Genomic DNA, 230686 nt, shown 5'->3' with positions numbered 1-230686 from the left:
AGAGTCACGCCGATCGCTGTTGGTATTGTTTTGCGCATAATATTCTTTCCAGTGTGAGGGTCCCTATTGAACCGCCAAACCAATCCGGTTGCGCCACTTTAACGCTTTCTGACGAACAGCGCGAAGCGTGGTTGCCCCGCGATCGTTCGGAGGCAGGAGCGGACGTCACTCGGCCGGGTAATGCCTGCCATCATGGTATTGAAGGGCTATGCGATGCCCATCTTCTGCTGAATCTTCTCCAATGAGATGCCCTTGGTTTCAGGCATGACGAGGATCACCCAGATGAGTTGACCCACGCAGCAGATGGCGTAAAAAGCAAAGGTGTGCCCGCCCGACTGAGCGGCGATTATCGGGAACGTCCACGAAATCAGCGCCGCCATGACCCAGTGCACAAAGCTGCCCAACGCCTGGCCCCGGGCGCGGACACGATTGGGGAAAACCTCGCCGATGAACACCCAGATCACAGCGCCCTGGCCGAACGCATGCGAGGCGATGAAGACAATCAAACTGATCAGCAGCAGCTTGGCGGCAGTCCCGGTGTAAAAGGAATAGGCCGCTGCGCTCAGGCTTACGATGTAACCGACCGAGCCGACCAGCATCAATTTCCTGCGCCCAAAGTGATCGATGACCGTCATCGCGGCGATTGTGAAGATCAGGTTGGTGAAGCCGATCACCACCGATTGCAGCAGAGCGTCCGTCTTGTCGTAGCCGGCCATCTTGAATATGTGGGACGTGTAGTAGATCAGGGCATTGATCCCGGAGAGCTGGTTGAATGCCGCGATAGCCACGGCCAGCATGATCGGCCTGAGATACTTCGCCTGGTAAAACGGTTCTGCCAGCGTGTAATGCTTCAGGTCGAGCGAGGCCTTGATGTCCTTGATCTCTTCTTCCACGTTGCCGGTGTCGGTGCCGCACTTCAACAGAACGGTCCGGGCCTCATCTTCCCGCCCCTTGGCCAGCAGCCAGCGGGGGCTCTGCGGCGTCCCGAAAAGCAGCAGGAAAAATGCCGCCGCCGGCACGGCCATCACGCCGAACATCCAGCGGCACTCGTTTGCGCCCAGATGCAGAGTGCCGATGACATAGTTGGACAGATAGGCCAGCAGGATGCCGAGCACGATGTTGAACTGAGTAATGGCCACCAGGCGCCCGCGGTATTGCGCAGGTGAAATTTCGGCGATGTAGAGCGGCGAGACCACCGAAGCGCCTCCCACGGCCAGACCGCCGATGAATCGGAAGGCCAGGAACATCCCCCAGCCCCACGCCATGCCGCATCCGAGAGCGGAAACGAAAAACAAAGAGGCCAGGATGAAAAGAACTTCACGTCGTCCGAAGGCGTCCGCCGGCTTGCCCACCGAGATCGAGCCGATGATCGTCCCGATCAACGCGCTGGCCACGGTGAAACCGAGCATGAAGTTGCTCAGGCCAAATACGGTTCTGAGCCAGTCGGTGGTGCCGGAGATGACGGCCGTGTCGAAGCCAAAAAGCAGGCCGCCCAGAGCGGCCACGATCGCGCTGCGTATCAAGGTCCCACTCAGTCTCATCGTTGCTGCCTTTCATTTGTCGTCGGCGGGGTTACCCTTTGGTGGCGTTCTTCCTAGTGCGCCTTGTGCTGAGGGATGGAGAATACCACCAATTTTAATGGGTTTTGCCGGAATTTTGGCGGCGAAAAAACGCAGGGAGAGAACCGCCGGGACACCAGGAAGCTGTGGAATAATTGCTCCCGGCAACAAGGAGTCAGAAGTCAGGAGAAAGGCGCGCATTCAACTGCCTCATGGAAATCCATGGTACCATCTCAGCATTTCCGGGCATATCCATCACGCAAGAGAGGAATGCGCATGGCCAAGAGGACGACGATGAAGCAGATGACGATCGGGATTGACGTCGGTGGCACCAAGATCGCGGGCGGCCTTGTGACCGCAACAGGGCGCCTGATCAGGTCTCTTGTGGTGCCGACACTGGCTGAAAAAGGTTTGAAGACCAGCCTGGGGCAGGTGTTCTGTTTGATTGATCTGCTGGTCAGGCAGGCAGGCGGAAAGCCTGGCCTCCGGGGGATCGGGATCTGCGCTCCCGGCCCGCTGAATCCCAAGACCGGAGTCGTGCTCACACCTCCCAATCTCCCGGGATGGCGCAAGGTTCCGCTGGCCCGGTTGGTGCAGGAACGGTTTGGCTTGCCGGTCGTGGTGGAGAATGACGCCAATGCTGCCGGTCTGGCCGAGGTGCTGATCGGGGCCGCCGTTGGTTGCCGGGATGTGTTCTATGTAACCGTCAGCACCGGCATCGGGACGGGTGTCATCATAGACAGGAAGATCTATCACGGCAAAAACGGCGTTGCCGGCGAAGGCGGGCACGTCCCGATTGACTACCGCAGCCCCTACCTCTGCGGCTGCGGCACACGCGGCTGCATTGAAGCGCTGGCTTCCGGTCCCGGGATGGCGCGCCGCGCCCGGGTCCTGCTCGAGCAGGAGCCGGGCACGCCGAGCCTGCTGCGCACTCTGACCAAAGGAGACCTGAGCAGGATCACTCCCGAAATGATTGCCGATGCCGCCCGGCGCAAGGATGGCATTGCCGGGTCGATCCTCGACGAGACGGGGTTTTTCCTGGGTGTCTGGTTGGGGGGGATGGTGTCACTGCTGGACCCCGAAGCAGTCGTGATCGGAGGCGGAGTTGCACAGATCGGGAAACCGTTGTTTGACAAGATTCGCGAGACGGTCCCGCACTACACCATCAATCGCAATTTTGTTCCCACGCTTCCGATCCTGCCCGCAAAACTGCGGAAGAACGTCGGCATATTCGGGGCCGCGAGCCTCTTCCTTCCTCTGGCGTGAAAATGGAGGGGACAGCCCACGCCTTCGACGGAACCAGTGAGCTGCCCCCTTTTCCAGCGTTGCCGGCGGGTACCGGGTCGTGCCGGCAGATTGCCTTCAGCCGAGGATCGCCCAAAACCCCATTTTCAGGAGGACCCAGATAAGCCAGAGGACCACGATGGGCGTCGCTGCCTTCCCCGGCGTGAGCTTCTTCTCCGACATGGCCGCAAATCCGATCGCCAAAAGAATGATCGTCCACAGGGAGAAAAGGTCGATCGAGGAAAACAGGCTGTTCATCGCCGGGTGTACATTAGCGTCCACGAGCATGCCGAGATTGCTCACCACGTTGTAAGCAGGGATGATCTCGAGATCGGCGGGATTTTTCACAAATATAAAAAGCACACTCAGCAACGTCACCACAATCGCGGGAGGGCCCATTCCCCAGATGGCCGCGGTGAACGCTTTCCGGAAAGTAATCCCCGCCCCCGTCATCAGGAAGACGAGCAGGAAAATCGCGGCCAGCACAAGATACGTGATATACATCGCCAGTGGAGTAGTTACGATTGGGGAATACTTCGCAAAGAAGGAACGCGGCTGCGACGCCTGCTTCACGGCCTGCTCCTCGAGCTGCGCCAATTGTTCCGGACCCATGAACTTCTTCATTATGGGCTTGCTCATCGCGAGGCTTTTGACCGCCATGTCGGCCGGGTCCATACGATACTGCAGCAAGTAAGTAACGCCGATCGTGACGATGCAGATCAAAAGGAACATGCCGAACCAGGATCGCTTCCGGCTGATGTCCGCGAACGTCTTGGTCGGTTCAAAAAAAATGCCCGTCAGCCTCTGAAAGAAATTCATCTGTGGAGCTTCTTCAACGGATCCCGCTGCGGTTTCTTCCATATGTCTTCTTCTCCTCATTTGGGGTTGATGAATATTCTTACGATGAAACCGGCCTCCAGGTATACAGGAATTTGAGGACGAGCTGCGAATTCCGCCGATTGCTCCCGCTAGGATCTCCGTTCCTATCGGCTCGGCGGGGAAGCCACCCTCGCCACCATCCATTGACTTGCAGCGGCAAAGCCGCAGCCGGCCACAGCCACGAAACACAAGGTGCGGAATGTGCGCAACCTAAAGCTTCAACGCAGAGGTCGCAGAGCCCGCAGAGGATTTTTGCTTCCGCATACCTTTTCTCCGCGACCTCTGCGGCCTCTGCGTTGATATCTTGCTTTTCTGGCCCAAATAGCAAGGATCTGCAGGTAAGTATTCCCGAGATGTTTCTGTGTGTTTCAGGGCCTGAAAATCCTGCCGGCTCAAGCGGGCCTGTGGCAGAATGGATGGGTGAGCGAAACCGTCCAAATCGAATTGATGCCGCAAGGCACGCGCGTCGAAGTGGCGCGCGGGTCCGCTATTGCGGACGTCCTGGCAGCCTATGGCGTCGAGTTTCCCTGCGGAGGCTCGGACCTGTGCGGTGGGTGCAGGGTGCGCGTCATCGCAGGCACGCTGCTGGCGCGGATCGAGGATAAGTGCGTCTTCAGCGAGCAGGAGCTGGCGCAGGGCTGGCGGCTGGCTTGTCGCGCCCATGCCGAAACGCCGCTGAAGCTCGAGGTCGGACAGTGGACCACCCCGGTTCTAGCCGACTCGACGCGGCTCGAGGGCGGCGGCCGCACCGGCCTCGGCATTGCGATTGACCTCGGCACGACCACGATCGTGGCGCAGATTCTTGACCTGGCCTCCGGCGAAGTGCTTGCGGTTGCCACCGGGCTGAATCCGCAGTGCGCCCACGGCGCCGATGTGATGAGCCGCGTGCTGTTCTCCCTGTCGGATCCGGGCCTGACGCCTCTGATCCGGCAAGCGATCGGCGGCATGGTAGCTGAGATTGTCCTGGATCGTGGTGCGGAGGTCAGGGAGGTCGTGCTGGTCGGAAACACGGTGATGCACCACCTGTTTGCCGGCATCGATGTCGAACCGCTCTCGCACGCGCCCTTTGTACCCAAGGATGCCGGCGAGCAGCACTTTGCGCCGGAACAACTCGGGTGGGCCCTGCCGCCCTCGTGCCGGGTCCGGTTCCTCCCGTGCCTGGGAGGATTCGTCGGTTCCGATATCCTGGCAGGAATCGTCGCGGTTGATTTGCCGGCCGGTGATCGCCTGCGCGTGCTCATCGATCTCGGCACCAACGGCGAGATCGTTCTGGGAAACCGCAGCCGGATGCTCTGCGCTTCGACCGCCGCCGGACCCGCATTCGAAGCCGGTTCGATCCGGATGGGAATGCGCGCCGCGAGCGGCGCCATCTCCCATGTGTTTGTCCGCGAGGACGCGCTCGAGTGCCACGTGATCGGCAATGCTCCGCCGCGCGGCGTCTGCGGCAGCGGACTCGTCGATGCGGTCGCGGCGGGGCTCGACCTGGGTGCGATCCTGCCCGGCGGGGGCCTTGCCAATGGGGCGCGCGAGTTTCCCGTCGCCGGACCGGTGGTGCTGGCCCAAACCGATATCCGCGAACTGCAGCTGGCGAAAGCTGCCCTCGCGTCGGGCCTGCGCCTGCTGCTCCGGCGCTGGGGAGCGACCCACGACGACATCGAAGTCGTTCACCTCGCCGGGGCCTTCGGCAACTATGTCCGCATCGAGAGCGCCGTCCGCATCGGACTGCTCGAGACCGCACCGTGCAGGATTAATGCCGCGGGCAATACCGCTCTGCGCGGCGCGAAAATGATGCTGCTTTCACCCACGCCGCGTCCCCCTGTTCATGTCGAGCACATCCCGCTCGCCTCCGAGCCGCGGTTCCAGGATGAATTCATCGCATGCCTCCAATTTCCCTCCGTCTAATGGTTCGGCGACAGGCCCCTGACCTGAATGATTCATGAAGCAGAAGCGCACGCCCGTGACAAGCAACAGAATTGGACGCGGATAAACGCGGGCAAGCAGGACCAGCGCGAAGCGCCGGCGCCTGCGGCGCGGCAAAAGCTCCTGCACGCCGACCAAGAGCGAACGGTCAGCGTCGGTCGGCGTTTTTCCGCGTCCAAAACTGCATTTTGGTCGCACATTCACGAATAATCCGGGTTTACGGAATTTCCTTGCCTCTGTATATCAAAAGGTATACAGTACCAAACATGACTGCCTTTCCGATGCCGGTGATCCTGGTGGATTGGGGTTCAGAAGAGCCGGTTTATGCCCAGATCGCGCGCCAGATCCGCGCGCGCATCGCTTCCGGTGAATTGCCGGCGGGCACCGTGCTCCCCTCGGTGCGCTCGATCGCATCCGATCTCGGGGTCAACCTCAACACGGTGGCGCGCGCGTATCGTATTCTCGAAGACGAGCGCTTCGTGGTGATTCGTGACCGCGCGGGCGCAAGGGTCGCGTCCCCCGCCCGGGATGCCGACGGGGCTGTCATCGAAGGATTGAACGAAGAGCTCGGCGTCGTGCTTGCGCGCATGCGACAGGCGGGGTTGAGCACTTCCGAGTTGCGCCGGCGCATCGAGCGTGAACTCTCTGATCTCGACGCGCGTGGAGGAAAGTAATCAGGGGGGTGAGCTTGGCTACGAGTGTATTCATCTTCATGCTTTTGGTGGAGACCGCGGTGATCGGCGGGCTGTTCCTCCTTTATCCGCGCATATCACGGCGTGGGCTGCTTTTCGGCGTCTACGTGGGCGAGGAGTGCTGGGACGGCACAGAGGCGAGGCGGATCATGAGAGGCTGGCAGATCGGCATCGCCCTCTGGTCCGTCGCGAGCCTCGGCATCGCGGTGGCCCTTTTCCTGCGATTTCATAAGCCGTTGGTGGCGTCCGTAGCGCCGTTGTTGCTCACCGGCGGTTACCTCCTGCTATTCCTGCGGACATATTTCCGTGCGCGCGCGCTGGCTGCACCGGGATCACCGCCGCCCGCGGTGGCGGTGTTGGATGTGCGGCAAGGGTCGTTATGGCCGGCGATCCTCGTTCTGGTGATCGGCATCATGGGCGGCATCGTCGCCATGAGCTATGCCGCGATGCACTACGCCGATCTGCCGGTGCGTATCCCGACGCACTTCGGGCCGAGCGGCGCACCCGACGCATGGCGGCCGAAAACACTCTGGACGGTGATGCTGCTACCGCTCTTGACTCTGGTTCTGGGGATCGGCATGGGCGGGATCGTAATTCTGACCGCCAGGGCCAAGCGCGCGGTCCGCTTTCCCCAGACACAGATCTCCATCGAAGCTCAAACCCGCTTCCGCCAGGCGATTACATGGTTTCTGGGCTGCATGTCTGTCGTCGTAACCGCTATGCTGACGCTGATGTCGGTCAGTTCAATTCGCGTCGGATTGGGCCTTGCTGCCAGGCTATCCCCCGTCGGGATGGCGCTTGCCATCGGCCTGGTGGCCTTCGCACTCGGCGGCACGCTTTATCTTGCCTTGCGCTATGGCCAGGGCGGAGCCCGTCTGGAGCGCGGCGCCGGCAACGCGCCGCTCACGGACGGGCTCGCGGACAACCGGCATTGGGTGCTCGGCTCGTTTTATGTCAACCGGAACGATCCCTCGATCTTTGTCGAGCGCCGTTTCGGCTTTGGCTACACGATCAATTTCGGCAACCCGAAGGCGGTGTTTCTTCTCCTGCTGTTCCTCGGCGCGCTGGTGGCGATCGCTGTGATGGCAAGGCTGAAAGGATAGGCACGATTCACGAACAGCAATTTCGCAATACTTACCTGCAAATCCCTGCCATTCAGGCAAGAAAAGCAAAAGATCCACGCAGAGGTCGCGGAGGTCGCGGAGAAAAATCAGGCAGAAGCGAAAGGCCTCTGCTCCCTCTGCGTTGAGGCTTTGGGTTGCGGATATTCCGCACCGGGCTTTTCGTGGCAGCTTTTGGCAGCGCCTACGCCGCGCTGCGATCATCTGCCGTTCCATCGGCAATCAGCAGTATTTTGAGAGAGCCCTTTGCGGCGGCGAGGGCGAACCCGCGCTGAGCTTCGGCCAGGGGGACCCGGGCGGAGATCATCTCGGACACACGGACTTTGCCATCACGCAGCAGACGCAGCGCCGGCTCGAACCGGCCGCAGCGCGAGCCGACCAGAGTGATCTCGTTCACGATCAGGCGGGCGGAGTCGATGGGCACAAGACCATGGACGGTCGACTTCATCACGACCGTGGCGCGGGGGCGGGCCAGCTGTATTGCCTGGTGCAGGCCCGCAGTGGAACCGGTGGCCTCGACCACCCAGTCGTAGATCGCGCGCGGCCGTTTTGGTGAATACCCCGTCCGGATGCTTGAGACGCCGGCGATGCGCAATCTCTCCCTGTGATGCCCGTACAAATGCACCTCGGCTCCATGCCGATGGAGTACCTGCGCCACCAGGAGCCCGAGCTTGCCGTCCCCGAGGACTGCTGTGGGAGCACCCTGCGGTATGCGCACCTGATCCAGAATCTCACAGGCGGCCGCCAGCGGTTCCGTGAAGACGGCGCGCTCCGCAGGCATCGATTGCGGCACAATATGGAGGTTGCACTCCGGCAGGACGAAGTACTCGGCGAACGCGCCGGGCTGCCGCACGATCCCAAGCACCCTGTGCCCGGGGCAATGCCGGCCGAGTCCGCGGAGGCACCACGCACATTTGCCGCAGGCGAGATTGATCTCTCCCACCACGCGCCGGCCCAGCAGGCGGGATTCATCGGCAGCGACAACCTCGCCGACAAATTCGTGACCGGGCGTGCCGCGGAAGCCGTAGTAGCCCCGCTGGAGTTCCAGATCGGTGTTGCAGATGCCGGCGCATACCAGACGGACCAATGCGAACCCGTCCGGCCGGTGCGGGCGCGGCCTGTGCCGGATGGATACCCGGCCATTTTCCAGGTGGACCGCGATCATACTTCCTTTTCAAGTGACGGATGATGGACGAAATACGCGTCACGCCTCATTGAGATCGTCCCCATCCCAACAGTAGCGCGCACAGCAGAGCCAGTGGGGCCATGGCAGCTGCGGTCGCGACCAGGCCGGCGATCGGGATCAGCAGGAGGCTGCCTGCCAGCGAGCCCAGGCAGCCGCCGATCAGGTCGGCCGCATAAATCGGTGCCACCACTGCTCTCTGGTCGCGGACGCCTTCCAGGCTTGCATAGGCAAAGGCGGCGGCAACCAAAAAACCTGTGATCAGCAGCAAACCGGTGATTTCTGCGAGACCGTCAATCAAGCCGAAGCGGATCCCAGCGCTCATTACCAGGCTGAACAAGGCGAATCCCCCAACCAGGAGGAAACCATACCAGAGCGGCGTCTTGCGGCTGCCGCTGAAGACCCGGTTGTTGGTCACGAACGCGCCCAGGGCGAGGCCGGCCATGAAACTCATGAGCAAGACGCCGATGTCCTGAAACAGGATACCGCTCTTGACCTGGTAATGCAGCACGAGCAGGGTTTCGAGAATCATCCCCACAAAAGCCGCAACACCAACGAGCAGCGTCCGGCGCAAGGAAGCGCGCCGGCGGCTGATGAGGAACAAAGCCGGTGCTGCCGCTGCCAGGACCCATACGACCGGTTGACGAAATAGGCTTGAGGACATGAGGGACGAAATATCCAAGGCGGCCAGGCCCGGGTAGAACTTGGACAGCCAGATCATGAGGGTGTACTGGTAGCAAATCGGACGCACATCGGTGTTGAGCGGGGCCACTTCCGTTTCGAGCGTGCGCGCGATCCGCGTGAACCTGTCGTTGGTGTAGACGTAGCGGATATAGGGCACGGAGACCAGTCTGGCGGATATGCCGCGTGCTTGCAGGCGCGCCGCGATGAGCGCAGGGTCGCTGGTAAGGGGTTGCCTCGAAGCTGCGAACACGTTGGTCCCACCCGGCAGAACCTGAACCCGGGGCAAAGCCGCCTTCAACGACCGATAGATGCTCACCGCCCGCCCGGTCTGTTGCGGCGTCCAGAGGTTTTCGGCCGATCTCAGCCGGAACGCGACGATCCCGTCCGGATTGAGGTGTGCGGCGCACTGGTTGAAAAACTCGAGTGTGTAAAACCGGTTCGACTGGCCGGACGCGGGCTCCGGCATGCCTATCAGGATGAGATCGTACCGGCCCGAATTCTCCAGGAACCGCCGCGCGTCGGCGACCGAGACATGGACCGGGGCTGCGTGCAATGCCTCCTGAAAATCCCTGGGCAGATTGGGCACCACCAGCGTCAGCAACATGGCATTCAACTCAACATAATCCACCTGCGCCGGCGCATGCTTGAGGATCTCCTTGACGTTGCCTTCGATGCCGCCGCCCAGGATCAGCACGCGCGCCGGGTGCGGATGAAGCAGCGCCGCCATGTGAACGAATTCTTCGGCATCGGTGCCTTCGGTTTCGAATGAAAGGGCGTCGTTCTCATAGACGGCGATCTGACCCCCCTGCCGGGTCACAGTAATGCGGCAGTAAGGGGTGTCCCGGCTGGCCAGCAGTTGCGGGTGGGCCCAGGATGTCGTCGCAAGATCGATCGGCCCGGCACGCCAGAGCAGCGCAAACAGCAGCACGGATGTGCACCCGGCAGCCCCGCGCAGCCACCAGTTCTTCCCGGCGCGGACGGCCAAAGCCCCGAACAGTGAGAAGAGTGAGCAGAGGATGGCGATGGTCAGGTTCTGCAGCCCGAACCTGAGGAACAGAGTTGCACACAGCCCGCCGGCCAATCCGCCTGTGCTTTCGACGGCGTAGGCCGCGGCAAGAGTGCGCACGCGGGCAATGTGCAATTTGGCTGCCCACTGAAAAATCAATCCCGAAAGGAACCCGATCGGCAGCAGCGCTGCCGACATCGCCAGAATCTGGTCGGTAAAGGACAGGTAGGCGCCGGGTACCCCGGAAAAAAGTGTCCTGATGGCGCGGATGAACACCACATCCGCGGGCAACAGGAGCGAGAACAAGAAGAAAAGACCGCGTACCCAGGCGCGCGACGGATTGAGGTTTCCCCTGCCGATCACCGCCCCAAGCGCGGTCCAGACGAGCCAGACGCCAAGCGCAAGGGCATAGATCAGATCGATGCCGTAAAAGGCGACATTCAGTTCCCGGAGCAGCACTGCCTGCCCGAGAATGGAGACAAGCCCGATGATGAAGAGATAGGTCATGAACTCAATAAAAGCCGGGCGAAGCTGATTTCACTTGAACTGGCTTTCGCTGAAGACGTCGGCCTGGAAGACCCTGAACTGCGCGCCGCTCTTCCAGCCGTCCCTGGGCAATCCTGCTTTGATGCAGAGATTGTCGAGCATCTCCGCCAGGCCCCAACCTTGTTCTGTCGCCACCTGAGGCAGGAAAACAGCGGAGCGGCCATCCTTCTGGATCACCACGCCATCCCGTCCCACTACGATGTCCGTGGGCTTTGCGACGGGCTTCATGGGCGTCATCACCGAGATCTCGATTTCAAGGCCGGCAAGCTCCTTGAGCGTGACAGGAGAAAAGCGGGTGTCATTCACGCCTGCCTCGACGGCCATGAAACCCGTAGTCAGGCCGAGAGGATAATCTCCGACGAGGTGCCCGATGCAGCCGCGCAGCTCGCCATGATCTTTGAGAGTGACGAAGACGCCTTGAGGAAACTGCAGCCTGGGCGCCAGTTTTCGGGACAGCGGGACGGTATCGGTGGCGAGATAACGCTGCAGGCTTTGGCGAGCGAATTTCAGCAGCGTTTTTTTGTCGGCGGCTTGCAGCGCGCCCGAGGGCGGGGACTCGGCGGGGCGGCTCAGGGCTTTGACGTCCGGAGCCCCGGCGCCAGTGGTGAAGACGACCGATCCATATCCCACCACGCGGGACCGGTCCTGGATCGTCGCATCGCTGCTGTTCGCATAGCTCACAACCACGCCGTGCGTAGCGCCCAGGGCTTTCGCAGCGGTCATGGCGGCAAGGATCGGAGCCTCGCCGCAGGCGCAGGTGTCCAGGCTGCGGATATTGCGCGCCATCAATGACTGCACTTTTGCGCTGAACTGCACGGGATCCATCTGGGCGATCGCTTCCAGCGTCTGCCGGTCCACGTTTGCCGCGTCCTCATATCCGGGAAAATGCGAAAGGTCGGAGCTGGCGACGATCAGGACGCGTTTGTCCTTGACCACCTTGGCCAGTGCCTTGCCGAATCGCGCACACATGGAGGGATCCGGCATGCCGATCATCACAGGCACGATTTTGGCCGAGGGAAACAGGGTCTGGACAAAAGGAACCTGAACCTCGATCGAGTGTTCCTTCGCCTGGGCTCCGATATTTGCCGAGCAATCGGTGTCCTCCGCCAGCAGCGCGTTTGCGATCGTCGTGTCGATCTGCGCATCTCCCAGCGGTGTCCGGTAGGCGCCGCTCGGGTACACGGAAATGCCGGTCAACTCGAGGCTCGCTTGATTGGCACCGTGGTTGGTGCCGAGAATCACCACCGTTTCATAGTTCTGTCCCTTCACCTGGCGATAACCATCGGCGATGATTTGACCCGCGAAGATGTACCCGGCATGCGGAACGACGAGGGCTACCGGCTTTTCGATTGTGGCAGGCAGAGCGTCCTCGAGAAATTGCTGCACGGCGAGCTTCAGATGGGCCGGATCGGAAGGGTAGAACTGGCCGGCCACGGCTGCGGGACGCACATTGGCCGCCGTCTGCTCTCCGACGCCCGTGGGAATGCAGCAGGCGAGCAGCAGAGGGAGCAGAAGAAATTGCATTTGGATGGATTTCATGGCTGTGGTCTTTCGTTAGACTGATGCGAACTGCAATTCAAACTATAACTCCTGTCGCCCGGTGCGGAGCGGCGCGCAGCAAGCTGCGGCTTTTCAAAGCATATCAGGACCAGACTCCGGCGATCGCATTGCCGCAGAATTTGCAGTGCCCATCCTTGAGATTCATCTCGAGAATAAAAAAGCCCGTCCTCTTGATCACGATCTTGCCGCAGGCAGGGCAGTAAGTGTGGTCGCCCGGATGGTCCGGAACGTTGCCGACGTAGGGATAGTGGATTCCTTTGCCGAGCGCGATCTCACGGGCGCGCTCCAGAGTCCTGATCGGGGTCGGGGGCAGGTTCAGAAGCTGGTAGTCGGGATGAAAAGCCGTGAAATGAACGGGGACATCCGGACCGAGCTCACCCACGACCCAGTCCACCAGTGCGCGCAGCATCTTGTCCGAATCATTCAAAGTAGGGACAACCAGGTTGACGATTTCGATATGAACGCGGCTCTTGGCGATCTGCTTGATACTGCGCAGCACAGGGCTCAATTCCGCACTGCAGACATTGCGATAAAACGACTCGTCGAAGCCTTTAAGGTCGATCTTGATCGCGTCGAGGACTTGGCACATCTCCACCAGGGGCTCGGGATTCATGAATCCGCAGCTGATCATGACGCAGCGCCGCTTCTGCTTCCGGGCCGCCTTCGCGATGTCCACCAGGTACTCCATAAACACCGTCGGCTCGTTGTAGGTGAAAGCGATGACCGGGATTCCGCGCGCAACCGTCGTATTCACGATGTCTGCCGCACCGATGATCGGTGTGGAGTAATCCTCGGGGCTCGCCTGCGAAAGCTGCCAATTCTGGCAGAACTTGCATCGCAGCGGGCATCCTGAGGTGGCCAGCGAGAACGCCTGTGATCCGGGCAGGAAATGGTAGAACGGCTTCTTCTCGATCGGGTCGACCTGTGTCGCCATGGGCCGGCCATAGACGAGGCTGCGCAACTCCCCCTTCACGTTCATCCGGGCACGGCACTTGCCTCTGCCGCCGGCGGGGATGGCACAGGTTTGCGCGCATAGGAGACATTTTACGGTGGGGTCTTTGTCCTTGGCATGATGCTGGCGGTCAGAGAGGTTGTCTTTGGGATTGTGGCACTTCAGGCAGTCGATGCCGGCGGTCGCGGCCGAGATCCAATAGCGCGCCTTGGGGGCGGTGCTCGCGAGATCCTCGCTGCGGCCAAGGGCAAAGTCCGGGCCGGCACCGAACACGAGCGATCGCCAGGAGCTGGCCGGCCATGCAAGGCCGGCACCTGCAAGCGGTCCCAATTTTGCAGCGGCAATCAACAACTGGCGACGGGAGATCATAGCGTCGTCCCCCGGCGACTAACATAGTCCGATTCCGTCGCGGATGTCAATTGCAGCAGTCTCCCGTGTGCCGGGACGCATCCGTGTGCCTGAAAATCACCTCGGCCGCAAAAGAAATGCTCAGCGTAGGGCAGCGATTAGGTTAAAGTAGATCGCTCACACTGGACCAGGAGGTTCGAAGCGCGCGTGAACTTATTGCAACGTCTAAGTCAGTATTTACTCCTGTGGGGAATTCCCGGCCTGTTCGGCATCGCCTTCTTCGATTCGGCTGCGGTGCCATTGGTGGGGGGGCCCGATGCGCTCGTGCTGCTGCTTGCCTGGCGGCGTCCCATGCAGATCCTGCCGATTATCCTGGCTGCAGCAATTGGCTCGACGCTCGGCTACCTGGTCCTCTACAGGGTTGCGCGCGCTGGTGGGGAAATGGCGCTGGCCCGCTTCAGCGCTGAACGAAGAGCGTGGGTGAAGCAGAAGCTTGATCAAAATGCCTTTGCGGCTGTAGCGGCGGGTGTTGCCGTGCCGCCTCCCTTCCCGACCAAACTCGTCATTCTGGCTGCGGGTGCCTTCCGAGTGAGCCCTACGAAATTCGCAAACGGGGTTCTCACGGGGCGATTGCTGCGTTACTCGGTGCTGGCATTTCTGGGTGCCCGTTTCGGGGACCAGGCCGCCGTGGTGTTAAGGGACCATTATCCCGTTTTTGCGCTGGCGCTGGCTGCCGCCCTGGTTCTGTATCTGCTCCTGCGTCGTTTTGGAAGCCAGGTAAAGGCAACTCCCGACAAGTAGACGGTGCGCCGGTTTCATCGCGGCGCGCGGAATCCTTCCAGGGTCCACTGATCCCGTGTCTCGTCATGGCGGAGGACGTAAAGGTTGCCGTCATCGGCGTGCACACGGAAATAGAGGGCGCCGGGGGAGTACCATTGATCTTCAATCTCCCGGACCTCGTAAGTCCGCGCGCCGAGCACGAATCTGACCGGGCGCTGATCGCCTCGGTACCCCGCGTAGCATTCCACTCGAATCGTGCCCATAGAGAGTCTCTCTGCAAGTGTCAAACCACGATCGCCTTCAGGATCGCGCCCGAATGGCGAGCGCTGCATGACGATCGGAGAACTCCTCACGCGCCTTTTCTTCAACGGCTGCGGCGGAGCCGGCGCGTCAATGCCAGCTTGAGCTGGGTGTAATTGACGGCGATGTACATGAGCAGGAGTCCTGCGATCAGCAAGCCGACCGGCCAGAGCGCATGGTTCTTGAACATGTCGTACTGCAGGCGCACGATGCCGATCGCCAGAAACAGCAGCCCCGTGGCGAAGAAGTTCTTCATCTGTTTGGGAATGCTGCCGAAGACAAAAAGCCCTGCAGCCAGCGGCAGCAGAACCTCGAAGAATCTCGCCTCCAGCCGCATACCGGGATCGCCGTCCTGCCAGACGCCATAGGCACTAAGCCCCAGGAACAGCAGCGACGTCAACACATGGCCCGGGATCACAAAACGGTATACCTTGGCCACCGACCGCAGTTGCGCCGAACCGAAGTGCTCGCTGAAGCTCTGGAGCGAAAGATAAATAAGGGCATTGCTAATGAACAGGTACTCGATCTGCCCTCGCGTTTTCGGCACAACTTTTCCCAACCAGTCGGTTAAATGAGTGTCCTGTGCGGCTTCGCCCGAGAGGGCCGCGAATGTGAAAAGAACTGCGATCGGATAAAAGTAACGGGAGTCGTCCGGGTGACTTCGTCGTTCGATGATGACCGCCAGGGTGAAGAACAGGAGAGCGACTGGGATCAGCCGCAGATAGAATTTGCTCGGATCGTCTCTGAACCAATCAAGCGCTCCCTGCCGCAGCAGTGTGATCAGCGGAAGCAGGGCTCCCATCACCGCAAAAACAAGTGAGAAGACGGATGCCCTGGTGAACCGGCGCAACCAAAGATAGGCGGGAAGTGAGAGACAGACGGCCCACCACAGTTGGGCGTTGGTCGGTCGCTGGGTCAAAGAAAACTGAGCGATGAGCTCCAGCGTTTTCTTGCCGTGCGAGAATCCTGTCCACAGATCCCACCTGTTCATCGCAATCAGCATGGTTACCGGCAAGAGAAAACAGAAGGCCAGCAAATAGGCGACGGCGACGCGGAACTGCCCTTGTTTCCAGCACCGAATCCCGATCCATGCGGTCGGGGCGGCAGCGGCTGCGGCGAGGAGCACGGCGGAAGTGTCCGACAGATGGTCGTAGCGAAACAGGACCACCAGCATCGCTCCTACAACCAGGATCCAGGCACCCAGGTAAAGCGTGACCTGGGAGAGGGAAAGGCGGCGCACCTCCAGAATCCAGGCGTCCTCGCGGTCGACCAGGCGGTCGTAGAGCTTGCGAAACGTGTCAAACTCGTAAAGCGAGAGGATGTGGTCCTGCTTCCAGCCTTCCAGGTCGCGCAGGTGCTGTTCGATCTTACCGGCCATGATCCGGGTGTACGAAGTGGGGCTGGCCAGGACCGGCTCGCGGGCGAGATAACGCGCCAGGTCGTCGGCCATCTCGCGCGCCGTCTGGTAACGGTCGCCCGGATTTTTCTCCATTGCTTTCAAGCACACGTTCTGGAGCTCGCCGGGGAGATTTGCGTTGATGCGCCGCGGCAGGACGGGGTCCTGCTCGCAGATCATACGCACCTGATCGGTCAGGCTTTGGGCTCGAAACGGCAGCATGCCTGTGAGCAGCTGATAGAGAATGATACCCAGCGAAAAGATGTCGCTGCGCGCATCGAGCGACTGGTTGGCGCATGCCTGTTCGGGCGAAAAGTAATCCGGTGTTCCCATGATCTCGCCTGCCAGAGTCAGCCTCCGGCTGTCATCCGACTGCTGGGCCAGGCCGAAATCGAGCACCTTGGGCTCGAGATCCGGGCCGACCAGAATGTTGCCCGGCTTCAAATCGCGGTGAACGACCTGGTGCTGATGCAGAAACTCGACGGCGGCCACGACCTTGTGCATCAGCTCGACTTTCTGTTCGAGGGTCAGGGCGCGTGCGGCTTCGGTGAGTGAGGCTCCCTCGACATATTCCATGACGAAATGCGGGATCTCATCCGGCTGTCCCAGGTTGTAGATGTGGACGATGTTGGGATGGCTCAGCCGGGCCATGGCCCTGGCCTCCTGCATGAAGCGCGTGCGCACGAGCGAGTTGTTCAGGTAGCGGGTATTGAGGACCTTGATTGCGACCGTCCGGCCCAGAGCCTCATCCTGGCCGAGCAGCACGCGCCCCATGCCGCCGGAGCCGATTTCACTCAGGATCTTGTGTCCCGACAGCTTCTCGGGCAATGCTGCGCCGTCCGCGCTCCCCGGTCTGGGCGCTTCCAGGAGCCCTTCCAGCCGGTCGAGAGTATCGATTTCATTGCGCAGTGCCGCGAGGTCGGGGTGGAGGCGGCAGTAGGAGTCGGCATCGATGGCCTCGCCACGCGCCCGACGATCGAGGAAATCCGCGACGGCATTGGCCAGCAACTGCTCCTGGTCCGGGTCAGAATGCGAGGCACCACCCCCGGAGCCGGGCGGAGGTCCGGATGGCGGGTCGGTCATGGCTCTTCCTGTAGCTGGTGAACCTGCCGGAAGCGCTTAAGGGCTCTATGCAACAACAAGGCAATGGCTTCCCGCGATTTTCCCATGCGCTCCGCCACTTCCCGGGTGGACATACCCTCGAGCCTGGTAAGCAGAATGACTTCGCGATAGTCATCCGGAAGTTCATCGAGTTCACGCAGCAGGGCGCGCAGGTTCTCGTCCTGGGCCAGGAGACGACTCGGGGTCTTGGAGTCGACGGGCTCCAGTCCTCCCGGAGCGCCTTCCGATCGCAGAGGGAGCATCTCGGCCGCATGCCGTTTCTGCCGGCCGTGGTAGCGGGCAGTGTCTGCGATCACGTGATCCATGATGCGCGACGTCCAGCGCAGGAAGCTGCCGGGGGCGCGATAGGTGAATTGGTCGAGCTGCACGTAGGCCTTGAGCAGCGTTTCCTGGAGGATGTCGTCGATTTCCACAAGCCCGCGCAATTGCGGGCCCAGGCGATAGTGGGCCAACACGGCAAGCCGTCGCCGATGCCGGTCAAACAACATTGAGAGTGCTTCCCGATCACCGTTTTTGATACGATCGATCAGGTTGAAGCTCGACGTCGGTTGATCCATACTCATGCCCGAGATCGATTCCAATACTCTGGAATCGAGCTTATCAGTCTTACTGGGCGGCAACAAGAGTTCTTTGGCTGCGGAAACATAAAATGCAATCTTGACGCTTGAAAAACGCTCTTACATAGTGCAACAAGGTCTAACCCGTTCAGAAGTTGCAGCTGTTTCCATGTATCGGTTTGAGGCGGAGTCGGGTTTTGAGATTGACGATTGAACGAAAGGGCTCGCCCGTGCTGGATTTCGGCATCGGTCTGCAACTCTCGTGGAAGGCTCGAAATCAATCACAGCAACGGGTCAGAAGGCGGGCACCGTCCGGCTGACAGCGTCAGTCGTCGTGTTGGCGGGCAACCGGAATTCTCTGGATGTATCCCGTGCCGGTCCCATGATATCCTGAAATCCGGGCGATCAGCAGGCTGCCAGCCAACACAGATTGAATGCGAGGATTGGATGCTATGGGGGGAAGGTTCAGGTGTTGTGTGGCGATTTATGGCGTCGGCATGCTGGCGATGACCCTCTCAGGCTGCTCCATCAAGAGGATTGCGATCAACACGCTGGGAAATGCTCTGTCGGAAGGCAGCTCCGCCTTTGGGAAAGACGACGACCCTGAACTTGTGCGCGATGCCGTTCCATTCGCGTTGAAGACCATCGAGAGCCTCATCGAGCAGGCGCCGAAGCATGAGGGGCTACTGACTGCCGCGAGCAGCGGATTCACAGAGTACGCCTATGCGTTCGTACAGCAGGAAGCCGATTATATCGAAGAGCAGGATTTCGAGCGCGCCAAGGAAATGCGTGCCCGGGCCAAGAAGCTGTATCTCCGCGCATTGGGCTATGGAATGCGCGGGCTCGAGGTTGAATGCCCCGGATTCCGTGATCTGCTGCGGAAAGATCCCGACATGGCTTTGGCCAAGATCACCAAAAAGCGCGTCCCGCTGCTCTACTGGACCGGCGCAGCGTGGGCGGCGGCCTTTGCCATCAACAAAGCAGACTCCGAGCTGTCGGCTGACCAGTCCCTGATGGAGAAGATCATGCAGCGTGCGCTCGCCCTGGATGAAGGGTGGGAAACGGGCTCGATTCACGACTTCTTCATCTCGTGGGAAGGCGGTCACGCGTCGGCTGGGGGCTCGTACGAGAAGGCACGCCGGCACTTTGAGCTGGCGGTGGCGCTGTCAAAGGGGCTTCGTGCAGGCTCCTATGTTTCTATGGCCGAAGTCGTCTCAGTCGGGACCCAGAACAAAAAGGAGTTCCAGACCATGCTGGACGCGGCCCTGAAGATCGATATCAATCAGGCCCCCAATCAGCGGCTCGCCAATGTCGTGTCGCAGCGGCGAGCGCGCTGGCTGCTCGCGCGCATTGACGAGTTGTTCACCGGTGAGCGGCAACGCCCCCGAACCTCGAGAGATTCGGGGCCTAAGAATGGGGATATGTCGCATGAAATCCTTACGGATATACACCAGTAGATGCACGCGCCTCCTGGGCATCGCGCTTACGGTCGGATGTGCCGGAGGGCTGGCGCTGCCGGTGGCCATTGCTCAGGTGACGGTGAAGGTCGGCTCCTTAGTGCCGGATCAGTCGTCCTGGCGTGATATTCTGCTGGAGGGCTTCATCAAGTGGAACAAGTTGTCCGGTGGGAAGGTGCGCGTCCCCCCACCGTACTGGGGCACACAGGGGGACGACCCCGACCTCGTGCGCAAGATGAACCTGCGCATCCTGGACGCGGCCGTGCTCACCTCCGTGGGGCTTGCCGAGATCGACAAGTCGATTTATGCGCTCAGCGTGCCGATGATGTACGAGGATTATGACGAGGTCTATGCGGTCCTCGAGAAGATGCGCCCCCGGCTCGAAAGCACCATGGAGGCCAAGGGCTTCGTTGTTCTGAACTGGATGGATGGGGGGTGGCTGCATTTTTTCTCCAAGAAGCCTGTCGCCACACCCGACGATCTGAAAAAGCTGGTGCTCTTCCAGTGGCAAGGCGACCCGAAGTCGATGGAGATCTGGAGGTCGGCCGGCTTCAACCCCCGCCCCGGCAGCACCTCGGATCTGGTGACCGGCCTCCAGACCGGGTCCTACGAGGCCTTCACAGCGTCGTCCCAGGTCGCCGTCATTATGCGTTACTTCGAGAACGCGAAGAACATGACCGACATCAACTGGGCACTGATCCTGGGGGCCACCGTGATCAGAAAAGATGTCTGGGACAAGATCCCCGCCGACATCAAGCCTGCGCTGATGCAGGTGGAGCGTGAGACCGGGCAGAAGCTCCAGGCAGCCGTCCGCCAGGGCGCGGGTACCGACGTCCAGAGCATGAAAGCGCGGGGCCTGAACGTCGTCCCGATCGATGCGAAGACGTACGAACAGTGGCGCGCTACTGTCGACAAAGCCAAGAGTAAAATTCGTGGTGACTTTGCGCCGGCAGACGCATACGACGAAGCACTGAGATATCGGGACGAGTACCGCAGCCAAAAGGCGACAAAAAAGTGAATGCTTTCACTCTTATATGCCGCCGCACGGAACAGGGGTTGTTGGTCGGCGCGCTAGCCTTGGCCATGCTGTTGCCGCTCATCGAGGTCGTAGGGCGGCCGCTCGGTGGACTCCACATTGCCGGCTCCGCCGACTACGTCAAGCACTTGACTCTCTGGCTCGCCTTCGTGGGCGGTCTGGCGGCCGCCAGTCAACTGAAACATCTGACGCTCTCGACCACGGAGTTTTTCGGCGTCGGTTTGTGGCGAACCCTCTCGCGGTTGCTATCCTACTCGGTATCGGCCGCGGTGCTGGCGGTGCTGGCGTACGCCAGCGCCCAGGTGGTAAGGGTCAACGCCATCGAACCGAAGATTCTCCCCATCGGGCTTCCGGAATGGCTCAGCGAGACCATCATGCCGATCGCGCTCGGCCTGATGGCGTTGGTGTTTGCGTGGAAGGCCTCGAACAGGTGGTGGGGCCGCGCGATTGCGCTGCTTGCGATCCCTGCGGCGTTCGCGCTGAACTGGCTGCCTCCGGAGCAGGCAACGAACGTATGGCCGCTCACGCTGGTGATCCTGGCTGCGGCGTTGCTTGGAGCCCCGGTGTTTGTCGCGATGGGCGGTATCGCCCTCGTGCTGTTCTTCCATGACGGCACGCCGGTAGCGGCGGTCTCCGCCGAGGTTTACCGGCTCGTGGCATCTCCAACGCTCCCCGCGATCCCGCTGCTTGCCGGGGCCGGCTATGTGTTGGCCGAAAGCAACGCCGCGGAGCGCCTGGTCCGGTTCTTCCGTGCCATCTTCGGCTGGCTGCCGGGCGGCATCGCTGTGATGGTGGCTGCGGTCTGCGCGCTTTTCACGACCTTTACGGGCGGATCCGGCGTGACCATCATTGCGCTCGGGGGGCTCGTCTATCCTATCCTTCGCAAGGATGGTTATTCCGAGGGATTTTCTCTGGGCCTCGTGACGGCGTCGGGAAGCCTCGGCCTGCTTTTCCCGCCCAGCCTTCCTGTTATTCTCTACAGCGTCGTTGCCAGCAACCGGAGCCAGAGTGTGCCGGCTGGGGATCTGTACCTCGCCGGACTGTTGCCCGGCCTGCTGCTCGTTGTGCTCACAGCAATCTATGGCATCCTGATCGGCCGCCGCGCCGAACGCGCGTACCTGAAGTTCTCGTGGCGCGAGGTGTTTGCCTCCGCCTGGTTGGCCAAATGGGAACTTCTGTTGCCCGTCTTTATCGTGGTCATCTTCGCGAGCGGGCTCACCACAATGCTTCAGACGGCGGCTGCGGCGTTGGCATACGTGGTGATCATCGAGTGCTTCGTCACCGGCGACATAAAGATCTTCTCGGAACTGCCGGGGATTCTCCTAAAGGCCTCGATCCTGATGGGAGCCGTGCTGACACTCCTGAGCGTGGCGATGGGATTGACCAATTACATGGTCGACATCCATCTCACCGACCAGCTGTTGGGGTGGGTTCAGACCCATATCCACTCTCAGATAGTGTTCCTGCTCGTGCTCAATGTCATCTTGCTCATCCTGGGCAGTGTCCTCGAGATCTATTCGGCGATCATCATCCTCGCGCCGGTAATTGCGCCGATCGGTGCAGCGTTCAACATTGACCCGATTCACCTCGGTGTGATCTTCCTGGCGAACCTGGAGATGGGTTTTCTGTTCCCGCCCGTCGGCTTAAACCTGTTCCTGTCCTCTTCCCGCTTCAATAAACCGCTGACGAGCCTGTACCGCCACATCCTTCCCTTTCTGGTCATAACGGGCATCGGTGTGCTCCTCATCACTTATACCGACTCGATGTCGTTGGGCATCCTGAGGCTGGTAGGCAAGCGTCCATAGCGATTGGGAAGCGGCAGAATAAAGCAATGAACAAGAGCCACGGATTTCAAGCCTAAGGCTGAAACGGCACAGGCTCTTGCCGCTTCGCAAAGAAACACCCTAGCGGGTCCGTTCGTGCTCGATGATTTTCTCGAGCATGGAATCCAGGTCATGGGTGTTGGTGTAGCCCACGGTCCTCTTGAGTTTGCTGACGTCGGGAACGCGGCGCTCCATGTCTTCGAACCCTTCCTGGTATGCCCGCTCGTAGGGTATATATTCGATAGGCGATGAGCTTCCAGTCAATTTCTTGACCCGATTGGCCAGGTCGTTGATGGAGATCTCCTCATCGCCTCCGACGTTGAAGATCTCACCCACCGCCCGGGGCTCATCGATCAAGGCCATCACCCCTTGGACCACATCCCCCACGTAGGTGAAGGTGCGGGTTTGCGCGCCGGTTCCGTAGATGGTCAACGGCTCGTTGCGCAGCGCCTGGCCCACGAATCGGGGAACCACCATGCCGTAGCGCCCGGTCTGGCGAGGGCCGACCGTGTTGAAGAAGCGCGCCACGATCACGGGAAGCTGTTTGGTCCGGTAATAGGCCAGCGCCAGGAATTCGTCCATGGCCTTGGTGGCGGCGTAGCTCCAGCGCGCGACCGCAGTCGAGCCGTAAGTGCGCTCGTCGTCTTCGCACAGCGGCACCTTCGAGTTCCGGCCGTAGATCTCGGAAGTTGAGGCCAGAAACGTCTTCTTGCGAAACTTGTTGGCCAGTTCCAGGACGATCTCGGTGCCGGCGATGTTGGTATGAATCGACTTGAGCGGCTCATCGATGATGAGCTTGACACCCACGGCCGCAGCCAGGTGAACGACGACGTCGCAGATGCCCGTCAATTCGAGCATCGCCTCACGGTTGAGGATGGTGTCGTTGAGGAAATGGAAGCTCGGGTTTTTCAGGAGGCCTTTTATGTTCTCCAGCCTGCCGGTGGAAAGGTCGTCGATGACATAGACTTCATGGCCGCGCTCGAGATACGCCTCCGAAAGATAGGAACCGATGAAGCCTGCGCCGCCGGTGATGAGTACTTTCACGGAATCTCCTCTGAATCAGGGAGCGAATCTAATATTTTCCGGGCCGAGCGTCAATGCCCATCTGAATGCGCAAGTTTAATGCAGAGGAGACATCGCAAAGGCGCGAACGCTCAAAGCCTCAAAAAAACCACTATCTCATGTTCTTGCAGTCTTCGCGTCTTTGCGGTTGGTAAAGTGTTGGCATATAATTACAGGCTTGGCCCGGGTATATCCTCATGAGCGACCCGTCGAGCACCAACCAGCCGGATAAGAACACCTCACGCACGCGCCGCTACGTTCTGGCTACGATCGCATTCCTGGTCCTGGCGCTGACGGCGACGCAATATTTCCTGCATCAGCCCTCGATCGGAAGCCCGAAGTTCCTGTCCCGCACCTATCAGCTGTGGGTGGCGACTGTGCTGGTCGTGCTTGCACTGCTGATCCTGGCCACCGTCCTGGGGCGCAACCTTATCAAGCTCTACTTCGAGCGCAAGAGCGGGCAGGTCGGGAGCCGCTTCAGAACCAAGATGGTCAGCATTTTCGTGGTTCTGTCGCTGCTGCCGGCTGTGCTGCTGTTCTCCCTGGCCTACTGGCTGGTGAAGGGACCCATCGAGCAGTGGTTAAGCACGCCGGCGACTCTGCTGCAGGATGACAGCCGGGCCATCGCCCAGCAGTATTACGAGGAGACCACCCAGAGGGCCCGGGAATTTGCAGTGAACGTTGCCGCCCGGGTCGGCATGAACGATAGCATGCAGCCGCCGCTCCCGGCTGAACTGGTGCAGGCGCTGTCGGAGCTGCGCAGGCTTTGCCGAATCGACAGCATTCGCATTTATGGCAAGGGCGGCGCGCTCGCGGGCGAATCGGGCGTGCGAGTTTCGCTCCGCGATCAGGAAACGGCGTTAGCCAGGCTGGTTTCAGGCGCTCTGCACGGCCAGTCCTCCTTCGAAGTGCAAGCCTCCCCGCCCAAGGACGCTCAGAAAGATATGATCTGGGCCACGGCCCCGATTCGCAACAGAGACGGGGAGATCATAGGCGCTGTAGTAACCGAAACGATGATTCCGGGCATCGCCCAAGTCAACGCCAAATCGGTGATGGAAGCCTACCAATCGGTGACGGACGCCTACGAAAAATACGGTCAGCTTCAGCGCGAGAAGGCGGCGGTGCAATTCACCACTCTGCTGATCTTCGCACTCTCCACGCTTCTGATCGTGTTTGCCTTCTCCTGGTTTGCCATGTACCTCGCCAAGCGCATCACGGTTCCCATCCAGGCGCTGGCCGAAGGAGCGGCCGCCGTAACGGCCGGGAATCTGGATTACCGGGTCCAATGCGCTGCCTTTGACGAGCTGGAAGACCTGGTAGCATCGTTCAACCGTATGACGGCTGAACTCCAGGAAAACAAGATAAACATCGAGGCAGCGCAGAACAGCCTGCGGGAAACCAACGTCAAGCTTGATGACCGCAGGCGTTTTATCGAAACGATCGTGCAGGCGATTCCCACGGGCGTTTTGGTCCTGAACAGCAGCCAGGGCATCCGCACGATGAACCGTGCCGCCGAGCAGATGCTCGAGGTGCAGGGGCAAAACGACGATCTTCGTCTGGAGGATGTGGTGAAGGGGCCGGCCCGTGACACGCTGCGCATGCTGTTGCGCAAGTCGAGCGTACTGGGGCCTGTAGTCCGGGATCTTGATCTCAATCTTGAAGGCAAGACCCTGCATCTGGCGGCGACGGTGACCCCGCTGGTGGACAGCTCGGAGCAGCGCACCGGGTGGGTGATAGTGCTGGATGACCTGACGGAGTTGCTGAGTGCGGAAAAAATGGCTGCGTGGCAGGAGGTCGCACGGCGCCTGGCGCACGAGATCAAAAATCCGCTGACACCGATTCAGCTTTCAGCCGAGCGCATGTTGCACCGCTTCCGCCAGATCCCGTTGCCCGGGAGGGCGGCACAGCGGGAGGTCTGGCGTGACCAGCTGGCGGCGTACGACAATCTGCTCGAGGAATGCGTGCAGACCATCATCAAGGAAGCCGACTCGCTCAAGACGCTCGTGGATGAATTCTCGGGTTTTGCCCGGCTCCCGGGGGTGCGCCTGGAAGAGACGGATCTGCACCGCATTCTCGAAAATGCATTGAGTCTTTACAATGGTCGAATTCAGGACGTTCAGATCGAGAGGATTTTTGATGCCGGTCTGCCCCTGGTCCGCCTGGACGCAGAACAGATGAAGCGTGTGTTCATCAACCTGTTCGACAACGCGCTTGAGGCGATGGCCGGCAACAATGCCCGCACCAAAATCCTCAGAATTCGCACCAGCCGCAACACCCAGCAGCATTCGGTCCGCATCGAGATCAGCGACACCGGGCGCGGTTTTCCAAAGGAATACCAGGACAGCCTTTTCCTCCCCTATTTCTCGACCCGAAGAGGCGGGACGGGATTGGGGCTCGCAATCGTCCGCCAGGTTGTCTCCGATCACCACGGCCAGGTGCGTGCCGAGCCGAACTCGCCCCTGGGAACCAAGATCGTGATCGATTTGCCCTTGGCGCCTTCCTGAAGAGAGAACAAAATAGGCAGCTATGACCAGAGCCGGAATCCTCATCGTCGACGATGAACAGGGTGTGCAGTCCTCGCTCCAGGGCATTCTGGAAGATGCGGGATTCGATGCCGAAGGGGTGTCGAGCGGCGAGGAGTGCCTTGCCTTCATGTCCAGGAAGGAATATGCCGTGGTGCTGCTCGACATCTGGCTTCCCGGCATGGACGGGCTTCAGGTGCTCGAGCAGGTGCGCAAGGCCGCTCCCGCCACCAGTGTCATCATGATCTCCGGGCACGCGTCGATCGAGGCTGCCGTCCGCGCCACGAAACTCGGCGCCTTCGACTTCGTCGAAAAGCCGCTGTCGCTCGAGAAGACTCTCCTGGTGGTCAAAAACGCGCTGCATCAGCGCAGCCTCGAGGAAGAGAATCGGCTGTTGCGGGAGCAGATCGAACAGAAGTACGTCATGATCGGCGAGTCGGTCCCCATGCAGGCTTTGCGCCAGCAGATTGCCTTCGCCGCTCCGACCAACGGGCGCGTGCTCATCTGCGGGGAAAATGGGACGGGCAAAGAGCTGGTGGCTCACCTGCTGCACCTGCACAGTCAGCGCCGGGATCAGCCCTTCATCGAAATGAACTGCGCTGCTATTCCCGAAGAACTCATCGAGAGCGAGCTGTTTGGCCATGTGAAAGGATCCTTCACGGGCGCCGGCGAAGACAAGGAAGGGAAATTCGCACAGGCGGACGGCGGCACGCTGTTCCTCGACGAAGTAGGCGACATGAGTTCCAAAACCCAGGCCAAAGTGCTGCGGGTGCTGGAAGAGCAGCGCTTTACGCCCGTGGGCGGCAATACCGCGTTGCGCGTAGACGTCCGCGTGATTGCTTCCACCAACAAGGATCTCGAGAAGGAGATCGAACTGGGCAACTTCCGTGAGGATTTGTATTATCGCCTCAACGTGATTCCGTTTCAGCTCCCTCCCCTGCGTGAGCGCAAGGAGGACATCCAGGCGCTCACCCGCTACTTTCTGGAGGATTTTGCCGAGAAATACGGGCGGAAACTCCCCACCTTCACACGAAAGGCGCTGGAGATTCTCGAGTGCTATCCCTGGCCGGGCAACGTCCGGGAACTGCGCAACATCATGGAGAGGTTCATCATCATGACGCCGCAGCAGCGTCTGGACGTTTACGACCTGCCGGAAGCCATACTTCAGCGCACGATCCTGGCTGTTCCCGCGCCCGATGGGGCCGCGTCGCTGCAGGACGCCCGCGAGAAGTTCGAGCGCTCGTTCATCCTGCGCAAGCTGGTGGAGCACAAAGGAAACGTGAGCCGCGCGGCTCAGGTGCTGCAGATCGAGCGCAGCAATCTCTATCGCAAGATGAGGCAACTGGGCATCCCCTATTCGGGACGTGAAAACGGGGATGCGGATTAAAGCCGCAGAGATATCGGGGCCCGAAACCGGGTTCCGACATCTGATCTGCGACCTCCGGCCTGGGGCTCCCGGGCGGTTGTCGGAGGTCTGAGGATTGCTTGACCCATGGCATTGCAGTAACTTGATTAAGTGGCACCGGAATCAAAAAGACTTGGGGGACACCATGGCCCATATCAAAAACCCATTGACCTGCAAACTGATGACCTGGGGCATGTGGGCGCTGCTTGCACTCCCGCTCTCTGCCCAGGACAAGGAAACCCCTCAGCTCCAGCCGCAGGGGAATCCGTTCACTCGCATCTTCAGCAGCAACTACGCGACTCCTGCTGTCCGCACCATCCAGGTGCGCGGGGAAAGCCTGCTCGATTCCATGATCAAGGATGGGAAGCTGGAGATCAGTGAACAGGACGCCGTCAACCTGGCCCTTGCGAACAATGTCGACATTAATGTCCTGCGCTATACCCCCTATTTTCAGTTGTGGGGCATCGAGAGTGGGAGGGCGGTGCTGAACCCGACGGTCTCGTTTGGTCCCAGCCTCAACCGCAGTGTGACCCCGGCGTCCAGCGCCCTGCAGGGAGGCGCGCCCGTGCTCAACCTCACGAGCCTCTACAGCCTGAACGTGCACAAGCCGTTTGAGCCCGGCCTGGACTTCGATTTCAACTTCAGCGCCACGCGGGGTCGGACCAACAGCCCTTTCTCAAGTCTGAACCCCTCGATCGCTTCGGTCTGGAGTATAGGTGCCACGCAGCACCTGCTGCAGGGCTTCGGCAACATCAGCCGTGCGCGCTTTCTGCGCGTCGCCCGAAATAATTACGACATCTCAGTCGAGAACTTTTCAGCCGGCGTGATCAACATCGTGAACAACGTGCTCAATACTTACTGGAACCTGGTGTTCAACGATGAAGATATCAAGGTCAAAGAGGCTTCCCTGAAGCTGGCGCAGCTGACACTCGAACAGACTCAAATTCAAGAGCAGGTAGGGACGATGGCACCGCTGGACGTCCTCCAGGCGCAGGCGCAGGCGGCGAGCGTCAACCAGCAATTGATAGTATCGCGTTACAATCGGCGGATCACGGAGGACCAGCTCAAGAAGCTGATTTCGTCCCGGTCGGCTGCCGCCCTGATTGCGGCCACAATTGTGCCGACCAGCAGGCCGTTGCCGCCTCCGGCCCCGGCGGGCAGCGTGACCGATGCCACTCAGCGCGCCCTGGAAATCCGGCCGGAAGTCAAATCCCAGCTGCTGAACCAGGCAAACAACAAGATCCAGGTCGACTACGCCAGGAACCAGATCCGGCCCGTGCTCGACCTCACTGTGAACTATTCGCAAAGCGGGCTCGGTGGGGACAATATTATTCGAGACTTCTCCCAGGGATTTCTCAATGCGCCGATCATCGCAATCACGCCCGGTGGGTTCGGAGATTCGCTCAGTTCTCTTTTCAGCGGCAGCTACCTGGGCTACGCCGTGGGATTCAACCTCAAGGTTCCGATCGGTAATGATCAGGCGCGCGCCAACAGCGCCCAGGCGCAAATTACCTACAACCAGGGAGAGGAAAGCCTGCGCTCCTTGCGGCAGCAGATAATCCTGCAGGTGCGCCAGGCCTACGACAGTGTCGCGTTGAACCAGGACAGCGTCGCAGCTGCCCAGGTCGCTGTTGACTATCAGGAGAAGCGCCTCCAGGGGGAGCAAGACAAGTACATGCTCGGGGCAAGCACGACTTTCCTCGTCGTCCAGGCGCAGCGGGATCTGCAGAATGCGCAGAGTGTGCTGCTGCAGGCGAAGATCGGCTGGATCCAGAGCCGCATTGCCCTCGACCAGGCCGTGGGTGACACCCTGTCGGTTCACAACATCGTGCTCGATGATGCCCTGAACCTGCCCAAAAAGTAGGCGGGCCGGGTTCAGACCGTAAAGACCTCAAAGACCGCTGAGAAGGCGTTTCATGTTCATTGCGGTCTTCGAGGTCATTGCGGTTTGCATCACGGGGGTATCTTTATAGCAGGAGTACCGGTGGAGGAGCATATGGCCGGAAAGATCACCAAGAGCGAGGCCGAATGGAAAAAGGAACTGACCCCGGAGCAATATGAGGTGACGCGACGGAAGCAGACCGAGAGACCGTTCACCGGCGCCTATTGGAACACCCGCGACAAAGGTGTCTACAAATGCGTTGCCTGCGGCGCCGACTTGTTCGACTCGGACACCAAGTTCGACGCCGGCTGCGGCTGGCCGAGCTTTTCGGCTCCGACGGATCCTGAAAACGTCGAGACCGCGCCCGACGACAGTCATTCCATGCACCGGGTGGAAGTGGTATGCAGCCGCTGCGAGAGCCACCTCGGCCATGTGTTCGAGGATGGGCCTGGGCCGACGGGCTTGCGCTATTGCATCAATTCCGCCGCGCTCAAATTCACCCCGGACAAAGCAAGTGACGAATGACGACTTGTGGATGAAAATAGAAGAACGATGAGACCGGATGTGACGATCATCGGCGGGGGGCTGGCGGGAGCAGAGGCCGCCTGGCAGGTCGCTCGCAGCGGGCTTCAGGCTTGTCTGCACGAGATGCGCCCCGCGGTCCTGACTCCGGCCCATAAGTCCGGAGAATTCGCGGAACTGGTCTGCAGCAACTCTTTGAAGTCGAATCTCCCCGGAACCGCGCCGTTCCTGCTGAAAGAAGAATTGCGGCGTCTTGGCAGCCTGCTCATGCGCGTTGCGGATGAGGTATGCGTTCCGGCCGGTCATGCGCTGGCGGTGGATCGTGAACTGTTCTCCCGCAGGGTTACCGAGGAGATCCTGAACTCGCCCCGCATCCAGATCACGCGCGCGGAGGTCACATCTCTCCCTGCTGAAGGAATCACTATTGTGGCCACGGGCCCTCTGACCTCCCCCTCGCTATTGCGGGCCATCGCCGGATTTGCCGGCACCGGCCACCTCTATTTCTATGACGCGATATCGCCGATCGTCGATGCGGCAACGGTCGATGAGACCAGGCTGTTTGCAGCCTCGCGCTATGGCAAGGGCGGTGAAGACTACCTTAATGCGGCTATGACCCAGATGGAGTACCGTCGCTTCTATGAAGCCCTGATCGCAGCCGAATCGGTCCCCGTGCGCGAGTTCGAAAGGGCTCTCTATTTCGAGGGTTGCCTGCCGATCGAGGAACTGGCCCGCCGAGGCATCGATACCCTGCGCTTCGGGCCCATGAAGCCGGTGGGGCTGACCGATCCGCGCACCAACCGCCGCCCCTATGCGGTCGTGCAGCTGCGCCAGGAAAACCTCATGGCAGACAGCTATAATCTGGTCGGGTTTCAAAACCACCTGCGATTTCCGGAACAGCAGCGGGTCTTCCGCCTCATTCCGGGGCTCGAGAATGCAGAGTTTCTCCGGTTCGGCCAGATTCACCGGAACACCTACCTGTCCGCCCCTGCACTGCTGAACGCGACGCTCCAGACGCGGAAGCGGCCCGACCTGTTCTTCGCGGGACAAATCTGCGGCGTGGAAGGCTATGTCGAATCGATAGCGACAGGCTTGCTTGCCGGGATCAACGCCACCCGCCTGGCACGCGCAAAGGAGGCCGTCGCGGCGCCGCGCTCGACCGCGTGCGGCAGTCTTCTGCACTACATCAGTCATGCGGCGCCCGATGGCTTTCAGCCGGCCAACATCAGCTTCGGGTTGCTGCCCGAACCTGTCGGAGAGATCAGAAAGGTACGCGACCGGAAGCAGCGCCACCAAATGCAGGTGGCGGGCGCACTCAAGACGATGGACCTATGGATCGAGTCCCTGGAATCGCAGGCTCCCGACCTCCGCCCTCTGCCCTCCGACCGGGAGCAGGGGGGCAGAAGCCCCGGGGATTTTGGATTTTAGATTTTGGATTTTTCCTGCATGATAATTGACTGGGCACTGGAGGTCTGTTCAATCCAAAATCCTATGCATTGCCTGTTTGTCCTTTGCGGCTGTCAACGCGGAAATTTGGGATAGCAATGAGTCTGACGCTGGCCTCCTGGATTGAGCAGTATCTGGCTCACCTTCGTTATGAGCGGGATGCTTCTCCGCATACTCTGCGCAACTATGCTTCCGACCTGTATCAGTTCCATCATTACCTGACGCACACGCCTGCCGGAGAGTCGCGGCCGGAACCTGAACTGGAGCAGATCGACAACCTGACGATCCGCGAATTCCTGGGAGTGCTTTATCAGCGGCAGAACCGGAAGTCGTCGGTCGCACGGAAGCTGGCCGCGCTCCGTTCCTTCATGAAGTATCTCGCGGGCCAGGGTGTCATCCCGACCAACCCCGGCAAGAATGTCGCCTCACCCAGGCAGGAGAAGCGCCTTCCCGAGTATCTGACGACCGATGCGGTTGCCGAACTCCTCGAGGCGCCCTGTGAGAGCACCAGGCTGGGTTTGCGCGACCAGGCGATTTTCGAACTCTTCTATGCGACCGGAATCCGCGTGAGCGAGCTGGTGGGCCTCGACAGGGAAGGCCTTGACCTCGATGGAGGGCTTATCCGCGTGCTTGGGAAGGGGCGCAAGGAACGCATCGTTCCTTTCGGCCGAAAGGCCGCCGAGGCGCTCCGGGCCTACATCGAAGTGCGCGGCGAGCTCTGCGCGAAGGAGAGGAAAACCGGTGCGGCACCGGCGGGCGATGCGGTTTTTCTCAACTTCCGCGGGGAGCGGCTGACGACCAGGGGAGTAGCCGGCATCGTCGATCGGCATGTGGTACGGCTGGCTCAGAGACTGCGCGTGCACCCGCACACCTTGCGCCACACCTTCGCCACCCACATGCTCAACGCCGGTGCGGATCTGCGTTCCATCCAGGAGCTTCTAGGCCACGAGAGCCTTTCTACAACGCAGAAGTACACCCATGTTTCGACCGAACAGTTGGTGCGTGTCTACCGGTCGTGCCATCCCCGCGCCAAAAAATCCTGAGTGCGTCAAAGCGTTTCGGCGCAGAGGTTTTTCAGCCGGGAGACGATTTCTGCGAGATCGATGAGTTCGGTTTTCCTGGTCGCCCGCGTGAACAGCTCCGCCTTGCCCTGTTTGAGTTTCTCCGGCCCGAGTACGACCCGGAACGGGATTCCGATCAGGTCGGCGTCTTTGAACTTCACGCCGGGGCGCTCGGCGCGGTCATCGAGCAGCACATCGATGCCGGCGGCGCGCAACTCACCATACAGCTTATCGGCTGCCGCCTGCATGTCGCCCTTGTAGTTGACCGGCGTGATGATTACGGTAAACGGCGCGATCGAGACGGGCCAGATGATGCCATCGGCATCGTGGAAGAGCTCGATGGCGGAGGTCATGATGCGTTCCACGCCGATGCCGTAGCTTCCCATGACAATCGGAGTCTGCTTCCCATCAGCCGTGAGAACCATGGCACCCATGCTTTGCGAGTACTTTGTGCCCAGCTTGAAAATGTGGCCCACTTCTGCTGCCCGGTACACGTCGAGCGGGCGGCCGCACTGGATGCAGCCCTCACCCTTTTCGACGGTCCTGAGGTCTGCCCAGACCGGCTGGAAATGAACACCGGGTGTGACGCCCTGAAGGTGATAGTCGTTTTTGTTGGCTCCGCAGGTGAGGTTCTGGCGACCCTGCAGCTCCAGGTCGGCATAGACCGGCATGTTGTTTACGCCTACGGGCCCAAGGCTGCCGGCATCGGCACCGAAGGCAGCTCGGATTTCTTCGGGATGGGCGGGGCGCGCCTGAAAAGTGCCCAGTGCAGCCATGACTTTGGATTCGTTCAGCTGATGATCGCCGCGGAGCAAAAACACGTAAGGGCGGTCATTGACCATATACACCAGCGACTTGATCTGGTGGGTGGGTGGAACCTTGAGGAAACCGGCTATCTCGGCAATCGTCTTCTGGCCCGGCGTATGGACCTCGTGCGGCACCCCGGCGGCGGGCGGGTCGGTGATCCTGGCAATCTTCGAGGAGGCGCGCTCGAGGTTGGCGGCGTAGCCGCACTCGCAGGTGGCGACAAAATCCTCCCCCGCCTCTGTCCGAACCATGAATTCCTGCGACTGGCTCCCCCCCATGGCGCCCGAACTGGCTTCGACGTCCACGAACTTCAGGCCGCAGCGTGTGAAGATGCGGCAGTACACGTCGTGATGCAGGCTGTAGCTCCGGTCCAGCCCCTCCTGGTCGACGTCGAAGGAATAGGAATCCTTCATGATGAACTGGCGCAGCCTCAGAAGGCCTGATTTGGGGCGGGCTTCATCGCGAAACTTCATCTGAATCTGATACCAGATCTGCGGCAGGTCCTTGTAGGATCGGATCTCCTTGCGGGCGATGTCCGTGAAAATCTCCTCGTGGGTCATGCCCAGGCAGAGATCACGATTGGCGCGATCCTTCAGGCGGAACATGTTTTCGCCCATGTCGCTCCAGCGCCCGGTTTCCTGCCAGAGGTCCGCCGGATGAAGCGCGGGCAGGAAGAACTCCTGCGCACCGGCGGCGTCCAACTCTGCGCGGATGATGTTTGCGATCCGGAGCATGGTGCGCTGCCCCAGCGGGAGGAAGGAGTAAATCCCCGCTGCAAGCTGACGGATGAAGCCGCCGCGAATCAGCAGTTGGTGGGAAGGGAACTCCGCGTCCGCAGGATTGTCCCGCAGAGTCGGGATGAAGATCTTTGACCAGCGCATATCATGCTCCTTGGCGAAGTATAGCGTTGCACAGACGGTTAATTCTAGGGGACCCACTTCAGCAGTCAAGCTCAATTCCGGAATTCAAGTGCTTCCAGCCGGGGGCGAGCTGAGGTAGACTGTTGCGTCCGATGGCCCGAAAACTCACAATGAAATAGGACAATCATGAAAACACTATCCGATGTGGATCCTGCAGTTGCTTCAGCAATCGCATCCGAGACACACAGGCAGAACCAGACGTTGGAGCTCATCGCCTCCGAGAATTTTGTCAGCGAAGCCATTCTTGAGGCGGCGGGCTCGGTCTTCACCAACAAGTACGCCGAAGGGTATCCGGGGAAACGCTACTACGGAGGCTGCGAATTTGCCGATCAGGTCGAAACCCTCGTGATAGAAAGGGCCAAGAAACTGTTTGGCGCGGAGCACGTCAACGCTCAACTTCATTCGGGGACCCAGGCCAACATTGCCGTCTTCATGGCAGCCTGTAAGCACGGCGACACCATCCTCGGCATGAGCCTTGCGCACGGCGGGCATCTGACCCACGGGCATCCCCTCAATTTTTCGGGCAAGATGTACCAAGTTACCTCCTACGGCGTGCGCAGCGACACCGAGCTTCTTGATTACGACGAAATCGCCCGCTTGGCCGAGGAGCATAAGCCTCGTATCATCGTGTGCGGCGCGAGCGCTTATCCCCGCATCTGGGACTACCGCCGCATTGCAGAAATCGCTCACTCGGTCGGCGCCCTTACGCTCGCCGACATCGCCCACGTCGCAGGGCCCGTGGCTGCGGGCCTGCATCCCAGTCCCTTTCCCCACGCGGACTTCGTGACCACATCCACACACAAGACGCTGCGCGGCCCGCGCGGCGGCCTCATCATGTGCCGGGAGCAGTTTGCCAAGGACCTTGATAGGGCTGTGTTTCCCGGCGTGCAGGGGGGACCGCTGGTTCACGTGATCGCCGCCAAGGCCGTTTGTCTTCAAGAGGCGTTGCAGCCTGCCTTCGTTCGATATCAACGCCAGGTTCTCGCCAATGCCAAAACGCTGGCTCAGACTCTTCTGGACGAAGGTTTCCGACTAGTGTCCGGCGGCACGGACAACCATTTGATGCTGGTGGAAGTCGTCAGCAAAGGCATTACCGGCAAGGAGGCCGAGCAGGCACTTGAGAGAGCGAACGTCACCGTCAACAAGAACGTCATCCCCTTCGATACCCGGCCCCTGACCGTGACGAGCGGCATTCGCGTCGGGACCCCTGCGGTTACGACCCGCGGGATGAAAGAGGAAGAGATGAGGGTGATCGGACGCCTGATCGGCCGCGTGCTGCGTGCGCCGGCCGATAGCAGCGTACTGAGCCGGGCCCGTGAGGAGGTCATCGCACTCACCAAGAAGTTCCCGCTTTACCAGGAGAGGCTGGCTGCACTCGAGAAAAGCTGAAATCTCAACGCAGGGCCCGCAGAGCAAAGGACTTTATTTTTGCCCGTATCGACCCGAAACCAGAGTGTTCCATGTTTTTCTCTTCAATCTCCGCGGCCTCTCATTGAGATTTTGAAGGTTTGTGGTCGTCGACATGATCTCACCTGATGAGCTGAGCGACATCCTGGGCCCGACGGGGCAGATCGCGCGCACGCACCCGAACTACGAATTCCGCCCCGGGCAGATCCGGATGGCGCAGGCGGTCGCTGAGGCCATCGATGCGCGCCGTCACCTCTGTGTGGAAGCCGGCACCGGGACTGGAAAGACGCTTGCCTACCTCCTGCCATGCATATTCAGCAGCAAGCGCGTCATTATTTCGACGGGAACGAAAAACCTGCAGGAACAGATCTTCTTCAAGGATCTTCCCTTCCTCGAAAAAGCACTGGGTCGAAAGCTCTCCGTCTGCTACCTCAAAGGGAGAAGCAACTACCTGTGCCTCAAGAAGCTCGCGGAAATCGACGAGGAGGGCTACCTGTTTTCCCGGCACGATCCGGAATACCTGGAAACGATCAGGGAATGGGCGCGGCTGACCGAAACCGGTGACCGGGCGGAGCTGAAAGAGCTGCCGGACGATTTTGTCCTCTGGCACCATCTGGATGCGCGCCGCGAGACCTGCACGGGCCAGAAATGCCCTGACTTCGATGCCTGCTTTGTCACCAGGGTGCGCCAGCGCGCGCTGGAATCGGATGTCGTGGTGGTGAACCACCACCTCTTTTTTGCCGATCTTGCGCTGCGCCAGGGGGATTTCGGATCCGTCCTCCCGGATTACTCCGTGGTAATTTTCGATGAAGCGCACGAACTCGAAGATATCGTCACACAATACTTTGGAATCACGGTCAGCAGCTACCGCCTTGACGAATTCGCGCGCGACACTGCGCGTACGCTGGCAGAAACGGGGTCCACCTCCACCTTTGTCCAGGACCAGGTTGCGAAGCTTTCGGTCTGCTCCGGCGAATTCTTCGGTGCTTTTCGCGGCAGGGAAGGTCGTTTTTCCCTGCGGGAGCTGGGTGGCGGGCTGGAAATACGCCGCGGGCCGCAGGGAGAGGATCCGCCGGGTGAGCCTTACCGCAGGCTGCTCTCCCAGCTGGCGCTGATCGAAAAGGGGCTGGCGGGCCTGCCTACGCAGAGTGATGCCGTCGATTCTCTGTGCCGGCGCTGCCAGGAACTGAATGATGAGCTGATTGCAATATTGGAATCTGATTCAACCGAACACGTCTACTGGTACGAAGTGCGCGGACGCGGTGTTTATTTGTGGGCTTCTCCGATCCGCGTCTCCTCCATACTGGCAGATCGCCTTTTCTCCCGGGTCGAGACTGCCGTCCTGACATCGGCGACCCTTTCGACCGGAGGCAACTTTCAATTCATCCGCTCCCGCCTCGGGCTGAGTGAATGCCAGGAGCTGATTCTGGAATCGCATTTTGATTTCTCGCGTCAAGCCATCCTCTATGTGCCACGCGAGATCCCGGAACCTCGCGAGGAGGGTTGGGCCGCCCGGGCATGTGTGGAGTTGGAACGGATTCTCGGGGCCAGCCGCGGCCGTGCCTTTGTGCTGTTCACCAGCCATGCTCAGATGGCCATGATCTATCGCTCTCTGCAGACGCGACTGCCCTACCCCATGCTGATTCAGGGAGAGAAGAGCAGGAGCGGCCTGCTCGAGGAGTTCCGGAAAACACCCAACGCGGTGTTGTTCGCCACCTCCAGTTTCTGGCAGGGGGTGGACGTTCAGGGCGAGCAGTTAAGCTGTGTAGTGATCGACAAGCTCCCGTTTTCCGTACCCAGTGATCCGGTTGTCGCAGCGCGTATCCGGCATTTGAATGAAACCGGAGGCAATGCCTTCTACGACTACCAGATCCCGGAAGCCATTATCCTCTTGAAGCAAGGGCTCGGGAGGCTGATTCGCAGCCGGTCTGATCGGGGGATTCTGGCCCTGCTGGACAAGAGGATCATGACCAGAAGCTATGGCCGCAACTTCTTGCGGAGCCTTCCGCCGGCCCCTCTGACACATGATTTCGCGGAGTTGCGCAACTTTCTGGGCCGTGAATGATCTTCTTAAATGAAAGCTCAGTGGACAGCGGCGAGAATGGATGACAGGCTCGAATGGTGCTTTGCTGATTCAGGCAATGTTCTGAAGCCGCCTCGAGACGCCCTTCACGGGGTGGCTTCAGCCCGTGGCCCCAGTGGGGCTGAGGGCAGGGCACTTTTGGCCGATCTTCCTGTCACGGACCTGTTTAGGGCCTTCGTCTGTTGACATGCGATCCGAGCAGGTCATACAATGCGTCACTGGCTATTGTAAACCTAAAGTTCTTATATCTAGGCTTCGCAAGGAGGTTATATGTGCAGCCCGTTTCGTAAGCTTGGCCTGCTTTTGTTTCTTTTACTCACTTTTGGTCTCCTATTAACCCCGGCAACTTTCGCACAGAATCGTGGGTTCGGCGGCAAGGTGACCAACGACAAGGGCGAGCCCGTCGTAAACGCCAAAATCATCATCTCTGGAGTCAGCAGCAAGAGGGTGTACGAAACTAAGACAGACAAGAAAGGGCAATGGGTGTGGATGAACCTCCAGCTCGGCTTATATTGGATCGTTGCCCGGGCGGATGGCTATGATCCGGGCGTAGTGCAAAAGGACGCGGCCATAGGTCTTACCAACGTTGATCTCAAGTTAACTCCCGGCAATCCCAATGTGAAGCTGCAGTTCGAGATGACTCCTGAAGAAATCGAGAAGGCCAAGCAGGAACGGGCCAAGTCCGATCAACAAGCCAAGATGATCGGCGAGATCAAGTCGTTTTTTGACGCAGGGCGGGCTGCAGCGGAGGGAGGCAATTATGCCGGGGCCATCGAGCAATTCAAAAAGGCTCTGGAAAAGGCCCCGGAGCAGCCCACCGTTCTGGCCAATCTTGCGGATGCATATTTCAAGAACAACCAGAACCAGGAATCGGTGGATGCATACCAGAAGGCCATCGCTGCCAATCCGACCGATGCTGCGCTGTTGACCAACCTGGGCGTGGTTCTCGGCAAGATGGGTAAAACCGCCGAGTCAAAGGATGCCTTTCAAAAGGCTGCTAACCTGGATCCTGCGAATGCGGCCCAGAACTTCTATAACCTGGGTGCCACGCTGGTAAACAGCGGGCAGCCCAAAGAGGCAGCGGAGGCATTCCGGCAGGCCATCAAAGCCGACCCTAACTACGGAGAGGCCTACTATCAGCTGGGCCTGTGCCTGTCAGGCGATGCGGCCACCATGTCGGAGGCGATCCAGATGTTGCAGCAGTACATCAAGATCGGGAAGGATGCGAATAATGTTGAGGTAGCCAAACAACTGATCCAGGCGTTGAAAAAGTGAGACCAAGCCAGCTGCAGGATCGGGCGAACCTGTTCGCAGCGCCCCCGTCCTTTGGCTAGAGATCAAGCCCGACGAAAAGGGGGCATTCCGCCTTTCCCTTTCTTGCCTTCCAATGGCAGGATCGGAAATGAAGGAGCGGAATGTCCCTTTTTCACGTTTGGAGAGCTGGCTCGCTTCTGTCTTGTCTTTCCTTTCTTGTTCGGCAGCCGTCCGCGAGATGTCGCAGTCCGGATCGGCGGAGAAACGACTGACGCGGAGCGGGATTCGGAGAGTTTGGGTATTTTATTTCGAGAAGAGTTTTTCAGCCCGCCGGCAACCGACGTCGGCGAGACTCTGCAGGGCGGCCACGGCAGACTCCGCGACCGCCGCGCGCTTATCCATCGTCAACTCATAGATGCGATTCAGAGTCGCCTCCTCGATTTCGTTCGGCCTGTGCCAGTAGGCGACAGCCAGCTCTGACAAAGCCTGGGCGCAAAGCTCCGGATTGCGGTGCTGCGTCAAGGCCAGCAAAGCCTGGAGCGATCGGACGCCCCCTTGCTGGGCAATCGCTCCGAGCGATTCGACGATCCACTTCAGCATCCGCAGCTGCGCTGTGGGATCGCTGCTGTCAAGGATCGGGAGGAAGAAATCCACAGCCGCATCATCGCCGAGCGCCCCGATAGCCTCGATGACGGCGATCAGGAAGTCATGGGCTCCAAAACCCTTCATCTTCTGGGCTTCCAGGAATGCCTGCTTCAGTGGATCGAGGAACTCGTGATTCCCCATGGCACCCATGGCATAGGCGGCAAATTCGCCGCGCTTGGTATCCTTCTGAGAAAGCATGCGGATGAGAGGTTCGTGAAATCGCAGATCGCGCAGCACGCCGATGCGCGGAATGATCTCGAACAGATCCTCGATGTCCCCTGACTCCATGATCAGGAGGCAATCCTGGATGAGTTCTTCAGAGTAGCGGCAGCCCTTTCTGGGAGGCGTCTTATCCAATTCTACAACTTCCAAAATGACGCAAAGGCCAAACTACAAAAGACCCGCAAGCCACACCATTATAGGTACGTCTGGGTTCATTTCAACAAAGAAAATTTGCGTCAGGTGCCGGGCCTTCAAGATCCAGGTGTTCGGGTGAGGCCAAATCTGAGCATGATGGCGGGACGAAATCGGATCTTAAGGACCCGGGGAGGGTTTGCTTACATAACGGCTGCGGCACTCCTCTGAGCAAAAGAAGAGGTCTCCTTCTCTGCGTTGCAGCCGGATGGCAAGTCTCGGATCCATGTACATGCCGCAGACCGGGTCCTTTACGGTATCTGTGGGTGCCGTCCCGTCCGAATTTGGTCTTGCCGGTCTCGCCGGCCTACCGGTAAGAATACCGAGGAACCACCGCACAAGCCAGAGAACCCCAAGAAAGGCGAGAACGCGCAAAAGGAACAACAAGAGGGCAGCTCCTAGAAGTGAAGTCTGAGATCCGAAAATCTAGCCAATTCCAAGAGATCCGGGTGTTCCAGAGGCTCTTCGTGCTCGAGGGTCCAGGTGTGCCTGTGTGGGATAAGTACGGCATGCATTCCTGCAGCAAGGGCTGGATTGATGTCCGAACGCGGGCTATTGCCGATCATCCACGAACAGGAGCGCTCCCACCCATGGCGGTCGAGAAGCCGGGAGTAGGTATGAGCGTTCTTCTCCGGCAGAATCTCCACACTTTGAAAGTAGTGCCGAAGGTTGGAATCCCGGATCTTTCGCGACTGCTCCTCCTGATCACCCTTGGTGACCAGGAAAAGCGAGTGGCGGCTCGAAAGATACACGAGCGTTTCGGGGACGCCTTCGATAATCTCCAGAGGGTGATCGAGAATCGCCAGTGATAGTTTCTGAACCCTGTCAGGCAACCCCGGGTCCGAATGGGGAGGCAGAAACCGCCGGAACGTCTCGATCAGCGAGTTGGTGAAGTTTTTCGTGCCGTAACCGTTCAGAGGTATGCGCCGGCGTTCGGTTTGATCGAGTTCGGACCTGAACACCCGGGAATCAACGCCGGCACGCTCCAGCAGTATGAGTACTTCGTGGATTACCCGCTCATAATATATGTTGTTTTCCCAGAGCGTGTCATCCGCATCGATGAGCAGAATTTGGGGGTTGACCATGCTCACAGTGCCTCTCCCGCAGAAGAATGGAGGTTACATGAAAGGATCGTGATTGACAACTGTGCGGAACTCTGCGCCTGACGGCGGATCTCCTATGGGCTATCGATGACGAGGGTCACGGGGCCTGAATTGACCAGCTCCACTGCCATGACTGCCTGAAATTGCCCGCTCTGCGCGTCGGGCACCAACTGCCGGACCATCTCGAAGAAGGTATCATAGAGAGCTTGCGCCTCTGCCGGCGTAGCCGCCTCTGAATAGGACGGCCGCCGCCCCTTGCGGCAATCGCCGTAAAGCGTGAACTGGGAAACCAGAAGAAGCTGCCCGTGGACGTCGAGAAGGCTGAGGTTCAATCTGCCGTCCGGGTCGTCAAAAATGCGCAGCTCCACGATTTTCCTGGCCATCCATTGCAGATCCTTCTGCGCATCGTCGCGCGCGATGGCGACAAGAGCCAGGATGCCCTTGCCTATGCGGGCAATTTCCGTGCCTGCGACCCGGACACTGGCCCTTTCGACTCTCTGAATGACTGCGCGCATGCCCGACTCTCCTGGTTTCGTATGCGTTGACAGCGAGGGGGCAGTTGGGTATATTACCATTCCCGTTCATGCTAAGCACAATGATCAAGGTCTCATCCGAACGAGTTTTCTGCGGCTGTCAGATGTGTCCTGAGTGCCGCCTTTCGGCGTGTTCCTCCGCGCGGGAGGATGCGGAGGGGGCTTGCAGGTGAATCCCGATCTCCGCAACTTGATTGCCCTGCAGGACATCGACCAGAAAATCGTCAGCCTAAAGAAACAGATCTCCGAAATCCCCGAAAGAGCCCAGGCTTACCGGGAAGAATTCCAGCAGTTGTCGCAGGCTCACCAGGGCCGGGCCGCGCTCAACCAGGAGCACGCCAAACAGCGCCGGGCGCGCGAGAGTGACGTCGAGGTGATGCGGACGAAGCTTTCGCGGCTGAAAGAGCAGCTCATGACGGTGAAGACCAATAAGGAGTACACCGCCATGCTCCACGAAATCCAGACGGCGGAAGAACAGATCCGTCTCGCCGAAGATGGAATCCTCGACATCATGGAGCGGATGGAATCCGTGGATGCCAAGCTGGCTCAGGAGGGGACGGAACTCAAGACCAAACAGGCCGAACTTGAGGCGCAACTCCGCCGGGCCGAAGAAGCTGTTCCCATGCTCGAAGGGGAGGTGGCGAAGCTTTACGGAGAAAAGTCCGCTTTGGAAAGCCAGATCGGAGCCGAACTGCTTGCACGCTATCGACGTATCGCCGATGCACGCAAGGGAATTGCGTTGGCGGAAGCCAAAGGGGAGCTTTGCTCAGCCTGCCATGTTCGCATTCGCCCTCAGGTTTTTGCTGACCTGCTCCGGACCGAAGAGATCCACGTGTGCGACAGTTGCTCCCGTATTTTATTCATTCGCGAAGCCTTTTAGCTCTCTCTCCCGTTCGCAGCGCCTGGATTTCCGTTTCACAGGTTGAGTGAAACTTCTCCGCTTGTCGTACCTCTAAGATATAGGTATCGCATAGCTAAGGGGGAAAAAATGATTTTCAGCGCCAGGCTTTTGATGACAGCAGTTTCGTTGGCACTGGTGATTCCGGCGCCGAAAATGCAACCGGCGCGCCAGGTCCCCCAGACTACGATCCGCACCGAAGTTGCACTGGTGAACGTGGTATTTTCGGCCACGGGCCGCGATGGCAAAGTGGTTTCCGGACTCAAAGCGGATGATTTTCTGGTCTTCGAAGACAAAAAGCCGCAGACGATCGATTATTTCAACGACTGGACCAAGGGATCGGACATCCCTCTTACGATCGCACTTCTCATCGATACCAGCGGAAGTGTGAAAACCAAACTGGACTTCGAAAAGGAGACCGCCGCGGAATTCTTCAGGCACGTATTGCGCAGGAACAAGGATCTAGCCCTCATCATCCAGTTTGACTCGGACGTGAATCTGGTCCAGGATTTCACGGAAGATCCCGATCGACTGACTGCCGCTCTGGACACACTCCGGGCAGGCAACAGCACGGCGCTCTACGATGCTGTTTTTCTGGCCGTTGACGAGAAGCTCAAGCAGGAAACCGGGCGCAGGGTGATCGTCGTCATTACCGACGGCACGGATACCTCCAGCAAGGTCAAGGAGAAGGAGGCTATCGAGGTCGCGCAGAGAAGCGACGTGCTCATCTATGGGATCGGCGTCCGCGGAGACGATCTGGTCAGCTTCGACGTGCTCAGGAAATTCGCCGAGGATACGGGCGGCAGGTTCTTCTCACCCGGCTACAGGCTGGCCGAAATCAGGGCAGCCTTCCAGGCGATCGGCGAGGATCTGCAGGGGCAGTACAGCCTGGCCTACAGATCGACAAACACAGTGCGGGACGGAGCTTTCCGTCGCATCGATCTGCGCTGCAAGGTGCCGGGCGTGAGCATCCGCGCGCGCAAAGGCTATTACGCTCCCAAAGCAAAATAAAGGCGCCATACGTTCTGGATTTCAGCGCGACAAAACCTTCTCCGGTTTATAGGGACGGTAATAGAAAAGGTTTGCATCGCGATCCCTCGAGATATGAAAAACCGCGTCGCGACAGATGTCGCAATGGTCCAGATGCTCCAGGACATCCAGTTTTTCATCTACGTCTAGCTGCTTATCGAGGTAAAGAACCAGTTTTTCAAAGTTGCAGGTTTTCATTGGTCCCCCCGCAGTCGTCTTACTAAACTCATCGGAGAGCCTTCGAGAATCCTGAGAAAACTTTTTCGAACCAAACTGCGTCTAAGAGAGTATTACAAGTTGGGTGGCATAGAGCAAGGAAATCGGGGGTCTTTATGGGAGCGGCTGGATTGAGATTGGAAACGTCACGAGATTTGTTGTCGCAGGCTATCGTGGAGTCCTTGAAATCCTGGCCCGAATTGCAGCGCCGGATTTTCATCGAGATGCATTATGGCGGGCGGTCCGTGGCAGACATCTCGCGCATCTTTGGCCTGAGCCAAAGCGAAGTGATCCAGATTCTCCAGCATTGCGAGCACAAACTCTATCAGGCGCTGAAAGTGTTCCGTGACGGGACATCCGAGGAGATGTCCGAGGAGCCTCCCCATCCACTGACCCATGCCGCCGCCTGTAGCTGCTGCTGACGTGATCTGCTGAGTCAACGCATCGAAATATGGTCACCAACCGCGAGATACCGGATGCCGCGGGAGCATTGGTTCATGGTCCTGGTGCATCTGGCAGTCTTGTTTTCCAACCGCGCTAAAAGATTCAGATTTTTGCCCTCCGGTCGATATGTAACTCTGGACCGCAATTTTCGCCAGTTTTTGACGACAACAGGATCGAGCCATGCAACAGGGTTCAAACCAGGGCGCGGCAGACATTCTCGTCCCTGTGCGCAACCACTACCCTGCCACCAGGGAGCTGCTGGAGGGCATCTACCGCTACACGGATTATCCTTTTCATCTCTACATCATCGACAACGCTTCGACCGATGAAACCGTGGATATTCACAAGATCTACACGCGCGACATCACGATTGTCCGGAATCGCCAGAGTCGCGGCTGGGGAGGGGCGATCAATCAGGGGATCCAGATGGGGTCCAACCCCTACCTGGTTTTTATGAATCATGGGATTGAGCTTGCACACGGCTGGCTGGGGAACATGATCTCATTTCTGAACACGCATCCCCGCATCGCCGCAGTCGGGCCGCTTGTTTCCGACAGGCATGACTGGCAGTGTGTGGACCGAGTGCGTGAAAAGATTGTTCCTCAAATTCCCCAGTTCTTCACCGAGGACATTCACGAGCGCAACCGGATTCTGCAGTTCCACTTCCAACGCACCGGCATTCTGGTGGATGGAGTGCTGGGCTTCTTCTGCGCCGCGCTTACGCGACGAGCCATCCTGGAGGTGGGACTTCTCGTGGACACCCATGACGGCGGCGGCGATGCGGATTACTGCCGCAGGCTGAGGAAGGCGGGATACGTGCTGGGCCTGTCCCTGGACACCTATGTGATTCGGCACCAGGCAGCAGGCAGCAGGGCATAGATTAAGGCCGATCTTGCCACCTCCTACTGCCCACTAGCTTTTCTGGTACATGTAGCCATGTCCGCGAATGCTTATGAAGTAACGCGGATGGTCCGGTTCGGGCTCGAAGTATTTTCGCAACCGCACGATGAAGTTGTCGACCGTCCTGGTCTCAATATCACAGTGATAGCCCCAGACTTTCTCCAGAAGCTCGGCGCGCGATAGCACGCGATTGGGCTGCATCGTGAGCACCTCGAGCAGGCGGGCCTCCAGGGCAGTCAACTGCAGCTTGCCCCGGGGTCCGGTGGCCGTCAGCTGATCAAAGTTGACCATGTAGCCTGCGACGCTGATCACCCGCTCGGGTTCTGCGGCTTCACCGTACCAGCAACTCCTCTGGAGCATGCGGCGGATGCGCAGCAGAAGCTCGCGCAGGTGGAACGGCTTGACCAGGTAATCGTCGGCGCCGACCTCCAGCCCGTGGATGCGGTCGACCTCCGCAGTGCGGGCGGTGAGCATCAATATCGGCAGCTTCTCATCCTGCTGGCGCACCCGTCGGGCGACCTCAAAGCCGTCCATCTCTTCAATCATGATGTCGAGTATGATCAGATCGAAGCGATCACTGCGAAGCCACTGCAGCGCCTCCCGGCCGCTGGGTGTGGCGCGCACTCGATAGCCCTCCTGCTCCAGGTTGAAATGGAGCGGCCGAGCGAGGTTGATTTCATCCTCGACAAGCAGGATCAGCGGGCGAACGCTCTCATTCTCAGCCATGGCCGGACCTCACGAATTACTATCCGCCTGGGCGCGCAGGTTTTTGCGGGCGGCGAAGCTCCAGTATCGTCGCACCCGCGGCAGGCTCAAGCTGAAGGTGGAGCCGCGCCCGGGTCCGGGACTGGAGGCCCAGACCTTGCCCTTGTGATCCCTCACGATGTGGCGGACGATGTACAGACCGAGCCCCGTGCCGGAGACCCGGCTCCCTTCGCCCCGCCAGAACATTTTGAAGATGTTCTTGAGTTCCTTCCGCGCGATCCCGACGCCGCTGTCAATGACGTCCAGGCGGCACCTGCGCAGATCGCGGTGCAGCCGGAGCCGGATGGTGGTTCCGCGAGGGGAGTAACGGGCGGCATTTTCGATCAGATTGGCCAAGACCATGTGCATGGCCACGCGGTCGATGGCGACCCGGGCATCACCCCCTTTTTCGAGCACGACCTGGTGGCCGTCCTTCTCAAACAGGTGGCGGTCTTCTTCCAGCACCTCCTCGACAAAATGGCGCATGCTGAGGGGCTTCAGACTGTAACTGCCGCGTTTTTTTTCGATGCGCGCGGCGCGCAGGATCCGGTCGATGAGAGTCGTGAGGCGCTCGGCGTCGTCGAGCATCATCGACAGGAACTCCTGCCTCTGCCCTGCTGAGAGCTCGCGCATGGCCATGGTCTCCAGGGCCAGCTGGATCGACGCAACGGGCGATTTCAGTTCATGGGTAACGTTCGACACGAACGTCCGCTGCATCTGATTCAAGCGGTGCTGCTTATTCCAGTATATGAAGATCAATGTGGCTCCGGCCAGGATCAGCGTCAGAAGGACAGCGCCCTGCAAGAGCGGGAGCCAGGGCAGCTCCCGTACCTCCGTGCCGGATGTGAGCTGCCCTGCCATCTGGCGCAGCTGGGCGTGATTCTCGATGTACCAGCGGATCCAGACCACCATGAGCAGGACCCATAGGACCTGCATCAACAGAAATATCGTGACCGGATGATAGAGCCAGCGAGCTTTGCTGCGCATGCGGCAATTCTACACCGAATGACGAATGACCTTAAATGACGAATGACGGACGGACAGGCTCGTCAGGGAGTGTGATGGAGGATCTCGAGAATTTCGTTGCCGAATTCCTGGACGCGCCAGCGGCGCATACCCGTAACCCCTTCCAACTCAGTCGGATTTGCGGGGGGAAAGGACGCCAGAATCTCGAGAAGGGTACCGGGAAAGATCACGCCGACGTGCAGCCTCAATGCTTCCGCTTTCGCCCGGCGCCAGCGCCGGAGTTCTTCCAGGCGGATTTTGGCTTCCCGGGACGGCGTCTTGCCCGCGCTGCGCGCCGGCAATGTGAGGGATGAAGGATCCTCGGCTCGTGCCCTCTCGATGGCGCGAAAAATCTCTCCTCCGAACCTGCGCGCCACGCGGAATGAGACGCCGGGCCGATTGAACATCTCGCGGGGAGAGCGCGGCGGACGGTGGGCAAGCTCCATCAGAACTGAGTTGTTCATGACCTTGAACGGCGGGACATCCAGCTCCCGTGCATAGCGGTCGCGCAGCAGATAGAGAGCCCGCAAAACCGCGAGCTGCTGCAATGGGAGTTCGCGACTTCCTTTGATCCGGCGAAATCCCTCCCGATCGAACTCCCTCTCCTGGGTCTCCATCTCAGCCAGATATTCGAACTCCTCCCGAGCCCACGACAGCCGCCCCTTGTCGCGCAACTGCTGCTCGAGCAGGTCGCGGAGCTGCAGCAGATGATGCGTATCCATGGCGGCGTACTCCAGTTGCTCGACAGCGAGCGGCCGGCGCGACCAGTCGTCCCGCTGGCGGCGTTTGGAGTGCGCGATGCCCGAGAGTCTCTCCAGAAGCGCATCCAGGCCCAGCTGCTCGTAGCCCAGGAGCTGCGCGGCAATGTGAGTGTCGAAAAGGTTCCTGAAGGAGAAGCTGTAATCCCGGCGCAGGCAGAAAAGGTCGTAGTTGGCCGCATGGAACACTTTCTCCACTGCTTGATCTGCCATGATCGGGCCGAGCGCTTTCAAGTCCCTGATCGCCAGGGGGTCCAGCACGAACGTCTCGCTGTCGGACGAGATCTGGATCAGGCACACCTTCTCGAAGTAGTGATAAAGGCTATCGGCCTCAATGTCGATGGCCACGCGGCGGGCGGGCACAAGAAGCCCGACCATGTGGAGGAACGCATCGGCGGTAGCCACCCAGGTGAATGGTGTCGGATGTGCAGCAGCAGTGCTTTCTGTCTCTCGAGGATCCATATTCAGCCAAGGGCTTCGCCATGGAGCAGAACGTGCGCAGCGGAGGCTGCCCTGGCGGCCCCCCACTCGTGCATTCCGCGTCAATATACCGTTCCCGGGGCCGCTCGGGCAACTATAGTTCGCAACAAGCTGAAATGCGGGTATACTGGCGGCGTGCATTCTATCCTCGGCGAGGCTCTAGATGGGGCGGCTCCCCCTCTCATGGTTTCCGTCCCTGCTTCGGATTTCATCAGTTTCGCTCTCTGCGGTCTCCAGAATCTCTGCGGTGATGTTTTTCGGCGAAGAGGAATCTTATGAAGATCGCCCTGATTCAGCAGCACGCCACGGAGGATCGCGAGGCGAACGTCAGACGAGGCGTGATGGCCCTGGAGGAAGCCGCGGCCCAGGGGGCACAGTTATGGGTCTTTCCCGAACTGGCGTTCCTTCGATTTTTCCCGCAGCGCTGGCGCAGAGAGCAGCCTCCTCCCTGGGCTGAGACTATTCCCGGCCCGACCACCCAGTTGTTTGCCGGCCTCGCGCGGAAACTCGGTGTCGTGGTTGTCCTCAACCTGTACGAACGCGACGGGGAGCGGGCCTTCGACTCATCGCCTGTGCTCGATGCCGACGGGAGGCTGGCCGGCGTGACGCGCATGGTGCACATCATCGATGGCCCCTGTTTCCGTGAGACGGATTTCTACCATCCGGGCGATCATGGGGCACGGGTCTTCCCGACCGCTGCGGGTCACCTGGGAGTCGCGATCTGCTATGACCGGCACTTTCCGGAGTATACGCGCGCCCTGGGTGTCAAGGGAGCCGAGATTGTAGTGGTGCCGCAAGCGGGCTCCGTCGGAGAGTGGCCGGCGGGCGTTTTTGAAGCAGAGCTTCAGGTGGCGAGCTTTCAGAACGGTTACTTCGCGGCCCTCGCGAACCGCGTCGGCCCGGAAGAGTGCCTCACGTTTGCGGGAGAATCTTTTGTCACTGATCCAATGGGCAGAGTCATTGCTCACGCGCCCGCGCAGCAGGACCATATCCTATATGCGGAACTGGATTTCTCGCTGCTCCGGGAGTGCGCGGCACACCTGCATTTCATGCGGGATCGCCGGCCCGACATCTATCCGCTCTAAGCGAGAGCGATGAGTGGTGAGTCATGAGTGACGAGCAAAGTGCCGTGTGAGGCGGAAGCCCACTGCCTGCTGCTCATCACTCATGACTCACCACTCGATTTTGCAGGCTCAATTCCGCGGCGCAGGTTTTGCAGGGATGGACGCGCTTCAAGTCGATCTCCTCGACGTAGGTCGAGGCCCGCATCACGCATTCGAACTGGCGGCAATGATATAGGCCGAAGGTGTGCCCGAGCTCGTGCACCAGCTCCTTTTCCAGCCGCTGCAGCATGAGCGCATCGTCCCGCTCCAGGCCGTAGAACTGGTTCGACAGCCGGTGGGTTGAGACAATGGCGGCGGGCCCCCCAAGCTGTGCCTCCCCAAAGACAAATGTGAGAATCGGGATGAAAAGATCGACGTCCACGATCCCGATGCGCTTTTTCCCCGGATTGTGGGCTCCGTCTAGGATCTGGGCGAGCAACAGCGTGGAGTTGGTTTGCCGCCGCGAAGTGTCGTAGGCTGTCCGGAGGTCCAGCGCCGCTCGCTCCGAGCTCACCGGGACCGCAAAAACCTCCTCCAGCCGACGCGAGATAGCAATCAAACCGCCGGGCTTCAGGGAGGAGCCGTTGAGGATGTGGATCTCGTGAGACACCTACGGTTTCCTCAAGCCGTACTTGTGAATCTTGTTGTATAGCGTCACCCGGTCGATTTCAAGGATTTCGGCCGACCGCGAGATATTCCAGTTGTTCTGTTCGAGCACGTGGGCGATGTGCGTTTTTTCGATCGCTGCGAGGGATCCGTTGTGCGGCATGTTGTTTTTATCAGACAGGCGGAAGGGCAGATCCTCGGGGAGAATCGCGGGCGGCTTCCCGACCACCATGGCTCGTTCGATCGCGTTTTCGAGCTCGCGCACGTTCCCCGGCCAGTTGTAACGCACCAGCACATCCATCGCTTCGGGAGAGACGGATGCAATCGGCTTGGCCATGGCGTGCGCATATTTCTGCGCAAAATAGTTCACAAGCAGGGGAATGTCCGATTTGCGCTCCCTCAGGGGGGGCACGAAGATGCTGAAGACATTCAAGCGGTAATAGAGGTCTTCCCGGAAGGTGTTCTCCTGGACTGCTTTCTCGAGATCCTTGTTGGTGGCGCAGATGATCCGGAAATCGACTTTGATGATTTCATTGCCGCCGACGCGCGCGAACTGTTTGGTCTCCAGCACTCTCAACAGATCCATCTGGGTTTTCATGCCCACGTTGCCGATCTCGTCGAGAAACAGGGTTCCCTGGTCGGCGAGCTCGATTTTGCCCTTGCGCCGGTATTGCGCGCCGGTGAAGGCTCCCCGCTCGTGACCGAAGAGTTCGCTTTCGAGCACCCCTTCTGGCATGGCGCCGCAATTGATGGTTACGATCGGAAAATAACGACGCTCGCCGTTGCTGTGAATGGCGCGTGCGATCAATTCCTTGCCGGTGCCGCTCTCACCCCGGATCATGACCGTTGTGTCCGTCTTGGCAACGGTCTCGATCATCTCGAACACCTGTTGCATCGCCGGCGATTCGCCGATGATCTCGTCGAGCTTGGGAAACTCCGCGATCTGCTCCTTGAGTTTGATGTTTTCCTGCACGAGCGCCCGCTGCTTGATCGCGTTGCGGATCAGGTGAGACAGATAATCGGGATCAACCGGCTTGGTCACGTAATCGAAGGCTCCGGCCTTGAGAGCCTGGACTGCGGTGTCGACCGAGGCATGTGCTGTGATGAAGATGATCGAGGCCAGCGGATCGATCTCTTTGATCCGCCCCTGGAGTTCCATGCCGTCCATGCCCGGCATCTTGATGTCGAGCAGGATGATGTCCCAGCGCTGGGCCTGCAGCTGGCGGATTGCCGCCGTAGCGTCTTCGGCGGCACCGACGGTGAACCCGTCCTCGAGAAACCACTTGGTGAGTGATTCCCGCACGATTTTTTCATCATCGACAATGAGTATGGATGTCCGATTGCTCATAAAACCCCTGCACCCGGCGATGAGTTAGGTGACTGCTCCTTTGGCCTCGACTCTGGGATGATGCTTCTCCGCTGGGGGAAACGTCAGCGTGAACGTCGTTCCCTTGCCCGGTTCGGACCGGACCGAGACCGTTCCGTCGTGGCGCTCAAGGATCCCGTAGACGACCGACAAGCCCAAGCCCACCCCTTTTCCTTCTTTCTTGGTGGTGAAGAATGGCTCAAACAGATGCGGCAGATCTTCGGCGGCGATGCCGGCCCCCGTGTCCGCAATGTCCATGCGGATGCCGCCCGAAGCATCCCGCATGGCCGTGAGCTTGAGATCGCCCCCTTGCGGCATGGCCTCCACTGCGTTGACGAAGAGTGCGATCAGAGCCTGCTGAATCTGGTTTTCGTCACACATCAGCGTCGCCTCAGGAGTGGCGATCTCGGCCTGAAAGTTTACATTGGAGATCTTGAAATGATGCTGCATCAGCCGCACCGCTTTGTCGACGAGATCCGCTACCGGAACCAGGCCGAACTCGCCGACCTGACGCTTGGAGAACAGAAGCAGATTTTTCACGATGTTCCCGCACCTCTGGACCTCGCTTGTGATCAGTTCCAGGTCCTCCAAGGTCGACTGCGTGGCCGGCGTCGACTCGATCTTCCTGAGCCTTTTCGAAATCAGCTTTGAATAATTCAGGATCCCCTCGAGCGGGTTGTTCAACTCGTGCGCCACCGTCGCCGACAGCTTCCCGAGCGAAGCCATTTTTTCGATCTGAAGGATCTGTTCGTGAATGTGTTTCAGTTCGGCGGTCTTTTCTTCGACGCGCTTCTCCAGGGTCTGCGACCAGAGCTTGTTCTCCTGCTCGGCTTTCTGCAGGCTTTGAGTCATCTCATTGAACGCCCGCGCCAGCTCACCGATTTCATCCCTCGAGGAGAGCGGAATCCGGAAGTCCAGATGGCCCGCGGAGATCTGATTTGTGCCTTCCCGCAGCCTGCGGACCGGCCGGTGCACGGTGACGGACAGAAAAATGCCCGAGCTGAGCATCACCACTACTGTGCCGGTGATGGCGTACAGGATCAGCTTTCGTCGCGCCTCCGCGATGTTGTCAGCGACCTTGTCGAGTGACAGGCGCACGTCAAGCACTCCCAGCACCGTCTGATCCGGGGTGTGGCACCCGTAGCAGGCCTGTTCGTTGCGGATGGGATTGATGAGGCCGACCAGGTGATTCCCTTTGGGCCCGATGTAAGGCCCCCGGAAGTTCAATCCCGCCGGGACCGATTGCAGGGGTTGGGCCAGGGGCTTGGTGCTGTCATGGCAGACATTGCACGCCTCGGCGCTTTGCTCCACATAGCTGCCTTCCAGGGCTCTGTCGGTCGAAACCATGATCTGGCCACGCTTGTTGTAAATCCGGATCTCAACCCCTTCGCGGCCGATGCTGTAAATGGTTTCCTTAACATCTTGGGGGCGGTCTTTCAGCATGCTGTAATGAGTGGCGTTCTTGATGATGTCGCTCAGGCTGTTGGCGTTGTCGCGTACCTGATCCATCATCTGCTGGTTATGGAAGCTCACGGCGAAGTTGGTATAGAGGCCAAAGAGAGCAATCAGCAAGAGGCAGGAACCGACCAACACGCGGAAGGTTAACGTATGAAAATATCGCATAGGTAAACGAATCCTATCACGAATGCATTTGGAATTTGAAGCACTGCGCGGAAAAAGTGCAGAAAAAAATATCAGAACAAGCAGTCGATAGTTGCAGAGAAAATCATCACTATTTTCCTGCGACCTTGCGCCCTCGGTAACATAAGCTGGGTGAGCAGGCTAGCGCCGAGACCAGCCGAAGGACTGGCGCACCAGGGCGAAGTAGCGGGTCGGGCCGAGCATGTCGGCAAAGCTCTGTAGTTTCTCGCCACCGTCGGCAAGCGTGAGGCCTACGGACGGGCGCTTGCCGCGCAGCGCACCCGCCAGCGAGGCCAGGAAACGGTTGTGATCGGCTGTGTATCTTGGCCGTGCTTCTTCGACGGTCATCAGGTCCACGGTCGCGGCCTCGGTATTGTCGGCCTCCAGCTCGCAGAGCCAGCCGTCCTCGAACGGTTGCAGGCAGAGCAGGTGGGGTTTTGCCGTCACCTCGTGATTCACCGCGCGGATGATGCCGTCCAGCGGAGCTTCGAGCGGAACTGTCCCCCCGTCCATGACCACCCAGACGCAGGTCTGTCCTTTACGCACGTGCTGTCCCAGCGACGGGAAAACGACCCCTTTGACTCCCAGGAGCGCCTGGGCGAGGCCCTCCTCGATGCCGAGGCGGACCAGGCGAGGACCGGTCTTGCGGGCCCACCAATGGTTACGGCTGTAATGAAATCCCTCCGGCGGGATTTCCTGTGAGCCCGCGGGAGCGGTTTGGCTGCTTTCTTCCGCACTGGCGGTGGTCGGCGCGTGGAATCGTCTGCGCATCGCCTGGTTCAGCGGGCAGTTATCGCAGTCGAACATCCGGTCACAGAGCTGATAGGAGACGACTCCAGCCGCCATCCAGAGGCAACGCTGCTCATCCGGAGGGATGAGGTGACACCTTTTAGAAGAGTTCATGAATCCACCTGTCTGGTAAATGGAACCTGTTCCAGTTCGCACTCCGCCGACGTGCAGGGCAGAGGGCGGGAACTGTCGACCCCTCAGGGCTTCTCAGATATGAGTGCAAGATCCTCAACCCAGGCTTCCGGCAATGACGCTGCCGCGGCATGTTCCTCCTGCTCATAGACCGGCAGATACTTCGCCGCCAAAGAGAAGGCCACGAAACCGAAAGTCACAATAGCAAGCGTGATGGAAGTTTCCATCCAGGACGGGAAATAGGACATGCCGGCCGATGCCTGCATGCCGGTAAGGGCGATATTCAGGCGGTCGGTGATGAATCCGATAATGATCATCACGGCGCACACAAACAATCCATTCTTGCTCTTCCTGATTCTAGCTTGCGACAGCAGGATGATGGGAGCGATCACGCCGACCAGCATCTCGAACCAGTAGAGATAGGTCTCCATTCTCGGCACAAAGAGGAGGGTGGAGATGTCGCGATAATAGCCGTCCATGACCCTCATGACGAGACAGACCCCAAGGAGGACGACCGCGATTCTACCGATCTCGTCCAGGATTTTCAGCTCGAGTCCTCGATGGAAGACGCGCGCGCTCAGGGTCGACTCGAAAATCACCATCGCACACCCGGCGGCCAGAGCCGAGACAAAGAAGAAAATCGGCAGGTACGGGGTGTACCAGAGTCCATACAGCTTGTCCGGCACGATCAGGAAGAGGGAGCCGAGCGAAGACTGGTGCAGGGTAGAAAGCAGGACGCCCAGGATCACTATCGGGATCGATACCCGCCTCAGGATGCGCAGTGTCTTCGACATCTTGAACTTCTCGAGCACTACCGGGGCGAACTCCAGGGCCAGGACGGTCGTGTACAGCATCACGCACCAGGCCACTTCGAACATGACCGAATGGGGGTTCCACATGATGATGGCATGCCAGATCATCATGGGTCGGCCGAGGTCGAACATCAAGCCGACAATGACCAGAAGGTAGCCCAGGAACGCGGTCAGGATCGTGGGCCTCAAGATCGGCTCAAACCGCTTCACATTGAAAATGTGCACGAGCGCGGCGATAGTGAAGCCTCCCGCGGCCAGGCCGACGCCGCACATGACGTCGAACCCAATCCAGAGACCCCAGGGATACATGTCGTTCAGATTCGTCGACCTGCCGAGGCCCGAAGTAAACCGCACAAAGGTGGCGTACGCGCCGGCAGCCAGGATAATCCCCGCCAGGCATTTCCAGAAAGTGAGTTTGCCAATGTAGTTTTTCATGATTCGTTCCTGTGCCATCGATTATGAATTGAATTTCCGCGGCCCTGCGTTGCGCGCGCGCCCGTTTTTCGTTCCTTCGGCCCGCCTTACTTCCTCCCTGCGGTTGGTGATCCAGTAGACGCCGGCCAGGAATGCGCCCCCGACAGTCACGACGGTCGGGATCTTCGACAACGCATTCATGGTCAGCTCCGGCAAGGCTTCCCTGCGCAGTTGGGTCTTGAAGCCGAGCTTTTCGAAAGGAACACTCGTGATGTAGAGAATCGAAGTGCCTCCGACCTCGCTCTGCCCATAGATACGGTTCACGTACTTGCCGGGCTCAGCCTGGATGCGGCCGAACGCTTCCCGGAGCATTTCATCCCGGCTCCCGAACTTGGTCGCGCCGGTGGGGCAGGCCTCGGCGCAGGCGGGCTGCCGGCCGTTCTTGATCCGGTCGTAGCAGAAGCGGCACTTCTGTACACGCGGGTTGTTGCTGCTCCATTCATAGCGCGGAACCTGGAACGGGCAGGCCTGCATGCAGTACCGGCAACCGATGCACTTGGTCTCGTCGTAAATTACCGGGCCTTCTTCGGTCTTGGTAAATGCGCCCACTGGACAAACAGACGCGCAAGTGGGCGCCACGCAGTGCTGGCACATGCGGCGCACGCTGACGCCATTGTGGTCTTCCAGGGCCGTGTAGGCTGTGGGCGAGAGTCCGGTCTCGGCGCCACCGGCCAGGTTGTTCTCCTTCTTGCAGGCATCCTGGCAGCTGTTGCAGCCGGCGCACATGGTTATGTCGATGAGCATTGCTTTTCGCGTGGTCATGATCTAATCCTCTTCCTTCTGAACATGCTGTTGTGGATTCACTCAGCCTGCAGGAACTGCTGCTCAAACCGCTTCCAGACATCGGGACCCAGGTGCAACAACGCACCAGGAGCCGGCGCACCCCCGTCCTGCAAGGCCGGCGCCGGCACGCCGTTCGCGATCGCGCCTGCGAAGAAATCACGCAAGCGGCGCAATTCCTCGGACATCCAGGACCGGCTCTCGTTGCCGAGCAGAAGTCCGCGGAGCTCCTCAGGCCGGCTCGGCTGCATCGTGTAGGCCCACCCCTCGCCGAACAGATCCGCATGCTTTAGGCCGGGCGTCTCTTCCAGTTTTTCATTCACCGCGACGACATCTCCGCTGATCGGGGCGCGCACGGTCAGCGCCTGCCCGTTTTCTGCAAGCACCAGCAGCGGCTCCCCTTTCTGCACGTGATCTCCCTGGTTCTTTACCAGCGTGACCTCAGCCCTCTCCAGGAGGTTGGCCACGAAGTCGTCGATCCCCAATCGCACCTTGCCCGAAGGGAAAAGGCTGAGCCAGGTATGGGATTTGGCGAAGAAGATCCCCTCCGGCGTGCGCAGCGAGAAAGTTTGCGACTGGAGAGACCGGACGGGCGCGGCCGCCAAGGCCTGCTTCGTCGCCTTGCGCGCTTGAACGATCCAGTCGACGATTAGAAATGCGATGATGGTTCCGACTACAAATAATGGTGTCATGATTTCACTCCGTCACCGGTTTGGGATTGGATGATTTGGATGAAGGGTGAAGAGGAAACAACATCTTCACCAGCTCTTCCCAGTCTTCGTCATTGAGCAGCTCGCCCATGTTTTCAGACCATTGGCCGCCGTCCTGCAACACGATCCCGAGCCTTGGGGCGAACCAGCTCGACAACCGCTCCTGGATGCTCTCCCTCCATCTCTGAACCGCCGGGCCTTTCAACAGGTTCATCAAATCTATATCGAGCCTGGCAGGAGACACCCTGGCAATCCAGCCTTGGTCGTAAGGAGAATCGTTCACGAGTGACGGCTGCGACGACAGTCGGGTGTTGACATCCATGAGAATTCCGGAAAGCGGCGACATCAGGGTGAGCGATCTTCTTCCGCGCCTCAGCGTTACCAGCGGCTCTCCCTGCAGTACCAGGGTGCCGGGCTTCCTCACCTCGACCGCCTCGAGCCTGCCGACGAAGCGCGCCGCAAAATCATCCACTCCCACGCTCGCCAGACGGGGCTTGTGGACCAGCACCCAGCCATGTCCGGGATGCAGGTAACGCTCGATGCTCCCCTCAGGCAACCCTACCTTCGCCGGCTCCAATGCGAGGCCAGGCTCCCGTCGCTCCCGGCGCCGTTGTCGCCAGATTTCGATCAGAAGCATGATCCCGAGTGCCAAGAGTGCCAGGATGGCTACCATGATGCTTCTCCGTTCTCCTCCATGAACTGCCACCCTCCCTATAAGAAAGATCCGTGCCACAAAGCATCAGATGGCGAGATAAAACGTGAAAGTATTTAAATACAATCGCTTATGGTTATGACCTGATGAGATCCCGGAAATATTCAGAAAGATAGAGTGTTGATAAAATCAACGAATCTTGGCGATATTGCGGATGATTTACTGTAAGTGATTGAAACCTTGGCCTTTGTTACTGTGTATAAATATTCATCATAAACTGCTTAAAAAATCTACGTTAATTGTCGACACCTCCTTTCCCAGCTGTGTGCACGAGCTCTGATATTTCTGGATAAGAACATCTGCTACTCTTGGCGTCAGGCTTTTGCTTCTTGGCAGCATCTTGGAAACAGTCGCTAGATCTGGATGACGAGCCGGTCCTCCGCCAGCGGCATTTCAATTTCTTCCCGTCGCGCGAGCACCTCGCGGCCGAGGTGGGTCAGGATGATCCTGCGGGCTCCGAAGCGGTCGCGGTTTTCGGCGAGCCTGGGGTAGTCCAGGTGAAACCAGACGCGGGTTTCGAAGAAGGAGCATTCGCAGATCAGGAGGTCCGCTCCCTGAGAGTGCGCCACGAGTTGTTCTGTCCAGCCGGTGTCGCCGGAATAGACCAGGTGACGGCCGTCGAGCCAGAGCGCGAAACCCAACGAGATTTCGTGTTCCTGATGCGGGACCTGGAAAGGTTCCATTACCGCCGTGCCGATCCGGAGCGGGTGATCGGGCAAAGCCTCCGTGAACTCGAGCGGGAAAGGAAGAGACTGGGCGGCCGGGCCGGGGTAGATGGCGCGAAAGAGAGACATGACGCGATCCTCTGTCCCGGGTGGGCCGACGATGCGAAGCGGTCGCCGGCGTGCCTCGAGCCAGGAGTATTCGAGAAAAAGGAAGGGGAGGCCGGCAAAATGGTCGCCGTGCAGATGGCTAAGCAGAATGCTGTCGATGTCACCTGCAGAAATGCCGTCGCGCTTCAAAGATGCCAGCGCGGTTGCCCCGCAATCAAGCAGAAGTGCAGCGTCGGCTCCACGAACAAAATAAGCCGCATGGTGTCGACCCTGGGCGTTGAAGGCATCCCCCGACCCCAGGAATGACACGGACAATTGGCCCATGCGCAGAGTATAACATTCAAACTACGGCACCCGTTCCGCGAAATCAATGGCCGCTGCTCCGCTGTTTTCCGCAAGCGCATCTGCTACAATTCCGTCGCGATGAACCAAGGGGGAAGGCTCAGGAAACGGCTGCTGCGATGCGCCGGGCAGGCGATCGCGGATTATAAGATGATTGCCGCCGGCGACCGGGTGATGGTCTGCCTGAGCGGTGGTAAGGACAGCTTTACTCTTCTTGGCCTGCTGCGTGATCTGCAGGGACGGGCGCCGGTGCGGTTTGACCTGCTGGCGGTCAGCCTGGATCAGATGCAGCCGGGCTTTCCGGTGCAGGTCCTGGAGGAGTACCTTGCGGCCGAAGGGATTCCGTTCCGGATTGTACAGCGGGACACCTACTCGATTGTTTCCGACAGGATCCCGCGGGGAAAGACGACCTGCTCCCTCTGCGCGCGGTTGCGGCGTGGAGTTCTTTACAATATCGCGGTGGCGGAGGAGTGCACAAAGATTGCTCTGGGCCATCATGCCGACGACATTATTCAAACACTTCTGCTCAACCTGTTTTTCAACGGCTCGCTCAAGGCGATGCCTCCTATCCTCAGGAGCGAGGATGGGCGCAACACGGTGATCCGCCCGCTGGCTTACTGCCAGGAGAAGGACATCGCGGAATTCGCGGCCCTGCAGAAATACCCCGTCATTGCCTGCAATCTGTGTGGTTCGCAGGAAAATCTGAAACGTAAACGCGTTCAGAGGTTGATTGCGGAACTGGAGAACGAAATCCCCGGGATCCGCGACTCCATGCTGTCCGCTCTTGGGAAGGTCATTCCTTCCCATCTCATGGACCGCGGCCTGTTCGATTTCCGGTCACGGTGCCGGCCAGCCCGCCCGCGGGCATGACCTGTCCCGGACCACAAGACGCAGGAAGACTCCTTTCGCGCTATTAGTGTATTTGGTGGTCTCATTTGGGGAGGTAGCGTGCGAACTCAGGGGGGGCCTTGGTCTCGTGCCGGATCGGGATGCCGAGGGCAGGGTGCCTGAATCCGAGAAGGAATGCATGCAGTCCCAGCCGTCCCATCGGATTCGACGTGCTGCCGTATGCGCGGTCCCCGACGATGGGATGCCCCATCTCGGCCAGATGGACGCGAATCTGGTTTTTCCTGCCCGTCTCCAGCGTCACTTCAAGGGTGGTCAGTCGTGGGAAGCGCCGCAGAACGCGATAGTGAGTCACCGCCTCCTTGCCCGCGGACTCGTCCTCGGTCGAATGCATGCGCCTCGCCCGGTTTTCGGCAAGATGGCTTCGGATGGTGCCGTGGTTCTGGCTCACGTGTCCTTCGACGACGGCCCAATACTTGCGCTGGATGTTGTGGCTGCTGAACAGGGATTGCAGTTTGGTCTGGACCGGCTCCGATTTCGCGAACACCAGCACTCCGCTGGCGAACTTGTCGAGGCGATGCACGATGAATAGCTTCTGCCTCGCGTCGCGCTCCTTGACGTATTGGCGCAGATAGGCGTAAGCGGTTTTTTCCTGCTCGTGCGGTGTTGCCACCGTCAACAATCCCGGCGGCTTTTCTACAAGGAGGATGTCCTTGTCCTCGTAGACGATCTTGAGCCCGTGCACAGGGGGAGGGGAACTCCCCTGCGCCACGATCTCGATCCTGTCTCCAGGGGCGACGCGCCGGGCGGCGATCTTGCTGGTTTCGCCATTGAGCCGGACACGTCCGTGCTGCAGCAATTGACGCAGGGTTCGATTGGACGCACCGGGAACCAGGACCCGAACCGCCTCGAGAAGCGAACGCTCAGTCGGAAGTACGAGTTTCACCTAGCTCCGATTGCATACGAGCATTTTGGTGGAATCCGCAAAACGCACGGTGATCTTATTCGGCGGTGTGAAAGACTGGACGCATCCCAATCCGAAGGTGTGATGCTCGATCCAGTCGCCCTCGCCAAAACTTCCCGCCATGCTATAGGCCTTGTGAGGCTTTCCTGAGGCCTCCTGCATGATTTCGGTCCAAGTCTGCCGAGTCCGCTTGGTTGGTGATTTGGTCTTCTGGGTTTTCCCGCTCTTTTTGACGGCGGTCTCGATCTTGGCTTGGGGCTTTTCTGCCCGATAGTTGTGCTCGCCCGCGCAGGTATTGCACTTGACCCGGCGCGGCTTTGCGCCCTGCATGGTTACCACTGTGTGGGCCAGCACCAGCTTGCACTTGGTGCAGTAAGCCTCAACATCCGAACCGGCGGCGATTTTTTTCATGACATGCCCTCAGAGTTTCAGCCAGGAATCAACCTCAAATAATACCACACCGGGGACCGAAACCCTAGGGATTTAGGGTATTTCAGGCTGAGGCTGCATGACGGCTGAAGATCAAAAGCTGCGCTTCGTTTATGGGAGTCCCGCTGCAGAGCGATTGACGAAAGAAGTGCAGTGATGACCTCGATCCACTCCCGTCACTGCAGCTTCTGGGACAGGGAGGCCATGAAGTGGCGGATTTCATCGAGGTTTTCGCGGATGGCGCCCATTTCTCCCGGGGTCTGAGGATTTGCTCCCGCGGGAAGCCGGTCTGTGGGCCTATCGAGCTTTTCGTGCAAGGCCTGCAGTTGTGACTGTGCCTTTCGGAATTCCTCACGCAAGGCGGCGAGATTCCGGTCGAGGTCCGCGATGTTTTGCGGTCCTCCGTTGGTAGCGCCCGATACCTGCTCGAGGGTATGGGTCAATCGTTGATATTCCTGGTCCAGGCGCCGGATCTGGGAGGAGAACGATTCCAGCTTGTCGGGGATTTCTGACTGGGTCTGGAGGCTTTCGTTCACTTTGGCCGCAAGTGTGCTCAATTCGGCCTGCATCTGCTGCCGTTGTTCCGAACCGAGCCGGCCGGAGGCGGCGACTTCTTCGCGCAGCGAAATTACCTCTGTCAAAGGGGCGGCTTCAAACGCGGGCCTCGGCTGTGGCCCCTTCGTTTCCAGCAACTCCATGCGTTCGTATGCTTTGCGAACCTCAGCCTTCAGAGCGAATACCTCCTTCTCGAGTTCCACGACCTTACCGGAGTTTCCGTTGGTGGACTCTTTCCTGAAGCGCTCCGTGGCCTGTTGCAGCGATTCCAGCATGTCGCGCAGCACGAGGTGATTTTTCTTGAGCTCTCCGATTTCGGTATATCGGACGGTAACGTTTTGCAGAGCGGCTTTCAGCTCCTCAATTCCTTTGAGGGCCGTGTCCAACTGTGCGTCATTCCCCGCAGCCGCCCCTTTTGCCTGAGCCAGTAGATCGATGCGACTCTCGATTTCGAGCAGCCGTTGCTCAAGCTCGGGACGGAGCTCGAGTAGGCGCGCTTCCGGGTCCACGGCCGGCGTTTGCATACAGGACTGAAGCCGGTTTTCGACGGTTTCGAGGTGCCGGCGCACCGACTCAACGTCGATTGCGTGCACTTCCATCTTGAGCTCGGCGAATTCCTGCGCGCTGGGTGCGGGTGGGAGGTCGGCAAGCCTGGAGAGGCGCTGTTCCAGGTCTTCCTGTCGAGCCATGATCCGGGCCACGCTTTCCTGGACCGACTCATTCAAGGCGCGGATCTCGCCCTGAATTCGGCGGCGTTCAGCTTTTTCGAACTCCAGCTCTTTGAATCGTTGCTGCACGACTTGCAGATCCTGCCGGACCTCAACGAGTGCGGGCTCCTCATGATCGTGGTGCTCTTCGGAGAACGCGTTTTGGGGGTGTTGCGGTTCCTGAGTTTCGAGCGGAGCGGCAGACTCCAGGGCGCGGAGAGCCAAAAACTTGGCAAACACCACGCCGCACTTTCGGCAGTCCGTCCGCTCTTCCTGGACGAATCCGCACTTTGGGCAATTCACGATACGGACTCCAGTAGATCAGAGGTTCTTCATAGGAAACGCGTCCCTCTCTAAATCGGCTGGAATCGGCAATATCTTCACTATTAATACCGCCGAGAAATCAGGACCCCAGGACGCCGATAACCTTGTTCTCGGCGTCCTGGGCTTTGGGGACCTTAGGAATAGTCTGGAGATCCCTTTCACATGTACTGCATGATCGAATTTCGACGGCGATGCAACGGATCTACAGGCTGAGAATTCCTTATTTGCTGTGCATTCCCGCTGAAAAAACCCTCGGGATCCCTGTTACCGGTCTAAGGTCTGCCGGCGGTACCAGAGTATTCCCAGGATAGTCTTGGCGTCGGCGATTTCTCCACGTTGGATCATCTGCAGGCACTCATCCTGCGTGTAACTCTCGACGCTGATGTGTTCCCCCTCTTCGAGCCGTTGCGCGACTCGAGTCAGGCCCGACGCCAGGAAGAGGTGGATGATCTCGTTGCAGAATCCGGGCGAGGTGTGGAAGGAGAATTCGTAGCGCATATCCGCGGCCTGGTAGCCGGTTTCTTCCTCGAGCTCCCGTTTCATTGTGTCCAAGGGGGTCTGGCCGCTGTCGAGTTTGCCTGCCGGAAACTCGAAGATGTACTTCTGCAGCGGATAGCGGAACTGACGGATCAAGAGAAGCTTGCCATCGTCGAGCAGGGGAACGGCGACTACGCCTCCCGGGTGCTTGACCACCTCGCGAATTGCACTGCGTCCCGAAGGCAGACGGATGGTGTCGACCTCCAAATCTACCACTTTCCCTTGGTAGAGGACTTCGTGCCGTATTAGTGCGGTCTCCGGATTTTTTTCGCCAGCCATTTGTCTGCTCCTCAAAATTTCAACGCGGCGGGCACGGAGGCTGCGGAGAATATATCTGCCTTTCTTCGCGGCCTCCGGGATCGTGGCGTCGAAACTTTGTTTCCCGGGCTTCGTGCTACAATGCTGCGTTGTGCGCATCGAACTCCTATCCATGAGGAAGTCAGCGTGAGCGGAAAGCGCCTGGTCCTGGTCGATGGCATGTCGCACATCTACCGTGCTTACTATGCCATACCGAGGTTGAGTAACTCCAAAGGATTTCCTACCAACGCGATCTATGGTTTTACCACCATGTTGCGCAAGCTCGTCGAGGAGGAGAAGCCAGACTATATTGGGGTCGCGTTCGATCTGGAAGGTCCGACGGTGCGCCACGAAAAGTTTGAGGCTTACAAGGCTACGCGCAAGCCGATGCCTGAGGATCTGTCGCTTCAGATCCCCTATATCACGAAAGTGTGCGAGGTTTTTCGCGTACCGGTCATTTCCTATCCCGGCTATGAGGCCGACGACGTTCTGGGAACCTTGGCGCGTAAGGCAGTCGCCGCGGGCCTCAACCCGATCGTGGTAACCAGCGACAAGGACATGATGCAGCTGGTGAATGACCACATCCGCATCATGGACCCGATGAAGGACAACCAGATCCTGGATGCGCACAAGGTGGTCGAAAAGCTGGGCGTCAAGCCGGAGCAGGTGCCCGATCTGCTCGGGCTCTGGGGGGACGCTTCCGACAACATCCCCGGCGCACCGGGAATCGGGGAAAAAGGCGCGAAGGAACTAATCCAGACCTTCGGGACGCTCGAGAATACACTCAAGAACTGGGAGAAGGTCAAGAGGAAGACCTACCAGGAGAGCCTGCGCGACAACGCGGAGCTCATCCGCATCAGTCGTGAACTCGCCACCATCCACCAGGATCTCCCGCTGGAATTGGATCTCGACGCACTTGTGCTCAGCCCGCCGGATCGCAAAGCCGCATTTCAGCTGTTTGCCGAGCTCGAATTTAAATCGCTGATGATGGAGTTTCTCGATGAGCAACGGCGAGAGACGCCGAAAGCGAAATGGCTTTCGCCGGAAGACGCCGGGAAGTTCGTCAAGGACTTGGAGCATCAACCACACATATACCTGGTCTTGAAGCTGACGGAAGAAGCACTGGCACGCAAGGCGGCCGATGCGGTGTGTGTGAGCACCGGCCCGGGGGCCGTTTTCCTTCTCGACTTGAAAAATGAGGCAATCGCACGCACATGGGAGCAGGCACTGCGCAACCCTGCGCTGACCCTGGTTTGCTGGGATGCCAAGCTCTGCCGGCTCGCGCAGGAGCGCCGCGGCCTGAATATGGGGACGAATGTCGAGGACGCGATGGTCATGGCGTTCCTGACTGCCCCGCATGTGGGAGATTACACCCTCAAACACTGGGCTCTCGAGAAACTTCACATCTCGCTTCCAGGAGTGAATCTCGAGGGGTTCCTCCTTACCGAGGCGGCACGAGACGAAATTGCCCAAGCGCTGAGTCTGGAGCTGGAGGCATTGCGCCTCCTGTATGAGCTGCTCACTCCGCAAATGGAGAGCCTGGGGGTGCGCCGTCTGTACCAGGAAATCGAACTGCCGCTGATCCCGGTGCTGGCCGAGATGGAGCGCACCGGCGTGAAGGTGGACCCGAATGTGCTACGATCGCTGTCCACGGAAATGGAGGAACAGCTCACGGGCCTCACCCGCCGCATCTACGAGGCTGCCGGCGTCGAGTTCAACATCAATTCCCCGAAGCAGCTTGGCGAAATCCTCTTCGAGAAGCTTAACCTGCCCATGATGAAGAAAACCCGCAAGACGAAGGGTTACAGCACCGATCAGGCGGTGCTGGAAGAACTCGCCGAGTCGTACGAGCTCCCGCGGCTCATCCTCGAATATCGACAGTTTTCAAAACTGAAATCGACTTATGTCGATACTCTACCGGCCTTGATCAACGACGAAACCGGCAGGGTCCACACCTCCTTCAACCAGACCGGCACGGCCACCGGCCGTCTTTCCAGCTCCGATCCCAACCTGCAAAACATACCGATCCGGACAGAACTGGGGCGCCGCATCCGCGGCGCGTTTATCCCTGAGAAGGGGTACCGGCTCGTTTCCGCCGATTATTCACAGGTGGAATTGCGCGTCCTGGCAGATCTGTCGGAAGACGAGGTGCTTGTCGATGCCTTCCGGCACAATGAAGATATCCATGAGCGCACCGCCCGGGAGGTGTTCAGCGAAGCAGAAAGAGCCAACCGGGCGGAGTGCCGCCGTCGGGCCAAAGTCATCAATTTTGGTATCGTTTACGGGCTTTCAGCCTTCGGCCTGGCTCAAAGGCTTGGGATTTCGCGCGAGGATGCTCAGGCATTCATCGACGCCTACTTCACCCGTTACAAGGGGGTCCGCAACTGGCTGGATCGCACCATCGAGGAAGCGCGTCGGACGGGATTGGTCCGCACTCTTTTCGGGCGGATTCGACCCATCCCGGACATCCACAGCAAAGATTATGCAGTCCGCCAGTTTGCCGAACGGACGGCCGTCAACACCCCGATTCAAGGAACGGCGGCCGACATTATAAAAATCGCGATGATCCGGATCTGGAAGGTGTTGCATGAGAAGGAGCTTTCGTCTAGAATCTTGCTCCAGGTTCATGACGAACTCGTCCTCGAGAGCCCCGAACGGGAAGTCGAGAAAGTCCAGGAGATTGTAAGACAGGAAATGGAGAACGCGGTTTCCCTGAAGGTCCCTCTGCGCGTGGACATGGGTTTGGGTGACAGCTGGATGGAGATGAAGTAAAATCGGAGTCAGGCCCTCAAAATCGAGTTTTCTTGCATTCCTCCGCACATAGCATGCCTGGCGGTTGAGAATCGGCTTTGGAGGACCTGGAGCCCTTGAAATAATCGGGAACCGGAAACCCGGGGAATCGTGTAAGTATATGCGATCGTGGAAGCTGGGAAAGAGTGTGGAAATGGCTGAGGCGCAAGAGGAAATCCTGGAAATGGATGAGTTGGAGCTTGGCCTGCAGCAGATCGTTCCCGGCACCGACAACAGCCTGGTACGTGATTTCATCGCAGGCAACGACGCCGCCTTCACACTGCTGGTCACAAAGTACAAAGACGCTCTGACCAACTACCTGAACGTGATGATCGGCAGTTATGATGTTGCTGCGGATCTGGCGCAGGAAACTTTTTTCCGCGTTTACAGGAACATAAGCCGTTACAGCAATATATACCAGTTCTCAACCTGGCTTTACCGAATCGCTACCAACCTGGCCATTGACGAACTGCGCTACCGCAAACGGCGCGGCCAGGTGTTCTATAACAACATTTGGGACAGCAGCCGAACCAGCGACAACGAGCGGCCCGAGATGCAGATCTCTGATGTCCGGCGCGGGCCCCGGGATGAAGTACTGCGGAAGGAGAGCAGCCAGATTCTCGGCGATGCGATCCGATCCCTGCCTGAGAAATACCGCGTCGTGTTTATTATGAAAGAGGTCCAGGAGTTGCCGTACGAGACCATCGGCAAAGTTCTGAAGTGCTCGACCGGCACCATTAAATCACGCTTACACCGGGCCAGGGAACTCCTTCAGCGCAAGCTGGAGCATTACGTGTAGAATAGGAACTATGGATTGCCGCACATTTCATAGGAAATTGGAAGATTACCTGGGGGGCGGGCTGGATTTCCCGGCGCGCTTCGGGATGGAGCGGCACGCGAAGCAATGCTTCGCCTGCGAAAAGGTCGTCACGGATGCTCTCAAGCTCAGGCAGATGGCCCAGAGCCTCCGCCGGGTCGGAGCTCCCGCAGATTTCGAAGCATCGCTGCAGGCCCGGATCCGGGGCGCAAGCTCACAGCGGCGATTCTGGACACTCCGGAGCCTGTGGATTTATGGGCTGGAAGGGTGGTCCTGGAGAGTGGCAAGCGCCACGGCTTTGATCACCGTCATGATCGTCGTTGCCGCTTCCTACGTTTACTTCGGAGGCAAATTGGAGCGGCTGACAGCGCCACAGGTTGCCATGGGCACTTTGAATACCGCGCCTCTTGAAAAAGATGCCGGCCAGCCCTCATCCGAAAACAGGCTGATTTCTGATGCCGACCTGAGCTCTTCGCTTGGAAAGATCCCTCCGTTTGACGCCGGCCGGGGTAATTGGGCTAAGCCTCTCGCAGAGCCAGCCGATTCCGAGTATGTCGACGTCTTTGTCCCGATCGCGGGCGACCAAAAGCTCGTACTCCGGCTGCCGAAGACCATACGCATGCGGAATGAACAACCCTCGGGAGAATATTTCATCCGAAGCATAAGTTACTAAAGCTGACCATGTCCGCTTCCACAGTGAAATTCCCGACCAACTATTGCAGCCTGGCGCTGCTGGCAATTTCCCTTGCCTTGACCTGCTCGGCAGCACTGGCGCAGGACAGCAAACCGAAGAGCGCCGAAGAAACTCTCGTCCGCGTCAATATCACAACCGAGGTGGCTGGTTCCCCCGAATCTGCTTCGGACTTTGGAGGCAGGATCATCCCGAAAGGGCTAAGAATCGTCGAGGCATTTCCCGGCATTGTGGCGGATGACAAGGGACACGTGCTGACGTTCCTCGGGTACAGCGGGGGGAGCCTGCGCGCGCGCAATCCGCGCATCGACGTGACCGATCCCCGTGGTAAGAATTTCCCCGCGAAACTGGTCGGCATCGACCAGAGCATGAAAATCGCGGTCGTTCTCTGCCACCAGTGCGGCCTGACAAAAACACCGATCTGCGAGACCTGCGAGATCAACAAAGAGACTACTGTGATCGTTCCGGTTCTCGAAGGTCCCGTGATGTCCCAGTTTGAGAGCGCCCAACTCATCGCGGCAAGCACGAAAGGGAACGCGTCCGGCGGAGGGGGCTGGACCGTCAAGCTCAGCCGGCCTCTGAGCCTGGTGGGTTCCCCGCTCGTCGATAATCACAAGGTCGTCGGAGTGGTTGCCCACCAGGATACGCAAGATCTTCCTCCCGCCGTCACGATCCTGACTATTTTCCAGATGCTGGGATCGGCCGATAGAATCATAGCAACGCGTGGAGACATTCAATCCGGTTGGCTGGGTGTCTCTCCGGAATCCTATCCGGACTCGGGAGCCGGGGTAACGATCGCAATCGTCGAACCTGAGAGCCCGGCCGCTAAGGCCGGCATGATGCCCGGGGACGTCATCGTGAAGTGGAACGGAGCGACGATTCAGGACCAGCGCAGGCTCATTCAGATGATACAGGACACGCCGGTAAACTCGAAGGCGCTCATCGAAGTCCTGCGGCAAGGGAAGCCGGTGACAGTAGCAGCTGTGATCGGCGCGCGCAAACAGCAGGATCCCGGCGACAGAATGGTGATTGATCTGCAGGATCTGATGTCCATGCCCGGCGCCCGGATTATCGCTCGTGAGGTGCAGCTTCCCTCCGGATTCGGAATTGACACCGTACCGCTGACGCCGCAGCTGGCCGGCTATTTTCAACTGCCGGTGCAGAGCGGTCTTCTGGTTTCAAGCGTCACCAGGCAGGCGGCCTTTGACCTCGCCGGTGTGCTCGCCGGAGACATCATCCTGGGCGTTGATGGGCTGCGTGTGGGTGATCCACAGACCTTCTACGAACACATCAAGACGCGGGGCTGGGGCAGCCAGCTGATCCTGCGCATTCTGCGCAAAGGGAAGGAACTGAGCAAGACAATCCAGCTCCCGTCCCGCAAGCGTGACTGACGGGCAGGCAAAAGCAAGAGCAGCCTCGAAAAGCACGAAGCGCACGACCTTCTTGTTCCGCTTTATTCCTGTCATTCGCGGCTGCTTTTATTTTTGCTTTATTCCAACCGCCTGACTATCTTGGTACGTGGCATGTCCACTCTGTTCTTTCGCCCGGTTCTTTATATTGGCCATAAACTAAAGCGGGAGGGAGATCAATGAAAAATCCGAATCAAGGTCGGGTTTTTAGCGCCCGTTTGGTGCTGGCATCGTTGGTATTGGTGCTGGTCCCTGCTGCATTTGCACAGCGCACGCAGCTGAAGCCGGGCTGGAATCTGTTCACTCCGGCGCAGGACGTCGAAATGGGGCGCCAGGTGACTGCGGATGCTGAGCGGCAGCTCCCGATGCTTAATGACCGCAGGGTCGATGATTACCTGAATCGCCTCGGCCTCCGCCTGGCTGCCAAGGCTCCTGGAGAGAAGTATCCCTACCAATTCAAAGCCGTCAACGACATGAGCATCAATGCCTTCGCTCTTCCCGGAGGCTTCCTCTTTGTGAATCGCGGCACCATGGAAGCCGCAGACGACGAAGCCCAGCTGGCCGGCGTCATGGCGCACGAGATCGGTCATGCGGCCTTACGCCATGGCACCAATCAGGCAAGCAAGGCTTATCTCGCGCAAGTGCCTCTGGCAATTCTGGGGGGGCTGGGAGGCCGTTCGGTCGGAGCAGTGCTGGCCCAGATCGGTGCCGGCTTTGCCACCGATTCGGTGCTGTTGAAGTATTCGCGCGACGCCGAACGTCAGGCGGATCTCCTGGGGACACAGGTACTGTACGACACCCGCTATGATCCGCGCGCCATGTTGCAGTTTTTCGAAAAGCTCCAGGCCCAGGGAGGGAGCAGGATGCCGCAGTGGCTCAGCAGCCACCCGAACACTGAAAATCGGATCAGCGACATCTCTGTGGAGATCGACCGGCTCGGTGGCCCGCCGCAGGGCGCGATCGCCGATTCGGCTGAGTTCCAGGCGATCCGGAAGTATGTCAGGTCGCTGCCCCGGCCCAAAGAGGCTCCTGCAACGAAACCGCAAAGCGATGTGCAGCCGCGCGCCCAGCGCCCGCCCAAACCGTCGAATCAGCTTCGTGATTACGAGAATGATATTCTGCGGCTGCGTCATCCCGACAATTGGAGCGCGCGCGACAGCGATCAGTCGGTGATGATCGCGCCGGACAACGGCATTATCGCGGGGAGCCAGGGAGACTCGTTGGCGTATGGAATGATGATCTCCGTTTTTCCGCCACAGGCCGGGCGTTCCGGACGATTTGACCTGCAGGAGGCGACGAACCAGCTGATTGCCGGTTTGCAGCGCGAGAATCCAAACATGCGCGTGACGAAATCCAGCGCGCAGCTGCGGGTCGGCGGCGAACGCGCCCTGGCAACCACGTTGCGGAACGACTCGCCGGTCGGGGGGACCGAGACCAACTGGCTCGTGACGGTGCTGCGCCCTGAAGGTCTCGTTTATTTTGTCGGAGTCGCTCCCGAGCAGGAATACGGCGATTATCGGCGCGCCCTGGAAAACATGGTCAACTCGGCCCGGTTCATAGCAAAATGACGGGTGACTGCTAGTCCGTTTGCATGCTCGCGGTGGCCGGAGCGGCTTTACCGCCTTCGAAGGCCAGCATCTTTTTGTCGTCGAGCACTCCCTCCCAGCGCGCTACTACGGCGGTTGCGACGCAGTTTCCGGTCACGTTGGTGGCCGTGCGCCCCATATCGAGGATCTGATCGATGCCGAGCAGGAGGGCGACTCCTTCCAACGGCAGATTGAAGCTGGCAACCGTCCCGGCGAGAATCACGAGGGACGCGCGCGGCACGCCCGCGACCCCTTTGGACGTAAGCATCAGCGTGAGCATCATGGCGAGCTGCGTCTTTATATCAAGGGGAATGCCGAAGACCTGCGCGATGAAAATCGAAGCCAGCGACAGGTAAAGAGTGGCGCCATCGAGGTTGAAGCTGTAACCCGTGGGGAGAACAAATCCCACGATGTCTCGCGGGCAGCCGAAGCGTTCCATCATCTCCATGGCGGTAGGAAGTGCAGCTTCGCTCGAGGCGGTCGTAAAGGCGATGGTAAACGGCTCACGAATGGCCTTGAACAGGCGCATGAAAGGCACCCGGATCATGCTGCAAACCAGAAACAGCACTACGAACACAAAGAAGATCAAGGCCCCATAGAAGCAAAGGACCAGGCTCGCGTATCCTCTCAGCACTCCCAGTCCCTTGTCTCCGACGGTCCACGCAATCGCTGCCATCACCCCCAGTGGCGCGAATCTCATCACAAAATCGGTGAAGCGGAACATCGTCTCGGCCACCGTGTTCAGAACAGAAATGAGCGGCTGCCCCTTTTCACCAATTGCGGCCAGCGCGAGGCCGAAAAAGATGGAAAAGATGACCAACTGCAAGATGTTACCCTTCGCCATCGCGTCGACTACGCTGGTAGGGAAGACATTAATCAGGAAGTCGCTGCCGGACTCATGAGCCTGTATCAGCGTGCTGGCCGACTGGGGCGGGGCTGAGCTTCGGGTGACGCTCTGGGAGATGTATTGCCCGGGCTTGAACACGTTTACCGTTACCAGTCCGATCAAGAGAGCAACGGTCGTGGCGATCTCAAAGTAGATTATGGCTTTGAGCCCGATGCGTCCGACTTTCCTAAAATCACCTGTGCCGGCGATGCCGATGACCAATGTCGAAAAAATCAGGGGTGCGATAATCATTTTGATCATGCGCAGGAAAATATCGGCCATGGGCTTGATGGACTTGCCCCAGCCCGGCTCAAGCCAGCCGATGAAGATGCCGATCACCAGACCAATCAGAATCTGCACGGTCAAAGAGGGAAAACGCCGCCTTTTCATGCTTCTATCCTATAGGGGAAGATTAGTACCGTCTGCGCACATGACCGATGGTCGTTTCAGTCGAGCGCCCTAAGTTAGTTGTTTTTCAACGCAGTTTCAACGGAATACCCCGATACCGCGTTCGAAGGCATGACGATCGAGCGTGGTTATTGCTCTCCGTGCCGGGTAGGCAGCGTGGACTCCGAACTTACCGCTTCGGGTCATCCCTGTACGCAAAAATGAATTCCTGGACTCCATGGCGCAGGAGGAAGCAGCTGGACACATCAAACCGCGCGAGAAACCTGACCAGGTCTCTGGGCTGGTAGCGCGGGCAGGGCCGGGTTTCTCGCGTGCTCGTTTCGTAAATCATCCGTTGGGTGTCCAGGATCCTGAAGACGAAAGGTTCGGCGGGGATCTGAGGCAGGTACGAGAGCAGGGTAAAGAGCAGGGTTCCCGGCCGGCACCATCTGTCGAGGCGCCCGACGAGCGCCTCAATCTCTTCCAGATTCAGGTAGTTGAACAGATCCCAAGCCAGGATGATGTCGAAGCGCGCCTCCTCGCTGAACGGCAAGAGCTCTGCCAGAATTGTCTCTTTAGGATCATCCGGACCCGAAGCGACCCTGGCGCTGTAACTGCGGTAGAAATCCTCGATGTAAAGCCGGCACTGGAATCTGGACCAGAATTCCACATTGACGCCGAGTGCCTGTCCCAGATCGAGGATGAAATACTTGCGGTCGCCTTGCAGACGGCTCACCAGAGCGTCGAGCCCGAGCGTCTTGTACTCTGTCTGTTCGAGATGTGAATTCTGGGAGACAATCCGAGTCATTGTGATGTCAAACCGGCTAAACGCCGCGCTGCCGACGGCTAGGTGCAGCGGCCTCTTCAGGCCTCCTGCGGATTAGATCTCTTCCGTGGTTCTATCGTGTCGCTGAAACGGCGGTATCGCCGGGCTTATTTCCAGTGCCGCAGGCTGCGGAGGGGTTGTTTCGGCGGCAGCCTTGGGCGCCATGTCGATGCTGCCCTTGAAATTACAGCCGTCCTCCAGGGTCACGCGCGGGGCAAACAAGTTGCCGTGCACCCTGCATGACTGGTGCAAAATGATCTGTTCCTCCCCGCAGAGGTTGCCGTCAACCTCACCCATAACCACAATAGTGCGGCCGATGATGTCCGCATTTACGCGCCCGCTCTTGCCGACAGTGACGCTGTGCTGCTGCAATTCGATTTTTCCGTCGACCCGCCCTTCTATGAACAAATCCTCTCCGCCGGTGACGTTGCCCTTGATTTCGATCGATGCGCCGATCAGGGCGCGCTCTCTTGCAGGTTGCGGCTGGGTGCGTGTCAGGGGTGCCGGCGACGGCTGAAACTGGGCCGGGGCTGCGGCCTCTTCAGAATCGGACTTTTTCCATATCATTTTGTGCTCCTTGCCAATGTGAGCGAGGGTGACTCATTTTTAGGCTAAGGACCGGAATAAGTCAAGCTTACCCCCCAGACAGACGCAGCTGAAAGTCCGCTTCCGGAGCCGGCGGCGTTTCCATCTCTGCACCCTGGCCGACATCACGCTGGCCGCTGCTCGCTGCTCACTGTGCTAACATTTCTGGTGCAGGAGCGCAGGAGAGGAGAATTGATGAAAATCATTGCATCGATTGTGATCCTCGCGATTGTGCTCGTCATTGCGTTTCTTTTTTTCATCTACCTGGGGATCTACAATGTGAGCGCCATTGAACCGCACAGCAGGCCAATACGTTGGGTCATGAGCACTACCATGGACAACTCAGTTCGCCGGCATGCGGCAGGAATTTCGGCTCCGCCTCTCACTGACGCGGATATGGTGCGCAGGGGCGCGGGTTACTACCAGACGTCCTGTGCCACTTGCCATGGCGCTCCAGGCGTGGCGCGCGCGACTTTCGCCAAAGGCCTGAATCCAGCGCCACCCAGTCTTGCTGGGGCCGTGTCGGACTGGACGCCGGCAGAACTCTTTTGGATCGTCAAGAACGGAGTCAGAATGACCGGCATGCCGGCGTTTGCCCCGGCATACGACGAAGCACAGCTTTGGGCGCTGATTGCCTTTCTGCAGCGACTGCCCGCACTCTCCCCCCAGGATTACCAGACGCTCGTCAAAGGGATCGGTGCCGGACCACAGTAAGCTCTTTAAAATACAGCAAATCAATCAGATTCCGGCTGAAGGGGCCCTCGATCTTATCCCGCTAGAGCCGCTTCGGAGAGTGCGCCCAGATCCTGTCCGCTGAGCAGCTTGTCATCGTTTGCCAAGCCGATCTGCCTTTGGTCAGCTTCCGGTCGCAGCGAGGCAGCACCGCTGTGGGGGCCCCCTTGACGGCACAGGCCAGCCTGCCGTCGCGCTCGAATATCACCGACATCCTCTTACGCCCGCTGTCCACTTCGGCCTCATCAAGTCCTGAATTGCCAATTGCCTGCAAGTGGGCACACAGATCCGCCGCAGCCAAGGAATGCCATGCCGGCTCCGGCTGGTTCTGCCCAGTGGTGTGTCGCTCAAGCATCGGTCCGACCTACTGTCCAGCCTCCGTACCTAAGACCGGTGCACCGGGAGAGGTTGCCAGCATACTCGAATTGACGTTTGGCGGCTGAAGATTGACGACTTATTGTGCCACCCTCCGAAAACAGCTTCTTAAAAACCAGGAAGAGCCCCGCATGGCACGAGTTTCGAGTGCCTGAATCCGCGACATCCTTGCCATGCGGGGCTGCCCTTCCCGGCGTCCTCGCGCGGCGTTATAATCTATTGAAAGGCACCTTCAGAATATCCCTGAGGCGCCGGGATGGGAAGAATCGGTTATGGCCAAAATCAAAGATCCTGCGATCATCATTGATGCCGGCAGGGCGGAGAGCCCGCAGGTTCCCGTGGACGAAGAAGTCGAAGAAGAATTCCACGAGGCCGAACAGCGGGGCCGGTGCAATGAACTGGCGCGCAAGCTGCATGAACACACCGACAAGCAACCTGAGATCTCCGGCGGCGACCCGGATGCTGCGTGGGACCAGGCGGATGCGGGGGATGAGACGGTCGGCGGCGACAATCCTACGCCGAATCAGGACATTGTTGATGAACTCGGGCTGGCCGCGGGGATCGTCTACGAAGATTCTGAACCTCTCCATACCGCGGAAAAGCTGGAGCAGCGGGACAAGAAACGCTGGGAACTTGATCCGGCCTCGTCGGAGGACTACCCCGAGCGCAATCTCCGGCCGGCCCAGAGCCTCCCAAGATCGCCCAGAAGAAGGAAGCGCTGAAGGCACTTGCTTTTACAGGGCGGCCTGCCGAGCCTGCCATCGTCGAATCCTCGCGTTCCAGGATTTTCTCCTCCCCTACCTAGGGAATGACCTAGTTTTTTCCTTCCCAAAGCAATTGATAGACTCCACCCGATTTTGATCAGCCGCTTGGACCGCGTCGGGATTCGGCGCAGGCACGGGCTGCAAACGGGATGGAAAGATCGAATCAGTTACAGAGCGTGGAAACGAAGGTCGGTGAGGTCTTATGAAATGCCAACGATGTAGTGGACTGATGTATCCCTTTGAATTGCGCGATCGGCGAGCACAGGGCCGAGCTGCTGGACTGGTATGTCTTCTGTGCGGTGAAATCGTCGATCCCGTCATCGCAGGAAATCGCTCGAGATCTCCGGAGATGCTCCAACCGGTAAGATCTGCCCGTCGTCGAAGCAGGTTGCGTCGCGTTTTCGTGCGCTGACCCGCCTCACGCTGCTCGCAGGGCCGGGAGTTCCAGCGCGGCCATGCCTAAACCGCCAGGACTCAAAGAAGCCCGGAATTGCTCCGGCGGGCGCTCCCTTGAGTCCTGGAACCACGGTCGCTATCCTCTCATGTGCTAGGCCTCGCCCGCTTTGGCGCTTTCGATACCTGCGGGCCTGCGCCCCGTGACTTGTGCATCACAAACCGCGAGTGCCGTGGTGTTCACAATATCGCTGACATCGTTCCCCGGAATCAACAGGTAGACCGGCTTACGGATACCCATGAGCATGGGACCGATTGCGGTTGCGCCTCCGAGGTGCGCCAGCAGTTTGTATGCGATATTTGCCGAAGTGAGATCGGGGCAGATCAACACGTTGGCCGGCTCCTTCAGGGTGCTGAAGGGGTACACTTCCTGAATGATTTCCGGCGCCACGGCCGTGTCGGCCTGCATCTCGCCGTCAATCATCAATTCGGGTGCCGCTTTCTTGACCAGTTCCACTGCGCGCGTCACTTTCTCAGCCAGCGGATGCTTGGTGCCGCCGAAGTTGCTGAAGGACAACATGGCGATCCTGGGCTCGATGTCGAACTGCCGGACTCTTTCAGCCGTCAGGAGAGCGATCTCTGCCAGGTCCTCGGCGCCGGGTTCGATGTTTACCGTGGCATCACCGATAAAAACGGTCCGATGCTTGAAGATCATCATGTACAGCCCTGCAACCTTGCGGACCCCTTCCTTTTTGCCGATGATCTGGAGCGCAGGCCTCAGGGTGTCCGGGTAGTGCTGAGTGAGCCCCGAAATCAACCCGTCTGCTTCGCCGCTCTGAATCATCATCATGCCGAAGACGTTATGGTTCTTCACCCTGCGCTCGGCGCTGTAAGGGGTCACTCCTTTTCGCTGACGCTCCCGATAAAAGGTTGCGACGTATTCCGCCAGCTTCGGCGACGTTGTGGGATCAATCAGCTCCGCGCCCTTCAGATCCAGGCCCAGTTCCGCGATGTGATGCTGGATAGCCGCGATGTTCCCGAGCAGAATGGGCTGAGCGATCTTGTCGTCGATGATGATCTGTGCGGCTCGCAGGATCTTCTCTTCCTCGCCCTCCGGGAACACGATGCGCTTTGGAGCGGATTGCGCCTTATGAATGAAGACCCGCATCACCTCGCGTGACTTGCCCAACCTGGCTTCGAGGGCGTCCTTATAAGCTTCGAAGTCCGAGATGGGCTGGCGCGCCACGCCCGACTCCATGGCAGCCCGGGCGACCGCCGGCGCTTCCCACAGCAGGACTCGGGGATCGAACGGCTTGGGAATGATGTACTCGCGTCCGAAGCCCAGCTTCTTACCGCCGTAGGCGCGGATCACGGAATCCGGCACGTCCTGCTTTGCGAGATTTGCCAGTGCCATGCAGGCGGCGATCTTCATTTCGTCGTTTATGGCCCTGGCGCGCACATCGAGTGCGCCCCGGAAAATGAAAGGAAATCCGAGAACATTGTTGACCTGGTTGGGAAAATCGGAGCGTCCGGTGGCCATGATGACATCGGGCCGGGCAGCGAGAGCATCGTTGTAGGTGATCTCGGGATCAGGATTAGCCATGGCAAAGACGATCGGGTTGTCGGCCATGGAGCGCACCATTTCCTGGCTTACGACGCCCTTGGCGGATACGCCGCAGAAGACGTCGGCACCTTTCATGGCATCTGCCAGGGTCCGCGCTTTCGTGGATCTGGCGAAATACTGTTTGTATGGAGACATCCCTTCCGTCCGGCCCTCAAAGACCACGCCTTTGGTGTCGACGAGAAGAATGTTCTCCTTCTTTGCTCCCAGGCGTTCGTAAAGCTTGGCGCAGGCGATGCCGGCTGCGCCGGCGCCCGAGAAGACGACGCGCACGTTCTCGATTTTCTTGCCCACGAGTTCGAGGGCATTGAGCAGCGCCGCACCGCTGATGATGGCTGTGCCGTGCTGGTCGTCGTGAAAAACCGGTATGTTCATCCGGGCCTTGAGCGTCTCTTCGATGTAGAAGCACTCGGGAGCCTTGATGTCCTCCAGGTTGATGCCGCCGAAAGTCGGTTCCAGCAGCATGACCGCTTTGATGATGTCGTCGGAATCCAGGGAATTCAATTCGATATCGAAGACGTCGACATCCGCGAAGCGCTTGAATAGCACCCCCTTGCCTTCCATGACGGGCTTGCCGGCGAGCGGGCCGATATTGCCGAGGCCGAGCACCGCGGTACCGTTGGTGACGACCGCAACCAGGTTGCCCTTGGCAGTATAACGATAGGCATCTTCGGGGTTGGCCTCGATCTCGAGGCACGGCTCGGCGACTCCGGGCGTGTAGGCAAGGGAGAGATCGCGTTGAGTCTGGCAGGGTTTGGTCGCGATCACCTCGATTTTGCCGCGTCTTCCTTCTGAATGGTAATCCAGTGCGTCTTGCTTACGGATCATGGGATCCTCCTCGGATAGAGCGTTTCTTCGAGCACAGTCTTACTTAGTTTTGAGGCCGGATCGGTCAGCGCTGCGACCCTCCGAACTGCGGAGTTATTTTGCCATTTCAAATTACTAGATCCGGTCCCCTTATTCAATAAGAAGACCTCCAACCTGGACCGCGGCAAATCCATGGAATCTGCGGCAGAGGTTTTGATAAACTTACTTATTTGGTTTGACCATGCTAGAGAAGATCGTGGTGCGCGGCGCGCGCCAACACAACCTCAAGGACATCGACCTCGAAATTCCGCGGCAGAAGCTGACGGTAGTTACCGGCCTTTCCGGTTCGGGCAAGTCCAGCCTGGCATTCGACACGATTTATGCAGAAGGGCAGCGCCGCTACATCGAATCGCTCTCGGCCTTCGCGCGCCAGTTCCTCGAACAGATGGAGAAGCCGGATGTTGACAGTGTGGAAGGGCTGTCTCCGGCAATCAGCATCGAGCAAAAGACCACGAGCCGCAGCCCGCGTTCGACCGTCGGCACTGTCACGGAGATCTACGACTACATGCGTCTGCTGTTCGCCTCCATCGGCAAACCACACTGTCATCTCTGTGGACGTCCGATAACGCACCAGACCCTGGATAAGATCGTTGACTCGATCCTGACCTACCCGAACGAAACACGCGTCATGATTCTCGCGCCGGTGGTGCGGGGTAGAAAAGGCGAGTTCAGAAAACTCTTCGAGAAGTACCTGAAGAAAGGGTATGTCAGGGTCAGAGTGGATGGCCGCATCTATGATCTTGATGAAGAGATTCAGCTTCCAAAAACCCGGGCCCACACGGTCGAAGTCGTGGTCGACCGGATTCTGATCAGATCCGGCATCCGCCGCCGGCTCGAGCTTTCCGTCAAGGCGGCCATGGATTTGGCCGAGGGGCTGGTGGCGGTGGCAGCCCTCGACCTGGAGGAAAAGCTGTTTTCGGAGCGACAGGCCTGCATCGATTGCGGGGTGAACATTCCCACGCTGGAACCACGCTCTTTCTCCTTCAACTCCAAGTACGGCGCCTGTCCGGAATGCGATGGAATGGGCATTAAAATGGTGCTCAACCCGGAAAAAGTCATTCCCGATGCGAGCGTTCCCATCTCGGCAATTCAATTCCCCGTTGAGAACAGGAGGGTCGCCGGCTTTTTGCGCGAGGCGCTTCTCACAGTTGCCAGGAATTTCAAGGCCGACAGTGCGACCCCGTTTGCGCAGCTGCCGGGCAATGCCCGGGAGGTCTATTTTTACGGCAGCACGGAACCACTGACCTTTGCTTATGACGACTATCACTATTCCGCCACGTTTCGCGGCATCGCGCGGTGGCTGGAGGAATTGCGTTCCGACGAGGAAGATACCCGCCTCCAGGAGGAAGTGGGTCTGTTGTTTTCGGCCCAGGCCTGTCCCGCATGCGGCGGAGCCCGGTTACGCCCCGAAAGCAGGGCCGTCAAGCTGGATGGGATGGGGATCGATGATTTCTCCCGCTTGCCGCTGGGCAAGGCTCTCCAGGCGTTTCGTCAACTCACACTGACTGCGCGCGAGCATAAGATCGCCGGACAAGTCTTGAAGGAGATCAAAGAGCGGCTCGAGTTCCTCCTGAATGTGGGTGTCGCCTATCTTTCGCTGGACCGCCCGGTCTCGACGCTCTCCGGGGGAGAGGGGCAACGCATCCGGCTGGCCACTCAGATCGGGTCGAAGCTGAGAGGAGTGCTCTATGTTCTGGATGAGCCCTCGATCGGATTGCACGCGCGCGACAACAGGCGCCTCCTCGATACACTGACCGAATTGAGAGACATGGGCAACACGATCATAGTGGTGGAACACGACGAGGAGACAATCCGAAGTGCCGACCATATTGTCGATCTGGGACCGGGAGCCGGGAATGCCGGGGGTAGGGTGGTCGTGGCGGGAACGCTGGACCAGGTCCAGCGGCAGCCGGATTCGCTTACCGGCAAGTACCTGAGCGGCGAATTGCGCATCGAGTACTCCCGGATCCGCCGGATTGGCAACGGCAAGCGGTTGGTGCTGAAGGGCGCCCGGCACAACAACCTGCAGAATCTCACCGTCGAGTTTCCACTCGGGCTGTTCCTCTGCGTAACCGGCGTCTCCGGCTCGGGCAAGTCTTCGCTTGTGGACGATATTCTATATCGGGCGCTTTCCCGCAAGCTCCATCACGCGCTTTTCGATCCCGGGGAGCATGATGAAATTCTGGGCCTGGAACACCTCGACAAAGTGATCGAGATCGACCAGTCTCCCATCGGCCGGACCCCACGCTCCAACCCTGCAACCTACACCGGATTGTTCACCCACATCCGGGAACTGTTTGCATTGCTTCCCGAATCCCGCATGCGCGGGTACAAACCCGGCCGCTTCAGCTTCAATGTTCAAGGGGGCCGGTGCGAGACTTGCCAGGGTGAAGGGTTGCGCCGAATCGAGATGAGCTTCCTGCCCGAGGTGCACGTGCTCTGCGAGACCTGCCACGGCAAGCGCTATAACCGCGAGACTCTGACGGTCAAATACAAGGGATATTCGATCGCCGATCTGCTGGAGATGAACATCAGCGACGCCTACCCGCTGCTCGAGAACATTCCGGCGATTGCCCAGAAACTGCAGACGCTCAACAGCGTGGGTTTGGGCTATGTTCAGTTGGGCCAGGCAGCGACGACGCTCTCAGGTGGCGAAGCGCAAAGGGTCAAGCTGGCGCGCGAGCTCAGCCGCCGTGCCACAGGCAAAACCCTCTATATCCTGGACGAGCCCACCACGGGGTTGCACTTTCACGATGTCAAGAAACTGCTCGACATACTCAACAGCCTGGTGGAACTCGGGAACACCGTGATCGTGATCGAGCACAACCTCGATGTCATCAAGATGGCCGACTGGGTCATCGACCTCGGCCCCGAAGGGGGCGAAGGCGGAGGCAGGATCGTTGCCCTCGGCTCTCCCGAGGACGTCGCCAAGGTCAAGCACTCTGCCACGGGCCAGGCCCTCCGCACTGTTCTCAAAAAGCAGTGATGAGTGATGAGAAAGGGCTGTTGCACGTCCCGGCAGCCAAAGCCGCACTCGTGACGCATCACTCATGACACATCACTGAATTAGGTCTTGACTTGGATAAGGCCGGTGGCCGATCTTGGAGGCCATGATTGAGAGCATCCGGAACGCTGTCTCCGAAAGCCTGCGGCTGAAACAATCGTTTTTCACCGCCAACGAAGAAAAGATCGCCGCGGTGGCGCGCGAGATTTGCCGGATTCTGGAAAACGGCAACAAAGTGCTGCTGTTCGGCAACGGCGGGAGCGCCGCCGACGCCCAGCACATCGCCTGCGAATGGGTGGGCAGATTCAGCCGCGAGCGCCGCCCTCTGGCCGCCGTTGCTCTGACGACGGACACTTCCATCCTGACCGCCGTGAGCAACGACTACGGGTACGAGGAGGTCTTTGCGCGCCAAATCCGGGCTCTCGGGAAGCCGGGTGACGCCTCCATCGGCATCTCGACCAGCGGCAATTCGCCGAATGTGTGCCTGGCCAACGAGGCGGCTCGGGAGATGGGTCTGATTACCGTGGGCTTCACAGGCTGTGACGGCGGGAAGCTCGGCGCCGCGGTTCAATACCACCTCCACGTGCCGCACCGGGCATCGGCGCGGGTGCAGGAGGTCCATATCATGATCGGGCACATCCTGTGCGCGCTGATTGATGAGAATCTGAAAGGTCTGTAAACCCACATGTCCAAATATCCTGTGGAGCCTTTCGATCTGAGCCGCATCCACACTTACCCTCTGAAGGAGCGTTCGAGCAAGGTGGATGTGCGCAGCTTCGGCCGTCCCCATCTCAGAGGCGGATCGGTTGCCGATTTTCTCAACGGCCTGCCGGAGATCCTCGGCGCCAGGTGCTTGAGGAGTCTTGCCCATGCCATGGTTGAGGCGCGGGGCGCAGGTAAGCCGATCCTGTGGGGGCTCGGGGGTCACGTTGTCAAGACCGGGCTTAGCCCGATATTGATCGACCTGATGGATCGGGGGCTGGTCTCGGGAATTGCCCTGAATGGAGCCGGAGTCATCCATGATTTCGAGCTTGCCATCATCGGCTCTACCAGCGAGGACGTGGATGCCCAGCTGGATGAAGGCGCGTTTGGCATGGCCGAAGAAACCGGGCGGGACATCAACCTGGCGATCCGAGACGGTGCCGCCAACGGCGTCGGCATCGGGGAATCCCTGGGGCGCTGCCTCAGCGCCCAAGCGCCACCCTTCGGAGAGATCAGCCTGCTGTTGCAGGCCTATATGCGCGGCATCCCGGTCACTGTCCACATCACGATCGGCGCGGACACCATTCACAACCATCCCAGCTGCTCCCCTTCGTCTTTGGGCGAGGGCTCCCATCACGATTTCCGCCTGTTCGCGAGCCTGGTCGCCGGTCTCAACGGCGGCGGCGTTTACTTGAACTGCGGCTCGGCCGTGACGCTTCCCGAAGTCTTCCTGAAATGCGTTACGCTGGTGCGCAACAGCGGCAGAGAGCTCCAGGACTTCACCACGGCCAACCTCGATTTTTTCCAGCATTACCGGCCGCGGGAGAATGTACTCAGGAGGCCCGTGAAAAAAGGCGGCGAGGGCATTCCGCTCACCGGTCACCACGAAATCCTCATCCCCTTGCTCGCTGCCTGGCTGGTGGAACTATCTCCGCCTACCCGCAGCGACGAGTGAGCAGCGCTCCGTGCCGCCGGGGCACCGGTTCGCGAAATGACCGCCGCTGGTCCCCGAAAATCAGAAGTCAGGAGTCAGAAAAAGAAGCGGCGGAGCGAACCGACCAGCGACCTGCCAGTTTCTTGTCGGCACACCACGTATTCTCTGATTCCCACCCCTTACTCCTGACTCCATCCAGGTGGGTAACGGTCTACCCGCGCCGGGTAACCGGGAACACGGATATCCGGAAATCCGCCCGTTGTGTGTCTCGGGCCTGGCTGCGGGATGGTGCGTTGCATGGTGCAGATACAGCGATTTCGGTGCCGGACAGCTGCCTGGCACGATATTTGCTAGAGCTATGGGCATGAGACGGATCTGGCTGATGGGTGTAGTGGAGTGCTTCTGCATTCTGGTCATGTTCCCGCGCGTTGGGCCGGTCACGATGGCGCGGGCGCAGCAAGGCGCCATTCCGGATGAGCAGCGCCGGTTTCTGGACGTGCGCCGGCGTCAGATCGATCTGACTGCGGCGCGGGCGGCGCTCACGCGCATGCAGGAGCTGTTCAAACTGGGGCTGGTGCCGCAGACCGATCTTGACCACGCCCAGACGGCGGTCGACACGGCTCAGCTGAACTACCAGGAGGCGGTGCTGTCGCTGTTGAGTCTGCAACCTCGCCTTACCGTGACGCAGGCGGTCAAGCATCAGAGCAAGGACGGCCGCAAATTCGTGAGCCTGACGGTCCAGAACCTGACCCCCACCTTCGACGATTCGCAATTCAAGCTGCTCAGCAACTTTGAAGGCGCCGACCCGATTCCCGAGTCGCTGCGCACCCGCGATGTGCGCGACATCTTCATCTCGCTGCGGGCGGCTGGCGAAGCCGCCGGCCCCGGCGCGACAGGGGACTCGGCGGCGCGCGGAACGACCATCGCGCTCCCTTATGAGACGCACATCCCGGAGCTGAAGTACGGCGAATCAAAAAGCATGGAATTTCAGCTTCTTCGTGACGTTAACAGTGTGGTGGTCGCGTCGACATATAAGGGGCAGAACCAGGAGAACGTGGTCCAGCTGGAGCAGGCCGAGACCGAGAATGCGGTCAACATCTCCTCGATGCAGGTTTCCCAGGAAGCAGACCTGGGATCGCAGGCAACTTTCGAACTTAAGCTCGAGCGCTCGTCGGTGGACGTCCGGCAGTTCCAGCTGAAAGCTGTGAATCTGCCGCATCAGATCAGCTACAGCTTTGTCGACCTTACCAGCCAGGCGCGGCTGTCACAGCTGAATTTCCCCGCCGGCGTCACTCAGCAGACGCTCGGTCTGCGCCTGTTCCTGCCCGAACGCTCCGACGCGCAGGTGGTCATAGACCAGCCCCTCGAGTTTTGGGCTTTGGTGACGGATCAGTCTCAGGGGCAGCTCTTCCAGCAGGAACGGAGCTATGCTCCGGTGGAGATCGCACAGAGCCGTGCCGGGCGTGCGCGGCTGGTCATCACCCCGCGCGGACTCGGCAAGATCGAAGCCTCGGCCGCCAGCCTGTATTCGGAGATCCAGCCGGGGGAAACCATAGAGACGAACATCACGATCCGCAACACCGGCACACGAATCCTCGACAACATCAAGCTGACGACGGAATATCCGCTCAACTGGCGCGTCGAGGTCACGCCCGACATTGTGCCCGCGCTCGACATCAACCGCGAATCCCCGGTGAAGCTGCGGATTGTGCCCCCCTCCGACGTGATGGTGGGCGATTACGAGGTGAGGATCAAGACGGAAAGCTACGCTTACAACCGCAGGGTGCCTTCCGAGGACAAAATCTATCGCGTAAGTATCAAGGCTCAGACGAACGTTTGGGGCACAGCTGCTCTCGTAGGCGGCCTGCTGCTCATTGTCATCGGCATTGTCATCTTCGGTGTGAAGCTGACGCGGCGCTAGCCTCAGCCTCTCTCTGCGTTCTCTGCGAGCGCTTCATTGAAGGGCTTTTGAAAGGGTGGACCATGATCGAAGCCAAGAACTTGAGCAAGCGTTACGAAGACGGCGTCCTGGCACTGGATGCTCTGAATCTGAATGTGAAGCCAGGCGAGATCTACTGCCTGCTCGGCGCCAACGGCGCCGGGAAGACCACGACCATCAACCTGTTCCTGAATTTCATCGAGCCCACGAGCGGCGCGGCGCTGCTGAACGGCATCGATGTGGAAAAGGATCCCCTGGATGCCAAGAGGTACGTCGCCTATGTCTCCGAGAACGTGATGCTCTACGGCAACTTCACAGCACGCCAGAACCTCGACTTTTTTGCCAAGCTCGGCGGCAAGAAGAGCCTCAAGAAGGATGACTACTACCGCGTCATGCGCGAGGTCGGCCTGCCCGAGAGAGCCTTCGAACAGCGGTTGAAGGAATTCAGCAAGGGGATGCGGCAAAAACTGGGCATCGCCATCGCCATGATCAAGGACGCACCGGCACTGCTGCTCGACGAACCGACAGCAGGACTAGATCCCAAGGCTGGTGCGGAGTTTCTCGAGACTCTCGTCGAACTGCGGCGGCAGGGGAAAGCGATCCTGATGTCCACTCACGACATATTCCGCGCCAAGGATGTCGCCGACCGCGTCGGGATCATGAAGGAAGGTCGCAAGGTAATGGAGCGTACCCGCGAAGAACTCGAATTCGAAAACCTCGAACGCCTCTACCTCGACTACATGCGCGGCGGCATCGGCCCGGAAGTCAGAGACGAGGCGGCAAAGCAGAAGGATTTCTAGGACACAGTAAAGCCTCGTGGCCTTTGGGGTCTTCGCAGTCCGAATTCTGCCGGGAGTCAGTGATGTTTGCGACGGTGCTCAGGAAGGAAATTCTCGATTATCTTGTTTCGATACGCTTCCTCGTGCTGACGGCGCTTTGCGTTCTCCTGATTCCGCTCAGCCTGTACGTGAATCACGAGACCTACCGGCGCTGGTCGGCGGACTACAACGAGCAACTCAAGATCGAGTCGGAGATGGAGGGCCGCGGCAATCGTGGATATCACGGCGTGCGCCAGCCCTCGCCGCTCTCGGTTTTCGCCAACGGCATCGAGACCAGCCTGCCCAAAGACTTTTCTCTCCAGAACAAACAGATCTCTTTCGGAATCCCGAGGAGCTACGGCGATCCGATTTATGAGATCTTCGGGCGCATCGATTTCCTGTTCGTGGTGCAAACGGTACTGAGCCTTACCGCTCTTCTATTTGCATTCGACTCTGTGTCGGGGGAGAAGGAACTGGGCACCTTGAAGCTCGTCCTTGCCAATCCCGTGCCTCGGCATCAGGTGCTTCTGGGGAAATTCGCCGGAGGGATGATCGTTCTGATCGCTCCCCTGTTACTTTCCTTTGCGCTCGGTCTGGCCATGCTCACAATTGTCGGCTACCCCGTATTTCAGAGTGGCGTGATGGGTGGCGTCTTATGGATACTCGGCCTTGCGGTCACATATGTCGCCGTCTTTTTCCTGGCGGGTCTCCTGGTTTCGACTCTGACCCACCAGTCGAAGACGGCGCTGATCCTGCTCATGTTTGTCTGGGTCGTGCTCGTGCTGGGCGCCCCGCGCCTGAGCATCATGGCGGCCAAAGTAATCCGTCCCGTCGATGACGACTCCGTCGTGCTGCTGCGCAAGCGCCTGCTCACCGACACCATCGAGAAAGAGAAGGGCAACGCGCTCAAGCCGCTCTATTTCGAAAAGGCAAGGCAGAAAGGGTTGGGCAAAGGCCAGCTCATGTTTGACGCTGAAGATCCCGAATTCGTCCGGCGCAGGTTCGAGATCGCAGGCCCGTTTGAGGCCCGGTTGCGGGCGGAGCTGTCCCGGCTCGAAGAGGATCAGCAACGCCGGAAGCAGGCACAGTTGAATCTTGCCCACAACCTGTCCCGGTTCTCTCCCGCATCAATTCTCAGCTATCTGATGACGGATCTGGCGGACACAGGTGAGTACGTGAAGATCAAGTTCCTCGACGCCGTCCGCGAGCACTACGCCAACATGGACCGCCTGGTCTTCAGCAGGAGTTACAGCGACACCATCAGCGACAGCAACAGCAACTGGGGCTTCGGCGGCGATTTGCCGGGGAGTGGCGTGGCGAAGTCGAAGGATCTCCCGCTTTTCAGCCTCAGCTTCCCGCGCCGGACCGAAACCGTGGCGGCCAGCATTCCCGACATTGGCCTCCTGATCGGCTACGCCGCGTTGCTTTTCGCGGGGGCGACTCTGGCATTCCTCAAATACGACGTGAGGTGATTGCAATGATCTGGGTGATTGCACTGAAAGAGATCAGGGAGAACATTCTCAGCCTGCGCTTCATGCTCCTGCTGCTGCTGGCGGTAATTTTCATCCCTTCCTCTTTGTACACCAACTATCGCGCGTATCTTACGCGGTTGAATGATCAGCAGCAGATCGTGAAGAACAACAACGACTACCTGCGCAAGCTGCGCGCGACGCAGATCTTTACCACCCCCAACTTTACGGTCGATGTCTACTGGCCTCCCTCTCCAGCCTCCGTTTTCAGCGCCGGCTTCGAAGAGACTCATCCGCGCCACCTGGTGGTGGGAAAGAGCAGCGTGGAATACGGGGCGCCGCTCGACGTGCAGTCCTCGTCCGTTCTGTTCGGCAGCATGGACTACCTTTTCGTGGTGCAGTTCATTTTCAGCTTGTTTGCCGTTCTTCTCTCCTTCGATGCCATCACGCGCGAAAAAGAAAACGGGACACTGCGTACCATCCTGGCGAACCCGCTCGGCCGCGCCGCCCTGGCTACGGGCAAGCTTCTCGGAGGTTATCTCACGCTGGCAATCCCGCTGATTCTCGCCTTTTTGGTGGGGGTGGCGGTGCTGGCGGTCGCAGGACTCGACGTTTTCGGCGCGGATTTTATCGCCCGGACCGGATTGATTCTGGCATCGTCGCTGCTCTTCATTGCGGTATTTTTCGTCCTGGGCTTGCTGGTCTCCTCGATCGTGGCCTCGACCTATGCGGCGCTCGTGTTGTCGCTGGCCTTCTGGCTCGCCGCCGTCATGGTGCTGCCCAGGACCGCCTCGCAGAAGGTGAGCGCGGAGAACAGCCTCGAGCTGGAAAAAGGGCGCGCGCTGCAGGAAGCGGCGGAAAAGTCGTCGGTCGTGGACAAGGACGGGAAAAGGGTTGCCGGGCCGAATTGGCAGAAGGAACGCGATCAGATTGCCGCTCCCTATGAGGAGCGCACAACAAGAACCATCCAGGGCATCGAAGAAGATTATCGCCGCCGCAAAGCGGAACAACGACGCCTGGGTCTCTGGCTGGCGCGGCTGTCGCCGGCAGGCGCATTCGCCAGTTTTACCACCGAGATGGCCGGCACCGGCATCCGGGCGGAGGATCAGTTCGTGGCGGAAGCAGACCGCTATCGTGTGACCCTGCACCAGGAGCTCTTCAGCAGGTTCTATCGCGATGTCTACCCTAACGGCAGCGTCTCGATGGGGATGAACGGCCCCATCAGCACCGCCCAGCTTCCCGAGTTCAGGCTGCCCCGGGTAGCGGCCGGCAGCAGCATGCAGGGAAGCGACCTCGCCATACTGCTCCTGTGGTTCCTGCTTGCGGCGATCCTGACCTATACCGCTCTTGCCCGCTACGACGTGCGCTAGGAGGCGAGGCTGCTGATGCCGGCAGGAATTGGATCGACAATTTCGAGCAGATGGGGATCTTCATGATCTGGACGATTGCGCGCAAACAGGTGCTTACCGGTATCCTCACATATAAGTTTGTAGTGGGCTTTGTCCTTTGCCAGCTGCTTTTTTCGCTGAGCGCTGTGATCCTGACCCGCGACTATGAGGGGCGGCTGGCGGCGTTCAATTCGGGGACCAGCCTGCACACGACGCAACTCCAGCAGGCAAAGGTCTACTCCGAATTACTGGTGACGATTGACCGCCGACCCTCTCCGCTCAGTCCCCTCTGCGAAGGCTTTGACAAGCGGTTTGCCGGATCCGTGGATGTTTCCTATACCAGCATACCGACCATCAGCGTGGGGCAGACGGAGAAGAATCCTCTCATGGCTGCCCTGGATTCCCTCGATCTGGTTGCGATTGTGCAAATCGTGCTCGGCTTGCTTCTCCTGCTCTTTGCCTACGACGTCGTTTCCGGAGAGCGGGAGCAAGGAACTCTGGCTCAGACTCTTGCCAATCCGGTGCCCCGGAACAGTATCCTGGCGGGGCAGTATCTCGGCGGGATGCTGACGATTCTTCCTGTGTTTCTCATGGGAATGGGGCTTGCGGTTCTGATACTGAGAAACTCGCGTTCAGTTTCACTCTCGGCGCACGATTGGGCTCTCCTGGGTTTGATCATTTTGTTGTCGATCCTGTACATCTCGGTGCTTTTCCTCGCAGGGATGTTTATTTCGATTATGACCAGGAAGTCTGCCACTTCCCTGGTGATCGTTCTCTTCTTTTGGGTCATCTCTGTCATATTGCTTCCCCATGTCTCGGCTCATCTCGCTTCCAATCTCCGGCCCATCGAGGCTAAGTCTGTTGTGGACGCGAACGCTCGAAACCTTCAAACGGAGCTGTGGAACCGGCTCCAGGCATATTCAGAGCAGCACCCGAGACCCATCCATCGATGGGAATTTATCAAGGATAGGAGCGTTTTTACGGGTGACGTTCCCTACCCGATCAGGATTTACTACGCGCCCAGAGAGGTGATGCTTTGGGAACTCGAGGGTCTGAAGTACTGCCTGCGGCTCGACATGGAATATGCTGAGAAGACTTATAGCCTGTACCGCAACTACGAGCTCGCCTTGGCTTCCCAGGCGGCACTGGCGGGGGCCATGGGCCGCCTATCCCCGGCCTGGATTTATTACCACGCCGCATCCATCCTCGCCGGCACGGATTCGGGAAGCTTCCTGCGCTTTCTGGACCAGACCAGGCGCTATCGCCGGGACCTGATCCAGTACGTGCAAGACAAAGGCGGTCTGTACTCCTCCGCCTATTTCACGCGCATCGATGTCGAGAAGCTTCCTACGACCCAGGACCTGGACATCATGAAGGCCAGCCGTGGGCAACGTGCAGTTGATAACATGATAGGGCCTGGGTGGGACGCGGTAGCGCCTCTGAACCTGTATGACATGCCCGGCTGGGATTCTGCGCCCGATGCTTTTGCAGCGCGCGTCAGATCCGCACTCCCCGAGGCAGGAATTCTGTTGTTTCTCAACCTTGTTCTCTTTCTCGCTGCCCACGTGGGCATGTTGAGGACGGACGTGAGGCCATATTAGAGGTGCGATCGCGATGCTCCGGGAAATCATCATAAAGGAAATGCGGGATCAGCTCCTGAGTCTGAGGTTGATGTTGTCCTTTCTGCTGGTCCTTCTCCTGATGGTCGCAAATGCCCTCCTGTTTCAGGCGGGAAACAAGCAGAAGCTCGCAGATTACAGCCGGGATGTAAGCCTGAATCTGGCGGCGCTGGCGCGGAGAGCCTCATCCGGCTTCCCCTTGTTCCAGGCATTCAGCTTTAGCGACCAGCTCATCTATCGGCGTCCGAATCCGCTGGGCTTCGTTGCCGAGGGCCACGACAAAGATCTGCCGAACGTTTTTCAAGTCAACGCATTCCGGCTCAGGGCTCCCGAGTTCAATCTGCGCGGCAATCCGCTTCTATGGCGGTTTGACAACCTGGACTGGGCCTTTATCGTGACTGTGCTTCTGAGCTTTGCAGCGATCGTGCTGGTCTATGACGGTATTAATGGCGAGAAACAACGAGGTACCTTGCGCCTGATGATGTCTCAACCGGTGTCGCGCGCAACCATCCTGCTTGGGAAATATTTTAGTGCTGCGATCGTGCTCATTATTCCACTCATGGCAGGGATTCTGTTGGACATGCTCATCCTCGGTCTTGGAGGCTCCGTCCAGTTCGAAGCGGGCTTCGTATGGAGGCTGACGATCAGTTTCGTGTTGAGCGTGATCTACATTTCTCTTTTTGTGCTGCTTGGGCTGTTCCTCTCGGCGCGCAGCAAGACGCCGGTCATCAGCTTGGTTTCGGGGCTCCTGATATGGGTATTCCTGGTAATCGTCATTCCGGCTGGCGGGAATCTGACTGCGCGGGGATTCGTGCGCCTGCCCACAGAGGATCGAGTCCAGGAAGAGGCACAGCGCGCCTGGGGCGAGGCGGTTGAAAACTACAACCAGCGCCATCCTCATCCGGATAATTGGATCATGAGCGGCAGGTGGTCTCCCGGCGAACCCTTGCTGCGGGCATTCGAAGCCGATCAGGCATGGGGCCGGGTTTTCCAGGCTTATCAGGACAGCAAGATATCCCAGATCAAGCTGGGGCTGAAGATTGCGGCATTCTCGCCGGCAGCTCTCCTGACAGAGACTTTGGAAAGAACGGTTGAGTCCGGAATTCCCCATTACGAGAACTTTTTGAAATCGGCGCGGCGCTATCAGATAGAGCTGGCGAGCTACCTCGACAGCAAGTTTCCCTTGGACAAGACATATCCGTTGAAACGCGACCAGGCTACTGATCGTGTCTTGGGCGGCATGCAGGTGGATTTTGCCTCCATCCCCAAATTCGAAGACCGGCCGGCGCCGGCATCCGAAATGGCCGCCCCCCTGCTCCAGAACGCTGCGATTCTGACCTTGATCAACCTCATCCTGTTCACTGCCGCCTTCGTCTCGTTCCTGCGCTACGACGTCCGCTGACCCCTCCCCTCGGTGTCGGACCCAGGCAAGCCCCTCGGACCCACGTAAGTTAAATACCTGCAGCAGATATGCGGAAGAGGGGTTGCAGCCCAATTGGGATTGGGGCCGTTTTCGGCTCTTATGTTTCCGTTAACCTATAGAAGACATTAAATTTGTCCTGGTCCTACCCCGGTAACGTCCATGTGGTAGTCGCGCATTTTGTTGAAGAGGGTCTTGCGGCTGATGCCCAGGCTTTCGGCCGTAGCGGTCCGGTTGTCATGGTGTTGGGCAAGACGGGAAATGATCAGCATTTTCTCGAGGCGCTCTGTGGCTTCCTTGACGGCGTCGGCGAGCTTGATCGTATCGTATTCCACACCGTGGGAGAGCTCTCTGCCACGCATTTCACCTCGGATACGGGGTGGAAGGTCGGACGGCATCAGAGTGTGGCTATCGCAAAGGATCATGGACCGGCACAGAGTATTCTCCAGCTCCCGCACATTTCCGGGCCAGTCGTAGTGCAATAGCAGCTGGCGTGCTGCCGGGCTGACCGATTTGACCGCAAGCTTCAGCTCCGACTGGAAGCGGTCAAGCAGGTGGTCGACCAACAGGGGCAGATCTTCGATCCGATCCCGCAAAGGGGGGAGCTTGATGTTGACGACGTTGATGCGCCAAAAAAGGTCTTCGCGGAACTCCCCCTTGCGGACGGCCCGTTCCAGGTCCTTGTTGGTGGCCGCGATGACCCTCACATCGACTGGGACCGGTTCGCGCCCGCCCACGGGCGTCACTTCGTGTTCCTGCAGAGCACGCAGCAACTTCGCCTGAGCCTCGAGAGACAGATCCCCCACTTCGTCGAGAAAGAGTGAGCCGCCGGCAGCCAGCTCGAATCTTCCCTCCCTGCTTTCGCGCGCTCCGGTAAAGGCGCCCTTCCGGTGCCCGAAAAACTCGGCCTCGATCAGATCCTGAGGGATCGCGCTGCAATTCACGGCGACAAACGGAGCGGCGGCTCGTCGGCTGCGGCGGTGAAGCGCGCGCGCGACCAGCTCCTTGCCGGTTCCCGACTCGCCGGCGATCAGAACCGTAGCATCGACGCCCGCGACTTTCGCCATGATTCGGAAGACTTCCCGCATCGGGGGACTGATCCCGACGATCTCGTTGAAGCCGTAGCGCGCCTCCAGCTCCGTCCGCAGGTCTTCGAGTTCCGCATTCATGCTGCGCATACGCAAGGCGCGGTCGATGATCAGGAGAAGTTCGTCATTGTCGAAAGGCTTGGCCAGGTAGTCGAAGGCGCCGAGCCGCATGGCTTCGACCGCCGAGCGGATCGTGCCAAAGGCGGTCATCATAATGCAGTCCGCTTGCGGCGCCCGCTCCAGCAGTTTCTGCAGAACCTCCATGCCCCCCATGCCCGGCAGGCTGATGTCGAGCAGAATGATATTGGGCTGAAACTCCGGCTGTAGCGTCAATGCTTCCTCGCCGGTTTCTGCTTCCAGGACCGCGTGCCCGCCCTCCGCGAGCAGGACCGACAGGATGCGGCGAATCTGTTTTTCGTCATCGACAATCAGAATGCGACTCACTTCAGACCTCCGACATCAGATATGCGAACTCGGAAGTTGTGGAACTCGACATCATAGCAGCGGGAAGCGCAGCGTTACTATCGTTCCTTTGCCGACCTCGCTGGCGAGGTCTATCTCTCCCTCATGCCGATGAACGATCCCGTGGCAGACGGATAAACCTAAGCCCGTCCCCTCCCGTTTGGTGGTGAAAAATGGATCGAAGACCTTGTCCAGGTGTTCAGACGGAATTCCTGTTCCGGAGTCGCTGATTCTGATCTGGACCCAGCGGCCGGCGACCGGAGTCATTCCGGCCTGCCATTCCTCGACGGTTGTCTGGAGACGGCCTCCGTCGGGCATGGCCTGAAGGGCGTTCAGCAGGAGATTGAGAAAGACCTGCTTGAGTTGTCCGATGTCCCCCATGATCTGGAAACGGTGAGCCGTTTCCGCGAGCTTCACTTCGACCCCCTGGCGCTGAGCCTGGGCACTGACCAGGGTGAGCGACCGGGCGAGCACATCCCCGATGTCGACCGGCTCCGGTACGATCTCACCAAGACGGGTCAGGCTGAGCAGACCATTGACAGTGCGATCAATGCGATCTACTTCGGTCAGCAACTCCTGCAACAGCGCTCGCTTTGGATTGGACTCCTCGTATTCGTGCACGGCGTATTGGATTGTGGACCGGATCGCGGTGAGCGGATTGCGGATTTCATGTGCGACGCCCGCGGCGAGCTGGCCGGCCGCGGCAAGGCGCTCGGCCCGGTAAATGCGCCGCAGGCGCTCGCGCTGCTCGTGATACAGGTATGCATTCTCGAACGCCAGGCTGGCCTGGCCCGCCAGCAGCTGGAGCAGCTCGAGGTCGTGGGGGGACAAATCCCACCCGGCTTTCTCCGATCCCAGCATGATGATGCCGGTAAGACGATTCAGCGAAATCAAGGGGACGCAAAAACGGATCTGCAACCGGCCGAGCATCTCCTGCTCTGCTTCGCTCAGGTATTCGTCCACCCCGGATGTTCGGGGCACGATAAGGCAAGTCTCGTTGACGAGAAGCCATTTGGCCAGACGCCCGTGCCGGCGCAGAGGAGAATTGCCCAAGACGTTCAAGTCGAAACCGAGGCTGAAGGTGGGCTTGAATGTGCCTCTCTCGGGATCGAGCTGCAAGATCAGAATCCGATCACATGCGAACAGCTCGGTCAGCCGCGCTCCGATGCTGGCCTGGAGTGATTCCGGATCGACGATGAGGAGCAGGGAGCGATTGAAGTCCTGCACGGCCTGCCGGCTGATGGCCCTCTGCCGCCGGAATCCTGCCGGGATCTTATGTATTTGCACCATAGCCTCTCATGCCGCAAGAATTATAAGACCGCCCGGCACTCGCTGGCAAAAACGATAACCATGAAATATGTGGGAACCCACGAAAAGACTCTCGTGTGTTTCGTGAGTTTTGCGGGCTCTGCTCAGGACTTTATCAGTTGGGCGGCGTATTTCATGAAGGCGATGAACTTCTCATCCTGCCTGATGGGATCGAAGTCCTTCTCCGTGCGGAGAGCTTCCAGGTTTGTAAATCCGTTGGTTAGGGCCTGCTGCAGGTTCTCCACCGCACGCTCAGCGTTGCCCATGGAGGCATAGAAGCGCGCCATGAAGTAATTCTTTTCCGCGCTGCTTTTCTGTGCAACCGCGGCCACCAGGCCGTCGCCGACGGATCTCTTCATAATATCGGGGTCGAGGCTGAGTCCCTTCCTCAACTCCTGCAAGCCCTTTTCATATTTCCCTTTCTCGAAGAGGAGGGTTCCCAGGTTGATGTGAAATGACGCCTCATCGTTTTTCAAGCCGATAGCTTTGCGGAAGTACGCCTCCGCCTTTTTCTTATTGTTGTCGGCGAAGTAGACAGAACCCAGGTTGTTGTATGAGAAGGAATACTTCGGATCGAGCGCGATGGAGCGATTAAAGGCCGAGATCGCCTCCGGGTAGAAACGGAGCCGGGAATAGGTAATCCCGAGCTTGTTCTGGACGTACTCGCTGTTCGGATTGAGCCGCCCTGCTTCCAGGTATTTGATCAGAGCAGCATAGTAATCCTTGCGCGCGAATGCGATATCGCCTTCTGTCGCCACCGTGTTTGCCCGTGCCAGGTCCTCGGGTGCGACTGGAACCCGCACTGTCGCAGGTCTGCAGCCCGCAGCCGTGCACAGCAGGATCGACACGAGGGCGGTCATGGCAATACGGCTCGCCCATGGGCGAAGCCCTGGAGGGCTCATCCTGCTCCCTGTATGCCTGCCTCGGTGTGCAAACATTTAAGCATATCTTAGGCTTTCCTGATTTTTGGCGCAAGCCAATGCCGATGTCCGGCGACAGTATGTGAATCAGATCAGCCCGAGCTCAGCGATCGACAAGCCACTGGGGCGCGAAGGCTCCCGGAATCGTTGTCCTTGACGGGCTTTTTGTCGCCGCTGAATCCTGGAGGCTCGGCAGTCTTCCGCTGGAGCGTGACTACAGCGTTCCTACGAAGCTCGAGGCCTTGATGTTGAAGTCGATCGTGCGCTGGAGGACGATCAAATCCAACGGCACCTGGTAATGGATTTGGACCTGCACCTGCCCGGCAAGGCGCTCGATCTTGATATCCTCCCGCTTGAGGCGGATCTCGTTTTTTTTCGCCACATCCAGGATGTTTTGCGCCAGGACCTCGTCCGAGAAGAAATGAGCGCCGGCACGGGTGACTTCCGTGCTGACGTCTCCGGACAGGCTCTTGTAAGCAAAATAGGGCGGGCCAGCCCGCACCCCGATGAGGATCATGACGCCGAGGAGGATGATGGAAACAAGGCAGCCCAGCGCACCCTTCCCCTCGGAGCTGTGTAGCATGTGGATGCTTTTCATTGTGGGTCGCATAACTATTCCTTCGGGGGGAATTCTCTCCAGGACTGATCGGCCGGCGCCGGCAATTTCGTTAGTGGAGATTCACGGATGTCCATCGGTACCCGACAGGACCGCAAACCATTATTCAACCTTGAGGACTGCCAGGAAGGCTTCCTGGGGGATCTCGACTTTACCCAGCTTTTTCATGCGTTTTTTGCCCTCCTTCTGCTTCTCCAGGAGCTTGCGCTTGCGGGTGATGTCCCCGCCGTAGCACTTCGCGATCACGTTCTTACGCATCGGGCGCACCACTTCGCGTGCGATCACCTTGCTGCCGATAGCGGCCTGGATCACAACCTCGAACATCTGCCGCGGGATCAGCTCCTTCATCTTGGCGGCCAGAGCCCTGCCGCGCTGCGGCGCATTGTCCTGGTGGACAATGAGGGAGAGGGCGTCCACAGGCTCGCCGCTGACGAGGATGTCGAGCTTCACCAGCCGGGACTCTTTGTAGCCCGAGAAGTGGTAATCCAGCGATGCGTATCCCCGGGAGACGGATTTCAGGCGGTCATAGAAATCGAGGACGATCTCGCCCAGCGGGAGTTCATAGGTGATCAGGACGCGGTTGGTCGTGACGTACTCGAAGCCCTTTTGCACGCCGCGCTTTTCCTCCGCCAGTTTCAGAATCGGGCCGACGTAATCGCTGTGCGAGATGATCATGGCCGTGATCATGGGCTCCTCGAACATGAGGAGATCCCCGGCGGGCGGCAGCTTGGAGGGATTGTGTATCTCGACCACCTCGCCCTTTCTGGTCGTGACGCGATAGCGCACACCAGGGGCGGTCGTGATCAGCGACAGGTTGAACTCCCGTTCCAGACGCTCCTGAACGATCTCCATATGCAACAGCCCGAGGAAGCCGCAACGGAAACCGAATCCGAGTGCGCCCGAGGTGTCGGGTTCGTAGTAGAAAGAGGAGTCGTTGAGCTGAAGCTTCTCGAGGGCGTCGCGCAGGTCCTCGTACTGCGCATTGTCCGTCGGATAGAGGCCGGCGAAAACCATCGGCTTCACTTCCTGGAAGCCCGGCAACGCCGCCGCCGTGGGACGCACATCGTCTGTGATTGTGTCGCCGATCTTGCTGTCGGCGACGCGCTTGATGCCGGCGGCGACAAAGCCGACCTCTCCCACCGACAACTCGTCCACTTCCTGGAATTTGGGGGTGATGACACCCACCTGCTCCACGGTAAACGCCTGCTGGATGGCCATGAGCCGGATCCTCATCCCGCGGCGGAGAGTGCCGTCGATCACCCTGATGAGCACAATTACTCCGCGGTAGGGGTCGAACCAGGAATCAAAGACCAGGGCCTTGAGCGGCTTCTCATATTCCCCCCGGGGCGGAGGGCAACGGCGGACAACGGCTTCGAGGATCTCCTCCGTGCCGATCCCTTCCTTTGCGCTGGCGAGAATGGCATCCTTGGCGTCCAATCCGATGATGTTCTCGATCTGCTCCCTGGCGCGTTCGACGTCGGCACTCGGAAGATCGATCTTGTTGATGACCGGCACGATTTCCAGGTGATGGTCCAGCGCCAGATAGGTGTTGGCCAGGGTCTGGGCTTCAACCCCCTGGGATGCGTCGACAACCAGAAGCGCACCCTCGCACGCGGCGAGGCTGCGTGAAACCTCATAGGAAAAATCGACGTGGCCCGGAGTATCGATGAGATTCAGAAGGTAGTCGTTGCCGTCCTCGGCGTGATATTTCAAGCGTACGGCGTGGGCCTTGATGGTGATGCCGCGCTCCCGCTCCAGGTCCATGGCATCCAGCACCTGGTCGGCCATTTCCCGCTTGGTGAGAGCACCTGTGAGTTCCAGCAGGCGATCGGCTAGGGTCGACTTGCCATGGTCGATGTGGGCAATAATGGAAAAGTTGCGTATGTATGCCTTGTCGGTCACAACCCCAGATCCTCTTTCGATGATTCACCGCAAACCTCGAATAGTAGCATATCGGGTAGATACCCGACATCACCACGTGCAGAAATCCTGGCGCAGAAGCAGCAGTCATGCCTTCTCCGCGCCATGGGCGTTCTTCGGTTTTGCGACCAATGTCTACCATTTGCTCATATGGTGGTGATCTACACTCTGGCCAGCCTGGTCATCCCCAAGGAGACCTGGGCCACATCTTTTTCTTTCCTCGCAAGCGCCTCGCTCCTGGGCGCTGCTATCGGGTCGGTGGCCGCCGGAATTCTTACGCACTTGAGCATCCGGGCTATTTTTTTCTTCAACGGCAGTGTTTTTTTCCTGCTTCTGATATATGCGTGGAAATCAATTGGGCCCGCAATTCGCGCGGCACATACGACCTCCGAGTTCCGACCTCCGATCTGAACCGGTTCGGTGAAATTGGGTGCATGCGGTCATCTTCAAACGTCCTGGAGTGCCCTGCTTGCGCGCGAAAGGCCGTTCCGGATATAACTGATGGGAATCCTGCCCCCACAGGTTTCAATTATTAGTATAGGTTCAGTAGGGACGGGCTTTGGCCCGAATTATTCGTGAAGCAGAACCGAACGCCGGTGAAAGGTAACAAAATTGGACGCGGACACACGCTGGCGCCTGCGGCGCGGCAAAAGCTCCTGCACGCCGACCAAGACCGAACGGTCAGCGTCTGTCAGCGTTTTCCCGCGTCCAAAAATTTCTTTTGATCGCATATTCATGGATGATCCGGGTTAGCCCGTGGTCGGATCCCAGGCTTTCATGCGTCACAAGGCGCGGGGAAATTGCTTCCAGTCTCGGAGGGCGTAAGTCGGAACTCGGCGGTCGGCGGCTAGCGGTGGCGGCCCACTCCCACTCTTTTGCAGTACTGTCTAACCGGGCACCTGCTGCACCACGGCGAAATCGGCACGCACATATTCTGGCCGAAGGTTACCAGGAGGTCGTTGTAGGACTTCCAATGCTTCTTCGGGAGCCTGTCGCGCAGCGCATATTCGGTTTTCTCCGGCGTTTTTGTTTTGACGTAACCCCAGCGATTCGAAATGCGGTGCACGTGGGTGTCGACGCATATGCCGTAACGGCCGTAGCCGAGCGTGATCACCAGGTTGGCTGTCTTGCGTCCGACTCCGGGGAGTTTCAGCAGCTCCTGCATGTCGGGCGGAACTTTCCCGCTATAGTCCCGCAGCAGAATCCGGCAGGTCTCTTGAAGATTTCGCGCCTTGGTATGATAAAAGCCCACGGGAAAGATCAGCTCCTCAATTTTCGCGATCGGGAGCGACACCAGGGTTTCGGGCGTGGGGGCGCGCGACAGGAGGCGACGCGAAGCCTGGCCGGTCACGGCATCCTTGGTGCGCAAAGAAAGAATGGTGCTGACCAGGGTTTCAAAAGGGCGGTCGGCAGCGCGCTCGGCGACGGCGCCGACTGCCGGGACTTTCCATTTCAAGACTTCCCTCCGCAGAACGCGCAATATCCTTTCGATCGTGGCTGTTTTCATCACTGAAACCTTCACAAGCCGCAAGTAGCACCGGAGGCCGGCAGAGCCCGCATCTCCTGTGTCTTTGTGATGTGCTTTTATTTCTTGCTGATTGTCTCCCTCTGGAGCTCGATGCGCCCCTTGGGAGTTTCGCCTTCCACGGGGACGTCTTGATAGCGATCCAGGACTTCCATGCCCTCCACGACTTTGCCGAAGACGGTGTGCAGGCCGTCGAGATTGGCCGCGTCGCCCAGGCAAATGAAGAAGGAGGTCTCTGCGCTGTCCGGCTCATCGTAGCGGGCCATTTTTCAGCCTCGTGTCCATGCCCGGAACATATATCCGCTTTCCCGGATCAATGCAAGAACCGTGATCCCTACCGCAAAGGCTCCCGGACTCAAAGAGCGTTGCGGTATAATAAAGGTTTTGAATGTAATCCGACATGACCAAGAAGTCCTCGCAAACCGAAAATGAGCTTTCCTACTCGAACGTCCCGTACGGAAGAGCATTGATCCACTCCTCGAAATTCGAGATCAGCACCCCCTTCAAACCGTGCGGGGACCAGGCTGCCGCGATTGAGAGCTTGATGCACGGTCTTGGGGACGGGGAAAAACACCAGGTGCTGCTCGGGGTCACGGGTTCAGGCAAAACATTTACCATGGCGAAGGTGATCGAAGCTCTCCAGCGTCCTACTTTGGTTCTCGCCCACAACAAGACGCTGGCGGCTCAGCTTTACCGGGAATTCAAATCCTTCTTCCCCAACAATGCGGTCGAATACTTCGTTTCCTACTATGATTACTACCAGCCGGAAGCCTACATTGCGGCGACGGACACCTACATCGAGAAAGACGCCCTGATCAACGACGAAATCGATCAACTGCGGCACTCAGCCACACGATCCCTGTTCGAGCGCCGGGATTGTATCATCGTCGCCAGCGTATCCTGCATCTATGGTCTGGGGTCGCCGGAAGCCTACTACGGCATGCTCCTCTTTCTGGAGAAGGGACAGCGTATCAAGAGGGATGAGATCCTGCGCCGCCTCGTCGAGATGCAGTTTACGCGCCAGGATTTCGAACTGGAACGCGGGCATTTCCGGGTGCGTGGAGATGTGGTGGAGGTGTACCCCACCTACGAGGATTACGCGATTCGCATCGAGATGTTCGGGGATGAAATCGACTCGATCGCGCAGATCGATCCGGTCACCGGCCGCACCCTGAAGAAGCATGAGCGTCTGCCGATCTACCCCAAATCACACTATGTTCAGCCCCGCGACCAGCTTTTGCACGCCATTGAAACCATCAAAGAGGAGCTTGAGCAATGGCACACGCACCTGATGCAGGAGGGGAAGGAGCTGGAAGCCCACAGGGTGCAGCAGCGCACCTTGTTCGACCTCGAGATGATGAAAGAACTGGGCTACTGCCGCGGCATCGAGAACTATTCGCGCCACCTCACGGGACGCCTGCCGGGCGAGCCGCCTCCGACCCTGCTTGACTACATGCCCCGCGACTGGATGCTCTTCGTCGACGAAGCGCACGCGACGATCCCGCAGGTGCGCGGCATGTACTTCGGGGACCGCTCACGCAAGGAGAACCTGGTGAAGTACGGATTCCGGCTGCCATCGGCGCTGGACAACCGGCCTCTCAACTTCCAGGAATTTGAGGAGCGTGTGAACCAGGTGGTGTATGTGTCGGCGACTCCCGGGCCCTATGAACTTACCAAATCGGGCGGGGTGGTCGTGGAACAGATCGTGCGCCCGACCGGGCTCACCGACCCCGAAGTCGAGATACGCCCGGTGGCGGGGCAGGTAGACAGCCTGATGGAAGAGGTTCGGCTGCGTGCCGAGCGCAACGAGAGAGTGCTGGTCACGACTTTAACCAAGCGCATGGCCGAGGACCTCGCCGATTATTATACCGAACTCGGCCTGCGGGTTCGCTACCTGCACTCCGAGATCGAAACGCTGGAACGGGTGCGGATACTCGCTGCACTGCGTGCAGGCGAATTTGACGCCCTGATCGGGATCAATCTGCTGCGGGAAGGACTGGATCTTCCCGAGGTTTCGCTCGTGGCCATTCTCGACGCCGACAAGGAAGGATTCCTGCGCTCCACGACCTCACTGATTCAGACTATGGGCCGGGCGGCGCGACACATCAACGGCAGGGCGATCCTCTTCGCCGACGCCCGCACCGGCTCCATGGAGGCTGCCATCGAGGAGACCAACCGTCGGCGCGCAGCCCAAAAGCGGTACAACGAAGAGAACCACATCATTCCGCAGTCCGTGATCAAGCCGCTTGATCCCGAGATGATCCGGATCTACGAGGGCGACTACTACGAAATGCCGGAAGTGGCCGAAGCCGCCGGGTGCTATTCTTCGCCCGAAGAGTTGGAGAAGCAGATCCAGCACCTCGAGAAGGAAATGCGGGAGGCGGCCCGGCAGTTCGAATTTGAAAAGGCCGCCGCCCTCCGCGATCAGATCAAGAAACTCAAGAAAACGGAGATGGAGTTTCTTACCCCCGGGGCCGCATCATGATTTACTCCGTTCAGTCGGGTGGGCCGTTGCGCGGCACAGTCCAGTGTCCGGGCGACAAGTCGATCTCGCATCGCTATGCCATGCTGGCGGCACTTGCCCGGGGAAAATCTGAGCTGCGGCAATTCGCGGGGAGCGAGGATTGCCGGAACACCCTTCGCTGTCTAGGTGCGCTGGGCGTGGAAATCCGCACGCAGGGGACGTCCGTCTTCATCTCGGGCAACGGGATCCGGGGTCTGAAACCGCCCGCCGCGCCCCTGGACGCAGGGAATTCCGGCACGACCATCCGCTTGCTCTCCGGCATCCTCGCCGGCCAGCCTTTCGCTTCCGTCCTCACCGGAGATGAATCGCTCTCCCAGCGCCCCATGGGAAGGATCATCCAGCCCCTCAGCCTCATGGGCGCGCAGATCGGCTCCCGCGAGGGCGGACTGCCACCGTTGAGTATCCGCGGCGGCAACCTGCATGCAATCCGCTACTCTCTGCCGGTTGCCAGTGCCCAGGTCAAGTCCTGCGTGCTGCTTGCCGGTCTGTTCGCCGATGGCCCTACCGCGGTGGAGGAAAGGGTGGCCACGCGGGATCATACCGAGATCGCTCTGCGGCAGTTCGGTGGCACGGTGCGAGAGCGCGAGAGCTGGATCGAGGTTGAACCCGGCCCGACACTCGAGGGACTCCGGCTCGACGTCCCCGGTGATCTCTCGGGCGCCGCTTTTTTCATTGTGGCCGCAGCCCTGGTGCCCGGCTCCGAACTGATGCTGCCGCAAGTCGGGCTGAACCCGCGGCGCCGCACGCTCATTGATTACCTCGACGGCGCAGGTGTGAAGGTGTCGGTCCAAAACCGGTCTGAGAGGGCGGGCGAAGCGCGCGGAGACCTCCACGTACGCTACGATCCCGCTTCCCTGGGAAAGCAGATGCCGCCGATCCGGGCGGAGCTGGCGGCGGCTCTGATCGATGAAATTCCGGTTCTGGCGGTCCTGGGATCACAGACCGGAGGCCTGGAAATCCACGATGCCGGCGAACTGCGCGTGAAGGAAAGTGACCGGATCGCGGCCGTGACTGCGAACCTCCGTGCCATGGGTGCGGACGTCGAAGAACATCCCGATGGGCTTGCGATTGCAGGCCGGCAGCGCCTGCGCGGCACGGAGGTCGACAGCCGGGGCGATCACCGCATCGCGATGGCATTTGCGGTAGCAGGATTGGCGGCCTCCGGTGACACTCGCATCCACAAGGCCGAGTGCGCCGCCGTGAGTTTTCCGGGATTCTACGAGGCCCTCGCGCGCATCCGATCAGGGTGATGAAAGGAGTCGGGAGTCAGAATTTAAAGGCCTGAGGTCGCTTATGGAGGCAGCGCATGGGGCAGCGGAATAGCGTAAGCCATTGCAGGGTCGGCCCCGGATCTGCATTTGTTCACCTGACTCCTGACCTCTTTTCTTGAATGAGCCGATCCAGAATGACAACCCATTCAGGCAAGCCGGGATCCCGAAGAGATTCGATTCTCTACCTTGTTGGATTCATGGGGGCAGGGAAGACCGAAGTAGGGTGTCGGCTGGCCGAATCGCTTGGCTGGCCCTTCGTTGATCTTGACCGGGAGATCGAGAAGCGTGAAGGCATGTCTATCCGCGAGATATTCAAACAGCGGGGAGAAGGGTATTTTCGCGTGCTCGAACGGAGTGAGCTGCGCCAGGTGAGCGTAAGACATAACTCTGTGGTTGCGGTCGGCGGCGGCGGTTTCTGCAATGCCGAGAACCAGAAAATCATCGCGCGCACCGGTACCAGCATCTGGCTGAATGCGCCGCTGGAAACGCTGTTTGCACGCTGCAGCGGCGATCCCGCCTCACGGCCCTTATTTGCGAACATGGAGGAAATGGCGCGGTTGCTTCAGAGCCGGCTCCCGTTCTACGCCAAGGCCCAGCTGCATATCCAGGTTGCCGGCCTCAGCGTCGAAGACATCGTGTGCCAGATACTCCAGACCACGCAGGCCTCAATCAATCCTCTTTCATGAGCGGGACCGCCCGCATGACCGCCAAGATTCGAAAACTCTATGTATGGATCTTTTCGGGCGTCGTCGTCGGAGCCCGGCCCAGGGGAGCTGGCGTTGAGACTTGGGATGGCGGCTATGCCGTAGCACGGGCTCCGTGGTTCTGACTTACTGTCTGGCAGGGGCACGCTCACGCCGCCGCATTGCCTTCAACATCAAATCCCGCAGGCGAGTTCTGGCACGAAAGACCTTGAGCCGCGCGGCCTGCTCTGTGCAGCTCATCACTTCGGCCATCTTTTCATAGGGCACGTCTTCCAGGTCCCGAAGCACAATCGCCTTGCGCTGCTTCTCCGGCAGTTGATCCAACACCTTGTACAACAGGTCGTGAAGATCCCTTCTCTCTTCGCCGGGAGCTTCCTGAATCTCGTCCTGTTTCAACAGGTTTTCGAGGTTTTCCGAGTCCTGGAGGTTGAGTTCGGAGAAGGTTATGGACCGGCGCCGCCGTGCACGCCTCATCTCGTCATAGCACTGGTTGACGGCAATGCGGTAGACCCAGGGGAAGAAGGGCCTGTTGAGGTCGAATTTGGGAAGCGAAAAATAGACTTTGGAGAAGACTTTCTGGACGATGTCTTCCGCATCGCCGCGGCGCCCCATGTTGTGATAGACGACGTTGAACAGAGTTTGCTGGTACTTCCGCACCAGCTCCTCGAAAGCAGTGTCATCGCCGCTCTGACAGCGGCGCACCAGGGTCTGATCTTCAGCTGAATTCTCTTTCCGCCACACTACGGTATGCCCCATCCAGATACTGCCGTACTTGCGCTGAGGTGTTTGGCATTCGGATGATGGATGATCCGTCCCTCGGTCGGGACCTAGGAAGTCACAGTTCCGCTCCGGTCACAGTGTCACTTCGCGTCTTTTTCGAGGCCGGGTGCCAATCCGGAGCTCGGAGCAGTGCGCAGATGATAGTGGGCTCTGTTGCTGATGACCTGTTTTACGTAGCCTCGAGTTTCGCTGAATGGGATGCGTTCCACAAACTCCGCGACGTTCACGTCTCCAAACTCCTGCAACCAGCGATCGACCCTGTTGTCGCCCGCATTATACGCCGCCAGCGCCAATTCTACCTTGCCGCCGTATCGCTGGAGAAGGGAGGCCAGGTAGCGCGTGCCCAAAGCCACGTTGGTCTCCGGGTTGTAGAGCCTGCTGACCGTGTAGCGTGCGATACCTGCTTCGCGCGCCAGGATGCGGCCGGTGGATGGGAGCACCTGCATCAGTCCGCGCGCATTGGCCTTGGAACGGGCGGACTCTTGAAAAGCGGACTCCTGCCGTATCAACGCGAGAACGAGGTCGGGATCCAGATGGTTTCGAAGGGCATGCTGGGCCACGAGATTGAAGTGGCGTACAGGGAAAAGTATGTCCCAAACCTCATCAGGGAGCGATGCGGAGGGAAGATCCAGATAGTCCGGAAAGGCCCGGCGCAGCGTCGAGATGGCGCCGAAGAAATTGTCCTTGCTCTGGTAGATGCGGGACATGCCGTAGCATAGAACTTTGTCGTTGCCGCCGTGGCCGGCATAGCCACGCTCCAACTCCACCAGTGCCAGGTCGAGAAGCCCAGCCGCCACGAGTTGGCGAGCACGCTCAATCACCCGAAGCGTCGCGGCGGAAGGCTCGGGAATAGTGGCCGGCTCGGGCAGGATTGTATCGAGCTTCCGGCTCACCTGCGCGAAGTCGATGGTTGTGGGGGCGAGAGTGGTTGTCGGGCTTGGGGATACCATCGCAGCCAGAGCCTCCCGGGCTCGTTGGCCATAGTAACTGTTGTTGGCGAGAAACTGGACGCGGCCGTACAGGGAGGCAGCCTTGTCCGGATCTCCGAGATTTTCGAAGCAACGACCCATCCAGTAAGCCGGCGCACTGGCCGCACCCGGGCTCGGATTAGCCTGCAGATACTGCCAGAATCCGTTGAGCGCTTCTTCATAGTGCTTTCCCGAATAGGAATACAGCGCCAGCTTCCACAGGGAACGCTCAATGTACTCCCCTTTGGGAAAGCCTCGGGCAATCGCCTGGTAGGCTTCGCGAGCTGCTTCTATTTTGTTGTCGACATCATAGTACGTGGCAACCGAATAGAGCAGTTTCTCGGTGAATGGCGACTGGGGAAACAGCTGCAGCGCCCGGTCCCGGGTCTTCAGGAAACCGGCTTCGTTGCCGAGGCCGCGGTAGCAGACGCCCTCGAGATAGTTGGCCTGGGCCGCGAGGTTGGGATCCGTGACACGGCGCAGATAGCGGAGTGCCTCGGTCAACCGCCTCAGGTTGGTGTCCGCGTCGCTCAGCAGCAAGTATATTTTCCCCTCCCCAGGCCCGGGCAGGCGAGCGCTTTCCAGTTTCAGGAGCAGCGTTCTGGCCTCCAGGCTTCTGCCGGCGCGGATCAGGTTTTCACTGCGCCGCACAAGCATTTCCCGGTTTTCAGCTTTCGTCAAGAAAGCCGGAGAGAGGGCGCGCAAGCGTCGTTCCGCGAAGTCCGCCTCACCGGAATCGACGTGATCGGTGAAGATATGGAGATAAATCCGGGCTGCTTCTGCGCCCTTGCCCCAGGCTTCCAGTGCCTGTCCCCGCAGGCATGATACTCCGGCATCCTCCTTGACCTGCGCGCTGTCGAGAGTGCCGAGTGCCGCCGTGGGATCGTGGAGGATCAACAGCGCCTGGGATTGACCCTGAATGGCTTGCGCCAGAACCGGTGAATCAGGGTACTGGCTCTGAAGCGCACGGAAGAGATCGAGCGCCTCCTTCCCCTTTCCCAATTCCAGGCAAGCCCTGGCCTTGTATAGCAGAATATAATCCGCCACGGCGGTGGACGCGGCGGCTGAGAGATCGGGGAATGCGGCTGCGGCCGCTGCGAAAAGGCCGCTGGAGAAGTTTCCCATCCCTGTCCCGAATGCGCCCAGCGTCGCCTGGAGAACGGAGGAATACTTATAGCTGAGCGGGTCAAGGGTGGCGGAAAGCTGCGCGGACGCATTTCTGGTGTCTTTGACGGCAGCGACCGAGGAGGCGACGAGGAAAAAGACAACCACCCGGATAAGAAGTCGCCCGGTGCCGGGGACCTTGGGTGATTCCGGATAGATCGGCTCGGATTTTAACTGATGCAGCTGCAAGTCCGTCTAGCCTTCGACTCGGGGTCCGGGATAGTCGCCCCCGAGTGTGGAAGGGTCGTTGTCCCCGAGGATACGAATCACCTCATCGTGGAAATAGTCGACCTTGCGGGAGACCAGGGGCGAAACCCGTTTTTCGTACATATCGCGGCTGCGATCGATATCGCGTTTGAGCCGTGTGTATAAATCCCTGTTGTTGCGTCCCTCCATGACCCGCTGTTCATTATAGAGCTTTATTTCAGATGCCAGCAATCGTGCAAATCGTCTTGCGTCGGCGTGAAGCTTTTCTTCTTCCGTCAGGGGCTGGACCTCTCTCAGCACAGCGGTCCTGACCGGTTCCGGCGCTTCGGGTGCAGGAGGTTCCATTTCGTCGGCAGCGGCCTCGGCGACCGTGGGTGGCGGCTGCTCCCGTTCCGGCACAGCGGCTGCGCTTTCGCAAGCCTCCGGCGGTTGCCCGGCTTCCAGTCCTGAGTCGGCAGCAGGGGGCGGTTCGAGGATGACGGCGTGCGATTCAGCTTCCTGGGCGCCGGGCTCGACATGGAGTTCGGGCGGGACAGCTGCTTCCGGCGTGCCTTGCTGCGGCACGTTGTGGGGTATCGGCGCCTCTGCCGGAGTCATCAGAGGGGCTTCTGCCACGGGCTTTGCCGCAACGCCTGCTGCCGCGGCGGGGACCGCTTCCACAGCAGGTTCTCCAGCCGCCCGATGGGCGGCTGGAACCGAGGCGGAAGATCTTGCCACCTTGATCTCATGCAGTACCTTGAGAGCCATGTTTTCAACACACAGCCCGGTCAGGTCCATCAAAATGCAGAGCGGTTCCAGATCGCAGCCGCGCCCTTCCGCGGCTGAAGCGAGTAAGACAGCGACAGGGCGTCCGATGGCCTTCATGGGGAAAGCATGCCACGGCCCTTCCATCCCGCCGGACAGCAGCTGCGGAAGGACCGTTTCCCGGGAGAGGTCATGGGCAGTCGTCAATCCGTCCGCCTCGAGCGCGTTGCGCAACAGGGGGGTCTCCGAGAGCGCAAAGACGCACTTGTTGAGCTTTTGCGCCGCCTCTTCGGTGAAGCCTCGCGATGACCACCCGACAAACTGGGCTCCGCGCGTAACAAACAGCGCCAACCGTGGAGCATACCGGTGCGCTCCGTCTAGCAGAGAGATCAGGATCTCCTCCTGCGTTTCTTTGCGCCGAAGGTCATGAGCAAAATGCGCGAGATGCAGCATCTCATCAGCCCGGCGACGCGCTCCTTCCAAAGCTCTCTCTGAAACGGCATCCGAAATGATCGCCTCCACCGCCGGGATTTCGATTTCAAGAATCGGCGCCAGTCGCTGGGCAATCTGAGCTACGGAAGCGGCGAGACTGGATTGGAGGGTACGCAACTCCTGTTCGAAGCCGTGAATATGTGTTGCCAGCGTTCGACGAGTCTCCTCCTGGAGCCGACTGGCATAATCCTTACCGGAGGGCATGTGTCACTCCTGATCAGCCTAAATATTGAAATGGGGCTTCCCTAAAGAGAAACTCTCCATAGGGGCCGGATAAACATTTCCTTGCTCTAGGGCAGATCGGTAAAAATGCGGCAAAACCTTAATACTTGCACCGTTTCCAAATGGGTCTTTCTCATTCCCCGGGCGACGTTGGGCACCGTCCGGCTGCAATTCAAGCGCGTCTACGTTATCACGGCTCGGCTTTCGACTACAAGCTGCATTCCGGCAATGCGTGGACGAAAAAATAGGGTGTTTCTTCTCCACCCCCGCAAAAAAAAGCGGCGGAAACGGTATGGAAAAGGCCGATCCCGCCGCCCACGAAGGAGGTTATTGAATGGGTACTTTATTAGACGAAAAACCGTCTCGGAAAGTTGCCTTTTTCATACTTTTATCTGAACGGGATATCCGCATCATTCCAGAATCGGCACGCCGCCAGGATCATAACAAGGTATGCGTCCCTTCGGGAAAGGGCTTGGACACCGTATAATACTGCACATGCAGAAGTCCAAGTGCGGCAAGGCGCTTCTATGGGTTCTGGCATTCGGACTGCTTACTGAGACGGCCCTTTTTACAGCTTGCGCCGAGGGCCCGCAAGCCCCGGCCACGCCGGTTGATCCTGTGTTGCGAGCCAGGAGAGAACGGGACATTGCGTTCAAGTCGGATCCTCAATCCCCCATTCCGGCACAGGACCGGACTCGCTTCCAGGGCCTCGAATACTTCCCGCTTAACCCTGATCTGCGTTTCCGTGTGCAACTCAACCGCTACCCCGTTCCTGAACGCATCAGGATGGCTACCAATACCGGTGAAGTGAGGGATGGCCTGAAGTATGGCTACTTCGAGTTTCGTGCCGGAGGAGTAGCTTGCCGGCTGCAGGTTTATCGCCTGGATGACAATGATAATCCCGGGCAACCCTCTCTGTTCATACCGTTTCGAGATGCCACGACCGGAAAGGAAACCTATGCGGCGGGCCGTTATCTGGACCTGCGGGAGAATACCTCCGGTCTCTACGACCTCGATTTTAATCGGGCTTACAACCCGTCTTGTGCTTACGGAGGGGACTTCAGTTGCCCCATTCCTCCGGAGGAGAACCGGCTCTCGATCCAGATCCGGGCCGGAGAGAAGGACTATCCGCACGCACCCATTCATTGAGTCCGCGCACGTCATGGCTCATCAGCCCATGATACGGCAAAAAGAAACGCTCGCAGGCACGTGTCCCGCGAGCGCTTCTTGTTCTACTGCGGTGAGGGGCTTCTCTGATACGTCCGGATACGAACTGAGCTGTCTGGGTGAGCGCCGGTGAAGGGATAAGGAGCGCTGCAAATGCTGGTGTTCGCACCAGCATCGGAATCCTCTCAGTCCCACCACATAAAGCAATTCGCATGCCTGATTTGCCAGGCCGGACGTTTGATGATAAAATATCAACATGATAAATATTTGATAAAATAGTACTTGTTTAATCATGAAATAATCTGGACCTCCCAATAGAATCCGGTCCAGCCGGGATGGTGCAACTGGCAATATTGTAATCAATTCCGACACTTCCAGCGACGATCCCCGGATGATATTGCCGGCGTGAACCACATGTCTTTGACAATAAACGTCTTTTAATTTATTTCCCTTGAATCTGCCCTCTGTAAATATCTTCGACACTCTCACTCATTTTGTTGGGTGCTGAGATCCGCGAGTAACTCGTGAGGGGATGAAGGGGGCAGAATAGCGATCTCCGGCCGCCGTCGAGGCCTGAGCTGCTGTCCTAGCCGTCTCGTAGCTTGCGCCCGGTCCGCCGGCAATTCCAGTGGTGCGGGCAATTCACCAAGCCCGCTCAACTACTTCGAGCAAGCTGAGAGTGCTCCTGCCACATCGATTGCGCTTCTGCCGAGCTCAATACTGATGATCTTCCCCTGCGCGTCGACGACCAGCGTTGCGCGGTTGGCCAAGCCGTTTTCCTTGTTCAGCACGCCGTAAAGTCGAGCAACCTCGCCTTTGGAATCGCTCAGGAGGGGAAAATCGGCCTTGTTCTGTCTGGCGAACTCTTTCTGGTCGGCGATGGAATCAACACTGATGCCCAGCACCTGGGCATTGGACTTCCGGAATTTGTCCATATTATCCCGGTAGCCCTGTACTTCGAGTGTTCAGCCGGAGGTAAAGGCTTTAACGTAGAACGCCAAGACGACTCTACCCTTCCCGAGGAGGCTTGAAAGCCGCACAGGTTTGCCGTCCTGATCCGGCAGGCTGAAGTCGGGAGCCTTGTCACCGACCTTCAGCGTGCCGGTCTGGTTCGCAGGAGGCTGCTGCGCAAAAGCGATGAGAATGCTCCAGGTCAGGAGCAACGGGATACCTGCCACGAGTCGATGATGCATAGGTGGTACTCCTTGAGATGACCCCTGCCTGAAAGGCTACCGCATGCGGCGCGTTAGTCAACCTGGCGACTCGAGCCTGGGGATTATGTTTCCTGACACGGAATTTCTGCGACTTGTTCCCTGTCTGAGACTGTGGTACATAGAGACGAAGCTTTATTGTTTTCCCCACAAGTGCACGAGGCATCCATGGCTGTTCTCTCTGCTGAACTGAAAAAGCTATTAGTCCGCACTAAGCTGACGGTGCTGCCCGAAGACTACCTGGTAATACGACTGCCTCAGGACATCAAACCCATTCCTGGGGAATGGTATCGCCCTGCAACCACTCGATTTGCGGTTTTCATCAGAGAACCGAAGGAGATCAGCCTGATCGTGACGCGCCGAAAGTGGCTGCGGATGCAGAACATTTTTGACAGGCGCACGGTATCGGCTCCCATGAAGGTGATCGGATTTGACCACAAGCTTTCCATGGTCGTCCCTGGCTACATGTCGGTTATTGGGAGCATCTTGGCGAACTCGAAAATCAGTGCGCTGCCGGTCTCTACTCTCTCAAGCGATCATATACTGGTACAGAAGGCCGATCTTCCGCGCGCTGTCCGCCTCCTGCGACATCTCATTCAGAATTGCCACGAGTAGGAAATCATCGAGATTCAGTCCAGCGCCGGAGGAAGTCCGACAGGAAGTTCTCGGGGCCGGCGCCCGCGGCACGCTGGACAAGGTCTTCGCGTGCTGCTGTGATCGCTGTCTGGTAGCTCTCGGCGTTGAGTTTGCCCCTCAGCAATTCCACCCGCAGGAAAAGGAGGAAGGTCTGTAGCGCGTCCGTCATGCAGTATTGGTTGATCTCCTTCAGGCGCCCCTGGCGAAACAAATATTCCACATCCTCGCCGGCGATCATGTATTTCCCGGGCAGCCCGATCAGACGGGCGAGGACATCCAGCGAACCTCGACGCTGAGCCGCGCCGAAATTCGAAAGGAAGTCGCATAGGTCCATGTGATGCGCCTCGCTGTAGCGGCCTCTATAAGTCTGTCTCGATTCCCCGGCTGCGAAATAGCGCGGCAATGACAGCCCGTGCTTCAATCCCTGGATCTCGAGAACCGGCAGATCGAAGCCCCGGCCGTTGAAGGTTACGAGCGTTCCGGCATTGTCGAATATCTGCCAGAAACGCGCTATCAGCTCCGCTTCCGTGAAGCGGTCGATCCCCAGGCAGCCCAGAGAGCGAATCCGGTAATTCTCGTCGGCCTGGAGCGTGGCGATGGCAATTGGAATGTGGAAGGGAATGGGAAAGAAATCGCTCTGCTGGCCGCTCCGTTCCAAAATCTGGTCCCGAGCCTTGTCGTAAGCCTGATCCAGGGTCAGGGCATCTTCCGGGTCATAAAGCTGCTTGACCAGCGCTTTGTCAACCCGGGTCTCGATGTCGAAAACGAGATATCGAATCATATTCCAGCGGTAGCGGAAGCCAGCACCCGTCGCCATTCTGGATGAGGCGCTGCCTATTGTCAAACAGACTCGCTGCACCCGAGATTCGCCCTCAGAACCATGATCTCCGACATCTGACCCCCGGCTTTTCTGATGGACGCTGCCAAAGAGGAGTTTTTAGGGTCCGCAGGGGCTGCCGGCCGCTTTGATTTCAACTTCTTTTTCACCGCAAATGCTGCAGAATGAGCCGGCTGGGGGAATGTTGAGAGCGCTATATATTGTGGTGGGCCCCATGCTGAGGTACAATATATAGAGAGTTTTTGATTGACGCTGCCGTGACTATTGTGTACAAGAGGGAAATCCTCCAGGCAATCCGGCGGGTTGCGGGCTGCTGGAGTGAGCTTCAGTGATCCTTGTCACCTTCATTCGAACACGCGCAATCGGATTCATACGATTTGGGAGGCAGGTATGGAAAGCAACAGGGCAGTGCCTTCGGAACAAGGTGTCGCAGCGAGATATGCGGCAGAGGAGCGGAAGGAAGCCCCGACCGGTGTCGAATTTCCTCGTCATTTCACGCGCAAGGGTGTGTCTCCTTATGATGAAATCGAGTGGGAGAGCAGGACTGCTACCATTTCGAACGAAAAAGGCGAGGTGCTTTTCCAGCAAGAAAACGTGGAGATCCCCAAAGCGTGGTCTCAGACGGCCACGAACATTGTGGTCTCGAAGTATTTCCATGGGCAGGTAGGCACGCCGCAGCGCGAGAACAGCGTGCGCCAGCTGGTGAGCCGGGTCGTCCGTACCATGACCGAGTGGGGTGTCAAAGGCGGCTATTTTGCTTCCGAAGCGGCGGCCGGCGTATTCGGCGACGAGCTTGCGTTTCTCCTGTTGAACCAGTATGTCTCATTCAATTCTCCGGTCTGGTTCAACTGCGGTGTCGAGCCTAGGCCGCAGTGCTCGGCCTGCTTCATCAATTCCGTCGAAGATACCATGGACTCCATCCTGGAACTGGCGCGCACCGAGGGGCGTCTCTTCAAGTGGGGATCAGGCACGGGAACCAACCTGTCTCCATTGCGCTCTTCGCGGGCACGGCTTTCGAGCGGGGGGATTGCCTCCGGTCCGGTCAGCTTCATGAAGGGTTTCGACGCCTTCGCCGGCGTGATCAAGAGCGGCGGCAAGACGCGCCGGGCGGCCAAGATGGTGATTCTCAACATCGATCACCCCGACATCGAGGAATTCATCGAATGCAAGGCCAAGGAGGAGAAAAAAGCCTGGGTTCTGATCGAGGCGGGTTATGACGCAGCTGTCGACGGAGCAGCATACTCCAGCATATTTTTCCAGAATGCCAACAACAGTGTGCGGGTCACGGACGAGTTCATGGAGGAGGTGGAGCGGGATGGCGTGTGGGAGACCAAAGAGCGGCGCACGGGGGATGTCATTCACACATACAAGGCTCGTGACCTGATGAAGAGGATCGCGGCGTCGACACACATCTGCGGCGACCCGGGGATGCAGTTCGACACTACCATCAACAAATGGCACACTTGTAAGAACTCGGGGCGCATCAACGCCTCCAATCCATGCTCCGAATACATGTTTCTGGATGACTCTGCCTGCAATCTGGCTTCCTTCAACCTCATGAAGTTCGTCGACAGCAATGGGGACTTCGATGCTGCGAGCTTTCGCCGGGCCGTCGACATCGTGATCTCGGCCCAGGAGTTCATTATCGACAATGCCAGTTATCCGACTGACAAAATCGCCGTCAACAGTCACGAATATCGGCCGCTGGGCATGGGTTATGCAAATCTGGGCGCACTTTTGATGTACAACGGCCTGGCCTATGACAGCGAGGAGGGGCGGGATTATGCGGCGGCGATTACTGCCGTAATGACGGGAGAGGCTTACCTTCAGTCGGCGCGCATCGCCTCGAAGCTTGGCCCCTGTCCGGGTTATGCCGGCAACCGGGATCCCTTCCTCGAGGTCATGCGTATGCATCGCAATGCTCTGCAAAAAGTCAATCCCAAGCACGTGCCCAAGGATCTGATGCAGGCGGCGCAGGAGGCCTGGGATCTGGCGGTTCTCGAGGGGACGGTTCATGGATATCGCAATGCCCAGGCCACCGTCCTCGCGCCCACCGGCACGATCGGCTTCATGATGGACTGCGACACGACCGGCGTTGAGCCGGATCTCGCCCTGGTGAAATTCAAGAAACTGGTTGGCGGCGGGGTCATGAAGATCGTGAACAACACGGTGCCGACGGCGCTGGCCAAGCTTGGCTATCCGAAAGATCAGGTCGAAGCGATCACCAGGTTCATCGACGAGAACGGCACGATCGAGGGTGCACCGTTCGTGCGGCCGGAGCACCTCACTGTGTTCGACTGCGCCTTCAAGGCTCAGCGGGGCACGCGCTCGATCCACTACCTGGGTCACCTCAAGATGATGAGCGCGGTGCAGCCCTTCATCTCCGGCGCCATCTCCAAGACCGTGAATGTGCCCGAGCACGTCACGGTCGAGGAAATCATGGAAACTTACATGCAGGCGTGGAAGATGGGGGTGAAAGCAATCGCCATCTACCGGGATAACTCCAAGCACACTCAGCCTCTGACTGCGGGCAAAGGCAAGACCGCCACCCAGCCCGCGGAGGCCCCGGCATTCCGGCCCGTGCGCCGCAAGCTCCCCTCTGAACGGCGTGCCATAACCCATAAGTTCACGATCGGGGGGCACGAAGGCTACATCACGGTGGGAATGTACGACGAAGGGCAGCCGGGCGAGATCTTTCTGGTGATGGCCAAGGAGGGAAGCACCATCTCCGGACTGATGGATTCCTTTGCAACGGCAATCTCCCTTGCGCTCCAGTACGGAGTCCCGCTCAGGGTGCTCATCGACAAGTTCGCCCATGTGCGCTTCGAGCCGTCGGGGCACACAGGCAATCCGGAAGTCCCCTACGCCAAATCGATCGTGGACTACATCTTCCGGTGGCTGGCTTCCAAGTTCCTGCCCCGCGATGAGCAGCTTCAGACGGGAGTTCATGTCCGCGACGTTGCTTCCGCGACCGTCCCCGCGCTCACGCCGACAGGCGACAGCGTCGATCCGCTGCAGGGCTTCAAATCCATGTATGCCCTCGATGACGCGCCGACCTGCGCCGGATGCGGAAGCATCATGGTGCGCAACGGATCCTGTTACAAGTGCATGAACTGCGGCGAGACCAGCGGCTGCTCCTAGATCCGACCTCCGACCGGATCCTTCAGCAGCTGGCCGGATGTCGGAGGCCTGCGTCGGTGTTTCTTCTGTGCTGCATCCCTGTTACACTATTGCTCTTTCGAAGCGGATGCGGATGAAATATTTGCAGTTTCTCCTCAGGAATTTGCTGCGCAACCGGCGGCGCACCATTCTCACCGTGACAAGTATCGCCGTATCCCTGTTCCTGGTCACAACTCTGCGGACGGTGCTGACGGAACTGGAGAGCCCGCCGTCGACTCCCGAGTCGGCTCTTCGTCTGATCACGAGGCATCGGGTTTCTCTGGCCAATATGTTGCCTATCGCGTATCGGGCCAAGATCGCGCAGGTGGAGGGGGTGGAAGCGGTCGTCGGGGAGATGTGGTTTGGCGGCGTCTACAAGGATCCCAAGAATTTCTTTCCGCAGTTTTCTGTCGACACCGACCAGTTCTTTGCCGTCAACGCAGACATGGTCCTGCCGGAAAGCGAGAAGGAAGCCTTTCTCGCTGACCGAACCGGCGCTTTGGTGGGGGACAATCTCGCGGAGCGTTTCGGGTGGAAAGCAGGCGATAGGATCCATCTGACCGGGGCTTTGTTCGAGTTTGATCCGGAATTGACGGTGCGCGCCATTTATAGGGCGGGCTCCGATGACGGCAGCAGCCTGTTTTTCCACTGGGAATATTTCAACGAAGGGCTGAAAGCAAGCGGCTTCGCAGGGTCCGACTTCACCGGCACGTTTTCGATCCGTGTCCGTTCGGCCGACGAGGTGGCTGCGGTCGCCGGCCGGGTGGACGAACTCTTTCACAACAGCACTGCCCCCACAAAGACCGAGAGTGAGAAGGCATTCGTGCTCGGCTTCCTGACGATGATGGGGAATGTCCGGTTCTTGATCACTGCGATCTCATCGGTGGTGATCTTCACGATTGTACTGGTCGCATCCAACACGATGGCGATGTCGATCCGTGAACGGATCCGGGAGATCGGCATTTTGAAAGCGCTTGGTTTCAAGAAAGCTCATGTCCTTTCTCTTCTGATCGGCGAGTCCACATTGCTCGCGATGATGGGAGCGCTGATCGGCTCTCTGGGTGCAAAAGCGCTCTTTTCGCGGTTCAAGATTTCGTCCTTTACGGCCGGCTTCGTGCAGCGATTCAACGTGACCATGGGCACCGTGGCGTTATGCGCTGCCATCGGGCTGTTTGTGGGAGTGGTGGCTGCGGGCGTCCCCGCGTGGCAGGCCGCGCGCAGGCAGGTCGTGGATGCGCTGCGCAGAGTCGATTGACGGCTCCCGGCGCCGGACTGGAGCAGATGAATTGAAAATTCCGCTTCGATACAACATAGGCAGTCTCTGGGCCCGGCGTACGGGCACCGTCATGACTGTTTTCGGCATTGGTCTCACGGTATCGATATTTATTACCATGACGGCACTCGTCGCCGGCCTGGAATCAACGTTTGTCGAGACCGGTCATGACGATCAGTTGATCGTGATCCGCCAGGGATCGCTCAACGAAACCAACAGCTACTTCGGCCGCGACCTGTTCCAGGTTGTCCGTTTCCTCCCGGGAATCGCACAGGGGACGGGCCAGGGACCCCTCGCCATCGGGGAGATCGTCGTCAACGTCAACCATACGCGCATGGGAGGCGAAAGCTCGAACATCATCCTGCGGGGCACTTCCGAACAGGTGTTGACGCTGCGGCCTGAGGCGAAGATCGTGGAGGGACGGATGTTCCGGAGCGGACTGCGCGAGGTGGTTGCGAGCCGTTCACTGTCGCGGCGCTTCCAGAACCTGACGCCGGGCGCGACGGTTCGCTTCGGGCGCAGCGACTGGGCGGTCGTGGGCCTGTTCGATACCGGTGGAACCGCTTATGACTCCGAGGTGTGGGCGGATTACGGTGCCGTGGCCCAGGATTGGGACCGCCCGATCTATTCCTCCATACTCTTGCGCGTGGAAAGCCAATCTGCGGCGGAGCTGATTCGCAAGCGCATTGCCGACGACCAGAGAATCAATCTGCAGGCGATCCCGCAGAAGCAGTACTTCGCAGATCAGGCGTCGACTGCCGTCGGGATCAAAATGCTCGGCAACTTCATCGCCGTCATCATGGGCGTCGGCGCATGCTTCGCCGCCATGAACATGATGTACGGCTCGGTTATGTCGCGCTCGCGCGAGATTGCCACCCTGCGAGCGATCGGCTTCCGGAGAAGAAACATCCTGGCATCTTTCCTGCTCGAATCGATGCTGCTCGGATTGTTGGGGGGCCTCCTCGGTTGTCTGCTCGCTCTGCCGATGCATGGCATTTCTGCGGCGACCGCGAATTTCGAAACCTTCAGCGAGGTGCTTTTTCACTTCAAGCTCACGCCGGAGATTCTCCTGCGCGGACTGGTGTTCTCGCTCGTAGTCGGAATCACGGGCGGCTACCTTCCGGCGCGCCGCGCGGCCCGTGTCAGGCTCATTGAATTATTGAGGGATTAACTGTCGAGAGGATGACGATCATGGCCGAACCGCTGATCGAGATGACGGGTCTGAGCAAGACATTCAGGCGGGACAGCGTGGAAATCCCGGTGTTGCGCAACATCAATCTCGAAGTGTATGAAGGCGATTTCATCAGCCTCATGGGGCCATCGGGATCGGGGAAAAGCACACTTCTCAACATCGTTGCCGGGATCGACCGGCCGACAGGCGGAGAACTGCATGTGCTCGATGCCGACCTGCTCTCCATGACCGAGGACCAGCTTGCCACCTGGCGCAACCATCATGTCGGATTCGTCTTCCAGCATTTCAACCTGATCCCCGTCCTGACGGCCTTCGGCAACGTGGAACTGCCCTTGCTGCTCACCTCGCTGAACCGCCGGGAACGGCGCGAGCATGTCACGACTGCGCTCAAGCTGGTCGGCCTGACAGACCGTGCCGACCACTTTCCGCGCCAGCTCTCCGGGGGACAGGAACAGCGCGTCGCCATGGCGCGCGCCATTGTGACGGATCCTACGTTCATCCTGGCCGACGAGCCCACGGGCGACCTGGACGCCGAGTCGGCCGTGGAGGTGATGGAGGTGCTGCATGGTCTCAACCAGCAGTTCCACAAGACCATCCTGTTGGTGACCCATGACCCCCGCGCGGCTGCCTACGCCAAGGTCAGGCACTATCTCGACAAAGGCGTCCTGGAGGAAAAGCAGGAATAAAACGTCAAAACTCGCCGTGAGATTTCGACTTTTGCAGATACCACCCCGTTTCACCGTCCATTTGCGGCTTCCTCCGCAGAGCGAAATCAGATGAAGTTCCTCGAATTGCTTCTGAGAAATCTGGCTCGCAACCGGCGGCGAACGATACTCACCATTACCAGCATCGCGGCATCGCTGTTTCTTGTGGCAACGCTGCGGACGGTACTCACAGAGTTGCAGAGCTCAGCCGACACCCCGGAGTCTGCGTTGCGCCTGGTGACCCGGCACAGGGTCTCCATCGTCAACATCCTGCCCATTGCCTATCGCGCCCAAATCGCCCAGGTCGACGGGGTGAAGGCAGTGATTGCCTCGCTCTGGTTCGGCGGCGTCTATAAAGATCCCAAAAACTTCTTCCCCCAATTCGCCGTCAGCGCCGATCAGTTTTTTATCGTCAACGCTGACATGCGCATGCCGGAGAGCCAGAAACAGGCCTTCCTCGAGGACCGGACCGGGGCGATCGCCGGTGAGAACCTGGCCGAGCGGTTCGGCTGGAAGATCGGCGACAGGATCCATTTGCTCGGCACGTTTTTTGAGTTCGACCCGGAGTTGACGCTCCGTGGAATTTATGGCGGAGGCTACGACGGCGGCAGTTCGCTGTACTTTCACTGGGACTACTTTAATGAGGGGGTGAACGACAGAGGGTTCACCGTCATGTATTCGATCCTCGCGCGCTCGGCAGCGGATGTGCCGGCAGTGGCGGACGGGGTGGACAGCCTGTTCCGCAACACGAGCGCGCCGACCAAGACAGAGACCGAAAAGGCCTTTGTACTTGCCTTTCTCTCCCAGGTGGGCAATGTCCGGCTTCTGATCACCACGATTGCGACGGTGGTGATCTTCACGATCGTGCTTGTGGCCGCGAACACCATGGCGATGTCAATCCGCGAGCGCGTGCGCGAGATTGCCATCCTGAAGGCGCTGGGGTTCAGAAAGCTCCACATCCTGTGGCTGCTCGTCGGCGAGTCGACTCTCCTCGCTTTGGGCGGCGCGCTCATCGGCGCTTATGCCGCACGTGTGGCCTTTCTCCGGGTAAAGATATCGTCGATCACTGCAGGGTTCGTGCAACGCTTCTACGTAACAAACGGGACTGTCCTGCTTTGCGCCGCGATCGGGATTTTCGTCGGGGTCGCGGCCGCGGGAATTCCCGCCTGGCACGCCGCGCGCAAGCGGGCAGTGGATGCGCTGCGCGAGATCTAGGAGCCCGTCCGGTTTGATTCCTGGCCGGGCTGATGGCCACGCCAGCTATGGGACCTATCGCACAAATCTAAGAGAACGTATGACCCTTTCCTTAACGGCGATCATCTCTTAGACTATAGAGAGAATAGTTGGCGAGGCGGCGGTCTCGTCAATCCTACCAAATAGTCCACGGGAGTCGCACGCTCCGGCTCCAGGAGGTGAGTCTTTATGAAGAAAATGGGCGTTATCTTATTGCTTGCCGCAGTGTTGCACGCAGGCCCAATTGCCGGCGGGCTGCCCAGGGATGTTTCGGACGATTTGGGTTCAATTCAAGTTGGTTACGCGGTCGTCACCCCTACTTTTGGATCCGCAACCGATTTGCAGGTGTCCCAGACTTTCGGCTTTATGGATGGATCCGCCCTCCTGCAGTCCGGCGCCGCTGCTCCCCAGATGACTACCAGCGCGCTCTTTTTCGTGAGCATCTCCGACCGCTTCGCCCGGAACCTGGGTCTGGCGATCACAAATCCCGGCGACACCGAGGTCCGTGTAATCATGACCCTGCGCCGTAATGACGGGATTACTGTCGGATCACAGACGATTTTCATTCCGCCCCATTGGCAGATCTCCCAACTGCTGACGCAACTTTTTTCCGCGCTGTCCGTCTTGCCCAAGGAACTCACCGGCACGCTCAGCATCTCAACGACGAGTCCCGTGGCGATCATAGGCATGCGATTCCGCGGGGTGGGCTTCAGCATGGAAACGCCGGATCAGTTGTCAGCGGCATCCGCTTTGCCGGAGATATTTCCCGGCATCGGGGGCAGTGGCGCATTCCTGCTGCCCAATTTCGTTCAAGGAGGCGGCTGGGCCACCGAGATCATTCTGAAGAATACCGGATCATCCGATCTGACGGCACGGCTCGATCTGTTTACGTTGCGCGGTGACCCACTGATGGCAAAACTAAACGGGATATCGCGCAGCTCCTTCTTCAACCTCCGGGTTCGTGCAGGCGGGGTGCTGGTTCTTGCACCTCTGGACAGCAACGGCAACAGCCAGTTTTAGCAGCGGCCATGCCCTTGCGATATAGCGATGAGGTCAGAAGCCGGCCGAGCTCGGATTTCTGGAACCATGCGAATCGTCCGCCATCGGCGAGCCGGAGCAGCGGGGGCTTGAGTGCCGCCCGGCAGACATGCGCTAGAATGCGCCGGTGGGTAATGCCGTGACGCACACTGGGACCTGCATGGAGGGGGGGAACGGTGCCAAGGACCCGGCGCGCCAGGCTCCTGGCGCAGGAAAGAGGTCGGGCCCCCTTTCGCAGGATGCGCACCGGCAGTCCCCATTCGCCTGGTATGTATCCGGTCTCCGCCTGCCGTGCGAGCAGCACCCTCCCGTCGCATTCCACCACGAGCATAACGAGTTGGACAGATTCCTTTGCGCGCACCGGACGCCTGCTTGAGGGGGGCACCCGGTTCAGCCGGCACGATCTGCACAGAGACCTGAGCGGGCACCCGCCACAAAGCGGGCGGGACGGCACGCATACCAGGGCGCCGAGTTCCATGACTGCCTGGTTAAAATCGGCGGGTTCGTCTCTTGCGAGCCACGACTCTGCCTGATGCCAGAAGTAACTGTCCGGCGCGCCGGCGATGCCCTGCAGGCGGCTGATGACTCGGCGCACGTTGCCGTCCACCACCGGTTCGGGCCGGCTGAAGGCTATGGAGTGAATTGCACCTGCCGTATAGCGGCCCACGCCCGGGAGTTTCCTGATCCCCTCGAGAGTCTGAGGAAACCTGCCCCCCGATTCGGTGATGATCTTCCGTGCGGCGTTCCGAAGCTGCCCCGCACGCCGGTAATACCCCAGGCCTGCCCACAGCTCCATGATCTCGCTTTCCGAGGCCGCAGCCAGAGCACCGACATCGGGAAACCGCGCGAGGAAGCGGTCATAGTACGGGAGAACGGTCTGAACCCGGGTTTGCTGGAGCATGATTTCTGCAATCCAGACACGGTAGGGCGTAGGATTGCTACGCCAGGGGAGCACGCGCTTGTGGTGCCTGTACCAGGCTAGAAGCCGCTCCTGGAGTTTCCGTATTTTCTCCCTTTTCCAACTCCGATCCACTGGGCTGTTCACACTGTCATATCCGGTAAAAAGGCAAGGTTCACTAACATGAACCGCCAGGAGGCCGCAACCGTTCATTCTCTGGCGCCCCGCGGTTCTGGCGTCCCGGCGGGGGATCCTGTCCGTCCGCTTCATTCCACAACCTGGAGAAGAGTTCTACCGATCCGGGAGCGTAACCGGCGTAGTGGTTGTTGAAATACACATAAGTGGGGACGTGCCCGGCCACGATCTCCCGTATCGCAGGCATCCAGGACTTCAACTGTTGGGTCCGGTCCACGAGCAAACTCCCCCAATCTGAATCCCGCTTTCCTTCCGCCCGCGCACTCTGGACGGCTGCATCCATCTGTTTGCGATTCCCTAAAAAACGGATGTAGACAAAGGGGGCGGTAAAGATCCCCCTGCGCGTCGCAAGCTTGGGAAGCGGGTCCATCGTGTAATAATCGATGAAGACCAGTGAGATCTCGCGGCTCTGGAGGACGTCGAGAAGCTCCGGCTGCACCCAGCGCGAGTTGCGAATCTCGACCGCCCATTGGAAGCCGCCGGGAAGCACCCTGAGGAATTTCTTCAGGCGGGCGAGAAACTGCGCCCCCGTCGCATACTCTTCGGGATCCTTCCCTTTGGCCACGTACGGGAACTGCAGGACGAGGGGACCAAGTTTTTCCCCCAGCCGCGCCATGGCTGCGAGAAACTGGTGCAGCTCCGCTTCGCAACCTTCCAGGTATTTCTCGTGACTGATCACACGGGGGACTTTGGCCGAAAAAACAAATCCCGCGGGCGTGCGGGCGCCCCAGCCATCGACCATGGTCTGGCTCGGCAGGTGGTACCAGGTCGAGTCTATCTCCACGGTGGAGAGTTGCCGCGCATACGCAGAGATCATGTCGCCAGGATCGATCGACTCCGGGTAGAAGGTGCCGCACCAGTCCGGGGAGCTCCAGCTCGAAGTCCCCACGCGAAGGTTGGACGGAAATGTTGCCTGCATAGAACGCATCCGCGGCAAATTGTAGCACGGCGCTTCCGGGAAACCGGACACCCGCAGGCGGAAGAAATAGGGCCGACATATCAGGCGGTCCGTGGAAAACGTTGCTGTTTTTTAATGTCATCAGGGATTGCATTAGCTCTGTCGAGGGGCTACGCTACTGGAAGCAAGTTCCTACTTGGAGAAGTAAATATGCCAAAATCCGCAACCGCCAGCCCAGGAAGGATGCGGCGGCCTCACCGGCCCTCCCGGAAGCGCCCACGATGGACCACTGAGGAGGTCTCGACCCTAAAGCGCCTGTATCGCACTCGCAGCAACGCGGATATTGCTCGAGTGCTCGGCCGAACGGTGTCCTCGATTGTCTTCAAGGGTTATCGCCTAGGCTTGTCAAAGGGGGCCAGGCGTCTAAAGGAGATGGGGCGTGAAAACATAAACAAGCGTTGGCACAGGCGCGAAGGCCTGCGGCCGGCACGCAAGCGCCTCGGAAAGAGATTGCACTAGCCGCCGCGCATCCTAACATAATCCCTGCTCCCGAGCTGCCTGCGGCACGGGAGCCAGGTTGCAAGGAGGAAGGAGTATGCCAGAGCGTACCTGGTGGGAGTCGGTTAAAGTCGAGGGCGGGGAACTCCTTGACCGCGTCAAGAAGATCGTGCATGAGGGAAACGTACGCCGCATCATCATAAAACAGGGGTCCCGGTCGGTAGCCGAGTTCCCCCTGACGGTCGGCGTTGTAGGCACCCTGGCCGCACCCGTGCTTGCTGCCATTGGTGCCATCGCCGCCCTGCTGACCGATTGCTCCATTGAGGTGGAGCGCGTCGAAACCAGCGGCGAGCAGAAACAGTGAGGCTCATTTCCAGGGGCGCCGCGGCCATCGCCCGCATGAGCTCCGGGGAACAGCGCATGTCAACCTGGTCAGGATTCAGCCTCGGCCGGAGCCAGCCTGGCGCCCCTGTAGGCCACGCTCTCCGATCCATGGCCGAGCTTCTCCTGCCGGCGCATGGCCTTTGTGAGCAGTGTGCGCAGCCGGGCCCGCGCACGGAAGACCTTCAACCGCACGGCCTGCTTTGAACACTTCATGATGTCTGCCATCTCTTCATAGGGGACTTGCTTGAAATCGCGCAGTACGATCGCCAGTCTCTGCCTCTCCGGCAGCCGGTCCAGAACCTTTTGCATCAGGGAGCGCACCTCCTCGCCGTCTGCGGGTGAGGGCGCAGCCTGCTCCGCCTGCGGGCTGGCCATGAGCCGTTCGATGAGGCGTGCGTCCTGATCGTTGAGCTCCGTGAATTTCAGGATCTTGCGCCGGCGCACACGCCTGAGCTCGTCATAACATTGATTGATCGCCACGCGCCGGAGCCAGGGGTAAAAGGGGCGATCATTGTCGAATTTGCGCAGGGAAAAATAAACCTTGCAGAGAATCTCCTGAACGATATCCTCGGCTTCGATCGCGCTGCCGACATGCCATGAGACCATGTGGAACAGCTCGCGCTGATACTTGAGCACCAGGCTCTCAAAGGCTGATTCGTCGCCCTGCTGGCAGCGGCGGATAAGTTCCCGATCTTCCTCGCAGTTCATTTCGTGCCACACGAGAAAGATAGCTGCAATTGCCGTGCCACTAGCAAGACTATACGAATCAATGACTTGCAGGTATCAACATTCCGGGTTTTGTTCGGATTCCACACAAAGGCTGTATGGATTCAGCACGCCGGGCGGGAATTTCGGCCGTGAGTACCTGTCGCCCGGGTTTTCGCCGAAACCCTTAGCCCCGGGATTTCAGTTTATCGTCGTTGACCCTGATAAATTCCCGGACCTCATCCGCCATGGCTAGGAGTCTCTGCCACTGCTCCTTATAGAGCGTCACCGGAAACCGGCCGAGGCCGTACACTGAAACACCGCCCTTCTCGCTTACTCTCAAGCTGGTGCCTTGCGTTACGGTTTTCCGAAGCTCCTCGTTTTCAGACCGGAGCTGCACAATTCCTTTGAGCGCCTCGTTTTCGGCGCGGAGCCTGTTGAGTTCTGCCATTATTTCTTCATTGTTGGACATATGTAGCCCTTCCCCTCCTTCGTAGAAGCTCTCTCCAGGAGGCGCCTGCGACGCGTTTATGTCGACTTCCACTGCCTACAATATACCCGAAATCGGGGATTTCAGTCACAGCCCGACTGCATGGCCGATTTGATTGTGTCCGCCGGCCTATACTGCGATCTCTGTGCCGGTATAATGTGTCAGCTGCAACGAAGGAGTGGGAACGATGAATTCTACTCAGGCGCCACCGATCATCTACAACCTGTTTCCGCGTCTGGCCGGCCCTTTCGCGAGCTGGGGCGGGCACCTCGAACGCGCCGCGTCCATGGGATTCAACTGGATTTTCATCAATCCTATTCAGGACTGCGGCTATTCGGGGAGCATGTATGCGATCAAGGACCACTATCGCATTGACGCCCGCTACCTTGATCCCGGCAGCAGCCTCTCCGCCGAAGAGCAGTTCAAAGGGATTTTAGCCCGGGCGCATAGCTTGGGACTGAAGGTTATGCTGGACCTGGTGGTCAACCACACCGCCTTCGATTCTGTTCTTGTCTCCCAACACCCCGACTGGTACAAGCACGACGATGGCGGCCGGCTCGTGCATCCCGGCGCTCCGGACAGCGGCGTCGTGTGGGGCGATCTGGCGTCGCTTGACAACAGGAATGCCCGGGATCGGGACAACCTGTGGCGCTACTGGGAAGATCTCGTCACATACTATCTTTCGCTGGGACTGGATGGCTTTCGCTGCGATGCCGCATATCAAGTCCCCATTCCCCTCTGGCAGCGCATGATCCAAAGGGCACATCAGGTAAATCCGGCGGCGAAGTTTTACGCCGAGACGCTTGGTTGCGATTTCCGGCTATGTATCGAACTGGGCAAAGCCGGCTTCGAATACAACTTCAATAGTTCCAAGTGGTGGAATTTCAGGGACTCCTGGGCGTTGCAGCAGTATGAACAAAACAGGTGCCAGGGATCGCCTTCCATCAGCTTCCCCGATTCCCATGATACGATGCGCCTCGCCGCCGATCTGAACGGGAGTCTGCCGGGGATAAAGATGCGTTACCTCTTTGCCGCCGTCTTTTCCAGCGGCGTCATGATGGTCATAGGGTACGAATTCTGCTTCCGGAACCGGCTGGATGTCGTACAGACGCGCCCGGAGGATTGGGAGCCGGCCCGCTGCGACCTCATCGAGTTCATTCGGAACACAAACGCGCTCAAGGCAGGCTTCCAGGTGTTTGGTGAGGAAAGCCGGATTGACGCCGTGTCATCATCCAATCCTTGGGTGTTTGCGATGAGAAAAACCGCCGCGGACGAACGCCGGCGGGCGCTGGTTTTTCTCAATACGGACCTGGGCGGTTTGCAGCATGTCAGGATCGACAACACCCGGGAGTTGCTCGGGCAGCCGCGTGAAATGAGAGACATCTCCGTGGAGCATGCGCAGTGCAGGGTTCCCGAGGTCTACGAGGCGACGTTGCAGCCCGGGCAAGCGGTCATTCTCTACGGTGAGAGGTGAGCCGCCCTTTCCTGGGGGCCGGCGGCAGCGCACAGCCGGGTCAGCAGGGCTACCAGCTGGATAAGGCTCTCCTGGTCCACCTCACCCATCAAGCAGATTTGGATCCAATTGCGCGCGCGCAGGTACCGGCTCCGGTAGCTCAGCTGGTAACCGGCTTCATTCAGCTTCCTCCCCGCCCATTCCGAGCTGATCGTCTCGGGAAGAACAATTGTGGTCACGGCCGGCGAAGTCGGGGAGGAGGCGCCTATGATCTGAAATCCGGACTTGCGCAACTCGGATCGCAACCAGGAGGACAGCGCGCCAATCGCTTCGAAGCGTCCCGGCTCGAACCGCTGCAAGGCGGTCAGGAGGGCATAGACAAGGTTGGAGGAGGTCGTAAACGGCACGCCTTCACAGGCGGCGTACATCGCCAGGTCCAGGTAGCGCGGCAGTGCGTGCTGCGCCGGCACGACTTCGTGGTTGTAAAACACGATGGCCAAACCGGGGTATGCGGCAAGCCCCTTGCCGCTCACACAGGATGCGAGAAAGGCCTCGCTCAGATCGACCGGGACGGTGCCGACCGAACTGATGCAGTCCAGGCAGAGGCGGATGCCGCGGGGCGCGCACAGCTCGTTGAGCAGCTCGATGTCGTTGAGGATGCCGCTCGATGTCTCACAATGGACGGCCCAAAGCCAATCGATCGCGCGTTTTTCCTTCAACGCCTTCCGTATATCGTCGGGATTAAAAGCCTCCCCCCACTCGGTTCGCAGGGCTTTGAAGCGGAGACGGAAGCGGGTGGCGTGGTCGATGAGCCTGTTGCCAAACTCGCCGTTGCTGAGCACGAGGCCTGATCCGGCAATCAACGAGAGCTGGCCGGCGATCACATCGTTGGCCAAGGTGCCTGAGCCTAAAAGAATCTCGGCGTGCCGTGCGCCTACGAGCCGGCACAGCAACTGCTTAGTCTGGGCAAACTCCTCCATGAAGGCCTTGGATCGATGGGATACGGGTGCCTCGCCGAAGGACTGCCTGACCGGCTGGCTGATGGCCACCGGCCCAGGCAAGAGAGCCACGTGGCCTCGTCCGGGAGAAGGGGGCGGCGCCAAATGCAGGAAGGTTCTGGACCGCGCCTTTAATCCCTGATAGGCATTCAGGGTGAGATACATCGGCTGAAAGAGTGCCTCCCCGGAGCCAACCAGCGGCCCAAAAGGCACGAAACCCAGCTGATGGTACAGCTTCAGTTGCCTGATGGTTCCGGACATGACAGCGAGGTCATAACCGCGGCCCTCGCAGTAATCGCAAACCTTCAGCAAAAGCCCCTGGAAAACCCGGGAATTCCGGTGTTCCCTGTCGACGGCAAGCAGCCGGAGCTCACAGACCGCACGATGTTCGGGAAGGAATGATTCGAGCCCTTCCAGCTTCTGGTCCAGGGAGAAGGGTCGTTTCTCGCGTATGGCTGTCATGCCAAGCACACGATCGCCGCACTTGCAGATCACGTAAGTATTTTCGCCGTGAAACCTGTCCACCAGCAAACGTTCGGCATTGGGTGGGTGCTGCGGAATTTCCACAACGAACGCCTGGTAGTTGAGTTTATGGATCTGTTCGAATTCTGACTGGTCAGTGGCAATCTTGAATGAAAGTGCTCTCGTTTGCGTCATGCCTGCAGTCCTTTCCTGCCGCGCCAGCCGTCGAAAAATGCGCGGATGTTGTCCCTGTGAGCAATCAAAACCAGCAATACGAGTACCACTAGCCCTGCCACCTCAGTCGCCTGGTGATCCAGGAAGAGAGCAACAACGGGAGATACGATCGCGGCAGCCATGAAACTTACAGTTCCGAAGCCGAGCAACGGCCCCAGCAGGGCGATGCCGCCGGTGATCAACGCGAGACGGTAATCGAAGGCCGCCAGAATTCCAAGTCCTGTAGCCAGCCCCTTCCCGCCGTGGAATCCCAACTGTGCCGGCCAAATGTGTCCCGCCATCACGGCGATCATGACGAACACGATACCCCAGGGTGAGAGCCCGAAATGAAATGCGGCCCAGACTGCGAGACCGCCTTTGGCGAAATCGCCGAGCATGGTGGCCCAGAACCCCGCCGCACCGAGAACATTCGCGACATTCGTGCTGCCGGTGCTCCTGCTGTCGATCGTGCGGATATCCTGGCCGGTGCGAAGTCGGACCAGATAGTAACCGGTTGAGAAGCAGCCGAGCGTGTATCCGGCGCATATCAATATCAGTTCTCTGACAGGCCCAGAAAAGGACTCCATGAGGATCCGGCTACCGCTAGAATGATCACGCTCAGGCGAACTCCCGTGCTGTGAGCCCGGGAAAGGCCTTCGATTGGTTCGCGCGTCGTTGCTCGGCCGCCTATTTTACCACCGGACCGCCCCTTACAGCATTAATCAGTTGGAAGGAGTCAAGTCCTGAGGACCTTCCTTATCGCGATCGAAGAACCGCAAAGAGCAGTCCTGTGCGAAAGAGGAAACTCCCAAGATCTGACGCCTCGCGTTCGGATAAGAATTTTGCTTTCTCGGCGTTGACTAATATTTGTTCCTGCCTGAAGATAGCTAGGGAAGCTCATGGGATTTGTGATCGCGGAGGAGTCGGCGTGCGTTTCAGCTGGACACGCTTTAATTTCAGCCGCTGGCAACAATCCGGCAGAGAGTTCCTCAACTATTCGCGATTCATTCTTCCACTGGGCGTCGCGGCCGTGTTGATCACCGTGTTGGGCGTCGGCTGGTATACGCAGCCCGATCGCTACGTGCGCGGCTACCAGCCCGTGCAGCCCATCCCATACTCGCATAAGCTCCATGCCGGCATCCTGAAGATTCCCTGCCTTTACTGCCACTCGGGCGCTTTGAAATCCCGCCTGGCCGAAATCCCGGCCGTCGAAAAGTGCATGAACTGCCACAGGGTGACGAAGACCGACAGCCCGTATATCAAGAAGCTCGCCGCCCTCTATGCTTCGGGTGAGCCGTTGAAATGGCAGCGGGTTCACGCGTTGCCGGATTACGTGTTTTTCGATCACAGACCGCACGTGAGTGCCGGCATTCTCTGCCAGACCTGCCACGGCGAAGTGCAGACCATGGATGTTCTCTATCAGCACATGTCCATGCGCATGAGCAACTGCCTTGGATGCCATCGCGATCCGCACGATGCGCTGCCGGCCGATTCGAAAATAAACCGGGGGCCCGAGAACTGTAACGCATGCCACCGGTAGGCGATACCCACGAGGACGAAGTATCGTGAGCAAGGATTCAACAGATCTGGAATTGCCGGCCCAGGAGCCTCGCCATTACCGCTCTCTCGGCGAGTGGGTCGAACTTGAGCTGGCTGGTGAGTTGGCGGGCGAGCGCCTCGATGAGTTCGCCGCCGATGCCATGCTCGCCATGGAGGTGCCCGCGGACGGCCTCTCGCGCCGCAGATTCCTGAGCCTTCTCTCCGCCTCTGCCGCTCTCGCGCTGGGCACCTCTGCCTGCAGCCGGATCGACCGGGGAAAGATCGTTCCCTACACCAAGAAGCCCGGAGAGGCCATTCCAGGCGTGGCGACGTACTACGCAAGCACCTTCCAGGAAGTCCTCGTTACTCATGGCGTCCTCGTGAAGACACGCGAAGGGAGACCGATCCATCTGGAAGGGAACGCGGAACACGCCATTTCCCGCGGCAAGACCACGCTCAGGGCCCTGGCTGACGTGCTCGGGCTTTATGATCCTGACCGCCTTCGTAATCCTTCCCTCGATGGCGTGCCCTCGACCTGGGAGCAGGCCGAGCAGGAAATTGTGAAGACTCTCAAGGCGGCCCGGGATGCGGAAAAACCGGTGCTTCTGCTCACGGAAGCTGTCGTTTCTCCTACGCGGAAGGCACTTATCGAGGATCTGAAGCGAGTGATGCCGTCGTTGCGCCATGCCTCCTGGGAGCCGGCGGCGCCGCAGCCGGAAATTCTTGCTGCGCGAGCGCTCTACGGCGATTTTGTCCTCCCAAGACTCCGTTTTGATCGCGCAGACGTGATCCTCTCGCTCCAGGCGGATTTTCTCGGCGTCGACGGCAATGCCCCCGCCCTTATTCAGGATTTTGCCGCGCGGCGCGGCATTTCCGGACCGGCCGATCCCATGAACCGCCTGTGGGTCATCGAAGGCTGCATGACCCTTACAGGCGCCAACGCAGATCAACGCCTGCAAGTCCGGCCCTCGCAAATCGCCCCGCTGGTTTTTGCGCTGGCCCGCTACCTGAACGCGTTGTACAGCGTGCCTCTTCCCAACGGGGTGACTGCCGACATCCTGCAGCCTTTTGATCTGGACTCGCTTGCCAAGGATCTCGGAGTCGAGACGACCGTGCTGAGAACACTGGCTGGGGACTTGAAGCGGGCAGGGAAGGCGGCCCTGGTGCTCGCCGGCCCGGCCATTCCCCAAGAAGCGCACGTGGCCTGCCAGTTGCTGAATGTCATGCTGGGTGCGGAGGGGCACACCGTGGATGCCACCCTTGCTTCGCCGAGTCCCGAGCTATTGACTTTTGGCGGTTTGCAGGAGCTTCTCAAGGTAGCCGCGCGGGGAGAGTTTGCGGCTGCCATCTTCTGGGACACCAATCCGGCGTTCTCATTCCCCCAGACGACTGCCTGGAAGAGCGCTGCGGCGAAAATCCCCATGAAGATCCGGATGGGCCTTTACGAGGACGAAACGGCGCTCGACTGTCATTGGCGGCTTGCAGAGCATCACTGGCTCGAGGCCTGGGGGGATTTCGAGCCCGCCGCGGATCTTCTCAGCCTGCGCCAGCCTGCCATGGGGGCTCTCCACAACACACGGCAAGGCGAAGACATTCTGCTCTCCTGGTTGCGCTCCCTAGGAGTCGAGAGACCCCCTAACTACCTGGATTACATGAAGGCCAGGTGGCAAAGGGAAGTCTATCCGTCCGAAAGCCCTGTGCCTTTTGAATCCTTTTGGGATGCGGCGCTGCACGACGGCGTGCTCAGGCGCGAGGCCAAGGCGGGGCCGCCGCGCGTTCCACGCGCCGGAGCCGTCGTGGAGGCCGTGAATGCGGCCATCGCGAGCAGGGTTACCGCCGGCTCATTGGAGCTGGTGCTCCTGCAGGATCCGGGAGCCTACGATGGGCGTTATGCGAACAACGGGTGGCTCAATGAGCTGCCCAATCCCGTGACCAAGGCAACGTGGGGCAATCCAATTCTTATTTCTATTTCCGATGCCGAACGACTCGGACTCCATGACGAGGACGTTGTAAAGATCACTGCAGGCACAGAGAGCCTGGCGGTCCCGGTCATTATCCAGCCGGGACAGGCCCCTGGGGTTGCGAGTCTTGCTGTGGGATATGGCCGGAGCACGGGGAACGTGGCGACGGGTGTGGGCGCGAACGCTTATCCATTAATGGACGTGTTTTCTTCATCCCCGCACCTGCGCAGAGCCGTGACCATAGAAGGCACTGGGGGACATCGTGCGGTACCGAGGACCCAAGAGCACTTCCGCATGGAAGGCCGCAATCCGGCGCGCTCATGGACCCTCGCGGAGTATACCCGGCAGGTCAAAGGCGAGGGCGCAAAGAAACAGGAGCGGGAGCTGATCTCGCTCATTCCCGCACAGAAGTTCACCGAGCACAAGTGGGGGATGGCCATCGACCTCTCGGCCTGCGTCGGCTGCAGCGCCTGCCTCATTGCCTGCCAGTCGGAAAACAACATCGCCGTCGTCGGGCCGCAGCGCGTCCACAAGAGCAGGGAGATGCACTGGATCCGGATCGACCGCTATTACGAAGGGGACCCGAAGGATCCCTCCGTGATCCACCAGCCTGTCCTCTGCCAACACTGCGATGACGCACCTTGCGAAGTCGTTTGTCCCGTTAACGCGACAACGCACAGTCCCGATGGCCTAAACCAGATGGCTTACAACCGGTGCGTGGGCACGCGCTACTGCTCGAACAACTGTCCCTACAAGGTCCGGCGCTTCAATTTCTTTGACTACACCTCATTCATCAAGGATCCCGCGAGGCTGGTGTTCAATCCAGAAGTGACCGTGCGTCCGCGCGGCGTCATGGAAAAATGCACTTTCTGCATCCAGCGCATTCAGGATGTACGGCAGAGGGCCAACGTCGAAGGCCGTTCCATCCGGGACGGGGAGATCATGCCGGCATGCGCCGTGGCGTGCCCCGCGGAGGCGATCGTGTTCGGTGACTTGAACGATTCCCAAAGCAAAGTATCCAAAATGTCCAGGATGGATCGCGGCTATAAGATGCTCACAGAGCTTGGCGTCAAGCCGTCGGTGACCTACCTCATGGACATTTCCAACCCTGTAACCAGAAAAGGCAAGGCATGAATTCCGAAGTCGTCTCTTCGCCCGGTGAAATGCTGCCCGAGATGCTGAGGACTCAGCCCGTCCTGATCGGTTCGGTCAGACCCGGGGACCTCGACGACCAGGTGCTCAGTCCGGTCGAGCGCAAACCGCCGCGCGCCTGGTTCATTGCCTTTGCATGCACCTCCACCGTCATGCTCGTGGGCGTTGCTCTGATGGGATACACCGTCGCCACGGGGATCGGCGTCTGGGGGAACAACATTCCCGTAGCCTGGGCCTTCGCCATCATCAATTTCGTGTTCTGGATCGGGATCGGCCATGCGGGCACCTTGATCTCCGCCATCCTGCTCCTGTTCCGGGCGCGGTGGCGCAATGCCATCTCCAGGTTCGCCGAAGCGATGACGATCTTCGCCGTCATGGTTGCCGGCATATTCCCGATCCTGCATGTCGGGAGGCCGTGGATCGCCTTCTGGCTCTTCCCATATCCGAACCAGCGTGGTATCTGGCCGAATTTCCGCTCTCCGCTGATGTGGGATGTGTTTGCAGTGAGCACGTATTTCAGCGTTTCTCTTCTTTTCTGGTACCTGGGGCTGGTGCCCGATTTCGCTTCGCTGCGAGACCGCACAAAGAGCGGGATCCGGAAGTTCTTTTACGCGATGCTGTCGGTCGGGTGGCGCGGGTCATCTACCCACTGGGTGCATTTCGAGAGGGCATACCTGATCATCGCCGGGATCGCCACAGGGCTTGTTTTATCCGTACACAGCGTGGTGTCGTTCGATTTCGCTGTGTCCCTGGTCCCCGGCTGGCACATGACGATCTTCCCACCCTATTTCGTGACCGGCGCCATTTTTGCGGGTTTCGCGATGGTGGTAATGGCCATGGTGGTCGTACGCGAGACGATGAGCCTGAAGCACATCATCACGATGTATCACCTTGAGGTGATGAACAAGATCATCCTGACCTGTTCCTGCCTGATGGGCTACGCCTATCTCATGGAGGGATGGACCGCCTGGTACAGCATGAACCCATATGTCCACCACACCTTCTGGGCCTACATTGCCGGGACCTATGCCTGGGCAGGCTGGCTGACGATTTCCTGCAATGTCATGATCCCGCAGCTCCTGTGGGTGCGTCGGTTCCGCCGCAGCTACCCGGCCATGATCTTCGTGGCGCTCGCGGTGACCACCGGCATGTGGTTCGAGCGCTTCGTGATCATCGTGAGCTCGCTGCACCAGGATTACATGCCCTCGGCCTGGTACGTCTACAAGCCCACACTGGTGGACATCGGAATCCTCCTCGGATCCTTCGGCCTCTTCTTCACCCTGGTGCTGCTCTTTGCCAGAGTCCTGCCCGTGATTGCCACCAGCGAGACCAAGAGCGCGCTCCCGGGGGCGCAGCCCCGGCATGCGGGGGGCGCCTATGAGTAATACGACATTCTCCGTCCTCGGGATCTTCGACAGCTCGCAGCAGTTGGTGGATGCTATACCGGCCGTCAAAGCCAAGGTGTCGGGACGCCTCGAGACCTACACCCCCTACCCGATTCATGGGATTGATAAGCTGCTCGGGCTGAGGAAGTCGCCCGTCGGGGGAATGATCTTTATCATGGGATTGATTGGCGCCATCTCGGCCTTGGCATTTGAGCTCTGGACCGAAGGGATGGACTACCCGCTGGTGACGGCCGGGAAGCCCGTTTTTTCCTGGCAGGCTTTCATCCCGATCATGTTTGAAGTGACGGTTCTTTTTGCCTGCTTTACCTCGGGATTAGGGATGCTCTTCCTTCTGAACCGGCTCCCCTTTTTCCGCCACCCCATGCTGCGCTCGAAGTCGATGCCGTTGATCACCCGGGATAAGTTCGCTCTGGCCGTCGAGGCGGACGGGCAGGCCCTCGATGTCGATGTCATCACGGCCGCGCTCCGTGAATCGGGAGCTCAGGCGATCGAAGTTATTGAGCAACCTGGTCCGCTCGGTCTCATTTCCCCAAATTTTCTGACGAGAGTCGTCTTTGGGATCGCAATCTCCTGCTTCGCGGCCGGCTATCTCACGTACTGGGGAGTCAAGTTGTTCCCCATCACCATTCCCATGGTGAACATGCTCGATCAACCGCGACTGGATCCCCAGCATGAGGACGGTTATTTCAACGACGACTTCGGCATGCGCATGCCCGTTGCCGGAACCATCCCGCGCGGCGCGCTGCCGTTTTCCGTTCGAAGCCAGGAAGATGCGGTGGTGCTGGGGAACCCGCTGCCTGCAACCGAACCCGTCCTGAAGAAAGGCCGGCAGGCATTCAATGCCCACTGTGCCGTGTGCCACGGGATTCTCGGAGACGGCAGGCCCTCGCTCACCCCTGCCTATGGCGCCAAGCCCGCCAATCTTGTGGCCGACAAGATCCGGGAATATCCTGATGGCGAGATTTACTTCGTCATCATGATGGGCAAGAACGCCATGCCCTCCTATGCCGCGGATTTAAACGAGGACGAGCGCTGGTCGGTCGTGCGTTACGTGCGCGTGCTGCAGCGCGCACTCAATGCCAAGGATACGGACATCCCAAAGGAGACTCGGAAGTGAACGAGAGCGGCGTGACGAAAATGTTCGCCTTGGGAGCGGTCGCCGGACTTGGGGGAGTTCTGGCCACGGGTTTTGCCGTCGGTTGGGAACGATTCTGGGTCAATTGGATTTTCTGGTTTTTGTTTGTGCTGACGATCGGACTCGGCTGCCTGTTCATTGTTGCCCTGGAGCATGTGGTGGGCGCCAAGTGGAGTGTGCCGCTGCGCCGGGTCCCCGAGAGATTGTCGAGCCTGGCGCTGCTGATGGGACCTGCGCTGCTGTTGGCGCTGCTCTCGCTGCCGATTCTGTACCCGTGGACCAGGCCCGAAGCTCAGGCCGATCCGATCATCGCGGGCAAAGCGGCCTGGCTCAACGTGCCATTTTTCGTTGTGCGCGTGCTGGCATGCATCTGCCTCTGGATTCTCGCGTACAGGGTTCTTGTGAGCGGATCGATCCGGCAGGATCGTGAGAAGGATCCTCGGTTCAACGTGCGTGCCCGTCGCTTTGCCCCTGTTTTCATCGTCATTTTCGGAATCACAATTACAGTTGTGGCCTTTGACTGGATCTCGGGTTTGGAGCCGGCGTGGTACAGCGATGTGTTCGGTGTCTACATCTTTGCCGGCACGTTTCTCGCCGGTCTGGCGGCCACGACGCTGGCAGTCCTCTATCTACGCGGCCGGGGGAAACTCCCCGGTGTCGAGCCGGACCACATCTACAACCTTGGTGGTTTCCTGTTTGCTTTTACCGTGTTCTGGGCCTACATCGGCTTTGCCCAGTATCTGCTCATGTGGTACGCGAACATGCCCGAGGAAGTCTTCTGGTACCAGGAGCGCCTGCAAGGGCTCTGGGGATCTCTTGTTCTCGTGCTCGCCGTCTTTCATTTCTTTATCCCGTTTCTGGTACTCATCCCGCGCATCGCTAAGACCGAACCCAAGCGTCTCGTTTGGGTCGCTGTGCTGATGCTGCTGGCGCACTGGCTTGACCTTTACTGGATGATCTTTCCTGTTCTCGGGAAAGGACCTTTTTTCAGCTGGCCTGAGTTGTCCTTTGCCCTGTTTTTCATATGCGCGAGCCTCCTGTGGTTCCGGCGCCTGATGAGCCGCGGCGCCGCCATGCCGGTGGGAGATCCATTCCTTCGGGAAGGCCTGGAGTTCCGCCTATGATTGAGAAATACGTCAACGCGGAAGAACTCAGGCGCCTGCTGGCGACGCTGGTTGTAGTTATGGCGGCGCTGGCCATCGCCGGCCTTTTTGCCATGATCGTCGTGCCTGGGCTGCGTAACGCCAACAAACCGGAAACTCCCACACCCGTGAACCCCGTCGTGGGGGAGCCGGGCTGGCTCGATCCGACCGAGTTCCCGCCTGAGAGAGGGAGGGTGATTCCCCCGGTGGATCCCGCAACCCTGATCGCGCCGTCCGCGGCGTTGATGACCAGAGGAAAGGAACTTTTCGCCGCCAATTGCGTGTCCTGCCACGGCGAGCAAGGGCATGGCGACGGGCCCGCGTCCGTGACCATGAATCCGCGGCCGCGCAACTTCACAAATCCCAGCGGTTGGACGAACGGCTACGACCTTCCGGCGGTCTACAAGACCGTGAGCACTGGCGTGCCGGGCACATCCATGGCATCGTTTGATTATCTGTCCCGGAAAGACCGTATGGCCTTGGCACATTACGTTCAATCTCTGGGCGCGTTTTCGCATGGGACGGGGAGCCCGGAGGCTCTGGCGGCTCTGTCGAAAGTCCTCGCGGCGCCCGGAGAGAAGACACCCAACAAGATTCCCGTGAGTATGGCCATGGCCAAATTGGAAGAGGAATTCAAGGCTCCTCCACAGCTTGCGGTCGCGCCCGAGGATCACAGCCCTGGTGCGGAGATTTTCCGCAAGGTGATCCGGAATCCCATTCGAGCTGCTCAGACTCTGGCCGGACCTGAAAACTGGCGGAAGGGCCCCGCGGAACTCGCGGCCGCCGTTTTGCCCGATGCCCCAGGCAACGGATTCGCTTTGAGCGCGGCAACCCTGACCGCGGGGGAGTGGAAGGAACTCCACGCCGAGCTCGTCAGGCTGGCAGCAAAGTGAGTCTATCGTGACCGTGATTGTGGTTGTGATCGATGCGTGGAGGAGAATTGAGGGATCGTGGTGAAGTAAAAGGGCACCGAAAAGCCGACCACGATCACGACCACGATCACGATCACGATGGGAAAGCGATGCGATGGGAGGGAGAAGAGGACGAAGCTATGGTTGATGGGGCGCGGACAGGATTCAGCCACGAAAAACTAGATGTCTATAGACTCGCGATTGAATACTGCAAGTGGGCTTTTTTGATCGCGGAGCGACTGGTTGGGAAACACAGGCATGCTCGGGATCAATTGCTGCGGGCAGCACAGTCAATTCCGCTCAACATCGCGGAAGGGAACGGGCGAGCAACGGATGCGGACCGACATCATTTCTTCTCAATTGCTCGCGGTTCAGCGCTAGAGTGTGCAGCACTGCAGGATGTCCTGGATGCCTGCCGGGCTATCCAACCCAAGGAGAATCAGGCAGGGAAGGACCACTTATTCCGGATTGTGGCAATGCTGACCAAGATGGGAGGTCGTGGCTATTCCGTCAGCGAGGAGCCGATGTTATTTGGCCAGGCCGACTAGCCAAACCTCGCGATCGTGATCGTGGTCGTGATCGTGATCGGTTTTTTGCCGGGGGTTGAAGGAGCGATTCGCAATACATGAGCACGGAAACACTCATCGCAGTTACAACTGGGGCGCAGAAGAGAAAAACCATCGTCATGTGCCTGATTCGATACTGCCTGCTATTGGCTACAGTCTTTGCCTCCGTGCTGGGCTCGGGCGCAGCGGTCTGTGTGCGGGCGCAGGGGGGTGCTGCGGGCGAACCCGGCATCAATGAGAAGCTCGGGGCGCAGGTTTCCCTCGGCGTCCCGCTGAAGGACGAGGAGGGGAGGGACGTTACGTTGCACGGGCTCATCGACAAACCCACGATCCTCACGCTTAATTACTTCACCTGCACCGGGATTTGCTCCCCGCTATTGAATGGGCTGGTCGATGCCATCAATGAACTCGGGCTCGAGCCCGGCAAGGACTACCAGGTCATCACCGTGAGCTTCGATCCCAAGGACACGCCCGAAGTGGCCTTCCAGAAGCGTATCAACTACCTGAAGCAGATGAAGCGGCCGTTTCCCCCGCAGGCCTGGCGCTTCCTGACCGGGAGCGCCCAAGCCACGAAGGCAGTGACCGATTCCGTGGGTTTCATCTTCCGTCCGGCGGGAAACGGGTATGTCCACGCGGGCGCGATCCTAGTGCTTACGCGCGAGGGGATCGTGAGCCGGTACCTGTACGGCATCAGCTTCCTTCCCGCAGATGTTCAGATGGCGCTTCAGGAGGCCGCGGCCGGGCAGGTGCGGCCGACGATATCGAGAGTTCTGGCCTTCTGCTACAGCTACGACCCCCAAGGCCGACGCTACGTGCTCAACATCACCCGTGTGACGGGCGCGGCCATTCTGGTCTTTGCGGCCGTATTCGTGGTATTCGTCTTGAAGGGAAGGTCTCGCGGCAACAAAGAAAAAACGAGGTCGTCAGCATGACTACTCTAGCTCAGGGTGAGGCTCCCGCATACCGGAGCTTCCTGGATGCAAGTGACCGCAGGGGTATCCTGGCATGGATTCTCTCCACGGATCACAAGAGGATCGGCATCCTTTACCTTGCCAGCATGGTCAGCCTCTTTCTCGTGGCGATGACCATCGGCGTCCTGATGAGGATCGAGCAACTCTCCACGGCTCACCCCCTCTTCCCGCCAGCCGTCTACAACGCATTCTTCACCGTGCATGGCGTCATCATGATCTTCATGTTCGTGCTCCCCGGCGCTTCGGCTGTTTTCGGCAATTTTTTCCTTCCGATCATGATCGGCGCGCGCGACGTGGCCTTTCCCCGCCTGAACCTGATGTCCTGGTATTTTTTTATCACGGGGGCGTTGGTCGTGATCACCTCGCTCTTTACCGGCAATGGCCCGCCCGACGCGGGATGGACATTCTATGTGCCTTTCAGCCTGCGGACGGGGACGAACATACCTATGGGGGTGTTCGGCGTGTTCCTCCTCGGGTTCTCTTCGATCCTGACGGGCATCAACTTCGTCACCACGGTGCACCGCCTGCGCGCGCCGGGAATGAACTGGCATCGCATGCCGCTCTTCGTCTGGGCCACCTATGCAACGGCCTGGGTCCAGGTGCTCGCGACCCCGATCATAGGAATCACGTTGCTGCTGGTGATCGCAGAGCGCATTTTCGGGATCGGCGTCTTTGACCCGGCCAAAGGCGGCGATCCGCTTCTGTACCAGCACCTCTTCTGGATCTATTCGCACCCTGCGGTCTACATCATGATCCTGCCCGCGATGGGCGCCATCACCGAGGTCATCCCCACCTTTGCCCACAGGACGATCTTCGGCTATAAGGCGATCGCATATTCTTCGATCGGCATTGCGGCGCTAGGATCCCTCGTATGGGGGCATCACATGTTCACGAGCGGCATGGGGGATGCGGCAAACGTCATGTTTTCGCTCTTCACCTTCCTCGTGGCCGTTCCGAGCGCAATCAAGGTCTTCAACTGGACTTCAACCCTTTACAAGGGGGCCATTGAACTCAAACCACCCATGATCTTCGCGCTCACCTTCATATTCCTCTTCTCCATCGGCGGGCTGACCGGGCTCATCCAGGGTGCGCTCAACGTCAACGTTCACCTCCACGACACATACTGGATCGTGGGGCACTTTCACTACGTCATGTTCGGCGGCACCGGCATGGGCTTTTTCGCCGCCCTGCTCTACTGGTTTCCCAAGATGTTCGGGAAGATGTACAACGAGAGGGTGGCCACGATCGCCTGGTTCCCGATCATAATCGGCTTCAACATGCTCTATGGCGGCATGCTGGTCCTGGGCTACATGGGGATGCCGCGCCGCTATTACACCCACCTGCCCCAGTACCACACGGGTCATATCATCGCATCCATAGGCGGCTTCATCATGGCGGCCGGCCTCGTCCTGTTTTTCGCAAACCTCATCGTTGCCCTCTTCAGAGGGAAGAAGGCCGAGGCGAATCCCTGGGGAGGCGTGACCCTCGAATGGCAGACTCCGTCGCCGCCGCCGCTGGAAAACTTTGCAGAACCCCCGACGATCACCGAACGACCCTATATATTCAACCCGGAGGCGGCAAAATGAGCAGCGTTCCAGCCCACGCGCATCCGGTCCACAAGGATTACCAGGGCGCCAAGTTCGGCATGTGGCTTTTCCTGTTTACCGAGATACTTCTCTTTGGGGGCTTGTTCCTGCTTTATTCCGCCTACCGGGCAAAGTATCCGCTTGATTTTCACATCGGCGGCCAGCATCTCAACACGTTCATCGGGGTTGCCAACACGGTGATATTGCTTACGAGCAGCCTGACGGTGGCCGTGGCCATCTCCGCGATCCAGAAGGGCAACAGGAAGCTGACTATGGTGTGCCTGGGGACCACGATCGCCTTCGCCCTCATGTTCCTGCTGAACAAATACATCGAGTGGATGGAGGAGATCCGGCGCGGCATCTATCCCAACGGGCCGGCGCTGCTCAAACTCCCCGACGGGGAGAAGATCTTTTATGGGCTTTACTACAGCATGACCGGCCTGCACGGCTTGCATGTTCTGGCCGGCGTCATTGCGTTGTCGATCACCCTGGACTTTGTCCGCAGGGACAAGATCACGAGCACCGACTTCAACAAGCTCGAGAACGTCGGGCTTTACTGGCATCTGGTTGATGTGATCTGGATCTTCCTCTTGCCTCTTTTGTATCTGGCGGCTTGATGGAGCATGACATGGAACCCGCAGAGGCGCATGGCCACATAGTTTCTTATGGGACTTTCGTCAAGATCTGGTTGCTGCTGCTCTTTCTCACGGCCCTCCTGGTTTTTGTCAGCACCGTCTATCACGAGGCGCTATCGGTGCCTGCCCTGCTGACCCTGACTCCACTCAAGGCGGGGCTGGTCTTTTTCTATTTCATGCACCTGAAATTCGAGAAGCCGTTTTTGAAGACCCTGGTTTTCATGGTGCTGGGCGTGCTTACCCTGTTCATTGGCTTGACCTTCCTCGATCTTTCGTACAGGTGATATGCCATGCCATTCTTCCAGCAAGCGTCGAGCGCCGCGGGTAGAGTAGATGCGGTCTTCCTCGCCATCACCGCGCTGTGCGTGGCTTTTCTGATCTTCATTACTTCCCTCATGGTGTACTTCGTCATCAAATACAGCAAGAAGAGGCACCCGAAGGGGGTAGACATCGAGGGGAACACCCGGCTTGAGATCGTGTGGACTGCCACGCCGACCATCCTGTTCCTGGCCATGTTTTATTTCGGCTGGACTAACTTCGATTACGAGCGCAGCGTGCCCCGCGACGCCATGGTCATTACTGTCACGGCCCGCCAGTGGGCTTATTCGTTCACCTACCCGAACGGAAAACAGACGACACAGCTGTTTCTGGCTCTCAACAAGCCCGTGAAGGCGGAACTTCGCTCCCTGGACGTGATTCACGGCTTCTACATTCCCGCCTTCCGCATCAAGGAGGATGTCGTCCCGGGGAAACAGAACTACACCTGGTTCATTCCGACGCGACTGGGGACCTTCGACATCGAGTGCACGGTGATTTGCGGGGTCAACCACGCGAACATGCTGTCGAAGGCGGTGGTAGTGCCGGTGGCCGAATTCGAAGCCTGGTACTTCGGGGATGAAGACGCCCCGCTTCCGGGCCAGACGAAGGTGGCGGCCACGGCCGCGCGGCCCGGCAATCCGGCTTTGGCGGTCCTCACGGAGAAATCCTGCCTGTCCTGCCACTCGCTCGACGGCAGGGTTATGGTCGGGCCCACCTTCATGGGCCTGTATGGGCAAAAGGAAACCGTCAAAAATTCGGATGGCCGCGAACGCGAAGTCACCGTGGACGAGTCTCGCCTCGCGAATGCGATCCGGGCCCCAGGCGCGGACGTCGTGAAGGGATACCCTCCCGTGATGCCTTCCGTCCCGCTGAAGGAAGCGGAACTGAATCAGGTCATTGAGCTTATCAAGAGTCTGAAATGATGTCGGGGCACGGCTCAGTTCACTATCAGCCTTGCACAGCGACCGCCGGGACACCGGGACGCCGAGTCGCCGGTGATTTTTTGCGTCCTGGCGTCCTGACGTCTTTGCGGTGGAAGGTGCTCGCCGAGCTCACCAAATTTCCGATTGCCATGCTTTCGACGCTTTCTGCGGCAACCGGCTACATGGTCTATCGCAGGGACTTGAATCCGGGCATTCTCACGGCCTCGCTGGGTGTTCTCCTCCTGGCGATGGGCGCTTGCGCCATGAACCAGTTCCAGGACCGCGACCTCGATGCGCGCATGCAACGAACGCGCCGCCGGCCCATTCCCGCCGGCACCATCAGACCAGAGACGGGATTTGCGATTGCCGCACTCCTGGATATCGGCGGCTTCCTGCTTCTGTGGCTCGTGCACAATCCCGGCGCCGCGCTCATCGGACTGTTTGCCGTCGCCTGGTACAACGGGATCTATACCTATCTGAAGAGAGTCTCGGCGTTTGCCGTGGTCCCCGGCGCCTTGATCGGGGCACTCCCCCCGGTCATCGGCTGGACCGCCGGCGGCGGGAGGCCTTTGGATCCGCACGTCCTCGCTCTCGCCTTCTTCTTTTTTATCTGGCAGGTGCCTCACTTCTGGCTCCTGCTTTTCAAGTTCGGCGAGGATTACCAGCGGGCTGGTCTGCCGGCGCTCACGAGAGTTTTCAGCAAGAGGCAGCTTGCCAGCCTGACCTTCATCTGGATGCTCGCCACCTCCGCCTCGAGCATGTTGCTGCCGGTCTATCTTCTCGTTTTTTCTCCCTGGGTGAGCCTGGGCCTCATTGCCTGCGGCTTCTGGCTCGCCTGGGAAGCCTCGAGACTGGTGCGGCGCGGCGCCGGGACCACGCCTCTCCTGCCGGTATTCCGCGCGATAAACCTCTATGCCCTGTTGGTCATGGCGCTCCTGGTGGCAGACACCGTCCTTTGAACTCTTTCTCTCATCAGACAATTCCCTGGCAGTTTTCAACCACCGGTTGCGTGCCTGCGCACCCGGCGTTGATTGACTAAAAATGGTGCCTATGCTATGCAATAGGCCGCAGTCATATCCCGAACAGCAGTTCTTCAGGAGGCATCATCATGTACGGTTGGACCGGCAATATTCTCAGGATCGATCTTTCCACGAAAACATTTAAGAAGGAGCCGTTCAGCGAGGAGTTTGCGCACAAATGGGTGGGTGGGCGCGGTTTCGCCACCAAGATCCTTTACGATGAGGTTCTGCCCGGGACCGATCCGTTCGGCCCCGGCAACAAACTCATCGTCGCCCTCGGGCCCATCGCCGGCATACCCGCGCCCAACACGGGCAAATGTGTCGTGGCCGCCAAGTCGCCGCTGACCGGCTTCTACGGCGACGGCAACCTGGGCACACGCGTGTCCGAGCAGCTCCGGAAAGCCGGCTACGATGCCATGATCATCGAAGGCAAGGCCGATCGGCCGACCATGATCTATGTCGAGGACGACAAAGTCGAGTTCCTGCCGGCCGATGCCGTCTGGGGGCAGGGCACCTACGCGACCAACGACTGGATTTACGCCAGGTACGGTGTCGGCGTAGGTGTGTTGAACATCGGACAGGGAGGTGAAAACCTCAACCGTTATGCCGTGATTCGCAGTCTGGAAGGACGCGCGGGAGGCAGGCCGGGCATGGGCGCGGTCATGGGCTCGAAACTCCTCAAAGCGATCGTCGTCAAAGGCAGCCGGCCGATTCCGCAGGCGGATCCAGCGGCCATGAAGGCACTGGGAACCGGTGATTTGAAAAAAGTCCACAAGATCGATCAGGAAACCGGCTGGTCCAAGCAGAGCACGACCGGCGTCCTGCAATTCTGCAACGAAGTGGCCGGCCTTCCGGTGCGGAACTTCCGCAAGACCCAGCATCCAGATTCCTGGCAGATCGACGGCGAGCGGCTCAACAACGCCCGCGTTACCACCTACGGATGCCCCAATTGCACCATGCGCTGCGGGATCACCATCCATGACAGCGAAGGTCATGAGTCCGAACTCGATTACGAGAACATCGGCCTGCTCGGTGCCAACCTCGAGATTTTCGACCTGGCTCAGGTCGGATGTTTGAACTATTTATGCGACGAGTACGGCCTGGACACGATGTCGACCGGCTGCGTGCTCAGCTTCTACGCCGATGCCATCGATCACGGCGCGACCAGCGGCGACTTCAAGTTCGGCGATGCCGAACGGGCCAAGCACCTGCTCCGGATGGCCGCCCACCGGGAGGGGAAAGTCGGGAACCTCCTCGCCGACGGGTCGCTGCGCATGGCCCGGGAGTTCGGGCACAACTCGGAAGCCTATGCCATGCAGGTCAAGGGGCTTGAAGTGGCGGCCTACAATTGCAAGTTCATCCCCGGCCAGGCGCTGGCATATGGTGTTTCCCCCATCGGAGCCCACCACCGGGAGGCCTGGATCATCACCTTTGAGATCAAGCACACGAGCCGGGATTCCTATGGCCCCGAGAAAGCGGCCAAGGTCATCGAACTCCAGCGCATTCGCGGCGGCATGTTCGAGTTCCTCGTCGCCTGCCGCTTCCCCTGGATCGAGCTGGGCTGGTCGCTGGACAACTATCCCAAGTACTTCAACACCATCACCAGCCTCAACTGGACGCTCGACGATATGTGGGACACGGCCGACCGGATTTACGGCCTGATCAAGCTGAACTATCTCCGGGAGTTCCCGAACACAACCCGCAAGGCGGACTACCCGCCGGCCGTCTGGTTCGACCCCACGAACGCCGACAAGGAAGGTCCTATTGCCGGCAGGATCCTCGAGGTCGACAAGTACGACGGCCTGCTCCAGCATTATTACGACCAGCGCGGATACGACAACCGGGGGATTCCGAGCAAGGCCACCCTGAAGAAACTCGGCCTCAAGGCAGAAGCTGCGGCAGCGGAGAAATTTGCGAGATTGACATGAAGATCAAGGTCAAGCTGATCGGCCCCCTGATCTACGAGGCCGGTTTCAGCGAAAAAGACGTCGACGTGCCGGCGGCCACGACGGCTGAGGCGCTTCTCGATCTGATCGCCATTTCGAAACAACGGCCGAAGATCGTGACCCGCAACGGCAAAGCGGTGGCCCCGCAGGAACTCCTGACCGAAGGCGACCGGATCGCCATATCTCCTATTTATTCCGGAGGGTAATTCCGATGAGATCCGGGCCGGGTGTCGAAAGGTCCCGGCAGGAACCGCCGCAGCCTCTGGTGAGGCCCGCCCCGCCGGTTCGGCCGCCGACGCCGAGTGAGCAGGCCGACAGGCAGGCCAAGCAGAAGGCCTGGGAGAATGCGCACCCGCGCAACAATCAGAGCCGGAACAAAAAGTGACCGTCTGACCACGGCTAGATTATGGTATTGGCGTCGGTGTCCACGGACACCACCTCGCAGGTGATTTTGTGGAACGTGGTAAACCAGCGGTGCGCCTCTCAGTCTTTCAGTTCGCGAATCCAGATATTCCGGAAACGAACGGGATTGTCGTGGTCCTGCAGCATCAGGGGACCCTTGTCGCCGTGCGGAACATACCCGGTGACCGCATGAGCGCTGATCCAGTTGGTGCCGCCCTGGAGTTCGACGTGATCCTGGATCAGGATGCCGTTATGGAAGACGGTGAATATCGTCTTTCTGGCAACCTTGCCGTCGGAGTCGAAAATCGGCCGATGATAGACGACGTCGTACGTTTGCCATTGTCCCGGCTTGCGTGATGCATTGACCAACGGGACGGCCTGGCCGTACAACGCCCCGCATTGGCCGTCCGGGTAGGTCTTGTTCTCGTACGAGTCGAGGACCTGGATTTCATACATCCCCTGGAGAAAGACGCCGCTGTTGCCTCGACCCTGGCCGTTTCCGACGACCACAGACGGCGTGGCGAACTCGACGTGAAGCTGGCAGGAGCCGAACTGCTGCCTGGTCCTGATGTATCCTGCGCCCTTGACCGATTCCATGTATCCGTCACGGAGGATCCACCTCGACGGCCCGCCCTTGATGTCCGTCCAGTTCGAGAGGTCCTTGCCGTCGAAGAGCACGATCGCATCGGAGGGGGCCGCCCCTGGTGTTTCCTGGGTGCCGGAAGTTCCCGGAGTGATCACCGGCGGCGCGGGGCGGTTTTCGTCATGCACCATCCACCTCCCGGTTTCAGTATCGACGTACTGGATCACTTCCTTCTTTTGTTCATTCTGTGCCGCCGTCCGCATGAAGCTCGTGGCTGCGATGCCAAGAAAACACGCAACCACCGCCGGTATCCATATCCTCTTCACGGTTCCTCCTTTTGCATCAACCCTTCACCAGACCGATGGCGTTGCCCTCGGGATCCTGAAAGAGGGCGAACGTCACAATGTTGGGAATCTCGGTGATGGGAACGAGTATTTTGCCGCCGAGGCTCTCGGCCTTTTTCAGGCAAGCTGCCAGGTCCGGCACCTGGACGAAGAAGGTCACGTGTCCGGGGGTGCCCTCGCTTGTTGGTCCGATGCCGCCACCGATGCTTCCCGGTCCAGCGGCCTTTACCAGACCATAGCCCATTGGATTGTCGGCGTTGATTTCCCATTCGAACAACTTGCCGTAGAATTTTTGAAGCTTCTGCGCCATTTGATTCGGTTATATTTATAAATCGGTTTCCAATAGAAGGTGGCGATCCACTCGGCGGCCTGCAGCCGCTGTGAACGATCCTCACTGCGCACAGCGACGATCGCGGACCAGCGCGTTGTCGGGAATCGATCCCCACCCGCCATATTCGTCTCGAGAAGCGTGACGCGAAAGCTCCCGCGTGGGGGAAGAACGCTCGATCTCCCGCGTCTCAGTCAGTCTTCTATTTCCTTGTCCAGTTTTCTGGTGCCCGCATACGCCGCCAGCAGGTACAACAGGATCAGTATGGCCGAAACGGAAGCCACGATCAGGAGTTTTCCAAGAGTTGCACCGCGAGGAGCCGAGGGATCCTTCAGCATCCGGAACGCCGTGCCCGCGACCACGCAGACCACGTAAAAGAAGGCTACCAGCGAGGCACGGAATCTGGGGATCGTGACGCCGCCAAAGTAGAGAATTGCGCCAATCGGAAGCACCACGTTGGCGATGACGATCAGGGCTAGGTCCATAAAGTCCGTAACCGGCTGGTGCAACCAGAGCTGCCGGTAAAGGACATCCAGCCAAAGCACCACAATCGTCGCCAGGTACATCCGAGTGCACACCCTGCGAAAAATCGAGGCGCTGCGCTCGTCGACTTGCACGCCGGATTGCTTCATTGGGTCTCCTCCTCCCAGAACAGCCGGTCCAAGGTCCGATCCAGAGCCCTCGCGATCCGTATGCACAGTTTCAGGGTCGGGTTGTACTCTCCCTTTTCGATGAGCCCGATCGTCTGACGTGTCGCTTCGACTCTGTCGGCCAGTTCCTGTTGGGTCCAGCCCTTCTCGACGCGAGCCACTTTCATGCGGATGTTGGTTGCCATAGCCGTTTTCGTTTGCCCCTCATGATAACCGATGCCGGCATGTGAAGCAAATATGTTTTGCTTTGTGTCAATTATAAATTGCATTTCTTGCTTGACAGATGAAAGATATATATGTCATATTGATGTTGTTAGATTGCAAATTGAATATTTTAACTGCTATTGATAACAGGAGGTGACATCATGAACGGAGGATTGAGCCTGGGAGTGATTGACCGGAAGCCGAAAGCCATACGGATAACGCACCTGGTCATTTTGGCAACCCTGCTGGGGTTCTGGCTGTTTGCGATTGCCACGCGTTCCCCGACCAAGGTCGTGTTCGTCAACAAAGACGGCAAACGGGTGTTAACGCTCGATTACGAGGCGACTTCCGCCTTCGCTGAAGGTCTGGCGCCGGTAAAGAGAGGCGGCAAGTGGGGCTATGTCGACAAACGTGGTGTCGTGATTGTCCCGCCGACTTTCGCCGAAGCCGGTTCCTTTCATGACGGTCTCAGCCTGGTCGTGCACCACGGCAAAGCTGGCTTCATCGATCACAAGGGCGAATTCGGCATTTCACCGCAGTTCGAGCGGGGATCAGACTTTTCCGATGAGTTGGCGGCCGTGTCGCAGGCCGGCAAGTTCGGTTACGTAGACGTCAGCGGAAAGTTTGTGATCCGGCCGCAGTTTGAGTCGGCCGATCCGTTCCATGAAGGGCTGGCAGCGGTAGCAGTGGGGGAGGCAGGAGCCGCAAGATGGGGCTACGTTGACAGAACGGGCCGGTTCGCAATTCCTGCGCGGTTCGAGCTTGCCGGCTCCTTCAGCGATGGCCTGGCAGCCGTAAAGGTAAGGGAACCCGATGGCGACAAGTGGGGATACATCGATAGATCCGGCATCTTCGTCATCCAGCCCCGGTTCGAGGACGCCGTCATGTTTGCCGACGGTCTGGCCGCCGTTCAGATCATCGCCACCTCACCCGGCCCAACCTCCAATGGGCAAGCGGTTTCGGGTTCTGATGCTGTAAGCGGGTGGGGATTCATTGACAGGAAGGGCTTCCTGGCCATCGATCCCCGATTCCAGCAGTCGAGGCGTTTTTCGCAGGGGCTGGCCGCGGTACGCTCCGGCGCCAAATGGGGCTATATCGACAAATCCGGCGAGTGGGCGATCGCTCCGAAGTTCGACGAGGCGCGCGATTTCAGTGAGGGCCTGGCGCTGGTCGGCGCCAGGGACGCAGCCGGCAGGATGGGCTACGGCTATATCGACAGCGGCGGCCGATATGTGTTCAACTCTCAGACCGGCATCGCAGATGCGTCGTATTTCTCGGAGGGTCTGGCATCGCTGACCGTTTCCAGGACATGGTACGAGCGCCTGAGTCCGCTGAACTGAAACGCGCTGTCGACAGGTTTCACCCGCCGGCGGTTGCTTGGGATGTGAGGAGAAGTGGGGACGCATGAAACGTCCCCGCCTTTCCTATGTCGTGCGTAATATATTCCCGGTGGGCTTAGCCGAAATGCTGGAGTCGCTTCCACAGTTCGGGCCAGGACAGTCGCGGTCCCTTGCACAGCCAGATGTCGGGGTGGCGCGTGGTCTCTTCGTTCCTGACGCCGTAGGCGTTTGTGACCTGTCCGGCCAAGGTGCATCCCTCAAACAGGCGCTCGGCGCTACTCCGGTCATAGCCGATCACGATCAGGGTCGCGGGTGCAGGATCGCCATAGCCGCGCAGCCAGTAAGAGTTGATCCCGCTGATTGCTCGAGGGAGGCCGTAGGATGGGCCGTAAAGGTTGATGGCACCGGCCTCGCCATAGTTGCCCGCCAGGATGCCTGTGCGCGTTTTCTCTGCTGCAGGCAGGGCATCATAGATACCCGCAACGGTCCGGACCAGCTCGGGCCAGCCGATCTCCTCATTCAGGTCCGTGTTGATCTTGCTTGCCACGTTCCACAGGGGAGAGTTGACCGGCGAGAAAGGACCCAACGCCAGGATCAGCGCGCCGCCGATGGCGAGCATGCCCCAGTTGATCCGCACCAGCAGGCGCCCCCAGCCGGGCGGGAGCGCGGCGATCCACTCCTGCCAACAGACCGTCCCTCCGGCAAGGAGAATCGGGTAGACCGGCCCGGCGTAATAACCGCGTCCTTGCGCGGCAAAGAACAGGATCACGGGCACCACGGCCATCCAGCCGAGCATGCGATAGGCCTTGCCGGCGGCCGCACGAAAATAGAAGTAAAGTCCCGCAAGCCAGAGCGGGACGGTGAACGGGTTGGCCGCCAACCTGAACTGATCGAGCAGGAAGCCTCCGGTGCGGCCAATCCGTATGTCGCGTTCGTGGATGCTGCGCAGAAATTCGAGTGAGATGAAATCATGCTGGAGCTGCCAGAGCAGGTTGGGAAGGAAAATCAAGAGGGAGAGAGCGACGCCGGCCCAGAGCCAGGGACCGGCGAGGAACCGGCGCGCCCGGGTGAGCAGCAGTCCTGCTACGATCGCTGCGACGTAAAAGGCGATCGTGTACTTGGTCATCATGCCGAGACCGATCACGGCCCCCATAGGAATCCACCAGCGCGGATTCTCGGACTTCACCAGCCGGACCGCGAAGTAGGCGGTCAATACCCACCACAGGTAGTCGAACGCAACGTATTGGAACAGAGTACTGGCGGCAAGGGAGATGGGCGCAATCGCCACCGCGACCGCGGTCACGACTTGCGCATGGCGGCGTCCTCCCAGTTCGCGCGCCATCAGTCCGGCTGTCACCATCGCGATGCTCTGGGAAAGCGCTGCGAAGAACCGCAGACCCGCGAGTGACGGACCAAACATCGCAAACGCGATGCGAGCCACGAATGGAGTCAGGGGTGGATAGGCCACGTAACCCCAGGCCAGGTAGTGCGCATCGTCAATCGTGGCTAATTCGTCCCGGTGGAATCCATAGTTGGCGTTGGTAAGTGTGTGCAGGATCAGTTTTGTCAATGCCAGAGCTACGAGGATTCCAAGGTCTGCGAACATGACATCTCGTCGTGCCCGGGATTCTTTCATTGAGAATGCCCTTTCGAATCCGCTGTCTGAAGCGGTCCGGCCCTCGCGCGCGTCAGAGAACTGATGCGTGGACTATGTTTCTTCAGGCGGTTTCAGCGCACGGAAACTGCGGTAAATCAACAAATCATACCCAATCTTTAATCCACCGGCGAGGAAGAAGGGCACCGAGGTGAATGCCGTCTGCAGCAGCGCGCCTGTAAGCCACGGTGACCATGCAGCGCCTATCGGCGGGATATGTTATCAGACTTATCTCACTCCCGGGTACGAGCCCGGGAGATCAGGGAACCACGAAACACATGAAACACATGAAATACTCCTCGAGTGCTCCGTGGCTGCTGACTCCACGGCGATTCGCTCAAAGCATGCGCCGGGGAAGCAACGCGCTCAGGTGCATCGTCAGATCGTAGACCGAGCTATCGCAAGACGCCGCGAAGTCCTCCGGCCGGGAGCCTTCGTGCGCATCAAAAAAAGTGGCGATATCGCCGTTGTGCACACGCGGCTCTGAGCCGATCTCCACGATGCAGTGGCTGGCGGAGATCGATGCGATGATGGGGTAGAGCACCTCCCCGATGCGCACGCGCGCGCCCTTTGCGGCGGCGCGAGGCAGGCCGTCCGCATGTCCGACCGGCAGTGTCGCGACCCAGACGTCGTGCTCGGCCCGGTACGCGCGGTTGTATCCGGCACTTTCCCCTTTGGACAGCTGCTTGACGTAGAGGACTCGCGCCTTGAGGCGCAAGGCCGGCCGCAGCGCCATCAAGCCGAGGGAGCGGAATTCCTTTTCGGAGTAAATGCCGAACAGAGCCATGCCGGGCCGAACCATGTCGAGAAACGCATCGGCGTGTTGGAACAGGCCGAAGCTCGAGGCGGCATGCTTTTTCCCGAGCTGGAGCCCCTTGCCCTCGAGCGCGCCCCCGAGTGACAGGAATCGCTTCAGCTGTTCCACATCGAATTCGGGGTCCTCTGTGAAGGTCATCATCATTCCCTCGACCTGCACTGATTTACGGCCGGCCAGATCCGCGATGAGACCAGGCGCTTGCCTGTAAGGAATCCCAACGCGGCCAATCCCGGTGTCCACGCAAATATGGAGGGGAACTGTGCCCCGAATCCTGCGCGATACCCTGTCCAGCGCCGGCCCGAGGGCGGTATAGACCATGGGCCGGATCTTCCGGACAACGGCGTCTTGCAGCTCCCCTTCGTCGCAAGGGCCCATGAGCAGGATCGGCTTTTGAATGCCCGCGTCGCGCAAGGCATGGGCTTCGTGCAGCTTGACCACTGCAAAGCCTGCGATCGCCCTCTCCGGCTCGAGAGCCCGGGCCACATTTACGACACCGGTTCCATAGCCGTTATTCTTGATGACGGCCAGGATTGGTCTTCCCGAAACCCGCCGGGTGATCTCCGCCACATTGTGCCGGAAGTTTGGCGTATCGATTTCCACCCACGGGTCGAAAGAGGAATCCCTGGGCACAGATGCTGCATATGCGCGGGTTCCTCTGCTCAGGACGCCCATGCCGAGCGCGGTCTTAAAGAAGGTTCTGCGTGAAGGGATCATCGCTTGCCTCGATTCGTTATTTTTCGAGCATTCTACGATAAACAAGGGGTGATCCCCTCAGAATTCAGCGTCGCCCGTCGTTCGCAGCCGGGCACTCCGTCATCGCATATGTGAAGCGACCGGAAGAATGGAGGATTCATTGCCGTTCTTACCGTGCCAGACATGGGGATGCCGGAGGACGCACCATATATCGGATGGGCACGCGTTTGCCTGGAGTGGCGCGCTTTTGCCTCGCTCCAATCGTATGGGATCTCTTATAATTCTTCTTAAACCAGGGAAAAGGGGGACGCCATGCGTCGAGCATCGTTGTATGGGGTGATCGTTGCTGCATTGACACTGCTGTTATGCGCAGGCATGCCGGGAAACGCCCAGCAGCTTTCGGCGACCGACATTGTCGGCGGGCGGGGAGGAGATGAGTTTTCGGATTTCCAGCCTCCTGCCGGAGCGCGCGTCATCGAGGTCAGGATCAGGTCCGGCGATAAGATTGATTCGGTACAGATGATGTACGCCCTCGCCGACGGGCGCAGCGTGCAGGGCCCGCGACACGGCGGCTCGGGCGGCGGACTCAACACCTTTCGCCTCGACCCGGATGAATACATCATTGGCCTTTCCGGTCGCTGCGGCGACCAAGTGGACTCATTGCGCATACATAGCAACAAGCGCACGTCGGCGCTTTTCGGGGGGCGTGGCGGAAACCGGGATTACCGCATCGACGTCCCGGCCGGGTATCAGGCCGTGGGTTTTGCAGGCCGGGCGGGGGACCTTATGGATGCCATCGGATTGATCTATACTCCGGTTCCACGCCGCCGTGCCATATTGTCGCCCACTCAGGTGGCGCCGGCGCGCTTTGCCCAGACGCAGCTGGCCGGCGGTCGGGGTGGCAATCCATTTTCGGACCAGGAGGCTCCGGAAGGGGCGCGGATCGCCGAGGTGCGCGTGCGGGGGGGCGATCAGATCGATGCTGTTCAACTGATCTACCTTACGCTTGATGGCCGCTTGGTCGAGGGCCCGCGGCATGGCGGGTCGGGGGGCAACGAGCGCATCTTTCGTCTCGACCGCGACGAGTACATTATCGGCATAGCGGGCCGTTGCGGTGACAACGTCGACTCGCTGCGCATAATCACCAACAAGCGAACATCCGAGGTCTTCGGAGGGCGTGGCGTAAGCAGGGATTACCGTATCGACGTCCCGGCCGGGAACCAGGCTCTGGGGTTCGCGGGCCGGTCGGGAGAGTACCTGGACGCCATCGGCCTCACCTACGCCAGGATGACCTACCGGAGATAGCAGGAGCGGTTCGCGAAGCGCGCCAGGGCGCAACGGAAATCACTGGGAGGTGCGTCTTGATTGCTACTTATGTGTTTCGTCGTCTGAATGGTTTCAGAACGCGCCATGATTACCGATCCCGTACCGAGAAGCAGCAAGCGACGCGTCGAATATGAGAGCAGCGACGCCATGATCGCGCTCGCAGTTCCCGGCGACGGCCGGTTCCATGCGCTTGCGCTCGAGGTCGAGGCCACGTTGGCCTCCGGCTCGACCCGTCCTGTCCGGGCTGCCTGCACGGCGTTGCTGTCCGAAGCCGCGAGGTTCTACGGAGTCGCTCAGCCGGATGTGCGCGTTCTCGCCGCCCGGCCGTTGCGGGTCTATGAGACCGGTGCGACCGAGCTCTTTGGCGATTACGATCCCAGGACGGCGCTGATCAGGGTCTGGATGCGGACCGCAGTACAGCGCCGGGTGACCTCGTTCGGCACTTTCTTGAGCACACTCTGCCACGAGTTCTGCCACCACCTGGACATGCTGCGGTTCGGTTTTACCGGCACTCCCCACACCAGAGGGTTCTATCAGCGCGCCGCAGTGCTTTATCACCACTGCCGCGGAACTCCGCTGCGGCCCCTGATCTGGCGGCGCATTTTGAGAGGCCGGTGGCAAATCGATTGGGCGCGCATGCGCGTCCCGCGCGGATCAGGAGTGGCCGATTCACTGCCCTGAGCGTGATTGCCCTCAGCAAATCTTGTTGAAGCTCTTTATGTCCCGCCGGAGATTCGGCCACCCCTGGCTTTGAGATCGTAAAATGCAACCAGCCAATCGGCAATCCGTTTCACCTCGCCTGGACGAAAGAGGGGCAAATCGGCGACCGCAGCATAGTCGGCGACCACGGCGTCTAACTCTCCCGGCGACGTCTGGATACCCCCGGACAAGCTTCTCCGGAGCACCTCGATCTTGCGAAGCCTGGCGTCGCTCTTGCCTCCCTCGACCAGGACAATGTTGATCGCGCGGAAATGTGCGCGAGCTAAAGCCACCAGATCGCTTTCGCGCCCCCCTTTCCGCAGGACCGCCGTCCTCCCGGGTGCCGCCAAGGCCACTCCGTCCGCTCCGGCCATCAGGAACTTCGACGAATCCTTTTCCGGACTGCCGAGATCGAATCCGTGGCTGCAGTGCTTGACTACTGCCACGGTCAGGCCGCGCTTTTTCAATTCAGGTACGAGCCGGGCAATCAGCCGTGACTTGCCGCTTTCGGAATGCCCGACGAAGGCAATGATTTTCATGATGGCGCCCGGGCGCAGTTATAGCACACCCGATAGAAATCAAACCACGAAACCCACGAAAGCCCTTTTCTCGTGGTTTGCATGTTTGTCGGTTGCCTTGACGGGGTCGGCGGGGCCGCGGGATAATCGCAGCGCCATGGCAGATCAGAAGCTCCATTATTCCGGGGTGGTCGACTCCCGGTTTCCCGGATTGACTGAGGAAGTCAGGAAAGTCATCCGTGAGTCCGAGCAGAAATATGATGGCGGATCCCGCTCTTCCGAGAGCTTTCTTTGGGAGCACACCACGCACGTGGCTTCCCTGGCGCACCGGCTGGCTCTGGCAGAAAATCTGGATCCCGTGATCCCAGCGGTTGCCGCGCTCTTTCATGATGCCGGGAAGTTCGCGGGAGGAAGATACCACGAGGACGCCGGGGCGGAAGAGGAAGAATCCGCTCGCATCGCCGAGCCGCTCCTGCGCCGGTTCGGCATGAGGTCGGCGGACATCAACCGCGTCATTTCCGGGCTGCGGGCCCTGTACAGCGAGAAAGCTGCCAAGAACGCCGTCGCCCGGATCATTCATGACGCTGACTTTCTCTCCAAGTTCGGCGCTCTGGGTGTCGCCAGTTTTTTCGTCAAGTCTGCGCTCCGCGGCCGGACGCTCGGATCCGCCGTCCTCGGGCATCTGAGCAAGGAGCTCACCTATGCGGCCTGCCTCCCTTCAAATATGCATACAGCCGCCGGCCGGCGGCTGGCTGCGAAAAAAGCGGCGGACTCCTTGAAGTTTTTCGATTCGCTTCTTGCCGACCTTCGGGATGCAGGAATCGCGGATCTTGAAGTCCGGCGGATGCGCGTGCCTCATCCCACCAGGAAGAAACGATCCCTGGAGGTCCGCCTTGTCGCTTCCCGGACCTGTCCGCGGTGCGGCGGCCGCTGGCAGCGGACCTGGACTACGGAACGGGGGGTCAAGTGCCGGAAGCTCATTGTCGATTGGACCTGCCGGGGTTGCGCCGGGCAGCTTGAAACGTCCTTCTGCCTTCCTGAGATCGCTGGGTAATGGATTCGACAAGTGCGATGATGACCGCTCGATTGATGAACTCGCTACGAAGTCCTTGGAGCGCGCAAGCCTGGTTGCGCCTTGGCTCTTCGCCGAGGATACGAACGACACGAAAGGATTTTTTTCGCGTCTTTCGTGGTTCATGGTATCGGCCGCGACTACGCCCAGCCGTGCATATCGCTGGTTAATTCGTCGTCGGGAGAATGCTTTGCCTGAATTTCTTAAAGTGATCACCAGCGATCAGTTTGTCGAGCGACTCGGCTGCTTCCCGAGGCTTGCGTCCGAGCGTGTTTCGTTGGGGGCATCGCTGCGTCGCGTCCTGGCCGAGGATGTGGTCGCAACCGAAGACCTGCCCGAACGGGCGCGCTCGACCGTGGATGGCTATGCGGTGCACGCGGTAGATACGTTCGGCGCTTCGGATTCGATGCCCGCTCTTCTCGAAGTCGTGGCGGCGGTCGAGATGGGTACGATGCCCGACTTCGCCATCCGGGCGGGGCAAGCCGCGCACATACCTACAGGCGGTTTTTTGCCGGCAGGCGCCGACGCCGTCGTCATGGTGGAGTACACTAACCCGGCCGGCGGAAACCGCGTCGAGGTGACCCGGCCTCTGACGGTCGGAACGAACGTGTTGGAGAAGGGCGAAGACGTCAAGGCCGGCGAATCGGTAATCCGTGCGGGCAGGGCCTTGCGACCTCAGGAACTCGGACTGCTCGCGGCCTTGGGTGTCACTCACGTTCGGGTTTATCGGCGGCCGCGGGTGGCGGTCATCTCCACCGGCGATGAGGTTGTCCCCATTGACCGGACGCCCAAGCCGGGCCAAATCCGCGACGCGAATACCTACTCGATTTCCGCCCTCGTCCGGGCAGTGGATGGTGAGCCGAAGAGCTTTGATATTGTTCCCGACGATGGCGCGATGCTTGGTGGAGCTCTCGAAAACGGTTTGGCCCAGGCCGACATAGTGGTCGTTTCCGGCGGCAGCTCCGTGGGCACGCGCGACCTGATGGTGGATGTGGTTGCCGCACTCCCCGGGGTTGAGGTGCGGGCGCACGGCGTGGCGATCCGGCCCGGAAAGCCCACGCTTCTGGCCAGGCAGAAAGGCAAGGCGATATTCGGCCTGCCCGGACACCCGGTGTCGGCCTTGATAGTTGCTCAGGCCTTTCTGGCTCCTTTTCTGAAGTACCTGCAGGGCGGAAGGCTGGAAAAGGGCCCCTTGGGGCAACGCGTGAAAGCCGTGTTATCCACCTCCATCCACTCTACCGTCGGGCTCGAGGAATTCGTCCGTGTTTTCCTGGAGGAAGCCTCCGATGGCGGATTTTTCGCCCAGCCGGTATTCGGCAAATCCGGGATGCTGTCCACGATGGTCAAGGCGAGCGGGATTGTCGTGGTGCCCATGCATGTGGAAGGATTTGCCCAGGGAGAGGTCGTCGAAGTCATCCGGATGTAAGGAGAGGATCGCCTCCGTGAAACGCCACCGACAGATCTATCGCAAACTGAAACCGCTGGGCGAGGCCAAGGAGATCTTCTTCACGCGCTTCAAGGATTTACTCATGGAGCCGGAAATCGTGCCGGTCAGGGAAGCGCTGGGCCGCGTCCTCACAGGTCCGGTCAAGGCCGCCAGGTCGGTGCCGGCCTACCATGGGGCGGCCATGGACGGTGTCGCCGTGCGCGCGGCCGCAACTTTCGGCGCACTGCCGGAACACCCGGTTTCCATGAGCGCAGGCACGGAGGCAATCCCCGTCAATACCGGCGCTCCCCTTCCCGAGGGGACCGATGCCGTGGTGATGATCGAGCAGGTGGAATCCGGGGATGGTTGCTTCGAGATCCGGGAAGCCGCATACCCATGGCAAAATGTTCGCAAGACGGGCGAAGACATTGTCGTCGGCGAAATCCTGCTTCCGGCGCGTCACCGGATCCGCGCGTATGACCAGGGCGCCCTCCTCGCGGCCGGGATACTCTCGGCGGAAGTCTTTCAAAAGCCGCGCGTGCTCATCATCCCGACCGGCGGTGAGATCGTGCTGCCTGAAGAGGCAAAGGACCCGCTGCAGCCAGGATTGATCGTCGAGGTGAACGGCCAGGTCCTATCATCCATGGTCGCCGAGTGCGGAGCCGGGGCCGTCGTCGGTGCGACCGTGCCCGACGATCCTGTGAAGATCAAGGAAGCCGTGACTTCAGGGCTGGCTGCCGGATACCACCTTATCCTGATCATCGCAGGCTCTTCGGCCGGGTCTGAAGACTACACGCCGTCGCTCCTGAGCGAAATGGGCGAGTTGCTCGTTCACGGCGTCACGGTTATGCCGGGCAAACCCACACTGCTCGCAGCGGTGAACGACCAACCGGTCGTCGGCATCCCGGGCTATCCCGTTTCCGCGGTGATCTCTTTCCGCGAGTTTGTGCGGCCGCTGCTGTATCGCATGCAGGGCGTAGCGGCGCCGGACTCGGAGAAAATCGAGGCAGTCATCGGCCGCAAACTCCCCTCCAAGCCCGGCCTGGAGGAGCATGTGCGGGTCATCCTCGGCAAGGTGGGAGACCGGGTTGTCGCTCTCCCTCTGGCCGGCGGGGCAGGAATGATGACCTCCCTGGTGCGCGCGGACGGGATTCTGCGCATCGCCCCGGAAATCACCGGCTATTCCGAGGGCGAGAGGGTGGAAGTCGAACTTCTCACCCCCAGGCAGGCCCTGGGTAACAGGCTGCTTGCGATCGGTTCGCACGACCTCACCATCGATCTGCTGGCGAGCCTGATCAAAGAAAAATCGGGTGGCACGGTCACGATATCCTCGAGCAATGTCGGAAGCCTGGGCGGGCTGCTCGCGATCGGAAAGGGGATTGCCCACTTCGCCGGATCCCACCTTCTGGATGAGCAGACAGGCGACTACAACCGCTCCTACATCCGGCACTATCTGCCGCAGACAGCCGTGACCCTGATGACTCTCGTGCACCGATGGCAGGGATTCATGGTCGCGCAGGGCAATCCGAAAAACGTCCGGCACATTTTGGACTTGGCGCGCTCCGATGTTTCCTTTGTCAACCGGCAGGCAGGTTCCGGGACGCGCATCTTGCTGGACTATGAACTGCAAAAGGCCGGCATCGATCCGGCTGCGATCCTCGGGTACCGAAGCGAGGAATACACGCACATGAGCGTGGCCATGGCGGTCGCATCGGGACGGGCAGACGTGGGGCTGGGTGTCCTGGCCGCGGCTAAAGCGCTGGATCTCGGCTTCATTCCCTTAACCCGCGAGCGCTACGACCTTGTCATCCCGGTCGCCCTGTTCGACGACGATCGCATGCGCCTCCTGCTCGAAATCATCCGCTCTGAGCAATTCATCAAACAGGTCCTCGCCATGGGTGGTTATGAGGTCGAGGAGACCGGCCGAATCGTGGCGGATTAAGCACAAGACTCTTCCTTGAAAGCAGGAACAAGTGGTAGAACCCGCCCTGGTTGATGAAGATTAGAGCGCACCAGAGGGCATGACCATAGCCTGGATACCGTTGAGAGATCGACTACCGGGAGGCAATGCGGCTGGCGATTGCTCACAAGCCTGAGATAATCGCTTGGGGCCTCCCACTGGAACCGGGCGGAGAGTGAGATGGATGTCCAGGTCCAGGTTTCCCAACTCCGGCGCCAAACTTGCTGAGCCTCAGCGTTCCAGAGTGGTCTTGGGCTGGGCCCGTTTGGTGCTCTTACTGTGCAATTCTTGAAGTATCCGCCTTGAATCCGGTGTCAGATTTCGGAGCTGGACTCCAAATCCGTCGAAATTTCGATCCGTGCTCAGATACCAGCCGTGGTGCGTGACCGTGGCTTCCAGCCGCACTTCGGTGCCGGCAGCATCAAATTGGATTACTATTTCACTGCCTGCCGCCATCAGGGCTGAAGTTTCGAGAAAAGCCCCCTCTTCAGACAGATCGTGGATCCATGCGGCGCCCGAATTCCCATGCCACTCCAAACGGCAAGGGATACGGACTTCCCGACGTTGCGATATGCGCCGGTCCGAAACGGAACGTTGGCGGCCGGTTGGGGCTGCCGTGGCTCCTGCCGGCGGACTGGCGGGCGTGCGGGCCGTGCTTTCCGGTCCCGGGCCTTCCGGTTTAAGACTGTCCCCCTTCAGTGGTGATGATTTCAGGGCTGAGGCCTTGGCTTCGGATTGAGAGCCGGCGAGAGCTTGTTGGATGATAACCGGGAGTTCGTTGACAAAGTTCGGACCTCTGACAACATGTGCATCGGCGCCCGCTCTGAGCATGCGAATCGTGGGATTATCTATGTCGGGTCCAAAAATGAGGATTATGGGCGTAGCAAGTCCCAGATGTTGGATGTATGCGATCAGCTCTGACCGGTCTGCATCGGACAGGCGGTGATCGACAAGCACGGCATCATGACACCCGGCCTTGAAATGATCGATCGCCCGCTGGACGCCGGGGAACACCTCCAGATGTATGTTGGGTGCTCTTGCCCGGATCTCATATACCAGGTAATCCGCCTCCGTGAGATCGGCCGTAATGAACAGCACATTAATCGTGGTGCCAGTTGACGACGTGCGCCGCAAGTAACTCCCCCCCCGAAAGCAATCCCCAATCAATCATTACGGGTAGATGCATTATAGCACGAGGATGATAGGCATTCAGTCTGGGCGCCGGATCCGGGCAAGCTGTTGATTCTTCGGGAAATCACCTGAGGAGGTCGGAACCTTGCCCAAGCGTTGCTCAGGCCGTATCCTGATAGTGGAGGCGAAAAAGTGAGCAACAGCATTCTGAGAGTTCCCGAAGCCGTTAACGAACCGGTCCGCAGTTATGCGCCTGGATCCCCCGAAAAGGCATCGCTCAAAGCCAAGCTCCTCGAGATGTCGAACGAGGAGATTGAGATCCCGATCATCATAGGCGGGGAAGAAATTCGCACCGGATCGACGATCAAAGTTGTTTGTCCGCACGAGCATGGGCATGTGCTGGCGGTGTGCCATCAGGCCGGCGCCAGAGAAGTGGAAAAGGCAGTGTCGGCCGCGCGCAGCGCGTGGCAGAGTTGGTCCGAGATGTCTTGGGAAGCCCGTGCTGCGATTTTCATAAAGGCCGCCGAACTTTTGGCCGGACCCTGGCGCGACACGCTGAATGCGGCCACAATGCTCAACCAGTCCAAGAGCGTCTATCAGGCCGAGATCGATGCGGCTTGCGAGTTGATTGATTTCTATCGCTTCAACACGGCCTACATGCGTCTCATCTACGACTACCAGCCGTCCAGTTCGGAGGGAACATGGAGCTATGTCGAGTACCGCGCGCTCGAGGGCTTCATCTTTGCATTGACCCCCTTTAATTTCACCTCCACCGGGGGAAATCTGGCGACCGCCCCGGCCATGATGGGGAACGTGGTGCTGTGGAAGCCCGCCTCCACGGCAGTGCTCTCCGGGTATTACATCATGAGATTGCTGGAGGCCGCCGGCCTTCCTCCGGGTGTCATCAACTTCATCCCGGGGCGCGGCGGGCACGTGGGCGATCCGGTTCTCAACAGCTCCGACTTCGCGGGGATCTTCTTCACCGGCTCGAACAGCACATTCAATGCCATTTGGGAAACGATGAGCCGCAACCTCGGACGTTACCGGGGCTATCCACGCATCGTCGGCGAGACCGGCGGGAAGGACTTTGTATTTGCCCATGCCTCCGCCGATGTCGATGAACTGGCAACGGCGCTCGTGCGCGGCGCATTCGAATACCAGGGGCAGAAATGCTCGGCAGCCTCCCGCGCGTATGTCCCGCGCTCTTTATGGCCGCGCTTGAAGGATCGTATGCTGGGTTACATTGCCGAGATCCGCATGGGCGATCCGGTGGACTTCCGCAACTTCATGAACGCGGTCATCGATCGCGCCGCCTTCGACACCATCATGGGCTACATAAATTATGCGAAGGAATCACGCGAGGCCCAGATTTTATGCGGCGGGAAGGGTGACAGCTCGAAAGGCTACTTCATCCAGCCCACAGTGGTCCTTACGGATAATCCGCGTTTCAAGCTCATGTCCGAGGAAATCTTCGGGCCCGTGCTGACGATGTTCGTTTACGATGATGCGAAGTTGGATGAAGCCCTGGAACTGTGCGACACCACCAGTCCTTACGCCCTCACCGGTGCAATCTTCTGCCGCGACCGGCGTGTTGCGGTCAAGATGAGCGAGCGCCTGCGTCATGCGGCCGGCAATTTCTACATCAATGACAAGCCGACAGGCGCCGTGGTGGGCCAGCAACCCTTCGGCGGCGGCCGGGCTTCCGGAACGAACGACAAGGTGGGCTCCGCCCTCAGCCTGTTGAAATGGACGTCGCCGCGGGCCATCAAGGAAAATTTTGTACCACCGCGGCATTTCGCCTATCCTTTCATGGGTGAGGAATAGGCCGGATCTGCATTCCTGCCAGGGGGGCGCTCAGGTTGGGCTATCCGGTGCCTGTTGCCTATCGTCCCAAGTCGCTGTTTACTGATATTCGATATTCAGAAGGCTTCTTTTATGAAAATGGAACGACCGAATGGAACCACATTTCAAGGGAACCCGCTCACGCTGATTGGATCCGAACTCCGAGTTGGGGACAAGGCTCCCGCTTTTACAGCGCGCACCCTGGATTTAAAGCCGTTCACCCTCGACGACACCAAAGGAAAGATCCGGCTGTTCAGCGCCGTCCCCTCGCTCGACACCCCGGTCTGCGATACGGAAACGCGCCGGTTCAACATGGAAGCTGCGAAACTGGGGGATAAGGTCGAAATCGTCACCGTGAGCGTGGATCTTCCATTTGCCCAGAAGCGCTGGTGCGGCGCCGCCGGCATCGACAAAATAAAGATCGTTTCAGATTACTACGATCGTTCCTTCAGCCAGGCTTACGGCACCCTCATCAAGGAACTTCACCTGTCCAGCCGAGCCGTTTTCATCGTGGATGACAAGGACACGATCCGTTACGTGGAGTATGTGCCGGAAATCGTGAACGAACCCAACTACGAGCGTGCGCTCGCTGCGCTCAAGGCCCTCCTGCATTGAGTGCTGGGTATTGGTGTTGGGTGACACCCTGGTCGAGGCCCAACCGAAACGTCTGTTTCGAATGTACTTTAGAAGAGCGAAAGATTAATGCAGAGAGAGCAGAGCGCTTTTTGCCTTGACCGGGAACGCTTCACGTCGTTTGCGTTGAGCTGTTGAGACTCGATGTAGTTTTCATGCGTCTGGGTGCGCCCCCCGCAGACGGCGGCCCGTTTACGCATCCATCACTCAATATCCTGTCCTTCACCCGATCCCCGGGTTGCTGCGACGGCCATGTCGCATTGACTTGCGGGGCTCCTCGATGGACAATAAACCGGTATCCGCGCGTAGCCACTTGCCTCCATTCGACTTCTCATCGATCGAGCCAAACGATACGCGGACGCGTTCCGAGCAATTGACGATAGAATCCAATATTCTTCAGGAGACCCTAATTCGATGATCCGACGATCCATGGTACTGGTTGCTGCTCTGCTGGCTTGCCTGCCGCTGACGGGATCGGCAGAGAAGGCTAACCAGGATGTGAAACCTCCTGCCGCGGCGCAAGCTGCCACGGATGATGTTGTTGTCAAGGTGCTCGGCGAATCCATCACAGAAAAGGATGTTCTGAACACCATCAACCAGATAGCGCGGGCTCAACAGCAGCAGGCCTCCCCTCAGCAGCTGCTCCAGAAAGACACCTTCTATTACAGAGATGCCCTTGAAACGCTGATCGGAAGCGTTCTGCTGAAGAATGAAGGCAAAGAGAAGAACATCGTCGCCGACCCGGCCAAGATCGAAGAGACCTACAAGTCTCTGAGGGGACAATTCCAGACGGAGGACGCGTTCCAGAAGGCGATACAGGCCCAGGGGCTCAAAGAGGCCGACGTGCGCAAGTCCATCGAAGACAGCGTCCTGATCCAACAGGTGCTGGGACAGGCGCTTAAAGACCTTCCGCCCGTTACCGATGCCGAGGTCCAGAAGTTTTACGACGAAAACCCCAAGTACTTTGAAGAGCCCCCGCAGGTCCACGCCGCCCACATCTTCATGAAAGTAGATAAGGCTGCCACGCCGGAACAAAAGGCCGCGATCAAGAAAAAACTCGATGACATCCGTGCCGACATCGAGAACAAGAAAATCACTTTTGCGGAAGCTGCCGCTAAGAATTCCGATGACAAGCAAAATGCCCAGAGCGGGGGGGATCTCGGCACCTTCAAACGCGGAGATCTGATACCTCCGCTCGAAGAAGCAGCGTTTACCGCCAAACCGGGAACGCTGACCCCGATTGTGGAGACCGAATTCGGCTATCATCTGATCAGCGTCATCGAGGTCAAAGCGGCAGTGAAAACGCCGCTCGAAAAAGTCAAGCCGGAAATCCTGAAGTTCCTGGAGCAAAAGACCAGGCAGGAAGCCACCCGAAAGCACGTCGACGAACTCAAGGCCAAGGTCAAGATTGAGACCCTGATGACCGACGAGGAATGGAACAAGCGCCACGCCGTCAAATGAGAGATGAGTGGGGAGTGGCGACCAGTCGGGAGCGCGCGTCACCCCAACCACTCACTCCTCACTCATAACTCGTTACTCATCATCACTTTTATTGAGGCGTTGCGGTTGTGTGAGCCCAATCCCATCCCGACAGCCCACGGGTGTTTACCGCCTTCACCGCAATCATCAGTTTTTCGCCCTTCTTTAATCCGGTGATCTGGGCCCTTGGTGTTTTTACTGTCAGGGTCCGTACCATGGGATTGCTCTCCGGTCCGTATGCCACCGTGTAGGAAGCCACCCCTTTTTCTGGGGCAGCCGCCCACGCGAGCTCGACAGCATCACTCGTGACACTCTCGACTTTGAGCCCTGTCACCCTGGCTGGGCTGGCTGCAAGGAGCATGATCGAGGCTGTGGTCATCTTGGCTGCCTCGGTCACCAGTTGGTGGTTGACGGTTTCGAGCAGGTCGGTTGACTGATGGTAATAGGGGTTCCCCAGCACGGGGTAGGAGCCCAGCCCTGATACGATGTCGCCGTATGCGTCGTAGAAGGCCGCGGCGTCCGTAGCTTTGTAGTAGCGGGCGTCGTAGGTGATCATTTTGGAAAAAAGGAAGGCGGCGGCATGCTGCAGATTCCGCATGCCGTCATTGGTGTAGCGGATGGTGTTGTCGAGCCGGTGATCGTTCGTCCAGCCGATCATGTCGTTGTTCAGCGCCCCTAGAATCTGCACCTTCTTCTCCTGCGCCTGCCGTACAAACTCGTGGCTGCCGAGATCGCCGGCTTCCTCGCCTGTGAACGCCGCAAAGACAATCGTCGCCGGCATGGGGGTCCTGGCCAGCACCCGCGCGGCCTCGAGCAGGACCGCGATCCCGGTTGAGTCGTCGTCGGCGCCGGGCCCGGCGGGGACAGAATCGTAATGACTGCCGAGCACATAGATCAGCTCGGGATTCTCGGTGCCGCGCAGGGTTACCAGGATGTTGGCGGTCCTGATATTGCCTCTGGCGTCGAACCACTGGTACTCCGGCTGATATCCGAACGACGAGAACGTGTTGTAGATGTAATCGCCTGCCAGCTTGTTTCCCGGCTGCCCGATGGCCTTGACGTCAAAATTGAACAAGGACTCTTGATACTCGTAGAGCTTGCAGATCGATACCTGGTCCGTGACCGCTCTGACTTTGCCGGCAATGGGGCGGTACATCGCTTCGCCCGACATGCGAAGAGCCTGTTCGGACGCGAGATCGGTCTGGATGCGGGTCAGCAGGCCGTCCCGGGTGATCTTCCGGTTTAGATCCAGGAGGTAAATTCCGCGTTCCGGGGAGATAGTGTCCCCATCGCGGTCGGCCACGATCAGAATCAGGTTGCCGGCAGGGTTTGCCACCCATTCGTACTCCGGGGCGATGGTCCGGACCGTATTGTTGTGGAACAGCTTGAAGTTTTTCAATGTGTCGAGATCGTAGAGATAGGAGCGGGCGTGGCGGCGCTCGCCTTTGATGGCGAGAACCTTGCTGCCGCTGAGGAACCGCGGTCCCCAATCCGGCTGGATCTCACGGCTCACCCTGACTTCGCCGGTACCGTCGGACTTGATGCAATAGATCTCGGTGTTCTTCTCGCGGGATACGGGCATTTCAAAGATGATGCGTGAGCCGTCGGGAGAGAGCGCCGCCGATCCGATCCTGTCTTGAGATTTTCTGATTGCAACCGGGTTCAGCGGCTCGCTGAGTTTCAAAACCTGGATGTTGTATTCGGTGCCGCTGCCGGCGGGAAAGGCGAGTGCGGAGCCCTCGGCCGAAATGGACGGGGCTGCCGAGCCGGTGAATCTGGTTGACTTGCCATCCACAAGGTTTAATACCGCAAACTCCACGCGCCGGCCTTGAGGCCCGCCGCCCCGACCGCCGGCTGCTCCTGCAGGAGCGGTACCCTGGCCTCCACCCCCGCCACGGCCGCCGGCTGCCGCTGCCGGAGCAGCGCCTTGACCGCCACGACCCGTCTGATCTCCCGTTCCAGGTCGAGGGAACGGCGACTGCGCCGAGGAGGTGTAGATCACATATTTGCCTCCGGGAACCATGATCGGGTTGATCTTGAAGCCGGGCCCGGAGGTGAGCGCATGCGGCCTTCCGGACTCGGACACGGCGTAAATCTCGTTTGAGGAGGTATCGGATTCTCTGGCTCCGGCGAAATAGACTTCGCGGCCGTCGGCACTGAAGGCGAGCCCAGCCTTGAGAAGTCCGTCATCGTCCAGTCGCTGCTCCTTGCCGGAGGAAAGATCGCGAAGGAAGAGATCCATGCTTCTGGTTTCGAGTGCGGAAAGCTGTCGTTGCTTTGCCGTAAGCGTCTGCCGGTCCTGGGTTGCGGCCTTGGAGAGGGCCTCGATCTCCTTGCGTAAGTTCGAGATTTCCTGCGTGTCCTTCACTCGAAAATAAGCAACCGTATCACGCGTGGGGGAGAAAACGAGGCTTTCTCCCTGGATGTCGACGACCTTATGCAACTGACGCTCGACGTCCAGTATATGGGTGACCACCGCAGGACGCGTGCCGTTCTCAAACGCTGCGTAGCGACCTGACGCGCTGAACCGGGGCGTGCGGCCATCGGGTGCAAGTTCTGTGTCCTGATACAGTTCACCCGTGACGAGGGCAATGCGCTCAAGCCACCGGTCGGCATCCGGGCCCTTCAATAGGGACTCAAACCCGCGCAGGGCGGTGATGTAGTCTCCGCTGTCCCATGCCTGATATGCGCGTTCCCAGCGCTCGTCAAGCAAATCCGGACCGGCCGCCACCGAAATACACGCAACTGTAAGGAGAAAAAGGGAAAACAACTTTTTCACGATCGCACCTCGCACTTTTGGGGTCGCGCTGGTACAATTCCAGCCTTTGAAAAAAAGACGGCTCGCCTTTCGGCCTGTCGGAGAGGCTGAGCGTAGCACTTGAACCCGGGAATATCCATCATTTTGGCTGGGAACACTTGCCACGCCCCGGGGTGGGTGGTTTAAGATAGCTGTTTACTACTCCGGAACGATTGCCTATAAATGTACCGGAAATGGAGGTCCGTCCAGACATGGCAACAGTGGATAAGGAAATCGTCAGGCAACCGCTCAACACGACCTATAGCGGCGTGCCTACCAACAACATCACTAAAGGCCTTCCCAAGCGGGTCGAATCGATCTGTCCGGATCCGGACTGCGGCAAAGTGATCGCAGCCCGCCTGTTCGCTGAGGACGGCAAGGTCTATATGGACAAGACTTGCCCGGAGCACGGCTACTGCAAGGATCTGTACTGGTCCGACGTCGAGCTCTATCTGAAAGCGGAAAAATGGGAATTCGGCGACGGCAAAGGGCTGTCCAACCCGAATACCTATAGCGAGCTCTGCCCGCGCGACTGCGGCATCTGCCAGCGTCATGCCAGCCACACTTCGCTGGGCAACATCGACTTGACCAATCGCTGCAATCTGACCTGCCCGATCTGCTTTGCCAACTCGAATGTGACCGGCAAAGTTTACGAGCCGAGCAAAGACCAAGTCATGGAGATGTTGCGGCTTTATCGGGGGGAGCAGCCGGTGGCAGGCCGCCTCGTCCAGTTTTCCGGTGGTGAGCCTACGATCCACCCCGACTTCCTGGAGATCCTCCGTGGGGCGACACAGCTGGGGTTCAGTCACATCCAGGTCGCTTCCAACGGAATCCGGTTTGCGGACCCTGATTTCACCATGCGTGCCGCCGAAGCAGGACTTCACACGATCTACCTGCAGTTCGACGGCGTGGACGATCATGTCTACAAGCAGACGCGCGGCCGTAATCTGCTGGAATATAAGTTGAAGACTGTCGAGGCGGTCCGTAAGGCAGGGATCAAAATCGTCTATGTACCGACGATTGCCGGCGGGATCAACGAGGATCAGGTCGGTAAAATCCTCAAGTTCGCCCTCGACAACATTGATGTCTCGAGCGGCATTAGCTATCAGCCCGTCGCCATTACCGGCCGGATCAACTATGAAGAGCGCCTGAAACTCCGTTTCACCCTGCCCGACCTGGTTCGTTGCATTGAGGAACAGACGGGGATCGCGACCAAAGACGATTGGTATCCGTTGAGCTTTGTCCAGCCGGTGTCGAAAATCATCAGCTCGGTACGGGGTGCGGACACTGTTCACATCACCTGCCATCCGCACTGCTCGCTCGGTACCTACCTGTTCATCGAGCAAAGCACCGGCAAGGCGATCCCGATCACGCGCTTTACGGATGTCGAAGGCATGTTCAAGGAAATCGAGATCCAGGCTGCCAAGACCAAGGCCAGCCGGTTCAGGCGCTTCGCCCAGATGAACGCGTTCTACCAGCTGCAGAAACACTACAAGAAGGACAAGGCTCCGGCAGGCCTCGATTTCACCCGTTTCCTGCAGACTCTCGACGGCTTTTTCGACAAGGAAGCCGGTCGGGGCGAAAAGGACGGCACGTACACGAACAAAACCCTGCTCGTGGCGGGGATGCACTTTATGGATGCCTACAACTACGATTTGGAGCGCGTGCGGCGCTGCGTCATCCACTATGCCACTCCGGCGGGCCGGATCATTCCTTTCTGCGCTTACAACGGCGGCCTCGTGCACCGCACGACCATCGAGGATCAATTCTCGATACCGGCGGAAGAATACCGGAGACGCAGGAAAGCGCAGGGCCAGGAAATCATCTAAGCTGGCCTGCAGATTGCCAGTCCCCAAAGCGGAGATGCCGGCGCATCTCCGCTTTGACGCATCTTGGATTTACCACGGAGAAACGGAGAGCATCCGGCGCGTTTCCTTTACTATCTCTTTGAGCCTTGGAGTCTCTGAGCCTTAAAGGTGTTTTTGACAACCCACTTCTAAGGCTCAGAGAGAATCAAGGCGAACCGGCTCTCAGTTCTTCGCGCGGCCGAGTTTGAAACGAGTGGAAACATCTGTCTATGGCAATTTTTATCGGAATCGACCTCGGCTCCGTCAGCGTCAAGGCTGCACTGTTTTCCCGCGATGCTGCGGATGCGCCGTTTTTTAAAAACCACTCATCCCATCCGCTGTTTCAGTCTGTCAGGCAGCTTACCACGCCTGCACAGGAGGACTGCTGGCTGGCGATAACGCGTTACGCGCGCATTTCCGGGAACCCGGTGCAGGAGACACGTGCTCTGCTTGAAAGCCTGGTGGGACTCGTCGGCCGGTCCGCGCTGGGTGAAGTTGCTGGCACCGGCAGAGGAGCGAAGCTGCTGAGTTCGGAGTTTGATGTCAGCAAGCAGAATGAATTCCGTGCTCTCTGCAAGGCCGTGGAACTGCTGCTCCCGAAGGTGCACACCCTGTTTGAGATGGGGGGGGAGAACTCCAAGTACATACGCTTTGACAGGCATGGCGACAATGGCCGGCTCGGCATCGCCGATTACCAGACCAACGGCGATTGTGCGGCCGGAACCGGCGGCTTCCTCGACCAGCAGGCGGGACGCCTGCTGTTCAAGGTCGAAGAGATCGGGGACATAGTTCTCGCCACCGAGCGCGCCGCACAGATCGCGGGTCGCTGCTCTGTGTTTGCCAAAAGCGACATGATTCACGCGCAGCAGAAGGGATTCACGCCTGAGGAGATCGTCAAAGGCCTCTGCGATGCGGTCGCCCGCAATTTCAAGAGTGCGATCACGAAGGGAAAGAAGATAGTTCCCGAGGTGTGTTTCGTGGGCGGCGTGGCTTCGAACCGCGGCGTGGTCCAGGCGATCGAAGCGGCGTTCGGCTGGGCTCCAGGTACGCTGGTTGTGCCGCAAGACCATGCCGCGTTAGGCGCCGTCGGGAGCGCCATTCTCGCCGAGGAGGCTGCGCGGTCGGAGAGCCGCGAGCGGCACGCCTTCAGCCTCGAGGGTTCGTCGGAGACCCAGCAGATCCCGAGTTCCCCGCGGCTTTCGATGGAAAACGTCGTGCTGCTGCGGAACCACATGGTCGCCGTATCGCCCTCCGAGATAGGAGGTGTGCGCGATGCGTTTCTCGGCATCGACATCGGTTCCGTCAGCACCAACCTTGCGGTGATCGATACCGAACGCAATGTGCTCAAGGAGATCTACCTGCGCACGGATGGCCGCCCGATCGAAGTGGTCAGCCGGGGCTTGTGCGAGATCGAACGCGATCTGGGCGGGAAGATCCGCATCCGCGGCGTGGGGACCACGGGTTCAGGGCGCGAGCTTATAGGCGAGCTGGTCGGCGCCGACACGGTCAACGATGAGATCACAGCGCACAAGACCGGTGCCGCGTTTATCGACCGCACCATTCTCGGACTGGGAGTGGACACGATCTTCGAAATCGGCGGCCAGGATGCCAAGTTCATCAGTCTTGAAGAAGGGATCGTAGTCGATTTCGCCATGAACGAGGCATGTGCGGCCGGCACGGGCAGCTTCCTGGAGGAACGCGCCAAGGAGCTGGGGGTCCGCATCGAAGATGACTTCGCGCGCATCGCACTGTCGAGCGCAGAGCCCATACGGCTCGGCGAACGCTGCACGGTCTTCATGGAACGCGATGTCAACAGCTACCTGCAGCGCGGCGCCTCCCTGGACCGGATTGTGGCCGGCCTGGCTTATTCGGTGGCCACCAACTACATCAACCGCGTCGTGCGGGGGCGCAAGATCGGCGAGGTAATCTTTTTCCAGGGAGGCACCGCTTACAACGATGCGGTGGCTGCCGCCTTCTCTTCGATCCTGGGTAAGAGGATTATCGTACCGCCGTTCAACGGCGTGATGGGAGCCGTGGGAGTGGCCTTGCTGGCCAGGGAAAAGATGCTCCACGGCCACAAGGAGAGCGCCTTCCGCGGTTTCGACCTCGACAAAGTCGATTATGAGATCCTCGAGTTCACCTGCAAAGGGTGCACGAACTTCTGCCAGATGCAGCGCTTCACAGTCGAAGGCGAGCAGACCTATTGGGGCGACAAGTGCTCGGAGCGCTATCGCAAGGCGGTCAAGTGCGAGCACGAACCGGTGGTTGAAAACCTGATCGAGTACCGCCGCAATCTGCTCATGGCGGATTACGATCCCGAGTCCGGCGCCGGACCGGTGGTGGGTATTCCGTTTTGCATGTCTACGTACGAATGGGCGCCGTTCTGGTTCAATGTCCTGCGCGAATTGGGAATCCGGGTGCTGCTGTCGGAGCCGACCACGAACCAGATCGTGAAGCTCGGGCTGGAAGCCGTGGTATCGGAGCCCTGCTTTCCGATCCAGGTGGCTCATGGCCACATCCGCTGGTTGATCGAGAAGCAAACGGACTTCATTCTGGTCCCCAATTACATTTCGTCGCCGGGTTCGCCGGCGGACAAGCCGTCCTTCTTCTGTCCCTGGAACCAGACTCTCCCGTTCATCACCCGCGTGGCCCCCTTCATTTCCGAACACCGGCGGCGCATCATAGCGCCGACGCTCTGGTTCAATCACGGAAACCGGGCCGTGGCGCGATCGATACGGGACGCGCTCAACGAAGCCGGACTGGGGCGCAGCCTGCACCAGGTCGAATGGGCCGTCGAGCGCGGTTTTGCGGCCATGGACGTGTTCCGCGACAGTCTCCTCGAGGCGGGCGCCAAAACACTGAAGAGCATCGCCGATCACAATGAGCATGGCATCGTGCTGCTGGGAAGGCCCTACAACATTTACGACAAAGGGATCAACCTGGACATCGCCACCAAGATGCGCAAGTACTATGGGGCAAATGTCCTGGGCCTCGACTTTCTCGACCTTGAAGGCCGCGACATCAGCCGTTTCAACGACAACATGTTCTGGAGCTACGGCAACAAAGTCATGGCGGCCGCCGAGTTCGTCCAGGACAAGCCTCAGCTGCACATTGTCTACATCACCAACTTCAAGTGCGGGCCGGATTCCTACATCAAGCACTTCATCGCAGAAGTCTCGGGAAGGCCCTTCCTCACGCTGCAGTTCGACGGGCACAACAACGACGCCGGCATGCTGACCCGTTGCGAAGCGTATCTGGACAGCAAAGGAGTTTTGCGGAGATGGGGTTCGACCGAACAGGAACTGACCGCGGGCGCAAGCAATCCATAAAGGGCAGGAAGCTTTACATCCCGCAGATGAGCAAGGGCGGAGCCATTGCCTTCGCGGCAGCCTTCCGCAGCGTGGGCATTGAAGCACAGATCTGCCCTGACTCCGACGCGCGCACGCTCGAACTGGGAGGGCGCTACACCTCCGGGGAAGAGTGCCTGCCTGCCCGGGTTACCCTCGGCAATTTCCTCAAGATCATAGAGCAGCCGGACTTCGTGGCGGGGAAAACCGCCTTTTTCATGCCTACGGCCGACGGCCCCTGCCGCTTTGGCCAGTACGCGCCCTACCTGCGTAAGGTGCTGCGCGACATCGGGCTGGATGACGTGATGGTGTTTTCGCCCACGAGCCGCGATGGCTACAAGGGGATGGGCGAGCAGGTGAACGAGCTGCAACGCAACGCGCTGCGGGGGCTCATTGCCTCAGATGCGCTGCGCAAAATGCTGCATAAGACCCGTCCCTACGAAATCAACCGGGGGGATACGGACGCCGTCCACACGCGCGCGATTGCGGGGGTGGAACGGGCGATCGAACGCCAGGGCGTGCCCACGGAGCAGCGGATCAAGGATCTCATCGCCGCGCTCGCCGGCGCGCGCGATGAGTTCCACAAGATCGCGGTCCGGAATCCGCGCAAGCGCCCCCTGATCGGAGTCGTGGGGGAGATCTTCTGCCGCCTTACGTCCTTCACCAATGACTTCACGATCCGGAAAATCGAGGAGTTCGGCGGCGAATGCACTCTCGCCCATATTGTAGAGTGGGTGTGGTACACGAACCTGGAGCACAAGAAGCGGCTTCAGCAGTCGGGCCAGCTGTTCTCGAAGGCGATGCTGGCCGCGAACATCAAAAACCACATCCAGCACAAAGACGAGCATCGGCTCTACAAGGTATTCGAGGAGGATTTCGAGGGCTACGAAGAACCCTCCATCCAGGAGATCTTCAAGTACTCCGATCCCTACCTGCCGCACGAGGGCGCCCTTGGGGAGATGACTCTCAGCGTCGGCAAGACCGTTTTCCACTACCACCAGGGATGCGATGGCGTGGTCGACATCTCTCCCTTCACCTGCATGAACGGGATCGTCACCGAAGCCATCTACCCGCAGGTCAGCGCCGATCACAACGGTATTCCAATCAGAAACTTCTTCTTCGACGGAACCCAGACCGACCTGGACCGGGATGTGGGCATCTTCATGGAACTCGCCCGCACTTATCAGGTGCGCAAGAACCGACGACGGCCCTGATCCCTCTGGAGCCGGGGCTTTCCAGCAATCCCCGCTCAAGGTGTTGGACACCGCGGAATTCGTTGCACGATTCTGATCGGGAAAATGAGGATGCGGCCCGGGTTCGCACAATTTACGAATGGGCGAGTTTTCGGAGGACCAGGCAAATGAAGACCTCACTTTGCGTGCTTGTTCTGGTGGCGATGCTTGTGTGGAATTCCAGCCTCGGATGGCAGTCGGATGCATCCGCCGTCGGTTCCTCCGGGATGATCAGCTCTGCCCATCCGCTGGCTTCAGAAGCGGGCATCCGGACGCTCAAGGAGGGAGGGAACGCATTCGATGCGGCAGTGGCGGTCGCGGCCGCGTTGAACGTGGTCGAACCTGACATGTCCGGCATGGGGGGATATGGCACCATCCTGATCTATGACGCCCGCAAGGGGGAAACCCGGTTTCTCAATCCGAGCGGGAGGATTCCGTTCGCGGTCAATTCCGACGCGTTCCGCGCTCCGACGCCCAACTATGAAGAAAACCGGCGAGGTGCCAAGGCGGTCTCGACCCCGGGGAATGTCCATGCCTGGGAACAGCTCTCCAGACTCTACGGGAAATCTGTGTGGGGTGACCTGTTTAAATCCGCGATCGAACTGGCGGAGGGGGGCTTTGCCATCAGCCCGGTACAGGAGAGATCGATTGCAGCGGCATTTTCGTCGTTCCCGGATTGGGCTCGCCGGGAGTATGGCCGGGATGGCCGGCCCCTGAAGGCCGGCGAACGTCTAGTCCAGAAGGACCTCGCGCGCTCCCTGCGCCTGGTCGCAAGCGAAGGTGCAAGGGCTTTCTACGAAGGAGAGATCGGCAAGGCTATTGATGCCGCCATGCGGGAACGGGACGGCTTCTTATCCATGCGGGATCTGGCCGCCGACCAGGCTGAATGGTGGAAGCCCATTCAGATCTCCTACCGCGACCATCAAATCGTTACCGCATCGCCGCCGGCCAACACTTTCGACTACCTCGTCCGACTCGGCATGATGAGCCAGTTTGATACGCGCGCGCTCGGACACAACAGCGCCGCATATCTGCACACGTTTGCGGAGATCACGAAGCTCGGCTTCTGGGTGCGGCTGCGCTATGCCGGAGATCCTGAAATCGATCCTCCTCCGCTGGACCGGCTTTTGTCGGAGGCCTACTGGAAAGAAGAGGCAGCAAAAATCGATCCCAACCGGGCGCGGCCTTTTATGCCGCCGACCAGTTTCGGCAACCGGCAACAGCACACGACACACTTTGTCGTCGCCGACCGGTGGGGAAACGTCGTTTCGGCCACGCAGACACTGGGAAACGCCTTCGGCGCCCGGATCATGCCCAAGGGAACCGGCATCTGGCTGAACAACTCCCTCGCCTATTGTACCTTCGAACCCAAAGGCAACCCGATGGATGCCCACGCCGGCCGCCGCAAACTGTCGGGCGACTGTCCGACGATTATCCTGCGAGACGGGCGGCCGTGGGTCGCAATCGGCACGCCGGGAGGCCATACGATTGGGCAGACCGTTGCGCAGATGGTAGTGAACCTGATCGACTTCAAGATGGATATCCGGCAGGCCATCGCGGCGGGAAGAATCAGCTTTTACGAGCCGGATGTGCTGGGGGTGGAAGAGAGCATTCCCGCTTCCGTGCGCGCGCAACTGTCGAAGCTGGGACACAATATCCGCGTCGTGCCGGGCATCGGCAACGCCCACGGGCTGACGATCGAATATGATTCCGCGCACAAGCCGGTGCGCTTCACGGGCGCGGCCGATCCGCGCGGCCAGGGCAAGGCGATCGGGTATTGAGCGATTGCCGGGGTTAGTGTCCGCTGGACCAGGGCAGGCTTCCATGCACTGGAAAGGCTGCGCCGGGTTTGGGTTGCTCTTGCAAAGCCCGGGAGACTCAAGTAATTTTGAAGCCAGTGACAAAACACTAAGGGAGGTTCCATGACGTCCTCGCCTATGAAACTGGTCAAGATCCTTCTGGCTCCCATTCTGGCTGCAGCGCTCGTGGTGCCTGCAAGCCTCCGGGCCAGTGAGCACGTGGTCAGCAAGGCCGACATCCAGAAGTCGATCCTGGCGCATGCGCAGGAGCGGCAGGGAAACTTGAGCCGCGTGCGGCGTTTCTTCACTTCCGATCAGGCTGCCCGGGCGCTGGAGAACTTCCCTGGCGTGCGCAGGCAGATAGAGCGCGCCGTGTCGCACCTGGATGATCAGGAATTGGCCCGCTTGGCCGCGAGAGTCGACAAGGCTCAGCGCGACTTTGCTGCCGGCGCTTTAACGAACCAACAGTTGACTTACATCATTATCGCCCTGGCGACAGCCGTCATCGTGCTCATAATCGTCAAAAGATAAGAAACACGGGGAGGGGCTGTCGTGTCCATGACGGCGCTTCGCGGAGTGGCCGAACTCTGCCTGCTGTGCGCTTTGGCTCAGGTCCCAGCCGCGGCACCCAAAGAAATCTGGCTGGACGTGCCATTCGTCGCGCAGGTCGGGAATAGCTGCGGACCGGCCTGTATCTCGATGGTAATGAAATACTGGGCTGCAAGCTCACACCGGCAGCCGGATGCAGCCGCTGATGAAGCCGCCATCCGCCGAAGCTTGAACTCCCGCAATTCAAAAGGGGTTCCTACCAGGGATGTGACCCGCTATTTCGAAAACCACGGTTTCCGAGCCTACGCCTTTGTGGGTGAATGGGCTGACCTGGAGCATCACGTTGCCCAAGGCCGTCCTCTCATCGTGGCGATAAAGCAAGGCTCCGGCACCTTCCACTATCTGGTGGTAGCGGGCATCGACAACGCTCACGATCTTCTCCTCGCCAATGATCCCGCCCGGCGCAAGCTGCAAAAGATGAAGCGCGCCGACTTTGAGAGCGCATGGAGCCGCTGCGGCTTTTGGACTCTTCTGGTGCTGCCGAAAGATGAGAGCTGAAACCGTCTTCCGGAACCTGATTCTGGCCTTCGCGCTTTGCCTGGGCCCGCAATGCTCCGGTCAAGATCAGCGAGATTCCGGGGATGCGAACTCGCTCCTCTCCCGTATCAGGACACTTTCGGCTGCCGGCCAATGGGAGGAGATTATCAGGCTTGCGCCCGCCACGCCGGAGGCGCCGGCCGACTTCGACTATTATCGGGGAATCGCGCTGGCCCGTCTCGAGCACTGGCAGGAAGCCGAAGCCGCTTTTGAGTCAGGCCGGACCAAGGCGCCGCGCGACATCAGATTTCCGCTCGAACTCGCCGGAGTCATGTTCAAAGCAGGAAAGCGAGGGGAGGCAAGATCCTTCCTGAAACAGGCGCTGCAACTCGATCCCGCCGATGCCTACGGAAACGACTTTTTGGCCAGCCTTTACTTTCTCAACGGTAATCTGGAGGCTGCGCTCAAGTTCTGGAATCGGGTCGACAAGCCTCAGGTTCGGGAAGTCAACATCGAGCCGAGCCTGCGCGTCGATCCGGTGCTGCTTGACCGCTCATTCGCATTTTCACCGGGCGCGCCGCTCACGCTGAAGGAGTATTACGCAAGCCGCACATCGATAGATTCGCTCGGCATTTACTCATCCCCGCGTTTCGAGCTGTTGCCCCGGGATGACGGGAGCTTCGACCTCGGCTTTCGCGCGCTGGAGCGCAATGGGGGGGGCGACTCGTGGCTCGATGGGCTGGTTTCGCTACTCAGAGGCGCGCCGTACCGGACCGTGCACCCGGAGTTCTTTAACATCAGAGGAGCTGCCTGGAACTTGATTTCACTCGGCCGCTGGGACGCGCAAAAGCGGCGCCTTTTCACAGAGGTATCCGGTCCGGTCGGAGGCAGCCCAGGTCTGCGCTTTCAGGCCCGCCTGGACGCGCGCCGCGAGAACTGGGACGTCGCAGCCTCGCTGCGGAACCCGGCGTTCGCGGAAAGTTCCTTCACCATGAGCACGCTGGAAACGGGAGCGGCAGTCCAAACGTTCCTGGGGAGCCGCACCAGCATGCGGAATGGAGTTATTGTCTCAGACCGGCGGTTCAACACGACTCCTCCGGGCAGTGCTGCCTGGCAGGCCTTGTTCAGAAAAGGAATAACCCTGGAGTATGAGATTGGATTGCGTCAGAGCCGGTCCGCTCCTGAACACCGGTTTGAACTGAGCTGGAGCACTGAGTCACGAATCGGCAAGATCCTGAGCGCATCTGACGGAGCCTTCTTGAGAATAACAGGAACCCTGGAATGGCACCTGCTGCCGCAGGCAAGCGGCAAGGATTACCAGCTCTCCGGACGGCTCGGCGCAGGCACGACTGCCGGCCACGCGCCCTTTGAGGAGATGTTCAGCCTGGGGATGGAGCGCGACAACGATCTCTATTTGCGCGGCCACAGTGGAACGCGAGATGGGAGGAAGGGAGCCGGTCCGCTCGGCCGCCGTTATCTGCTCATGAACTGGCAGTTGGACAAGTTGATCCATCAACCCGGCTTCTGGGAGCTGTCCCTGGGTCCATTTCTCGACACCGGCAAAATGTACGACAGCACAACATTCTTCGGATCCCCCTGGCTTTGGGACACGGGCCTGGAGTCGAAGCTGACGATCCTGGGCCGGCTTACCCTCAGCGTCTCTTACGGCAGAGACTTGCGAGGCGGAAAGGGCGCGGTGTTCACGCGGATCCTGAGGTAGCACCAATTTGAATCGCGGATCTTGTCGATTGCGGATTGCGGAATGTTTAAGACAGTCACGAATGGTACGAATTTCACAAATGCCGCCATTCTTGGCTGCTTTCCGTTTTGAGAAGCTGGTTGGGAACTGGGTCTGATTTTGTCAGTGTGATACCATAGTGCATGGGAATCGGTCGCTGCCGGCGGGCGGCCATGCAATGCAGGACAAGAAAGGACCAGATCCACGGCACAGAATCCGGTCAAGCCGCTTACTGCCGATGATGTTCACAGATTGCACCAGGATCCGAAGGCCTACATCGCATCTCTGGAAGATCCTCAGCGCGATGCCTATCAGAAACCCCACGAGGTAATCATGGCGCTTGGCCTGAAAGAAGGGGAGGTGGTGGCCGACATCGGCGCAGGCTCCGGATATTTCGCACTGAGGTTTGCCCAACATGTGGGCAGCAATGGACGTGTTTATGCGGTCGATATCAGCCCGGACATGATCCTGTACCTGAATCGCCGCGTCCGCGAGCTGCAACTGAAAAATGTCGTGACCATCCTTTCCGCTCCCGATGATCCGTTGCTCATGGATGCTTCAATAGACCGGTTTTTCATCTGCGACACCTGGCACCATATCGAAAACCAGACTCAATACCTTGCACTCCTGAAAAAAATACTCAAACCCGGAGGCCAGGTCATTATCATCGACTTTCAGAAGAAGGAATTGCCTCTGGGTCCTCCGCCCGAAATGAAAGTTGCCCGTGAGGATGTGGTGCGGCAAATGGAATCAAACGGCTTCACGCTGGCCAAAGAACACACCTTTTTGCCCTACCAGTACTTTCTGGTATTCTCACCAAGGCTTCCTATCGAATAGCCTGAGGTGGAATCGCCGCCAGCACGGTATCGTTCCTTGTGCCAAAAAGGGCAAAGCCGACTAAAGGGCTGCCGGCAGAGACTCGAATGTACCCGGAGGTGATATCGGCACCTGTTGCCTCAGGGAAAAATCCGTTCAGCAACTGTATTTTGCGCCGCTTGGCTCCCATGACTTCGGTTTTTGAAGCCGACAACTGTCCGGACTTGTCATAGAGCTGAAGTGTGGCTGTGATGTCGGAATCATTGGGATTCACCAGGGCAATGCCGGTATACCAGGTCGCGTTGGAAGCGGCGTGGCCGTAAACAAACTCCTTGTGTGCCGCCGGCTGCAACGGCAGCGAGGCGGAAATCCTGCCTTGTTTATCCCCGAAAGTGACGCTCCCGGCCAGCCGGGCACCGTCGCTGGTGATTTCCACATATCCCTGCGTCAGGGTATCTCCCGCCTCCAAGAACAGGTTCTGTTCACTCAACAGAACTTTGCCGTTGGCCTTGATCGGCATCAGTAGTGTTTGGCCGATCTGGTTCCCATCGTCGTTTATCAATCTGGCTCTGAGCTGGGCCGGCGAAGAATCCAGATTGACTATGGAGATTGAAGTGGTCCAGTAGGGTCCACCGACCGCATATTGAGATGCATACAAAACCTGCGCTCCCCCGCCGGCGTCCTGCGCGCCAAGAGCCCTGATCCACTGGTCTGCGACGCCGAGGCATTCCATAGCTACGATGTCACCGTTCGCGGTCACCCGAAGATAATCTGATGTTGAAGCACTGACGCCGCCAAACAGTTCCTGTACGGTCTCAGCAAGGGAAGCGTTCGGTCCCAGCTTACGGGCTGCCGTCGGCCGCGGCGTCCCATCCGCGGCGACCAAACCGATAGTCAGGTTGACGTCTGCGGTACCCGGATTCAGGACATGAATCCGCGTAAAACCCTCGGTCACGACATCGGGAAGAACTACCGTGCCGGCAGGCGATCGCGAGAAAGTGGCCCCGTCGAGCACCTGCAGCATCCCGTCGAAGGCCAATGTGAATCCCAAAACCCTTTGGATCAGGCTGTCGACCCGGAACCAGCCCATCTTTGCCTTCTCGCCCGGAGGGAAGGCCCAGAGCTGGTCGTCCATAACCGGAAACTGCGCACCTGGCTTGAGGACAAGCGTCGCGGGATTGGTCATACCATCATACTGCAGGGCGGCTCCCGTCTTATCGAGGGCAGTAATTGAAAGCGCCGCCGTGGCTGTCCCGGCATTCAGGAAAGCGAAGCCCGTGAATGTGCCGTCTTCTTTCAGGAGAATGGGACCGTACGAAGCTTCGCCGGACCCCAGGTCGACCATGGTCGTCAGAATGGAAAAATTGTTGTCCGGATTGGCATCGGATGAATTGGAGACAGTAGCCTTGTTCACACACGTCGGTGCCGCCTCGGCTGTTACGGCAACGGTCAGGTCCAGGACGGTGCCATAGTTGGGTCTCAGAACCAGCGCTCTTGAGCAACTCACGTCCTGACCTGCTACTGAGCAACTCCAGCCGATCGAATTGGAGACGTAACGCAATCCTGTCGGCAACTTATCCGTGATCGTGATGACGTCGGAGGAAGACACCGTTCCATAATTAACGACATCGAATTCATAGATTCCGTTTCGACCGACAACAAAGTTCGCGCCCTGATATCCATAAAGGGTGAGATCGGCAGCCAGAGTCTTGCCCCGGAGATCAACCGAAGCCGCACTGTGCAGGCTGTCGCTGGTCGGAATCTTCAGGACGGCAAACTCGCCCTCCGCAGTACCGGAGTAGCGCACGGGAGAGAAAGAGACCTCCGACTTGCAGGTGGCGCCCGGCGTCAGGTTTATCCCCGAACATTCATCCCTGGTCACCGAGAAATTTTCATCGCTTCTTCCCTGGACACACAGCATGCCCATCATGACAGCCGCGGGGGTTTCATTGGTAATTGTCAATTCCTTTGCCTGCCTGCCGCCGATCGCGATTTGATCGAAGTTGATCGTGTGCCCCACATCGATCCGCAACTTCGATAGGGAAATCTTCAGTTTTGCGCGCGCCTCGGCGCCGGTCCCCGTGCTCTCCAGAAGCTCTATCTTCACTCCACGATACGGATCAAGAAACGGCGCCGTCGAGGTCACATCGGAAAGCGAAACGACCGGATTCCCGGATTGAATGGCAGGAATTGCTGACGGCAGGGTTAGCGACTGCGCTTTTGCCGGATGGATTCTGCCTTCGGCGGAGCTGGAAAAACCGAGGTCGGCAGTCAGGTCGGGAAGGGCAACTGGGTCGCCTGAAGCGGAGTGATTCTGTTCTCCCGCGGCCTCATCAATTCCCTGCGGTGCCTGTCGGGCCCAATATCCTGAAGAGTTGTGGTTGTGAGCCTCTGTCGATGCGGTGCCGGCTTTGGCCAGCGTGAAATCGATGCTGCCGGTTTCGGAGTCCTGCACAACTTGGATCGCGGTTGCGGCACTCCGGTCCGTGACTTCCCTGTAATACTCGTTGATGTAGCCCAGGCTGTTTAAAGCGCCGACAAAATAGCTTCCTGAAGGCAGGCCCTTGATCATGTAGCGGCCGTCGGAGCTGGTGACCGCCGATTTAATGCTTTTCCATGCGTTGTCGTATGCATTTACCCAGACATTCTGAATTGCTGCATTATCCGACGCCTGCAGAACCTTGCCCGAGATGGCACCCCCTGGAAACAACGAAATATCGATATCGTTGAGCCGCTCTCCCGGGTTCAAAGAAACCGAGGTTGCCGTAGCGCGGTTTAGAGTATTGATATAGCACGTTGTCAGATAGCCGTACCCGGCTGAGCTGTAAGCCTCCAGGTAATACTTGCCGGCTGGCAGACCTGTCAATGCATAACGGCCGGATGAGTCCGCTCCAATTCCTCTGATATAGGCCCATGAACTGTCGTACGCATAAACATAGGCGTTCGGAACGCTCGTTCCGTCCGATTCGCGGTTGATGACGCCCGACAGAATGCTGCCGGTTGCCAGGGCAAAATCTGCATTGTCGATCGTCTGGTCCTGGGTAAGGGTGAGCAAGGAAGCGGATTTCTGGCTCCGTGCGTTATTGTAGTATTCGTCGATCAGCCCCACATTGTTGGAAGTACGCAGGTAATAACTGCCGGCAGCCAGGCCCTTGAACGCATAGTGTCCCGCGCCGTCTGTATATGCACTCCGAATGGATCTCCAGGCAGTGTCGTATAGATAAACATATGCCTGCTGCGGTACAGGTGATCCATCGGATTCCGACACGACCTTTCCCGAGATGCTCCCGCCAAATGCGGGGCCTTTGAATCTCAGGGTGTTATTCGTCATGGACGAGCCATTAAAGGCTGCCACGGGTTGGAAACGCACCTGCACTGCCTGTTCCTGGTCGAAGGTCCCCGTGGTTCTGTACTCAACCCAATAGTAGGCCTCCTGGCCTGACGAGTCTTTTCCAGCCGGGATCCGCAGGGCTTTGATTCCATTGGAAGGCAGCTCGAGTTGATCCAGGGTGTACTCACCGGAATCCGCCACATCGAAGACTTGAGCGGGATCAAACCAGAAAGACAGAGATTTGAAAACGGACGAGAAATGCTGGAATCCGGTGATGCTTCCCATCGTGTCTCCCGCATCGCCCGCCTCATCCCAACTGCCACAGCAGTCGACGGGATCCACGAGGCTCGCGGGTACACAGGGCACGCTCGAAGCATGTGGCAATCCGAGATTGTGACCGATTTCGTGAGCGATTGCCTCACTGGTAATATAGCTTTCGCCCATGTAAAAGACGGAGGCACGGAAAGAGCCATCCCCGGCAGACTTCAAGTCCCACTTCCCAACCGAGCCCATGGCTCCCTGAGAGACACCGTTGGCGTTTTTTACAAACAGCAGAATCAGCCGGCTGTAGTTCCTGAAGTCAACATCGGCATCCAATGCTTTGATAGCTTCGCCAAGAAGCTGCTGATTGAATGATCAGGTAGAACCTGGACAGATCTGTGTTGATATTGCCGGCAAGGTTCTCCAGTCAACAAAGTCTACGTCCAGCCACAGTTTCCCGTAGGAATTCTCCCTTAGAAAGCTGTCTGTGGACTTGGCAGCATACAGAACTTTGTCTTTTATGGAATCGAGTGTGAAAGGCCGGGTTTGTACGTCTGTGAAGTTGAACAGGGCAACGAGCGTCTTCTGGCCTCCGAGTGTGTCCGATGCCAGCGGGACCTGTTGCGTCGGTTGCAAAAGCGCATGTGCTGCCGTCGCCTCCGGGGACTCGACGGGTTCGAAATGTTCAACGACCAGTTTCTGTTTCTGCAAGGAACCGGAAACACGAACCTGCCGGCCAAGCCCGGCGCGTGCCAACTCGACCGGCGCGCGCTCCAGCTCCAGCAATTCGCCGCCGGCTGTATTGAGAAGCAGAACCCGCTTGTGTTTCCACACGCCGGCAGCTTCGTCGAACTGGTCGACTTCGGCAGCTTGAATGCGGCCGTTAAACGTTATGGATCGTGACTGCGGGGTCACTCCTGCGATCACCGGTTTGAAAAGAAAGCCGACAGCGAAGATCAGAATACAACTGATATGGTGAGGCCTCATATTGACTCCCCTGGCGGCGCATGTGTGGTCCACTATTCATCGAGGAACTCACACTCCCCACCGCAGATGAAGTCCGGTATCGTAGTTCGTCCGAATTACGACCGCTGGTGATCCGGCCGCATGATTCTGATTCAATCTGCTCTGACGAACCTGAAGGTAATTTCAATTTAAATGGTAACGCAAGTCGTTTCCTCGATGCAACCTAAAGATCACCGTTCGCTTTTCCCTTGTGTCACAAAAGAGAAAGAGATAGGTTGCTATTATAGCCCCCGGCGGGAACTCCCGGCTTCTGAACCGCAAGGGGACAGTTCGTATCTAATGGTTTGGATATCCAAGAAACCGGCAAACCATATTGTCCTTCGCTGATAAGCGATGCCGGCTGGCAGTGCAAACAGCAGCCGGCCGGTCGAATACCTTGGGAGGGATCCAATGCGACCACGAATCAGCGGGATTCTTGCTTTCTGTCTTGTCACTGCCGCACTCCCTTCGGCCTACGGCGCGAGTCAGAAGGTGGTGATCGCCGAGATCTTTACAGGAATATCTTGAACGTATTGTCCCAGCGCGGAGCGCGGGCTGGAACAACTGAAGCAGGAGAAGCCGGAGGCTTTGGCGGTGATCGCCTACCACGAAGACTCCTTCGACAGCGGCGGAGCCTTCACCACTCGATCCCAGTACTATGGAGCCGGCGCTGGTACCCCCCGTGTTTTGTTTGACGGCACCATCGAGAGGCGCGGGGGACTTCCATCCGGCAGCATGTACAGCCAATATGTTTACCCCTATGATCAGGCAGCTGCCGTGTCTCCAACCGTGGATTTCTCGTTGTCTCTGGAGTCTGCCAACCAGGTGCGCGTGGAAATCGCCAACACTTCGTCCCAGAGGCTGAGCGGCGTTCTTCATGTGGCTTTGGTCGAACGCCACCGCTTTTACCGATGGATGGACATGGATATCGTGGATTTCGTCTGCCGCGCCATGCTGCCGAATGCCGCCGGGCAGACTATGACGCTGGACCCGGGCGCAAATGCCGCCTCCACCCAACAGTTTTCCGTGCAGCCTGACTGGAATTACTGTTCGATCGTCGTTTTTTTCCAGGCCACTGATAAGCGAATTCTGCAAGGTGCGATGTTGCCCTTGGAGAGTACGATCCCGACCATCAAGATGTCGGGAGGACCTGCAACAGGCGCCATGTGGCTGAGGAATTCTGCGCATTCCATTGCATGGTCGTCCGATCGTCCCCTGGGAGCTGTTCAAGTGGAGTACTCCGACAACGGTGGACAGAGTTGGAAGGCAATCCAGACCGCTTCCTCCGGGACAGGTCAATACAGCTGGACGGTACCCCAGATCAATTCCTCCCAATGCCTGCTGGCAGTTAGCGACCCTTACGGCGGAACACGAGCTGTTTCCGGCCTGTTTGCAATCGGGTACAAAGGCGATTTCAATGCGGACGGGGTGATCAACGAAGTTGATCGCAGGCTTTTGACCGAGTATCTGCTCGAGAACAAAGCGTTTCTCCTGCCGGGTGCCGACCTGAACGAAGATGGAGTCGTTGATATTCTGGATCTGGTCTATTTCGAAACCCTTCTGCCCAAGACAGGTGCCGCCGTTCAGATAAAAAAACTCAGGCGCTGATGCGCCCATCGACGCGATGGGCCTTCCTCTGAGTCGAGGCACGCGTCCCTTCTTCTTGAAAGGGGGAGATCACGATGTCAGCGGTAAGATTCCTGCTTGGAATGTGGTTCTGCCTTGCGTCGGGTCTTGTCGTATGCGCACAGAACGCTTTCACCGGCGCGGCTGCGATCACCTTGCAGTTCAAACCTGCGAACCCGTCGATGGCGGACAGCCAGCTCGAAGTGCGAGCCTTCGCAGACCTGAGTTCGGTAACGGCATCTGGCGGCGACAATCCCATCTTGACCGGATTCTCTATTCCGGTAGGATTCGATTCGTCCCGCGTCCTCCTGCTTTCGGTAAGCTCCGGACAAGCCCCCGGCTATTCGGATGCCGGATTTGCATATACGGACGTAGCGGTCGCCAACGCCAGAGGCTTCGTCACCCTGATGAACACCCGGAGCGGCACCGAAAATCCGGGCATGCAGGTCGAGCTGGCACGCCTGGTTTTTCAACTCACGAGACCCGGCAGCGCATCATTCCTGGCCGGCTCGGCGCGCACGATTCATCCGGGCGCGTTGATAGGTGTGCCTACGACGGCCGGCGCCCCAACCCAACGGATTCCCTGGGTTGATCACTCGTACTCCCTGTCGATCGGGTCATCCACAACCGTCCCGAGTCTTTTCTGTCCCTCCTGGTTTTCCATGCCGGGCACTTTCCAGGGCGTGGCCTTCCTGAATGAAGGGAAAGAGACGGCCACCATCCAGGTGTTCGGTTGGGACCGCCACGGCGCCCTGGCTCAGTTGTCCTCTGCCGTCAATCCCTCACCGCCTGTTGTTCTGGCACCTATGCGTCAGGAGGCGAAGGTAACGGAGGAGATATTCAACAGCCCGGCCGCCATGGGCGTGGAGCACGGATGGATTGAGGTGCGGTCAAGCCAGCCGGACATCAGCGGTTTCTTCCTCCAGGGCATGACCTCCGCGACGGGAGTTGAGGCAATGGACGGAGCCGATATGGTCTACGCTCCAGCTTCATGGATTGTCTTTCCTATGGTCGGCAGCGATTCCTCAAACAGTCGTGGCGGCTCACGGCACTGCGGTCCAGGAGATCAGCCAGACCAGCGGGTATGTGGAGGTTAATGCCGCCGACGGGCAGTTGCTGGGCTTTGAGAGATTCGGCACCGGCAAGGCGCTGGCTGCTCTGAATGGTCAGGATGGATCGATGGTTCCCAATCGATTGTCCGGCCCTCAATTTGCCAGCGGATACCTGGGGAGTAATCTGCGAATCAACACCCAGATCGCCCTGGTCAATCCCTCCAGCCAGACCAGCCGGGTCATCTTGCGGTTGTTGAACGAACAGGGACAGGAGATGGCTGCGCCAGTAGTTCGATCCATGGCTGCCAAATCGCAGCTTTCCAGTCCGGGATGGGAGCTGTTTGGTCTGGCGAATCCGCTGACGACATCACAGGTGTTCGTCGGCACGCTGTCGGTGGCAAGTGACCAGGGGGTGATAGGAGCAATGACCTTCGGGGACCCGGTCGCCGGCACCTACCTGGCGGCGTTACCCCTGATGTCCACGTCGGCTGCCAAACGTGAAATCTTTTTCGGTCACGTGGCCGTGGGCCGTATCGGAGACGTGGATTACTTCACCGGACTGGCGTTGGTGAACACGAGCACAATCGCCACGGCGAACATTCAGCTCGAGCTGTACGATAAGGAAGGCAAACTGGTCGCGGGCACGCAAACGCCATATGCACTGGGCCCGAACAGCAGAACGGCCCAACTGGTCCAGCAGCTGATTCCCGAATTCAAAGGCAGCCAATCCGGGGGCTTCATTCGGCTGGTCTCGGACGTTGAAGTGTACGCGTACATGCTTTTCGGAGACACGTCCTACAACTTTCTCTCCGCGGTGCCGATACGTTGAGCCCACCAGGCCCGGCACGCGTTTCCATGCGGCGAAGGCCTGGTTTTTTCGCCAGGGCGGTCGTTCAAGAAGAAACGAAAGGCCGCCGGGAGCAGGAGGGTAGCGATGAAATGGACGGCTGGATTGGCAGCGGGACTGCTATTATTGACAACTGCTCGGGCGGGAATCCTTCCTGGTTTTTCCTTGCAGGACCTCAACGGGTCACAGTTCAACACCCGCGACCACGTCGGCAAGGAAGTCATGGTGATCAGCTTCTGGGCGACCTGGTGTGTCCCCTGCAAGCAGCTGCTGACCAAACTGGACAAAATCAAAAAGGAGCACCCTGCCATCCGGATCATCGCCATCTCGACGGATGATTCCAGCACCATGGTCGGCGTCAGGCCCTATATTGCGGGGAAAAAGTTCGACTTCACGGTTCTGCTGGATATCGACGGCAAAGTCATCCAGATGTTCGATCCCGAGAAGAAGGTGCCCTTCACATTGGTGGTCGACAAGGCCGGCAGCATCGTCTACTCCCGCACGGGTTATCTTCCGGGCGACGAAAAGGAAATACAGAAAATCATAGAGGGCTTGAACCGATGAAATGGGGCGTGGTTCCATGGACGGTGATGCTCTTCTGCCTGAGTGGAAATGCCCAGGAGAATAAGCCCACTTTTCTGTTCACCAACGATTTTACTTATCAAAGGAACGCGCTCGCCACCGGGCCCAATCAGTTTTACAACTCATCCTCATTATTTGTGAAGTGGGCTAACTGGGCAACCGGCTTGACTCTGCGCGGCCACAATTTCTACAAGCAGTCATCCGACTGGACGTTACCGAAGGCTCAGTACGACGTGTTCCGGAAGTACGCACAGTACGCGACGGACAGCTTTGAAATCCAGGCCGGCGATTTCCACTCCGTGCTTGGCCGCGGGTTGGTTCTGTCGGTGTTGCAGAACGAAAAGGCATTCCGCGACCGGACGGTCCTCGGCGGCGATTTTCATTACCATGCGCGCGGCTGGGATTTTCGAACGCTCGGCGGGAGTGTCGAGGACGAGTTGGAGCAGCAGAAATGGCAGGTTGCGGGAGGCGAGGCCGTTCGTGATTACTACAAGGGCAACCGCATCGGTGTCCACGCCAGCTTTATCCACGACTCGAACACGTTTCAGCAGCTGGGCGACCGGCTGGCCTGGTCCGTCAGCTGGAGCGCAGACAAATTTCCGGGAGGCTTCAGCTACTATGCGGAAATCAGCCGGCTGAATTTTCGGGACCCGTTCCTGATGGACGGTTCCGGGTACTACGCCAACCTGGGCTGGACGCGCAACAACGTCTCCCTTCTCTTCGAATACAAGAAGTACAAGAATTTCAGCAACGAGCTCAACAATCCTCCGTCGGCGGATCGAGGAGACGAGGCGAGCGATCTGAACGATTCGGAGACCTTCCGGCTGTATTCTCAGTATTCATTCTTCAATCCCGACATCATCCCGTTTGTAAGCATAGGCCGGGTCCAGGAAGCCGGCGTGGTTGGCCCTCAGGTGTACGCGGGCTTGAACGCCACGGAGCTCTGGGGAAAACTGGATGGTTCCTTCAGCTACGGTCTCAAGGATGTCTTCTACCCTGTGAAGATCACCGAAGGGCATATCCTGTACCGGCTCACCGATGCAGTTGCCGTCGATTTGTCATCGCGCGACAAGCGATATACTCAACGCTACTATCAATTCAACGAGACCGACTATTTTTCGCAGGTCTCATGGGCTCCCCACGGAGCGGTCTTTTTTCAAAAACAATATTCCCGGCAGCCGATTGACGGCCGGAATCACTTTCACAGCGGCGGATTCCGAATCAACCTGAAGAGGGATTCCTACTTCGAATTCTCCACGGGCGCCATGCGCGGCGGAGAGGTGTGCTCCTCGGGACAGTGCATTTTTCTGCCTCCGTTCCGCGGGTGGAAGGTCGGCCTTTTCACAATGTTCCGATAGCACAAACGGAACGGTGTGCTTGTGGAACTCCTCACCTCGCTGTTCTAGAAATACTGTTGAAAGACGAGAGGCACGAGGTAGTTTTCACGCGTGTGAAGTGCGCCGGACGAGTTGATCGACCAGGGCGATTATTTCCCGAATCATGAAGGGCCGCTTCAGAATACCCGCCCATGAGAACTCGCCTATTAGGGGATCGCCCACCTCCACGGCGCCGCCGAGGATTACGATCGGGATAGCTTCGCGCACCAGGGCAAACAGTCGTGCCCGCGTGATCTCCTGGCCGCTCAAGTCGAGAATTATGATCTGAGGCTTCCGTGACAGCCGGCGAGGGAGCTCGACAAGCGCCTCATCCAAAGTCAGATACCCGACTGCGTCAAACCCATGTTCGATCAATTCGGCCCGAAGGATGGCTCGAGGCCACTGCTCAGTCGATATGATCCACACCAGAGATCCCCGTGAAGCTCTGTCATCCATATCAGGCCCCTGAATATGATATCTCAGTCCTATCACTGGGATTAAAGACTTTAACCCGGATCATTCATGAATCAATCAGGCTAAGACGCGAGGAATCTGGAATTGCCGTCCAGATGCTTTGCCGTGAGTGTTTGAGTCTGCGCTGAATGCTCGCTGCCGGAGGAATGGAACCCTTTGCGCTTCAGGATCGTATTAAGTGCTATGGAAAAACCGTGGAACCAAAGAGTCGAGTATCATCAGGGAATCCGGATTGACAAGATCCCGGTCGACGGCATTCCGGGACTGATCTTCGTTTTCGCCACAGTGTTCATGTTTGCAGCCGCCATTCCCGCAGTGCTCGAATTCCTGCTGATAACCGGCATCCTCGGGGTCATCGGGGCTGGGGCCCTTTACTACTGGCATAACCAGACGCGCTGGTGAGAAAGCTGCAGCTTCCTGTACGGTTGAACAACGTTGATTGTCGGGAGCGGGCCTTCGTCGGTCAGCAGGAGTTCGACCGGGTTCCGAAGGAGAAGAAACCTGCGACGTTTTCGCGCAGGATCTGGGGAAAGTTCTTATCCAGGTAGGAGCGAATGGAAACGTAACACTCGTCGCAGGTGTTGTGCTGGGTGAATTCACTTACCATGCGAGCCTGTTCCAGGAGTCGGTAACGCTTGAATTGCATCGAGCAGGGCTGCAGCGAGCCATCGCTGGTTACTACCAGAAAACGCAATCCGGCCTTGCAGCCGGGGGCTCTGCCGTTCTCGAAGTAGCGCCTGGTCGCATCGATGGTGCTTTCGGAATTGGCCACCCAGCGGGTATCGCCCATCCGCGCTTTTATCAAGTCCAGTTCCTGTTTCAGAATCGCCAATTGCTCCGGGGCATTGAGGAAGTAGTCGCGGCAACCGGTGCGCCGCGGAGAATAGGCGCTGAAGCTGACGTTGACTCCCCACTCGCGCGCTTTATCGGCAACAGCGTTGATCTCCCAGACATTCTCGCTGGTAATGCAGTTGTTCAATACGATATCGTCGTGGCCGAGCGCAGCCAGGGTGGGAATGATCTCGTTCAAGCGCCGGTACAAGCCTTTAAGTTGGCGGAACCGGTCGTGGCGCTCATCCGGAAAATCGAGACTGACGGAGAACTGATCAATGCCGGCATTTCTCAGCGCCAGATAGCGCTCTTTCGTCATGAGCGACCAGTTCGAAACCAGGATGGTATAGGGAAGCCCTGACGGTCTCTTGATGTTGCGCACGATCTCAATCAGATCAGCGCGCAGGAGGGGTTCGCCCCCCGAAACCTGTACTACGCTGGGGCGCAACACATCCATGTAGCGGCGATAATCCCTCGGTTTCAAGTTTTGCGAATCGTCTCTGGGGCCGCCGTGGTCACAATGCTTGCAAAAGCAAGTGCATGAATCAGTTACCTCGAATGAGACCACGATCGGGCGCTCGGCGATCCAGTTCAGCGATCCGCGTGCGATGATTCTGAGCGATTCGGTAAAGGGGACTTTGTGCATCCTGACAACCTCTGGATCCTGCTGGAGCCGCAAATCTAAACGAACGCGCCGGTTATGCTATCAGAAGCCGCCTCCTGATTGCAAGACCGCAGACAACGCCACCCGCGACTCAGACGCTGCGGGCAAAAGGCAGCCACGAAAGACACTAAGAACACGAATGCGCCTGCCCGGTATTTCTTCGGCCCGTGGGTGCGTGCCAAACCCACGGCCTCTGACCGTGCGACCCTGGCATGCTCAGCCGTTACGGCGATCCGTGGATTGCTACTAGCCCCGAAGGGGCGGCTGCAGTTTACAGCCCAGGCCGCAAGGCCTGGGATTGGACCGGAGTTCAAGGATGAGCCCCGACAGGGCGACACAGAAAAAGCGGGTGAGCTGCATCGCCCCTACAGGGCTCCTTTTTGCGATCGCCTCGACCCGGGGCTTGCGCCCCGGGCTGTTGGCTGCGGTCGCCCCTGCGGGGCTGGGTGAAGATGCTGCGGTCGCCCCTGCGGGGCTGGGTGAAGATGCTGGGGTCGCCTCTGCGGGGCTGGGTGAAGATGCTGGGGTCGCCTCTGCGGGGCTGGGTGAAGATGCTGGGGTCGCCCCCTTGCGGGGCTGGGTGAAGATGCCGGGGGCGCGGGGCTGGGTGAAGGTGCGTGCAACTGGTGAGGAGACGATTGGCTAGGGATGCGATGATTTATAATCTGAACGGCCCCAATGGGGCCTTCTGATATGTGACTCGCCCCGCTTTGCGGGGCAAGCCAAAGCCACGCCTTCGGAGCGTGGTCGCCTACTCCCTGGCGGGCAAGAATCGCAGATGTTCTGCGGTTTCTGCGAACTTAGCGAGCTCTCCGTTGAGTCTTTTATCAGGTGCGGCCACACCTGCCTTTACAGGGAACCCTGCTGCAGGATCTCCCCGCGCAGACCGACGACCAAGAAGTGGATCGGCACTTTGCGGCCGGCTTGTTCCACAGCCCGGCGAGCGAGATGCAGGAGCCCGGCGCAGCAGGGAACCTGCATGATCATCACTGTGAGGCTCTTCACCTCTGCAACATCGACGAGGCTTGTGAGCTTCTCGAGATAGATCTCCTGCCCGTTGTCCAACTTCGGGCATGCGATGGCGAGGGTTTTGCCTTTCAAGTGATCTTCATGGAAGCCTCCCAGCGCAAAGGCTACACAATCTGCTGCCAGCAGCAGGTCGGATCCGTGAAAGTGAGATGCCTGCGGGGAAATGAGGTGGAGCTGTATGGGCCAGTGTGTGAGCCGGGATGGCTGCAATCCTGTCTGGCGCGGATCGCCTCCCTCGTTGCGAGTACCGAAGCTCACAACCTGCGAGCCCGGGCAGCCGCCGGGTTTACGCGCCGCAGGGGTCGGCTTGCTGCCCGCATTACCCGGGCTCGCGATCAGGCCTTGTTCACGCAGATATTCAAGCGCCTGCTGCAGAAACGCCATCTCGTTGTGCTCCCTGAGGTGCTTGAGGTGGGCGTCGATCACTGCCCGACCCTGCCTGGCGATGCCTGCGATCACCTGGCGCTCGTCATAGGGAACGGCCTCGCGCTCCTCGATCGTGATGGCACCCTCGGGACAATGTCCCAGGCAGGCGCCCAAACCATCGCAGAAGAGGTCGCTGATCAGCCGGGCCTTCCCGTTGATAATCTGCAGCGCCCCTTCGGGACAGCCGGGAAGGCAAAGCCCGCATCCGTTACATTTTTCTTCGTCAATTCTGATGATTTTCCGCTTCATGATGGTACTCCTGTTTCAGGATCCGGTCTGATGGTACTCAGGGGACGTGCAAGAATCCTTGATTCAGGTCAAGAATTTTTGTGAAGCCCCAAAAGTCCGAGACTTTAAGAAAGGCCGCATTTCTCGAAGAATTTGGGCCTTTGAGTCCTGGTTGTGTCTTTTGCCTTCTGGGCACCGCCTTGCTTCCGCTCATAGGCGGTGATATCTTGGCGCCGCTTTGCTTGTCGCACTTTCTTCTGGAGGCATTCCCATGAAATCACGATTCCTGTGTCGAAACCTCCTTCTGTTCCTACTCCTGGCTGCTGTGGCCGGACTGCTTCCCGGGCAGGAAGGGGCAAAGAAGCCGGATCCGCTACTCAGTGAAGACAACCTCATGGCGGTCATGCACTCGATCTCGAGCCTCACGCTTTTTGATTATGTGAAGGAGTTGAGTTCGGAGAAGTATGACGGGAGATTGACCGGGACTCCCGGTTTCAACAAAGCGGCGCAGTGGGCTGCGGACCTGTTCAAGCGCTGGAACATCAAGCCCGGCGGCGACAAGGGCACTTATACGCAAAACTTTCCGAATCCCTACACGCTGGTGTTGCCCGGCGACGAGATCAGCCTGCAGATCAGTCTGGAAAATGGAGATGTGGTACGAAAACCTTACGTCTTTGAGAACGACTTTTTCCCGGGATCGACGTCCGACTCCGGCACTGTCACGGCTGAGGTGGTGTATGTGGGTTACGGCATCACTGCGCCCGAACTGAACTATGACGAATACAAGGGAGTCGACACGAAAGGGAAGTTTGTCCTGGTCGAGCCGGAGGTGCCCATCTCTCCGGATAGGGAAGCGGACGAGTTCAAACGCTGGCGGCCTTACTCGTTTCACGACTACAAGGTTAAGAATGCCAAGGCTCATGGCGCGGCGGGAATGGTCTATAACTATCATATAGCCAATCCCAACTGCGTGTTCGTCAAGGACTTCCTTTTGACCTACGTCAGTCCTGGGGTCGTAAATGACATTTTCGCCGGCACCGGCAAGAAGCATGATGCTCTCGTGGAACGTATTCGTTCGGCAAAGGAAACGGTATCGTTTGCGACTGGAAAGACGGTCACCATCAAGAACACAACGGAGTATCACCCGGAGGGAATCGGGGCCAATGTGATCGGCTTCCTGGAAGGGAAGGACCCGGTGCTGAAGAACGAGGCGATCATCATCGGGGGCCACCTCGACGGCTTGGGCCGAAATCCTGAGCTCATGCCTGGTGCTAACGACAATGCTTCTGCTGTGGCTGTGACGCTTGGGATCGCCGAGGCGCTTGCGCGATCCGGGATTCCGCTCAAGCGGTCGGTGGTCTTTCTCCTGTTCGGTGCGGAAGAGCAGGGTGTAAGAGGCTCGGAATACTACCTGGCGCACCCGTTCATTGCCAACGACAAGATCAAAGGGTTCATCAATCTGGAAACCGTCGGCCGGGGCGAACGCATCAGCGGAGGAGGCGGCAAGAACTATCCGCAACTGTGGGAGTTCATTGATCGCAACAACCGCAAGTATATCCACCGTCCAGTGAACGCGGGTTTCACGGCCAATCTTGCGCGACCGCGCCAGGATGCCGCCCACTTCATGTGGGCCAACATCCCGACACTTTCCTTCGGCACCTCGGGCGGGGCCCGGTTGCCGTTTGCCACCTACCATACCACGCACGACTCGATCGACATCATAACGCCGGATATCATGGTCGACCTGGCGCGCCTGATCTTCCTGGCCGCTGTCGAAATGGCCAACAATTAGACTCAACCGGACGATGGAGGGACATCCCTGATCTCCGGCCTCAGCGTGCAAGAGCCGTATCAGCACCGGCGATCCGGAATGCCCCACTTTTGCCAATCGGCGTCAAACCCTTCTGAACCAAGCTCCTAAAACCCGTTGCAGCGCTCTAATTTGCGGTTGCCAGGCTGCCGATAAGCATCGCGTAGTATCGCCATTCCGAAGCCGTTGTGTATCCGATATGAGGTGCATATGATAAAGGCTGGGCTGATACAGAACGCTCGTTTGCTCCTGGTGTCCGTCCTTTTGGGATCTGTGGTGCCGGTCCGGGCGAGCTTTGCTCTGAGTGGGAGCCTCCCCGCCGATGAACTCCTCAGATATTCCCATGATGCCTGGCAGATCGAGGATGGCCTGCCCCAAAACTCGGTGCACGCTCTTCTCCAGAGTCGCGACGGTTATATCTGGCTGGGCACGCAGGAAGGGCTTGTCCGCTTCGACGGCGTCCGTTTTGAAGTGTTCAACAAAAAGAACACACCTCAGATTACCAGGAACCACATTCAGGCGATGATCGAAGGTAAGGACGGCGGGCTGTGGCTTGCCACCGTCGGCGGGGGAGTTGTTCGGATGCTGAACGGGAAGTTCACTGTCTATACGACCCGTGACGGGCTGATGAACGATGACGTCCATGCCTTGTATGAAGATAGAGCAGGCCATCTGTGGGTCGGCAGTTTTGGCGGCGGATTGGTCGAACTGCAGGGGGGGAAAGCGATAAAGTACGGCACGAATAAACTCTCCGACGGCTTCGTCCTTGCCATCTGTGAAACACGCGACGGCAGCATTTGGGTGGGAACCAACAAAGGACTTAATCGGATCCAGGACGGGCGCGTTCGGGTCTATACCTCCCAGGACGGACTCTCGGACAGTACCGTGAAGACCCTCCTGGAAGATCACGCCGGCAAACTGTGGATCGGCACAAATATGGGCCTGAATTGCCTGACCGGCGATAGGATCTCCACCTACACGATGGGCAACGGGCTAACGCATAATTCGATTTCCTCTCTCTACGAGGATGGTGAGGGAAGCCTGTGGATCGGTACTGAAGGAGGAGGGGTCAACCGGTTTAGAGATGGGAAATTTTCCAGCTTCACCACCCGGGAAGGGCTGACCAGCGATTTTATCCTCTCGATCTGCCGCGACCGGGAAGGGAGCCTGTGGCTCGGGACTTACGGCGGCGGATTGAATCGAGTCAGAAAGGGAAAGTTCACCAGCATTACCACGCTCGAGGGATTGTCGAGTGATTTTGTCCGGACGATCTTCGAGGACACGGCGGGAGACATCTGGGCGGGAACCAACGGAGCCGGGCTGACACGTTTCAGCCCGAACAAAGCGCCACGAGTCTACACTATGCGCGACGGGCTTGCCAGCAACGTTGTCTTTTCGCTTTTCGAAGATCGAAACCGCGACCTTTGGGTCGGAACCGGCAGCGGATTGAGCCGCCTTCGGGGCAGCAGCATCCAGAACTACACCGTCAGTCAAGGGCTCTCGCAGGAATCGGTGCGGGCGATCTATGAAGACAGCAGGGGGAATCTCTGGATCGGCACGAGAGGGGGCGGACTCAATCTCTTGAAAGACGGACGCTTCACCGTGTACACGACCGACGACGGGCTGTCCGACAACGCAGTCCGGTGCATTTACGAAGACCGAAATCGGAACCTCTGGATCGGCACAAGCAGCGGCCTCAATCTCTTCAAGGATGGGAAATTTACCGCCTACAGGCTCCACGACGGCAACGACGCCATTTACACCATTCACGAAGACAGCGAAGGCACGCTCTGGCTTGGTACCTACGGCGGAGGCCTGCTCCGATTCAAGAACCGCGAGTTCTTCCGCTACACTTCGAAGGAAGGCCTCTACGACGACGTCATTTTTCAGATTCTCGAGGATGAGAAGGCAAACCTCTGGATGAGCTGCAACCGCGGAGTCTTCAGTAACAGCATGAGAGACCTGAATGGACTTGCAGAGGGAAGGATCGCGCGTATTGAGTCGGTTGCCTACGATACCTCCGATGGCATGGGAAGCAGCGAATGCAACGGGAGTTCGCAGCCTGCCGGCTGGAGAACGCGCAACGGCATGCTCATGTTTCCCACCATCAAAGGCATCGCAGTCGTCAATCCCAAGGAGATGAGAGCCAACGTTCTGCCTCCTCCCGTAATCATTGAAACCGTGATGGTCGACCGCCGGCCCGTTGAATCGACGGGCGACATCAGCTTGCCGCCCGGACGGAAAGAACTTGAGTTCCACTATACCGGGCTGAGCTTCCTGTCTCCCCAGAAGGTTCAGTTCAAGTACCAACTCGAGGGCTTCGACAACGATTGGATCGATGCGGGTACCCGGCGTGTCGCCTATTATACGAACATCCCCCCGGGGCGGTATCGGTTCCGGGCCATGGCCTGCAACGACGATGGCGTCTGGAACGACGCGGGCGCTTCCATGAGCATCTATCTGGCGCCGTTTTTTTATCAGACGCACTGGTTTCAGGCGCTCCTTCTCCTGGTGCTCGTGGGATGCGGTAGCGGGATTTACCGCCTGCGCGTGAGAAGCCTGCGAAACCGGGAGCAGGAGCTCGTTCTCCTGGTCAATGAGAGAACGGGCAAACTGCAGCATGAGATCGCGGAACGCAAGCGGGCCGAAGTTGAGGCACAGACAGCCAAGGAGGCGGCCGAAGCTGCGAGCCGGGCCAAGAGCGACTTTCTCGCCAACATGAGCCACGAGATCCGGACACCCATGAATGGCATCATGGGGATGACGGAGCTGGCCCTGGACACCGAATTGTCATCTGAGCAGCGGGAGTATCTCAGCACGGTGAAGGCATCAGCCGACTCGCTGCTGACCATCCTCAACGACATCCTGGATTTTTCCAAGATTGAAGCCGGAAAGCTCAATCTCGACAACGCCGATTTCAATCTGCGATCCTGCATCGAGGATACCATGAAGGCCCTCGCCTTGCGCGCCCACCAGAAAGGGCTCGAATTGACCTGCCACATTCCCCACAAGATCCCGGAAGCGCTCATCGGCGATCCTTTCCGCCTGAGGCAGATCATCGTCAATCTCGTCGGCAATGCGATCAAGTTCACCCACCGGGGCGAGGTGGCACTGGAGGTGGACTGCGCGTCATCTCCCGAACAAGCCGATGGGACCGCCGGCCCGGTATGCCTGCAGTTTGCAGTGCGGGATACCGGCATCGGCATCCCCCCCGAAAAGCAGCGTTCGATTTTCGAGGCGTTCAGTCAGGCGGATGGCTCAACCACCCGCAACTTCGGGGGCACGGGTCTCGGGCTCACCATCTCCAGCAAACTGGCTGAAATGATGGGCGGACGCATCTGGGTAGAAAGTGAGTTGGGGCGCGGCAGCGTCTTCCGTTTCACTGCGTGTTTCGGCCTGGGAGAGTCCGCAATCGACCATGCTGTTCCGCATCTTCTCGCCGACCTGCCTGCGCTCATAGTGGATGACAACGAGACCAACAGGTTCATCCTGCGGGAAATCCTGAGTTCGTGGCGGATGCATCCGAGCGTCGTCGATCGCGGTCGCGCGGCGTTGCATGTTCTTTCAAAGGCGGCGAGCGAGGGCACGCCGTTTCCCGTTGTTCTACTCGATTCGCAGATGCCAGAAATGGACGGCTTTGCGGTTGCGGCCGCGATCAAACGCGATCCCAAGCTGGCAGGAGCGCTGATCATGATGCTGACCTCGTCAGAGCAGCCGGAAGACATCGCCCGCTGCCGCCAATTGGGCATTTCCGCCTATCTGGTCAAGCCCATCAAACGGGCCGAACTGCTTGAATCCATGATGGCAGCCCTCGGTAAAGACCGGAAAGCTGCTGCAGACTTCCAAATAGCGGAAACCAGGCCGGATACAGCCAGAGCGGGGCTGCATATCCTGGTGGTGGAAGACAACGCCGTCAATCGGAGGGTGGCGGTGCGCATGCTGGAGAGTTGCGGGCACAGGGCGACTGTGGTCGCCGACGGATGTGAGGCAGTGGCGGTTGCTGTGGACGGATCGTTTGATCTGATCCTGATGGACGTGCAGATGCCCGTGATGAACGGGTTTGAGGCTGCAGGACACATCCGCGCACGCGAGCGCCAGCGCGGCTCCCGCCATGTCCCGATTGTGGCGATGACCGCGCATGCCATGAAGGGTGACAGGGAAAGATGCGTCGCAGCCGGCATGGACGACTACATTGCCAAACCGCTCAAGAAAGGCGATCTGATGGCGACAATTGAGAGAACGCTCCGCATTTTTGCAGAAGCGTCGAACGAAAGAACCGCAATCCCAACCTTCGATGCCAACACGGTTCTGAGCGAGATGGACGGTGACCCGGCCCTGCTGGCTGAGATTGTCGACCTGTTTCTGCAGGATTGCCCGGCACGTCTCAACGAGATAGAAGATGCCGTCCGCCGCAACGATCCATGTGCTCTCGCAGCTGCGGCTCACAATTTGAAGGGTTCCGCCGGCAACTTCGGCGCACGCCCAACGGTGGCCTTACTCGAAGAGCTCGAAAACATGGGGCGCACAGGCGACATGAGCCGAGCCGGAGCGATTCTGGAATCCCTGAAGCGCGAGACGCGATCCTTGACAGCTGTGCTGACAGGACTGGCCCAGGAAGTGCCAACCCACGGTAACCGTTGAACGAATCAGACCGCCTGGACCTCGAAGATCAGAAAGGCCTCAGGCAACCGCCGCGAGGTCTTTCTGATCTTTATGGCAAGGCAGCGGCACGACGCGCCGCGCCCCTGGCGTGATCAGGAGCGAGTTTCAGAAGCTCCGGTCCGGCCGTCAGTTGCCGCCCCGGCCCCTGCCTCCTCCCCCGCCTCTGCCCGTGGTTTCCGGTTTGTTGTTCTGCTCCTTCTCGCGGGCGAGTTCGACGAGATCGACGTTGCTCGAGAAGTCGCCGATCAGCCACTTGCAGAAGTAGTCGGCACGGATCCACTCGCAGTAGGGGCCGTCTTCTCCGTAGGAGTGCCGCTGCCCGGGGAAGATCATCATGTCAAAACGCTTGTTTGCTTTGATCAAGGCGTCCGCGAGCCGCATGGTGTTAGCAGGGTGGACGTTGTTGTCGCGGTCACCCGTAGTCAGCATCAGATGCCCCTTGAGGTTCTTGGCGAGTTCGGAGTTCTTGTCGATGGTAAACTCGAACGTTGTATTTCCATCCTTGTCGGTCACTTCTTTGATGCCGTGGTTTTTCTCACTCCAGGAGTTGTTGTAGACGTTGTTCTCGTGGTTGCCCGATTCAGACCATGCCACCTTGAAGAAGTCGGGAAACACGAGCATGGCTGCGGCGGACATGAATCCGCCTCCCGAATGCCCCCAGATCCCGACTTTATTGATGTCGATGAAAGAGAAGCGGTGCGCCAGTTGCTCAACGGCTGCCTTCTTATCCGCCAGGCCATAGTCGCGGAAGCTGATATCCTCGCCGTAGCTGTAGTTGTGATACCATTTGGAGCGCTGCGGGTTGCCGCCGCGGTTTCCAACCTCGATCACGATGAAACCGAACTGCGCCAGGAAAGTGCTGTAATTCCCCCGGGTGAAGGTCTTGGTCACACTCTCGGTTTGGGGACCGGGATAGACGTACAGGACGATCGGATATTTCTTGTTGGGATCAAAGTCAAACGGCTTGTACATGACACCGTAGATATCGGTGATGCCGTCGTCCGCCTTGACTTTGAAGGGTTCCGGGAACTTGTACCCGGCTTCCAGCAAGGGCTTGACGTCCGTCGTCTCGAGGTCCATCACCAGATTGCCGGCGTTATCGTATAGTACGGACCGGGGAGCGGCGTTGATCCGGGAGGAGTTGTCGACGAAGTACTTCGACGATTCGCACATATTTACGGCATGCGACGCGTCGCCTGGATTGAGCAGCTTCAAACCGGTGCCATCCAGGTTGACTCGATAGAGATGTGCGTAGTATGGATCCTCCCCCGGCTCACGGCCGACCGCGGTGAAGAAGAGTGTGCCGCTCTTTTCATCGACGCCCTGGACAGAGCCGCCCCCACCGCCACCGCCCCCACCCCCGCCGCCGGCCGATGTGCAGACGAACTCGCCCGATGTGATCTGGTTTTTCAGCGTTCCATCAATACCGTAGCGATAGAGGTGGCCCCAGCCATCCCGCTCCGACCACCAGATGAATTCCTGGCCGTTGTTGATGAGGCGCGGCGTCTGGGTCTCGATGTAGGTGTTTAATCGCTCTTCGACGAGCACCTTGGCATCGCCCGTGTCGGGATTCACCACACACACATCAAGCTTGTGCATGTCGCGGCTGATGCGGTTGAGGTAAACCTTGTCAGGCGCATCGGTGAACCAGGTCTGCTCGGTGCGATCGGGATTCTGCTCCCGGAACGAGGCGGTTACACGCGCAGAATAGACGGTCATGTTCTCGTCCTTCCAGGCGTCCGCCTTGACCTTTACGCGCGCCTTGGTATCACGGTCAAAGGCCAGGACTTCTTCCTGCGGCACGTCCGGTTCGCCGGGCATGGCATAGCGATAGGTCTCGAGCGTCGGGCGCGGATTGTCAAGTGTGTAGATTACCCAGAGATCTTTGACTTTCCTGTCGTCCCTGCGCGTGACGCAGAACTTCTTTGAGTCCTTGGACCATTGAGGGCTGATCGGGGCCGTGCGAGCATTTCCGCGCCCTTCACCCTGGCCCTGTTCTTGAGTGGTGGTGATTTCTTCCTGTTGTTGCTGCTGCTGTTGATCACCGCCTCTTCCGCCTCTTCCGCCGGCGAAGCTGTAATGCTCAACTCCATCGGTCGTAAGCTGGGTTTCGACGATCGAACTGTCGTTTGGGGTCTTCTTGGCCTTTTCGAAATTGACGTCGTCCATCATGTAAAGGTTGTGATTCCTGGCAAATATGATGGTCTTGCCGTCGGAAGAGACATTGGCCCATGCCGGTTTTCTTTCGGGATCCTTCCAATCTTCGAGCAACTGGACCTTTCCGGTTGCCAGGTCATATTCGAAATGAAGGGTCTTGGTTCTGGGCGGCGCCGCAGGCGCACCACCTCGTGCGCCCTGACCTCTCTGCCCCTGCGTTTGGCCTCTTTGGCCTGTCTGGCCCGTCTGATCGGTCTTTTGAGCTTGCTGATCGGTCTTTTGAGCTTGCTGTTCCACCTTCTTGGTTGTAACGATGTCGGCGTCCACCGGGACGGTGAACTGAAACTGGAAGGCGGTGTCTTTCTTTACGAACCGCTGTATTGTAGTGAAGGGGAGGTGCTGCGAGTCGTACGGTATGCGCGTGATCGTAGTGAGCATCGCAGCCATTTTGGCGTTGTCGAACAGCAGTGTCTTCGATTTTTTCGCAGGATCGACCAGGTAGAAGTTTCTCCCCTGCGGCGTCTGATAGGTGTACCAGAAGCGATCGCCGGTTTCGAGCCAGTGCGGCGTAACGGCGGTATCGAACACGAGTTTTTGAATCTTAGCCTGCGTCCACTTTGCGGCCAGATCATAGTTGGCCCGCGTGATGGCGGGATTATCCGCCGGCGCGCCGGGTTGCGGCCTGGCGGGAATCAATGGAATCAAGAGAACCAGGGCCATTAGCGCAAATAGGCCCTTCTGTTTGAGATGCCTATACTTAAGATGGTTAGACATGATCAATTCCTCCCCATGTTCGAGATGTCGGGTGTGTTATGTTCGTCAAGAAATGCCACTCAGAAAGAGATTATTCCAGTGGGGGCGAGGATATCTTTGTCCGGCGGATATGGCAAGCGAAACATGTCGAATAAGGAGTTCGCTGCGCCGGGTTCTCTGTTCCAATTCGATTGAAGAGCAATGGATTGACGCAAAGGGCGCAGAGGGTCGCAGAGGGCGCAGAGAGGTCGGATTTGAGGCTATCAAAGGCCTGCCTTCTCTGCTTCGCTCGGCATTCTCTGCGTTGAGCTGTTGAGGCTTGAGGTATTTTCCCCGCCCATGAGTGCGCTCGGGGGCCGTTGATTTTCCAAGGCGGCTTTGGTAGCGTCGGGCCCGACATGAGCAACGCAGCTGACACAGGATCAGCGAAAAGGGGAAGGCTCCCCCGTGATGCCGGAGTCGTCCTCCTCCTGGCTGGATTGTGCGCCGTCGCCTACCTGCCTTGCGTTAACAACGGCTTTATCTCGGACGACTTTGTCATTCTGGGGCGCCTGGATGCACTACAGCATGATTTCCTGTATCTGTTTTCCATCCCTCCCGAGTGCTTCCGGCTTACGAGTTACATCTTCTTTGGAATGCTCAGATTTCTCTTTGGATACCATCCGGCGTGGTACTATGCATTCAATTTGCTGCTTCATCTCATTAATTCCATTCTGATCTGGCAGCTTTTGACCCGGCTCATGCAATCGTCCCGGATCGGGCTGCTGGCCGCCGTGTTTTTCGCATCGATTCAAGGACATCAGGAAGCCGTGATGTGGCTGGCGGCAATGAATGAAACCCTGTTGGGACTCTGCCTGCTTGCCTGCCTGCTTCTTTGGGAAAGGGGACATGGCGCCTGGAGTTCCTTAGTGTTTCTTGCCGGCCTGTTTTCAAAGGAATCGGCACTGGCGCTGTTGGGGCTGTTGCCGTTGCTTGATTGGCGATCCAGAGGGCACGCTCTCTCTCGGCTTGGATATGCTCTCATCTTTACAATCTCTGCAGCATTCGCCGCCCTGTTTTATCGGCTTGCTGCCCATAACTTCATGCTTGGCACCGGCTCCTATTCGCTGGGCTGGCACGGTGTGCCTGTCCTCCTGCGAAGCATGCACCGGATGATGTTCCCCTGGGTCTATCTCGCCGTCATTCTTCATGTGGTCCGGCGGCGGGATTTGGCCGAACTTAAACCTGCCGGCTGGGGCTTGGGTTTTGCGGCGATCGCATTGGTCCCCTATGTTTTTCTTACCTATCAAGGCCACGTTACCAGTCGTCAGGAGTACATCGCGTCCATGGGAATTGTATGGGCCTTGGCCGTTCTGATTCATGGACTGGACAGTCAGGCACTGTGCAGGGCATTCGTGATCCTATTCGTTGCAGCCAATATCGGCTACATCTGGATCAAGGATAGGCAGTTTGAGCAAAGAGCCGCCCCTACCAATCGACTCATCGAACAGTTGCGGGCGCGCCGGCCCCAAAACCTTGCCATCGTCGGGTTTCCTGCCAACCCGTGGATAGCCAAAAACACGGCCAGAATGGTCCCGGGTTGGCAACCTGACATGATCCATGTAGATCCGCCCGCATCAGAGTGCGGTAGTTGTCCGGCATTGCACTGGGAGCCGCTGAAGGAAAGTTACGTTGAGTTCAACCGCAGGTAGAAGCGACTAACCATGCCTCCGTGGCTCCTTTGAATTTCGAAAGCCGGCAACGCTCCAGAGCGCCGCCTGGCGGCGTAACGGATTTACAGGGGCAACGACCGCCTCAACCCAGGAGGCGCACTGCGGTAAGGGCGTAGACGATGGTGCAGCGCCGCAAGGCGTCCAGATCGACGTATTCGTTCGGTCCGTGCGAGATCTCGAGCACTCCGGGGCCATAACCGTAGCCGGGGATGCCCTGGTTTGTGAAGAATCGCGTTTCCAGGATGCCGGGGCACAGTTCGAAGGCGGGCGGGATTCCAATGACGTCGGTGACCGTCCGGGCCAGAATCTTCCCCAACCGGGTCTCGGCAGGCGCGACCGCTGGTTCGCCTTCCTGAACAATCTCCACCTCGATGTCGAGGCCTTCTCTGCGGTGCCGTTCGAAAACCCGGTCCAATTCTTCCTTCGCCTGAGCCAGGTTCTCCTCGGGATTGATCCTCCGGTCGACAGAAAACCAGGCACTCTCGGGAACGGAATTGAAATTGGAGCCACTGCCCGATTCTCCTCCCAGCACCATCACCGAGGAACTTGCCTCGGGGGGATTCAACGGCAGCGAAGTGCGCCTTGCCACGATGGTGGGCTTTAAGGACAACAGTGAATTCAATACTGCCGCCATGCCCTCGAAAGCGTTGACGCCTTGGTGAGGCAGACCGACATGTGCCGTCTTGCCCTTGATGCGAACCCGCAAGGTGAGCGCTCCCCTGCATGCGTTCCAGACGACGCCGCTGGTCGGCTCCGGCATCAGCATTCCCAAGCCTGCCCGCGGCAGCAGCCCCGCTTGCGCCAGGTGGCGCATTCCCAGGCGACCGCCGGTTTCCTCATCGGGGACGAGTGTGAACGTGATCTTCTTCGAAAGTCTGACGGCGCACTCCTGAAGCGCCCGCAGGGCAAAAAGCATGGCTACAATTCCGCCCTTCATGTCGGAACTGCCGCGCCCGTAGAGACGGCCGTCGTGCTGCCGAGGCTGGAATTGGTCGGGAGATTGAGCGATGACGACGTCGTAATGGCCGTGAAAATGAAGGCCATCCTCGCCTTTGCCATAGGCGCCGATGATGGCATATCGGGGATGACTTTCGTGCGGGATGGACAGCATCTCGTGCTCGATCCCCCACGACTGCAGGAGCTTGGAAAGATACTCCACACACTCAAAGTACGACCGGCCGGGCGGATTCACCGTCGGTATGGCGATCAGTTCCGCAAGAGCACTCACGATTTTGTCGTGATGGGACGCGACATAGGCCGCGATTTGGGATTCCGTGTTCATGGGATGAGTGACAGACCCGAGTTACCTGCCGCCGGCTGCTGACTCGTTCTGTCGTCAATCATAGCTGTTCTTCCTCGTTGAATCGCCAGGTTCGTTCCCTCAACACTCTTCACGGTCGTCCATCACTGAGTGCAGCAACCGGAACGATCCTTGCGGCGCGGCGCGCCGGGATATAGCCGGCGAGCAACACAGACAGCGATACTACCACATAAGTGGCAGGAGGAAGGGTTTGTTCATTTGACGTCTTTCCCATGTTTGCATCGGAGAATTGCATGGATTTTTGTCAACACCCGCGTATCATTTGAGAATTCGTTGCCGGTAAAAAGCAAGAGCTGAACTGCAATCCGGAAATGGCTGCCTCTGAAGAAGTCAACGGATTCATTATGCTCTGCATCTTGCGTGGAGGATTCTCATGACAGCAACACAAACCAGGGCCGCGATGCTGTGCCTCCTCGCTCTCATGTTCTTGCCTGAGCACGTTCCCGCCATAGATCAGACTGCGCGGTCGGACCCACAGACCTCGAAGGTCGCGGATCCGTGGGGACCTTGCAGGTTTCTTTTGGGCGATTGGGTTGGAGTTGAAGGCTCGGGACAACCGGGAGAAGCGATTTCTGGGAGTACCTCCTTCGCGTTTGACCTCGGCGATAAAGTGCTGGTCCGCAGAAACCGCGCGGACTACGCCCCCAAGCAGGGGGAGAAAACAGGGATTTCCCATCAGGATCTGCTTATTATTTATCTGCCGCTGGGGGAGACGCAGCTCAAGGCTTTCTATATCGATAACGAGGGTCATGAAATCACATATCGGATCTCCTTCCCAAAGGATGGGGCTGCCGTCTTCGAGTCTGACGACTCCCCGAAAGCGCCTCGCTACCGTCTTGATTACCGGTTGAATCCTGATCGCACATTAACGATCACATTTTCGATTGCGATGCCCGGAAGCGAGTTCACCGTCTATACCAAGGGCACTGCACGGCGAAAGTGAAGTACCGGTGCCGGGTCCGGCAGATTTCATTTTCCCCAATTGCTCAACCTCAAGAAGCAGACGAGTTGGAAAATGGATTTCCCCGGATCCGACACTGAGTCGCAAATTAACAGGATCGCATGATTTATCTTCAGGCATCCACGCCGCACGCTCTGAAGGAAGCCGTCCCCGGGATCTCGCTGGAGGAAGCCCGCAAGATTGTGGGTGCCGTCCACCGCCAGGATTGCCTGCCCCGGTTCGTCGAGATGGTTCGCCGTAACAGCCTGGAAGCTGTGCGCGCTGCAGGCATCCTGCCCCGACTTGCCGTCAGAGCGGTGCATCCCAGCAGGATTGATCCCTTTGTGAGATACGCTTTTTTGACGCCAGACGGCCATGCCGTGGAGACCGTCAGGATTCCGTTGGAGCGAACCGGCAGGTTTTCGGTGTGCGTCAGTTCGCAAGCCGGATGTGGTTTCGGTTGCAGTTTTTGTGCCACGGGCAAAATGGGCTTGATCCGAAACCTGGAAGTCTGGGAAATCGTCGAGCAGGTGAGGGCGGTCCGGCGCGGGCTGGATCGGGCGCAGCTTCAGTGCGTGCACGGCGTCGTGTTTCAGGGTATGGGAGAGCCGCTGGCAAACGTCGAAAACGTGGTAAATGCAATTCGCGTACTCTGCGAGCCCTGTGCGCAGGCCATCGACAGTCGCTCGATTACGGTATGTACCGCCGGGCTCCCTGCCGGCATTCGCCGCCTCGCCAAAGAAGCCCCCAAAGTCCGGCTGGCGATCTCGATCGGGAGCGCGCGTCCCGAGGTGCGGCGTGCGCTGATGCCGATCGATCGGGTCCACCCTCTCGAAACGGTGCTCGACGCCGTCGCCGAACATGTTCGTGTCACGAGGCTGGCTCCGATGTGGGCGGTGACACCGCTGGCCGGCGTCAACGATAGCGAAGAGGATGCGCGCGCACTCGCCCGATGCGCCCGGAATTTCCAGCAGAAAACGGGGCTGCGGCCACAGATCCGTGTCATTCCCTACAACCCCATCAATGGACAGAATCCGCGAGAATATAAACGATCCGACGACGGGAGAGAACTGAGTTTTCGGCACATCCTCTTCGAAGAAGGATTCAGTGCGCGCAAGCGCTACAGCGGCGGTGCCGATGTCCAGGCCGCCTGCGGCCAACTTACGGGATCGGATCTGCAAAAGTCAAAAAATCCGGAGTTTGTCTGACTCCTGCAGATCCGGCCCCGATCTTTTTCCCGGCGCACCCGAAAAACCTTGACGCAAAGTTCGCTGAACTCGCAGAGCATTCTCGGCCCCGGTCCCACTCTCGCCGCTCTTCGCTACGCTGGGACCTCTCTGCGTTGAGTTTTTGATTTTCCGGAGTATTTTCTCAGCTGTTTTTGTCGATCTTGCTCCCAGGAGTAAGTAGTATATTGAGCGTTCAAAAATGACAGCAATCATAGAGAAGGGATTATGACCCTCAGTGACAATGCCGAATCGAGGACTCGATCTGCCCGCCCCGTCTTGAAAATAGCCTTGGTGTTGATCGTGGGGGCCGCGCTGGCCGGGGCCTACTATGGCTGGCGGTACTTTGCAGACAGGGAATCGACCGATGATGCCCAGATCGATGGCCACATCGTGCCGGTCGCGTCGCGCGTGGGTGGGACGGTGCTGGAGGTGAAGATCGACGATAACCAGTACACAGCGGCCGGGACACTCCTGGTGCAGATCGATTCAAAAGACTACGAGGTGGCGCTTGCACGCGAAGAAGCGAACCTGGCCGACGCCCAGGCGTCGCTGCAGGCGGCTCGCTCGGGAGTACCGATCGTCTCCACAACCACGGAGAGCCAGGTCTCGAGCGCTGCGGCCAGCCTGGAACGGATGCGCGCCGGTGCCACGGCTGCCGCAGGTGAGCTCGAAGCTGCCCGGTCGCGACTGACGACGGCTCAGGCGCGGCTGCGCGAGGCAACTGCCAACCGTGTGCGGCTGACACAGGATCTCGATCGCATGAAGAAACTGATCGTGAAGGACGAGATCTCGCGCCAGCAATATGATGCCGCTATCGCTCTGGAAGAGGGTGCCCGGGCCGGCGAAGACGCCGCCCGCTCGGCAATCTCGGAGGCTGAGCATGCGGTGGCTGTGGCTGACAGCCGTCTGGCGCAGGCAGACCGGTTGGTCGAGCAGGCTCACGCAGATGTGCACTCGGCAGAAACGGGGCCGGATCAGGTGGCAGTTACCAGGGCACGTGCAGCGGCAGCCGAGGCCAAGGTGAAGCTCGCCGAGGCTGCGGTTGAGCAAGCCCGCCTCAATCTGCAATACACGACAATCAGGAGCCCGGTGAGCGGCGTGGTCAGCAAAAAGAATGTCGAGCCCGGGCAGATTGTGCAGCCCGGGCAACCACTGCTGGCCCTGGTGCCGCTCGAAGACATCTGGGTGACCGCCAATTTCAAGGAAACGCAGTTGCACAGCATGCGTGCCGGCCAGCGGGTCAGCATCACGGTTGATGCCTACGGCAGAAAATTCTGGGGCCGCGTGGAAAGCATCGCAGCCGCTACCGGCGCGCGCTTCAGCCTCCTGCCACCGGAGAACGCCACCGGTAACTATGTGAAGGTGGTTCAGCGCATCCCGGTAAAAATCCTCTTTGACAAGGGGCAGGACCCGGAGCACCTGCTGCGGCCCGGCATGTCGGTCGTCCCCACCGTTTTCATGAAGTAGCGCCATGGATCGCATCCCTGAGGTCGCGCCCCCCTATGTCAATCCATGGCTGGTGTCCCTGTCGGTCATGATGGGCACCTTCATGGTGGTGTTGGATACCACCGTCGTCAACGTGTCGCTGCCCCACATTGCCGGCAGCCTTTCGGCCAGCATTGAAGAGTCGACCTGGGCCCTGACGTCCTACCTGGCGGCCAATGCCGTCATTCTGCCGCTCACCGGCTGGCTGGCAAACCACTTCGGGCGCAAGCGGCTCCTGATGATTTCCGTGGTCGGCTTCACGACGGCTTCGTTTCTCTGTGGCCTGGCGGTGAATCTGCCGATGCTGATCGTGTGCCGCATTGTTCAGGGCATGACCGGCGGCGTCATGCAGCCGATCTCCCAGGCGATCATGTTGGAGGCGTTTGCGCCGCGCGAACGCGGCAAGGCCATGGCCTTCTTTGGCGTCGGGATCGTGGTCGCACCGATTCTCGGTCCGGTCCTCGGCGGGTGGCTGACCGACACCTATTCGTGGCGATGGATTTTTTACATCAACATCCCCTTCGGTGCGCTCTCCCTGTTCATGACTTCATCCTTCATTTTCGATCCCCGCTACATCCGGCGCGGCACGGCGCGTATCGATTATTGGGGGATCGGGCTGCTGGCGGTGGGGATCGGGGCATTGCAGATCGGCTTGGACAAGGGGCAGCAGGAGGACTGGTTTTCGTCGAACTGGATCACGGCGCTGCTGGTAACGGCGGTCATGGTCCTGCCGCTGCTCGTCATCCGCGAGCTGCGCGTGCGCAATCCGGTGATCGATCTGCACGTTTTCAGGGAGCGTACCTACAGCACGGGCGTGGTGCTGATGACACTGATGGGGTTCGTTTTGTATGGAAGCCTGGTCCTGCTTCCCATCCTACTGCAGACGCTCATGGGGTATCCGCCGCTCGAGGCCGGGATTGCCATGGCGCCGCGCGGAGTAGGCTCACTGCTTGCCATGCCGCTGGTGGGGATCATGATGGCAAGGATCGATCCGCGCAAGCTGCTGATGGTGGGATACATGGTCGGGGGCTTCTCTCTCTTCTGGTTTGCCCGGATCAGCCTCGAGGCCGGTTACTGGAATATTTTCTGGCCGCAGCTGGTCCAAGGGATAGGGCTTGGCTTGCTTTTCGTGCCGCTGGCGACGGTCACGATGGACCGGATTCCCAAGGAGAAAATGGGGAATGCTACGAGCCTGTTCAACCTGATGCGCAACATCGGCGGAAGCACAGGGATCGCCGTCATCGGGACCATACTTACGCGCCAACAGCAGGTTCACACCAATGTTCTCGGTGCTCGGATCAATCCCTATGATATGGACTCCCAGATCATGGTCCAGAGGATGAAGACGATGTTTCTGGGGCAGGGGGCGGACGCAGTCACGGCTACGAAGCGCACCTATGCGGCACTGTTCGGCATGACCCAACAGCAGGCCGGCATCCTGTCGTTCAACGATGCCTTCAGGTTGCTCGGCCTCATCTTCGTCCTGCTCACTCCTCTTGTGCTCCTGATGCGGCGCCCCGGCACCGGCCACCATCCGCCCCCCGCGCCTCCGGACTAGCCGCCTCGCTCCGGAAATATCGGCCTCAAACATCCGACCACCCTCCCCAAGAGGGTATTGGAAGCAGGACCCATGGGGTCATTTTCATCGTGGAAGGTGCGGCGCTCCGGGGCAGGGGGGATTGCTCCGAAGGCGCAACCATGAGATTCGCAAAAAACATCAAGGATTTTTGGTGTATTTCGTGGGTTTCGTGGTTATCATGGCGACGCGGCAAGCCAATAATTGCGTTAATTAATTAACTGCCATGGTACTCATTCCTGCCAAGATGGGTCGTATCAACAAGCGGGCCCTGCTGGGACGCTTGCAGCGAATCGGCCAGGCCTCACGGGCTGACCTGGCCAAGTCGCTTGGGCTGAGTCAGCCGACGGCGGGCAAGATCGCCGACGAGTTGCTCCGTCTGGACGTACTGGAGGAGCTCGACGAGAAAACCGCCGCCGTCCTCACAGGTGCGCGCGCAGCGGACACACGTGGGAAAGTTGGACGCCCGGGACGAATCCTGCGCTTGAACCGGAGCAGGCCGCGTTTTCTGGCAATCCAGTTGGGCGTGAGCGAAACGAATTTGGCAGCGGTGCCGGTAGGGGTCGACGCCGAGGATCGTTGGACGGTGCAGGTGACAACTCCCGCTTCGGCGGAGGGTTGGGTTCATCAGCTCAAGGCTGCGGCTGCGAAAATCCCGCAGAATGAGTTCTGGGGTGTGATGGTCAGCGTGCCCGGCATCGTGGATGAACCGGAGGCGCGGGTATTGTTCTCCCCGAACCTGCACTGGACGGAGGCGGTGGACCTCCCCAAGCTGGTTCAACAGGTTTGGCCGTCAAACGTGGTACTGGTGCAGGAGGAGCGCGCCCTGGCGTTGGGCCACCAGAGTGTCGATGACAACGAGGAGGACTTTCTGCTCGTGGATTTTGGCGAGGGGGTCGGGGGCGCGGCCATCGTGGCCGGGAAACTCTATACCAGCCCCCTGCCGCTCAGTGGTGAGTTGGGGCACACTCCCGTGCTCGACAACCTGCGCAAGTGCGGCTGCGGTGCAGTGGGCTGCATCGAAACCCTGGTCTCGGTACGCGGCCTGCTGCAGAGTTTCTCAATCTCCCACCGTGGGGCTCGCCTCACCTGGGAATCCCTCTGCAGAGCGATCGAGAACAATGGTGTTCCCCGCTGGTTGACGGAGACGCTGAATGCGACCGCGGTGGTAATTGCCGGGGCGCTCAATGTGCTGGGACTCCGCCGGGTCATTATCACGGGGACGCTGACGGAGCTGCCGGCCGCAGTAATGGACCATCTCACGCGCGCCATCGTCATGGGTGCGATGTGGGCCCGCTTCGGCGAACTGGAAGTCGAGAGCGCGCCGCGGCGCCGCACCGCCGGATTGGTGGCAGTAGGAATTGATCGGCTGGTGCTGCCGATGGAAACAGATGTCAGGATGGAAGATGTGGCGTCAACCGCCGCGGTGCCTCACAGGGCTCTGCGTGGTTGGCTGAGCTATAACGAGTGATAACGGGAAAATGACCATTAATATGACAACTCTGGGCATTATCGTCGGCAATCGTGGTTTCTTTCCGGACCGCCTGTGCGACTCCGGGCGCAAGGAAATTCTGAAAACTCTTGATAAACTCGGCATCGGGACGGTCATTCTTCCGCAGGCGGCCACAAAGTTCGGCTCCGTGGAATCGCTCGCCGATGCGCAACAGTGCGCCGAATTGTTCAAACAGAACTCCGGCAAAATCGACGGCATCCTGGTCACGCTGCCCAATTTTGGCGACGAGCGGGGTGTGGCCAACGCCATTCGCTGGGCGGGACTCAACGTCCCGGTACTGGTGCACGCCTTTAACGACGATCCGAAAAACATGACGATTCGGGATCGGCGCGACAGCTTCTGCGGCAAGATGTCGGTCTGCAACAACCTCCGGCAGTACGGCATCCCTTACACACTGACCCGGCTGCATACGGTCAACCCGGATCATGCCAACTTTGCGCAGGACCTGACGGATTTTGTCGTCACCTGCCGAGTGGTCAGGGGCCTGCGCAACCTGCGCATCGGCGCCCTCGGCGCCCGGCCCGCGGCCTTCAACACCGTGCGTTACAGCGAGAAACTGCTGGAGCAGTCCGGCATCAGCATCGAGACGCTCGATCTGTTTGAGCTGTTCGGCTGGGTCAACAAGATGAAAGACGGCGATGCGCCGGTTAAAGCCAAGCTTAATGAAATCCACAACTACGTTCCCGCCGGGCATGTGCCGCCGGCTGCGCTCCTCAAGATGGCGAAGTTCGGCGTCGCCGTGGACAACTGGATGATGCAGACCCGCCTGGGCGCGACCGCCATCCAATGCTGGACGGCGATGGAGGAGTTCTTCGGTGTGGTCCCGTGCCTGCTGATGAGCATGATGAGCAACACACTGATGTGCAGCGCCTGCGAGACAGATATCATGGGCACTGTGGCGATGGTCGCCATGGCCCAGGGAAGCGGCAGGCCCAGCGCCCTTGTGGATTGGAACAATAACTACGGGGACGACCCGGACAAGGGAGTGATCTTCCACTGCAGCAACTTGCCCAAGGATCTTTTCGTCAACATCGGCGAGAAGAGACCGGCGATGGACTACCAGGCGATTATCGCCGGCACGGTCGGGAAAGAAAACACTTACGGTACCGTGGTGGGGCGGGTCAAGGCCACGCCGTTCACGTATCTGCGCGCAAGCACGGATGACGCGGCCGGCAGGATTCGCGCATACATCGGTGAAGGAGAAGTGACGGATGACCCGCTCGAGACTTTCGGCGGTTACGGTGTTGTGCGCATTCCCAAATTCCAGAAGCTGCTTGCTCACATCTGCAAAAACGGCTTCGAGCACCATGTCGCCGTCAATCCGGCGAGCATTGCGGCGGGCGTGAAAGAAGCGCTGAGCAGGTATCTGGGCTGGGAAGTTTACCACCACGAATGAGAACGGAGAAACCGCGAAACACGCGAAATGCACGAAGAATGAGCTGGAGCGCACAAGGTCTTGTGAAGGTGCACGTTGCGCCTCGCCCTGGCGTCTCCGGCGGTTACGACATGCGTTAATGCTCAAACGGGCTTTCCCCGTTTATTTCGTGGTTAAGGTCTGATGGCGCGAGAGCTTGATGGATCCTATCCCGCGCGCATGCTGGCGGCACGGCTGCATGGGCCGTCGGATCTGCGGCTCGAAGAAGTGCCGCATCCGGGACCGCCGGGCCGCGGCGAGGTGCTGCTCCGCGTCCGGACCACCGCCCTGTGCGGCAGCGATCTGCATTCCTACCGGGATGCGCGCATCGGCGACACCGGGGTGAAAGCGCCGCTCATCCTCGGCCACGAGTTCTCCGGCGTGGTTGAGGCCGCCGGTGCCGACTCACTCGACGGAAATTTCGCGCCCATCAGACCGGGCACGCGGGTTGCGGTGGATCCGGCCCAGCCGTGTGGCCGGTGCGCCCTGTGCCAGAAGGGGCATCCGAATCTCTGTTGCCGTCTCCATTTCTGCGGCAATTATCCCGATGACGGCAGCCTTTGCGAGTGGATGCTCATGCCGGGGCGTTCCTGTTTTCCTGTGCCCGAAACAATCGACGATGTGGCTGCGGCGCTGCTGGAGCCGGTGGGTGTTGCCATCCACGCGGCCGACCTCGCCCGCATTCGTGCTGCCAGCAGTGCCGCCATTCTTGGTGCGGGACCGATCGGACTTCTCATTCTGCAGGTGGCGAAGCTCGCCGGGGCAGATCCGATTTTTGTCACCGACCGGCTGCCCTGGCGGCTGGAGCTGGCCCGCAAGATCGGTGGTGTTCCTATCAACTTCGAACTGGAAGACTCCACCCGACTCATTCTAAAGCTGACGGGTGGCCTCGGCGTAGACACCGCCATCGAAGCCGCGTGGGGCGAAGAGTCGGTGGCGCAAGCCGCCGAAATCGCTCGGCCCGGCGGACGCATTGTGCTTGTAGGCATTCCATCGGATGATACGCTCGCCATGAAGCATTCCACCGCGCGTCGCAAAGGGCTTACGATCCTGTTGAGCCGCCGTATGAAACATGTATATCCGCGCGCCCTGCGACTGGTCGAGCATGGCCGGGTAGATGTGCGTGGTCTGGTCAGCCACCGTTTTCCTTTAAGGCAGGCAGCGGATGCCTTCCGGCTGAACACGGAATATCGGGACCACGTGAACAAAGTCATCATCGACATTGGACCTTAATCCACTGGACTGCGAATCCTATGAGCCCAAGATATGTTATCGGTTTAGATTACGGCACCAACTCGGTCCGAACCCTCCTCGTCAGTGTCGCCGACGGCCGTGAAGTGGCCACGGCGGTCTGGGGCTACGAGCATGGCGAAGCCGGCGTGATTCTCGCGCGCGACCCGAACCTGGCGCGGCAGCATCCCGCCGACTACGCCAAAGGCGCCCAGGTAACCATCAGGAAGGCCATCGCACAGGCGCGCAAGAAGGTGCGGGGCTTCAAGCCGGAGCAGGTCATCGGGATCGGGGTCGACACGACCGGGAGCACACCGATTCCGGTGGACAGCAATGGCCGGCCGCTCGCGTTTCAGAAGAAGTATGCCAATAATCCCGCGGCCATGGCCTGGTTGTGGAAGGATCATACCGGTGTGGCCGAAGCGGCTGAAATCACCGAACTGGCGAAGAAAATTCGTCCGCACTATCTCGCCAAGTGCGGCTCCACATACAGCAGCGAGTGGTTTTTCAGCAAGATTCTCCACTGCCTCAGGACCAGCCCCGAGGTCTTCGACGCCGCCTACAGTTGGGTGGAGTGCGCCGACTGGGTGCCTGCGATGCTTACCGGCACCGAGGCACCGGACAGGCTGATCGTGGGCGTCTGCGCTGCGGGCCACAAGGCGATGTACAACCTCAGCTGGGGCGGCTATCCCGATGCAGAGTTCTTGACGCAACTCGACCCCAAGCTGGGCGACTTGCGCTGCCGTCTGCCCCGCGAGGCGCATACGATTGACCGCGCGGTCGGTGGCCTGACCGAAGAATGGGCCCAGCGCACCGGTCTGACTGCGGGATTGCCGGTGGCGGTAGGGGCGTTCGACGCTCACCTCGGGGGCATCGGCGCCGGCATCGCGCCGGGCACGCTGGTCAAGATCATCGGGACCAGCACCTGCGACATGATGGTGGTGCCCGCCAGGCAGGAACTCGCGGACATCCCCGGTCTGTGCGGAATTGTGGAAGGGAGCATCCTGCCGGGTTACTTCGGCCTTGAAGCGGGCCAGTCCGCGGTGGGAGACATCTTCAACTGGTTCGTAAACTATGTCAGGCCGGGCGGCCGCAAAGCGGGCTCCCACGAGCAACTCTCCGCCGCAACCGCAAAATTGACGCCGGGCGAGTCAGGTTTACTCGCCTTGGATTGGAATAACGGCAACCGCACCATCCTGGTCGACCAGCGTCTCACCGGTGTGCTGCTTGGGCAGACGCTGTACACCACGCCCGCTGAAATCTACCGGGCACTGATCGAGGCGACTGCGTTCGGCGCCTTGACCATCATCAACCGGTTCGAGGAGTACGGTGTCAAGGTCGAGCAAATCGTCAACTGCGGCGGAATTGCGGAAAAGAACCCTCTCGTCATGCAGATATACGCCGACGTGACGGGCCGGCCGATGAAGATCTCCCGTTCCGCTCAGACGTGCGCCCTGGGGGCGGCTATCGCAGGGGCCGTCGTCGCCGGCGCATATCCGGATTACGCTGCGGCGCAGCAGGCCATGACCGGCCTCAAGCCCCGTGTCTTCAAGCCGAATCCGAAGGCCCACGAGACTTATCGCAGGCTATATGCTGTTTATAAGAGGTTGCACGACGCCTTCGGCACCAAAGAGTGGAGCGGCAACCTCTACGACGTAATGAAAGAGCTGATCGATATCCGCAACCGCGCGCGAAAATGAAGGAGGAGAAACCACGCAATGAATAGCAGGGGAAGATGGTCTTTGGATTTCCTCCCATATGACTTAGTGTTTTTCGTGTCTCTCGTGGAATTCGTGGTCCGAAAAAAATGCTGACGGAACTCAAGCAGCGGGTGTATAAGGCGAACCTTGATTTGGTCAAAGAAGGGCTGGTTGTGCAGACGTTCGGCAACGCCAGCGCTGTGGATCGAGGGAGCGGCCACGTTGTCATCAAGCCGTCCGGGGTACCCTACGAAGGGATGGGTCCCGAGCACATGGTCGTCGTTTCCCTCACGACCGGCGAGGTTGTGGAGGGGGAATTCAATCCCAGTACCGATACATCGACGCACCTCGTTCTGTACCGGGCGTTTAAAAACATCGGCGGCATCGTGCACACACATAGTCTGTATGCCACCGCGTGGGCGCAGGCGCGCCGCGAGATCCCGGCGCTCGGCACCACCCATGCCGACTACTTTCACGGCCCCGTTCCCTGTACCCGCCTTATGACGGCAAAAGAAATCAAGACCGGCTATGAGGTCAACACCGGTCGCGTGATCGTGGAGCGCCTCGCCCGCATGGATCCGCTGGCCTTTCCGGGCGTTCTGGTGGCCAGTCACGGCCCATTCACATGGGGCGAGTCGGTCGAGCACGCAGTCCAGCACGCTATCGTTCTTGAGCACCTCGCCCGTCTGGTAAGCGAGACGATGCGCATCCAACCTGCGACAAAATCGATACGGCGCGTGCTGCTCGACAAGCATTTCTCGCGTAAGCACGGTCGCGATGCCTATTACGGGCAAAGGAGCCCGTCACGTTCAACTGTCAAGTCATCCAGGAACGATAAATAACCCAGTCATTCAATAGAGCCAAACCATGCGAAAATCACTTATTGGGATCATCATCCTCAGCGCCTTCTGCGCTGCCTGTTTCGGCGGCTGCACCCCGGCGCCTCAGACTCAGTCGCCATCTCAATCTCAGCCTCAGCCCACGGGCGATATCGGCAAAGAATCATTCGGCACGAAGGAGGGTACACAGGTGGATCTCTACACGCTGCGTAACGCAAAGGGCCTCGAGGCCAAAATTACCAATTACGGCGGAATCGTGGTGTCCCTGAAGGTGCCGGACCGCAACGGGCAATTCGGCGACGTGGTCCTTGGCTTCGACACGCTGGATGGCTACCTCAGTCCGGAATTTGTCAAGAACAATCCCTATTTCGGCGCTCTGATCGGGCGCTATGGGAATCGCATCGGCAAGGCCAGATTTACACTGGCCGGCAAGGCATACAGGCTTGCCGCAAACAATGGGCCGAATCACCTGCACGGCGGCGTCAAGGGATACGACAAGGTAGTGTGGGAGGCCCGGCCCTTGCAGGGAAGTGAGCCGGCCCTGGAGCTACGCTATCTCAGCAAGGACGGAGAAGAAGGCTATCCGGGCAACCTCACGATAACTGCGGTTTATACACTCACCAACGACAATGCACTCAAGGTCGACTTTACCGCCTCGACCGACAAGGAGACGGTGGTGAACCTCACGCATCACTCCTACTTCAACCTCGCAGGGAAGGGCGACATTCTGGGCCATGAAGTGATGATCCAGGCCGACAAGATCACGCCCGTAGACAGCGGATTGATTCCGACGGGCGCGCTGCAGCCGGTGCAGGGCACACCATTTGATTTCAATACGCCCACGACGATCGGCGCCCGCATCGGCGAGAATAATGAGCAGCTCAAATTCGGCAAGGGCTACGACCACAACTGGGTCATCAACAAGCCCATGGGGGAACTCGGCCTCATGGCGCGGGTCTATGAACCGACCAGCGGCCGGGTGCTGGAAGTGCTTTCCACCGAACCGGGCCTGCAGTTCTATTCCGGCAACTTCCTCGACGGCACGCTCAAGGGCAAGGGCGGCTGGGTATACCAGTTTCGCAACGGCTTCTGCATGGAGCCGCAGCACTATCCGGACTCGCCCAACAAGCCGGACTTTCCATCGGTGGTGCTGAAGCCGGGCCAGACCTACAAGAACACCATCATTTACAGATTCAGCACGAAGTAGGAGGCCTTTCTAGAAGTTCATGCATTCCGTGGTAGCTGTCCAGGACTAGATATGAGCGCGTTACTTCCGGGATGAAACCGGCGACACCGGACGAAACCCTGGGTCCGTAACCGGATTGAGCTTCAGTCTCTCACGATCCAGTATCCTTCCAAATTGCGTAGACTATCGATCCTGAGTCAGACCCGGTCGGCGGTCTTGATGCGGCGTCTCACAAAAAACCTTCCCAGCCGCCGGTCGAAAGGACGGGGAATCGCCGAGATATCGCGGCGCAGGAGACCGTGGGCGACCTTTTTGACGAGACCCAACGCAATGATGATGGCGCCGATAAGCGGGTACTGCTTCATCGTCACGGTGCGGGTGCCAAAGTCTTTCGCCATGATGTAATCAATCCAGCGCTGCGGGACTCTCCTGACGTTGTAAAAGGCAAGGGTCAGGTTCAGCGCCGTGGGCATATACTGCACGTACGATGCCAGCGTGATCTTCTGATCCTTTTTGGTGAATCCCGCCTGCTCCCCCATGCGGTAGATCGTGGTCCCCGGCAGCAGGGTGAGGGAGTTGATCGCGAAGGTGTACGGCGGCTTGAGCGCGTGCACCAGCCGGATGGTATCTTTCAATTCCTCGGGATGTTCCCAAGGATTGTCGACAATCAGATCATATTGCACGGGCGCAAGCTTCCTGCGGTTTTTGTAGGCGATCTCCGAGCCGGCCACCAACTTGCGGTCGTGGGGCGGCCGCATGAATATCTCCTTCATGATGCGGCGATTCCCGGACTGGATGCCGATGCGCGCCTTGATCATGCCGGCATCCATCAGGACCTGAAACTTTTCCTCATCGATGGATGCGGGGATGATGCCGCTGACGAAAAAGGGGACATCAAACTCCTTTTTGTACTTTTCGGCGAACTCCCGGATGATCTCTTTGGGGAGAAACATATAGGCGTCGTCATCAATGATGATGTTGTAGATGTGGGGATAGCGCGAGAGGACATAGCGCAGCTCGGCGAGGAAGTAATCAACCGAATGCTTGCGAAATTTCCGGTATCCGGTGTCCAAATCAATGAGCACATCATTTGAGCAGAAGGTACATTTATACGGACATCCCTGGCTGAACATGGTCCACATCTTGCCGCCGTAATACTTCTTCATCAGACGCATGTTCATCCGCTTCAAGGTGCCGCCATCATTGACGAAGTGGTCCCCGAATTCAAAATCGAGGAATGGGAGCTCGTCGAGATCGTTCACCAGCGGTTCTTCCGGGTTGCGGGCGATTCCTTCGCCATCGCGAAACCAGAATCCCCGAGTCGTCCGGTAGTCGCCTCCCTCCTGCAACGCTTGAGCGAGCCGCAGGAAGCTGACGTCTCCCTCGCCCATGCATATTCCCGGCACGGCCCGCAGTGATTCCACGGGGAAGCTGGTGGGATGAATCCCGCCCCAGACGACGAGCGAGCTGAGCTCCTTCTGCAGGCGGCGTGTGACCAGAGTTACCTGTTCGACTTGATGAGTCCACACGCTGAAGCCGACGACCGCGCTGTCCCGGCAAAGCTCCATGAGTTGCCGATAGACCGGCTCAGGGAGGTCGGCGTTGTCGAAATAGGTGCCGAGCCTTTGCCGCGCCTGTCCCCAAAAACTGGCTGCGCGCAGGAATATCAGGTTAACCTCGAATCCGTGACGCTTGAGCTGGGCGGAGAGGCGGCGCGGACCGATGCAGTAGATGTCGTCGGTGGAACAAATAATGGAGATCTTACTCGCGGACAATTTCTTCCTCTCACCCGATGATTCCTTGTCATGATGATTTCCCATCTCCGGGCATGTCAAGCCCTTTAGCGCCTGGCGGCGCGGCAGCCTGCTCTCGTGATTTCCTCAGGCCTCACAAGAAACCGTTTTTGAAAGACACGTTTTCTCAATCAGTTCTTCGGCTCGCGTGCGAGCATCGTCTGAATCTCGAGGTCGAATGTGTGCTGCGGATCGTAACCCCAGAACGCCGGACGGAACAGGGCGCGGCCCTGACGATCGATGAGGATGCTGGCGGGTACGGAGTTGAGGTTATATCTGTTCCAGGCCCACTCGTCGTTCGGAGCGCGCAGGGAGATGAAGGAATAACGATTCATCAGAATGGACGCCATCGCGTCCGAAGGTTGCGTGTTGACAGTGATGACTGCAAGGCCCTGCGGCCCGTATTTGTCGAGAATTTTCTGCAGGGTGGGCAATTCCTCGCGGCAAGTCCCTGAACCGGGATTCCAGAAGGTAAGCAATACCATGCGGCCGCGATAGTCCGAGAGCCGGACCTTCTTGGTACCGAAGTGAGGAGTAAGCTCGAAATCCTTGCACATCTTGGTCTTTTTGAGCCTGAACTCCCAGACGTCTGCTTCCACCTGCGCGGGAGTCTTTTTGAGCTTCGCGCCATAGCGGATGAGGGCGGATTGAAGCGCATCGCTGGGTTCCACGGCCATGGCGCTCACGAGAATCTGATAGGCTCGGGCGGCATTGCCGGCCATGTCCGTCGCTTCTGCCTGAAGGAGGGTGTTCGGATCCGGCGAAACAAGGTAGGGCGCCTTTGCCTGGTTGAGCAGATCGGCAGCCTCCATGTATGACCTGCGATCCATCATCGTGCGGGCGACCACCATGGACCGCCCGTATTCTGCAAAGCTCTGCCATTCCGTCCCCGCTTCGCTGCGTGCAGGCATGAGGCTTGACATTTCCTGGGCCAGCGCGAATGCCTTGAGCGGATCCGAGCGGTTGTAGGCATCAAAGAGAAACCGCATGGACCACTCGCTTGCCTCGTATTCACTGGGAGGGTACGAAGCCTTAAGCCGTTCCAACATCCCGATGCGCGCACTCAAATCTCCTTCATATGCCGCCATGTTGGCGAGCAGATCGGCGCCCCCTTCGTGCCCCCGAAACTGCTTCAGGAACGCCTCCGTGAGTTTGCGATAAAGGCCGGGATCGGTCTGGCCCACGCGCTGGGCGTACGCCGCAAGTGCTTCCGGATCGTCCGGACGCATCTCGTAGACCTTGCGGAGAGATTCGCGCGCCCCTGCAAGGTCGCCACGGAAAACCAATGTAGATGCCAGGGACTGATAGGCCTTGACGAAATCCGCGTCCAGCGCAATCGCCTGCCGGAAATACCGCTCCGCAGCTGCCTGAGTCTGTGATTCGTCAAGTTGCCCCAGCACCCATTGATAGACGGCATTCTTGGGTGAAAGCGCGGCCTGGGCAGTGTAAAGGATGCGCACGGCACGCAATGCACTGTCGCCCAAGGTCAAGCCCTGTCCCTCCGATCCCTGGGCGCTGCGCTGGACAGCCCTGGCGGTTGCCAACAGTTCCGAAAAGGCATCGATGTAGTTTGGGTCGAGTTCGACGGCTTTGCGGAATGCCTGGATTGCAGCGCTCGCGTACCCGATCTTCTGGGCAGCCTTGCCCCTGTCATATTCCTTCTGTGCTTCGGGTCGGGGAAAGTATTGGCTCACGCCCTGGGCGGCGAACGCCAGGCAGCAGGCAGTCGAAATAATGAAAAAAAGGAACTGTAGAAGGCGTTTCACGGGCCCCCCCTCCAAAAATCCGGGAACCGCCGATGCGCGCAGATACATGCCTGTGGAATCCTGCGCATCAATCGGGTACTACCTGCGGTTCCGTTTCTGTCGTCACATTTTCTATCAGAATCTTTTTCCCTGCAGGCTGCAATGGCCTCCATCTTCACGCAGCCAGCTTTCGGAGCGATCCGAGAATACGCGTAACTTCCCCGTCGTGATTACAAATGTGGAAGGAGACGCGAATGCAGTTGAGACCTCCCTCGGTGACTGTGCGGGCGCGGATCTTGTCCTTGGCCAGGTGCTCGCTGATCTTCGCATAGTCATATGCTTTCATGCGGAAGCTGATCATCGCAGACCGGTAGGCCTCCTCCTGCGGCGAAAGGATCTCGACGCCGGGAATCTCCCGCAGACCCTGATAGAAGCGCTCGGCCATTGCGTGGTTATGCCGCCAGATGCGGTCCGTTCCGATGGTCTCGACGAAGTCGACCGCCGTTCCCAGGGCGTAGAAGAGGGCGTCGTTCTGGGTTCCATATTCGAAACGCTGGGCCGTCGGGTGAAGGACGAACTCATTCTTCCTGATGTCGTAGCGCTCGGACGAAGAGGCGCCGACCGTCATCGGGCGCAGGATGTCGAGGAGCCCCTGGCGCACATAGAGAAAACCGGTTCGCTTGGGGCCCATGATCCACTTGTGTGTGCTGCAGGCATAGAAGTCGACGCCGCAATCGATGATGTCGAAGGGGACGCAAATGGGGGCTTGCGCACCGTCCAGGGCAAACCAGATTCCCTTCTCACGCGCCAGCCTGGTGATATCCTTCTCGGGGAACCGCTGGCCGGCCGTGCAGGTGACATGGCTGATGAAGACGAGCCGGGTCCGGCTGTTGATCAGGCCGGCGATGCGCTCCACGTTGCCCGCGCCTCTCTCTTTATCGGGCTCGAAGAGGCGGATGACGATGCCGTCCCTTTGCATGCGGTTGAGGAGCGCGGAATTGAGAGCCACATGTTCGTGTGTGGAAGTGATGACCTCGTCTCCCTTTTTTAGCGGGAGGCCGTTGATGATCGTGTTGATCCCCTCTGTTGCCGTGCTGATCAGGGCCAGATCCTCTTTCCGGCAGTTTTTCCCCAACACGCGCGCGAGCTTCTCCTTGACTGCCGACCACTCCCTTTCATCGTGGCCGGCGTTGGGAGCCCGTTCCTCGTTCCGGGCCCATTCCGAAAAGCTGTTCAGAACCGGTAGAGGGCAGGAGCCGAGCCCGCCGAAGTTCAAGTACGTCCACTCCGGGTCCAGGACAAACTGATCGCGCACCAGCTTCCAGAAACGCTCTTCATCCCCGGCCGCGGCACTCTGGAGCTGGTTTCGAAGCCCCGCCCAGGTCATATCTCCGGTCAAGGTCAGGCCGCCGAGAAACGCGGCCATCCCCTTCAAGAAGTCTTTGCGTTCCATGATGATGCCTCCCCGTCACAGCAGGTCCGATTCCGGCGACGACCATATCGCAGGCCGCGGGCCGATGTCCAGAAAGGTCGATCCTGGATATCCCTCCCCCTCCGGCACCTGGGGCAGGCCAGAGATCCAGGTTGGCCGATTACAGCCGCCGCGCACGAAAGCGCTGGGAATCAAATTTTCCCTCTAGTGACCTCGCTATAGAATCTCCTTATATGCCCCAATCCATGCTGGCGTCAACGCAAAGCCGCATCCGAAAAATCTCAACGCAGAGTCCGCCGAGGCCGCATAGCATCTGCGATTCTTCTGCAGGGCAAGACTTTTTCATATCCGGGGCAAGGAAGAGGAACAGCATCCGCGTCCTTCTTCGGTGAGCATTCTCTGCGTGCGCTGCGAACTCTGCGTTGAGGTTTTTGGATATTGCCTGAATCGCTGGTATTCAGCTTTGAGAGACCCCCTGGACCGCTCCTTTCCTCTATAATAAGCGCAACCGGTCGAGCTTGTGGCGATCGGGGACTTCTGCGCATGCGATTCGCATTCCAACGACGATTTCCGGGAGGAGGCTATGAGCTCGCCGACCAGATCCAGGATATGCTTACATCTGCTGCTGGTTCTGTTTGCAGGGCAGGTTGCGTGCGCTGCCCGGCACGCACGGACTCCCTCCACCGGTCTTGCGCGGCTGGAACCTGAAGAAAAGTCGCTGAACCCCTACGACGAGCCCGATGAAGCGCGCCAATACTACTTGATGAAGCGTGCCGGCCCGAATGGGAACCCTGTGGATCTCGTGCGCGCCTATCGCAAGGCGATCGATCGGATGGAACGCATGCCGCGCTACTCGACCCGCACGGGGAGGGCCCTGGTGTCTCTCTACGAAGCGCGCAACTCTAAGGATCCCCGGCGGCTGGCTCAGGGGAATTTGCTCTCCACGTGGGAGCCCGTCGGCCCGGGCAACATCGGCGGGCGGACCAGGGTGATCCTGGTCGATCCGGGACAGCCTGAAACCATGTATGCTGCCGGCGTTTCAGGTGGAATCTGGAAGACCGAGGACGCGGGGGGATCCTGGCGCGCTGTGGGCGACTTGCTCCCGAACATCGCCGTCAACTCGATGGCCATGGATCCGGCTGATACAAAGATCATTTACGCAGGAACAGGCGAAGGGTATTTCCGCGAAATCGTACGGGGCACCGGCTTGCCTCTGCGAGGCGAGGGCATCTTCAAGACGGTAGATGGCGGCGAGAGTTGGGTGCGACTGCAGAGCACCTCGAACTCCGATTTTTACTGGGTCAACGACCTGGTGGTCAGCCGCAACGATTCCCGCAGAATTTACGCTGCCACTCGAACCGGAGTCTGGCGCTCGACGGATGCGGGCCAGAGCTGGACCCGTGTCCTGAATGTCGAAGATGTGACGGGTGGCTGCCTGGACCTCGCGTTGCGAACCGACCGGTCGAGCGATTACCTGTTTGCTACTTGCGGCACGTTTCAGCAAGCCACCGTGTATCTTAATACTCAGGCCGAGCTCGACGGTTCCTGGGTCGCCGTGCTCTCGGACGCTGGTATGGGCCGGACCTCACTGGCGATCGCCCCGTCCAATCCAGACATTGTCTATGCCCTCTCTGCCAGCTACGTTCCCGGCCCCAATGGAATGTTCGACGGGGGGCTGCATGCGGTCTTTCGTTCGGACCAGGGTGGAGTGCTCGATACCTGGCGGGCAACGGTTCGGAACACCGACAAGACAAAGCTCAATACCCTGTTGTTGACCAATCCTCTTGCGGCCAGCTACCGCGTTTGCGGATATGGGAGTGACAGTTATTCGACCATGGGATGGTACACCAACGTGATCGCGGTCGATCCCCGCGATCCGGAAATTGTTTTTGCCGGAGGCGTCGATCTTTTTCGCTCTGATGATGGCGGAAGTAATTGGGGTCCCGTGAGCCACTGGGCTGAATCTCCGCCTTCGGCCCATGCCGATCAGCACGGTATTTTTTTCCATCCGGACTACGACGGGACGTTGAATCAAATCATGTACCTGGGTGGTGATGGCGGTATCTGGCGGACCGACAACGCTAGGGCGCCTCGCAGCCTCGCAGCGGTGGCTCCGTGCAGCCGGAACTACAGCCAGGTGCGTTGGACTCCCCTCAACCACAGCTACGGAGTCACGCAGTTCTATCATGGCGCTCCGTTTCCGGATGGAAAAACCTACCTCGGCGGCACGCAAGACAATGGGACCGTCCTGGGAACAGAGCAGAACGGCATCGACGGATGGATCAACGTTCTCGGGGGCGACGGAGGATATGTCGCCGTCGATTTCGAAAATCCCAGCACTGTCTATGGGGAATATCAATACTTGAGCCTGCGCAAGTCGTCCGACGGCGGGCGCACGTTTCCATCATCCGCAACCAGGGGCATCTCGGAACCCGGCAGCGGTACTCTATTCATTACTCCTTTTGTGATGGATCCCAATAACTCAAAGCGACTCTGGCTTGGAGGCCACTCCATCTGGCGGACCAGCGATGGCGCGGCGTCCTGGATTCAGGCGGGGCAGAAGTTGTCTGCAAATGCCAAAGTCAGCGCGATCGCCGTGGCGGCATCGGATTCGGAACGGGTTCTGGTTGGGATGAACGATGGCTCCATTTACCGTCAGGACCAGGCCACCAGCTCATTCGCTTCCACATTATGGCCTTCCTCGCAGCCACGGCACGGATATGTCACTTGGCTGACCTTTGACCCCTCCGATTCCCAGGTCGCTTATGCAGCCTACGCCGATTTCGGCGGCGCGCATGTCTGGAAGACCACCGATGGCGGCGAAAACTGGGTTTCAATTGATGGCGAAGGAGCAACAGGGCTGCCCGACATCCCTGTTCATGTCGTGGTCGTCGACCCAAACCACCGCGAGCGCCTGTATCTGGGCACCGACCTGGGAGTTTTCACTACCCGGCAGGGCGGAAACGTATGGGCCGTAGAGAACTCAGGCTTCGTCAATGTCGTGACCGAGTCGCTGACCCTTCAACAACTCCCCGGCGCCGAACCTGTGCTCTGGGCCTTCACCCACGGCCGCGGGGCCTGGCGGGTGCCGCTGGCCTCCGTGCCGGAACCCCCACCGTGTACTCCGGAGCGCTGGATTCCCCATGTGACCCCCGCGGGCGTACCTTTTGAAACGACCCTGTTCGCCACCAACTTCGCCGCGGTGCAGGCCCAGGTCGAATTGGTGCCTTTTCGGGACGATGGCACCAGCATGGCGCCGGTTGCCATGATCGTGAAGCCGGGCGAGACGCGGACGTCATCTTCGGCGGATCTGTTCTCGAAACAGGCCGTGAGCCACTTCGGCATATGCGGGTCATCATCGGTCTCTATAACGGCAGCCTATCGAAGTGCCGCCGGTTCGGGCACCAGCGCTCATGTTCCGGAAGTCTCCTTGCGGGGTACGGAATTCCTGTTCTATCCGGGTGAGTGGGATGTGATTTTCGACGGCATGGCGCTTGTCAATGTGAGTTCGGACAGCAGCCGCATCGAGGCGGTCCTGCTGAGTGAGGCGGGGACGGAATTGAGACGTATCGTGCTCAATCCCGCGCTGCCGCCCTACGCAAAACAACTAGCCGTCCTTGATTATGAGTTTCGCGGTCTTCACGGGGCCGCGATCCGAATCGAGAGCGCCCAGCCGTCGACGATACTGTTCCTGCGCGGGACCCGAGATGCATCCGCCACCCCTGCTCTGCTGTACCACACCGCCCCTGTCACTCGAGGCGAAGATGGCGCCACCGTACCGGGCCCATGTGACCCGCAGCGCTGGATCATGCACGTGACTCCTCCGGACGCCGGCTACGACACGACCATTCTGGCCACCAATTTCAGTGGAGCCGATGCCAGCCTGGAATTGGTCCCCTTCCGGGCTGATGGGATTCGGCTTGGTTCGATCTTCAGGCTTGTCCCAGCAGGGCAGTCATCCATTGCACTTGCGTCGGACCTCTTCCCCGGCATACCGATCAGTCATCTCGGCGTGTGCGGCCCTCAGTCTCTTCGAGTCAGCTCCTCGTACCGCTATCTGTCGGGCCCGAGCGCCACCGCTCACGTGCCCGAAACCTCCGTGGTGGATACGCAGTTCCTGTTCTATCCCGGCGAATGGCACGTCGTGTATGAAGGCCTGGCGGTCGTAAATCATGGAACCATGCCCGGGCGAGTGGAAGCCGTCCTGCTGGATGCTGACGGAGGTGAGGTTCACAGGGAGCGATTGATCGACGGTCTGGCGCCTGGAGCCAGGCAGCTGGCGGTCTTGGATGCGCTTTTTGACGGCTATACGGGGGTTGCCATCCGAATTGAATGTAGCGAGCCCTCTTCGATCCTGCTGCTGCGGGGCACAAAGCCCGGTCTGCAGCCCATGGTGCTTTTTCAAACCGTCCCGATCGCCATCACCCCCCGCAGGTGACCGCATTGGGGCCAGACCGCGATCCGGCGAACAGGCCGAAAGGAGAACGCCGATGAAACATTTGTTCGCGCTTTTTGCCGCCGCGGCGCTCGTCGTACCGTTGCGCGAAACCGCCGTATCCCCACCGCAGCCGTACGGCCCGGTGCCTTCCGAGAGGCAGGTTCAGTTGCAGCACCTGGAGCTTTACGGCTTCATGCACTTCACGGTAAACACGTTCACCGACAGGGAGTGGGGCTACGGCGACGAGAAGGAAACCGTGTTTGACCCGACCGATTTCGATGCCGACCAGATGGTGCGCACCTTCAAGGCTGGCGGCCTTGGCGGCGTCATCCTCACCTGCAAGCACCACGACGGTTTTTGCCTGTGGCCGTCAAAGTTCACGGAGCACTCAGTGAAAAACAGCCCGTGGCGCGGCGGCAAAGGCGACGTGGTCAAGGAGATTTCCGACGCCTGCCGGCGGCAGGGATTGAAATTTGGCGTTTACCTCTCCCCCTGGGACCGCAACCACAAGGATTACGGCAAGCCCGAATACATCGCCTACTATCGTAGCCAGCTCCGCGAACTGCTCACCGGCTACGGCCCGATCTTTACGGTGTGGCTCGACGGCGCCAACGGGGGTGACGGCTTTTACGGGGGCGCCCGCGAGCGACGGAACATTGACCGCACGACCTACTACGATTGGGTCAACACCTGGGCCTTGATCCGTGAGCTTCAGCCGGGTGCCTGCATCTTCAGCGACGTTGGTCCGGACACCCGCTGGGTCGGCAACGAGAGCGGCATCGCAGGCGATCCGTGCTGGGCCACCTACACACCCCATGCCCCCGACGGCACGACTCCTGTTCCGGGATTCACGGCCTACAAGGAAGGGGTAAATGGCCATCGCGATGGCAAGTTCTGGCTGCCGGCGGAAGTCGATTTTTCCATCCGTCCCGGCTGGTTTTACCACCCGGCTGAGGATGCCAAGGTCCGGACGCCGGCAGATTTGTTCAACCACTATTTCATAAGCGTCGGTCACGGCGCGACCATGCTCCTGAATGTTCCCCCCGATCGCCGGGGCCGCATCCACGAAAACGATGCCGCATCTCTGGCGGGCTTCGGCAAATTGCTCAGGGCCACATTCGGTACAAACCTCGCCAAGGGCGCCAAAGCCGTTCCCGGCAATGTCCGCAGCGGTGACCAGCGCGTTTTCGGCCCCGCAAACCTGCTCGATGACAACAGCGAAACCTACTGGGCCACCGACGACGATGTCCACACGCCGGAGGTCACATTGGAATTTGCCAGGCCTGTCACCTTCGACATTGTTCGTCTGCGCGAAGCCATACGCCTGGGCCAGCGGGTGGACGACTGGGCGCTCGATGCCTGGCAGGGCGGCGCTTGGCGCGAGTTAGCCAAAGGAACCGCCATCGGCGCCTGCCGCCTGGTGCGTACCCAACCGACAACCACGACGAAGGTGCGCCTCCGCATCACCAGGTCGCCGGTCTGTCCCGCAATCGCTGAATTCGGCCTGTTTCTCGAACCGGCCACGCCCCCGGTACCGATCGGCAAGATCGATATCTGGACGCCGAAAAACGCAGACGGACGCCGACAGTTTTGATCTTGTCGGCGGACAATTCCCCGGTTTTTCTGCTTGCCATCCAGCTTCATGACTGGTTCAGGTGCATTACTCGCCTCAGTGACCCAGAGGCCTCTCAGTTTCCAGCATCGCTGTTGATTCATGCGATGGGCTCCTATTGCCGTTGAATGCGAATGACGATAAATAAGAGATACGGTCGGATTGCATTCAATTCAAAGCATATAAATGGCGATAGGGATTGATGGCATTGATCTTGCGAAGCGACAAAGACCCGGGGAAAGACGGAGATCGCAGCCGGAAAAGAATCCTCTGTCTGCTCAGCGCCTTACCTGTCCTGATCTGCATGCTGTACTGGGCTGCCAAATTGCGCCACGATTGCGCTGTCGGCGCTGGATTTCAGTATTATGAACAAGAATCCAGTTCCGACGGAGGCCAGTCTAATGCCGTGGCTTGGCGGCCTGCCCGATCACAATCGTCTGTTGATCTCCCATCTGCCTCTCAGCCCCTTGCTCAATCCATCACCCATAATGAGTTGGAAAAGAAGTACGTTATCTCGGGGAGGGTTTTCTCCAGCAAGCGAATGCCAATTCTCGGCGCGAACGTATCTCTGTACGCCAGGATTAATGATCTGTGGAGAGGAGAAGACCTGGTTGGAGCCGTGTCAACAGACGCAAACGGTTCTTATCAATTGATACTGGACTCCCCCCCAAAGGGCGATCTGATTGTAAACAAGCCCGGCTACGCAGAATATCTCGGCACGTTGTCCTTCCAGGATTCTGCCTATTCCAGGAGAGATTTCGTCCTGGAGGAAGCAAAATCAGCCATCCGCGGACGAATCACCGATCTGCAAGGTACGCCGATTGAGGGCGCCGTGGTATGCACCTCGATCATGAGGAGCTTCAGGTCGGAAACCGGCCAGATCCTGAGTGCTCCTTTGATCGTGAAAACGGACTCCCGGGGAGAATATGAGATTCGGGAAGTCGTCGACGGAAAGTGTTGGGTAACGGCCAGCCATGAGGAATACAAGGAGAATTCGACGTTTGTAGATATGCAGAGCGGTGAGGTGAAAACGGTGGATCTCAGCCTGTCGAAGGCAAAGGTCAGGTTCATGAAAGTAAGAGTGGTAGATTCATCGGGAGTGGCCATTCAGTCGGCATGGATAGATGGGGCATGCCGCACTTCCATTGACACGCTCTCCACGCCCGATGTAAAGGGAGTCCAGCGAATTCGGTTGGATTTCGAGGGCTCAACTCCGCAATTGGAATGTCGTGTCGGGGCACCCGGATACTTGACCCGCGCAATCCCGATTAATCCTGATCTCAATCAGCCGAAGATTGAAATTGTCCTCGAAAAAGCAGAGCTTCTGACCGGAACAGTCACTGGACCCGATGGCAATTGGATTGAGGGAGCCAAGGTCTATTTCAGGGATGATGGTCGATTTTCACAAACTTTCCAGACAGATGGATTCGGAAGCTTCTCCATTTCTATAGCGGATCCGCCTGCCAGATATATCCGAGTGTCAAAGCCCGGCTATGCCGACCGAGATCTCACTCTTGAACCCAGCCTCATTTCGAGGCCGCTCAAAATCACCTTGAATCTGGCGGAGAAACCCCCTGAGGTTGGCGGAGGCGTCTACGGCAGGGTCTTCGAATCATCGGGCACACCCAGTTATGCGTTTGCCATCCACATCGTTCCGATGGATGAGGGGGATGCAGGCGTCAGAATTCGCAGCTTTATCAATCTTGACGGCGAATTCATGATCAACGATCTGCCGGAAGGCAAATATTCACTTTTTGCCCGGCGGCAGAATGATGGGCGCCCCGATGTTTCAGATAATCCCTGCATCATCGAGTTTCGCAAGGGCATCGTAAAGGGTCCCATAGTCCTGAAAATCCACGAATCCGTAATGAAGTAGGCCCTCAGAATCCAGACCTGTTTGTTCCCCACCCGCGGACGTCTCCGCGCTGTTGACAGAATAACCAAAGTGAACGGCTGATGAGAAATTCATCAGAATTGCGGGATCCCAGGTGAGGGGTCCACGTCATTTTGCAAAAACGCGAAACCGCGCTTTTGGTAGCCCGCCAGGAGGCTTGGGGGGGTAGTTTCCGATTACCGCACTTGAACGAAGCCGCTGTGCGGCGGACTTGGTGCCAATAGTCTGATTGGCGGCAATAACGCCGAAACATAGTAAGGTTGGGTCACAAGGAGGGGCTTGTGACTCGACTACGAAAGATGATGCTGGAGGAACTC

General features: G+C 59.1%; 185 protein-coding genes (1 of these 185 cut by a window edge). 108 read left to right on the top strand and 77 right to left on the bottom strand.

Going from position 1 to position 230686, the window contains the following annotated elements; translation table 11 throughout:
- The 3 genes from ggt (LAP85_14685) to LAP85_14675 all read right to left on the bottom strand — a co-directional run.
- On the bottom strand, nt 1–38 hold the beginning of the coding sequence (gene ggt, locus LAP85_14685; GenBank protein ID MBZ5497647.1) for a gamma-glutamyltransferase. 1783 nt of this gene lie to the left of the window's left edge; only the first 38 of its 1821 coding nucleotides appear in the window; it begins with the start codon at nt 36–38; the stop codon falls past the left edge of the window.
- Between the two features lie 168 nt (nt 39–206).
- Nucleotides 207–1541, bottom strand: coding sequence for a sugar porter family MFS transporter (locus LAP85_14680; GenBank protein ID MBZ5497646.1), 1335 nt, complete (start codon nt 1539–1541; stop codon nt 207–209).
- Between the two features lie 12 nt (nt 1542–1553).
- Nucleotides 1554–1760, bottom strand: coding sequence for a hypothetical protein (locus LAP85_14675; GenBank protein MBZ5497645.1), 207 nt, complete (start codon nt 1758–1760; stop codon nt 1554–1556).
- Nucleotides 1761–1835: 75 nt separating this feature from the next.
- On the opposite strand from LAP85_14675, the gene LAP85_14670 reads away from it, so the two are divergent.
- A complete protein-coding gene (locus LAP85_14670) occupies nt 1836–2825 on the top strand; it encodes an ROK family protein (GenBank protein ID MBZ5497644.1) in 990 nt (329 codons plus the stop codon).
- Nucleotides 2826–2921: 96 nt separating this feature from the next.
- Here the strand turns inward: LAP85_14670 and LAP85_14665 are convergent, their stop codons facing one another.
- Nucleotides 2922–3704, bottom strand: a complete 783-nt coding sequence (locus LAP85_14665) for a YIP1 family protein (GenBank protein ID MBZ5497643.1) — start codon at nt 3702–3704, stop codon at nt 2922–2924.
- Between the two features lie 438 nt (nt 3705–4142).
- Between LAP85_14665 and LAP85_14660 the strand changes: the two genes are divergently transcribed.
- From LAP85_14660 to LAP85_14650, 3 genes are all read left to right on the top strand, one after another.
- Complete coding sequence (locus tag LAP85_14660; GenBank protein ID MBZ5497642.1) at nt 4143–5624, top strand: ASKHA domain-containing protein; 1482 nt, start codon at nt 4143–4145, stop codon at nt 5622–5624.
- A gap of 284 nt (nt 5625–5908) precedes the next feature.
- Nucleotides 5909–6316 carry a GntR family transcriptional regulator gene (locus tag LAP85_14655; protein MBZ5497641.1) on the top strand — a complete coding sequence of 136 codons (408 nt, stop codon included), beginning with the start codon at nt 5909–5911 and terminating at the stop codon, nt 6314–6316.
- 14 nt (nt 6317–6330) lie between these two features.
- A complete protein-coding gene (locus LAP85_14650) occupies nt 6331–7437 on the top strand; it encodes a DUF5808 domain-containing protein (GenBank protein MBZ5497640.1) in 1107 nt (368 codons plus the stop codon).
- A 202-nt stretch (nt 7438–7639) separates the two neighbouring features.
- On the opposite strand, the gene LAP85_14645 is transcribed toward LAP85_14650, so the two are convergent.
- The 4 genes from LAP85_14645 to amrS form a co-directional block, all read right to left on the bottom strand.
- A complete protein-coding gene (locus tag LAP85_14645; GenBank protein ID MBZ5497639.1) occupies nt 7640–8620 on the bottom strand; it encodes an alcohol dehydrogenase catalytic domain-containing protein in 981 nt (326 codons plus the stop codon).
- A 46-nt stretch (nt 8621–8666) separates the two neighbouring features.
- Nucleotides 8667–10835, bottom strand: a complete 2169-nt coding sequence (locus LAP85_14640) for a hypothetical protein (protein MBZ5497638.1) — start codon at nt 10833–10835, stop codon at nt 8667–8669.
- A gap of 30 nt (nt 10836–10865) precedes the next feature.
- Nucleotides 10866–12413 carry an AmmeMemoRadiSam system protein B gene (gene amrB / locus LAP85_14635; protein MBZ5497637.1) on the bottom strand — a complete coding sequence of 516 codons (1548 nt, stop codon included), beginning with the start codon at nt 12411–12413 and terminating at the stop codon, nt 10866–10868.
- Between the two features lie 103 nt (nt 12414–12516).
- Nucleotides 12517–13755 carry an AmmeMemoRadiSam system radical SAM enzyme gene (amrS, locus tag LAP85_14630; protein MBZ5497636.1) on the bottom strand — a complete coding sequence of 413 codons (1239 nt, stop codon included), beginning with the start codon at nt 13753–13755 and terminating at the stop codon, nt 12517–12519.
- Between the two features lie 186 nt (nt 13756–13941).
- On the opposite strand from amrS, the gene LAP85_14625 reads away from it, so the two are divergent.
- Nucleotides 13942–14535, top strand: coding sequence for a VTT domain-containing protein (locus tag LAP85_14625; protein MBZ5497635.1), 594 nt, complete (start codon nt 13942–13944; stop codon nt 14533–14535).
- A 14-nt stretch (nt 14536–14549) separates the two neighbouring features.
- Here LAP85_14625 and LAP85_14620 read toward each other — a convergent pair whose 3' ends face one another.
- From LAP85_14620 to LAP85_14610, 3 genes are all read right to left on the bottom strand, one after another.
- Complete coding sequence (locus LAP85_14620; GenBank protein ID MBZ5497634.1) at nt 14550–14777, bottom strand: hypothetical protein; 228 nt, start codon at nt 14775–14777, stop codon at nt 14550–14552.
- A gap of 101 nt (nt 14778–14878) precedes the next feature.
- Complete coding sequence (locus LAP85_14615) at nt 14879–17293, bottom strand: serine/threonine protein kinase (protein ID MBZ5497633.1); 2415 nt, start codon at nt 17291–17293, stop codon at nt 14879–14881.
- Nucleotides 17290–17895 (bottom strand): sigma-70 family RNA polymerase sigma factor, encoded by a 606-nt coding sequence (locus tag LAP85_14610; GenBank protein ID MBZ5497632.1) that lies wholly within the window; start codon nt 17893–17895, stop codon nt 17290–17292. Before LAP85_14610 ends, LAP85_14615 begins: the two co-directional genes overlap by 4 nt.
- Nucleotides 17896–18341: 446 nt before the next feature.
- Between LAP85_14610 and LAP85_14605 the strand changes: the two genes are divergently transcribed.
- From LAP85_14605 to LAP85_14595, 3 genes are read left to right on the top strand one after another with little or no spacing between them, the layout of a single operon-like run.
- Complete coding sequence (locus LAP85_14605) at nt 18342–19346, top strand: TRAP transporter TatT component family protein (protein ID MBZ5497631.1); 1005 nt, start codon at nt 18342–18344, stop codon at nt 19344–19346.
- Complete coding sequence (gene dctP, locus LAP85_14600; protein ID MBZ5497630.1) at nt 19318–20364, top strand: TRAP transporter substrate-binding protein DctP; 1047 nt, start codon at nt 19318–19320, stop codon at nt 20362–20364. Before LAP85_14605 ends, dctP begins: the two co-directional genes overlap by 29 nt.
- On the top strand, nt 20322–22187 hold the full coding sequence (locus tag LAP85_14595; GenBank protein ID MBZ5497629.1) for a TRAP transporter large permease subunit: 1866 nt from the start codon (nt 20322–20324) through the stop codon (nt 22185–22187). Before dctP ends, LAP85_14595 begins: the two co-directional genes overlap by 43 nt.
- 99 nt (nt 22188–22286) lie before the next feature.
- On the opposite strand, the gene LAP85_14590 is transcribed toward LAP85_14595, so the two are convergent.
- Nucleotides 22287–23249 (bottom strand): GDP-mannose 4,6-dehydratase, encoded by a 963-nt coding sequence (locus LAP85_14590; protein MBZ5497628.1) that lies wholly within the window; start codon nt 23247–23249, stop codon nt 22287–22289.
- A 215-nt stretch (nt 23250–23464) separates the two neighbouring features.
- Here LAP85_14590 and LAP85_14585 point away from each other — a divergent pair, with 215 nt between their 5' ends.
- From LAP85_14585 to xerC, 6 genes are all read left to right on the top strand, one after another.
- Nucleotides 23465–25771 carry a HAMP domain-containing protein gene (locus LAP85_14585; protein ID MBZ5497627.1) on the top strand — a complete coding sequence of 769 codons (2307 nt, stop codon included), beginning with the start codon at nt 23465–23467 and terminating at the stop codon, nt 25769–25771.
- 22 nt (nt 25772–25793) lie between these two features.
- Nucleotides 25794–27176: a sigma-54 dependent transcriptional regulator gene (locus tag LAP85_14580; protein ID MBZ5497626.1), complete on the top strand. Its 1383-nt coding sequence runs from the start codon at nt 25794–25796 to the stop codon at nt 27174–27176.
- Nucleotides 27177–27339: 163 nt separating this feature from the next.
- A complete protein-coding gene (locus LAP85_14575) occupies nt 27340–29058 on the top strand; it encodes a TolC family protein (protein MBZ5497625.1) in 1719 nt (572 codons plus the stop codon).
- 132 nt (nt 29059–29190) lie between these two features.
- Nucleotides 29191–29601 carry a peptide-methionine (R)-S-oxide reductase MsrB gene (msrB, locus tag LAP85_14570; GenBank protein MBZ5497624.1) on the top strand — a complete coding sequence of 137 codons (411 nt, stop codon included), beginning with the start codon at nt 29191–29193 and terminating at the stop codon, nt 29599–29601.
- 27 nt (nt 29602–29628) lie between these two features.
- Entirely contained in the window at nt 29629–31023 is a 1395-nt protein-coding gene (gene trmFO / locus LAP85_14565; GenBank protein ID MBZ5497623.1) for a methylenetetrahydrofolate--tRNA-(uracil(54)-C(5))-methyltransferase (FADH(2)-oxidizing) TrmFO, read from the top strand.
- Between the two features lie 116 nt (nt 31024–31139).
- Nucleotides 31140–32084 (top strand): tyrosine recombinase XerC, encoded by a 945-nt coding sequence (gene xerC / locus LAP85_14560; protein ID MBZ5497622.1) that lies wholly within the window; start codon nt 31140–31142, stop codon nt 32082–32084.
- A 5-nt stretch (nt 32085–32089) separates the two neighbouring features.
- Here the strand turns inward: xerC and LAP85_14555 are convergent, their stop codons facing one another.
- Nucleotides 32090–33790 (bottom strand): proline--tRNA ligase, encoded by a 1701-nt coding sequence (locus LAP85_14555; protein ID MBZ5497621.1) that lies wholly within the window; start codon nt 33788–33790, stop codon nt 32090–32092.
- Between the two features lie 165 nt (nt 33791–33955).
- Between LAP85_14555 and LAP85_14550 the strand changes: the two genes are divergently transcribed.
- The 3 genes from LAP85_14550 to LAP85_14540 all read left to right on the top strand — a co-directional run bounded on the left by LAP85_14550 (nt 33956) and on the right by LAP85_14540 (nt 38594).
- Nucleotides 33956–35218, top strand: coding sequence for a serine hydroxymethyltransferase (locus tag LAP85_14550; GenBank protein MBZ5497620.1), 1263 nt, complete (start codon nt 33956–33958; stop codon nt 35216–35218).
- A gap of 133 nt (nt 35219–35351) precedes the next feature.
- Nucleotides 35352–37301: an ATP-dependent DNA helicase gene (locus tag LAP85_14545; GenBank protein MBZ5497619.1), complete on the top strand. Its 1950-nt coding sequence runs from the start codon at nt 35352–35354 to the stop codon at nt 37299–37301.
- 288 nt (nt 37302–37589) lie between these two features.
- Nucleotides 37590–38594, top strand: coding sequence for a tetratricopeptide repeat protein (locus tag LAP85_14540; GenBank protein MBZ5497618.1), 1005 nt, complete (start codon nt 37590–37592; stop codon nt 38592–38594).
- 282 nt (nt 38595–38876) lie between these two features.
- Here LAP85_14540 and LAP85_14535 read toward each other — a convergent pair whose 3' ends face one another.
- The 3 genes from LAP85_14535 to dtd all read right to left on the bottom strand — a co-directional run bounded on the left by LAP85_14535 (nt 38877) and on the right by dtd (nt 41250).
- On the bottom strand, nt 38877–39575 hold the full coding sequence (locus LAP85_14535) for a HEAT repeat domain-containing protein (protein MBZ5497617.1): 699 nt from the start codon (nt 39573–39575) through the stop codon (nt 38877–38879).
- A 455-nt stretch (nt 39576–40030) separates the two neighbouring features.
- Nucleotides 40031–40723, bottom strand: coding sequence for an HAD family hydrolase (locus LAP85_14530; GenBank protein MBZ5497616.1), 693 nt, complete (start codon nt 40721–40723; stop codon nt 40031–40033).
- Between the two features lie 86 nt (nt 40724–40809).
- The gene (gene dtd, locus LAP85_14525; GenBank protein ID MBZ5497615.1) at nt 40810–41250 is read right to left on the bottom strand and encodes a D-tyrosyl-tRNA(Tyr) deacylase; all 441 of its coding nucleotides are present in this window, start codon (nt 41248–41250) and stop codon (nt 40810–40812) included.
- A 187-nt stretch (nt 41251–41437) separates the two neighbouring features.
- Here dtd and LAP85_14520 point away from each other — a divergent pair, with 187 nt between their 5' ends.
- Together LAP85_14520 and LAP85_14515 are read left to right on the top strand one after the other, a co-directional pair.
- Nucleotides 41438–42148, top strand: a complete 711-nt coding sequence (locus LAP85_14520) for a hypothetical protein (protein MBZ5497614.1) — start codon at nt 41438–41440, stop codon at nt 42146–42148.
- Nucleotides 42149–42256: 108 nt separating this feature from the next.
- On the top strand, nt 42257–43177 hold the full coding sequence (locus LAP85_14515) for a VWA domain-containing protein (protein MBZ5497613.1): 921 nt from the start codon (nt 42257–42259) through the stop codon (nt 43175–43177).
- Nucleotides 43178–43198: 21 nt separating this feature from the next.
- On the opposite strand, the gene LAP85_14510 is transcribed toward LAP85_14515, so the two are convergent.
- Nucleotides 43199–43393 carry a zf-HC2 domain-containing protein gene (locus LAP85_14510; GenBank protein MBZ5497612.1) on the bottom strand — a complete coding sequence of 65 codons (195 nt, stop codon included), beginning with the start codon at nt 43391–43393 and terminating at the stop codon, nt 43199–43201.
- A 155-nt stretch (nt 43394–43548) separates the two neighbouring features.
- Here LAP85_14510 and LAP85_14505 point away from each other — a divergent pair, with 155 nt between their 5' ends.
- Entirely contained in the window at nt 43549–43833 is a 285-nt protein-coding gene (locus tag LAP85_14505) for a sigma-70 region 4 domain-containing protein (GenBank protein ID MBZ5497611.1), read from the top strand.
- Nucleotides 43834–44035: 202 nt separating this feature from the next.
- Nucleotides 44036–44734: a glycosyltransferase gene (locus LAP85_14500; protein MBZ5497610.1), complete on the top strand. Its 699-nt coding sequence runs from the start codon at nt 44036–44038 to the stop codon at nt 44732–44734.
- 33 nt (nt 44735–44767) lie between these two features.
- Here LAP85_14500 and LAP85_14495 read toward each other — a convergent pair whose 3' ends face one another.
- The 3 genes from LAP85_14495 to LAP85_14485 all read right to left on the bottom strand — a co-directional run bounded on the left by LAP85_14495 (nt 44768) and on the right by LAP85_14485 (nt 47724).
- Nucleotides 44768–45481: a response regulator transcription factor gene (locus LAP85_14495; protein ID MBZ5497609.1), complete on the bottom strand. Its 714-nt coding sequence runs from the start codon at nt 45479–45481 to the stop codon at nt 44768–44770.
- Between the two features lie 9 nt (nt 45482–45490).
- On the bottom strand, nt 45491–46486 hold the full coding sequence (locus LAP85_14490) for a HAMP domain-containing histidine kinase (protein ID MBZ5497608.1): 996 nt from the start codon (nt 46484–46486) through the stop codon (nt 45491–45493).
- Nucleotides 46487–46548: 62 nt separating this feature from the next.
- On the bottom strand, nt 46549–47724 hold the full coding sequence (locus tag LAP85_14485; GenBank protein ID MBZ5497607.1) for an HRDC domain-containing protein: 1176 nt from the start codon (nt 47722–47724) through the stop codon (nt 46549–46551).
- Nucleotides 47725–48017: 293 nt separating this feature from the next.
- Here LAP85_14485 and LAP85_14480 point away from each other — a divergent pair, with 293 nt between their 5' ends.
- On the top strand, nt 48018–48827 hold the full coding sequence (locus LAP85_14480; protein MBZ5497606.1) for a carbon-nitrogen hydrolase family protein: 810 nt from the start codon (nt 48018–48020) through the stop codon (nt 48825–48827).
- 76 nt (nt 48828–48903) lie between these two features.
- Here the strand turns inward: LAP85_14480 and LAP85_14475 are convergent, their stop codons facing one another.
- From LAP85_14475 to LAP85_14435, 9 genes are all read right to left on the bottom strand, one after another.
- Nucleotides 48904–49455, bottom strand: a complete 552-nt coding sequence (locus LAP85_14475; protein ID MBZ5497605.1) for an archaemetzincin family Zn-dependent metalloprotease — start codon at nt 49453–49455, stop codon at nt 48904–48906.
- Nucleotides 49456–50799: a sigma-54 dependent transcriptional regulator gene (locus LAP85_14470; protein MBZ5497604.1), complete on the bottom strand. Its 1344-nt coding sequence runs from the start codon at nt 50797–50799 to the stop codon at nt 49456–49458.
- 24 nt (nt 50800–50823) lie between these two features.
- Complete coding sequence (locus LAP85_14465) at nt 50824–52440, bottom strand: HAMP domain-containing histidine kinase (protein ID MBZ5497603.1); 1617 nt, start codon at nt 52438–52440, stop codon at nt 50824–50826.
- Nucleotides 52441–52599: 159 nt separating this feature from the next.
- Entirely contained in the window at nt 52600–53361 is a 762-nt protein-coding gene (locus LAP85_14460) for a hypothetical protein (protein ID MBZ5497602.1), read from the bottom strand.
- An 83-nt stretch (nt 53362–53444) separates the two neighbouring features.
- Entirely contained in the window at nt 53445–54626 is a 1182-nt protein-coding gene (hybB, locus tag LAP85_14455; GenBank protein ID MBZ5497601.1) for a Ni/Fe-hydrogenase cytochrome b subunit, read from the bottom strand.
- Nucleotides 54627–54647: 21 nt separating this feature from the next.
- The gene (locus LAP85_14450; protein MBZ5497600.1) at nt 54648–55427 is read right to left on the bottom strand and encodes a 4Fe-4S dicluster domain-containing protein; all 780 of its coding nucleotides are present in this window, start codon (nt 55425–55427) and stop codon (nt 54648–54650) included.
- A gap of 38 nt (nt 55428–55465) precedes the next feature.
- Nucleotides 55466–56137: a hypothetical protein gene (locus tag LAP85_14445; GenBank protein ID MBZ5497599.1), complete on the bottom strand. Its 672-nt coding sequence runs from the start codon at nt 56135–56137 to the stop codon at nt 55466–55468.
- 4 nt (nt 56138–56141) lie between these two features.
- The gene (locus LAP85_14440) at nt 56142–56828 is read right to left on the bottom strand and encodes a hypothetical protein (protein ID MBZ5497598.1); all 687 of its coding nucleotides are present in this window, start codon (nt 56826–56828) and stop codon (nt 56142–56144) included.
- A gap of 392 nt (nt 56829–57220) precedes the next feature.
- Entirely contained in the window at nt 57221–57964 is a 744-nt protein-coding gene (locus LAP85_14435) for an MBL fold metallo-hydrolase (GenBank protein MBZ5497597.1), read from the bottom strand.
- 99 nt (nt 57965–58063) lie between these two features.
- Between LAP85_14435 and ttcA the strand changes: the two genes are divergently transcribed.
- The gene (gene ttcA / locus LAP85_14430; protein ID MBZ5497596.1) at nt 58064–58852 is read left to right on the top strand and encodes a tRNA 2-thiocytidine(32) synthetase TtcA; all 789 of its coding nucleotides are present in this window, start codon (nt 58064–58066) and stop codon (nt 58850–58852) included.
- Between the two features lie 61 nt (nt 58853–58913).
- Here the strand turns inward: ttcA and LAP85_14425 are convergent, their stop codons facing one another.
- From LAP85_14425 to LAP85_14410, 4 genes are all read right to left on the bottom strand, one after another.
- Entirely contained in the window at nt 58914–59774 is an 861-nt protein-coding gene (locus tag LAP85_14425; protein MBZ5497595.1) for an RluA family pseudouridine synthase, read from the bottom strand.
- A complete protein-coding gene (locus tag LAP85_14420) occupies nt 59775–60203 on the bottom strand; it encodes a hypothetical protein (GenBank protein MBZ5497594.1) in 429 nt (142 codons plus the stop codon).
- Between the two features lie 194 nt (nt 60204–60397).
- The gene (locus tag LAP85_14415) at nt 60398–61786 is read right to left on the bottom strand and encodes a hypothetical protein (GenBank protein MBZ5497593.1); all 1389 of its coding nucleotides are present in this window, start codon (nt 61784–61786) and stop codon (nt 60398–60400) included.
- Between the two features lie 285 nt (nt 61787–62071).
- Nucleotides 62072–62623: an NUDIX hydrolase gene (locus tag LAP85_14410; protein ID MBZ5497592.1), complete on the bottom strand. Its 552-nt coding sequence runs from the start codon at nt 62621–62623 to the stop codon at nt 62072–62074.
- 165 nt (nt 62624–62788) lie between these two features.
- On the opposite strand from LAP85_14410, the gene polA reads away from it, so the two are divergent.
- The 5 genes from polA to LAP85_14385 all read left to right on the top strand — a co-directional run bounded on the left by polA (nt 62789) and on the right by LAP85_14385 (nt 69916).
- Nucleotides 62789–65413 (top strand): DNA polymerase I, encoded by a 2625-nt coding sequence (gene polA, locus LAP85_14405; protein MBZ5497591.1) that lies wholly within the window; start codon nt 62789–62791, stop codon nt 65411–65413.
- A gap of 172 nt (nt 65414–65585) precedes the next feature.
- Entirely contained in the window at nt 65586–66230 is a 645-nt protein-coding gene (locus tag LAP85_14400) for a sigma-70 family RNA polymerase sigma factor (GenBank protein MBZ5497590.1), read from the top strand.
- 10 nt (nt 66231–66240) lie between these two features.
- Nucleotides 66241–66921 (top strand): zf-HC2 domain-containing protein, encoded by a 681-nt coding sequence (locus LAP85_14395; GenBank protein ID MBZ5497589.1) that lies wholly within the window; start codon nt 66241–66243, stop codon nt 66919–66921.
- A gap of 8 nt (nt 66922–66929) precedes the next feature.
- A complete protein-coding gene (locus tag LAP85_14390; GenBank protein MBZ5497588.1) occupies nt 66930–68330 on the top strand; it encodes a PDZ domain-containing protein in 1401 nt (466 codons plus the stop codon).
- A gap of 197 nt (nt 68331–68527) precedes the next feature.
- Nucleotides 68528–69916: a M48 family metalloprotease gene (locus LAP85_14385; protein MBZ5497587.1), complete on the top strand. Its 1389-nt coding sequence runs from the start codon at nt 68528–68530 to the stop codon at nt 69914–69916.
- Between the two features lie 10 nt (nt 69917–69926).
- Here LAP85_14385 and LAP85_14380 read toward each other — a convergent pair whose 3' ends face one another.
- The 3 genes from LAP85_14380 to LAP85_14370 all read right to left on the bottom strand — a co-directional run bounded on the left by LAP85_14380 (nt 69927) and on the right by LAP85_14370 (nt 72600).
- The gene (locus tag LAP85_14380) at nt 69927–71210 is read right to left on the bottom strand and encodes a cation:dicarboxylase symporter family transporter (GenBank protein MBZ5497586.1); all 1284 of its coding nucleotides are present in this window, start codon (nt 71208–71210) and stop codon (nt 69927–69929) included.
- 187 nt (nt 71211–71397) lie between these two features.
- Nucleotides 71398–72015, bottom strand: coding sequence for a class I SAM-dependent methyltransferase (locus LAP85_14375; protein MBZ5497585.1), 618 nt, complete (start codon nt 72013–72015; stop codon nt 71398–71400).
- A gap of 72 nt (nt 72016–72087) precedes the next feature.
- Nucleotides 72088–72600, bottom strand: a complete 513-nt coding sequence (locus LAP85_14370) for a polymer-forming cytoskeletal protein (protein MBZ5497584.1) — start codon at nt 72598–72600, stop codon at nt 72088–72090.
- Between the two features lie 213 nt (nt 72601–72813).
- Here LAP85_14370 and LAP85_14365 point away from each other — a divergent pair, with 213 nt between their 5' ends.
- A complete protein-coding gene (locus LAP85_14365; protein MBZ5497583.1) occupies nt 72814–73332 on the top strand; it encodes a cytochrome c in 519 nt (172 codons plus the stop codon).
- 61 nt (nt 73333–73393) lie between these two features.
- On the opposite strand, the gene LAP85_14360 is transcribed toward LAP85_14365, so the two are convergent.
- Nucleotides 73394–73705, bottom strand: coding sequence for a hypothetical protein (locus tag LAP85_14360; GenBank protein MBZ5497582.1), 312 nt, complete (start codon nt 73703–73705; stop codon nt 73394–73396).
- A gap of 292 nt (nt 73706–73997) precedes the next feature.
- On the opposite strand from LAP85_14360, the gene LAP85_14355 reads away from it, so the two are divergent.
- Nucleotides 73998–74447: a DUF6335 family protein gene (locus tag LAP85_14355; GenBank protein MBZ5497581.1), complete on the top strand. Its 450-nt coding sequence runs from the start codon at nt 73998–74000 to the stop codon at nt 74445–74447.
- 589 nt (nt 74448–75036) lie between these two features.
- On the opposite strand, the gene LAP85_14350 is transcribed toward LAP85_14355, so the two are convergent.
- Entirely contained in the window at nt 75037–77331 is a 2295-nt protein-coding gene (locus tag LAP85_14350) for an NADP-dependent malic enzyme (protein ID MBZ5497580.1), read from the bottom strand.
- 220 nt (nt 77332–77551) lie between these two features.
- Here LAP85_14350 and uvrA point away from each other — a divergent pair, with 220 nt between their 5' ends.
- The 9 genes from uvrA to LAP85_14305 all read left to right on the top strand — a co-directional run bounded on the left by uvrA (nt 77552) and on the right by LAP85_14305 (nt 90645).
- Nucleotides 77552–80356 (top strand): excinuclease ABC subunit UvrA, encoded by a 2805-nt coding sequence (uvrA, locus tag LAP85_14345; GenBank protein ID MBZ5497579.1) that lies wholly within the window; start codon nt 77552–77554, stop codon nt 80354–80356.
- A 124-nt stretch (nt 80357–80480) separates the two neighbouring features.
- Nucleotides 80481–81053, top strand: coding sequence for a D-sedoheptulose 7-phosphate isomerase (locus tag LAP85_14340; protein ID MBZ5497578.1), 573 nt, complete (start codon nt 80481–80483; stop codon nt 81051–81053).
- A gap of 6 nt (nt 81054–81059) precedes the next feature.
- The gene (locus LAP85_14335) at nt 81060–82031 is read left to right on the top strand and encodes a hypothetical protein (GenBank protein ID MBZ5497577.1); all 972 of its coding nucleotides are present in this window, start codon (nt 81060–81062) and stop codon (nt 82029–82031) included.
- Nucleotides 82032–82374: 343 nt separating this feature from the next.
- Nucleotides 82375–83931: a hypothetical protein gene (locus LAP85_14330; GenBank protein MBZ5497576.1), complete on the top strand. Its 1557-nt coding sequence runs from the start codon at nt 82375–82377 to the stop codon at nt 83929–83931.
- 62 nt (nt 83932–83993) lie between these two features.
- Nucleotides 83994–84749: an ABC transporter ATP-binding protein gene (locus LAP85_14325; protein ID MBZ5497575.1), complete on the top strand. Its 756-nt coding sequence runs from the start codon at nt 83994–83996 to the stop codon at nt 84747–84749.
- Between the two features lie 62 nt (nt 84750–84811).
- Nucleotides 84812–86239: an ABC transporter permease gene (locus LAP85_14320; protein ID MBZ5497574.1), complete on the top strand. Its 1428-nt coding sequence runs from the start codon at nt 84812–84814 to the stop codon at nt 86237–86239.
- Between the two features lie 5 nt (nt 86240–86244).
- Nucleotides 86245–87606: an ABC transporter permease subunit gene (locus LAP85_14315; GenBank protein MBZ5497573.1), complete on the top strand. Its 1362-nt coding sequence runs from the start codon at nt 86245–86247 to the stop codon at nt 87604–87606.
- Nucleotides 87607–87668: 62 nt separating this feature from the next.
- The gene (locus tag LAP85_14310) at nt 87669–89225 is read left to right on the top strand and encodes an ABC transporter permease subunit (protein MBZ5497572.1); all 1557 of its coding nucleotides are present in this window, start codon (nt 87669–87671) and stop codon (nt 89223–89225) included.
- Nucleotides 89226–89238: 13 nt separating this feature from the next.
- Entirely contained in the window at nt 89239–90645 is a 1407-nt protein-coding gene (locus LAP85_14305; GenBank protein ID MBZ5497571.1) for an ABC transporter permease, read from the top strand.
- A gap of 146 nt (nt 90646–90791) precedes the next feature.
- On the opposite strand, the gene LAP85_14300 is transcribed toward LAP85_14305, so the two are convergent.
- From LAP85_14300 to LAP85_14265, 8 genes are all read right to left on the bottom strand, one after another.
- Nucleotides 90792–92195, bottom strand: coding sequence for a sigma-54 dependent transcriptional regulator (locus tag LAP85_14300; protein ID MBZ5497570.1), 1404 nt, complete (start codon nt 92193–92195; stop codon nt 90792–90794).
- 51 nt (nt 92196–92246) lie between these two features.
- Entirely contained in the window at nt 92247–93503 is a 1257-nt protein-coding gene (locus LAP85_14295; protein ID MBZ5497569.1) for a GAF domain-containing protein, read from the bottom strand.
- A gap of 122 nt (nt 93504–93625) precedes the next feature.
- A complete protein-coding gene (locus tag LAP85_14290) occupies nt 93626–94423 on the bottom strand; it encodes a tetratricopeptide repeat protein (GenBank protein MBZ5497568.1) in 798 nt (265 codons plus the stop codon).
- A gap of 232 nt (nt 94424–94655) precedes the next feature.
- Entirely contained in the window at nt 94656–95051 is a 396-nt protein-coding gene (locus LAP85_14285; GenBank protein MBZ5497567.1) for a hypothetical protein, read from the bottom strand.
- A gap of 108 nt (nt 95052–95159) precedes the next feature.
- Nucleotides 95160–96959: a translation elongation factor 4 gene (gene lepA, locus LAP85_14280; GenBank protein MBZ5497566.1), complete on the bottom strand. Its 1800-nt coding sequence runs from the start codon at nt 96957–96959 to the stop codon at nt 95160–95162.
- A gap of 179 nt (nt 96960–97138) precedes the next feature.
- Nucleotides 97139–97288, bottom strand: a complete 150-nt coding sequence (locus LAP85_14275) for a hypothetical protein (GenBank protein MBZ5497565.1) — start codon at nt 97286–97288, stop codon at nt 97139–97141.
- A 536-nt stretch (nt 97289–97824) separates the two neighbouring features.
- Nucleotides 97825–98484, bottom strand: coding sequence for an endonuclease III (locus tag LAP85_14270; GenBank protein MBZ5497564.1), 660 nt, complete (start codon nt 98482–98484; stop codon nt 97825–97827).
- Between the two features lie 77 nt (nt 98485–98561).
- Entirely contained in the window at nt 98562–98768 is a 207-nt protein-coding gene (locus LAP85_14265; protein MBZ5497563.1) for a peptidylprolyl isomerase, read from the bottom strand.
- A 134-nt stretch (nt 98769–98902) separates the two neighbouring features.
- Here LAP85_14265 and uvrB point away from each other — a divergent pair, with 134 nt between their 5' ends.
- The 3 genes from uvrB (at nt 98903) to LAP85_14250 (ending at nt 102983) form a co-directional block, all read left to right on the top strand.
- Entirely contained in the window at nt 98903–100987 is a 2085-nt protein-coding gene (gene uvrB, locus LAP85_14260) for an excinuclease ABC subunit UvrB (protein MBZ5497562.1), read from the top strand.
- Nucleotides 100984–102276, top strand: coding sequence for a 3-phosphoshikimate 1-carboxyvinyltransferase (gene aroA, locus LAP85_14255; GenBank protein ID MBZ5497561.1), 1293 nt, complete (start codon nt 100984–100986; stop codon nt 102274–102276). Before uvrB ends, aroA begins: the two co-directional genes overlap by 4 nt.
- 155 nt (nt 102277–102431) lie before the next feature.
- The gene (locus tag LAP85_14250) at nt 102432–102983 is read left to right on the top strand and encodes a shikimate kinase (GenBank protein MBZ5497560.1); all 552 of its coding nucleotides are present in this window, start codon (nt 102432–102434) and stop codon (nt 102981–102983) included.
- 144 nt (nt 102984–103127) lie between these two features.
- Here LAP85_14250 and LAP85_14245 read toward each other — a convergent pair whose 3' ends face one another.
- From LAP85_14245 to LAP85_14235, 3 genes are all read right to left on the bottom strand, one after another.
- Complete coding sequence (locus LAP85_14245) at nt 103128–103757, bottom strand: RNA polymerase sigma factor (protein MBZ5497559.1); 630 nt, start codon at nt 103755–103757, stop codon at nt 103128–103130.
- Between the two features lie 104 nt (nt 103758–103861).
- Nucleotides 103862–106102 carry a transglycosylase SLT domain-containing protein gene (locus tag LAP85_14240; protein MBZ5497558.1) on the bottom strand — a complete coding sequence of 747 codons (2241 nt, stop codon included), beginning with the start codon at nt 106100–106102 and terminating at the stop codon, nt 103862–103864.
- A 6-nt stretch (nt 106103–106108) separates the two neighbouring features.
- A complete protein-coding gene (locus LAP85_14235; protein MBZ5497557.1) occupies nt 106109–107560 on the bottom strand; it encodes a hypothetical protein in 1452 nt (483 codons plus the stop codon).
- Between the two features lie 513 nt (nt 107561–108073).
- On the opposite strand from LAP85_14235, the gene LAP85_14230 reads away from it, so the two are divergent.
- On the top strand, nt 108074–108727 hold the full coding sequence (locus LAP85_14230) for a DUF1684 domain-containing protein (GenBank protein ID MBZ5497556.1): 654 nt from the start codon (nt 108074–108076) through the stop codon (nt 108725–108727).
- A gap of 21 nt (nt 108728–108748) precedes the next feature.
- Here LAP85_14230 and LAP85_14225 read toward each other — a convergent pair whose 3' ends face one another.
- Both LAP85_14225 and LAP85_14220 read right to left on the bottom strand, forming a co-directional pair.
- Nucleotides 108749–109228, bottom strand: a complete 480-nt coding sequence (locus tag LAP85_14225) for a hypothetical protein (protein ID MBZ5497555.1) — start codon at nt 109226–109228, stop codon at nt 108749–108751.
- Between the two features lie 176 nt (nt 109229–109404).
- Entirely contained in the window at nt 109405–109938 is a 534-nt protein-coding gene (locus LAP85_14220) for a peroxiredoxin (GenBank protein MBZ5497554.1), read from the bottom strand.
- Between the two features lie 186 nt (nt 109939–110124).
- Between LAP85_14220 and LAP85_14215 the strand changes: the two genes are divergently transcribed.
- Nucleotides 110125–110571, top strand: a complete 447-nt coding sequence (locus tag LAP85_14215; protein MBZ5497553.1) for an ACT domain-containing protein — start codon at nt 110125–110127, stop codon at nt 110569–110571.
- A gap of 4 nt (nt 110572–110575) precedes the next feature.
- Here LAP85_14215 and LAP85_14210 read toward each other — a convergent pair whose 3' ends face one another.
- Nucleotides 110576–111409 carry a hypothetical protein gene (locus tag LAP85_14210; protein ID MBZ5497552.1) on the bottom strand — a complete coding sequence of 278 codons (834 nt, stop codon included), beginning with the start codon at nt 111407–111409 and terminating at the stop codon, nt 110576–110578.
- A gap of 411 nt (nt 111410–111820) precedes the next feature.
- Here LAP85_14210 and LAP85_14205 point away from each other — a divergent pair, with 411 nt between their 5' ends.
- From LAP85_14205 to LAP85_14180, 6 genes are all read left to right on the top strand, one after another.
- Nucleotides 111821–114571 (top strand): vitamin B12-dependent ribonucleotide reductase, encoded by a 2751-nt coding sequence (locus tag LAP85_14205; GenBank protein ID MBZ5497551.1) that lies wholly within the window; start codon nt 111821–111823, stop codon nt 114569–114571.
- A gap of 112 nt (nt 114572–114683) precedes the next feature.
- The gene (locus tag LAP85_14200) at nt 114684–115844 is read left to right on the top strand and encodes an FtsX-like permease family protein (protein MBZ5497550.1); all 1161 of its coding nucleotides are present in this window, start codon (nt 114684–114686) and stop codon (nt 115842–115844) included.
- A 31-nt stretch (nt 115845–115875) separates the two neighbouring features.
- Nucleotides 115876–117033: an ABC transporter permease gene (locus tag LAP85_14195; GenBank protein ID MBZ5497549.1), complete on the top strand. Its 1158-nt coding sequence runs from the start codon at nt 115876–115878 to the stop codon at nt 117031–117033.
- A gap of 11 nt (nt 117034–117044) precedes the next feature.
- The gene (locus LAP85_14190) at nt 117045–117740 is read left to right on the top strand and encodes an ABC transporter ATP-binding protein (GenBank protein ID MBZ5497548.1); all 696 of its coding nucleotides are present in this window, start codon (nt 117045–117047) and stop codon (nt 117738–117740) included.
- 90 nt (nt 117741–117830) lie between these two features.
- Nucleotides 117831–118973 (top strand): FtsX-like permease family protein, encoded by a 1143-nt coding sequence (locus LAP85_14185; protein MBZ5497547.1) that lies wholly within the window; start codon nt 117831–117833, stop codon nt 118971–118973.
- 207 nt (nt 118974–119180) lie between these two features.
- A complete protein-coding gene (locus LAP85_14180) occupies nt 119181–120011 on the top strand; it encodes a hypothetical protein (protein MBZ5497546.1) in 831 nt (276 codons plus the stop codon).
- Here the strand turns inward: LAP85_14180 and mutY are convergent.
- Nucleotides 119938–121074 carry an A/G-specific adenine glycosylase gene (gene mutY, locus LAP85_14175; protein ID MBZ5497545.1) on the bottom strand — a complete coding sequence of 379 codons (1137 nt, stop codon included), beginning with the start codon at nt 121072–121074 and terminating at the stop codon, nt 119938–119940. The genes LAP85_14180 and mutY overlap by 74 nt on opposite strands.
- Before the next feature lie 31 nt (nt 121075–121105).
- Entirely contained in the window at nt 121106–122041 is a 936-nt protein-coding gene (locus tag LAP85_14170) for a DUF72 domain-containing protein (protein MBZ5497544.1), read from the bottom strand.
- 574 nt (nt 122042–122615) lie between these two features.
- Here LAP85_14170 and LAP85_14165 point away from each other — a divergent pair.
- Nucleotides 122616–122882 carry a DUF4342 domain-containing protein gene (locus LAP85_14165; protein MBZ5497543.1) on the top strand — a complete coding sequence of 89 codons (267 nt, stop codon included), beginning with the start codon at nt 122616–122618 and terminating at the stop codon, nt 122880–122882.
- Between the two features lie 68 nt (nt 122883–122950).
- Here the strand turns inward: LAP85_14165 and LAP85_14160 are convergent, their stop codons facing one another.
- Together LAP85_14160 and LAP85_14155 are read right to left on the bottom strand one after the other, a co-directional pair.
- A complete protein-coding gene (locus LAP85_14160; GenBank protein MBZ5497542.1) occupies nt 122951–123610 on the bottom strand; it encodes an RNA polymerase sigma factor in 660 nt (219 codons plus the stop codon).
- A gap of 184 nt (nt 123611–123794) precedes the next feature.
- Nucleotides 123795–124079, bottom strand: a complete 285-nt coding sequence (locus LAP85_14155; GenBank protein ID MBZ5497541.1) for a hypothetical protein — start codon at nt 124077–124079, stop codon at nt 123795–123797.
- A 205-nt stretch (nt 124080–124284) separates the two neighbouring features.
- On the opposite strand from LAP85_14155, the gene LAP85_14150 reads away from it, so the two are divergent.
- Nucleotides 124285–125571 carry an alpha-amylase gene (locus tag LAP85_14150; GenBank protein MBZ5497540.1) on the top strand — a complete coding sequence of 429 codons (1287 nt, stop codon included), beginning with the start codon at nt 124285–124287 and terminating at the stop codon, nt 125569–125571.
- On the opposite strand, the gene LAP85_14145 is transcribed toward LAP85_14150, so the two are convergent.
- Entirely contained in the window at nt 125556–127205 is a 1650-nt protein-coding gene (locus tag LAP85_14145; GenBank protein ID MBZ5497539.1) for an aminotransferase class V-fold PLP-dependent enzyme, read from the bottom strand. The genes LAP85_14150 and LAP85_14145 overlap by 16 nt on opposite strands.
- Nucleotides 127202–127774, bottom strand: a complete 573-nt coding sequence (locus LAP85_14140; protein MBZ5497538.1) for a glycerol-3-phosphate acyltransferase — start codon at nt 127772–127774, stop codon at nt 127202–127204. The genes LAP85_14145 and LAP85_14140 overlap by 4 nt, the downstream gene beginning before the upstream one ends.
- A gap of 377 nt (nt 127775–128151) precedes the next feature.
- Between LAP85_14140 and LAP85_14135 the strand changes: the two genes are divergently transcribed.
- From LAP85_14135 to LAP85_14060, 16 genes are all read left to right on the top strand, one after another.
- Entirely contained in the window at nt 128152–128763 is a 612-nt protein-coding gene (locus LAP85_14135; protein MBZ5497537.1) for a cytochrome c family protein, read from the top strand.
- A gap of 25 nt (nt 128764–128788) precedes the next feature.
- Nucleotides 128789–131857 (top strand): 4Fe-4S dicluster domain-containing protein, encoded by a 3069-nt coding sequence (locus tag LAP85_14130; protein MBZ5497536.1) that lies wholly within the window; start codon nt 128789–128791, stop codon nt 131855–131857.
- 29 nt (nt 131858–131886) lie between these two features.
- Nucleotides 131887–133260, top strand: a complete 1374-nt coding sequence (gene nrfD, locus LAP85_14125; protein ID MBZ5497535.1) for a polysulfide reductase NrfD — start codon at nt 131887–131889, stop codon at nt 133258–133260.
- Entirely contained in the window at nt 133253–134398 is a 1146-nt protein-coding gene (locus LAP85_14120) for a DUF3341 domain-containing protein (protein ID MBZ5497534.1), read from the top strand. The genes nrfD and LAP85_14120 overlap by 8 nt, the downstream gene beginning before the upstream one ends.
- Nucleotides 134395–135540, top strand: a complete 1146-nt coding sequence (locus tag LAP85_14115; GenBank protein ID MBZ5497533.1) for a quinol:cytochrome C oxidoreductase — start codon at nt 134395–134397, stop codon at nt 135538–135540. Before LAP85_14120 ends, LAP85_14115 begins: the two co-directional genes overlap by 4 nt.
- The gene (locus LAP85_14110) at nt 135537–136451 is read left to right on the top strand and encodes a c-type cytochrome (protein MBZ5497532.1); all 915 of its coding nucleotides are present in this window, start codon (nt 135537–135539) and stop codon (nt 136449–136451) included. Before LAP85_14115 ends, LAP85_14110 begins: the two co-directional genes overlap by 4 nt.
- Before the next feature lie 158 nt (nt 136452–136609).
- Nucleotides 136610–137017 carry a four helix bundle protein gene (locus tag LAP85_14105; protein ID MBZ5497531.1) on the top strand — a complete coding sequence of 136 codons (408 nt, stop codon included), beginning with the start codon at nt 136610–136612 and terminating at the stop codon, nt 137015–137017.
- 77 nt (nt 137018–137094) lie between these two features.
- Nucleotides 137095–137967 (top strand): SCO family protein, encoded by an 873-nt coding sequence (locus LAP85_14100; GenBank protein ID MBZ5497530.1) that lies wholly within the window; start codon nt 137095–137097, stop codon nt 137965–137967.
- A complete protein-coding gene (locus LAP85_14095; protein MBZ5497529.1) occupies nt 137964–139592 on the top strand; it encodes a cbb3-type cytochrome c oxidase subunit I in 1629 nt (542 codons plus the stop codon). The genes LAP85_14100 and LAP85_14095 overlap by 4 nt, the downstream gene beginning before the upstream one ends.
- Complete coding sequence (locus LAP85_14090) at nt 139589–140209, top strand: cytochrome c oxidase subunit 3 (GenBank protein ID MBZ5497528.1); 621 nt, start codon at nt 139589–139591, stop codon at nt 140207–140209. Before LAP85_14095 ends, LAP85_14090 begins: the two co-directional genes overlap by 4 nt.
- A gap of 11 nt (nt 140210–140220) precedes the next feature.
- Entirely contained in the window at nt 140221–140511 is a 291-nt protein-coding gene (locus LAP85_14085; GenBank protein ID MBZ5497527.1) for a cytochrome C oxidase subunit IV family protein, read from the top strand.
- Nucleotides 140512–140517: 6 nt separating this feature from the next.
- The gene (gene coxB, locus LAP85_14080) at nt 140518–141468 is read left to right on the top strand and encodes a cytochrome c oxidase subunit II (protein MBZ5497526.1); all 951 of its coding nucleotides are present in this window, start codon (nt 140518–140520) and stop codon (nt 141466–141468) included.
- Nucleotides 141469–141548: 80 nt separating this feature from the next.
- Nucleotides 141549–142427, top strand: a complete 879-nt coding sequence (locus tag LAP85_14075; GenBank protein ID MBZ5497525.1) for a protoheme IX farnesyltransferase — start codon at nt 141549–141551, stop codon at nt 142425–142427.
- 149 nt (nt 142428–142576) lie between these two features.
- A complete protein-coding gene (locus LAP85_14070; protein ID MBZ5497524.1) occupies nt 142577–144415 on the top strand; it encodes an aldehyde ferredoxin oxidoreductase family protein in 1839 nt (612 codons plus the stop codon).
- On the top strand, nt 144412–144639 hold the full coding sequence (locus LAP85_14065) for a MoaD/ThiS family protein (protein ID MBZ5497523.1): 228 nt from the start codon (nt 144412–144414) through the stop codon (nt 144637–144639). Before LAP85_14070 ends, LAP85_14065 begins: the two co-directional genes overlap by 4 nt.
- Nucleotides 144640–144644: 5 nt before the next feature.
- A complete protein-coding gene (locus tag LAP85_14060) occupies nt 144645–144818 on the top strand; it encodes a hypothetical protein (GenBank protein MBZ5497522.1) in 174 nt (57 codons plus the stop codon).
- A 98-nt stretch (nt 144819–144916) separates the two neighbouring features.
- On the opposite strand, the gene LAP85_14055 is transcribed toward LAP85_14060, so the two are convergent.
- The 4 genes from LAP85_14055 to LAP85_14040 form a co-directional block, all read right to left on the bottom strand.
- A complete protein-coding gene (locus LAP85_14055) occupies nt 144917–145681 on the bottom strand; it encodes a DUF1080 domain-containing protein (protein MBZ5497521.1) in 765 nt (254 codons plus the stop codon).
- A 79-nt stretch (nt 145682–145760) separates the two neighbouring features.
- Nucleotides 145761–146072, bottom strand: a complete 312-nt coding sequence (locus LAP85_14050; GenBank protein ID MBZ5497520.1) for a VOC family protein — start codon at nt 146070–146072, stop codon at nt 145761–145763.
- 212 nt (nt 146073–146284) lie between these two features.
- On the bottom strand, nt 146285–146722 hold the full coding sequence (locus LAP85_14045) for a hypothetical protein (protein ID MBZ5497519.1): 438 nt from the start codon (nt 146720–146722) through the stop codon (nt 146285–146287).
- On the bottom strand, nt 146719–146925 hold the full coding sequence (locus tag LAP85_14040) for a helix-turn-helix transcriptional regulator (GenBank protein ID MBZ5497518.1): 207 nt from the start codon (nt 146923–146925) through the stop codon (nt 146719–146721). The genes LAP85_14045 and LAP85_14040 overlap by 4 nt, the downstream gene beginning before the upstream one ends.
- Nucleotides 146926–147105: 180 nt before the next feature.
- Between LAP85_14040 and LAP85_14035 the strand changes: the two genes are divergently transcribed.
- A complete protein-coding gene (locus tag LAP85_14035; protein MBZ5497517.1) occupies nt 147106–148284 on the top strand; it encodes a WG repeat-containing protein in 1179 nt (392 codons plus the stop codon).
- Between the two features lie 115 nt (nt 148285–148399).
- Here the strand turns inward: LAP85_14035 and LAP85_14030 are convergent, their stop codons facing one another.
- Both LAP85_14030 and alr read right to left on the bottom strand, forming a co-directional pair.
- Nucleotides 148400–149890: a glycosyltransferase family 39 protein gene (locus LAP85_14030; protein ID MBZ5497516.1), complete on the bottom strand. Its 1491-nt coding sequence runs from the start codon at nt 149888–149890 to the stop codon at nt 148400–148402.
- A gap of 385 nt (nt 149891–150275) precedes the next feature.
- The gene (gene alr / locus LAP85_14025) at nt 150276–151469 is read right to left on the bottom strand and encodes an alanine racemase (GenBank protein MBZ5497515.1); all 1194 of its coding nucleotides are present in this window, start codon (nt 151467–151469) and stop codon (nt 150276–150278) included.
- A 291-nt stretch (nt 151470–151760) separates the two neighbouring features.
- On the opposite strand from alr, the gene LAP85_14020 reads away from it, so the two are divergent.
- Together LAP85_14020 and LAP85_14015 are read left to right on the top strand one after the other, a co-directional pair.
- A complete protein-coding gene (locus tag LAP85_14020) occupies nt 151761–152753 on the top strand; it encodes a hypothetical protein (GenBank protein MBZ5497514.1) in 993 nt (330 codons plus the stop codon).
- 105 nt (nt 152754–152858) lie between these two features.
- Nucleotides 152859–153455, top strand: coding sequence for a hypothetical protein (locus LAP85_14015; protein MBZ5497513.1), 597 nt, complete (start codon nt 152859–152861; stop codon nt 153453–153455).
- A gap of 35 nt (nt 153456–153490) precedes the next feature.
- Here the strand turns inward: LAP85_14015 and mobB are convergent, their stop codons facing one another.
- The gene (mobB, locus tag LAP85_14010; GenBank protein ID MBZ5497512.1) at nt 153491–154012 is read right to left on the bottom strand and encodes a molybdopterin-guanine dinucleotide biosynthesis protein B; all 522 of its coding nucleotides are present in this window, start codon (nt 154010–154012) and stop codon (nt 153491–153493) included.
- Nucleotides 154013–154148: 136 nt separating this feature from the next.
- Between mobB and LAP85_14005 the strand changes: the two genes are divergently transcribed.
- The 3 genes from LAP85_14005 to LAP85_13995 all read left to right on the top strand — a co-directional run bounded on the left by LAP85_14005 (nt 154149) and on the right by LAP85_13995 (nt 158431).
- Nucleotides 154149–155045 carry an HD domain-containing protein gene (locus LAP85_14005; GenBank protein ID MBZ5497511.1) on the top strand — a complete coding sequence of 299 codons (897 nt, stop codon included), beginning with the start codon at nt 154149–154151 and terminating at the stop codon, nt 155043–155045.
- Nucleotides 155046–155187: 142 nt separating this feature from the next.
- Entirely contained in the window at nt 155188–156489 is a 1302-nt protein-coding gene (locus LAP85_14000) for a molybdopterin molybdotransferase MoeA (GenBank protein ID MBZ5497510.1), read from the top strand.
- Nucleotides 156440–158431, top strand: a complete 1992-nt coding sequence (locus LAP85_13995) for a molybdopterin biosynthesis protein (protein ID MBZ5497509.1) — start codon at nt 156440–156442, stop codon at nt 158429–158431. The genes LAP85_14000 and LAP85_13995 overlap by 50 nt, the downstream gene beginning before the upstream one ends.
- 249 nt (nt 158432–158680) lie before the next feature.
- On the opposite strand, the gene LAP85_13990 is transcribed toward LAP85_13995, so the two are convergent.
- Entirely contained in the window at nt 158681–159583 is a 903-nt protein-coding gene (locus tag LAP85_13990; GenBank protein ID MBZ5497508.1) for a PilZ domain-containing protein, read from the bottom strand.
- A 189-nt stretch (nt 159584–159772) separates the two neighbouring features.
- On the opposite strand from LAP85_13990, the gene pruA reads away from it, so the two are divergent.
- The 3 genes from pruA (at nt 159773) to LAP85_13975 (ending at nt 163516) form a co-directional block, all read left to right on the top strand.
- Complete coding sequence (gene pruA, locus LAP85_13985) at nt 159773–161404, top strand: L-glutamate gamma-semialdehyde dehydrogenase (protein MBZ5497507.1); 1632 nt, start codon at nt 159773–159775, stop codon at nt 161402–161404.
- A gap of 117 nt (nt 161405–161521) precedes the next feature.
- Nucleotides 161522–162037 (top strand): thiol peroxidase, encoded by a 516-nt coding sequence (gene tpx, locus LAP85_13980; GenBank protein ID MBZ5497506.1) that lies wholly within the window; start codon nt 161522–161524, stop codon nt 162035–162037.
- Between the two features lie 432 nt (nt 162038–162469).
- Nucleotides 162470–163516: a peptidylprolyl isomerase gene (locus LAP85_13975; GenBank protein MBZ5497505.1), complete on the top strand. Its 1047-nt coding sequence runs from the start codon at nt 162470–162472 to the stop codon at nt 163514–163516.
- An 88-nt stretch (nt 163517–163604) separates the two neighbouring features.
- On the opposite strand, the gene LAP85_13970 is transcribed toward LAP85_13975, so the two are convergent.
- The gene (locus LAP85_13970) at nt 163605–166313 is read right to left on the bottom strand and encodes a M20/M25/M40 family metallo-hydrolase (GenBank protein ID MBZ5497504.1); all 2709 of its coding nucleotides are present in this window, start codon (nt 166311–166313) and stop codon (nt 163605–163607) included.
- Nucleotides 166314–166543: 230 nt separating this feature from the next.
- Between LAP85_13970 and LAP85_13965 the strand changes: the two genes are divergently transcribed.
- The 8 genes from LAP85_13965 (at nt 166544) to LAP85_13930 (ending at nt 178217) form a co-directional block, all read left to right on the top strand.
- Nucleotides 166544–168160: a radical SAM protein gene (locus tag LAP85_13965; GenBank protein MBZ5497503.1), complete on the top strand. Its 1617-nt coding sequence runs from the start codon at nt 166544–166546 to the stop codon at nt 168158–168160.
- A gap of 248 nt (nt 168161–168408) precedes the next feature.
- The gene (locus LAP85_13960; protein ID MBZ5497502.1) at nt 168409–171507 is read left to right on the top strand and encodes an acyl-CoA dehydratase activase; all 3099 of its coding nucleotides are present in this window, start codon (nt 168409–168411) and stop codon (nt 171505–171507) included.
- Nucleotides 171459–172739 carry a hypothetical protein gene (locus tag LAP85_13955; protein ID MBZ5497501.1) on the top strand — a complete coding sequence of 427 codons (1281 nt, stop codon included), beginning with the start codon at nt 171459–171461 and terminating at the stop codon, nt 172737–172739. The genes LAP85_13960 and LAP85_13955 overlap by 49 nt, the downstream gene beginning before the upstream one ends.
- 146 nt (nt 172740–172885) lie before the next feature.
- A complete protein-coding gene (gene ggt, locus LAP85_13950) occupies nt 172886–174538 on the top strand; it encodes a gamma-glutamyltransferase (GenBank protein ID MBZ5497500.1) in 1653 nt (550 codons plus the stop codon).
- A 141-nt stretch (nt 174539–174679) separates the two neighbouring features.
- Complete coding sequence (locus LAP85_13945; protein ID MBZ5497499.1) at nt 174680–175087, top strand: hypothetical protein; 408 nt, start codon at nt 174680–174682, stop codon at nt 175085–175087.
- A gap of 27 nt (nt 175088–175114) precedes the next feature.
- A complete protein-coding gene (locus LAP85_13940; GenBank protein ID MBZ5497498.1) occupies nt 175115–175663 on the top strand; it encodes a C39 family peptidase in 549 nt (182 codons plus the stop codon).
- Entirely contained in the window at nt 175653–177362 is a 1710-nt protein-coding gene (locus tag LAP85_13935; GenBank protein MBZ5497497.1) for a tetratricopeptide repeat protein, read from the top strand. Before LAP85_13940 ends, LAP85_13935 begins: the two co-directional genes overlap by 11 nt.
- Before the next feature lie 270 nt (nt 177363–177632).
- Entirely contained in the window at nt 177633–178217 is a 585-nt protein-coding gene (locus tag LAP85_13930) for a methyltransferase domain-containing protein (GenBank protein MBZ5497496.1), read from the top strand.
- Here the strand turns inward: LAP85_13930 and LAP85_13925 are convergent.
- Nucleotides 178207–182124, bottom strand: a complete 3918-nt coding sequence (locus tag LAP85_13925) for a carboxypeptidase regulatory-like domain-containing protein (protein MBZ5497495.1) — start codon at nt 182122–182124, stop codon at nt 178207–178209. The genes LAP85_13930 and LAP85_13925 overlap by 11 nt on opposite strands.
- Nucleotides 182125–182163: 39 nt before the next feature.
- Nucleotides 182164–182775 (bottom strand): hypothetical protein, encoded by a 612-nt coding sequence (locus LAP85_13920; protein ID MBZ5497494.1) that lies wholly within the window; start codon nt 182773–182775, stop codon nt 182164–182166.
- A 612-nt stretch (nt 182776–183387) separates the two neighbouring features.
- Between LAP85_13920 and LAP85_13915 the strand changes: the two genes are divergently transcribed.
- The 5 genes from LAP85_13915 (at nt 183388) to LAP85_13895 (ending at nt 188258) form a co-directional block, all read left to right on the top strand.
- Nucleotides 183388–184401: a dockerin type I repeat-containing protein gene (locus LAP85_13915; protein MBZ5497493.1), complete on the top strand. Its 1014-nt coding sequence runs from the start codon at nt 183388–183390 to the stop codon at nt 184399–184401.
- Nucleotides 184402–184475: 74 nt separating this feature from the next.
- Nucleotides 184476–185516: a hypothetical protein gene (locus tag LAP85_13910; GenBank protein ID MBZ5497492.1), complete on the top strand. Its 1041-nt coding sequence runs from the start codon at nt 184476–184478 to the stop codon at nt 185514–185516.
- Complete coding sequence (locus LAP85_13905; GenBank protein ID MBZ5497491.1) at nt 185455–186300, top strand: hypothetical protein; 846 nt, start codon at nt 185455–185457, stop codon at nt 186298–186300. Before LAP85_13910 ends, LAP85_13905 begins: the two co-directional genes overlap by 62 nt.
- A 105-nt stretch (nt 186301–186405) precedes the next feature.
- Nucleotides 186406–186882 (top strand): TlpA family protein disulfide reductase, encoded by a 477-nt coding sequence (locus LAP85_13900; protein MBZ5497490.1) that lies wholly within the window; start codon nt 186406–186408, stop codon nt 186880–186882.
- Nucleotides 186879–188258, top strand: coding sequence for a DUF6029 family protein (locus tag LAP85_13895; protein MBZ5497489.1), 1380 nt, complete (start codon nt 186879–186881; stop codon nt 188256–188258). Before LAP85_13900 ends, LAP85_13895 begins: the two co-directional genes overlap by 4 nt.
- An 84-nt stretch (nt 188259–188342) precedes the next feature.
- Here LAP85_13895 and LAP85_13890 read toward each other — a convergent pair whose 3' ends face one another.
- Nucleotides 188343–188732 (bottom strand): hypothetical protein, encoded by a 390-nt coding sequence (locus LAP85_13890; GenBank protein MBZ5497488.1) that lies wholly within the window; start codon nt 188730–188732, stop codon nt 188343–188345.
- Between the two features lie 201 nt (nt 188733–188933).
- Here LAP85_13890 and LAP85_13885 point away from each other — a divergent pair, with 201 nt between their 5' ends.
- On the top strand, nt 188934–189152 hold the full coding sequence (locus LAP85_13885; GenBank protein ID MBZ5497487.1) for a hypothetical protein: 219 nt from the start codon (nt 188934–188936) through the stop codon (nt 189150–189152).
- Nucleotides 189153–189213: 61 nt separating this feature from the next.
- Here the strand turns inward: LAP85_13885 and LAP85_13880 are convergent, their stop codons facing one another.
- Nucleotides 189214–190227, bottom strand: coding sequence for a radical SAM protein (locus tag LAP85_13880; protein MBZ5497486.1), 1014 nt, complete (start codon nt 190225–190227; stop codon nt 189214–189216).
- 334 nt (nt 190228–190561) lie between these two features.
- Between LAP85_13880 and LAP85_13875 the strand changes: the two genes are divergently transcribed.
- Nucleotides 190562–190891, top strand: a complete 330-nt coding sequence (locus LAP85_13875) for a hypothetical protein (GenBank protein MBZ5497485.1) — start codon at nt 190562–190564, stop codon at nt 190889–190891.
- Nucleotides 190892–191094: 203 nt separating this feature from the next.
- On the opposite strand, the gene LAP85_13870 is transcribed toward LAP85_13875, so the two are convergent.
- Nucleotides 191095–191949 (bottom strand): 4Fe-4S binding protein, encoded by an 855-nt coding sequence (locus tag LAP85_13870; GenBank protein MBZ5497484.1) that lies wholly within the window; start codon nt 191947–191949, stop codon nt 191095–191097.
- 250 nt (nt 191950–192199) lie between these two features.
- Here LAP85_13870 and LAP85_13865 point away from each other — a divergent pair, with 250 nt between their 5' ends.
- Together LAP85_13865 and LAP85_13860 are read left to right on the top strand one after the other, a co-directional pair.
- On the top strand, nt 192200–193720 hold the full coding sequence (locus LAP85_13865; GenBank protein MBZ5497483.1) for a M20/M25/M40 family metallo-hydrolase: 1521 nt from the start codon (nt 192200–192202) through the stop codon (nt 193718–193720).
- A gap of 228 nt (nt 193721–193948) precedes the next feature.
- Nucleotides 193949–198379, top strand: coding sequence for a response regulator (locus LAP85_13860; GenBank protein MBZ5497482.1), 4431 nt, complete (start codon nt 193949–193951; stop codon nt 198377–198379).
- 147 nt (nt 198380–198526) lie between these two features.
- Here LAP85_13860 and LAP85_13855 read toward each other — a convergent pair whose 3' ends face one another.
- Nucleotides 198527–201277, bottom strand: coding sequence for a DPP IV N-terminal domain-containing protein (locus LAP85_13855; protein MBZ5497481.1), 2751 nt, complete (start codon nt 201275–201277; stop codon nt 198527–198529).
- 431 nt (nt 201278–201708) lie between these two features.
- On the opposite strand from LAP85_13855, the gene LAP85_13850 reads away from it, so the two are divergent.
- Nucleotides 201709–203001: a hypothetical protein gene (locus LAP85_13850; GenBank protein ID MBZ5497480.1), complete on the top strand. Its 1293-nt coding sequence runs from the start codon at nt 201709–201711 to the stop codon at nt 202999–203001.
- Between the two features lie 103 nt (nt 203002–203104).
- On the opposite strand, the gene LAP85_13845 is transcribed toward LAP85_13850, so the two are convergent.
- Nucleotides 203105–204304, bottom strand: coding sequence for an ArgE/DapE family deacylase (locus tag LAP85_13845; GenBank protein MBZ5497479.1), 1200 nt, complete (start codon nt 204302–204304; stop codon nt 203105–203107).
- A gap of 412 nt (nt 204305–204716) precedes the next feature.
- Here LAP85_13845 and LAP85_13840 point away from each other — a divergent pair, with 412 nt between their 5' ends.
- The 10 genes from LAP85_13840 to LAP85_13795 all read left to right on the top strand — a co-directional run bounded on the left by LAP85_13840 (nt 204717) and on the right by LAP85_13795 (nt 217476).
- The gene (locus tag LAP85_13840) at nt 204717–205286 is read left to right on the top strand and encodes a hypothetical protein (GenBank protein ID MBZ5497478.1); all 570 of its coding nucleotides are present in this window, start codon (nt 204717–204719) and stop codon (nt 205284–205286) included.
- Between the two features lie 119 nt (nt 205287–205405).
- Nucleotides 205406–206491 (top strand): radical SAM protein, encoded by a 1086-nt coding sequence (locus tag LAP85_13835; protein MBZ5497477.1) that lies wholly within the window; start codon nt 205406–205408, stop codon nt 206489–206491.
- A 246-nt stretch (nt 206492–206737) separates the two neighbouring features.
- Entirely contained in the window at nt 206738–207979 is a 1242-nt protein-coding gene (locus LAP85_13830) for an HlyD family secretion protein (protein ID MBZ5497476.1), read from the top strand.
- 4 nt (nt 207980–207983) lie between these two features.
- The gene (locus LAP85_13825) at nt 207984–209555 is read left to right on the top strand and encodes a DHA2 family efflux MFS transporter permease subunit (protein ID MBZ5497475.1); all 1572 of its coding nucleotides are present in this window, start codon (nt 207984–207986) and stop codon (nt 209553–209555) included.
- A gap of 244 nt (nt 209556–209799) precedes the next feature.
- Nucleotides 209800–211044, top strand: a complete 1245-nt coding sequence (locus LAP85_13820; GenBank protein MBZ5497474.1) for an ROK family protein — start codon at nt 209800–209802, stop codon at nt 211042–211044.
- 22 nt (nt 211045–211066) lie between these two features.
- A complete protein-coding gene (locus LAP85_13815) occupies nt 211067–212482 on the top strand; it encodes an L-fucose/L-arabinose isomerase family protein (protein ID MBZ5497473.1) in 1416 nt (471 codons plus the stop codon).
- Nucleotides 212483–212680: 198 nt separating this feature from the next.
- Nucleotides 212681–213733, top strand: a complete 1053-nt coding sequence (locus LAP85_13810) for an alcohol dehydrogenase catalytic domain-containing protein (protein MBZ5497472.1) — start codon at nt 212681–212683, stop codon at nt 213731–213733.
- Nucleotides 213734–213753: 20 nt separating this feature from the next.
- A complete protein-coding gene (locus tag LAP85_13805) occupies nt 213754–215430 on the top strand; it encodes a ribulokinase (GenBank protein ID MBZ5497471.1) in 1677 nt (558 codons plus the stop codon).
- A gap of 110 nt (nt 215431–215540) precedes the next feature.
- Nucleotides 215541–216272, top strand: a complete 732-nt coding sequence (gene araD, locus LAP85_13800; protein MBZ5497470.1) for an L-ribulose-5-phosphate 4-epimerase AraD — start codon at nt 215541–215543, stop codon at nt 216270–216272.
- A 25-nt stretch (nt 216273–216297) separates the two neighbouring features.
- Nucleotides 216298–217476, top strand: a complete 1179-nt coding sequence (locus LAP85_13795; GenBank protein ID MBZ5497469.1) for a galactose mutarotase — start codon at nt 216298–216300, stop codon at nt 217474–217476.
- 176 nt (nt 217477–217652) lie between these two features.
- On the opposite strand, the gene LAP85_13790 is transcribed toward LAP85_13795, so the two are convergent.
- From LAP85_13790 to LAP85_13780, 3 genes are all read right to left on the bottom strand, one after another.
- Nucleotides 217653–219230, bottom strand: a complete 1578-nt coding sequence (locus tag LAP85_13790; GenBank protein MBZ5497468.1) for a cobalamin-dependent protein — start codon at nt 219228–219230, stop codon at nt 217653–217655.
- Nucleotides 219231–219379: 149 nt separating this feature from the next.
- Nucleotides 219380–221014, bottom strand: a complete 1635-nt coding sequence (locus tag LAP85_13785) for a redoxin domain-containing protein (protein MBZ5497467.1) — start codon at nt 221012–221014, stop codon at nt 219380–219382.
- 154 nt (nt 221015–221168) lie between these two features.
- Nucleotides 221169–222446: an aminotransferase class V-fold PLP-dependent enzyme gene (locus LAP85_13780; GenBank protein ID MBZ5497466.1), complete on the bottom strand. Its 1278-nt coding sequence runs from the start codon at nt 222444–222446 to the stop codon at nt 221169–221171.
- A gap of 562 nt (nt 222447–223008) precedes the next feature.
- Between LAP85_13780 and LAP85_13775 the strand changes: the two genes are divergently transcribed.
- From LAP85_13775 to LAP85_13765, 3 genes are all read left to right on the top strand, one after another.
- On the top strand, nt 223009–226863 hold the full coding sequence (locus LAP85_13775; protein MBZ5497465.1) for a hypothetical protein: 3855 nt from the start codon (nt 223009–223011) through the stop codon (nt 226861–226863).
- 52 nt (nt 226864–226915) lie between these two features.
- A complete protein-coding gene (locus tag LAP85_13770) occupies nt 226916–228457 on the top strand; it encodes an alpha-L-fucosidase (GenBank protein ID MBZ5497464.1) in 1542 nt (513 codons plus the stop codon).
- A gap of 637 nt (nt 228458–229094) precedes the next feature.
- Nucleotides 229095–230351, top strand: a complete 1257-nt coding sequence (locus tag LAP85_13765) for a carboxypeptidase-like regulatory domain-containing protein (protein MBZ5497463.1) — start codon at nt 229095–229097, stop codon at nt 230349–230351.
- Nucleotides 230352–230686: the final 335 nt, after the last annotated feature.

The sequence above is a fragment of the Terriglobia bacterium genome (genome assembly GCA_020072565.1).
Taxonomy (GTDB): Bacteria; Acidobacteriota; UBA6911; order UBA6911; family UBA6911; genus JAFNAG01.
Note: the sequence above shows the minus strand (reverse complement) of the source record. Positions and strands in the feature narration are given on the sequence as shown.

What these genes read in the sequence shown, in the direction of transcription:
- LAP85_14680 (MBZ5497646.1), bottom strand. Translation starts at nt 1,541, where the DNA reads ATGAGACTGAGTGGGACCTTGATACGCAGCGCGATCGTGGCCGCTCTG.
- LAP85_14675 (MBZ5497645.1), bottom strand. Translation starts at nt 1,760, where the DNA reads ATGCGCGCCTTTCTCCTGACTTCTGACTCCTTGTTGCCGGGAGCAATT.
- LAP85_14670 (MBZ5497644.1), top strand. Translation starts at nt 1,836, where the DNA reads ATGGCCAAGAGGACGACGATGAAGCAGATGACGATCGGGATTGACGTC.
- LAP85_14665 (MBZ5497643.1), bottom strand. Translation starts at nt 3,704, where the DNA reads ATGGAAGAAACCGCAGCGGGATCCGTTGAAGAAGCTCCACAGATGAAT.
- LAP85_14655 (MBZ5497641.1), top strand. Translation starts at nt 5,909, where the DNA reads ATGACTGCCTTTCCGATGCCGGTGATCCTGGTGGATTGGGGTTCAGAA.
- LAP85_14645 (MBZ5497639.1), bottom strand. Translation starts at nt 8,620, where the DNA reads ATGATCGCGGTCCACCTGGAAAATGGCCGGGTATCCATCCGGCACAGG.
- LAP85_14640 (MBZ5497638.1), bottom strand. Translation starts at nt 10,835, where the DNA reads ATGACCTATCTCTTCATCATCGGGCTTGTCTCCATTCTCGGGCAGGCA.
- amrB (MBZ5497637.1), bottom strand. Translation starts at nt 12,413, where the DNA reads ATGAAATCCATCCAAATGCAATTTCTTCTGCTCCCTCTGCTGCTCGCC.
- amrS (MBZ5497636.1), bottom strand. Translation starts at nt 13,755, where the DNA reads ATGATCTCCCGTCGCCAGTTGTTGATTGCCGCTGCAAAATTGGGACCG.
- LAP85_14620 (MBZ5497634.1), bottom strand. Translation starts at nt 14,777, where the DNA reads ATGGGCACGATTCGAGTGGAATGCTACGCGGGGTACCGAGGCGATCAG.
- LAP85_14615 (MBZ5497633.1), bottom strand. Translation starts at nt 17,293, where the DNA reads ATGACCGACCCGCCATCCGGACCTCCGCCCGGCTCCGGGGGTGGTGCC.
- LAP85_14610 (MBZ5497632.1), bottom strand. Translation starts at nt 17,895, where the DNA reads ATGAGTATGGATCAACCGACGTCGAGCTTCAACCTGATCGATCGTATC.
- LAP85_14605 (MBZ5497631.1), top strand. Translation starts at nt 18,342, where the DNA reads ATGGGGGGAAGGTTCAGGTGTTGTGTGGCGATTTATGGCGTCGGCATG.
- dctP (MBZ5497630.1), top strand. Translation starts at nt 19,318, where the DNA reads ATGAAATCCTTACGGATATACACCAGTAGATGCACGCGCCTCCTGGGC.
- LAP85_14585 (MBZ5497627.1), top strand. Translation starts at nt 23,465, where the DNA reads ATGAGCGACCCGTCGAGCACCAACCAGCCGGATAAGAACACCTCACGC.
- LAP85_14580 (MBZ5497626.1), top strand. Translation starts at nt 25,794, where the DNA reads ATGACCAGAGCCGGAATCCTCATCGTCGACGATGAACAGGGTGTGCAG.
- LAP85_14575 (MBZ5497625.1), top strand. Translation starts at nt 27,340, where the DNA reads ATGGCCCATATCAAAAACCCATTGACCTGCAAACTGATGACCTGGGGC.
- msrB (MBZ5497624.1), top strand. Translation starts at nt 29,191, where the DNA reads ATGGCCGGAAAGATCACCAAGAGCGAGGCCGAATGGAAAAAGGAACTG.
- trmFO (MBZ5497623.1), top strand. Translation starts at nt 29,629, where the DNA reads ATGAGACCGGATGTGACGATCATCGGCGGGGGGCTGGCGGGAGCAGAG.
- xerC (MBZ5497622.1), top strand. Translation starts at nt 31,140, where the DNA reads ATGAGTCTGACGCTGGCCTCCTGGATTGAGCAGTATCTGGCTCACCTT.
- LAP85_14555 (MBZ5497621.1), bottom strand. Translation starts at nt 33,790, where the DNA reads ATGCGCTGGTCAAAGATCTTCATCCCGACTCTGCGGGACAATCCTGCG.
- LAP85_14550 (MBZ5497620.1), top strand. Translation starts at nt 33,956, where the DNA reads ATGAAAACACTATCCGATGTGGATCCTGCAGTTGCTTCAGCAATCGCA.
- LAP85_14545 (MBZ5497619.1), top strand. Translation starts at nt 35,352, where the DNA reads ATGATCTCACCTGATGAGCTGAGCGACATCCTGGGCCCGACGGGGCAG.
- LAP85_14540 (MBZ5497618.1), top strand. Translation starts at nt 37,590, where the DNA reads ATGTGCAGCCCGTTTCGTAAGCTTGGCCTGCTTTTGTTTCTTTTACTC.
- dtd (MBZ5497615.1), bottom strand. Translation starts at nt 41,250, where the DNA reads ATGCGCGCAGTCATTCAGAGAGTCGAAAGGGCCAGTGTCCGGGTCGCA.
- LAP85_14515 (MBZ5497613.1), top strand. Translation starts at nt 42,257, where the DNA reads ATGATTTTCAGCGCCAGGCTTTTGATGACAGCAGTTTCGTTGGCACTG.
- LAP85_14510 (MBZ5497612.1), bottom strand. Translation starts at nt 43,393, where the DNA reads ATGAAAACCTGCAACTTTGAAAAACTGGTTCTTTACCTCGATAAGCAG.
- LAP85_14500 (MBZ5497610.1), top strand. Translation starts at nt 44,036, where the DNA reads ATGCAACAGGGTTCAAACCAGGGCGCGGCAGACATTCTCGTCCCTGTG.
- LAP85_14495 (MBZ5497609.1), bottom strand. Translation starts at nt 45,481, where the DNA reads ATGGCTGAGAATGAGAGCGTTCGCCCGCTGATCCTGCTTGTCGAGGAT.
- LAP85_14490 (MBZ5497608.1), bottom strand. Translation starts at nt 46,486, where the DNA reads ATGCGCAGCAAAGCTCGCTGGCTCTATCATCCGGTCACGATATTTCTG.
- LAP85_14485 (MBZ5497607.1), bottom strand. Translation starts at nt 47,724, where the DNA reads ATGGATCCTCGAGAGACAGAAAGCACTGCTGCTGCACATCCGACACCA.
- LAP85_14480 (MBZ5497606.1), top strand. Translation starts at nt 48,018, where the DNA reads ATGAAGATCGCCCTGATTCAGCAGCACGCCACGGAGGATCGCGAGGCG.
- LAP85_14470 (MBZ5497604.1), bottom strand. Translation starts at nt 50,799, where the DNA reads ATGAGCAATCGGACATCCATACTCATTGTCGATGATGAAAAAATCGTG.
- LAP85_14465 (MBZ5497603.1), bottom strand. Translation starts at nt 52,440, where the DNA reads ATGCGATATTTTCATACGTTAACCTTCCGCGTGTTGGTCGGTTCCTGC.
- LAP85_14460 (MBZ5497602.1), bottom strand. Translation starts at nt 53,361, where the DNA reads ATGAACTCTTCTAAAAGGTGTCACCTCATCCCTCCGGATGAGCAGCGT.
- hybB (MBZ5497601.1), bottom strand. Translation starts at nt 54,626, where the DNA reads ATGAAAAACTACATTGGCAAACTCACTTTCTGGAAATGCCTGGCGGGG.
- LAP85_14450 (MBZ5497600.1), bottom strand. Translation starts at nt 55,427, where the DNA reads ATGACCACGCGAAAAGCAATGCTCATCGACATAACCATGTGCGCCGGC.
- LAP85_14445 (MBZ5497599.1), bottom strand. Translation starts at nt 56,137, where the DNA reads ATGACACCATTATTTGTAGTCGGAACCATCATCGCATTTCTAATCGTC.
- LAP85_14440 (MBZ5497598.1), bottom strand. Translation starts at nt 56,828, where the DNA reads ATGGTAGCCATCCTGGCACTCTTGGCACTCGGGATCATGCTTCTGATC.
- LAP85_14435 (MBZ5497597.1), bottom strand. Translation starts at nt 57,964, where the DNA reads ATGGGCCAATTGTCCGTGTCATTCCTGGGGTCGGGGGATGCCTTCAAC.
- ttcA (MBZ5497596.1), top strand. Translation starts at nt 58,064, where the DNA reads ATGAACCAAGGGGGAAGGCTCAGGAAACGGCTGCTGCGATGCGCCGGG.
- LAP85_14420 (MBZ5497594.1), bottom strand. Translation starts at nt 60,203, where the DNA reads ATGAAAAAAATCGCCGCCGGTTCGGATGTTGAGGCTTACTGCACCAAG.
- LAP85_14410 (MBZ5497592.1), bottom strand. Translation starts at nt 62,623, where the DNA reads ATGGCTGGCGAAAAAAATCCGGAGACCGCACTAATACGGCACGAAGTC.
- LAP85_14400 (MBZ5497590.1), top strand. Translation starts at nt 65,586, where the DNA reads ATGGCTGAGGCGCAAGAGGAAATCCTGGAAATGGATGAGTTGGAGCTT.
- LAP85_14395 (MBZ5497589.1), top strand. Translation starts at nt 66,241, where the DNA reads ATGGATTGCCGCACATTTCATAGGAAATTGGAAGATTACCTGGGGGGC.
- LAP85_14390 (MBZ5497588.1), top strand. Translation starts at nt 66,930, where the DNA reads ATGTCCGCTTCCACAGTGAAATTCCCGACCAACTATTGCAGCCTGGCG.
- LAP85_14385 (MBZ5497587.1), top strand. Translation starts at nt 68,528, where the DNA reads ATGAAAAATCCGAATCAAGGTCGGGTTTTTAGCGCCCGTTTGGTGCTG.
- LAP85_14380 (MBZ5497586.1), bottom strand. Translation starts at nt 71,210, where the DNA reads ATGAAAAGGCGGCGTTTTCCCTCTTTGACCGTGCAGATTCTGATTGGT.
- LAP85_14375 (MBZ5497585.1), bottom strand. Translation starts at nt 72,015, where the DNA reads ATGACTCGGATTGTCTCCCAGAATTCACATCTCGAACAGACAGAGTAC.
- LAP85_14370 (MBZ5497584.1), bottom strand. Translation starts at nt 72,600, where the DNA reads ATGATATGGAAAAAGTCCGATTCTGAAGAGGCCGCAGCCCCGGCCCAG.
- LAP85_14365 (MBZ5497583.1), top strand. Translation starts at nt 72,814, where the DNA reads ATGAAAATCATTGCATCGATTGTGATCCTCGCGATTGTGCTCGTCATT.
- LAP85_14360 (MBZ5497582.1), bottom strand. Translation starts at nt 73,705, where the DNA reads ATGCTTGAGCGACACACCACTGGGCAGAACCAGCCGGAGCCGGCATGG.
- LAP85_14355 (MBZ5497581.1), top strand. Translation starts at nt 73,998, where the DNA reads ATGGCCAAAATCAAAGATCCTGCGATCATCATTGATGCCGGCAGGGCG.
- LAP85_14350 (MBZ5497580.1), bottom strand. Translation starts at nt 77,331, where the DNA reads ATGATCCGTAAGCAAGACGCACTGGATTACCATTCAGAAGGAAGACGC.
- uvrA (MBZ5497579.1), top strand. Translation starts at nt 77,552, where the DNA reads ATGCTAGAGAAGATCGTGGTGCGCGGCGCGCGCCAACACAACCTCAAG.
- LAP85_14340 (MBZ5497578.1), top strand. Translation starts at nt 80,481, where the DNA reads ATGATTGAGAGCATCCGGAACGCTGTCTCCGAAAGCCTGCGGCTGAAA.
- LAP85_14335 (MBZ5497577.1), top strand. Translation starts at nt 81,060, where the DNA reads ATGTCCAAATATCCTGTGGAGCCTTTCGATCTGAGCCGCATCCACACT.
- LAP85_14330 (MBZ5497576.1), top strand. Translation starts at nt 82,375, where the DNA reads ATGAGACGGATCTGGCTGATGGGTGTAGTGGAGTGCTTCTGCATTCTG.
- LAP85_14325 (MBZ5497575.1), top strand. Translation starts at nt 83,994, where the DNA reads ATGATCGAAGCCAAGAACTTGAGCAAGCGTTACGAAGACGGCGTCCTG.
- LAP85_14320 (MBZ5497574.1), top strand. Translation starts at nt 84,812, where the DNA reads ATGTTTGCGACGGTGCTCAGGAAGGAAATTCTCGATTATCTTGTTTCG.
- LAP85_14315 (MBZ5497573.1), top strand. Translation starts at nt 86,245, where the DNA reads ATGATCTGGGTGATTGCACTGAAAGAGATCAGGGAGAACATTCTCAGC.
- LAP85_14310 (MBZ5497572.1), top strand. Translation starts at nt 87,669, where the DNA reads ATGATCTGGACGATTGCGCGCAAACAGGTGCTTACCGGTATCCTCACA.
- LAP85_14305 (MBZ5497571.1), top strand. Translation starts at nt 89,239, where the DNA reads ATGCTCCGGGAAATCATCATAAAGGAAATGCGGGATCAGCTCCTGAGT.
- LAP85_14295 (MBZ5497569.1), bottom strand. Translation starts at nt 93,503, where the DNA reads ATGGTGCAAATACATAAGATCCCGGCAGGATTCCGGCGGCAGAGGGCC.
- LAP85_14290 (MBZ5497568.1), bottom strand. Translation starts at nt 94,423, where the DNA reads ATGAGCCCTCCAGGGCTTCGCCCATGGGCGAGCCGTATTGCCATGACC.
- LAP85_14285 (MBZ5497567.1), bottom strand. Translation starts at nt 95,051, where the DNA reads ATGCGACCCACAATGAAAAGCATCCACATGCTACACAGCTCCGAGGGG.
- LAP85_14270 (MBZ5497564.1), bottom strand. Translation starts at nt 98,484, where the DNA reads ATGAAAACAGCCACGATCGAAAGGATATTGCGCGTTCTGCGGAGGGAA.
- LAP85_14265 (MBZ5497563.1), bottom strand. Translation starts at nt 98,768, where the DNA reads ATGGCCCGCTACGATGAGCCGGACAGCGCAGAGACCTCCTTCTTCATT.
- uvrB (MBZ5497562.1), top strand. Translation starts at nt 98,903, where the DNA reads ATGACCAAGAAGTCCTCGCAAACCGAAAATGAGCTTTCCTACTCGAAC.
- aroA (MBZ5497561.1), top strand. Translation starts at nt 100,984, where the DNA reads ATGATTTACTCCGTTCAGTCGGGTGGGCCGTTGCGCGGCACAGTCCAG.
- LAP85_14250 (MBZ5497560.1), top strand. Translation starts at nt 102,432, where the DNA reads ATGACAACCCATTCAGGCAAGCCGGGATCCCGAAGAGATTCGATTCTC.
- LAP85_14245 (MBZ5497559.1), bottom strand. Translation starts at nt 103,757, where the DNA reads ATGGGGCATACCGTAGTGTGGCGGAAAGAGAATTCAGCTGAAGATCAG.
- LAP85_14235 (MBZ5497557.1), bottom strand. Translation starts at nt 107,560, where the DNA reads ATGCCCTCCGGTAAGGATTATGCCAGTCGGCTCCAGGAGGAGACTCGT.
- LAP85_14230 (MBZ5497556.1), top strand. Translation starts at nt 108,074, where the DNA reads ATGCAGAAGTCCAAGTGCGGCAAGGCGCTTCTATGGGTTCTGGCATTC.
- LAP85_14215 (MBZ5497553.1), top strand. Translation starts at nt 110,125, where the DNA reads ATGGCTGTTCTCTCTGCTGAACTGAAAAAGCTATTAGTCCGCACTAAG.
- LAP85_14210 (MBZ5497552.1), bottom strand. Translation starts at nt 111,409, where the DNA reads ATGGCGACGGGTGCTGGCTTCCGCTACCGCTGGAATATGATTCGATAT.
- LAP85_14205 (MBZ5497551.1), top strand. Translation starts at nt 111,821, where the DNA reads ATGGAAAGCAACAGGGCAGTGCCTTCGGAACAAGGTGTCGCAGCGAGA.
- LAP85_14200 (MBZ5497550.1), top strand. Translation starts at nt 114,684, where the DNA reads ATGAAATATTTGCAGTTTCTCCTCAGGAATTTGCTGCGCAACCGGCGG.
- LAP85_14190 (MBZ5497548.1), top strand. Translation starts at nt 117,045, where the DNA reads ATGACGATCATGGCCGAACCGCTGATCGAGATGACGGGTCTGAGCAAG.
- LAP85_14185 (MBZ5497547.1), top strand. Translation starts at nt 117,831, where the DNA reads ATGAAGTTCCTCGAATTGCTTCTGAGAAATCTGGCTCGCAACCGGCGG.
- LAP85_14180 (MBZ5497546.1), top strand. Translation starts at nt 119,181, where the DNA reads ATGAAGAAAATGGGCGTTATCTTATTGCTTGCCGCAGTGTTGCACGCA.
- LAP85_14170 (MBZ5497544.1), bottom strand. Translation starts at nt 122,041, where the DNA reads ATGCAGGCAACATTTCCGTCCAACCTTCGCGTGGGGACTTCGAGCTGG.
- LAP85_14165 (MBZ5497543.1), top strand. Translation starts at nt 122,616, where the DNA reads ATGCCAGAGCGTACCTGGTGGGAGTCGGTTAAAGTCGAGGGCGGGGAA.
- LAP85_14160 (MBZ5497542.1), bottom strand. Translation starts at nt 123,610, where the DNA reads ATGAACTGCGAGGAAGATCGGGAACTTATCCGCCGCTGCCAGCAGGGC.
- LAP85_14155 (MBZ5497541.1), bottom strand. Translation starts at nt 124,079, where the DNA reads ATGTCCAACAATGAAGAAATAATGGCAGAACTCAACAGGCTCCGCGCC.
- LAP85_14150 (MBZ5497540.1), top strand. Translation starts at nt 124,285, where the DNA reads ATGAATTCTACTCAGGCGCCACCGATCATCTACAACCTGTTTCCGCGT.
- LAP85_14145 (MBZ5497539.1), bottom strand. Translation starts at nt 127,205, where the DNA reads ATGACGCAAACGAGAGCACTTTCATTCAAGATTGCCACTGACCAGTCA.
- nrfD (MBZ5497535.1), top strand. Translation starts at nt 131,887, where the DNA reads ATGCTGCCCGAGATGCTGAGGACTCAGCCCGTCCTGATCGGTTCGGTC.
- LAP85_14120 (MBZ5497534.1), top strand. Translation starts at nt 133,253, where the DNA reads ATGAGTAATACGACATTCTCCGTCCTCGGGATCTTCGACAGCTCGCAG.
- LAP85_14110 (MBZ5497532.1), top strand. Translation starts at nt 135,537, where the DNA reads ATGATTGAGAAATACGTCAACGCGGAAGAACTCAGGCGCCTGCTGGCG.
- LAP85_14105 (MBZ5497531.1), top strand. Translation starts at nt 136,610, where the DNA reads ATGGTTGATGGGGCGCGGACAGGATTCAGCCACGAAAAACTAGATGTC.
- LAP85_14100 (MBZ5497530.1), top strand. Translation starts at nt 137,095, where the DNA reads ATGAGCACGGAAACACTCATCGCAGTTACAACTGGGGCGCAGAAGAGA.
- LAP85_14095 (MBZ5497529.1), top strand. Translation starts at nt 137,964, where the DNA reads ATGACTACTCTAGCTCAGGGTGAGGCTCCCGCATACCGGAGCTTCCTG.
- LAP85_14090 (MBZ5497528.1), top strand. Translation starts at nt 139,589, where the DNA reads ATGAGCAGCGTTCCAGCCCACGCGCATCCGGTCCACAAGGATTACCAG.
- LAP85_14085 (MBZ5497527.1), top strand. Translation starts at nt 140,221, where the DNA reads ATGGAACCCGCAGAGGCGCATGGCCACATAGTTTCTTATGGGACTTTC.
- coxB (MBZ5497526.1), top strand. Translation starts at nt 140,518, where the DNA reads ATGCCATTCTTCCAGCAAGCGTCGAGCGCCGCGGGTAGAGTAGATGCG.
- LAP85_14070 (MBZ5497524.1), top strand. Translation starts at nt 142,577, where the DNA reads ATGTACGGTTGGACCGGCAATATTCTCAGGATCGATCTTTCCACGAAA.
- LAP85_14065 (MBZ5497523.1), top strand. Translation starts at nt 144,412, where the DNA reads ATGAAGATCAAGGTCAAGCTGATCGGCCCCCTGATCTACGAGGCCGGT.
- LAP85_14060 (MBZ5497522.1), top strand. Translation starts at nt 144,645, where the DNA reads ATGAGATCCGGGCCGGGTGTCGAAAGGTCCCGGCAGGAACCGCCGCAG.
- LAP85_14055 (MBZ5497521.1), bottom strand. Translation starts at nt 145,681, where the DNA reads ATGCGGACGGCGGCACAGAATGAACAAAAGAAGGAAGTGATCCAGTAC.
- LAP85_14050 (MBZ5497520.1), bottom strand. Translation starts at nt 146,072, where the DNA reads ATGGCGCAGAAGCTTCAAAAATTCTACGGCAAGTTGTTCGAATGGGAA.
- LAP85_14045 (MBZ5497519.1), bottom strand. Translation starts at nt 146,722, where the DNA reads ATGAAGCAATCCGGCGTGCAAGTCGACGAGCGCAGCGCCTCGATTTTT.
- LAP85_14040 (MBZ5497518.1), bottom strand. Translation starts at nt 146,925, where the DNA reads ATGGCAACCAACATCCGCATGAAAGTGGCTCGCGTCGAGAAGGGCTGG.
- LAP85_14035 (MBZ5497517.1), top strand. Translation starts at nt 147,106, where the DNA reads ATGAACGGAGGATTGAGCCTGGGAGTGATTGACCGGAAGCCGAAAGCC.
- LAP85_14030 (MBZ5497516.1), bottom strand. Translation starts at nt 149,890, where the DNA reads ATGTTCGCAGACCTTGGAATCCTCGTAGCTCTGGCATTGACAAAACTG.
- alr (MBZ5497515.1), bottom strand. Translation starts at nt 151,469, where the DNA reads ATGATCCCTTCACGCAGAACCTTCTTTAAGACCGCGCTCGGCATGGGC.
- LAP85_14020 (MBZ5497514.1), top strand. Translation starts at nt 151,761, where the DNA reads ATGCGTCGAGCATCGTTGTATGGGGTGATCGTTGCTGCATTGACACTG.
- LAP85_14015 (MBZ5497513.1), top strand. Translation starts at nt 152,859, where the DNA reads ATGATTACCGATCCCGTACCGAGAAGCAGCAAGCGACGCGTCGAATAT.
- mobB (MBZ5497512.1), bottom strand. Translation starts at nt 154,012, where the DNA reads ATGAAAATCATTGCCTTCGTCGGGCATTCCGAAAGCGGCAAGTCACGG.
- LAP85_14005 (MBZ5497511.1), top strand. Translation starts at nt 154,149, where the DNA reads ATGGCAGATCAGAAGCTCCATTATTCCGGGGTGGTCGACTCCCGGTTT.
- LAP85_14000 (MBZ5497510.1), top strand. Translation starts at nt 155,188, where the DNA reads ATGGTATCGGCCGCGACTACGCCCAGCCGTGCATATCGCTGGTTAATT.
- LAP85_13995 (MBZ5497509.1), top strand. Translation starts at nt 156,440, where the DNA reads ATGTGGAAGGATTTGCCCAGGGAGAGGTCGTCGAAGTCATCCGGATGT.
- tpx (MBZ5497506.1), top strand. Translation starts at nt 161,522, where the DNA reads ATGGAACGACCGAATGGAACCACATTTCAAGGGAACCCGCTCACGCTG.
- LAP85_13975 (MBZ5497505.1), top strand. Translation starts at nt 162,470, where the DNA reads ATGATCCGACGATCCATGGTACTGGTTGCTGCTCTGCTGGCTTGCCTG.
- LAP85_13965 (MBZ5497503.1), top strand. Translation starts at nt 166,544, where the DNA reads ATGGCAACAGTGGATAAGGAAATCGTCAGGCAACCGCTCAACACGACC.
- LAP85_13960 (MBZ5497502.1), top strand. Translation starts at nt 168,409, where the DNA reads ATGGCAATTTTTATCGGAATCGACCTCGGCTCCGTCAGCGTCAAGGCT.
- LAP85_13955 (MBZ5497501.1), top strand. Translation starts at nt 171,459, where the DNA reads ATGGGGTTCGACCGAACAGGAACTGACCGCGGGCGCAAGCAATCCATA.
- ggt (MBZ5497500.1), top strand. Translation starts at nt 172,886, where the DNA reads ATGAAGACCTCACTTTGCGTGCTTGTTCTGGTGGCGATGCTTGTGTGG.
- LAP85_13945 (MBZ5497499.1), top strand. Translation starts at nt 174,680, where the DNA reads ATGACGTCCTCGCCTATGAAACTGGTCAAGATCCTTCTGGCTCCCATT.
- LAP85_13940 (MBZ5497498.1), top strand. Translation starts at nt 175,115, where the DNA reads ATGACGGCGCTTCGCGGAGTGGCCGAACTCTGCCTGCTGTGCGCTTTG.
- LAP85_13935 (MBZ5497497.1), top strand. Translation starts at nt 175,653, where the DNA reads ATGAGAGCTGAAACCGTCTTCCGGAACCTGATTCTGGCCTTCGCGCTT.
- LAP85_13920 (MBZ5497494.1), bottom strand. Translation starts at nt 182,775, where the DNA reads ATGAGGCCTCACCATATCAGTTGTATTCTGATCTTCGCTGTCGGCTTT.
- LAP85_13910 (MBZ5497492.1), top strand. Translation starts at nt 184,476, where the DNA reads ATGTCAGCGGTAAGATTCCTGCTTGGAATGTGGTTCTGCCTTGCGTCG.
- LAP85_13900 (MBZ5497490.1), top strand. Translation starts at nt 186,406, where the DNA reads ATGAAATGGACGGCTGGATTGGCAGCGGGACTGCTATTATTGACAACT.
- LAP85_13895 (MBZ5497489.1), top strand. Translation starts at nt 186,879, where the DNA reads ATGAAATGGGGCGTGGTTCCATGGACGGTGATGCTCTTCTGCCTGAGT.
- LAP85_13890 (MBZ5497488.1), bottom strand. Translation starts at nt 188,732, where the DNA reads ATGGATGACAGAGCTTCACGGGGATCTCTGGTGTGGATCATATCGACT.
- LAP85_13885 (MBZ5497487.1), top strand. Translation starts at nt 188,934, where the DNA reads ATGGAAAAACCGTGGAACCAAAGAGTCGAGTATCATCAGGGAATCCGG.
- LAP85_13880 (MBZ5497486.1), bottom strand. Translation starts at nt 190,227, where the DNA reads ATGCACAAAGTCCCCTTTACCGAATCGCTCAGAATCATCGCACGCGGA.
- LAP85_13875 (MBZ5497485.1), top strand. Translation starts at nt 190,562, where the DNA reads ATGAGCCCCGACAGGGCGACACAGAAAAAGCGGGTGAGCTGCATCGCC.
- LAP85_13870 (MBZ5497484.1), bottom strand. Translation starts at nt 191,949, where the DNA reads ATGAAGCGGAAAATCATCAGAATTGACGAAGAAAAATGTAACGGATGC.
- LAP85_13865 (MBZ5497483.1), top strand. Translation starts at nt 192,200, where the DNA reads ATGAAATCACGATTCCTGTGTCGAAACCTCCTTCTGTTCCTACTCCTG.
- LAP85_13860 (MBZ5497482.1), top strand. Translation starts at nt 193,949, where the DNA reads ATGATAAAGGCTGGGCTGATACAGAACGCTCGTTTGCTCCTGGTGTCC.
- LAP85_13855 (MBZ5497481.1), bottom strand. Translation starts at nt 201,277, where the DNA reads ATGGCCCTGGTTCTCTTGATTCCATTGATTCCCGCCAGGCCGCAACCC.
- LAP85_13850 (MBZ5497480.1), top strand. Translation starts at nt 201,709, where the DNA reads ATGAGCAACGCAGCTGACACAGGATCAGCGAAAAGGGGAAGGCTCCCC.
- LAP85_13845 (MBZ5497479.1), bottom strand. Translation starts at nt 204,304, where the DNA reads ATGAACACGGAATCCCAAATCGCGGCCTATGTCGCGTCCCATCACGAC.
- LAP85_13840 (MBZ5497478.1), top strand. Translation starts at nt 204,717, where the DNA reads ATGACAGCAACACAAACCAGGGCCGCGATGCTGTGCCTCCTCGCTCTC.
- LAP85_13835 (MBZ5497477.1), top strand. Translation starts at nt 205,406, where the DNA reads ATGATTTATCTTCAGGCATCCACGCCGCACGCTCTGAAGGAAGCCGTC.
- LAP85_13830 (MBZ5497476.1), top strand. Translation starts at nt 206,738, where the DNA reads ATGACCCTCAGTGACAATGCCGAATCGAGGACTCGATCTGCCCGCCCC.
- LAP85_13825 (MBZ5497475.1), top strand. Translation starts at nt 207,984, where the DNA reads ATGGATCGCATCCCTGAGGTCGCGCCCCCCTATGTCAATCCATGGCTG.
- LAP85_13820 (MBZ5497474.1), top strand. Translation starts at nt 209,800, where the DNA reads ATGGTACTCATTCCTGCCAAGATGGGTCGTATCAACAAGCGGGCCCTG.
- LAP85_13815 (MBZ5497473.1), top strand. Translation starts at nt 211,067, where the DNA reads ATGACAACTCTGGGCATTATCGTCGGCAATCGTGGTTTCTTTCCGGAC.
- LAP85_13810 (MBZ5497472.1), top strand. Translation starts at nt 212,681, where the DNA reads ATGCTGGCGGCACGGCTGCATGGGCCGTCGGATCTGCGGCTCGAAGAA.
- LAP85_13805 (MBZ5497471.1), top strand. Translation starts at nt 213,754, where the DNA reads ATGAGCCCAAGATATGTTATCGGTTTAGATTACGGCACCAACTCGGTC.
- LAP85_13795 (MBZ5497469.1), top strand. Translation starts at nt 216,298, where the DNA reads ATGCGAAAATCACTTATTGGGATCATCATCCTCAGCGCCTTCTGCGCT.
- LAP85_13780 (MBZ5497466.1), bottom strand. Translation starts at nt 222,446, where the DNA reads ATGGAACGCAAAGACTTCTTGAAGGGGATGGCCGCGTTTCTCGGCGGC.
- LAP85_13775 (MBZ5497465.1), top strand. Translation starts at nt 223,009, where the DNA reads ATGAGCTCGCCGACCAGATCCAGGATATGCTTACATCTGCTGCTGGTT.
- LAP85_13770 (MBZ5497464.1), top strand. Translation starts at nt 226,916, where the DNA reads ATGAAACATTTGTTCGCGCTTTTTGCCGCCGCGGCGCTCGTCGTACCG.